Origin of the sequence: Massilia sp. UYP32 (assembly GCF_050434365.1) — a bacterium.
Classification (GTDB): domain Bacteria; phylum Pseudomonadota; class Gammaproteobacteria; order Burkholderiales; family Burkholderiaceae_D; genus Telluria; species Telluria timonae.
On sequence record NZ_JBNDIK010000014.1, the window covers coordinates 1 to 165,845 of the forward strand.

Annotated in this window: 147 protein-coding genes, 1 tRNA gene, 1 rRNA gene and 1 riboswitch; of the genes, 97 read left to right on the forward strand and 52 right to left on the reverse strand. The window is 65.0% G+C overall.

What is annotated here, in order from left to right:
- Positions 1-210: 210 nt before the first annotated feature.
- Positions 211-323: ribosomal RNA gene (gene rrf, locus ABIB42_RS12450) — 5S ribosomal RNA — on the forward strand.
- 87 nt (positions 324-410) lie between these two features.
- Here the strand turns inward: rrf and ABIB42_RS12455 are convergent.
- On the reverse strand, positions 411-4,181 hold the full coding sequence (locus ABIB42_RS12455) for a TonB-dependent receptor (protein WP_229520301.1): 3,771 nt from the start codon (positions 4,179-4,181) through the stop codon (positions 411-413).
- 253 nt (positions 4,182-4,434) lie between these two features.
- Between ABIB42_RS12455 and ABIB42_RS12460 the strand changes: the two genes are divergently transcribed.
- The 3 genes from ABIB42_RS12460 (at position 4,435) to ABIB42_RS12470 (ending at position 5,478) form a co-directional block, all read left to right on the forward strand.
- Positions 4,435-4,776, forward strand: a complete 342-nt coding sequence (locus ABIB42_RS12460; protein WP_273029256.1) for a hypothetical protein — start codon at positions 4,435-4,437, stop codon at positions 4,774-4,776.
- 3 nt (positions 4,777-4,779) lie between these two features.
- Complete coding sequence (locus tag ABIB42_RS12465; RefSeq protein ID WP_429248412.1) at positions 4,780-4,989, forward strand: hypothetical protein; 210 nt, start codon at positions 4,780-4,782, stop codon at positions 4,987-4,989.
- Positions 4,990-5,088: 99 nt separating this feature from the next.
- Complete coding sequence (locus ABIB42_RS12470) at positions 5,089-5,478, forward strand: retropepsin-like aspartic protease (protein ID WP_429248413.1); 390 nt, start codon at positions 5,089-5,091, stop codon at positions 5,476-5,478.
- 7 nt (positions 5,479-5,485) lie between these two features.
- Here the strand turns inward: ABIB42_RS12470 and ABIB42_RS12475 are convergent, their stop codons facing one another.
- Positions 5,486-6,928, reverse strand: coding sequence for a DHA2 family efflux MFS transporter permease subunit (locus ABIB42_RS12475; protein WP_219861671.1), 1,443 nt, complete (start codon positions 6,926-6,928; stop codon positions 5,486-5,488).
- A 117-nt stretch (positions 6,929-7,045) separates the two neighbouring features.
- On the reverse strand, positions 7,046-7,609 hold the full coding sequence (locus tag ABIB42_RS12480) for an acyloxyacyl hydrolase (RefSeq protein WP_005664670.1): 564 nt from the start codon (positions 7,607-7,609) through the stop codon (positions 7,046-7,048).
- Between the two features lie 202 nt (positions 7,610-7,811).
- On the opposite strand from ABIB42_RS12480, the gene ABIB42_RS12485 reads away from it, so the two are divergent.
- Positions 7,812-8,468 (forward strand): suppressor of fused domain protein, encoded by a 657-nt coding sequence (locus ABIB42_RS12485; protein WP_005664672.1) that lies wholly within the window; start codon positions 7,812-7,814, stop codon positions 8,466-8,468.
- Between the two features lie 3 nt (positions 8,469-8,471).
- On the opposite strand, the gene ABIB42_RS12490 is transcribed toward ABIB42_RS12485, so the two are convergent.
- Positions 8,472-9,665, reverse strand: a complete 1,194-nt coding sequence (locus ABIB42_RS12490; protein WP_005664674.1) for a M20 aminoacylase family protein — start codon at positions 9,663-9,665, stop codon at positions 8,472-8,474.
- 174 nt (positions 9,666-9,839) lie between these two features.
- On the opposite strand from ABIB42_RS12490, the gene ABIB42_RS12495 reads away from it, so the two are divergent.
- The 4 genes from ABIB42_RS12495 (at position 9,840) to ABIB42_RS12510 (ending at position 16,664) form a co-directional block, all read left to right on the forward strand.
- Positions 9,840-11,942, forward strand: a complete 2,103-nt coding sequence (locus tag ABIB42_RS12495; RefSeq protein ID WP_429248414.1) for a molybdopterin-containing oxidoreductase family protein — start codon at positions 9,840-9,842, stop codon at positions 11,940-11,942.
- Positions 11,943-11,967: 25 nt separating this feature from the next.
- Positions 11,968-13,044 (forward strand): aminopeptidase, encoded by a 1,077-nt coding sequence (locus ABIB42_RS12500; protein ID WP_005664678.1) that lies wholly within the window; start codon positions 11,968-11,970, stop codon positions 13,042-13,044.
- Positions 13,045-13,204: 160 nt separating this feature from the next.
- The gene (locus ABIB42_RS12505) at positions 13,205-14,896 is read left to right on the forward strand and encodes a long-chain-fatty-acid--CoA ligase (protein WP_429248415.1); all 1,692 of its coding nucleotides are present in this window, start codon (positions 13,205-13,207) and stop codon (positions 14,894-14,896) included.
- Positions 14,897-14,981: 85 nt separating this feature from the next.
- Positions 14,982-16,664 (forward strand): long-chain-fatty-acid--CoA ligase, encoded by a 1,683-nt coding sequence (locus ABIB42_RS12510; protein ID WP_429248416.1) that lies wholly within the window; start codon positions 14,982-14,984, stop codon positions 16,662-16,664.
- 33 nt (positions 16,665-16,697) lie between these two features.
- On the opposite strand, the gene ABIB42_RS12515 is transcribed toward ABIB42_RS12510, so the two are convergent.
- A complete protein-coding gene (locus tag ABIB42_RS12515) occupies positions 16,698-17,141 on the reverse strand; it encodes an acyl-CoA thioesterase (protein WP_219861664.1) in 444 nt (147 codons plus the stop codon).
- Between the two features lie 62 nt (positions 17,142-17,203).
- Here ABIB42_RS12515 and ABIB42_RS12520 point away from each other — a divergent pair, with 62 nt between their 5' ends.
- A complete protein-coding gene (locus ABIB42_RS12520) occupies positions 17,204-19,081 on the forward strand; it encodes an ABCB family ABC transporter ATP-binding protein/permease (protein ID WP_429248417.1) in 1,878 nt (625 codons plus the stop codon).
- Positions 19,082-19,085: 4 nt separating this feature from the next.
- Here ABIB42_RS12520 and ABIB42_RS12525 read toward each other — a convergent pair whose 3' ends face one another.
- Positions 19,086-20,369, reverse strand: coding sequence for a metal-dependent hydrolase family protein (locus ABIB42_RS12525; RefSeq protein ID WP_005664685.1), 1,284 nt, complete (start codon positions 20,367-20,369; stop codon positions 19,086-19,088).
- A gap of 89 nt (positions 20,370-20,458) precedes the next feature.
- Positions 20,459-21,727 (reverse strand): dicarboxylate/amino acid:cation symporter, encoded by a 1,269-nt coding sequence (locus tag ABIB42_RS12530; RefSeq protein ID WP_273161820.1) that lies wholly within the window; start codon positions 21,725-21,727, stop codon positions 20,459-20,461.
- A 310-nt stretch (positions 21,728-22,037) separates the two neighbouring features.
- Here ABIB42_RS12530 and pyrC point away from each other — a divergent pair, with 310 nt between their 5' ends.
- The 4 genes from pyrC to ABIB42_RS12550 are packed head-to-tail and all read left to right on the forward strand — an operon-like array spanning position 22,038 to position 25,258.
- Positions 22,038-23,087, forward strand: a complete 1,050-nt coding sequence (pyrC, locus tag ABIB42_RS12535; protein WP_071361144.1) for a dihydroorotase — start codon at positions 22,038-22,040, stop codon at positions 23,085-23,087.
- 8 nt (positions 23,088-23,095) lie between these two features.
- The gene (locus ABIB42_RS12540; RefSeq protein ID WP_219861657.1) at positions 23,096-23,887 is read left to right on the forward strand and encodes a DUF3025 domain-containing protein; all 792 of its coding nucleotides are present in this window, start codon (positions 23,096-23,098) and stop codon (positions 23,885-23,887) included.
- Between the two features lie 14 nt (positions 23,888-23,901).
- Positions 23,902-24,891: a Gfo/Idh/MocA family protein gene (locus tag ABIB42_RS12545; protein ID WP_219861655.1), complete on the forward strand. Its 990-nt coding sequence runs from the start codon at positions 23,902-23,904 to the stop codon at positions 24,889-24,891.
- Between the two features lie 10 nt (positions 24,892-24,901).
- Positions 24,902-25,258 (forward strand): glyoxalase superfamily protein, encoded by a 357-nt coding sequence (locus ABIB42_RS12550; protein ID WP_005664693.1) that lies wholly within the window; start codon positions 24,902-24,904, stop codon positions 25,256-25,258.
- Between the two features lie 12 nt (positions 25,259-25,270).
- On the opposite strand, the gene ABIB42_RS12555 is transcribed toward ABIB42_RS12550, so the two are convergent.
- On the reverse strand, positions 25,271-26,017 hold the full coding sequence (locus ABIB42_RS12555) for a hypothetical protein (RefSeq protein WP_429248418.1): 747 nt from the start codon (positions 26,015-26,017) through the stop codon (positions 25,271-25,273).
- A gap of 182 nt (positions 26,018-26,199) precedes the next feature.
- Here ABIB42_RS12555 and ABIB42_RS12560 point away from each other — a divergent pair, with 182 nt between their 5' ends.
- A complete protein-coding gene (locus ABIB42_RS12560; protein ID WP_005664697.1) occupies positions 26,200-26,937 on the forward strand; it encodes an NYN domain-containing protein in 738 nt (245 codons plus the stop codon).
- 16 nt (positions 26,938-26,953) lie between these two features.
- Here the strand turns inward: ABIB42_RS12560 and ABIB42_RS12565 are convergent, their stop codons facing one another.
- Together ABIB42_RS12565 and recG are read right to left on the reverse strand one after the other, a co-directional pair.
- Complete coding sequence (locus tag ABIB42_RS12565) at positions 26,954-27,337, reverse strand: hypothetical protein (RefSeq protein WP_157225435.1); 384 nt, start codon at positions 27,335-27,337, stop codon at positions 26,954-26,956.
- A gap of 31 nt (positions 27,338-27,368) precedes the next feature.
- Positions 27,369-29,429: an ATP-dependent DNA helicase RecG gene (gene recG / locus ABIB42_RS12570; RefSeq protein ID WP_005664700.1), complete on the reverse strand. Its 2,061-nt coding sequence runs from the start codon at positions 29,427-29,429 to the stop codon at positions 27,369-27,371.
- Between the two features lie 105 nt (positions 29,430-29,534).
- On the opposite strand from recG, the gene queA reads away from it, so the two are divergent.
- The 5 genes from queA (at position 29,535) to secF (ending at position 35,184) form a co-directional block, all read left to right on the forward strand.
- Positions 29,535-30,557 (forward strand): tRNA preQ1(34) S-adenosylmethionine ribosyltransferase-isomerase QueA, encoded by a 1,023-nt coding sequence (queA, locus tag ABIB42_RS12575; RefSeq protein ID WP_429248419.1) that lies wholly within the window; start codon positions 29,535-29,537, stop codon positions 30,555-30,557.
- Between the two features lie 10 nt (positions 30,558-30,567).
- Positions 30,568-31,707, forward strand: coding sequence for a tRNA guanosine(34) transglycosylase Tgt (gene tgt / locus ABIB42_RS12580; protein ID WP_184239844.1), 1,140 nt, complete (start codon positions 30,568-30,570; stop codon positions 31,705-31,707).
- Between the two features lie 178 nt (positions 31,708-31,885).
- Complete coding sequence (gene yajC / locus ABIB42_RS12585; protein ID WP_005664704.1) at positions 31,886-32,215, forward strand: preprotein translocase subunit YajC; 330 nt, start codon at positions 31,886-31,888, stop codon at positions 32,213-32,215.
- 56 nt (positions 32,216-32,271) lie between these two features.
- Positions 32,272-34,146, forward strand: coding sequence for a protein translocase subunit SecD (secD, locus tag ABIB42_RS12590; RefSeq protein ID WP_219861647.1), 1,875 nt, complete (start codon positions 32,272-32,274; stop codon positions 34,144-34,146).
- 15 nt (positions 34,147-34,161) lie between these two features.
- Positions 34,162-35,184, forward strand: a complete 1,023-nt coding sequence (gene secF / locus ABIB42_RS12595; RefSeq protein ID WP_429248420.1) for a protein translocase subunit SecF — start codon at positions 34,162-34,164, stop codon at positions 35,182-35,184.
- A 381-nt stretch (positions 35,185-35,565) separates the two neighbouring features.
- Here the strand turns inward: secF and ABIB42_RS12600 are convergent, their stop codons facing one another.
- The 5 genes from ABIB42_RS12600 to ABIB42_RS12620 form a co-directional block, all read right to left on the reverse strand.
- Positions 35,566-37,386, reverse strand: coding sequence for a glycoside hydrolase family 15 protein (locus ABIB42_RS12600; RefSeq protein ID WP_219861643.1), 1,821 nt, complete (start codon positions 37,384-37,386; stop codon positions 35,566-35,568).
- Complete coding sequence (locus ABIB42_RS12605; protein ID WP_005664711.1) at positions 37,379-38,176, reverse strand: glucose 1-dehydrogenase; 798 nt, start codon at positions 38,174-38,176, stop codon at positions 37,379-37,381. The genes ABIB42_RS12600 and ABIB42_RS12605 overlap by 8 nt, the downstream gene beginning before the upstream one ends.
- A gap of 264 nt (positions 38,177-38,440) precedes the next feature.
- Entirely contained in the window at positions 38,441-39,274 is an 834-nt protein-coding gene (locus ABIB42_RS12610; RefSeq protein WP_005664712.1) for an HDOD domain-containing protein, read from the reverse strand.
- 88 nt (positions 39,275-39,362) lie between these two features.
- The gene (locus ABIB42_RS12615; protein WP_005664713.1) at positions 39,363-39,644 is read right to left on the reverse strand and encodes a hypothetical protein; all 282 of its coding nucleotides are present in this window, start codon (positions 39,642-39,644) and stop codon (positions 39,363-39,365) included.
- Positions 39,641-40,075 (reverse strand): MarR family winged helix-turn-helix transcriptional regulator, encoded by a 435-nt coding sequence (locus ABIB42_RS12620; protein WP_229409737.1) that lies wholly within the window; start codon positions 40,073-40,075, stop codon positions 39,641-39,643. The genes ABIB42_RS12615 and ABIB42_RS12620 overlap by 4 nt, the downstream gene beginning before the upstream one ends.
- A 218-nt stretch (positions 40,076-40,293) precedes the next feature.
- Here ABIB42_RS12620 and ABIB42_RS12625 point away from each other — a divergent pair, with 218 nt between their 5' ends.
- The 10 genes from ABIB42_RS12625 (at position 40,294) to ABIB42_RS12670 (ending at position 55,639) form a co-directional block, all read left to right on the forward strand.
- Positions 40,294-41,232, forward strand: a complete 939-nt coding sequence (locus ABIB42_RS12625) for a GlxA family transcriptional regulator (RefSeq protein WP_005664717.1) — start codon at positions 40,294-40,296, stop codon at positions 41,230-41,232.
- 133 nt (positions 41,233-41,365) lie between these two features.
- Positions 41,366-42,607 carry an acetylornithine/succinyldiaminopimelate transaminase gene (locus tag ABIB42_RS12630; RefSeq protein ID WP_005664719.1) on the forward strand — a complete coding sequence of 414 codons (1,242 nt, stop codon included), beginning with the start codon at positions 41,366-41,368 and terminating at the stop codon, positions 42,605-42,607.
- A gap of 115 nt (positions 42,608-42,722) precedes the next feature.
- Positions 42,723-43,784, forward strand: coding sequence for an arginine N-succinyltransferase (locus ABIB42_RS12635; protein ID WP_005664720.1), 1,062 nt, complete (start codon positions 42,723-42,725; stop codon positions 43,782-43,784).
- On the forward strand, positions 43,775-44,827 hold the full coding sequence (gene astA / locus ABIB42_RS12640; RefSeq protein ID WP_005664722.1) for an arginine N-succinyltransferase: 1,053 nt from the start codon (positions 43,775-43,777) through the stop codon (positions 44,825-44,827). Before ABIB42_RS12635 ends, astA begins: the two co-directional genes overlap by 10 nt.
- Positions 44,820-46,316, forward strand: a complete 1,497-nt coding sequence (gene astD, locus ABIB42_RS12645) for a succinylglutamate-semialdehyde dehydrogenase (RefSeq protein ID WP_219861641.1) — start codon at positions 44,820-44,822, stop codon at positions 46,314-46,316. The genes astA and astD overlap by 8 nt, the downstream gene beginning before the upstream one ends.
- Positions 46,317-46,318: 2 nt before the next feature.
- Entirely contained in the window at positions 46,319-47,659 is a 1,341-nt protein-coding gene (astB, locus tag ABIB42_RS12650) for an N-succinylarginine dihydrolase (protein ID WP_219861640.1), read from the forward strand.
- 100 nt (positions 47,660-47,759) lie between these two features.
- Positions 47,760-52,451 (forward strand): NAD-glutamate dehydrogenase domain-containing protein, encoded by a 4,692-nt coding sequence (locus tag ABIB42_RS12655; protein WP_219861638.1) that lies wholly within the window; start codon positions 47,760-47,762, stop codon positions 52,449-52,451.
- Positions 52,452-52,454: 3 nt separating this feature from the next.
- Positions 52,455-53,441 carry a succinylglutamate desuccinylase gene (locus ABIB42_RS12660; protein ID WP_005664730.1) on the forward strand — a complete coding sequence of 329 codons (987 nt, stop codon included), beginning with the start codon at positions 52,455-52,457 and terminating at the stop codon, positions 53,439-53,441.
- 101 nt (positions 53,442-53,542) lie between these two features.
- Positions 53,543-54,655 carry an NADH:flavin oxidoreductase/NADH oxidase gene (locus ABIB42_RS12665; protein ID WP_005664732.1) on the forward strand — a complete coding sequence of 371 codons (1,113 nt, stop codon included), beginning with the start codon at positions 53,543-53,545 and terminating at the stop codon, positions 54,653-54,655.
- A 123-nt stretch (positions 54,656-54,778) separates the two neighbouring features.
- Entirely contained in the window at positions 54,779-55,639 is an 861-nt protein-coding gene (locus ABIB42_RS12670) for a head GIN domain-containing protein (RefSeq protein WP_005664734.1), read from the forward strand.
- Here the strand turns inward: ABIB42_RS12670 and ABIB42_RS12675 are convergent, their stop codons facing one another.
- Positions 55,640-56,830 carry a globin domain-containing protein gene (locus ABIB42_RS12675; RefSeq protein WP_219861636.1) on the reverse strand — a complete coding sequence of 397 codons (1,191 nt, stop codon included), beginning with the start codon at positions 56,828-56,830 and terminating at the stop codon, positions 55,640-55,642.
- A gap of 258 nt (positions 56,831-57,088) precedes the next feature.
- Here ABIB42_RS12675 and ABIB42_RS12680 point away from each other — a divergent pair, with 258 nt between their 5' ends.
- Together ABIB42_RS12680 and ABIB42_RS12685 are read left to right on the forward strand one after the other, a co-directional pair.
- A complete protein-coding gene (locus ABIB42_RS12680; protein WP_005664739.1) occupies positions 57,089-58,570 on the forward strand; it encodes an APC family permease in 1,482 nt (493 codons plus the stop codon).
- Between the two features lies 1 nt (position 58,571).
- The gene (locus ABIB42_RS12685; RefSeq protein ID WP_429248421.1) at positions 58,572-59,246 is read left to right on the forward strand and encodes a CatA-like O-acetyltransferase; all 675 of its coding nucleotides are present in this window, start codon (positions 58,572-58,574) and stop codon (positions 59,244-59,246) included.
- Here ABIB42_RS12685 and ABIB42_RS12690 read toward each other — a convergent pair.
- From ABIB42_RS12690 to ABIB42_RS12705, 4 genes are all read right to left on the reverse strand, one after another.
- Positions 59,209-60,303: an alpha/beta fold hydrolase gene (locus ABIB42_RS12690; RefSeq protein WP_005664742.1), complete on the reverse strand. Its 1,095-nt coding sequence runs from the start codon at positions 60,301-60,303 to the stop codon at positions 59,209-59,211. The genes ABIB42_RS12685 and ABIB42_RS12690 overlap by 38 nt on opposite strands.
- A gap of 161 nt (positions 60,304-60,464) precedes the next feature.
- Positions 60,465-62,624, reverse strand: a complete 2,160-nt coding sequence (locus ABIB42_RS12695; RefSeq protein WP_005664744.1) for a S46 family peptidase — start codon at positions 62,622-62,624, stop codon at positions 60,465-60,467.
- A 294-nt stretch (positions 62,625-62,918) separates the two neighbouring features.
- Complete coding sequence (gene cls / locus ABIB42_RS12700) at positions 62,919-64,184, reverse strand: cardiolipin synthase (RefSeq protein ID WP_083415260.1); 1,266 nt, start codon at positions 64,182-64,184, stop codon at positions 62,919-62,921.
- 82 nt (positions 64,185-64,266) lie between these two features.
- Positions 64,267-64,536, reverse strand: coding sequence for a GlsB/YeaQ/YmgE family stress response membrane protein (locus tag ABIB42_RS12705; protein ID WP_005664749.1), 270 nt, complete (start codon positions 64,534-64,536; stop codon positions 64,267-64,269).
- A 301-nt stretch (positions 64,537-64,837) separates the two neighbouring features.
- On the opposite strand from ABIB42_RS12705, the gene ABIB42_RS12710 reads away from it, so the two are divergent.
- On the forward strand, positions 64,838-66,160 hold the full coding sequence (locus tag ABIB42_RS12710) for a hypothetical protein (protein ID WP_005664751.1): 1,323 nt from the start codon (positions 64,838-64,840) through the stop codon (positions 66,158-66,160).
- 146 nt (positions 66,161-66,306) lie between these two features.
- Here ABIB42_RS12710 and ABIB42_RS12715 read toward each other — a convergent pair whose 3' ends face one another.
- The 3 genes from ABIB42_RS12715 to ABIB42_RS12725 are packed head-to-tail and all read right to left on the reverse strand — an operon-like array spanning position 66,307 to position 68,012.
- The gene (locus ABIB42_RS12715; RefSeq protein WP_005664752.1) at positions 66,307-66,876 is read right to left on the reverse strand and encodes a YceI family protein; all 570 of its coding nucleotides are present in this window, start codon (positions 66,874-66,876) and stop codon (positions 66,307-66,309) included.
- A 36-nt stretch (positions 66,877-66,912) separates the two neighbouring features.
- Positions 66,913-67,467, reverse strand: a complete 555-nt coding sequence (locus tag ABIB42_RS12720; RefSeq protein ID WP_429248422.1) for a YceI family protein — start codon at positions 67,465-67,467, stop codon at positions 66,913-66,915.
- Entirely contained in the window at positions 67,464-68,012 is a 549-nt protein-coding gene (locus tag ABIB42_RS12725) for a cytochrome b (protein WP_219861628.1), read from the reverse strand. Before ABIB42_RS12725 ends, ABIB42_RS12720 begins: the two co-directional genes overlap by 4 nt.
- A 187-nt stretch (positions 68,013-68,199) precedes the next feature.
- Between ABIB42_RS12725 and ABIB42_RS12730 the strand changes: the two genes are divergently transcribed.
- The gene (locus tag ABIB42_RS12730) at positions 68,200-70,119 is read left to right on the forward strand and encodes a TonB-dependent receptor plug domain-containing protein (RefSeq protein ID WP_429248423.1); all 1,920 of its coding nucleotides are present in this window, start codon (positions 68,200-68,202) and stop codon (positions 70,117-70,119) included.
- Between the two features lie 38 nt (positions 70,120-70,157).
- Here the strand turns inward: ABIB42_RS12730 and purB are convergent, their stop codons facing one another.
- Positions 70,158-71,549 carry an adenylosuccinate lyase gene (purB, locus tag ABIB42_RS12735; protein ID WP_005664761.1) on the reverse strand — a complete coding sequence of 464 codons (1,392 nt, stop codon included), beginning with the start codon at positions 71,547-71,549 and terminating at the stop codon, positions 70,158-70,160.
- A gap of 157 nt (positions 71,550-71,706) precedes the next feature.
- Here purB and ABIB42_RS12740 point away from each other — a divergent pair, with 157 nt between their 5' ends.
- Together ABIB42_RS12740 and ABIB42_RS12745 are read left to right on the forward strand one after the other, a co-directional pair.
- Entirely contained in the window at positions 71,707-72,321 is a 615-nt protein-coding gene (locus ABIB42_RS12740) for a glutathione S-transferase C-terminal domain-containing protein (protein WP_005664763.1), read from the forward strand.
- A 14-nt stretch (positions 72,322-72,335) separates the two neighbouring features.
- Positions 72,336-73,262, forward strand: coding sequence for a PfkB family carbohydrate kinase (locus ABIB42_RS12745; protein WP_229409739.1), 927 nt, complete (start codon positions 72,336-72,338; stop codon positions 73,260-73,262).
- 80 nt (positions 73,263-73,342) lie between these two features.
- Here the strand turns inward: ABIB42_RS12745 and bfr are convergent, their stop codons facing one another.
- From bfr to ABIB42_RS12760, 3 genes are all read right to left on the reverse strand, one after another.
- Entirely contained in the window at positions 73,343-73,813 is a 471-nt protein-coding gene (bfr, locus tag ABIB42_RS12750; RefSeq protein ID WP_005664766.1) for a bacterioferritin, read from the reverse strand.
- Positions 73,814-74,117: 304 nt separating this feature from the next.
- Entirely contained in the window at positions 74,118-74,666 is a 549-nt protein-coding gene (locus ABIB42_RS12755) for a response regulator transcription factor (RefSeq protein WP_429248424.1), read from the reverse strand.
- Positions 74,667-74,856: 190 nt separating this feature from the next.
- Complete coding sequence (locus ABIB42_RS12760) at positions 74,857-75,066, reverse strand: (2Fe-2S)-binding protein (protein ID WP_005664770.1); 210 nt, start codon at positions 75,064-75,066, stop codon at positions 74,857-74,859.
- Between the two features lie 235 nt (positions 75,067-75,301).
- Here ABIB42_RS12760 and ABIB42_RS12765 point away from each other — a divergent pair, with 235 nt between their 5' ends.
- The 3 genes from ABIB42_RS12765 to ABIB42_RS12775 are packed head-to-tail and all read left to right on the forward strand — an operon-like array spanning position 75,302 to position 77,706.
- Positions 75,302-75,565, forward strand: a complete 264-nt coding sequence (locus ABIB42_RS12765; protein WP_040775774.1) for a FeoA family protein — start codon at positions 75,302-75,304, stop codon at positions 75,563-75,565.
- 4 nt (positions 75,566-75,569) lie between these two features.
- The gene (feoB, locus tag ABIB42_RS12770) at positions 75,570-77,450 is read left to right on the forward strand and encodes a ferrous iron transporter B (protein WP_005664773.1); all 1,881 of its coding nucleotides are present in this window, start codon (positions 75,570-75,572) and stop codon (positions 77,448-77,450) included.
- A gap of 1 nt (position 77,451) precedes the next feature.
- Entirely contained in the window at positions 77,452-77,706 is a 255-nt protein-coding gene (locus tag ABIB42_RS12775; RefSeq protein ID WP_005664775.1) for a DUF6587 family protein, read from the forward strand.
- Between the two features lie 9 nt (positions 77,707-77,715).
- Here ABIB42_RS12775 and ABIB42_RS12780 read toward each other — a convergent pair whose 3' ends face one another.
- Positions 77,716-78,588 (reverse strand): DUF72 domain-containing protein, encoded by an 873-nt coding sequence (locus tag ABIB42_RS12780; RefSeq protein ID WP_040775090.1) that lies wholly within the window; start codon positions 78,586-78,588, stop codon positions 77,716-77,718.
- Between the two features lie 142 nt (positions 78,589-78,730).
- Here ABIB42_RS12780 and ABIB42_RS12785 point away from each other — a divergent pair, with 142 nt between their 5' ends.
- The 3 genes from ABIB42_RS12785 to ABIB42_RS12795 are packed head-to-tail and all read left to right on the forward strand — an operon-like array spanning position 78,731 to position 80,608.
- Entirely contained in the window at positions 78,731-79,405 is a 675-nt protein-coding gene (locus tag ABIB42_RS12785) for a glutathione S-transferase (RefSeq protein ID WP_005664779.1), read from the forward strand.
- A 12-nt stretch (positions 79,406-79,417) separates the two neighbouring features.
- Positions 79,418-80,194 (forward strand): 5'-3' exonuclease, encoded by a 777-nt coding sequence (locus ABIB42_RS12790; RefSeq protein WP_005664780.1) that lies wholly within the window; start codon positions 79,418-79,420, stop codon positions 80,192-80,194.
- 15 nt (positions 80,195-80,209) lie between these two features.
- Positions 80,210-80,608: a response regulator gene (locus tag ABIB42_RS12795; RefSeq protein WP_005664781.1), complete on the forward strand. Its 399-nt coding sequence runs from the start codon at positions 80,210-80,212 to the stop codon at positions 80,606-80,608.
- Positions 80,609-80,614: 6 nt separating this feature from the next.
- Here ABIB42_RS12795 and ABIB42_RS12800 read toward each other — a convergent pair whose 3' ends face one another.
- Positions 80,615-81,346 carry a GAF domain-containing protein gene (locus ABIB42_RS12800; protein WP_005664782.1) on the reverse strand — a complete coding sequence of 244 codons (732 nt, stop codon included), beginning with the start codon at positions 81,344-81,346 and terminating at the stop codon, positions 80,615-80,617.
- Positions 81,347-81,515: 169 nt separating this feature from the next.
- On the opposite strand from ABIB42_RS12800, the gene ABIB42_RS12805 reads away from it, so the two are divergent.
- On the forward strand, positions 81,516-83,294 hold the full coding sequence (locus ABIB42_RS12805; RefSeq protein ID WP_005664783.1) for a putative bifunctional diguanylate cyclase/phosphodiesterase: 1,779 nt from the start codon (positions 81,516-81,518) through the stop codon (positions 83,292-83,294).
- Between the two features lie 3 nt (positions 83,295-83,297).
- On the opposite strand, the gene mnmA is transcribed toward ABIB42_RS12805, so the two are convergent.
- Together mnmA and ABIB42_RS12815 are read right to left on the reverse strand one after the other, a co-directional pair.
- Positions 83,298-84,410 (reverse strand): tRNA 2-thiouridine(34) synthase MnmA, encoded by a 1,113-nt coding sequence (mnmA, locus tag ABIB42_RS12810; protein WP_005664784.1) that lies wholly within the window; start codon positions 84,408-84,410, stop codon positions 83,298-83,300.
- A gap of 18 nt (positions 84,411-84,428) precedes the next feature.
- Positions 84,429-84,911: an NUDIX hydrolase gene (locus ABIB42_RS12815; RefSeq protein WP_005664785.1), complete on the reverse strand. Its 483-nt coding sequence runs from the start codon at positions 84,909-84,911 to the stop codon at positions 84,429-84,431.
- 246 nt (positions 84,912-85,157) lie between these two features.
- Between ABIB42_RS12815 and ABIB42_RS12820 the strand changes: the two genes are divergently transcribed.
- The 6 genes from ABIB42_RS12820 (at position 85,158) to ABIB42_RS12845 (ending at position 90,923) form a co-directional block, all read left to right on the forward strand.
- Positions 85,158-86,270 (forward strand): Re/Si-specific NAD(P)(+) transhydrogenase subunit alpha, encoded by a 1,113-nt coding sequence (locus ABIB42_RS12820; RefSeq protein ID WP_005664786.1) that lies wholly within the window; start codon positions 85,158-85,160, stop codon positions 86,268-86,270.
- Positions 86,271-86,310: 40 nt separating this feature from the next.
- Positions 86,311-86,661, forward strand: a complete 351-nt coding sequence (locus ABIB42_RS12825) for an NAD(P) transhydrogenase subunit alpha (protein ID WP_005664787.1) — start codon at positions 86,311-86,313, stop codon at positions 86,659-86,661.
- Positions 86,658-88,115: an NAD(P)(+) transhydrogenase (Re/Si-specific) subunit beta gene (locus tag ABIB42_RS12830; RefSeq protein ID WP_429248425.1), complete on the forward strand. Its 1,458-nt coding sequence runs from the start codon at positions 86,658-86,660 to the stop codon at positions 88,113-88,115. The genes ABIB42_RS12825 and ABIB42_RS12830 overlap by 4 nt, the downstream gene beginning before the upstream one ends.
- A 142-nt stretch (positions 88,116-88,257) precedes the next feature.
- Positions 88,258-88,863, forward strand: coding sequence for a TetR/AcrR family transcriptional regulator (locus ABIB42_RS12835; RefSeq protein ID WP_005664791.1), 606 nt, complete (start codon positions 88,258-88,260; stop codon positions 88,861-88,863).
- A 159-nt stretch (positions 88,864-89,022) separates the two neighbouring features.
- Entirely contained in the window at positions 89,023-90,174 is a 1,152-nt protein-coding gene (locus ABIB42_RS12840) for an alkene reductase (RefSeq protein ID WP_040775779.1), read from the forward strand.
- Positions 90,171-90,923: an SDR family oxidoreductase gene (locus ABIB42_RS12845; RefSeq protein WP_005664795.1), complete on the forward strand. Its 753-nt coding sequence runs from the start codon at positions 90,171-90,173 to the stop codon at positions 90,921-90,923. Before ABIB42_RS12840 ends, ABIB42_RS12845 begins: the two co-directional genes overlap by 4 nt.
- Before the next feature lie 88 nt (positions 90,924-91,011).
- On the opposite strand, the gene ABIB42_RS12850 is transcribed toward ABIB42_RS12845, so the two are convergent.
- The 4 genes from ABIB42_RS12850 to ABIB42_RS12865 are packed head-to-tail and all read right to left on the reverse strand — an operon-like array spanning position 91,012 to position 95,315.
- Positions 91,012-92,160, reverse strand: a complete 1,149-nt coding sequence (locus ABIB42_RS12850; protein ID WP_429248426.1) for an FAD-dependent monooxygenase — start codon at positions 92,158-92,160, stop codon at positions 91,012-91,014.
- Positions 92,161-92,173: 13 nt separating this feature from the next.
- Positions 92,174-93,517, reverse strand: a complete 1,344-nt coding sequence (locus tag ABIB42_RS12855; protein ID WP_429248427.1) for an aminopeptidase P N-terminal domain-containing protein — start codon at positions 93,515-93,517, stop codon at positions 92,174-92,176.
- Positions 93,514-94,236 carry an N-acetylmuramate alpha-1-phosphate uridylyltransferase MurU gene (gene murU, locus ABIB42_RS12860; protein WP_429205724.1) on the reverse strand — a complete coding sequence of 241 codons (723 nt, stop codon included), beginning with the start codon at positions 94,234-94,236 and terminating at the stop codon, positions 93,514-93,516. Before murU ends, ABIB42_RS12855 begins: the two co-directional genes overlap by 4 nt.
- Before the next feature lie 8 nt (positions 94,237-94,244).
- A complete protein-coding gene (locus ABIB42_RS12865; protein WP_429248428.1) occupies positions 94,245-95,315 on the reverse strand; it encodes an aminoglycoside phosphotransferase family protein in 1,071 nt (356 codons plus the stop codon).
- A gap of 114 nt (positions 95,316-95,429) precedes the next feature.
- Between ABIB42_RS12865 and ABIB42_RS12870 the strand changes: the two genes are divergently transcribed.
- From ABIB42_RS12870 to ABIB42_RS12890, 5 genes are all read left to right on the forward strand, one after another.
- Positions 95,430-97,682: an LPS-assembly protein LptD gene (locus ABIB42_RS12870; RefSeq protein WP_005664807.1), complete on the forward strand. Its 2,253-nt coding sequence runs from the start codon at positions 95,430-95,432 to the stop codon at positions 97,680-97,682.
- Between the two features lie 69 nt (positions 97,683-97,751).
- Complete coding sequence (locus ABIB42_RS12875) at positions 97,752-99,146, forward strand: peptidylprolyl isomerase (RefSeq protein WP_219861595.1); 1,395 nt, start codon at positions 97,752-97,754, stop codon at positions 99,144-99,146.
- A 4-nt stretch (positions 99,147-99,150) separates the two neighbouring features.
- Complete coding sequence (pdxA, locus tag ABIB42_RS12880; protein ID WP_005664811.1) at positions 99,151-100,242, forward strand: 4-hydroxythreonine-4-phosphate dehydrogenase PdxA; 1,092 nt, start codon at positions 99,151-99,153, stop codon at positions 100,240-100,242.
- A 14-nt stretch (positions 100,243-100,256) separates the two neighbouring features.
- Positions 100,257-101,030: a 16S rRNA (adenine(1518)-N(6)/adenine(1519)-N(6))-dimethyltransferase RsmA gene (rsmA, locus tag ABIB42_RS12885; protein WP_005664813.1), complete on the forward strand. Its 774-nt coding sequence runs from the start codon at positions 100,257-100,259 to the stop codon at positions 101,028-101,030.
- 249 nt (positions 101,031-101,279) lie between these two features.
- On the forward strand, positions 101,280-101,447 hold the full coding sequence (locus ABIB42_RS12890; protein WP_005664814.1) for a hypothetical protein: 168 nt from the start codon (positions 101,280-101,282) through the stop codon (positions 101,445-101,447).
- Positions 101,448-101,631: 184 nt separating this feature from the next.
- On the opposite strand, the gene ABIB42_RS12895 is transcribed toward ABIB42_RS12890, so the two are convergent.
- Positions 101,632-102,267 (reverse strand): hypothetical protein, encoded by a 636-nt coding sequence (locus tag ABIB42_RS12895; RefSeq protein ID WP_273028945.1) that lies wholly within the window; start codon positions 102,265-102,267, stop codon positions 101,632-101,634.
- A gap of 20 nt (positions 102,268-102,287) precedes the next feature.
- The gene (locus ABIB42_RS12900) at positions 102,288-102,872 is read right to left on the reverse strand and encodes a hypothetical protein (RefSeq protein ID WP_005664821.1); all 585 of its coding nucleotides are present in this window, start codon (positions 102,870-102,872) and stop codon (positions 102,288-102,290) included.
- Between the two features lie 240 nt (positions 102,873-103,112).
- Between ABIB42_RS12900 and ABIB42_RS12905 the strand changes: the two genes are divergently transcribed.
- From ABIB42_RS12905 to ABIB42_RS12915, 3 genes are all read left to right on the forward strand, one after another.
- Positions 103,113-103,814 carry an HAD family hydrolase gene (locus ABIB42_RS12905; protein ID WP_005664823.1) on the forward strand — a complete coding sequence of 234 codons (702 nt, stop codon included), beginning with the start codon at positions 103,113-103,115 and terminating at the stop codon, positions 103,812-103,814.
- Positions 103,815-103,933: 119 nt separating this feature from the next.
- The gene (gene hrcA / locus ABIB42_RS12910; RefSeq protein ID WP_005664825.1) at positions 103,934-104,962 is read left to right on the forward strand and encodes a heat-inducible transcriptional repressor HrcA; all 1,029 of its coding nucleotides are present in this window, start codon (positions 103,934-103,936) and stop codon (positions 104,960-104,962) included.
- 150 nt (positions 104,963-105,112) lie between these two features.
- Positions 105,113-107,314 (forward strand): FepA family TonB-dependent siderophore receptor, encoded by a 2,202-nt coding sequence (locus ABIB42_RS12915; RefSeq protein WP_273036856.1) that lies wholly within the window; start codon positions 105,113-105,115, stop codon positions 107,312-107,314.
- Positions 107,315-107,412: 98 nt separating this feature from the next.
- Here ABIB42_RS12915 and fur read toward each other — a convergent pair whose 3' ends face one another.
- Entirely contained in the window at positions 107,413-107,844 is a 432-nt protein-coding gene (gene fur, locus ABIB42_RS12920; RefSeq protein WP_005664829.1) for a ferric iron uptake transcriptional regulator, read from the reverse strand.
- A 79-nt stretch (positions 107,845-107,923) separates the two neighbouring features.
- On the opposite strand from fur, the gene ABIB42_RS12925 reads away from it, so the two are divergent.
- The 19 genes from ABIB42_RS12925 (at position 107,924) to ABIB42_RS13015 (ending at position 130,609) form a co-directional block, all read left to right on the forward strand.
- On the forward strand, positions 107,924-108,550 hold the full coding sequence (locus tag ABIB42_RS12925; protein ID WP_005664831.1) for an outer membrane protein assembly factor BamE: 627 nt from the start codon (positions 107,924-107,926) through the stop codon (positions 108,548-108,550).
- On the forward strand, positions 108,550-109,362 hold the full coding sequence (gene dapB, locus ABIB42_RS12930; protein WP_429248429.1) for a 4-hydroxy-tetrahydrodipicolinate reductase: 813 nt from the start codon (positions 108,550-108,552) through the stop codon (positions 109,360-109,362). Before ABIB42_RS12925 ends, dapB begins: the two co-directional genes overlap by 1 nt.
- The gene (locus tag ABIB42_RS12935; protein WP_005664835.1) at positions 109,362-109,688 is read left to right on the forward strand and encodes a barstar family protein; all 327 of its coding nucleotides are present in this window, start codon (positions 109,362-109,364) and stop codon (positions 109,686-109,688) included. The genes dapB and ABIB42_RS12935 overlap by 1 nt, the downstream gene beginning before the upstream one ends.
- 130 nt (positions 109,689-109,818) lie before the next feature.
- Positions 109,819-112,461, forward strand: coding sequence for a leucine--tRNA ligase (gene leuS, locus ABIB42_RS12940; protein ID WP_005664837.1), 2,643 nt, complete (start codon positions 109,819-109,821; stop codon positions 112,459-112,461).
- Positions 112,462-112,469: 8 nt separating this feature from the next.
- Complete coding sequence (lptE, locus tag ABIB42_RS12945) at positions 112,470-112,979, forward strand: LPS assembly lipoprotein LptE (protein WP_071361203.1); 510 nt, start codon at positions 112,470-112,472, stop codon at positions 112,977-112,979.
- Between the two features lie 14 nt (positions 112,980-112,993).
- Positions 112,994-114,007: a DNA polymerase III subunit delta gene (gene holA, locus ABIB42_RS12950; protein WP_429248430.1), complete on the forward strand. Its 1,014-nt coding sequence runs from the start codon at positions 112,994-112,996 to the stop codon at positions 114,005-114,007.
- Between the two features lie 66 nt (positions 114,008-114,073).
- Positions 114,074-115,339: a glutamate-5-semialdehyde dehydrogenase gene (locus ABIB42_RS12955; RefSeq protein WP_005664842.1), complete on the forward strand. Its 1,266-nt coding sequence runs from the start codon at positions 114,074-114,076 to the stop codon at positions 115,337-115,339.
- Positions 115,340-115,360: 21 nt separating this feature from the next.
- Complete coding sequence (locus ABIB42_RS12960) at positions 115,361-115,774, forward strand: CopD family protein (protein ID WP_071361206.1); 414 nt, start codon at positions 115,361-115,363, stop codon at positions 115,772-115,774.
- A gap of 135 nt (positions 115,775-115,909) precedes the next feature.
- On the forward strand, positions 115,910-117,127 hold the full coding sequence (locus ABIB42_RS12965) for a THUMP domain-containing class I SAM-dependent RNA methyltransferase (RefSeq protein WP_005664845.1): 1,218 nt from the start codon (positions 115,910-115,912) through the stop codon (positions 117,125-117,127).
- Between the two features lie 12 nt (positions 117,128-117,139).
- Entirely contained in the window at positions 117,140-118,429 is a 1,290-nt protein-coding gene (locus ABIB42_RS12970; protein WP_005664847.1) for a multidrug effflux MFS transporter, read from the forward strand.
- A gap of 316 nt (positions 118,430-118,745) precedes the next feature.
- On the forward strand, positions 118,746-120,917 hold the full coding sequence (locus ABIB42_RS12975; RefSeq protein WP_429248431.1) for an HDOD domain-containing protein: 2,172 nt from the start codon (positions 118,746-118,748) through the stop codon (positions 120,915-120,917).
- 35 nt (positions 120,918-120,952) lie between these two features.
- A complete protein-coding gene (locus tag ABIB42_RS12980) occupies positions 120,953-123,145 on the forward strand; it encodes an EAL domain-containing response regulator (protein WP_429248439.1) in 2,193 nt (730 codons plus the stop codon).
- Between the two features lie 6 nt (positions 123,146-123,151).
- Complete coding sequence (locus ABIB42_RS12985; RefSeq protein ID WP_429248432.1) at positions 123,152-124,735, forward strand: tetratricopeptide repeat protein; 1,584 nt, start codon at positions 123,152-123,154, stop codon at positions 124,733-124,735.
- 104 nt (positions 124,736-124,839) lie between these two features.
- Positions 124,840-126,069 carry a putative DNA modification/repair radical SAM protein gene (locus ABIB42_RS12990; RefSeq protein ID WP_005664860.1) on the forward strand — a complete coding sequence of 410 codons (1,230 nt, stop codon included), beginning with the start codon at positions 124,840-124,842 and terminating at the stop codon, positions 126,067-126,069.
- Positions 126,066-127,640, forward strand: a complete 1,575-nt coding sequence (locus tag ABIB42_RS12995; protein WP_429248440.1) for a UdgX family uracil-DNA binding protein — start codon at positions 126,066-126,068, stop codon at positions 127,638-127,640. The genes ABIB42_RS12990 and ABIB42_RS12995 overlap by 4 nt, the downstream gene beginning before the upstream one ends.
- Before the next feature lie 109 nt (positions 127,641-127,749).
- Entirely contained in the window at positions 127,750-128,781 is a 1,032-nt protein-coding gene (locus ABIB42_RS13000; protein WP_429248433.1) for a TraB/GumN family protein, read from the forward strand.
- 68 nt (positions 128,782-128,849) lie between these two features.
- Positions 128,850-128,923: transfer RNA gene (locus ABIB42_RS13005), tRNA-Gly, on the forward strand.
- Between the two features lie 91 nt (positions 128,924-129,014).
- The gene (locus ABIB42_RS13010) at positions 129,015-129,944 is read left to right on the forward strand and encodes an aldo/keto reductase (RefSeq protein WP_429248434.1); all 930 of its coding nucleotides are present in this window, start codon (positions 129,015-129,017) and stop codon (positions 129,942-129,944) included.
- Positions 129,941-130,609, forward strand: a complete 669-nt coding sequence (locus ABIB42_RS13015; RefSeq protein ID WP_429248435.1) for a DUF6064 family protein — start codon at positions 129,941-129,943, stop codon at positions 130,607-130,609. Before ABIB42_RS13010 ends, ABIB42_RS13015 begins: the two co-directional genes overlap by 4 nt.
- A 20-nt stretch (positions 130,610-130,629) precedes the next feature.
- On the opposite strand, the gene ABIB42_RS13020 is transcribed toward ABIB42_RS13015, so the two are convergent.
- Both ABIB42_RS13020 and ABIB42_RS13025 read right to left on the reverse strand, forming a co-directional pair.
- On the reverse strand, positions 130,630-131,160 hold the full coding sequence (locus ABIB42_RS13020; RefSeq protein WP_429248436.1) for a DUF3828 domain-containing protein: 531 nt from the start codon (positions 131,158-131,160) through the stop codon (positions 130,630-130,632).
- The gene (locus tag ABIB42_RS13025) at positions 131,141-131,521 is read right to left on the reverse strand and encodes a hypothetical protein (RefSeq protein WP_081589855.1); all 381 of its coding nucleotides are present in this window, start codon (positions 131,519-131,521) and stop codon (positions 131,141-131,143) included. Before ABIB42_RS13025 ends, ABIB42_RS13020 begins: the two co-directional genes overlap by 20 nt.
- A 126-nt stretch (positions 131,522-131,647) precedes the next feature.
- On the opposite strand from ABIB42_RS13025, the gene ABIB42_RS13030 reads away from it, so the two are divergent.
- Positions 131,648-131,869, forward strand: coding sequence for an aldo/keto reductase (locus ABIB42_RS13030; RefSeq protein WP_005664870.1), 222 nt, complete (start codon positions 131,648-131,650; stop codon positions 131,867-131,869).
- 44 nt (positions 131,870-131,913) lie between these two features.
- Here the strand turns inward: ABIB42_RS13030 and ABIB42_RS13035 are convergent, their stop codons facing one another.
- A complete protein-coding gene (locus ABIB42_RS13035; protein WP_005664872.1) occupies positions 131,914-133,029 on the reverse strand; it encodes a succinylglutamate desuccinylase/aspartoacylase family protein in 1,116 nt (371 codons plus the stop codon).
- 169 nt (positions 133,030-133,198) lie between these two features.
- Here ABIB42_RS13035 and trmB point away from each other — a divergent pair, with 169 nt between their 5' ends.
- The 3 genes from trmB to ABIB42_RS13050 all read left to right on the forward strand — a co-directional run bounded on the left by trmB (position 133,199) and on the right by ABIB42_RS13050 (position 135,971).
- A complete protein-coding gene (trmB, locus tag ABIB42_RS13040) occupies positions 133,199-133,879 on the forward strand; it encodes a tRNA (guanosine(46)-N7)-methyltransferase TrmB (protein ID WP_429248437.1) in 681 nt (226 codons plus the stop codon).
- 131 nt (positions 133,880-134,010) lie between these two features.
- Entirely contained in the window at positions 134,011-135,225 is a 1,215-nt protein-coding gene (locus ABIB42_RS13045; RefSeq protein ID WP_005664875.1) for a sensor histidine kinase, read from the forward strand.
- Positions 135,222-135,971 (forward strand): LytR/AlgR family response regulator transcription factor, encoded by a 750-nt coding sequence (locus ABIB42_RS13050; protein WP_005664877.1) that lies wholly within the window; start codon positions 135,222-135,224, stop codon positions 135,969-135,971. Before ABIB42_RS13045 ends, ABIB42_RS13050 begins: the two co-directional genes overlap by 4 nt.
- A 6-nt stretch (positions 135,972-135,977) precedes the next feature.
- Here ABIB42_RS13050 and recQ read toward each other — a convergent pair whose 3' ends face one another.
- Both recQ and ABIB42_RS13060 read right to left on the reverse strand, forming a co-directional pair.
- On the reverse strand, positions 135,978-137,810 hold the full coding sequence (gene recQ / locus ABIB42_RS13055; protein ID WP_005664878.1) for a DNA helicase RecQ: 1,833 nt from the start codon (positions 137,808-137,810) through the stop codon (positions 135,978-135,980).
- Between the two features lie 42 nt (positions 137,811-137,852).
- Positions 137,853-138,686, reverse strand: a complete 834-nt coding sequence (locus tag ABIB42_RS13060) for an undecaprenyl-diphosphate phosphatase (RefSeq protein WP_005664880.1) — start codon at positions 138,684-138,686, stop codon at positions 137,853-137,855.
- Between the two features lie 238 nt (positions 138,687-138,924).
- Here ABIB42_RS13060 and ABIB42_RS13065 point away from each other — a divergent pair, with 238 nt between their 5' ends.
- Positions 138,925-139,332, forward strand: coding sequence for a hypothetical protein (locus tag ABIB42_RS13065; protein ID WP_005664882.1), 408 nt, complete (start codon positions 138,925-138,927; stop codon positions 139,330-139,332).
- Positions 139,333-139,357: 25 nt separating this feature from the next.
- Here ABIB42_RS13065 and ABIB42_RS13070 read toward each other — a convergent pair whose 3' ends face one another.
- Positions 139,358-139,630 (reverse strand): YkgJ family cysteine cluster protein, encoded by a 273-nt coding sequence (locus ABIB42_RS13070; RefSeq protein ID WP_143054485.1) that lies wholly within the window; start codon positions 139,628-139,630, stop codon positions 139,358-139,360.
- A gap of 198 nt (positions 139,631-139,828) precedes the next feature.
- Between ABIB42_RS13070 and ABIB42_RS13075 the strand changes: the two genes are divergently transcribed.
- The 4 genes from ABIB42_RS13075 (at position 139,829) to ABIB42_RS13090 (ending at position 143,014) form a co-directional block, all read left to right on the forward strand.
- Positions 139,829-140,470, forward strand: coding sequence for a TetR/AcrR family transcriptional regulator (locus ABIB42_RS13075; protein ID WP_184239901.1), 642 nt, complete (start codon positions 139,829-139,831; stop codon positions 140,468-140,470).
- A 161-nt stretch (positions 140,471-140,631) separates the two neighbouring features.
- Positions 140,632-141,285 carry a protein-L-isoaspartate O-methyltransferase family protein gene (locus tag ABIB42_RS13080; protein WP_184239904.1) on the forward strand — a complete coding sequence of 218 codons (654 nt, stop codon included), beginning with the start codon at positions 140,632-140,634 and terminating at the stop codon, positions 141,283-141,285.
- Between the two features lie 9 nt (positions 141,286-141,294).
- Positions 141,295-141,618, forward strand: a complete 324-nt coding sequence (locus ABIB42_RS13085; RefSeq protein WP_005664887.1) for a rhodanese-like domain-containing protein — start codon at positions 141,295-141,297, stop codon at positions 141,616-141,618.
- Positions 141,619-141,655: 37 nt separating this feature from the next.
- Complete coding sequence (locus ABIB42_RS13090) at positions 141,656-143,014, forward strand: TolC family outer membrane protein (RefSeq protein ID WP_429248438.1); 1,359 nt, start codon at positions 141,656-141,658, stop codon at positions 143,012-143,014.
- 84 nt (positions 143,015-143,098) lie between these two features.
- Here ABIB42_RS13090 and ribB read toward each other — a convergent pair whose 3' ends face one another.
- From ribB to ABIB42_RS13130, 8 genes are all read right to left on the reverse strand, one after another.
- The gene (ribB, locus tag ABIB42_RS13095) at positions 143,099-143,746 is read right to left on the reverse strand and encodes a 3,4-dihydroxy-2-butanone-4-phosphate synthase (RefSeq protein WP_071361223.1); all 648 of its coding nucleotides are present in this window, start codon (positions 143,744-143,746) and stop codon (positions 143,099-143,101) included.
- 102 nt (positions 143,747-143,848) lie between these two features.
- Positions 143,849-144,000: riboswitch (FMN riboswitch) on the reverse strand.
- A 309-nt stretch (positions 144,001-144,309) separates the two neighbouring features.
- Positions 144,310-144,786: a hypothetical protein gene (locus ABIB42_RS13100; RefSeq protein ID WP_219861524.1), complete on the reverse strand. Its 477-nt coding sequence runs from the start codon at positions 144,784-144,786 to the stop codon at positions 144,310-144,312.
- 194 nt (positions 144,787-144,980) lie between these two features.
- Positions 144,981-146,090, reverse strand: coding sequence for a hypothetical protein (locus ABIB42_RS13105; protein ID WP_219861522.1), 1,110 nt, complete (start codon positions 146,088-146,090; stop codon positions 144,981-144,983).
- Positions 146,091-146,112: 22 nt separating this feature from the next.
- The gene (locus ABIB42_RS13110; protein WP_219861520.1) at positions 146,113-147,675 is read right to left on the reverse strand and encodes a hypothetical protein; all 1,563 of its coding nucleotides are present in this window, start codon (positions 147,673-147,675) and stop codon (positions 146,113-146,115) included.
- Between the two features lie 38 nt (positions 147,676-147,713).
- Positions 147,714-150,539: a type VI secretion system Vgr family protein gene (locus ABIB42_RS13115; RefSeq protein ID WP_219861518.1), complete on the reverse strand. Its 2,826-nt coding sequence runs from the start codon at positions 150,537-150,539 to the stop codon at positions 147,714-147,716.
- A gap of 207 nt (positions 150,540-150,746) precedes the next feature.
- Positions 150,747-151,160, reverse strand: a complete 414-nt coding sequence (gene gloA / locus ABIB42_RS13120) for a lactoylglutathione lyase (RefSeq protein WP_005664902.1) — start codon at positions 151,158-151,160, stop codon at positions 150,747-150,749.
- Positions 151,161-151,259: 99 nt separating this feature from the next.
- Positions 151,260-151,691, reverse strand: a complete 432-nt coding sequence (locus ABIB42_RS13125) for an OsmC family protein (RefSeq protein WP_005664904.1) — start codon at positions 151,689-151,691, stop codon at positions 151,260-151,262.
- A 3-nt stretch (positions 151,692-151,694) separates the two neighbouring features.
- Positions 151,695-152,015, reverse strand: coding sequence for a hypothetical protein (locus ABIB42_RS13130; RefSeq protein ID WP_005664905.1), 321 nt, complete (start codon positions 152,013-152,015; stop codon positions 151,695-151,697).
- 145 nt (positions 152,016-152,160) lie between these two features.
- On the opposite strand from ABIB42_RS13130, the gene ABIB42_RS13135 reads away from it, so the two are divergent.
- The 12 genes from ABIB42_RS13135 (at position 152,161) to ABIB42_RS13190 (ending at position 165,735) form a co-directional block, all read left to right on the forward strand.
- The gene (locus ABIB42_RS13135) at positions 152,161-153,069 is read left to right on the forward strand and encodes a DUF3667 domain-containing protein (RefSeq protein ID WP_219861516.1); all 909 of its coding nucleotides are present in this window, start codon (positions 152,161-152,163) and stop codon (positions 153,067-153,069) included.
- 131 nt (positions 153,070-153,200) lie between these two features.
- A complete protein-coding gene (locus tag ABIB42_RS13140; RefSeq protein WP_219861514.1) occupies positions 153,201-154,103 on the forward strand; it encodes an NAD kinase in 903 nt (300 codons plus the stop codon).
- Positions 154,104-154,169: 66 nt separating this feature from the next.
- Positions 154,170-155,834 (forward strand): DNA repair protein RecN, encoded by a 1,665-nt coding sequence (recN, locus tag ABIB42_RS13145; protein ID WP_184236589.1) that lies wholly within the window; start codon positions 154,170-154,172, stop codon positions 155,832-155,834.
- A 277-nt stretch (positions 155,835-156,111) separates the two neighbouring features.
- Entirely contained in the window at positions 156,112-156,540 is a 429-nt protein-coding gene (locus ABIB42_RS13150) for an organic hydroperoxide resistance protein (protein WP_005664912.1), read from the forward strand.
- A gap of 136 nt (positions 156,541-156,676) precedes the next feature.
- Entirely contained in the window at positions 156,677-157,780 is a 1,104-nt protein-coding gene (hemH, locus tag ABIB42_RS13155) for a ferrochelatase (RefSeq protein ID WP_005664914.1), read from the forward strand.
- Positions 157,781-158,017: 237 nt separating this feature from the next.
- The gene (gene grpE, locus ABIB42_RS13160) at positions 158,018-158,593 is read left to right on the forward strand and encodes a nucleotide exchange factor GrpE (RefSeq protein ID WP_005664916.1); all 576 of its coding nucleotides are present in this window, start codon (positions 158,018-158,020) and stop codon (positions 158,591-158,593) included.
- Between the two features lie 121 nt (positions 158,594-158,714).
- A complete protein-coding gene (gene dnaK, locus ABIB42_RS13165; protein ID WP_005664918.1) occupies positions 158,715-160,664 on the forward strand; it encodes a molecular chaperone DnaK in 1,950 nt (649 codons plus the stop codon).
- 115 nt (positions 160,665-160,779) lie between these two features.
- Positions 160,780-161,910 carry a molecular chaperone DnaJ gene (gene dnaJ / locus ABIB42_RS13170; RefSeq protein WP_005664920.1) on the forward strand — a complete coding sequence of 377 codons (1,131 nt, stop codon included), beginning with the start codon at positions 160,780-160,782 and terminating at the stop codon, positions 161,908-161,910.
- Between the two features lie 223 nt (positions 161,911-162,133).
- Positions 162,134-162,832, forward strand: coding sequence for a carbonate dehydratase (gene can, locus ABIB42_RS13175; protein WP_005664922.1), 699 nt, complete (start codon positions 162,134-162,136; stop codon positions 162,830-162,832).
- Entirely contained in the window at positions 162,810-163,178 is a 369-nt protein-coding gene (locus tag ABIB42_RS13180) for a nucleotide pyrophosphohydrolase (protein WP_005664923.1), read from the forward strand. The genes can and ABIB42_RS13180 overlap by 23 nt, the downstream gene beginning before the upstream one ends.
- 326 nt (positions 163,179-163,504) lie before the next feature.
- Complete coding sequence (locus ABIB42_RS13185) at positions 163,505-164,284, forward strand: gamma-glutamyl-gamma-aminobutyrate hydrolase family protein (protein ID WP_071361230.1); 780 nt, start codon at positions 163,505-163,507, stop codon at positions 164,282-164,284.
- Between the two features lie 80 nt (positions 164,285-164,364).
- Positions 164,365-165,735, forward strand: coding sequence for a glutamine synthetase family protein (locus ABIB42_RS13190; RefSeq protein WP_071361231.1), 1,371 nt, complete (start codon positions 164,365-164,367; stop codon positions 165,733-165,735).
- Positions 165,736-165,845: the final 110 nt, after the last annotated feature.

The following is a 165,845-nucleotide window of genomic DNA, read 5'->3' on the forward strand; positions in this document are numbered from 1 at the left end:
GCTGGGTGTGGAAGTGCAGTAATGCATTAAGCTAACCAGTACTAATTGCCCGTACGGCTTGTCCCTATAACCTTGGTAGTCCAAGGTCGAGTACAGCTGCTCGATACAAAGCTACAACCCAACAATACTTCTTCCAGATTCAGAGCCTTGCGCACGCAGAGTTGGCGGCTTCGCCGCCGACGCGTTCAAGCAAAGCTCGTACAAGTCATGCCTGATGACCATAGCAAGTCGGTCCCACCCCTTCCCATCCCGAACAGGACCGTGAAACGACTTTGCGCCGATGATAGTGCTGCAACCAGTGTGAAAGTAGGTTATCGTCAGGCTAGTTATATGAAAAACCCCACCAGGTGATCCTGGTGGGGTTTTTTGCTATAAGGGGTCCCGCCTGTCCTGGCGAAAGCGCCACCCCCTCACTCGAACCTGAAATTCACCCCCGCCATATACGTCGCTCCCGCATACGCATCGGTGTACACATTCGGCGTACCATCGGCAAACTGCGCAAATCCCCCCGTCGTCGTCCCCGTGTGAATCCGTCCGAGATTCCGCCCCTCGAGGAACAATTCGATATTCTCATTGACCCGATACCCGATTTTCGCATCGATGTACCGGGTCCCGAGCCGGAAGCTCGGCGCCCCGGGCGCATATACCGGATTGCGAACAGTCGTCAGCCCGTGCGCCGGATAATTGTTGATAGCGGTCGAATTACACCCCGATATGCAACTGAACTTCTCGGCCACGAACTGCACCGCCACCCTGGCCGATAACTTGCCATCGTCGTACCACAGCGACGCGTTCCAGGAATGGTGGGGCTCGCCGGCCACCGGCATGACGGTGCCGGTCAGCAGGTCGCGCACGGCGGTCCCGGTCAACTTGGACTTGTTGCGCGTGTAGTTGGCATCGATCCCAAGATAGCGCAGATACCACGGCAGGAAGGTGAATGCGGCCTTCCCCGACACCTCGTAGCCCGTGCGGGTGTTCGGCAATTGATTGATCCAGCGGCGGTAGTCGAACTGCTGGTCTGCCAGCGGCTTGCCGGTCTGGCTGTCCACCTGGTCCGAGCCGGCAAACAGCGCGGCCGCATTGACCGCCTCGATCAGCGTCGGCGCACCGATGACCCCCTCCTGCCGGTACACGGCGCCGGCGAACATGTAGTTCTTGTTGGGATACCACTCGAGCGACAGGTTCTGGTTGTGGTTGGTCATCGGCTCCAGCGACGGATTGCCCATGGTGCCGGAGCAATATTGCGCGCGAGGCTCGCCATCCGCATCGAGCTGGTCGGTGAAGCGCTCGTCGTAGAAGCAGGTGCCGCTCGGGATCAGGCGCCCGCCGGGCGGGCGTGCGACGGTCTTGCCCCAGTTGTAGCGTAGTACGAGTTCGTTGGGCAAAAACCAGGTGTTCAGGTTGATCGAGGGCAGGTAGTCGGTGCTGACGTCCGAGATCTCGGTATCCCGGCGGTAGATCGCCGTCGTCACACCGTTGGCATTCTCCGGGTCGGCGGGATTGAAGCTCGCGTTCTTCACCGTCGACTGGAAGGCCAGCTGTCCGGTGCCGACCACCCCGGTGCGCACGATGCGCACGCCGACGTTGCCATCGAAGGCGATGCCGAACGGCAGCGGACGTTCGCTGAACGGTATGCGGTCCAGGCTGAAGTCCGTCATCAGGTAGCCCGCATCGACGGTTTCCACCAGCTTGTTCATCGGCTGGGCATACATCTGGCCGTCGCTGCCGGCGCAGGATTTCACGCAATCGAGGTTGTAGTTCGGTACGCCGAGCAGGTCATAGAGTTTGCCGATGTCGATCTCGGTCCAGCCGCTGATCAGTCCCGCCGGACGATCGGGATCGCCACCGTAGAACTGGGATGTCGGCTGCTTCGTATAGACCTGCGCGAACATGTCGCGGAACTGGTCGGCGGTGATCTGGATCGTCCCGCCGAGGTTGGCGCGCGGGTCGGCATTGGGGGTATAGCCGTACTTGCATGGCCGCCCGCCTGCCCCCAGCGAGCCGGAGGTGTCTTCGCAAATCTGGTAGGTGGTGCGCAGGTTTTTATTGGGGACGTAAATGCCTGGAATATAGCCTGGCGTCCCCCAGGTGCCCTGGGGTTCCTGGACGGTCACGCCGCCGGTGCCCCAGGCCGAGTAATCGCTCTTTCGGCGGTTGTATCCGATCTTGAAGCGCGGCAGATAGCCGTTGGTGAAGTCGCTGGTGTTGAAGGCCACATCGAGTTTCACGGTGCGCTCGGTCTGTTCGTTGATGCGCGCATTCTGCAGCGACAGCGTCCTTGCCGGATCGATCAGCGGTAGCTGGTCCGAGGTATAGGCGGGCGTCGCCGGGGCGAATGCACTGCCGGCGAAAGCGGCGAGCGCAGGCTGCGGCCGCAGCGCGAAGTAATTGTTGGGATTGTTGGGATCGAAGCTCGCGCTCGGCTTGTAATCCCAGATACCGTTCGATAACAGGTTTGCCTGGACGGGCCCCGTATAGCCGCTCAGGCCGGCGCGGCGCTCGTAGCGCGAGAAGTCGCTGCGCGCATCGCCCAGCAACAGCTCGGCGAATACGAAGCGATTCTTGTAGGTGCCGCCAGCCTGGGTGTAACGCGATTTTTCCCGAATATTGAGCATGGTGTTTTCGACACCGAAACTGCCATCGGCAATCTTATAGCCTGTCAAATGGTGGTTCGCGTCGACCGTGACCGAGTTCGGATCGATATTCGACGTCGACCCGTTGGCCGCGCCCCCGGCACGCCAGCTCAGGTCCGGATACAGGAAATAGCCGGATGCGGGCACCAGATTGCGCGTCGCCCATGCGCCGTTCGGCAACTGGGTCGGCGACACCGTGTCGGTAAAGGATGGGCCGATATAGCCATTCGGCCCAGTGACCGTCGTGCCGTTGAAGGCTGGGCCGCCATAGCCCGCGCTGCTCGCTTCCGAGACGATATGGCGCGACGAGCGGCTGTGCTTGACGTAGACCTGCAGACCGTCGCTGACCTTGAAATCCAGGCGGATATCGCCCGAGTTGCGATCTTCGTCCTGGCGATTCACGAAGTAGCGGGTACTGCTCGGCACGTAATCATTCCATTGCCCCAGGCAGGACAGCAGTTCCGTCTGGCGTTGGTTGATCGCACTGGTACGGGTGGCGCCAGCCACGATGGCGTTGGCCTGGGCCTCGGTCAGCAGTGGAAATGCCTGGTAACACGCCGCCTTGGTTTGCGCAGCGGCCGACTTGGCCACGATTTCCTGGGGTGTGGCTGCGTTGAACGTGCCACCACCGATCAGATTCGATGTCAGCAGCGGTGTCGTCGACAGCGGGTCGTCCAGTTTGACGGTATTCGGTTGGAACGAGAACGTTTTTTCCGGCGAGTTGTCGAAGTCGAGTGGACGATAGGCGCCGACGGCACTGCTGCTGCCGCCCTGGTTGATCGAGTGCGACTCCTGGGCAACCTTGCTCCTGGACAGATTAACCAGCACGCCCAGCCGGTCGTTCATCAGTTTTTTTACACCGACGAGGTTCAGGTTGGGATTGAGTTTCTCATTGAGCGTGTTCTGCATTCCGGCGACACGCATCGACAGGTAATCCTTCTTGAAGTCCAGGCCATTCCGGGTGGTGATGCGCACCGAGCCGCCAAGTGACCCTTCTACCATGTCGGCCGTGGAACCTTTTACCACGTCCACGCTCTTGATCAGGTCGGACGATAACTGGCGCATCTCGACGGCGCGTCCACCGGCCTGGTCCGAGCCGGCGTTCATCCCGCCCAGCAAATCGGCGCCGCCAGCGGACTGTACGCCCTGTCCATCGAGTTCCACGCGGGTCAGTTCCGGGCCGTTGCCCCGGATCGAGACCGAGATCCCTTCGCCATAGTCGCCTCGGTCCACGGCCACCCCGGCGATCCGGGAAATCGCATCCGCCACGTTCCGGTCCGGGAAGGCGCCCACGTCTTCCGCCACGATGGAATCCTGGGCGGTGTCGGCCTTCTTCTTCCTGCCGATCGCACTTTCCTGGGCCTGCCGCGTACCCACCACGCGTACGGTGGTGGGGGCACTGGCAGGACTGCTTGTCGTCGTGTCCTGCTCTGTTTGCCCGGCCTGTTGCGCGTGAACTGGTACCCCGGTTGCAAGCGAAGCCAGGGCCATCGCAACCGCACCGGACAGACGCCGTGTACGGCAATGCATTGCTGTATGCCTGTTCATTCTCGTCTCCGCAATTTTTTTATGGATCGCTAGATTACGACCCGCTAATGCACTAATGCATGTCGCACGGAAAAGAATCACGGAGTTGATTGCGCCGGAAAGTCAATGATTTTGTCGTCGCCAGAAGCGGATTTCACCTCCAATTATCTGATTTGCATAACTTCAATCCCAAGCGGGTAATCTCGTGTCGTCGATCACTTACATGCATTGAAGTATCTATACTGTGTCTTTCCTGAACTTGCTATGGATGGCGATGACCAATCGACTCTCGACGCTGAATGCCCGCCTGGCCGGCCCGCTTTTGCTCGCGGCCCTGATGAGTTCCAGCCCTGCGATTGCGCAATCGCTCCCTGCCAGCTGCGAGATGGGTGAACTGGCCACGGTGCCGCTCACGTTCACCGACGATCTGCGTCCCGTCATGAAGGCCAGTCTCAACGGTTCCCCTATTTCCGCCGTGGTGAACATCGGCTCGCCACAAACCATCGTCCTCAACAAGAAGACCCTGGATCGTCTCGCCATCAAGCTACGTCATGTCACCAGTACCACGTTCCAGGAAAGCAGGAGCGGCACAACGGATTTCATCCCGCAAGGTTAATTCATGCCGTCTGGCCAATTCATCGTCAGGGAAGGCGTGACGACATTCGTCGACGACGCCTCTTTCGGTCGGACGAAGCTGACGGACAGCTGGTATCTGGTCGAGGATTTTATGGACGACACTTTTGGCGCAAGGGTCGGCGCCGGCAATCTCTTGCTCACGGATCTCGAGGTCGCCCTGGACGAGGGCTATCTGAAACACTTCAACCCGTAAGGCTGCTTCAGGGAGCATCTCGCCTACTGGGACCCGAACGCCGTCGCCGTCCCCATCCGGGTAGACCTGTGGAAGCGCGATCCACGTCCGGTGTTCAGCGTGCTCATCAACGGCAAGGAGGTCTGGGCGCTATTGTCGACGGCGACGCCGCATTCCTACCTTCCGGCAGTCGCCGCGGAGCGGCTGGGATTGACGCCCGCCGCATCCGGCGCGACCCGTGAGGAACCGCTTCCCGGCCACGGCCAGGACAAGCCGGTGTGGAACGTGCCAGTAGGTCAGATGTCGATCGGCGGACTCGAGGTCAAGGACTTCAATGTGCGCCTGATGGACCTGCCGTATTCAGGCGCGATCCTGATATTGGGCACCGACTTCCTGCACCGCCACCGGACCTATATCGCGATGAGCCAGCGGCAGGTGTACTTCTCCGCCGTCAAGAATCCGATCCTGAAACGCGGCTCGGTCGAAGTGATCTCGCAACCGGTGAAATAAGGCGCCGTCACTGCGCCGTCACCGTCACCGGCTCGGCCGTCGGCGCCACGCTCTGCCCGCGGCTGATGCTGTCGCCATCGTTGCGGCGCAGGCGCCAGAACACGGCCGAGGAGAGCAAGGTCAGCACCGCCAGGACGGCGAAGCCATGGTGCAGCGCCTGCGTCACCTGGCCCTGGTTGGTTTGCGACACCCCGCCCAGGAACCAGGCGGTGACGATCGACCCTGCCGCCAGGCCAAAGCTCATCGACAATTGCTGGAACGAGCTGGAAATCGTGCTGGCCATGCTGGTATCGGCCGGCTCGACGTCGGCATAGGCCAGCGTGTTCATGCTCGAGAACTGCAGCGAGTTGAAGAAGCCCTGCATCAGGCCGATGCCGACGATCACCGCCAGCGGCGTGCCGGCATCCACCAGCGTGAACATCGCAATGGTCACGCCGATCATGATCGTATTCACCAGCAGCACCCGGCGATAGCCGAAGCGCGCCAGCAAGCTGGGCGCGAACACCTTCATGCCCATTGCCGCCAGCGCCGACGGCATCATCAGCAAGCCCGATTGCCATGCCGGCAGTCCCAGGCCCAGCTGGTACAGCAGCGGCAGCAGGAAGGGCAGGCCGCCGACGCCGAGACGGGTGAGGAAGCCGCCCAGCACCGCGATACGGAAGGTGCGCACCTTGAGCAGGGTCAGGCGCAGGAGCGGGAATTTGGTCCGGCAGGCATGCCAGGCATACGCGCCCAGCAGGCCGAGCGCCAGCAGGAACAGCAGGCCGGCCGTCATGCCGTCGAGCGTATGCTCGCCAAACACTTCCAGCACCCACGACAACAGGGCGGTGCCGCTGCTGAACAGGATCAGGCCGGGCACGTCGAGCGGACGCCGCTGTTCGGAACGGTAGTCAGGCATATGGCGCCAGACAAAATACAGCGCAGCCAGTCCGACTGGAATATTGACGAAGAAGATCACGCGCCACGAGGTCCAGTGCACGATCAGGCCGCCGACCGTCGGCCCCAATAGTGGCCCGATCAGGGCAGGGATGATGACGAAGTTCATCGCCCCCAGCAGCTCGTTCTTGGGGAAGGTGCGCACGATCGACAGGCGGCCGATCGGGATCATCATGGCGCCCCCCAATCCTTGCAGCAGCCGGGCGCCGGTCATCATGTGGGCGCTCACTGACAGCCCGCACAGCACCGATGCGAAGGTGAACACGGCAATGGCCGTGAAGAACACGCGTCGAGTGCCGAAGCGGTCGGCCATCCAGCCGCTCAAGGGAATGCCGACCGCAAGGCCGAGGATGTAGCTGGTGACGACCGACTTCAGGCTCAGTGGGGTGACGCCGAGGCTGGCGGCAATGCTGGGAATGGCGGTATTGACGATGGTCGCATCGAGCTGCTCCATGAACAGGGCAGTCGCGACGAGCCAGGGAAGGTAGCGCTTGAGGGTGGGCGAAGGGGTCAATCGGGCCTCGTGAAAACGGCAGGCGGCAGTGGCCGCCAGAGGCACGATTGTGTCACAAACTGCAAGACGACCGCGCCATGGACCGGCCGCTGCCGGCCCATGCGCGCATCATGCACATCAGAAGCGGTAAGCCGCCTTGGCGATGAACCAGTTGGCGCCCGCGTTCGGGCTCTTGATGCTGGCGTTCGAGTAGTGCTGGTACTTCAGGCCGAAGTCCCATTTCTGGGTGGTGTAGCCGATGCCGATGTGGTCGCCGAACTGGAAGGCGGTCGACAGTTCCTTGTCTTCGTTCTTGTACAGGGTCGAGAACAGGTTGACGCCGATACCGATCTCGCCATACAGGCCGAGCTTGTTGTCATTCTGGTAGCGGAACACCGGGGTGAAGCCGATGACGCCGATGTTTTTGTTCTGGCCACGGACGTTCTCGTAGGAATTCAGGCGCCACAGGGCCAGGTTGCCTTCCCAGTAGCCCGACAGGTGACGGCCGTTGCCGGCGAACCAGCGCTTGTCCCAGTCGGACTGGACCGCGATGCGGTACATGCGCTGCTGCGGGTTGGTGCCGACTTCAAACGAGGCGGAGTCGATGTAGCCATTGCCGACGGTGGACTGGGCCGAGGCGAACGGAGCGAACAGCGCGGCGCAGAGTGCAGCCAGCGCGCTGATTTTCTTGGTAGTGATCATGGTTATCCTTGGAAGGAAAAAGCGTCATTCTTATTTGATACGCTATTGTACAAGCGAGAACAATAGCGTGCTGGCGGCCACGCAACCATGCGGCGAAGGTATCATAGACGCCCGCTGCGACATAACCACATCAACAATAATGGCCGAACCAACCGCTCCAACCGAACCAAGCATCGCTCCGTTATACCCGCTCGCCGCCCCCATGGCGCGCCAGCCCGAACCCGCGGTGCTGCCGCACGATCCGGTGGGCGAGCACATCGCCGCCCACCTGGGCAAGCCCGCCCTGTACTTCCACGAGACCCAGGCCGACGGCGTCCAGGTCGACATCCACGTGGTCAAGCCGACCGCGTCCTATCCCTATGTGCGCCTGGTGACATCGGGCATGAGCAAGCAGCCGATGAACGTGCCGGAAGGCGCGCCGGCGTATGCCGAGCTCATGATGGCCCTGCCGGCGAACTGGCAGCTGGACGAAGCCGCGATGCAGGACGAGCGCTGGTACTGGCCGGTGGCCCTGCTGCGCCACCTGGCGCACTATCCGCACAAGGAGCGGACCTGGATCGGCCTCGGCCACTCCTTGCCGAACGGGAACCCGGCCAAACCGTATATCGCTAGCATCGGCTTCTGCGGCGCCATCGTGCTGCCGCCCGCATCGAGCCCGGAACCGTTCCATTCGGTCACGGTCGACGGCAAGGACGTCTATTTCCACTGCGTCGTGCCGCTCTACAAGGAAGAGCTGAACCTGGCGCGCCGCCGCGGCTTTCCGGAACTGATCGACAAGTTCAATGAGTACGACGTCACCGACGTGGTCGACCCGGCGCGCAAGAACACGGCCCGAAAGAAATTCCTCGGGCTGTTCTAAGGCTTAGGCCACCGGCAGGCTCATCTCCGCCAGCCGCACCCAGTAGCTGGCGCCGATCGGCAGCAGGTTGTCGTTGAAGTCGTAGCTGGCATTGTGCAGCTGGCAAGGGCCGAGCCCATGGCCGCCGGCGCGGTGATCGCCTTCGCCATTGCCGATGAAGACATAGCAGCCCGGCTTGGCTTGCAGCATGAAGGCGAAGTCCTCGGCGCCCATGGTCGGTTCGACATCGGCATTGACCTGGGCCGGGCCCACCACCGCGCGCATCGCCTCGATCGCGAACGCGGTCTGTTCCGGATGGTTGACCAGCGGCGGGTAATTGCGCTTGAAACCGAAGTCGATGCTGGCGCCAAAGCCAGTTGCGATGCCATTCGCCATTTCTTGCATGCGGCGCTCGACCAGGTCGAGCACCTCGGTGGTGAAGGTGCGCACCGTGCCGACCAGTTCGGCTTCATCGGGGATGATATTGGTGGCGCTGCCGGCATGGATCTGCGTGATGGACAGCACCGCGGTATGCAGCGGGTTCTTTTCGCGCGAGACGATGGTCTGCCAGGCTTGCGCGATCTGCACCGCCACCATCACCGGATCGATGCCGCGATGCGGCTGCGCCGCGTGCGCGCCCTTGCCGCGCACGGTCACGCGGAACTCGTTACTCGAGGCCATCATCGGGCCGGAAACGACGCCGAAATGCCCTTCCGGGATGCCTGGCCAATTGTGCATGCCATACACGGCGTCCATCGGGAAGCGCTCGAACAGGCCGTCGTCGATCATGCGCTTGGCGCCGCCGCCGCCTTCCTCGGCCGGCTGGAAGATCAGGTACACGGTGCCGTCGAAGTTGCGGTGCTGCGCCAGGTAGTGGGCGGCGCCGAGCAGCATCGCGGTGTGGCCGTCATGGCCGCAGGCGTGCATCTTGCCCGCGTGGGTCGAAGCATGCGCGAAGCCGTTCAATTCTTGCATCGGCAGCGCGTCCATGTCGGCGCGCAGGCCGATCGCGCGTTGCGAGGCGCCGTTCTTGATGATGCCGACCACGCCGGTCACGCCCAGGCCGCGCACCACGGGGATGCCCCATGCGCCCAGGCGTTCGGCAACGATGTCGGCGGTGCGGTGTTCTTCGTAGCACAGCTCCGGGTGGGCATGCAGGTCACGTCGGATGGCCTGGATCTCTGCTTGAGACGCCAGGATAGGTTCCACTAGTTTCATCGTGTTCTCCTCGCTGTTTGCGAATGTGTTACCACGCTGTCCAGCCTTTGCATGGCATCGTTTTAACTATTGTAGCTTGCCTCAAACAGACTTGACAGAGGAGGGCGCGAAGCCCGCCGGAATCGTATAAAGTATTGGATTCACGCAGTTTTTTCACCGAAGTCCGATAAGAAAATGACCATTACCCACGTCCGTGCGACCTGCCCCCACGATTGTCCCGACACCTGCGCCATCCTCGTCAAAGTCGAAGACGGTGTCGCGAAAGAAGTGAAGGGCGATCCGGAGCATCCGACCACGGCCGGGGTGTTGTGCACCAAGGTGTCGCGCTACGTCGAGCGCACCTATCACCCGGACCGCGTGCTGTATCCGATGCGCCGCGTGGGCCGCAAGGGAGAAGGGAAATTCGAACGCATCAGCTGGGACGAAGCGCTCGACGAAATCGCCACTCGCCTGAAGCCGATCGCCGCGCGCGACCCGCAAGCCATCCTGCCGTATAGCTATTGCGGCACCATGGGCCTGGTGCAGGGCGAATCGATGTCGCTGCGCTTCTTTAATAAACTGGGCGCCTCGCTGCTCGATCGCACCATCTGCGCCACCGCCGGCGCCACCGGTTACCGCTACACCATCGGCAGTTCGATCGGCACCGACCTGGAGGAATTCCAGGACGCCAAGCTGATCCTGATCTGGGGCGGCAACCCGATCGCATCCAACCTGCATTTCTGGATGCGCGCGCAAGAAGCCAAGCGCCGTGGCGCAACGCTGATCGCGATCGATCCCTATCGTTCCCTGACGGCCGAGAAGTGCCACCAGCACATCGCCCTGTTGCCAGGCACCGATGCGGCGCTGGCGCTGGGCATGATGCACGTCCTGATCACCGAAGACCTGCTCGACCACGACTATATCGAGCAACACACGCTCGGCTTCGAACCCCTGAAGGCGCGCGCCCTGGAGTGGACGCCGGAACGCACCGCCGACACCTGCGGCATCACGGTCGACGAAGTGGTCAACCTGGCGCGCCTGTACGGACAAACCGTCAAGAATGGCGACGCGGCCGCGATCCGCATCAACTATGGCATCCAGCGCGTGCGCGGCGGCGGCATGGCGGTGCGCAACATCGCCTGCCTGCCGGCGCTGGTGGGCGCCTGGCGCCTGCCGGCCGGCGGGATCCAGCTGTCGACCTCGGCGTCGTTCCCGACCAACCGCCCGGCCTTGCAGCGCCCGGATCTCCTGGCGGGCCGCACGCCGCGCACGATCAATATGACCACCATCGGCGACGACCTGCTCAGGGAAGCGTCGCCCGGGTTCGGCCCGAAGATCGAAGCCGTCATCGTCTACAACGCCAACCCGCTGGCGATCGCGCCCGATTCGCGCAAGGTGCAGCAGGGCTTCGAGCGCGAAGACCTGTTCACCGTGGTGCTCGAACACTTTCATACCGATAGCGCCGACTATGCCGACATCCTGTTGCCGGCCACCACCCAGCTCGAGCACGTCGATGCGCACCTGGCTTATGGCCACCTGTACATGATGGCGAATAACGCCGCCATCGCCCCGGTGGGCGAATCGAAACCGAACACCGAATTCTTCCGCCTGCTGGCGGCGCGCATGGGCTATGACGACCCGTGCTTCCTGGAGAGCGACGACGAGATCGCGGCCCAGGCCTTCAACAAGAACGATGCGCGCGCGATCCACTTCGACTGGGAGTCGCTCAAGCGCAGCGGCTGGAAAAAGCTGAACATGCCGGCCGCGCCGTTCGCCGAGGGCGGTTTCACGACCCCGTCCGGCAAGTGCGAGTTTTTCTCGGAGAGCATGCTCGCCGATGGGCTCGATCCGGTGCCCACGTATATTCCGCCTTACGAGTCTGTTGCTTCCAACCCTGTACTGGCCGAAAAGTACCCGCTGGCGATGATTTCTCCGCCGGCGCGGAACTTCCTCAACTCGACGTTTGTCAATGTAAAGAGCCTGCGCGCAACTGAGGGCGAACCGCACCTCGACATCCACCCGGACGACGCCGCGGCACGCGGCATCGCCCACGGCGACATGGCGCGCATTTTTAACGACCGCGGTTCGTTCATCGCCCGCGCACGCGTGACCGACAAGGCGCGTGCTGGATTGGTGGTGGGCTTGTCGATCTGGTGGAAGAAACTCGCCAGCGACGGCAAGAACGCCAATGAAGTCACCAGCCAGCGTTTGACCGACATGGGCCGGGCGCCCACTTTCTACGACACCCTCGTGCAGGTCGAAAGAGCTGCACCCTTGACGCGAGATGAAACCATCTAGATTTTCCCAGGCCTTCAAGCCAGTCATGGTCGCGGCAGCCGCAGCCCTCATGTTGTCAAGCTGCTCATCCCTCTCCTACTACACCCAGGCCGCGCAAGGCCAGCTGCAATTGCTGACCAATGCGCGCCCGATCGACGACTGGATCGCCGATAGCAACACCAACGTCAAGTTGCGCCACCGCCTCGAATCGGCGCGCCAGATCCGCCGCTTCGCCATCCAGGAAATGAAGCTGCCCGACAACGGCAGCTATACCAACTACACCAATCTCGGCCGGCCCTACGTGTTGTGGAACGTGGTCGCCACGCCCGAGCTGTCGCTCAAGCCCATCCAGTGGTGCTTCCCGGTGGCCGGCTGCGTCAGCTATCGCGGCTACTACAGCAAGGCCGAGGCCCAGGCCTATGCCAAGCAATTGCGCGCGCAGGGCAATGACGTCGAGGTCGGAGGCGTGAGCGCCTACTCGACCCTGGGCTGGTTCAGCGATCCCCTGATGTCGACCTTCATCAATTATCCGGACGCCGAGCTGGCGCGCCTGATCTTCCATGAACTGGCGCACCAGGTGGTCTACGTGGCGGGCGATTCGCAGTTCAACGAATCCTTCGCCAGCGCGGTGGAGCAGGCCGGCGTGGAAGCCTGGCTCGAGCGCTTCGGCAATCCCCAGATGAGCGAAGCGTACGAGCGCTACAAGACCCGCAAGAGCGACTTCCTGGCCCTGCTGTTGCGCTATCGCGGCGAGCTGGAGCGTACGTACAAGAGCATGGAGCCCGACGGCGTCAAGCGCGCGGCCAAGGCGCGCCTGTTCCTGGCGCTGCAGGACGACTACCAGGTGCTCAAGGCGAACTGGGGTGGCTACGCGGGCTACGACCGTTTCTTTGCCGAGCCGCTGTCGAACGCCCACCTGGCCTCGGTGGCGACCTATAACGATTTCGTGCCGGCGTTTCGCGTTTTGCTGCGCCGCGAGAAGTCGTGGCGCGGCTTCTACAAGGCTGTCAACCAGCTGGCCAAGCTCGACAAGGAAGAGCGGCATCGCGTGCTCAAGCGCCTGGGCGCGACGGCCACGCCGGGCACGCTGGTGGTGCAGCGCACCATCGGTGCGTCTCCGTAGAGGACCGGTTCCAATCGCGGTAAAACCGCTTGCGCACAGGGGCGCTGCCCGATAGCATCACCATCAGCGATGGCAAACCTATAAGCCACGTGTGCAGGCGCGCCGGCAAACACCTCCGGCCGCCCGACCAGAACGATAAAAATCGAGACAGAGGTGAGCGATGGACAAAATTTGGCTGCAGTCGTATCCCCCGGGCGTGCCTGCGGAGATTGATCCGGATCAATACCGCTCCTTGGTGCATTTGCTCGAAGAATCCTTCAGCAAATATGCGGACCGCAAGGCCTATGTGTGCATGGACAAGTTCATCACCTACGGCGAACTCGATGCGTATTCGAAGCGGCTGGCCGCCTGGCTGCAGAGCCGCGGCCTGGCCCCCGGCGCGCGCGTGGCGATCATGATGCCGAACGTGCTGCAGTATCCGATCGCGCTGGCCGCCGTGCTGCGCGCCGGCTACACCGTCGTCAACGTCAACCCGCTGTACACCGCGCGCGAACTGGAGCACCAGATCGGCGACTCGGGCAGCGAAGCGATCATCGTGCTGGAAAACTTTGCCCACACCGTGCAGAAGGTGATGGGCAAGACCCCGCTGCGCCACGTGGTGGTGGCCAGCATGGGCGAGATGCTGGGCGGCGTGAAGGGCATGCTGGTCAACTTCGTGGTCCGCAACGTCAAGAAGATGGTGCCCGAGTTCTCGCTGCCGAACATGGTCACCTTCAAGGAAGCGCTGGCCCAGGGCGAGCGCATGCCGTTCAAGCCGGCCGAGCTCAGGATCGACGACGTCGCCTTCCTGCAGTATACGGGCGGCACCACCGGCGTCTCGAAAGGCGCCACGCTCACCCACCGCAACGTGATCGCCAACGTGCTGCAGACCGAGGCCTGGGCCGAGCCGTGCATGCAGCAGGCCGCGGGCGAGCAGGTCACGATCGTGTGCGCGCTGCCGCTGTACCACATCTTCGCGCTGACCGCATGCGCGATGTGGGGCATGCGCATGGGCGCCCTGAACGTCCTGATCGTGAACCCGCGCGACATCCCGGCCTTCGTCAAGGAACTGGCAAAGTACCGCGTCAACATGCTGCCGGCCGTGAACACGCTGTACAACGCGCTGGCCAACAACCCCGACTTCGCCCACCTCGATTTCTCGGCGCTGCGCATGTGCAACGGCGGCGGCATGGCGGTGCAAAAGCCGGTGGCCGACAAGTGGCGCCAGATCACCGGCGTGGCCATCGTCGAAGGCTACGGCTTGTCGGAGACCTCGCCGGTGGCCACCTGCAACCGCGCCGACAGCACCGAATTCACGGGCACCATCGGCCTGCCGGTGCCGTCGACCGACATCGCGATCATCGACGACGAAGGCCGCCACATGGCGCCGGGCGAGATCGGCGAGATCGCGATCCGCGGCCCGCAGGTAATGACCGGCTACTGGAACCGTCCGGACGAAACCGCGAAGGTGATGACGGCCGATGGCTTCTTCCGTTCGGGCGACGTCGGCGTCATGGACGCCGGCGGCTACGTGAAGATCGTCGACCGCAAGAAGGACATGATCCTGGTCTCGGGCTTCAACGTCTATCCGAACGAGCTCGAAGGCGTGATCGCCGGCCATGAGGGCGTGCTCGAATGCGCCGTGGTCGGCGTGCCCGACGACCATTCGGGCGAGGCGGTCAAGGTATTCGTGGTAAAGAAAGACCCTGGCCTCACGGCCGAACAGCTGATGGACTACTGCAAGCAGCAGTTCACCGGCTACAAGCGACCGAAGTACATCGAATTCCGCGACGAGCTGCCGAAGACCAACGTCGGCAAGATCCTGAGGCGCGCGCTGAGGGACGAGAAAAAGCAGCCGGAGACGGTAACGTAAGCATTGTGACGGGACTACCCCGGCGAAAGCCGCCCCGTCGGGCGGCTTTCGCGTTTTATTGGAACCAACAAGGAAGGCAGGACAGATGGACAAATTTTGGCTCTCGTCGTACGAGAACGGCGTGCCGGCTCAGATCGATCCGACCCAGTACCGCTCGCTGACGCATTTGCTGGAGGAGGCGTTTCGCAAGTACGCCGACCGCAAGGCCTATGCCTGCATGGGCAAGTCCATCACGTTCGCGGAACTCGATGCGATGTCGCAGCGGATGGCGGCCTGGCTGCAGGCGCGCGGCCTTCAAGCCGGCGCGCGCGTGGCGATCATGCTGCCGAACGTGCTGCAGTATCCGGTGGCGCTGGCAGCCGTGCTGCGCGCCGGCTACGTGGTCGTCAACGTCAATCCGCTGTACACGCCGCGCGAGCTGCAGCACCAGCTGGTCGACTCGGGCGCCGAGGCGATCGTGGTGCTCGAGAACTTCGCCCACACGCTGGAGCAGGTGGTGCGCCAGACGAACGTGAAACATATTGTCCTGGCCACCATGGGCGACCTGCTGGGTGGCCTGAAAGGCTCGCTGGTCAACCTGGTGGTGCGCAAGGTCAAGAAGATGGTGCCGGCCTATTCGCTGCCGGGCGCGGTCGGTTTCAACAAGGTGCTGGCCGAAGGCGCCCGCGAAACCCTCAAGCCGGTCGCGATCGGCCACGACGACATCGCCTTCCTGCAGTACACCGGCGGCACCACCGGCGTGTCGAAGGGCGCGGTGCTGCTGCACCGCCACGTGATCGCCAACGTGCTGCAGAACGAAGCCTGGTTCGGGCCGACCCTGGCCAAGCTGAAGGCCGGCGAACAGCCGCAGTTCGCCTGCGCGCTGCCGCTGTACCACATCTATGCGCTCACGGTCTGCGCGCTGCTGGGCCTGCGCATCGGCGGCATGAACCTCTTGATCCCGAACCCGCGCGACATCAAGGGCTTCGTCAAGGAGCTGGCCGGTTATCGCATCAACATCTTCCCGGCCGTGAACACCTTGTACAACGGCCTGCTCAACAACGACGATTTCGCCAGGCTCGATTTCTCGGGCCTGATGGTGTGCCCGGGCGGCGGCATGGCCGTGCAGAAGGCCGTGGCCGACAAATGGCTCAAGACCACCGGCATCCCGATCGTCGAGGGTTACGGCCTGTCCGAGACCTCGCCGGTGGTGACCGCCAACCGCTGCGACATCACTGAATTCACCGGCACCATCGGCCTGCCGCTGCCGTCGACCGAGCTGCGCATCCTGGACGAGGCGGGCAACGAAGTCCCGTTCGGCACCGCCGGCGAGATCGCCGTGCGCGGTCCGCAGGTGATGGCCGGCTACTGGCAGCGCGACGACGAGACGGCCAAGGTCATGACCGCGGACGGTTTCTTCAAGACCGGCGACATCGGCATCATGGACGACAAGGGCTATACCCGCATCGTCGACCGCAAGAAGGACATGATCCTGGTCTCGGGCTTCAACGTCTATCCGAACGAAGTGGAGGGCGTGGTGGCCGCGCACCCGGGCGTGCTGGAAGTGGCGTGCGTGGGCGTGCCGGACCAGAACTCGGGCGAGGCCGTGAAGCTGTACGTGGTGAAGAAGGACGCCGACCTCACCACCGAACAGCTCAAGGAGTTCTGCAAGGAGCAGCTGACCGGCTACAAGCGGCCCAAGTTCATCGAGTTCCGCGAGACCCTGCCGAAGACGAACGTCGGCAAGATCCTGCGGCGCGAACTGCGCGACGAGAAGAAGAGCGCCTGATGCCGAAGGCCGCCGATCCGGCGGCCTTTTTCTTTACCGGTGCGCCACCAGCGATTCGAGCGGCGGCAGCTGGCGCGGCTTGCGGTCCGGGCCGGTGGCGACATAGGTCAGCGTCGCCTCGGTCACCTTGACCACCTCGGCCGCCAGGCGGTTGCGCTCGGCGTACACCTCGACGAACACGGTGATCGAGGTGTTGCCGACCTTGGTGATGTCGGCGTAGAACGACAGCAGGTCGCCCACGAACACCGGGTTCTTGAACAGGAAGGAGTTGACGGCGATGGTCGCCACGCGGCCGTTGGCGCGGCGGGTGGCCGGCAGCGAGCCGGCCAGGTCGACCTGGGCCATGATCCAGCCGCCGAACACGTCGCCGTACACATTGGCGTCGGAAGGGGCGGGCATGACGCGCAGTTCCGGCATTTTGCCTGCGGGGAGGCGGACCGTGGTGGGCGTGGTGACGGTGTTGTCTAGCGTGGTCATCGTGAATTCTCGGTAAAAGCTACAATCGACCCGAATTGAACCATAAATCCCGAAGCCCCGTCATGCGCCGCAATTCCGCTCCACTCCCGCCCGATACCAAAGCTGGTCCCCGCAACGACTGGGCCACCCTCAAAACCCTGTTCCCCTACCTGTGGGTCTATAAATGGCGGGTGATGGCCGCCATGGCCGCGCTGGTCGGCGCAAAACTGGCCAACGTCGGCGTGCCGCTGGTGCTCAAGAAGATCATCGACGGCCTGGCGATCGACCCGGCCCACCCGCATGCGCTGCTCGTGCTGCCGCTCGGGCTGCTGGTCGGCTACGGCCTGCTGCGCCTGTCGATGACGGTGTTCACCGAGCTGCGCGAATTCCTGTTCGCGCGCGTCACCCAGCGCGCGGTGCGCACGATCGCGCTCAAGGTGTTCCGCCACCTGCACGCGCTGTCGCTGCGCTTCCACCTGAACCGCCAGACCGGCGGCATGACGCGCGACATCGAGCGCGGCACGCGCGGCGTCAATTCACTGATCTCGTATTCGCTGTTTAACATCTTGCCGACCCTGGTCGAGATCACGCTGGTGCTGGTCTACCTGGTGTTCAACTACGATATCTGGTTCACCATCATCACGGCGGTGGCGCTGGCGTCCTACATTAGCTTCACGGTGGTGGTCACCGAATGGCGCACGCACTTCCGGCGCACCATGAACGAGCTCGAATCGAAGGCGTCCACCAAGGCGATCGACTCGCTGCTCAACTACGAGACGGTCAAGTACTTCGGCAACGAGGACTACGAGGCGCGGCGTTACGACGAAGGCCTCAAGAACTACGAGAACGCCGGGGTGCGCTCGCAGACTTCGCTGTCCTTCCTGAACACCGGACAGTCGCTGATCATCGCGACCGCCGTCACGCTGATCCTGTGGCGCGCGACCGAGGGCGTCATCGCCGGCACCATGAGCCTGGGCGACCTGGTGCTGGTCAATACCTTCATGATCCAGCTCTACCTGCCGCTCAACTTCCTGGGCGTGATCTACCGCGAGATCAAGCAAAGCCTGGCCGACATGGAACGCCTGTTCGGCCTGCTGGACCAGAACCGCGAAGTGGCCGACAGTCCCAAGGCCCAGCCATTGGTGACGAAAGGCGCCGAGGTCGCGTTTTCGCACGTCGAGTTCAGCTACGAGGCCAAGCGGCAAATCCTGTTCGATGTCGACTTCACGATTCCCGCCGGGACCACGACCGCGGTGGTGGGGCATAGCGGCTCGGGCAAGTCGACCCTGTCGCGGCTGCTGTTCCGCTTCTACGACGTGAACGGCGGCGCGATCCGCATCGACGGCCAGGACCTGCGCGACATCACCCAGGAATCGCTGCGCGCCGCGATCGGCATCGTGCCGCAGGACACGGTGCTGTTCAACGACACGATCGAATACAACATCGCCTATGGCCGGCCCGGCGCCAGCCGAGAGGACATCGTGGCGGCCGCGCGCGCGGCCTCGATCCATGACTTCATCGAGAGCCTGCCGGACGGCTACGGGAGCATGGTGGGCGAGCGCGGCCTGAAACTGTCGGGCGGCGAAAAGCAGCGGGTGGCGATCGCGCGCACCTTGCTCAAGGATCCGGCGATCCTGATCTTCGACGAGGCCACGTCGGCCCTCGATTCACGCTCGGAGCAGGCGATCCAGGCGCAGCTGAAGGAGATCGCGAAGAACCGCACGACCCTGGTGATCGCGCACCGCCTGTCGACGATCGCCGATGCGCAGCAGATCATCGTGCTCGACCACGGCAGGATCGTCGAGCGCGGCACGCATTATTCGCTGCTGGCGGAGCAGGGCCTGTATGCGCAGATGTGGGAACGGCAGCTGGCGCGGCCGGACGAGGACGTGGCCTCGCCGCCGCTGGAAATGGCGGAGGGCATGGACGGCGCGCCATCCATGCCGAACACGCATTCCTGACGGCTCAGGGCTTCTTGTAGACCACGCCATCTTTCATTACAAACTTGACCTGCTCGAGCACTTTCACGTCCTGCAAGGGGTCGCCCTCGACCGCGATGATGTCGGCCGCGAAGCCCGCGTCGACCGCGCCCAGGCGCTTCGGCTGGTCGAGCAGGGTGGCCGCGTTCACGGTGGCCGAGCGGATCGCGTCGATCGGCGTCATGCCCGCTTCGACCATGTAGCCGAATTCCCTGGCGTTCTCGCCGTGCGGGAACACGCCGGCATCGGTGCCGAAGGCGATCTTCACGCCGGCCTTGTAGGCACGGCCGAAGGTGGCTTGCAGCTGTGGGCCGATCGCGGCCGCCTTCGGGCGCACCAGGGCCGAATAGTAATTCGGATCCTTCGCCTTGTCGGCCACGTAGCGGCCGGCCGAGATGGTCGGCACGTACCAGCCGCCGCCTTTCTTGAACAGGGCGATGACCTCGTCGTCCATCAGGGTGCCGTGCTCGATCGAGTCGACGCCGACGCGCAGCGCGCGCTTCATGCCTTCGGCGCCGTGGGCGTGGGCGGCGACGCGGAAACCGTAGTCCTTCGCGGTGCTCACCACGGCGCGCAGCTCGTCCTCGGTGTACTGCGAGTTGTGGCCGCTGGCGGCCTGGCTCAGGACGCCGCCGGTGGCGGTGACCTTGATCAGGTCGGCGCCGTCCTTGTAGCGGGTGCGCACCGCCTGGCGCGCTTCCTCGGGGCTGTTCAATACACCTTCGACCGGGCCGGGCGTGCCGATCTTTTCGGACAGGAAGTGCGACAGGTTGTTGGTCGGGTCGGCGTGGCCGCCGGTGGTGGCCAGCGATTTCCCGGCGGTGAACATGCGCGGACCCGGCACTTCGCCGGCGGCGATGGCGCGCTTGAGCGAGATGTTCAGGTTGTCGGCGGCGCCCAGGTCGCGCACCGTGGTGAAGCCGGCCATCAGGGTGCGCTCGGCGTACTTCACCGAACGATAGGCCATGTCGGCCGGATTGGCGGCCAGGCGGTCGCGATAGGCGTCGACCGCGGGCTGGGTTTCGCTGGTCAGGTGCACGTGCATGTCGATCAGGCCCGGCAGGCAGCTGTGGCGCGACAGGTCGATGTTGCCGGCCTGCTGGGTCATCGGCCCCACCGACACGATGCTGCCGTTCTCGATCACGATGCTGACGCGCTCGCGCCAGGCGCCTTTCTGGACGTCCAGCAGCCGGCCGCAGTCGACCGTCTGGGTGGCGGCGTGCGCGCTGTTCAGGGCCAGCAGCATGCCGGCGGCAACCATCTGTTTCATCTCTCGCTCCCTCTTTTCATTATTGACGCATAAAAAAAGGCCCTCCATCGCTGGAAGGCCCTGGTGCTACAAGCAGCCGTTCGCCACGCTTATCGCAGCGGTGAGACGGCCGGTTCCTTGTTCGGTTCTCCCAGGTCGCCCTCCCACTTGGCGACGACGGCGGTGGCGATGCCGTTGCCGATCACGTTGGTGGCCGAGCGCGCCATGTCCAGGAAGTGGTCGATCGCCAGCAGCAGCAGGAGGCCCGCTTCCGGGATGTCGAACTGGTTCAGGGTGGCCGCGATCACGACCAGCGAGGCGCGCGGCACGCCGGCCATGCCCTTCGAGGTCAGCATCAGCACCAGCATCATGGTGATCTGGGTGCCCAGCGACAGCTCGATGCCGTAGGCCTGGGCGATGAAGACGGCGGCGAAGGTGCAGTACATCATCGAGCCGTCCAGGTTGAACGAGTAGCCGATCGGCAGCACGAACGAGGCCAGGCGGTTCTTGACGCCGAAGCGCTCCAGGCTTTCCAGGGTGCGCGGGAAGGCGGCTTCGGACGAGGCGGTCGAGAAGGCCAGCACGGTCGGGCCGCGCAGCTCGGAGATCAGGCGCAGGATGCGCGGGCCGATCACGGCCATGCCGATGCCGATCAGGACGATCCACAGCAGCGCGATGCCGAAGTAGAACTGGGCCATGAAGATGCCATAGGTCGACAGCACGCCCAGGCCGCTCTTGGCGATGATGCCGGCCACCGCCGCGAACACCGCGATCGGGGCGAAGTTCATCACGTAGCCGGTCAGCTTGAGCATCACGTGGGCGACGCCGTCGATGACGTCGATCATCGGCGTGGCGCGCGCGCCGACGGCGGCGGCCGCGGTGCCGAAGAACAGCGAGAACACCACGATCTGCAGGATCTCGTTCTTGGCCATGCCGTCGACGATCGAGGTCGGGATCAGGTGGGTGATGAAGTCCTTCATCGTCAGGCTGCCGCTGGTGATGCCCGACGTCGCGTCGACCGGCGGCATCATGCCCGCCGCGTGCAGCGCGTCGCCCGGACGGAAGATGTTCACCAGGACCAGGCCCAGCGACAGCGAGATGACCGAGGCGATCATGAACCAGCCCAGCGCCTTGACGCCGATGCGGCCGACTTCCTTGGCGTCGCCCATCCTGGCGATGCCGACCACCAGGGTCGCGAACACCAGCGGCGCGATGATCATCTTGATCAGGCGGAGGAACATCGTGGTAATCAGCGACATCGTGTCGGAGAAGCTCGTCGCGCCCGCCGTATCCGTATTGGCGTTGACCAGGTAGCCGACCACGATGCCGACCACCAGGGCGATCATGATGAAGGTAGTCAGGCGGTTTCGATTGTTCATAAAGCTTCCTGTCGTGTGGACCTGTGCAGGGCCGGCAACGGCGCATCGCGCTGTCGCTGGCGGATTGTTCGGGCAGTGACCGGTTTTCGAGGACCGAAGGCCGGGTGATTCTGAAGATTATGGCAAGTTCCGCAGTATCCTAGGCACTGTTAGTGCTGTCAAGCATGCTTACAAGGTTGACGTAACGGTATCCCGGCTACCCCGCCTGCATGCCTGGCCGGTCAATACAGGCGCCGTTCCGAGGTGCGTCAAACGCACCTTCGGGGCCGCCGCGCGGGTAAAATACGGCATTCGTTTTTCGAGAGCCGCCATGTCCACCATCGAGACCCCAGACACCATTACCATCACCCGTCCAGACGACTGGCACCTGCACCTGCGCGACGGCGCGGCGATGGCCAGCGTATTGCCGCACAGCGCACGACAGTTCGGCCGCGCGATCGTGATGCCGAATCTGCGCCCGCCTGTGACCACGGCCGCCGCCGCCCTCGAGTACCGCGCCCGCATCCTGGCCGCGCTGCCGGAGGGCATGCGCTTCGAGCCCTTGATGACGCTGTACCTGACCGACAACACCAATCCGGACGAGATCCGCCGCGCCCAGGACACCGGTTTCATCCATGCGGTCAAGCTATATCCGGCCGGCGCCACCACCAACTCGGACGCCGGCGTCACCGACCTGAAAAAGTGCTACAAGACGCTGGAAGTGATGCAGGAAGTCGGCATGCCACTGCTGGTGCATGGCGAAGTCACCGACAACGAGATCGACCTGTTCGACCGCGAAGCCGTGTTCATCGAGCGCGTGATGCGCCCGCTGCGCAAGGACATGCCGGCCCTGAACGTGGTGTTCGAACACATCACCACCAAGGACGCGGCCCAGTACGTGGCCGAAGCCGAGGGCCCGATCGCGGCCACCATCACCGCCCACCACCTGCTGTACAACCGCAACGAGATCTTCCGCGGCGGCATCCGCCCGCATTTCTACTGCCTGCCGGTGCTCAAGCGCGAAGAACATCGCCTGGCGCTGGTCACCGCCGCCACCAGCGGCGACGAGCGCTTCTTCCTGGGCACCGACTCGGCCCCGCACGCGGTGCACACCAAATATGCCGCCTGCGGCTGCGCCGGCTGCTACACCGCGCTGCACGCGATGGAGATGTACACCGAAGCCTTCGCCCAGGCCGGCGCGCTCGACAAGCTGGAAGCCTTCGCCAGCTTCAACGGCCCGGCCTTCTACAACCTGCCGCGCAACGAGGGCACCATCACGCTCAAGCGCGAAAGCTGGACCCTGCCTGAGTCGGTGCCGATGGGCGAACACCAGCTGGTGCCGCTGAACGCGGGCGAGAGCATCAACTGGAAGATGGTGTAAGCACTACCGTGCTGCCACCGATCGATTGGGCGCAGCCGTGGTACGACACGGTGCGCCCGGCATTCGAGCGCGCCGCGCCGCCGCCGGATGGCTTCATCGACGCCTTCAACGCGGCGGCGCGCGAACTCGACCTGCGTAATGGCGCCGGCATGCCGTTGTCCTTCGTGCCGCAAGCCGCGCTGCCGGAAGGGATGGCGTATGAAGAATTCATCGGCGCCACCGGCCAGGTGCCGACCCGCGACAACCTGCACGATTTCTTCAATGCGCTGGTATGGCAGACCTTCCCGGGTATCAAGCGCGCGCTGAACGCGTTGCAGGCGGCGCAGATCGCGCAGGCCGGCGTCGGCAAGTCGCGCGGGCCGGCGCGCGACGCCGCCACCATCTTCGACGAGAACGCGGCCTTGCTGGTGGTGCGCGACAATGACGCCGGGCGCGCGCTGGTCGAGGACTTGCGTGCGCACCGCTGGCTGGAGGCCCTGTACGATAAGCGTGACTTGTTCGGCAGGGACGCCGAGGTCTGGCTGTTCGGCCACGCGCTGATGGAAAAGCTGGTGGCGCCGCGCAAGGCGATCACCGCGCATACGCGGGTGGTGGTCGCCGGCGACGACTACTTTGCGCTGGCGCCGGACGCGCGTCGCGCCTGGCTCGACCGCGAGGTGGCGGCCGGCCTGGCGGGCGAGGCCCTGGCGCCGGGCGGCTTCACGCCCCTGCAGGTGCTGGGCATTCCAGACTGGTGGCCCGGACAAGACCCTGACTTTTATCTGGATACGACTGTGTTCCGTCCAAAGCGGACGGCTTGAATTGGGAGAAGCCGATGGCTGAAGCGGTACGCTGGGGAATTCTCGGCACGGGCAAGATTTCGCGCGCCTTTGCCAATGCACTGAAGGACGTGCCGGGCGCCGTGCTGGCCGCCGTGGGCTCGCGCAGCCCGGACAAGGCCGCGGCCTTCGCCGAGGAGTTCGGCGCGCTGGCCAGCTACGGCTCGTGCGAGCTGCTGGCCCAGGCCGAGGGCATCGACCTGATCTACATCGGCACGCCGCATCCGGAACATGCCGGCAACGCCTTGATGGCGCTGCGCGCCGGCAAGGGCGTGCTGTGCGAGAAGCCGTTCACGATGAACCTGCGCGAGGCCGAGCAGGTGGTGACCCTGGCGCGCTCGAAGCGCCTGTTCCTGATGGAGGCGATGTGGACGCGCTACCTGCCGGCCTACCTGGAAGTGAAGCGCATCCTGGCCTCGGGCGAGATCGGCACTCCGCGCCAGGTCGTCGCCGACTTCGGCTTCGCCGCCGCCTTCGGCCCCGAGCACCGCGTCTTCAATCCCGATCTCGGCGGCGGCGCGCTGCTCGACCTGGGCATCTATCCGCTGTCGGTCGCGGCCGGCCTCCTGGGTCCCGTGCTCGAAGTGCGCGCGCAAGCCCAGATGGGACCGACCGGCGTCGACGTGCAGACCGGCTTCACGCTCAAGCATGAAGGCGGCGCCATGTCGGTGTGCAGCTGCTCCTTCCTGGCGCGCTCGCCGGCCGAGCTGACCGTGTCGGGCGAGCGCGGCCAGGTGCGGATGAACACCATGTTCCACCGCGCGACCTCGGTCACCGTCAAGCTCGAAGACGGCAGCGAGCGCACGATCGAGACCCCGTATCTCGGCAACGGCTATGTGCACGAGGCGATCGAAGCCCAGCGCTGCTGGCGGCAGGGGCTGCTGGAAAGCCCGTCGATGACGCAGGACGAGACGCTGGCGCTGATGGGCGTGATGGACGAGATCCGGCGCCAGATCGGCCTGCGCTACGCGGCCGACCGCGCTTGAGGCGGGCGTCATGAAGCTCGGGAGCGTCACGCCGATCCTGCGCATTTTTGATGAAGCCAGGGCGCGCGAGTTCTATGTCGACTACCTCGGCTTCACGGTCGACTGGGACCACCGCTTCGGCCCCGGCATGCCGCTCTACCTGCAGGTGTCGCGCGGCGACTGCGTGTTGCACCTGAGCGAGCATCACGGCGATTGCTGCCCTGGCGCGGCGCTGCGCATCGAGGTCGACGACATCGATGACCTGCATGCCGAGCTGGCTGCCAAACAATATGGTTATGCGCGGCCCGCGATCGAAGATACGCCGTGGGAAACGCGCGAGTTGAGCGTCAAGGATCCGTTCGGGAACCGGCTGACCTTTGCCGGCTAGCGGGCCGGGATCCTACTTTGGCGCGGTGGCGGCATCCAGCCGTTTGAACAGCTCCCGGTGCAGTTCCCGCGTATGCTTTTCCATGTGCGTGCGCGCATGCTTGACCTCCTTCAGCTCGCGCTGCGCCACCGCCTCCTTGCCGTTGGCAAGCGCCCATAGCGCCAGTTCGACGCGCGCCTCGATGCTGCCGAAGCGTTCGACCACGGCCTCGAATTCGGCGCCTGCCTCGTCCTGCCGACCATCAGCGGCATAGGCGCGGCCCAGCGCCAGCCCGACTTCGCCGGCGCGAAAATCCGGACGCTTCGACTGCAGCGGCGCCAGCAGCGCAATCGCCGCCGCCGGCTGCCCGTGCGCCGCATTGGCGCGCGCGGCGCCCAGGATGACCTCGGGATCGCCCGCGAACGGTCCGTTCAGGCAGGCGTCGTAATGGCGCACCGCTTCCTCCGATTCGCCGGCTTCCAGCAGCGCGGCGGCCAGGCGCATCTGGTTGTGGGCGGTCGGCGTCAGGTCGAACGCGCTCCGTGCGTCGCGCACGTCGCGGCCAGCATCGAGACTCTTCTGGAGCGCCCGCCCGGCGATGCGGCCACGGCGCTCGAGGCGCGAGGCCGGGAGGTATTCCACGACGAAGTAGGCGAGGCTGCCGAGCAGCGGGAACGAGAACAGGATCAGCAGCCAGTACAGCTGGCGACCGTTGCGCACGGCGTGGATCGCGAAGAAGAGGGCGATGAGGAAGTGCAGTCCAAGTCCGATGAGTGGCATTGCAGGTTCCGGGTTCAGTGTTGGTCGGGAAGACAACAAAGATAGCCGACCTCGCAGCCTGGATGTCTCACCGATTCCCACAGTGCGTTCCTCGCAACAGCGTTAGCGGATCGTGAGGCAGGGCGTGTTTATCCAGCCGAGATCCTGCTAGAGTGAAACGCAATTGCCCAAAAGGAACTCATATGACCCCGGACCAGAATGTCGCCGTCCTCGTGGACTGCGAGAATGCGCAGCCGACCGTGATCGGCGAGGCGATGCAGCTTGCATCGACCCTCGGACGGGTGGCCTTGCGGCGGGGTTACGGTAACCACACGGCCCTGGCGAGCAAATGGCAGGACGTGCTGGTGCGCCATGGGTTCGCCCCCTGCATGCAATTCCAATATGTGGCCGGCAAGAATACGGCGGACATCGCGCTGGCGCTGGATGCGCTGGAGATGCTGCTGGACCGGCGCGCCGACCGTTTCGTCATCGTCACCAGCGATTCCGATTTCGTCGGCCTGTGCCGCAAGCTGCAGGAGCGCGGCGCCAGCGTGCATGTCTTCGGTGAGGCGAAAACACCGGCGGCCTTGCGCCACGCCTGCGACAGGTTCCATGAATCGGCCCGGCCGGCGCCGCCGGAGGCCGCGCCGGCACCTGCAGCGGCTGTGGCGGCCGTCAAGCGCAGGCCGAGGTTCGTGGTCGAGGCGGTACGCTCGCTGGCGCTGTCATCGCCCGATGGCCGGGTCGATCTCGGCGCGCTGGGCAACCATCTGAGGGCGGCTCACCCCGGCTTTTCCCACGCGGCCTATGGGTACAAGAACCTGCGCACGATGCTCGAGGCGTACGATCTGTTGCGGATGCACCAGACCGAAGGAGGCCACTGCCGTGTGGGCCTGGCGTCGGACGGTGCCCCGCAGCCAGCCATCCTGCACGCGGTATAGCCCCGGCGCGGAACGCTCAATCCGGGACCGGCGCATCCACGATATGCCGCACGTCGAGCGCGCGGATGCGCGGCTCGACATAGTAGCCGCCCGCTTCCACATAGCTGAGGCAGTAGCGCAGGCACACGCGGCATTGCTGGACCGCGCAGCGGTTGTATGGGAAATAGTGGAGGGCGATCGGCGCGTCCGGCGACCAGTAATTGGTCCCGTGCGGATGGTATTCGGCGAAGGTCGGATCAAAGTAGGGATCGCCGGCCAGCGTGCCGGCCGGGCGCATCTGCGCTTGCGGGAACGATACCGGCGTGCGCGTCCACCCAGGGTAACTCGCGATCTCGCATGCGCAACTGTCCGGCGCTGGCGCCGAGGCCGAGGCCAGGGCGCGCAGTTCATCGATACTCAATGGTTGTTCCGGCTTCATCGTCTTCTTTCGATCAGACCTTCAGGAATTCCTCGCGCCCACCCAGCCAGCGCGCCAGGTGCGCATCGACCACCGCGATCTTCTCGGGCTTTTCGCCGTCGAGCAGATACTGCGCCACGTCGCGCGCCCGGTCGACCAGCCAGCCATCGAGCTCCAGGTCGGCAAAGCGCAGCATCGCCTGGCCCGACTGGCGCGCGCCCAGGAATTCTCCCGGGCCGCGGATCTCCAGGTCGCGCCGCGCGATCTCGAAGCCGTCGGTGGTCTCGCGCATCGTCATCAGGCGCTGCTTGGCCACCTGGCCCAGCGGCGATTGATACAGCAGCAGGCACACCGAGGCCGCCGAGCCGCGACCCACGCGCCCACGCAGCTGGTGCAGCTGCGACAGGCCGAAGCGCTCGGCATGCTCGATCACCATCAGGGACGCATTCGGCACGTCGACGCCGACCTCGATCACGGTGGTCGCCACCAGCACGTGCACCTGGCCGGCCGTGAACGCATCCATCACTTCCTGCTTTTCGAGCGGCTTCATGCGGCCATGCACCAGCCCCACCTGCAGCTCGGGCAGCGATTCGGCCAGGGTCTCGTAGGTCTCGGTCGCGGTCTGCAATTGCAGGGCTTCGGATTCCTCGATCAGCGGGCAGACCCAGTACACTTGCCGGCCTTCGAGCGCCGCTGCGTAGACGCGTTCGATCACTTCGTCGCGCCGCATCTGGTCGATCGCGCGCGTGACGATCGGGCTGCGGCCCGGCGGCAGCTCGTCGATCACCGACACCTCGAGGTCGGCGTAATACGTCATCGCCAGCGTGCGCGGGATCGGGGTGGCCGACATCATGAGCTGGTGCGGCACCAGGCCGTCGCTGCCCTTGTTGCGCAGGGTGAGGCGCTGGCCGACGCCGAAGCGGTGCTGTTCGTCGACGATCACCAGGCCCAGTTTCGCGAACTGCACCGTGTCCTGGATCAGCGCATGGGTGCCGATCACCAGGTTCGCCTCGCCCGACTCGATCAACTCGTTGGAGGCGGCCTTCTCTTTTTTCTTGAGGCTGCCGGTGAGCCAGGCGACTTTCACGCCGAGCGGCTCCATCCAGGCCGCGATCTTCCTGAAATGCTGCTCGGCCAGGATCTCGGTCGGCGCCATCAGCGCCGCCTGATAGCCGCTGTCGATCGCCTGCGCGGCGGCCAGCGCCGAGACCACGGTCTTGCCGCTGCCGACGTCGCCCTGCAGCAGGCGCTGCATCGGATAGCCTTCTGCTAGGTCCGTGCGGATCTCTTCGACCACGCGCTGCTGGGCGCCGGTGAGCTTGAACGGCAGCGCCGCCAGGAAGGCTTCGGACAACTTGCCCACTGCACGTAGATGCGGCGCGCCTTTTTCGCGCCGCGCGCGCTGCGCCCGTTTCAGCGACAGCTGCTGCGCCAGCAGCTCGTCGAACTTCATGCGTTCCCAGGCCGGATGCGACTTCTCTCCCAGCGCATGTTCGTCGACGTCGGCCGGCGGATAGTGCAGCAGCTTCACGGCCGGCTCGAAGTCGATCAGTCCCATCTTGGCGCGGATGCCGGCAGGGACGGTATCGCTCCAGTCGATCCGCTTCATCGCATCGGCGATCGCGCGCCGCAGCACCGTCTGCGACAGGCCTTCGCCGGCCGGGTAGACGGGCGTGAGTGAATTCGGCAGCGGCGCGCCTTCGTTGACCACTTTATAAGCGGGGTGCACCATCTCGGCCCCGAAGAAGCCGTGTTTCAGTTCGCCACGCGCCCGGATGCGCACGCCTTCGGCCATCTGCTTGACCTGGCTGCCATAGAAGTTCATGAAGCGCAGCAGCAGATCGCCCGATTCGTCGGCGATGGTCACCAGCAGCTGGCGCCGCGGCTTGAACGAGATTTCGTTCTTGGTCACCACGCCTTCGACCTGCGACACGTGGCCGCCGCGCAGGCAAGCCTCGCGGATGGACACGATCTGGGTCTCGTCCTCGTAGCGCATCGGCAGGTGCAATACCAGGTCCATGTCGCTGCGCAGTCCGAGGCGGGCGAGCTTGCTTTCGAGGGTCTTGGGTGGATTTGTGGTCTTGGAGGCGGGCATATCGCGGCAAAATGGCGCTCGCTGGCGTAAAATAGAAGGTTCGCCATCAGCGCTGGAGCCTGTATTGTAAAGCTGGCAGCGCTTATTTTCCCAGAATTGAGAATAATGTACTCGCTTTCCGATTTCGACTTCGAGCTGCCCCCCGAGCGCATCGCGCAGCTGCCGCTGCCGGACCGCAGCGCCTCACGCCTTTTGCAGCTCGACGGTGATCAGATCCTTGATCGCCATTTCTCCGACATCGTCGACCAGCTCCAGCCGGGCGACCTCTTGGTGATGAACAATACCCGCGTGCTCAAGGCGCGCTTCTTCGGCGTCAAGGAAACCGGCGGCCAGGTCGAGGTGCTGGTCGAGCGCGTGCTCGACGACCGCACCGTGCTGGCCCAGGTGCGCGCTTCCAAATCGCCCAAGCCGGGCAACCGCATCCGCCTGGCCGATGCCTTCGACGTCACCACCGGCGCACGCGCCGGCGAATTCTTTACGCTCCACTTCGAGGGCGACGTGTTCGAGCTGATCGAAGCCCACGGCCGCCTGCCGCTGCCGCCGTATATCGAGCACAGCGCCGACGAATTCGACGAGCAGCGCTACCAGACCGTGTACTCGAAAGAGCCGGGCGCGGTCGCCGCCCCGACGGCCGGCCTGCACTTCGACCAGCCGCTGCTCGACAAGTTGGCGCAAAAAGGCGTCAAGTTCGCCTACGTCACCCTGCACGTCGGCGCCGGCACCTTCCAGCCGGTGCGGGTCGAGGATTTGAGCGAGCACAAGATGCACACCGAGTGGTACACCATCTCGCAAGAGACGGTGGACGCGGTGCGCGCCGCGAAAGCGGCGGGCCGCGACGTGGTCGCCGTCGGCACCACCAGCCTGCGCGCGCTGGAATCGGCCTCGCAAAGCGGCGAGCTGGTCGCCGGCAGCGCCGATACCGCGCTGTTCATCACGCCCGGCTACACCTTCAAGACCGTCACACGCCTGGTCACCAACTTCCACCTGCCCAAGTCGACCCTGCTGATGCTGGTGTCGGCCTTCGCCGGCTTTGAACCGATCCGCAAGGCCTATGCGCATGCGATCGCCAACGAATACCGCTTCTTCAGCTATGGCGACGCCATGCTGCTGACGACCACTTCACGTTGATAGAAAAACGATGCTCGAATTTACTCTGCTCAAGAAAGACACCAGCGGCCTGTCGCACGCCCGCCGCGGCCGCCTGAAGCTGAACCACGGTACCATCGAAACCCCGATCTTCATGCCGGTCGGCACCTACGGTTCGGTCAAGGCCATGTCGCCGGTCGAACTCAAGGAAGTCGGCTCGCAGATCATCCTGGGTAACACCTTCCACCTGTGGCTGCGTCCCGGCGTGGACGTGATGAACAAGTTCGGCGGCCTGCATCAATTCATGGGCTGGGACAAGCCGATCCTGACCGACTCGGGCGGCTTCCAGGTGTTTTCGCTCGGCGCCATGCGCAAGATCACGGAAGAGGGCGTCAAGTTCGCCTCGCCGATCGATGGCTCGCGCCAGTTCCTGTCGCCCGAGATCTCGATGCAGATCCAGCGCGCGCTGAACTCGGACATCGTGATGCAGTTCGACGAATGCACGCCCTATGAAATCGACGGCCGCCCGGCCACCGCGGAAGAAGCGGCCAAGTCGATGCGCATGTCGCTGCGCTGGGCCCAGCGTTCGATGAACGAATTCACCGGCGGCGGCAACCCGAACGCGCTGTTCGGCATCGTCCAGGGCGGCATGTACGAGCACCTGCGCGACGAGTCGCTGGCCGGCCTCGAGGACATTAATTTCCCGGGCCTGGCGATCGGCGGCCTGTCGGTGGGCGAACCGAAGGAAGACATGAAGCGCATCCTGGCCCACGTCGGCCCGCGCCTGCCCGAGAACAAGCCGCACTACCTGATGGGCGTCGGCACGCCGGAAGACCTGGTCGACGGCGTGGCGAACGGCGTCGACATGTTCGACTGCGTGATGCCGACCCGGAATGCGCGCAATGGCTGGCTGTTCACCCGCTTCGGCGACGTCAAGATCAAGAATGCGCGCTACAAGGACGACCAGGCGCCGCTGGACGAGAGCTGCGATTGCTATTGCTGCAAGAACTTCTCGCGCGCCTACCTGCACCATCTGCACCGCTCGAACGAAATCCTGGGCGCCCGCCTGAACACGATCCACAACCTGCATTACTACCTGAAACTCATGCAGGAAATGCGCGATGCCATCGATGCCGACCGTTTCAACGAGTTCCGCATCGAGTTCAATGCGGGCCGCGCGCGCGGCGTGTAAGCACTTGCTTACCCGCTGAGCCGGGCGCTGCCGTATTGACGGCGGCGCCGGAATTTAATTTCTAGCAAGCTCTTGCAATACCGAAAAGCAAGATCACCTACCTCCAGATTTGGTTTTCGGCGACTGGCCGATGCTAGAATACACCGCTTATTTTTTTAACTTCACAATCGGAGTTCTTGTGTTCATTTCCAACGCTTACGCGCAAACCGCCGCCGCTGACCCAGGCATCATGGGCAGCCTGACGACCTTCCTGCCGCTGATCCTGATGTTCGTGGTCATGTACTTCCTGATGATCCGTCCTCAGCAGAAACGCCAGCGCGAGCTGAAAGCGATGATGGATGCACTGACCAAGGGCGATGAAGTCGTCACCGCTGGCGGCATCGTGGGCCGCGTCTCGAAAGTGACCGACGCCTACGTGACCCTGGAGATCGCCACCGGCACCGAAATCACCGTGCAGAAGAACGCAGTGACCACCCTGCTGCCGAAGGGCACCCTGAAAGCCCTGTAAGAGCAAGCTCCGTGCGGCCCGCGAGCCGCACTGCCCAACCTGAACGCCGGAACACTATGAATCGCTATCCCGTCTGGAAATACCTAATGATCGTCATCGCGCTGCTGCTCGGCGCGTTGTACACGGCGCCTAACTACTTCGGCGAAACGCCGGCGTTGCAGGTGACATCGGGCCGTTCGACCCTGAACATCACCAGCGCCTCCACCACCCTGGTCGAGGATGCGCTCAAGCGTGCCGGCATTCCCCATACCGGACTCTCCCTCGAAGGCACCGGTCACACGACGTCGGTGCGTGTGCGCTTCGCCGGCACCGAAGAACAATTCAAGGCCAAGCTGGCCCTGGAACGCGAACTGAACCGCGACCCGGCCAACCCCGATTACATCGTCACCGTCAACCTGGTCACCAATACCCCGGCCTGGATGGAAAAGATCGGCGCCGGCCCGATGAGCCTCGGCCTCGACTTGCGCGGCGGCGTGCACTTCCTGCTGCAGGTCAATACCAGGGACGTGATCGACAACAAGGTCAAGGCGCTGCAGGCCAGCGTGCGCAGCAACCTGCGCGACGAGAACGTGCGCCACGCCGGCATCGAGCGCGTGGGCGACACCATCGAAGTGCGCTTCCGCGACGCCGCGACCCGCTCCGCCGCACGCAATGTGCTGACCTCGCGCTCGAACGAGCTGAACTTCGCCGACGCCGCCGACGGCGCCGACCAGAAGCTGGTCGTCAGCCTCAAGCCGGACGCGATCAAGCGCAGCGTCGAAGACGGCGTCAAGCAGAACATCGTGACCCTGTCCAAGCGTATCAATGAGCTGGGCACCACCGAGCCGATCATCCAGCAGCAGGGCGCCGACCGCATCGTGGTCCAGCTGCCGGGCGTGCAGGACGTGGCGCGCGCCAAGGACATCATCGGCCGCACCGCGACCCTCGAGCTGCGCATGGTCGACCAGACCGTGACCCCGGGCACCGAGCTGTCGGCCGCCATCCCGCTCAATTCCGAGCTGTTCACCGAAGGCCGCGGCGCCCCAGTCGTGCTGTCGCGCGACATCATCCTGACCGGCGACTACATCTCGAGCGCCACCGCCAGCTTCGACCAGAACCAGCAGCCCGCCGTCTCGATCGACCTCAACGGCGACGGCGGCCGCCGCATCCGCCAGGCGACCCGCGACAACGTCGGCAAGCGCATGGCGATCCTGCTGAAAGAGAAGGGCGTCTACAACGTGCTGTCGGCCCCGACCATCCAGAGCGAACTGGGTTCGACCTTCCAGATCACCAATATGGGCACCTCGCAGGACGCCAACGAACTGGCCCTGCTGCTGCGCTCCGGCGCGTTGTCGGCGCCGATGGAATTCGTCGAGGAACGCGTGATCGGCCCGCAGCTGGGCGCCGAGAACATCGAACGCGGCCTGCACTCGACCATCTGGGGCTTCGTGGCGATCGCGGTCTTCATGATCGTCTACTACCACCTGTTCGGCGTGTTCTCGGCGCTGGCGCTGGCGGCCAACGTGCTGTTCCTGCTGGCCCTGCTGTCGATCCTGGGTATTACGCTTACCCTGCCGGGCATCGCCGCCATCGCGCTGGCGCTGGGCGTCGCGATCGACTCCAACGTGCTGGTCAACGAGCGCATCCGCGAAGAGTTGCGCGCCGGCGCCCCGCCGCAGGCGGCGATCGCGGCCGGTTCCAAGCACGCCTGGGACACCATCGTCGACTCCAACGTGACCACCCTGATCGTCGGCCTGGCGCTGCTGATCTTCGGTTCCGGTCCGGTGCGCGGCTTCGCCGTCGTGCACTGCCTGGGCATCCTGACCTCGATGTTCTCGGCGGTTGTCGTGGCCCGTGGCTTCGCCAACCTGTGGTACGGCCGCAAGAAGAAACTGACCAAGATTTCGATCGGCACGGTCTGGCAGCCGGGCATGTCGCCCACCAAGAAGTAAGGACTCGAGACTGACATGGAATTTTTCAAGATCAAACGGGACATCCCGTTCATGCGTCACGCCCTGATCCTCAATGCGATCTCGGTGCTGACCTTCGTCGCTGCGGTGTTCTTCCTGTTCAGCAAAGGCCTGAACTTCTCGGTGGAGTTCACCGGCGGTACCGTGATGGAGCTGCGTTATCCGCATGCGGCCAACCAGGAAAAGATCCGCGACACGCTGCGCGGCATGGGCTATTCGCACCCTGAGGTGGCCAGCTTCGGCACCGCCCAGGACATCATGCTGCGCCTGCCGATCCTGGAAGGCACGGAAGCGGCCAGTACCTCGGCGCGCGTCTTCAACGCCATCTGCGCCGCCGACGGCGGTGCGCCGAAGCAGAGCCAGACCACGACCGAAAAGGGTGAAGTCGTCAACCACACCAGCTGCGCCAGCGCTTCCGGTGAAGAACTGATCAGCCTGCAGCGCGTGGAATTCGTCGGTCCGTCGGTCGGCGAAGAACTCGCGCAAAACGGCCTGAACGCACTGATCATGGTGATCGTCGGCATCATGATCTACCTGGCGATCCGCTTCGAATGGAAATTCGCCGTCGCCGCCGTGGTCGCCAACCTGCACGACGTGGTCATCATCCTGGGCTTCTTCGCCTTCTTCCAGTGGGAATTCTCGCTGACGGTGCTGGCGGCCACCCTGGCGGTGCTGGGCTATTCGGTCAACGAATCGGTCGTCATCTTCGACCGTATCCGCGAGATGTTCCGCAGGCAGCGCAAGATGTCGACCTCGGAAGTGATCGACCACGCGATCACCAGCACCATCTCGCGCACCATCATCACCCACGGCTCGACCCTCATGATGGTGCTGTCGATGCTGTTCTTCGGCGGCTATGCGCTGCATTACTTCGCGATCGCACTGGCCATCGGCATCTGCTTCGGCATCTATTCGTCGGTGTTCGTGGCGGCGGCCGTGGCCATGTGGCTGGGCGTCAAGCGCGAAGACCTGATCAAGCCGATCAAGGAAAAGGACGAGACCGACGGCGCGGTGGTCTGAGCTACCCGCTCCGCATGAAAAATGCCGCCCCGGCCCTGCTGCGGCGGCATTTTGTTTGATGCGGATCCGTTGCGCGGCGAATTTGACAGTGTTGTGTGTGGCAGCGCACGGAGTAGGCTATCGCGCACCCCTATAGTGAACCTGTCTCTTTCAGGACATCCCTAGTTTTGGACTTCACCCGCTTCCGCAACGAGGCGGGTTTTTTTTGCCCGGCGTTTCCAGCCCTGGAAACCGAAATGTAAAAAAGACATGTTAAATGTGAAATGGCGCACCGAGGGTGGGGCGCCGCTCGCATAAGATGGACTCGTCTCTTTCAGGACATCCCTAGTTTTGGACTTTACCCGCACCGGCAACGGCGCGGGTTTTTTTTGTCCGCAGTATCTATAACTGCCAGGGATGCTCGATCTTGCCGTCGAGCGCCGCATCGAGATAGGTCGCGGCGCTGATCAGGGCCAGGTGAGTAAAAGCTTGCGGGAAGTTGCCGAGCAGCTCGGCCTGATTGGTGAATTCCTCCGCATACAGGTGCACGTGGTTGCCGTAGGCGAGTAGCTTTTCCATATTGTTGCGGGCCTGGTCGATGCGGCCGGCGCGCGCCAGGCATTCGACGTACCAGAAGGAGCAGGCCGCGAACGCGCCTTCCTGGCCTTCGAGGCCGTCGTCGCGGTCGTAGCGCAGCACCAGCGCATCGTCGCCGAGCTGGTCTCCGATCGCGTCCAGGGTGGCCAGCCACTGCGGGTCGGTCGAGCCGATGAAGCGCACCAGCGGCATCATCAGGAGCGCGCCGTCCAGGTCGCGCGAACCCTTGCTGCGCACGAAGTGGCCAAGCTCTTCGTTCCAGAAGGTGTCCCAGATGTAGCGCGAGATCTCGTTGCGCGCCGCGATCCAGCGCTCGAACGGCGCCCGCAGCGAGCGCTTGCTCGCAAGGCGCACCGCGCGGTCGACCGCCACCCAGCACATGAGTTGGGAATGCAGGTGTTCGCGCGGCGCCTCGCGGCCTTCCCAGATGCCGGCGTCTGGACGTTGCCAGTTTTCGCAGACGTAATTGACGACCTCGCATACGCCGATCCAGTCGGCATGCGAAATCGCTTCGCCATATTTATTGCTCAGATAGATAGAATCGAGCAGGGCGCCGAAGATATCGAGCTGCAGCTGGGTGGCGGCGGCATTGCCGATGCGCACCGGCTTGGAGCCGGCGTACCCCGCCAGGTGGTCGAGCTCGATTTCTTCTCCTACCGGGCTGCCGTCCAGCGCATACATGATGCGCAGGTGGGCGTCGGTCGAATCGTGCTTCGGCCGCTCGGCCGACCAGCGCGTGAACGCCTTGGCCTCGGCGACGTAGCCGAGCCGCATCAGCGCGTACACGGTGAACGAGGCGTCGCGGATCCAGGTGGCGCGGTAGTCCCAGTTGCGCGAACCGCCCAGCACCTCGGGCAGGCCGAAGGTCGCGGCCGCGACCATCGAGCCGTGGCGGCACGAGGTCATCAGCTTGAGCACCAGCGCCGAGCGGTTGACCGCCTCGCGCCAGCGGCCTTTATAGGTCGAGCGCCGGGTCCAGTCCTGCCAGCGCCGCACGACCTCGGCCAGCAGGGCGTCGCGCGCGCCGGCATCGAGCGCCGAGTCGCCATCTTCGTCGAGCACGAAATCCATGACGTCGCCGTCGCGCAGCACGATGGAGGCGCCGGCGCCGCCGTCGGTCGCGGTGAATTCGACCGGCGCCGACAGGCGCAGGCGCGGCGCGCCGCTGGCCGCGAACAGCACGTGGTCCTGCCCCACCGTGACTTCGGGCCGCTGGCGCGCGTAGTCGAAGCGCGGCTGGCAATCGACCCGGATGCGGGCTTCGCCGCTGCTGACCCGCACCCGGCGCACCAGGCGCGCCGCGCCATGGCCGAGCTCCTCGGGACCGACCATGAAATCGATGAGTTCGACGTTGCACGTCTCGCCCAGCCACTGGGTCAGCAGCACATTGGTGTCGGGCACATAGGTCTGCACCACGCGCATGTCATCCATCTCGGGCGCGATGGTGAAGTGACCGCCCTGTTCGGGGTCGAGCAGGGCGGCGAAGATGCTGGGGCTGTCGAAGTCGGGCCAGCACAGGAAGTCGACCGTGCCATCGAGCGCCACCAGCGCGATCGTGGCCATATTGCCGATGGCGCCATGCTCGCCGATCGGACGTGGCGGGCGCGTTGCGTTGGGTTCAGCCATTGTCTTCGAACCCTGGATAGAGCGCCATGCCGCCATCCACATAGACCGTGGCGCCGGTCATGTAGTCGGCCAGGTCGGAGGCCATGAACAACGCCAGGCTGGCCACGTCGTCGACCTCGCCGATGCGTCCATACGGTATCAGCTCGAGCAGCTTCTTGCCCGCCTCGCCTTCGGTGGCGTCTTCGTTGATCGGGGTGCGGATGGCGCCGGGCGCGATGCCGTTGACGCGGATGCGTTCCTGCGCCACTTCCTGGGCCAGCGAGCGCATGAACATGCCGATGCCGCCCTTGGACGCGGCATAGTTGACGTGGCCGGCCCAGGGAATCGTCTCGTGGACCGAGCTCATGCACAGGATGACGCCGTTGGCGCGCATCCGGCCACGGTTGCCCTGCCGGCGAAAGCGTTTCACCGCGGCGCGGGCGCACAGGAACTGGCCGGTCAGGTTGACGTCGAGCACGGCCTTCCACTCGTCCAGCGACATGTCGGCGATGCGCGCATCCTTCTGCATGCCGGCGTTGGCGACCAGGATGTCGAGGCCGCCGAAGGCCTGGTCGGTCTGCGCGAACAGGCGCTCGACGTCGTCCTCGCTGGACACATTGCACTGCACCGCCAGCGCCTGGCCGCCGGCTTCCTTGATCTGGCGTACGACTTCGTCGGCCTTGTCCTGGCTGCTGTTGTAGTTGACCACCACCTTGGCGCCGGCCGCGGCGTAGGCGATGCAGATGGCGCGGCCGATGCCGGAGTCGCCACCGGTCACGAGCGCCACCTGGTCGTTCAGGCTGATTTGCATGGGATGTCCTCCAGAGCGTGATTGCGCCGGACGCGCTCTGCGGTCGCGTCCTGGCTGGACGACCTTAGCAGAAAGCAGGGATGGAACATGCACGCCTGGACGGGCGTCTGGTGCAAGGCAAACGGAATGCGGCGCTTGTTCGATAGTGTGCGTGAACGTACGGAGTGCGCTACGCCGCAAGCATAAGATGGACCTGTCTCTTTCAGGACATCCCTAGTTTTGGACTTGGCCCGCTCCTCACCGAGCGGGCGTTTTTTTGCTCGCTTACAGCAGCGCCGACGTCAGGCTCTTCACTTCCTCGCCCGACTCTTCCAGCACGCCCTTGAGCGTGCCTTCGCCGAACACGAAGTCGATGGTCGCGGCCGCGGCATGGGTGGTGGCGCCAGGCGGCGCGAACAGCGGAGACGGCAGCGGCGACAGGTCGTTGGCCAGCAACAGGGTGTCGCCCAGGGTTTCCGGCGGCAGCGCGCGCATGCCGTCCCACAGCGCTTCGATCGCGCTCATGACCGGCGCCGGGACGCCCAGCTTGTGCAGCACGCCGCGGCCGATGGCCGCTTCGCCATGGTCGAGCCAGGCATCGAGGTTGTCGTCCAGCAGGCCGGGCAGGGCTTCGGCGCGCGACAGCAGATAAAAGCCGCCGACCTCGTGCACGATGCCGGCGAACAGCGCCGTTTCGGGATCGACGAAGGACACGCGGCGCGCGATCACCTGGCTGAGGGCCGCCACGTGGGCCGAGTGGGCCCACAATTGGTCGGCCTTGTGGCGCAGGCCGGGATCGCGGATCTCGCTGGCCAGCTGGCGCACGATCACCGAGGCCGCCAGGGCGCCCAGGGTGCGAAAGCCCACGCGCTGGACCGCCGCGCGCACATTGGTGACGTCGTTGCCGCTGCGGTTATAGGCCACCGAGTTGGCGATCGCGACCGTGCGCGCCGCCAGCAGCGGCTCGGCCTGCACCAGGCGGGCGGCGGCGTCGATATGGCAGTCGGGTTCGCCCAGCGCCCGCTGCAGGGTCAGCGTGGCGTTGACGCTGGTGGGGAAAGCAAGTTCGCCGCGGCTGGCTTCGGCGGCGATGCTGTCGAGTGCGGAGACCTGGTCCATGAAAAAATTATACCCCTAACACAACACCTTGCTTGCAAAAATATTGCCCTACGGTATCGATTTCAATGGAGCCGTGGCATCCAGGTGCTTACTCTTCGCCGAAAATGGCGTCGCAGCCTTCCTTCTGTTCTTCGAGGTTTTCCAGTTCGTCGACCAGGCCGAGGTCGAGCAGTTCCTCGACCGCGTTCATGTAGCTGTTGAGTTTGGTTGCGCCGATGAGGCGATAGATCTCGCCGGCTTCGTTGCGCACGCCGATCAGCATCGGTTCCTCGCGCACTTCGTCCAGTGGGGCGACGTCGAGCAGGATGTTGCCGATGATGTGCTTGTCGAAATGGGCTGGCTTCTTGCCGTCGATGAGAGAGGTTTTCAAGGCGTTTCCTTCAGGTGGAATGGGGAGGGAGTGGGGCTGTCGCCATCGTCGTTGCCGCGGATGCGCGCGCGCAGCAGGCCGAGCGCGTCTTCGAGCGCGGCGAAGTCGGCATCGCTGTAGGCGGTGAACAATTCTTTTCCACGTGCAATCACTTTCGGGAACACATCGCAGAACACCTGGTCGCCGGCAGGCGTCAGGCGCACGAAGAACGATCGCTTGTCGTCGCAGCTGCGCTCGCGCAGCACCAGGCCTTTTTGCTCCAGGCGTTCGATGACGCCGGTCAGGGTGCCCTTGGTGATCAGGGTGCGTTCGCCCAGTTCCTTGTAGCTCATGCCGGTCGTATTGCCCAGCGTGGCGATGATATCGAACTGCGCATGCGTCAACCCGTTCTGGCGCACCGCGTCGCCCGAGACCCGCTCGAAGCCTTGCATGCACTCGGCCAGCAGCCGGACGCTTTTTAGATATCGTTCCCCCATGGGCCGGGATTATAGCCGTCCGCCGCGCCTTCCGTTGCCCGCTACGCAAGATTCTGCAGGAGGCATAGCTGGCTCGAAACGCGCTGGTTGATCTCCGGTATGATAGACGACCATGTTCTTTCATCACGCCCGCCGCGCATCCACCGCTCCAATGGCATCCGTCACCCGCCGCGATGCAGCCTGACCTGTCCCTGCTGGCGCAGGAGCGGCCGCTGCGCATCCTGCTGGTGAACGCCGGCGAGCCCGATGCGCTGACCTGGTCCGGGCTGTACCAGCCGCTGCGGCTGGCGGCCAAGGTGCTGGGGCCGGAGCGCCTGCACGTCGACGTGCGCGGTCCCGATAAATTCATGGGCGATGCCGGGCGCCACTGGCACCTGGTGCTGCTGGTGGCCGACGAGTCCGAGGCGGCCCTGCGCCCGGCCAACCTGCGCGCGCTGATCGAACGCTGCCGCGCCGCGCCATACTGGGGTGGCGTCGGCGCCGGCGTGCTGTGGCTGGCCGACGCCGGCGTCCTGCATGGCGCCCGCACCGCCTTGCCCTGGGCCCTGTATCCGGACGTGAACGCCCAGGCCGAGCAGGCCCTGCTCACGCCCCACCTGTACGAATTCGACGCCAACCGCCTCACCTGCTGCGGCGGCGCGGCCAGCATCGACTTCGCCCTGACCCTGGTCGAGCTGCTGTTCGGCGCCACGGCCCAGGCGCAAGTAAAGGAAACCCTGTGCATCGACCGGGTGCGCGGCCCGGACGAACGCCAGCGGGTGGCGCTGCAGGCCCGCTTCGGCGCCCTGCAGCCGAAGCTGTCCGAGGCGGTGGCGCTGATGGAAGCGAACATCGAAGAGCCGCTCTCGACCGACGAGATCGCCCAGCTGGCCGGCATTTCGCGGCGCCAGCTGGAGCGCCTGTTCAAGCAATACCTGGGCAGCCTGCCGTCGCGCTACTACCTCGAACTGCGCCTGCGCCGCGCGCGTCAGTTGCTGCTCGACACCAATCACTCGATCGTGCAGGTCGGGCTGATGTGCGGCTTTTCTTCCGGATCGCATTTCTCGACGGCATTCGGCGCGCTGTTTGGTAATACACCAAGGGAAGAACGCCAGCGGAAACTTGCTCAATAGTCAAGCAGCGTCAAAAATGAAAATGCCTGTCGCACTTCTAAAAGAAGTTGTCAGGAAGCGTTTCTATAATGGCCCGATCATGCGGTGAACTCACCCCGCACCACCCACACTGATTGGATGAGGAAAAGAAGCCATGAACGCAAAGCTTGATTCGGGTATCGCCACGCTGCCTGTCACCCGGCAGACCTTCGACGAGGTCCTGGTCCCCACCTACGCTCCGGCCGCGATGGTGCCGGTACGCGCGTCGGGCCTGGACCTGTGGGACCAGGAAGGCAAGCATTACCTCGACTTCACCTCGGGCATCGCCGTCACCGCCCTGGGCCACGCCAATCCGGAAGTGAACGAAGCGCTGACCAGGCAGCTCAACACCCTGTGGCATATCGGCAATGGCTACACCAACGAGCCGGTGCTGCGCCTGGCCTCGGCCCTGATCGATGCCACCTTCGCCGAACGCGCCTTCTTCTGCAACTCGGGCGCCGAAGCCAATGAAGCGGCCCTGAAACTGGCGCGCAAGTACGCGCACGGCAAGTTCGGCCCGCACAAGTCGCGCATCGTGTCCTGCCTGTCGTCGTTCCACGGCCGCACCCTGTTTACCGTCTCGGTCGGCGGCCAGCCGAAGTACACCGAAGGCTTCGAGCCGCTGCCGCAAGACCTCTCCCACATCCCGTACAACGACATCGAGGCGGCGCGCGCCGCCATCACCGACGACGTCGCGGCCGTGATCGTCGAGCCGATCCAGGGCGAAGGCGGCGTCATCCCGGGCAACCCGGACTACCTGAAGGCGCTGCGCGAGTTCTGCGACAAGACCGGCGCGCTGCTGGTGTTCGACGAAGTGCAGTCGGGCATGGGCCGCACCGGCTCGCTGTTCGCCTATGAACAGATGGGCGTGGTGCCGGACGTGCTGACCTCGGCCAAGGCGCTGGGCAACGGCTATCCGATCGGCGCCATGCTGACCACCACCGAGATCGGCCAGTACCTGGCGGTCGGCACCCACGGCACCACCTACGGCGGCAACCCGCTGGCGTCGAGCGTCGGCCTCAAGGTCCTGGAGCTGATCAACCAGCCGGCCTTCCTGGGCCGCGTCAAGGAAGCCAGCGCCAAGGTCATGGCCAATCTGCAGCAGCTGGCGGCGGATTATCCGAACGTGTTCGGCCAGCCGCGCGGCATGGGCCTGCTCATCGGCCTGCCGATGGCCGAAGGCTTCAAGGGCCGCTCGAAGGACTACACCAAGCTGTGCGAGAAGCTGGGCCTGATGCTGCTGATCGCAGGTCCCGACGTCGTGCGCCTGGCGCCGGCGCTGGTGGTGACGGACGAACAGATCGTCGAAGCCGACCGCCTGATGCGCGCGGCGGTGGCGGAATTCGCCGGCGCCTGATCGCCACACCCCGGTCGCGGCCGGCCCGCCCGGAAGGGCGGGGCCGGCTGCGGGCATTGTCCTTACTTACTGTCTTCACTGATTGCCTCCACTTACGTATCACCAGGGAGTACACATGTATGTTGTCCGTCCGGTAGATCGCGCCGATATCGGCGCGCTGGAAGCGATGGCGGCCATCTCGATGCCGGGCGTGCACACGCTCCCGCGCACGCGTGAAGGCATAGTCGCGGCGGTCGAGCGCTCGATCGCCTCGTTCGCGGCCCAGGTCGATATCCCGAGCGAAGAGTCGTACCTGTTCGTGCTGGAAGACCTGCGTTCGCGCGAAGTGGTCGGCACCGCCATCATCCACGCCTCGGCCGGCTCGAACGGCACCTATTTCGCGTTCCGCAACGACGTGATCCAGCAGGTCTCGCGCGACCTGAACATCAGCCACAGCGTGCACGCGCTGACCCTGTGCTCCGAGCTGACCGCCTATTCGCAGCTGTCCGGCTTCTTCCTGCGCCACCGCGACAGCGCCGGCGTCGAGGCCGCGCTGCTGTCGCGCGCGCGCCTGCTGTATGCGATGCTGGCGCCGCACCGCTTCGGCGACCGCTTCTTCGTGCCGCTGGCCGGGCGCCTGGATGCCGACGGCCAGTCGCCGTTCTGGAATGCGCTGGGCCGCAAGTTCTTCAAGATGGATTTCCTCGAGGCCGAGCGCCTGATCGAGGGCGCCCGCAACCGCACCCTGATCGTCGAGCTGATGCCGCACTATCCGGTCTACGTGCCGCTGCTGCCGGGCGACGCCCAGGCCGCGCTGGGCCAGATCCATCCCGGCGGCCAGATGGCCTTCGACCTGCTGGCGCAAGAAGGCTTCGAAGCCGACGAATACATCGACATCTTCGACGGCGGCCCGATCCTGCAGGCGCACAAGAACGCGCTGCGCTCGTTCTGCGCCTCGTACAAGCTGCGCGTGGGCGCGGGGCCTGCTCAGGGGCATGAACCTGCTCCCGATGTGGCGCCTGTCGACTACGCCGTCGCCACCGTCGACAACGGTTTCCGCGCCGTGACCGTGCGCACGGCGCCGATCGAACATGCGCACACCATCGCGCTGCCGCGTGACGTCCAGCAGGCGCTGGGCGTGGCGCCGGGCGACGAAGTGGTGTGCGTGCGCATCCAGGGAGAACCCGCATGCTCGTGATCCGTTCCGCCAAGACCTCCGACCTGGACGCCCTGATCGAGATGGCGCGCCAGGCCGGCAGCGGCATGACGACGCTGAAGCCCGATCCCGAGATGCTGGGCCAGCGCCTGGCCACCTCCGAGGCCTCGTTCGCCCAAACCATCCCGCCCGAGCAGCGCGACTACATGTTCGTGCTCGAGCACACCCAGGACCGCAGCATCGCCGGCGTGTGCGCGATCAAGGGCGCGGTCGGCCTGACCGAGCCGTTTTACAACTACCGCATCGGCACCCTGGTGCACTGCAGCCGCGAGCTGAACGTGTTCACCCGGATGGAGACGCTGTACCTGTCGAACGACCTCACCGGCTCGACCGAACTGTGCTCGCTGTTCCTGCTGCCGCAGTACCGCGCCGGCTTCAACGGCAAGTGGCTGTCCAAGAGCCGCTTCCTGTTCATCGCCCAGTTCCAGCACCTGTTCACCGAAAAGATCATCGCCGAGATGCGCGGCTACCAGGACGAGGCGGGCGACTCGCCGTTCTACGAAGGCCTGGGCCGCCACTTCTTCAAGATGGACTTCAACCACGTCGATGGCCTGACCGCGATCGGCAAGAAGTCCTTCATCGCCGAGCTGATGCCGCGCCAGCCGCTGTACGTCGACTACCTGCCGCAATCGGCGATCGACGTGATCGGCAAGGTGCACACCTCGACCCAGCCGGCGCGCCGCCTGCTGGAGCAGGAAGGCATGCATTACGAGGGCTACGTCGACATCTTCGACGCCGGTCCGGTGCTGCAGGGCCGCGTGTCCGAACTGCGCGCGGTGCGCGACAGCGTGCTGGCGGTGGCGGCCGAAGGGCTGCCGGTCGAAGACCATGACGCTGCCCCGGACACCGAGCACATGCTGGTGTCGAACACCCGCCTCGGCGATTTCCGGATGATCCTGACCCGCGCCGTGCCGGGCGCCACCAGCGTGGTCCTCAAGCCCGAGGAACTGGCCCAGTTGGGCTGCAGCGCGGGCGACAACGTGCGCACCCTGACACTCAATACCAGGAAGACTTCCCATGGCTAATCTCTCGAACTACATCAACGGCGAGTGGCTCGCCGGCAGCGGTCGCGAACTGGCCACCGTCGATCCGTCGACCGGCCGCCAGACCTGGACCAGCAGCGAATCGACCCAGGAAGACGTGGCGCGCGCGGCCCAGGCGGCGCGCGACAGCTTCGAAGCCTGGGCCTTGCGCCCGCTCGAAGAACGCATCGCCGTCGCCATCCGTTTTCGCGACCTGCTGAAGGAAAACGCCGAGGAGCTGGCGGCGACCATCGCCGAGGAAGTCGGCAAACCGCTGTGGGAAGCGCGCACCGAGGTTGCGACCATGGCCAACAAGATCGACATTTCTGTCCTTTCTTACAGCGCGCGCACCGGCGAAAGCCTGGCCAAGGTCGCGGACGGCAATGCCGTGCTGCGCCACCGTCCGCACGGCGTGTTCGCCGTGTATGGCCCGTACAACTTCCCCGGCCACCTGCCGAACGGCCACATCGTGCCGGCCCTGATCGCCGGGAATACCGTCGTGTTCAAGCCGAGCGAGTATGCGCCGCGCACGGCGGTGAAGACCGTCGCACTGTGGGAGAAGGCCGGCCTGCCGAAGGGCGTGCTGAACCTGGTCAACGGCGGCCGCGAGACCGGCATCGCGCTGGGCCAGGAACCGCTGGTCGATGGCGTGCTGTTCACCGGCAGCAGCCAGACCGGCTCCGCCTTGCATAAACAGTTCGGTGGCCAGCCGGGCAAGATGCTGGCGCTGGAAATGGGCGGCAACAATCCGCTGGTGGTGTGGGATCTCAGTGACAACCCCTTGGATATCGACGCCGCCGTCCACCACACCGTGATGTCGGCCTTCATCTCGGCCGGCCAGCGCTGCACCTGCGCGCGCCGCCTGGTCATCCAGGACAACGAAGCGGGCCAGGCCTTCCTGAAGCGCCTGGTCGACGTCGCGGCGAACCTGCAGGTCGGTCCATCGAATGCCGAGCCGCAGCCATTCATGGGACCGGTGGTCTCGAGCGCCGTCGCGGCGCGCCTGGTGCAGGCGCAGGCCGACATGGCGACGAAAGGTGGAAAAATCCTGCTGCAGATGCGCCAGCTGGACAAGGACGCCGGCTTCGTCACCGCCGGCATCGTCGACACCACCGATGCACAAGGCATCCCCGACGAAGAATGGTTCGGCCCGCTGCTGCAGGTGATCCGCGTGGACGACTTCGACGCAGCCCTGCGCGTGGCCAACGCCACCGAATTCGGCCTGGCTGCCGCGTTGCTGTCGCCGTCGGAAGAACTGTGGAAGCGGTTTGCCGTGCGCGCCAGGGCCGGCATCGTCAACTGGAACCGTCCGACCACGGGCGCGGCCAGCTCGGCGCCGTTCGGCGGCGTCGGCAAGTCGGGCAACCACCGTCCGAGCGCGTATTACGCGGCCGACTACTGCGCCTACCCGGTGGCCTCGATCGAGACTGCGGAACTGGAAATGCCGGCCAAGCTGTCGCCCGGCCTGGCCTTCCCGGCGCAAGGAGCCTGAGCATGCGTGACGCCCGTGAATTCAACTTCGACGGCCTGGTCGGCCCGTCGCACAACTACGCCGGCCTCTCGTTCGGCAACGTCGCTTCGTTCAACAACGTGCGCTCGGCCTCGAACCCGCGCCAGGCCGCGCTGCAGGGCCTGGCCAAGATGCGCGAACTGGCAGCGCGCGGCTTCGCCCAGGCGGTGATGCCGCCGCAGGGCCGTCCGAACTTTCGCCTGCTGCGCAGCCTGGGCTTCTCCGGTACCGATGCCGACGTCCTGGCGCGCGCCTACCGCGAAGCGCCCGTGATCCTGGCCTGCGCCTGGTCGGCCGCGCCGATGTGGACCGCGAACGCCGGCACCGTCAGCCCCTCGGCCGACTCGCTCGACGGCCGCGTGCACTTTACCGCAGCGAACCTGAACAACAAGCTGCACCGCTCCGAAGAGCACCTGCAGGCCACGCGCACGCTGCGCGCGATCTTCGCCGACAGCAACCATTTCGTGGTGCACGACACCCTGCCGTCGGTACCGGCGTTCGCCGACGAAGGCGCCGCCAACCACACGCGCTTCGCCGCCAGCCATGGCGCGCCCGGCGTCGAATTCTTCGTCTATGGCCGCGTGGAGTTCGACCCATCCGCCCCGGCCCCGAGGAAATACCCGGCGCGCCAGACGCTCGAGGCGTCGCAGGCGATCGCGCGCCTGCACGGCCTGGACCCGGCGCGCACCGTGTTCGCCGCCCAGAATCCGGACGTGATCGACCAGGGCGTGTTCCACAACGACGTGATCTCGGTCGGCAACGGCAACGTGCTGTTCTACCATGAGCAGGCGTTTGCCGACGAAGAGGGCACCCTGGACGCGCTGCGCCGGGCCCTGGCCGGCGTCGATACCGAGCTGCAGGCGGTGCGCGTGGCGAGCGGCCAGGTGCCGGTGGCCGACGCCGTGGCCAGCTACCTGTTCAACAGCCAGCTGCTGTCCAAGCCGGACGGCCGCATGGCGCTGGTGGTGCCGCACGAGTGCCGCGAGAACCCGGCCGTGTCCAACTACCTGGCCGGCCTGGTGTCCAGCGGCGGCCCGATCGACGAGCTGGTCGAATTCGACCTGCGCCAGAGCATGCGCAACGGCGGCGGACCGGCCTGCCTGCGCCTGCGCGTGGTGCTGACCGACGAAGAAGCCGCCGCCATGCACCAGGGCGTGATCATGACCGAGGCGCTGTATGCGCGGCTGGTGGGCTGGGTCGAGCAACATTACCGCGACCGCATCGAGCCGAAGGACCTGGCCGATCCGCAGCTGGCCATCGAATGCGCGACGGCGCTGGAAGAACTCACCCGCATCCTCGGATTGCCGGGGCTGTACGATTGGTAACGATGTAGTATTCGGGCGGGAGATCCCTGCCCTAGATAAGCAGGGCAGCGCTGGGCCACGAGCTTGCGGCGCACCAGGCACACAACTTTGGAGAAGCAAGATGAAAGACATGCCCAACGATCTGCGCAACCAGACGCTCGCGCTGGTCAACGCCAACCAGTCCGCCGACAGCGCCCAGGTCAATGCCCTGACCGCCGCCTGGATCGGATCGCTCGACGACGAAGACCTGGCCGGCACCGCGCCGCAAAGCCTGGCGCCGGTGCTGGTGGAAGGGTTCTCGCAACTGGCCCAGCGCAGCGGCCCCGGCGCCCAGATCGCCACCATGCGCTACTCGGACGGCCGCGGCGGCATCGCCACCGCACTCTTGATTCTGAACGACGACCGTCCCTACCTGGTCGACTCCTTCGTCATGGCGCTGCGCCGCGAACGCCTGACCGCCGCCGGCGTGATGAACGCCGTGCTGCCGGTGCGCCGCGACGGGCAGGGCGTGGTGGTGGCGGTCGGCGAAGCCGGCAGCCCGCTGGAATCGATCGTCCTGTGCCTGCTGAACGATGAACTGCAGTTCGAAGAACTGGACAAGCTGACCGCGCGCCTGCGCATGGTCGCCAACGACGCCGCCACCGTGCAGCGCGACGCCGTCGCCATGGGCGACCGCATGACCGCCGTGGCCGCCGCCGCCGCTGCCACCGGCACCCCGGAAGGCCAGGAAGTCGCGGCCTTCCTCGAGTGGGCCAAGAACGAAGGCTACGAGCCGTTCGGCTACGCCTACTACGTCGTCAAGCCGGGCGCGCGCGAACTCGAACGCGACATCCCGAGCCGCATCGGCGTGCTGCAGGATACCGCGCACCCGGTCTACGGCACCTGCCTGGCCAGCATTCCGGGCGACTTCGAAACCCTGTCGCTGCGCGCCGAGAACCTGTCGATCGTCAAGGCCGACGTGGCCGGCACCCTGCACCGCGACGCGCCGCTGGACTTCATCGGCGTGCGCGACCTGGATGCGCAAGGCAAGATCCTGGGCGAGCACTGCTTCATCGGCCTGTTCACCCGCGCCGCCACCTCGACCCCGCTGGCGCGCCTGCCGTTCGCGCGCGGCCGCGTGGCGCGCGTGCTGTCGATCGCCGGCGTGCGCCAGGAAGGCTTCCGCGCCGAGAAATTCATCGAGATCCTCGAATCGCTGCCGCGCACCGAAGCGCTGGAAGCCGAGCCGGAATGGCTGGCCGAAGTCTGCAGCGCCGTGGTCTCGCTGTACAAGCAGCCGCGCGCGAAGGTGTTCGCGCGCCGCGACGTCTACCAGCGCCACCTGAACGTGCTGGTCTACTTGCCGCGCGAGCGCTTTTCCGCCGCGGTGGCCGCCAGCCTGGCCGGCGCCCTGAAGGAAAGCTCGGGCGCGCGCGACGTCGACGTCCAGACCCTGGTGGCCGACGGCCCGCTGGCGCGCGTCTACCTGATCGCGCACGCCGCGCGCTATCCGCTCGACCTGGAAACCGACATCCAGCGTCCGCTGCTGGGCGTGCTCGATGGCTGGCACGACCGCTTCGCCGAGTTGATCAACTCGGTCGACGAAAGCCGCCAGCGCAGCCTGATGCGCAAGATCGTGCCGACCCTGCCGGTCAACTTCGTCACCGCGACCGCGCCCGAAACCGCGTTCCGCGACGTGCATGCGCTGCTCACCAAATGCCGTCCGGACCGCGTGACCGCGCGCATCGAGAACGATGACGCCGCCGGCGCCTCGATCCGCCTGTATTCGAGCGAGACCGTGCCGTCGCTGTCGCGCATCCTGCCGGCGCTGCAGAACGCCGGCATCGCGGTCGACCGCGAGCAGACCTACCGCCACACCGGCCTGGACGGCGTGCGCCGCTACGTGACCGCGCTGACGGTCGACGCCGAGAGCGCCGCCAAGCTGGCCAAGCCGGGCATCGCCCACGTGGCCGAAGAGCTGTTCAGTGCCCTGTTCAACGACGAAGCCGAAGACGGCCGCATGAACGGCCTGACCATCGAAGGCGGCCTGTCGCTGCGCGAAGTGCAGCTGGTGCGCGCCTACATCAGCTACTGGCGCCAGCTGGGCTCGAAATTCTCGGTGCGCTACATGGCCGAGACCCTGCGCACCCAGCCGGCCCTGGTGAAGGAATTCGTCGCCGGCTTCATCATGCGCTTCGATCCAGCCCTGAGCGATGAACAGCGCAACGAAGGCAGCAGCAAGCTGACCACCCTCAAGACCGGCCTGCCGAGCGTGAACCACGCCGACACCGAAGAGATCATGGGCGCGCTGGTCGACCTGGCGCTGGCCACCGTGCGCACCAACTACTTCCAGAACAGCGGCGAGAAGATCATCTTCAAGGTCGACACCAGCAACCTGGCGCTGGCGCCGGAGCCGCGTCCCTACCGCGAAATCTACGTGTTCTCGCGCCGCTTCGAAGGCGTGCACCTGCGCGGCGGCCCGGTCGCCCGCGGCGGCCTGCGCTGGTCGGACCGCATGGAAGACTACCGCACCGAGGTGCTGGGCCTGGTGAAGGCGCAGATGGTCAAGAACGCCGTCATCGTGCCGGCCGGCTCGAAGGGTGGCTTCGTGTGCAAGCAGATGCCGGCCGGCGCCCCGCGCGACGTGGTGGCGGCCGAGGGCGAGGCAGTCTATCGCCTGTTCATCGCCAGCCTGCTGGAAGTGACCGACAACCGCGTGCAGGGCGAGATCGTTCCGCCTGCTGCGACCGCGCGCCATGACGGCGACGATCCCTACCTGGTGGTGGCTGCCGACAAGGGCACCGCGACCTTCTCCGACATCGCCAACAGCATCGCGGTGGAACGTGGCTTCTGGCTGGGCGACGCCTTCGCCTCGGGCGGCTCGAACGGCTACGACCACAAGAAGATGGGCATCACCGCCAAGGGCGCGTTCGAAGCGGTCAAGCGCCACTTCTACGAACTGGGCCACGACCTGGCCAACAACCCGATCACCGTGACCGGCGTCGGCGACATGTCGGGCGACGTGTTCGGCAACGGCGTGCTGCTGTCGCGCCAGCTGAAGCTGGTGGCGGCCTTCGACCACCGCCACATCTTCCTCGATCCGACCCCGGACGTGGCGGTGTCGTTCAAGGAGCGCGAGCGCATGTTTGCGCTGCCGCGCTCGTCGTGGGAAGACTACGACAAGAACCTGATCTCGGCTGGCGGCGGCGTGTACCCGCGCAATGCCCGCTCGATCGAGCTGTCGCCGCAGATCCGCGAAGTGCTGGGCATCGAGGAGACCTCGCTGCCGCCTCAGGAACTGATGCACCGCATCGTCAAGGCGCCGGTCGACCTGTTCTACAACGGCGGCATCGGCACTTACATCAAGGCCTCGACCGAAACCCACGCGCAAGTCAAGGATCGCGCCAACGATCAGATCCGCGTCAACGGCAATGAACTGCGCTGCAAGGTGGTGGCCGAGGGCGGCAACCTGGGCGCGACCCAGGCCGGCCGCATCGAGTTCGCGCTCGCCGGTGGCCGCATCTTCACCGATGCGATCGACAACTCGGCCGGCGTGGATTGCTCGGACCACGAAGTCAACGTCAAGATCTGGCTCGACACCGAAGTCAACGCCGGCAAGCTGCCGGAAAGTGACCGTAACCGCATCCTGAACGAGATGACGGGCGAGATCGAGCGCCTGGTCTTGCGCGACAATACGCTGCAGACCCATTTGCTGACGCGCGAAGTGCAGGCGCAGGCCAATAGCGCGGTGGTCGACGGCTACATGGCCCTGATCGGCAACCTGGAAGCCGAAGGCGCGGTCTCGCGCGAGCTGGAGCAGTTGCCGCTTGATGCCGAACTGCAGCGCCGCAAGTCGCTGGGCCTGGGCCTGACGGCGCCGGAGCTGGCGGTCGTGATCGCCAACGTCAAGAACCGCTTCAAGCGCACGCTGGCGGCGCTGCCGCTGACCGACGAGGTGTGGGCCGACTCGCTGCTGCGTCCTTACTTCCCGGCCCAGCTGGTGGCGACCCGCGATCCGCTGGACCATCCGCTGGCCAACACCATCCTGGCCACCGTGCTGGCCAACGAGGCGGTCAACCGCTGCGGCCCGTTGATGCTGCGCGACCTGGCGCTGGAACACCGCATCGACGAGACCGAAGTGGTCAAGGCCTGGGCCCGCGCCTGGGCGGCGCTGCACCTGGCGCCGGTATTCGAGGCGCTCGACGCAGACGCCCTGGTGGTGCCGCGCGACGTCTCGGTCGCGGTCGACAACCGCAGCCGCGCCATGCTGCGCGCCGTGGTCGAAGGCGTGCTGTCGCTGCCGGCCAACTCGGAAGGCCTGAAGGAGCTGTCGACCCTGTTCGCCGAGGCCGATCAGAGCCAGGCGCCGCAGATCCGTTCCGAAGCCGACGGCCATACCGGCCTGCCGGTGCCGTTCGCGGCGGTCTGGAAGGCGGTCGAGATCATCGAATCGCAGGCCTCGTTCCTGTTCGCCGCCGTGTCGGTGCAGCGCCCTGGCGGCATGACCCTGCTGCAGTTCCTGCAGATCGGCACCGTGCTGCGCCAGAAGGTCGGCATCGATACGCTGGAACTGGGCCTGAAGCTGCCGGCGCAGAGCAAGTCGCAGGAACAGCTGCGCAACTATGCGCTGCAGTCGCTGCGCCGCGCCCAGCAGCGCCTGCTGCTGCAGGTGATCGAGCGTGCGGGCCAGGATGGCAATATGGAAGCGGCGGTCGAGGAAGTGATGGCCGCGCGCGGCCTGACCGGCTTCGCCCAGCCGGCCGACCTGGAGCAGGCGATGCTGGACGTGTGGGCCTTGTCCGAAGGCCTGAGTCCGGAACGTCTGGCGGCCTGAATCGTGAGCGCATTGCCTGAAGCAGTGCGCGCGCTGGCCGAGGCGGATTTCGCCTCGGTCGCGCAGCGCTTCGAAAGCGCCGGCTTTGCGGTCGCGCAGCCGGCGTCCGGCGTGCTGACCGTCAAGGCGGCGACGCCGGATGCCGGCCGTCCCAGCGTGCTGGTGTCGGTGGGCGTGCATGGCGACGAGACCGGGCCGATCGAGATGGTCGCCTGGCTGGTCGAGGCGCTGTCGCGCACGCCGGAAGCGCTGGCGGTGGACCTGATGCTGTGCGTCGGGAACATCGATGCCATCCGGTTGGCCAAGCGCTTCGTCGATGCGGACCTGAACCGCATGTTCCGTGCCGAGCGCGGTGCGCTGGCCGGGACCTTCGAGGCCGGCCGCGCCGACGTGCTGATCGACGTCACGCGCGCCTTCTTCGAAGGCAGCGGACCGCAACGCTGGCATCTCGACCTGCACACGGCGATCCGGCCTTCGCACTATCCGATGTTCGCGATCGTGCCCGAGCTGATCGCAGACCGGGCCCGCGAAAGCCTGATCGCGTGGATGGGCGAGGCCGGGATCCAGGCCATCATCATGAATCCGGCTTCCGCCGGCACCTACAGCTACTTCACGTCCGAGCACCTCGGCGCGGCCGGCACCACGGTCGAGCTGGGGCGGGTCGGCACGCTGGGACAGAACGACCTGTCGCAGTTCGCCGATGCGGCCAAGGCGCTGGAGCGCCTGCTGCGCGGGCAGCCTGCCGGTGAAGCGAAGGCGGCGCCGCACGTGTTCGCGACGGCGCGCTCGATCATGAAGCTGTCCGATGCGTTCAGCATGCGCGTGGGCCGCGAGACCTGGAACTTCACGCCGATGAAACGTGGGGAGGTGATCGCGCTGGATGGCGACACGGTCTATACGGTCGAGCATGACGAGGAACTGGTCGTGTTCCCCAACCCCGACGTGCGAGTAGGACTGCGCGCCGGGATCATGGTGGTGCGCATTCACTGAAGCGCAGTGCACAGAAGAGCGGGCCGCGGCTCGCTCTCTTGCCTTCTGCACGAATCCTTCCGGCGGGCTAGACTGGACCTCCTTGAAAAGCAGGAGGCACCATGAGCAAGCTGTTCTCTCCCTATTCCCTGGGCACTCTCGAGCTGTCCAACCGCATCGCCATCGCCCCGATGTGCCAGTACTCGGCCGTCGACGGCCTGCCCACCGACTGGCACATGATCCACCTCGGCAACCTGGCCCTGTCCGGCGCCGCGCTCCTGATCATCGAAGCCACCGCCGTCACCCCAGAAGGCCGCATCTCTCCGGACGACCTGGGCCTGTGGTCCGATGATCACGCCACCGCGTTGGCGCCGGTGATCGCCGCGATCCGCCGCCATTCCCCGATCAAGGTCGCGGTCCAGCTGGCCCACGCCGGGCGCAAGGCGTCGAGCGAAGTGCCATGGGAAGGCGGCGCCAACATCCCGCCCGACCAGCCGCGCGGCTGGCAGACGGAGGCCCCGTCCGCGGCGCCGCATGCCGACGGCGAGACCGTGCCGCTGGCGCTGGACGCCGACGGCCTGGTGCGGGTGAAGGACGCCTTCGTGGCCGCCGCCCGCCGCGCCCAGGCGCTAGGCCTGGACGCGATCGAGCTGCATGGCGCCCACGGCTACCTGCTGCACCAGTTCCTGTCGCCGCTGGCCAACCACCGTGACGACGCGTATGGCGGCTCGCTGGAGAACCGCATGCGCTACCCGCTCGAGGTGCTGGCCGCCGTGCGCGGGGCGGTGCCGGGGATGACGGTGGGGATGCGCATCTCGGCCACCGACTGGGTCGAGGGCGGCTGGGACCTGGAGCAGAGCGTGCGCTTCGCCCACGCATTGAAGGCCCAGGGCTGCGACTTCATCCACGTCTCGACCGGCGGCGTCTCGCCCCTCCAGCAGATCCCGCTGGGGCCGGGCTACCAGATCGAATTCGCCGAACGCATCAAGCGCGAGACCGGCTTGCCGACCATCGGCGTGGGCCTGATCACCGAGGCGCGCCAGGCCGAGGACATGCTGCAGCGCGACCAGGCCGACGTCATCGGCCTGGCGCGCGCCATGCTGTACGACCCGCGCTGGCCGTGGCATGCGGCGGCCGAGCTGGGCGACCAGGTGTTCGCGCCGCCGCAGTACTGGCGTTCGCAGCCGCGCGAGCACAAGGAACTGTTCGGCGATACGCGGCTGCGCCAGCGCTGATCCGTTCACGCCGTTTTTTTGCAGTCCAGCGCGGCTTTATCGCAGTTCGTCGCATGCAGATGGCGACGGGGCAGGGGGCTTGCTAGAGTGCCATCACTCGAACAACAACCTGATTGGACTGCCATGCGTACCCTTATCGCCCTTGCCTCCCTTGCAGCGCTCACCGGCTGCGCCATCATCGTCGCTCCGGGCGACGGCGAGACCCGCGTGCATACCGCGTGGAGCAGCGATGCGAAGGAAGGCAACGGCGTCGCCGCGCGCGACCAGCGCGCGATTGGCGCACTGCCGGCCATCAGCGTGAGCGGCTCGCTGCCGGTCGAGGTACGTGTCGGCCCGGCGCCGTCGCTGGTGGTCGAGGCGGATAGCAACCTGCTGCCGCTGATCCGCACCGAGACCGAGGGCGACACCCTGCGCATCTATTCCGAAAAAAGCCTGCGCAGCAAGACTCCGTTGCGCATCGTGTACACCGTGCCGCGCCTTTCCGAGGTGCGCGCTTCCGGCGCGACCCGCGTCGAAGTGAGCGATCTGGCTGGAACGCCGCTCGACGTACGCAAGAGCGGTTCGTCCGAAGTGCGCCTGAGCGGCAAGGTCGGCAACCTGAATGCGCGCTCCAGCGGCTCGGGCCTGCTCGACGCGAGCCGGCTGCAGAGCGACGGCATCGACGCGACCCTGTCGGGATCGAGCCGCATGCGCCTGGGGCAGGTAAAGGGGGATCATGCGCGCCTGGATCTGAGCGGATCGAGCTCGCTTGACGCCAGCGGCGCGGTGCGCTCGCTGAGCGCCCGCGTGAGCGGCTCGGCCAGCGTCGACCTGGCCGACCTGAAAACCGAGGACGCCGACCTCGGCGCCAGCGGTTCGGGTGGCATCCGCGCCACGGTGAAACAGTCGCTGTTCGCCCGCACCTCGGGCTCGGGCGGCATCCGCGTGTATGGCCACCCGGCCCAGCGCAGCATCACCGGCGACCGGGTGCACCTGCTGGATTGATCAGATCAGGTTGTCCAGCAGGTCCGGGCCGAACACTTCGCGGTGCAGGCGTTCGGCCGGGGCGCCGTCTTCCAGCAGCGCATTCCACTGCGCCTGCATGAACGGCAGCGGGCCGCACATATAGACATTGGTCTCGCTGCGCGGCCACGCCGGCAGGCGCGCCAGGTCCATGAAGCCGGGCAGGGTGCCGGGAGCGTCGCCCTCTTCATGGAAGGTCACCACTTCCAGGTTCGGCATGCGCGCCCGGGCCGCCGCGACGTCGGCCTGGTGCGGATGGTGTGCGGCGCAGCGCGCGGCGTGCGCGAAGATCACGCGGCGCTGCGGATTGACCAGGGCGATGCGGTTCAGCGCGCCGATCATCGGCGTGATGCCCACGCCGGCCGAGAGCAGCACCACCGGCTCGTCGGACTCGGTATCCGGCAGGAAGTCGCCGAACGGGTAGCTGACCTGCAGGATGTCGCCCACTTTCACCTTACTGTGCAGCCAGTTCGACACGGCGCCGGCCGGGATGTCGGCCTTGCCTTCCTCGCGCTTGACCGAGATGCGCATCGAATCGACGCCATGCGCATCCGACAGGCTGTACTGGCGCAGCTGCCTGAACCCGTCGTCGAAGATCGCTTCCACGCTCACGTACTGGCCGGCCTTGAACGGCGGCAGCGGCCCGCCATCCTGCGGCACGAAGCGGATCGACAGCACGTTCTCGCTTTCGCGTACCACTTCCGTCACGCGCATCGGACGCAGATGGCCAGGCTCGATGCCGGCGTCGGCATACATTCTGGCTTCGGCGTCGATGAAGACCTTGGCCAGCGAGCCATAGGCTTCTTCCCAGGCTTTCATCAACGGTTCGACGGCGGCGTCGCCCAGGGTCGACTTGATCGCGCCCAGCAGGTGGAAGCCGACGATCGGGTACTTGTCGGCGGTCAGGCCGACCGAGACGTGCTTGTGCACGATGCGGCTGACCACCGGACCGAGGGCGGCGGCGTTGTCGATGTTGGCGGCATAGGCGAACAGCGCCGAGGCGAGCGACTGCTGCTGCACGCCGCTGGCCTGGTTACCCATATTGAACAGCTGGCGCAGTTCCGGGTGGGCCTTGAACATACTGGCGTAGAAGGTGGTCGTGATGGCAGGACCGTGCTGGCGCAGGACGGGAACCGAAGCGTCGATATAGGGGCGGGAAGCGGCGGAAATCATGGAAGTTCCTTAATAGATGCAATTTAAACGCATGTTTGAAGGCTGAAAAAAGCCCGCCTGTGGGTCTTCGCGTGCGGGCAACGGCAAGTCGACGGAAGAATTCTATCAAAGATGCTCTGCAAATGCAGCTTATTTAAACTCCTTGTTTAAACTAATTATTGCGAGGGAGGCGGACTCACCTATAATCGCAACTTCGTTTTTGAGACTGTTGAGCTGCGGCCGTCGCCGCGATCACTACCGCGCATCGAAGGACTCGCCGTGAACCAGACCCTGGGCCAGAAGCTGTTACGTACCAAATCGGCAGCACGCCATCACGAGGAAACCGCCAGCGTCGGCGTCGCCGGCGCCGTGCCCGGCCTGCATCGTTCGCTCGGCCTGTTCCCCCTGACCATGATCGGCGTCGGCGCCACGATCGGCACCGGCATCTTCTTCACGATGGTCGAAGCGGTGCCGAAGGCCGGCCCTGCGGTCGTGCTGTCGTTCCTGCTGGCGGCGCTGACCGCCGGCCTGACCGCGCTGTGCTACGCCGAACTGGCCGGCCGCGTGCCGGCCTCGGGCTCCTCGTATTCCTTCGCCTACGCCACCGTCGGCGAATTCGCGGCCTTCATCGTCGCCGCCTGCCTGCTGCTCGAATACGGGCTGGCGGCCAGCGCGACCTCGATCGGCTGGTCCGACTACCTGAACAACTTCTTGATGAACGCGTTCGGCTGGCAGATACCGGAGCAACTGCGCTCGCCGATGTTCGTCTCGGACCACCATAACGTGACCTTCCATCCGGGGAACATCAACCTGCCGCCGATCCTCCTGGTGATCATGTGCGGCTTCCTGCTGGTGCGCGGCGCCAGGGAGTCGGCCACCACCAACGCCATCATGGTGATCATCAAGCTGGCGATCCTGGTGTTCTTCGCCGCGATCGCCTTCACCGGATTCGACGCCAACAACTTCCAGCCCTTCTTCAATATGAACGAGGCCTCGGGCTATGCCGGCATGGCCGGCGTGACCGCCGCCGCCGGCACCGTGTTCTTCTCCTTCATCGGCCTGGACACCATCGCCACCGCCGGCGAAGAAGTGAAGGACCCGCGCCGCAACGTGCCGATCGGGATCCTGGCCGCGCTGATCATCGTGACCGTGTTCTACATGCTGGTCGCGGTGGCCGCCATGGGCGCCCAGCCGGCCCATATGTTCGAAGGCCAGCAGGCCGGCCTGTCGGTGATCCTGCAGAACGTGACCGGCCAGGCCTGGCCGGCGCTGGTGCTGTCGGCCGGCGCCGTGGTCTCGGTGTTCTCGGTGACCCTGGTGACGATCTACGGCCAGACCCGCATCCTGTACGCGATCAGCCGCGACGGCCTGATCCCGCAAGTGTTCCAGAAGGTGAGCGCGCGCACCCAGGCGCCGGTGAAGAACACCATCATCGTGTGCGTGGTGGTGGGCCTGGTGGCCGGCAGCGTCGACTCCACCTTCCTGTGGGATATGGTGAGCATGGGCACCCTGACCGCCTTCATGGTGGTCTCGATCGCGGTGCCGGTGATCCGCAAGCGCCAGGGCGCGGACGCGCCGCCGGGCTTCCGCGTGCCGTTCGGCCCCTACGTGATCCCGGGCCTGTCGGTGCTGGCCTGCCTGTACATCATGAAAGACCTGTCGCCCGCGACCTTCCGGGTGTTCTTCATCTGGATGGCAGTGGCGGTCGTGGCCTATTTCGGATACGGCATGCGCAACAGCCGCCTGAACAAGGCAAAGTAGGATGAACAAGTTCGAACGACGGCGCGACCGTTTCGCGCTGTTCGACGGCATGGACAGCCCGTCGGTCAACCTGTGCTTTCCGCTCGAGCTGCCGGACTTTCGCCCGTGGTGCAAGCAGCAGGACCTGGCGCCGTTCCACGTGCTGCTGTGCGCGGTGCTGCGCTCGGTCCTGAAGATCGAGAACTTCCGTTATCGCATCCACGACGACGAAGTGATCCGCATCGAGCGCCTGATCCCGTCGTTCACCGTCAAGAACCTCGACGACGACCTCAATTTCGCGACCTTCGACTGGTCGGATGACCTGCGCGAATTCGTCGCGCGCGGCCGTGCGGCCGGCATTGCCGCGTCGAACATGACCGGGCTGAACCAGCGCTACGCCACGCTGTCGCCGCGCGAGGCCAAGGACCAGGTGTTCGTCACCTGCATCCCGTGGCTCGAGTTCACGGCGATCCAGCATCCGACCACCCGCGTCGGCCGCTCCGATATTCCCTCGTTGGCCTGGGGACGCTTCCGCGACGGGGCGGACGGCAAGCTCGTGCTGCCGTTCTCGGTGCAGGCCCACCACGGCTTCGTCGACGGCTTCCACATCTACCAGCTGGGCCAGCAGATCGTGTCCGAGCTGGCCGCGATGATGGCCTCTACTTCACCAGCGGCCGCACGTATTCCAACAGGCTGACCAGGGTCTTGCCCGGTTCTTCCCACGGCGCCATGTGGGCCGAACGCTCGAACCAGACCGCGCGCTTCGACGGCGCCTTCACCTGCGCCAGCCAGGACTCAAGCGGCGCGGTCGGCGTCGTGTAGTCGTGCCGGCCCAGGAACATCACGACCGGGATCGGAAACGCTTTCACGCTTGAATAATCGACCTCGACGAATTCGGGCAGCAGCCGGCCCAGCGTGAGCAGGCTGCCGGCGTCGATGGCCTTGACCTGCTCCATCGTGTAGTCGGGCGAAAGCAGCGGGCCCTTGAAGAAATAGGTCGATTCGCTGCGCCAGGCCGACAGGCCGCCGTAGTGCTGCGGCCACTTGCGCGCGGCGACGATGCGCTCGCGCGTGATCGGCCGCTTGCCGGGGTAGGGGGCGATCGCCTGCAGCTCCTTCAACGCTTGCCTGTCGTCGTGGATGCGCGCCTGCTCCAGCGCATATTCGAAGCTGATGCGTTCATTCTCGCGCACGCTGATCACCTGGCCGATGCCGACGTAGGCGTGGAACAGGTCGGGGCGTTTCAACGACGCCGCCATCGAGATCACGGTGCCCCAGCTGTGCGCCATCAGCACCAGCTTCTGCTGGCCGTAGCGCCCGCGCAGGTGTTCGGCCACCTCGATCAGGTCGTCGACGTAGCGCTCGATGCGGATCGTCTCGCCCACGATGGCGGGATCGGTCTCGCCATAGCTCTTGCCGGCGCCGCGCTGGTCGTAGTTGGCGACCGTGAAGAACTCCTCGATCGGGCGCTGGAACTGCCACATGGTCGGCGTGATGGGTGAAGCCGGGCCGCCGTGCACGAACAGGATCATCGGATTGGCGCGGTCCTGCCCGCGCACATTGATCCATTGGTCGATGCCGCCGATGCGGGTTGTATAGGATTCCTGCACGCCGTGCGGCGCCACGATGCGCTGCAGGTCTTCGACCGCGGCGCGGGCGCCGGCCAGCCGCTTCGCATCGCTACTGTCCTGTGCCGAGGCGTCCGCGCACAGCATGCCCAGCGCGGCCAGGCAGCACACCAGGGTGTTCTTCATCTCGCTCTCCCGAAACTGTTTGAACCGAGTGTAGCGAGCGGCCCGCGGCGCGTCGCGGCGTGCGCGACAGGCGGGCGAAACGGCGGAATGGACTGCGCGAAACGCCATGAAAAAGGCCGCGCCCCTTGCGGTGACGCGGCCCTTGAAGGAAGAAAGAACGATTACAGCGCGTTCATCTCTTTCAGCAGATTATCCGCCTTGTCGACTTCCTTCATATTCCACAGCATGTAGCGGGTGTCGACCTGGATCGAGCGGGTCATGGCCTTGTTGAAGTCCCAGTCCGAGATGATCGAATCCAGGGTGCCGTCGAAGGCCAGGCCGATCAGCTCGCCCTTGGCGTTCAGCGCGGCCGAACCCGAGTTGCCGCCGGTGATGTCCAGCGTCGCCAGGAAGTTGACCGGCAGGGTCTTGAGCTTCGGATCGGCATACTTGCCGAAGTTCTTCGCCTGGATCGCGGCCAGCTGGTTGTCCGGCGCATCGAACTCGCCTTCGCCGGTGTGTTTGGCGGTCACGCCGGCCACGGTGGTGAAGGCGGTCCAGCCGGTGGTGCCGTCGGCGCCCACGTCACGGCCGGCGATCTTGCCGAAGGTAACACGCAGCGTGGAATTGGCGTCCGGGTAGACCGCCTGTCCACGGCTGTTCATGTAGGCGATCTTGGCCTTCATGTAGTTGCCGTAGGCTTGCTGGATCTTGCCGGCGGCTTCCTCGCCTTTTTCCTCGTCCTTGATGTCGGCGTCGTACATCGCGACCGCGGCCTTGATGAAGCTGTCGTTCGAGGCCTTGAACTCGGCCGGCGATTTCTTGAGCCACGCGGTGCGCTCTTCCTTGCTGGCCAGCTTGGAACCGGCATAGATGCGGTCCAGCGCCGACTTCAGTTCGGCTTCGCTCATGCCCGGCTTGATGCCGAGGGCGGCGTCGAAGGCCGCGTCATGCTCGGCGGCCGGCTGCGCGTTGTACTGCTTCAGGAAGTTCAGCACCAGCGCCTTGTCGACTTTTTCGTCGTAGGTGCGGTCCTGGCCTTCGATGACCGAGGTCAGGCGCGGCAGGTCGCGGTCCTGGTAGCCGGTCTTGCGCTCGGTGTCCGGCTTGGCGCGCTCGTTGGCCAGGCGGTACAACGTGCGCGCCGAGCTCAGGAACTTCGGCTGCGCGTAGGTCAGGAAGAAGCCTTTCCTGGTGCCGGCGTCGCGTTCGGCGATCAGCTTTTCGGCCGCTTCGATGTCGGCGCCGTATTGGGCCTTGCGCGCCGCATCGGCGTTTACCCAGGCCTTGAGCGCATTGTGCTCGGCGGTCTTGCGCTGCAAGAAGTCGCTGTTCTGGTACGAGACCAGCATGCCCTTGCGGTTCTTGTAGTAGTTGTTCACGCCGGCGATCTGGCCGGCGTATTTCAGGCGCGCGGCCGGGTCGTTCCTGGTTTCGCGGTCGATGATGGCCAGGGTCTCGCTAGATGCTTGCACGAAGGCCGGGTAGTTCCAGTCGAAGGTGAAGGCCACTTCGGACGGCAGGCGGTGGCGGTTGGTGCGGCCAGGGTAGCCCAGCACCATCACGAAGTCGCCTTCCTTGGCGTGGTCCTGCGCCAGCTTGATGACGTGCTTCGGCTTGTACGGCACGTTGTCCTTCGAGAACTCGGCCGATTTGCCGTCCTTGCTGACGTAGGCGCGGTAGAAGCCGTAGTCGCCGGTGTGGCGCGGCCACATCCAGTTGTCGGTGTCGCCGCCGAACTTGCCCACGCCGTCGGCCGGCGCGTGCACCAGGCGCACGTCGCGGATCTCGAGCTGCTTCAGGCGGTAGAACTCCAGGCCGCCGTAGAAGCTGGCCACGGTGCAGCGGTAGCCGGCATCCTGTTCGCAGGCCGCCACCAGGGTCTTCTGGTTCTTCTCGATGGCGTCGATGCGGGCCTTGCCGGTCAGCTTGGCGACTTCAGGGGTGATGACCTGGTTGCTGACGTTGGTGACTTCGTCGGTGACGAAGATGCGGCTGCCTGGCGATGCCGGCAGTTCCTCGGCCATGGTCTTGGCCAGGAAGCCGTTCTTCAGCAGGTCGCGCTCCGGCGTCGAATTGACGGCGATGCTGTTGTAGACGCAGTGGTGGTTGGTGACCACCAGGCCTTGCGGCGACACGAAGGAAGCCGAGCAGCCGCCCAGGCTGACGATGGCGCCCATCGGGAACTCGGTCAGCTTGGTCAGGTTGGCTGGATCCAGCTTGAGGCCGGCGGCTTTCAGTTGCTTGGCCACTTGTGGCAGCTGTTGCGGCATCCACATGCCTTCGTCCGCGTGGGCGGCGAAGCTGCTCAGGATGGCGAGCGAGAGAAGAGTCTGTTTCATGCGCGTGTGATCTGGTTGGGAAGGGAAACTCATGAACTAAGAACCTGTCTCGGTAGGTAGGAGTCGCTGCTGGCGCGCCTGGCAAGCGTGGGCGGCGTTGCTCGTCGTTGCATGGCGCCGCCATGCGGCCTCCTCGCGCCTTGCCCACACTTGCCATGCATCGCCATCAGCTTCCCCCCACCTGCCGAAACAGGTTCTGGAGCGTCCATGAGTATGGTAATCCCATGCAGGATCGTCAACCGCTATTTCGGCCGCGCAAGCAAATTCCGTTTTAGCCTCGTTTCGCCGTGTTTACTACAGCTGCTTGTCGATCAGCGACACCGCCCAGGTGCTCATGCGCTGCCACCACGGGCGCTGTGCGAACTTGTGTTCGGTCACCGGCGTGGCGCGCGCCCAGTCCTGTTCGTAGATCTCGCTCATCTGCGCCGCGAAGCCTTCGTCCAGCACGTTCAGGTTGGCCTCGTCGTTGATGCTGAACGAGCGGTTGTCGAAATTGGTCGAACCGACAGATACCAGCAGTTTGTCGACGATCAGCGTCTTGACGTGGTACATGGTCGGCTTGTATTCCGAGATCTGCACGCCGGCGTCGAGCAGCTCGGGCCAGCGGTCGCGCGAGGCGGCTTTCACCAGGTCGGAATCGATGATCGGGCCCGGCGTGATCAGGCGCACCCGCACGCCGCGTTTCGCGGCCGCGATCAGGGTGCGGATGGTCAGGTCGTCCGGCACGAAGTAGGCCGCCGACAGGTCGATCGTCTCGCGCGCGGCGGTGATCGACATCAGGTACATCAGGTGCATGCTCTCGCTGCCGCCGGTCGGCGAGCTCGAGAACATCTGGGCCGGCATCGTGCCTTTCGGCTCCAGGGCCGGGAAGTAGTCGGGACCATCGAGCACCGTGCCGGTAGCCTTGGTCCAGTTGTCGTTGAACACCGCCTGGATCTGGCCAACCACCGGGCCTTCGATCCTGAAGTGGCTGTCGCGCCAGTGATTCTCGTCTTCTGCATTGCCGCGCCACTGGTCGGCAATGCCGACCCCGCCGGTAAAACCGATCTTGCCGTCGATGACCAGCAGCTTGCGGTGGGTGCGGTTGTTCATGCGCGCCAGCTTCCACCAGACCGGCTTGTGATAGCGCTGCACGCGCACGCCGGCCTTCTTCATGTCATCCACCAGCGCATTGTCCATCTTCATGCTGCCCATGAAGTCGAGCATGACATGGACCTTCACGCCGGCGCGGGCGCGCTCGGACAGCGCCTCGGAAAATTCCTTGCCGATCGATTCCGACCAGTAGATATAGGTTTCCAGGTTGATCGACTTTTCCGCCTGGCGGATCGCGGCCAGCATGGCGGGGAAGATCTGGTCGCCATTGATCAGGGCCTCGACCTTGTTTCCTTCAAGTATAGGGGGACCGAGCAGCACACCCATCGAGCGGCGAAATTGCGGGTCGTGGGTGTCGTACTGCCGTGTCAGTTGCCGCTCGATCTGTTTCTCGCTCGGCATGAAATTCAGCGCCAGCACACCGAGCACCAGCGTGGCGGCGATCGTGATCAACACTGTCCAGAACATTTTTGGGCTCATCAATAAAACCACGAAGGAAAAAAAACCAACGCGCGTGGCGTTGGTTTTTAGGAGCGGTGTTTCGCACTCATTAACGAACGCGACCGCGACGCAGCAGATTCACGATGGCCAGCAGGATGACCGCGCCCAGGAACGAGACCAGGAGCGAAGCGACACTGAAGTCGTCCGAGTTGATGGTGCCGGTGCCGAACAGCGGCGACAGCAGCCAGCCGCCCAGGAAGGCGCCAACGATACCTACGACAACGTTAAGAATGATGCCTTGCTCTGCGTCGGTTTTCATGACCATGCTGGCAAGCCAGCCCAGGATGCCGCCGACGACGATCCAGATGATGAATAACATGGTTGCTTCCTCCTCAAGTAAAAAGACATACCTCCAGGCCCAACAATTGCCGTGACCATGGGAAAAAGTCTAGAGATGCTCCCCCATCAGGTCGGTGCGGCAACTCACGTTAGATAGCGTTTTTGCATCGCTGTTCATGCACCGGTCCGTTGTCGGCCAGGCTCCACTGGGGAATGCGGCGGGTCAGCGCGCAAGCGTGCGTGAACGAACAGAGCCATAAAGACGAGCGGCATAAGGTGGATGTCCCTGGCAGCGCCGCTTCACAGCGCCTGGCCACCCCAACTACCAGAAAGGATTCGTCATGAGCAGCTACGACACCACTCGTCAGAACCAGAACCAGCGCATGGTCACGGGCCTGTTCCCGGACCGCGCCAGCGCCGAGCGCGCCTATGGCACCGTGTCCGATCGCGGCTATACCCGCGACGACGTCAACCTGATGATGTCCGACACCACCCGCCAGACCCACTTCGCCGATAAAGATACGGAACTGGGCAGCAAGGCGGCCGAAGGCGCCGGCATCGGCGCCGGCATTGGCGGCACCATCGGCGCCGTGCTGGCCGGTATCGCAGCGGTCGGCACCACCCTGGTGCTGCCGGGCCTGGGCGTGGTCGTCGCCGGTCCATTGGCGGCGGCCCTGGCCGGCGCCGGCGCGGGCGGCATCACGGGTGGCCTGATCGGCGCGCTGATCGGCGCCGGCATCCCCGAAGAACGCGCCAAGCACTATGAAGAAGGCATCAAGAACGGCGGCATCGTGATGGGCGTGCATACCCGCTCCGACGAAGACGCGGCCCACATCCAGGAATCGTGGACCAAGCAGGGCGGCTCGCACGTGATCGGCGCCGGCCTGGGCATCGCGGGCGGCGCGGCGCTGGGCGCCACGGTCGGCACCGTGGCCGGTCCGATCGGCACCGTGACCGGCGCCGTGGTCGGCGGCGTGGCGGGCGGCATCGCCGGCAAGGGCGTGGGCGAAGTGGTCAATCCGAAGGCCGGCGACGACCTGGCCGAACACCACCTGGCCAAGGGCGTGGGCGCCGGCACCGGTGCAGCCGCCGGTGCGGCGGTCGGCGCCGTGGGCGGCCCGATCGGGATGGCGGCGGGCGCCGTGGTCGGCGGCCTGGCTGGCGGCGCGGCCGGCCGTGGCGCCGGCGAGGTCGTCAATCCGAAGGCCACCGACGAACTGCATGACCACAACCTGGCGCAGGGCGTGGGCGCCGGTGGCGGCGCCACCGCGGGCGCGATCATCGGCGCCGCGGCCGGCCCGCTGGGCGTGGCGGCGGGCGCGGCGATCGGCGGCCTGGCGGGCGGCGCGGCCGGCAAGGGCGTCGGCCACATGGTCAATCCGCACGAGGAAAACGAGTACTGGCGCACCCAGTACCAGACCCAGCCTTATTACTCGCCGGGCTACACCTACGACGACTACGCGCCGGCCTATGCGCTGGGCTACAACAGCTATGGCAAGTACGATGGCGGCTATGACGCCAACGAAAGCCACCTGGCCGGCGAGTGGGAACGCTCGAAGGGCAACTCGCGGCTGAAGTGGGAGCAGGCCAAGTCGGCCACCCGCGCCGGCTGGCACCGCGTCGAGCGCGCGATTCCGGGCGATTTCGACCGCGACGGGCGTTAATTGCCTCGGTAAGAAGCACCGCTAGAAGCACGTCGTCCCCGCGCAGGCGGGGACCTAAGTTTGCAAGCGTATCGACGACGCATGCAGCACTTGGGTCCCCGCCTTCGCGGGGACGACGTTGTTTACAGCTAGCGTTTACCTAATGATCAGCGCTTGACGGCTTCGACCTGGATCGCCAGCTTCACTTCCGGCGAGAAGTTCGGCAGGCCGAAGCTGATGCCGAAGTCGTCGCGCTTGAAGGTGCCCACCACGTCGGCGCCGCAGGCTTCCTTCTTGAGCATCGGGTGCATGATGCACTTGAACTTGTTGATCTGCAGGGTCAGCGGCTTGGTCACGCCGTGCAGGGTCAGCTCGCCGTCGACCGAGGTCGGCACGTCGCCGGTGTACTTGATCGACTTCGACTTGAAGGTCGCGGTCGGGTATTTGGCGGCGTCGAAGATGTCCGGCTTCTTGGCGTGCTCGTTCATCTTTTCGTGGCCGAAGTCGATGCTGTTGATGTCGACGGTGATGTCCAGCGAGCCGGTCTTGGCTTCGCGGTCGAGGGTCACGCTGCCGCTCGACTTGTTGAACTTGCCGCGCCATACCGACAGGCCCATGTGGTCGGCTTCGAAGCTCGGATAGGTGTGGTTCGGTTCGATGTCATAGGTGACCGGCGCGGCGAAGGCGGTGCTGGCGGCGAGGGCGGCGGCGGCCGCGATCAGGTGCTTGATCTTCATGTGGTGATGTCCCTTTGATAGGTGTGGTGGTGAAGTTTAAGGCGCCGCGGTGACGCGGAACTTGATGACGACTTCATCGGCGACCATGCTCGTGTCCTTCCACTCGCCTTCGCCGATGTTGAAGGCCAGCCGCTTGATCGGCAGTTGTCCTTCGAATACCTGTTTGCCGCCTTCGGCCTTGACCGCCAGCGGGAAGGTGACGTCCGCGGTCTTGCCCTTCAGGGTCAGCTTGCCCGACACGTTCAGCTTGCCGGCGCCGCTTGGCACGATGCTGGTGGACACGAAGCTGGCCTTCGGGAATTGCGCCGAATTGAACCATTCCTTCTTGGCGACTTCCTTGTTGTACATCGGGTCGCCGATGTCGAAGCTGGCGGTATTGATCTCGACGTTCGCCTTCGAGGCGGCCGGCTTGGCCGCGTCGTAGTCGATGGCGGCGCTGAAGCTGCGGAACGGCGCTTCCACCGGCACGTTCATCTGCTTGAACACGGCCGAGACGCTGCTCCTGGCCGGATCGGTCTTGAGCGGGACGGCGGCGGCGATCGCGCTGGCGCCGACCAGGGTCGCCACCAGCAGGGCCTTGAATGGTTTCATCGTTTTTCCTTCGGGGTAGGGATGGGGAGCATGCGCTGCATCACGCCGTCGCGGTCGACCAGCAGGTGCTTGAACGCGGCCAGCACGTGCAGGGCGACCAGGCCGGCCAGCAGCATATTGAGCCAGTAGTGCACGCCGCGCAGCACGGCGCGCAGCTCGGGATCGGGCCCGATCAGCACCGGCAGCGGGATTTCGCCGAAATACACCACCGGGAAGCCGGCCGCCAGGCTGAAGAAGTACCCCGACAGCGGCACCGCGAACATCAGCACGTACAGCAGGACGTGCAGGCCGTGGGCGGCGCCGCGCTGCCATGCAGGCATCTGGTCGGCGTATTGCGGCGGATGGTTGAACAGGCGCCACAGGAGGCGCAGCGCGGCCAGGCCGAGCACGGTGACGCCGGCCCATTTATGCCAGTTGGTGTAGCGGATCTTGGCCATGCTGATGCCCTGGATGTCGGTCATGACCAGGCCGAGCGTGAACGTGCCGATGATGGCGATGGCGATCAGCCAGTGCAGCACGATTGCGGGCATCGTATAGCGGCGCATGTTGTCTCTAGGTAACTAGTACGAGTTAGAACTAACCAACTATAGCAAAAAAGACGGTCACTGTGCTGCAGAGCCTGAATTTCTGTCGCAAACACTAGCACGGACTTGTAAAACATGCACCATACGGCTCGGCAGAATGTAAAATCCGGTCATGAGCGTGTTTATCACTTATTGCTGTCGGAACCTTGTGTTGGCCACGGGCACAGCCGCCTGCCTGGCATTGCCCGCCACGGCGGCGCCTGGCGGGCAGATGCAAGACCTGGCCGACCTGTCGATCGAGGAGCTGGCCAATATCCAGGTCACCTCGGTCTCGAAGCGGCCCGAGCGCCTGCAGGATGCGCCGGCGGCCGTGTTCGTGATCACGGCCGACGACATCCGCCGCTCCGGCGCCGATTCGCTGCCCGAGGCGCTGCGCCTGGCGCCCAACCTGCACGTGGCGCGCATCAACGGCTATGCCTATTCCATCAGCGCGCGCGGGCTCAACAGCGGCGGCAGCGCGGTGTCGAACAAGCTGCTGGTGCTGATCGACGGCCGCTCGGTGTACACGCCGCTGTTCTCGGGCGTGTTCTGGGACGCGCAGGACGTGCTGCTCGAAGACGTCGAGCGCATCGAGGTGGTCAGCGGGCCGGGCGGGGTGCTGTGGGGCCTGAACGCGGTCAACGGCGTCATCAACATCACCACCCGCTCCGCGCGCGATACGCAGGGCGCAATGGTGGCGGCGCACGGCGCCGACGACGGCGACGCCGGCGCCGCCTTCCGCCAGGGCGGCGCCAGCGGGGACGGCGTCGCCTGGCGCGCCTTCGGCAAGTTCACGCGCCGCGCCGACGGCGATGGCGTCGGCGGGAGCATCGACGACGGCTATCGCCGCGCCATGGCCGGCGTGCGCGCCGACTGGGAGCGGGGCGCCGACCGCTTCACGGTGCGGGGGAATGTCTACCAGGGCCGGCTCGACCAGCCGGCGCCGGGCGAGATCGCCACCCCGGGCGGACCGAACCGCTTCGGCCGGGTGCATTCGGATGGCGCCAACCTCACGGCGCGCTGGCAGCGGGTGCTGGACGATGGCGGCAGCGTCGACGTGCAGGCCTATCTCGACCACACGCTGCGCGAGGCGCCGCCCTTGTTCGCCGAGCGCCTCACCACCGCCGACCTGCAGTTCCAGCACACGCTGCCGGCGCACGGCCGCCATGGCGTCGTCTGGGGCGCCAACTACCGGCATTCGCGCGACCGGGTCGACAACAGCCCCTACGTCGCTTTCTTGCCGGCGCGCACCACCCAACGCTGGGGCAGCCTGTTCGTGCAGGACGAGATCCTGCTACGCGACGACTGGCGCCTGGTGCTGGGCGGGCGGGCCGAGTACAACCATTACACGGGCACCGAGTTCCTGCCCAGCGCGCGGCTGTCATGGCGGCTGTCGCCGCAGCATGCGCTGTGGGCGGCCCTGGCGCGCACGGTGCGCGCGCCGTCGCGCCTGGACGTCGATGCCTGGGTGCCCGGCCAGCCGCCTTACATCCTGCAGGGCGGGTCGCAGGTGCGCAGCGAAGTGGCGCGCGTCGTCGAGCTCGGCTACCGCGGCCAGCCGGCGCCGGCGCTGTCGTATTCCGTCACGCTGTTCCACCACGACTACGAGCACTTGCGCACGCAAGAATTCGACCCGACCCGCACTTACCTGGTGTTCGCCAGCCTGATGGAAGGCTATGGCACGGGCGTGGAAGCCTGGGGCAGCTGGCAGGCCATGCCGCGCTGGCGCCTGTCGGCCGGCTGGACGGCGCTGCACCAGCGCCTGTACACCAAGCCGGAAAGCAACGACATTGGCAGCGTGCTGGCGGCGCGGCGCGACCCCACGTACACCCTGCAACTGCGTTCGAGCTACAACATCGACGATGCGCGCGAGATCGACGTCAGCCTGCGCCGGGTGGCCGAGCTGGCGGCGGTCGGCGTGCCTGCGTATACGGCGCTGGACGCGCGCTTCGGCTGGCGCCTGCGGCCGGGCCTGGCGCTGTCGGTGTATGGAGAAAACCTGAATGGCGGGCACACCGAGTTCGGCACGGCGATGTACCGCGCGCAGTTCGAGCGCCGGGTGGGGGTCAAGCTGAGGTGGGATTACTGAGGCGATGCCGCCGGAGCGGCGGCATCGCATGATACGGCTTAGATGTCGGCCGCCAGCTTCGCCGCCAGGCCGGTGTAGTTCGCCGGCGTCATCGCCAGCATCAGGTCCTTGGCTTCCTGCGGCACGGCCAGGGTCTCGATGAACTCGCGCAGCGCGTCGCGGGTGATGCCCTTGCCGCGGGTGAGTTCCTTCAGCTGCTCGTAGGGGTTGGCGATGCCGTAGCGGCGCATCACGGTCTGCACCGGCTCGGCCAGCACTTCCCAGTTCGCGTCCAGGTCCTGCTCCAGGCGGGCGGCGTTCACCTCGAGCTTGTTCAGGCCGCGCAGGCAGCTGTCATAGGCCAGCAGGGCGTAGCCGAAGCCGACGCCGATATTGCGCAGCACCGTCGAATCGGTCAGGTCGCGCTGCATGCGCGAGACCGGCAGCTTGTCGGCCATGTGGCGCAGCACCGAATTGGCCAGGCCCAGGTTGCCTTCCGAGTTCTCGAAGTCGATCGGGTTGACCTTGTGCGGCATGGTCGACGAACCGATCTCGCCCGCCTTCAGTTTCTGCTTGAAGTAGCCCAGCGAGACGTAGGTCCAGATGTCGCGGTTCAGGTCGAGCAGGATGGTGTTGGTGCGCGCGATGGCGTCGAACATCTCGGCCATGTAGTCGTGCGGCTCGATCTGGATGGTGTACGGATTGAAGGTCAGGCCCAGGCGCTGTTCGATCACGTTCTTCGAGAAGGCCGGCCAGTCGAATTCGGGATAGGCCGACAGGTGCGCGTTGTAGTTGCCGACCGCGCCATTCATCTTGCCCAGGATTTCGACGTCGGCGATGCGCTTGACCGCGCGCTGCAGGCGCGCGACCACGTTGGCGAATTCCTTGCCGAGCGTCGTCGGGCTGGCGGTCTGGCCATGGGTGCGCGACAGCATCGGCAGCGCCGCGTTGGCGTGGGCGATCTCGGTCAGTTTCGCGATGATGGCCTGCAGGGCCGGCAGCAGCACGCCGTCGCGCGCGCTTTTCAGCATCATGCCGTGCGAGGTGTTGTTGATGTCTTCCGAGGTGCAGGCGAAGTGGATGAACTCGCTGGCCGCGACCAGTTCAGGCACGTCCTTGACCTGCTCCTTGAGCCAGTATTCGACCGCCTTGACGTCATGGTTGGTGACCGCCTCGATTTCCTTGATGCGCGCGGCATCCTTTTCGCCGAACTCGGAGGCCATCTTGTCGAGGTGAGCGATCGCTTCGCTTGAAAACGGCTTGATCTCGGCAAAGCCAGCCTGCGACAGTGCCTGCAGCCACGCGATCTCGACCTTCACGCGGTGGTGCATGAAACCCGTTTCCGACAGGATCGGGCGCAGCTTGTCGGTTTTCGAAGCGTAACGGCCGTCGAGCGGGGACAGGGCCGACAATGTCGGGGAAACTGCGGGGGACAGGGCGGTAGAGGTCATGGCGGGCGGTCCGGTCAAAAACGCGGATTTTACCACCGGACGGGCGGCGAACCCTTGCGCATGCCGCGGTGCGGGAGTGTGTTGGGGCGGCGACAGCGCAGGTTTTGCGGCAGGGCCCGATGCTATACTGGGCTTCGATTCCCAACTGCGACCTCCCATGAAACTCATCGGTTCTGTCACCAGCCCCTACGTCCGCAAGGTCCGTGTCGTGATGGCGGATAAAAAGCTCGACTATTCCTTCATCCAGGAGAACGTCTGGGCCGCCGACACCACCATCCAGCAGACGAATCCGCTGGGCAAGGTTCCATGCCTGGTGATGGAAGACGGCAGCACCCTGTACGACTCGCGCGTGATCGCCGAATACCTCGACACGCTCACTCCGGTCTGCAAGCTGCTGCCGCCGAACGGGCGCGACCGGGCCGAGGTCAAGGTCTGGGAAGCCCTGGCCGACGGCGTGCTCGATGCGGCCGTGCTGGTGCGCCTGGAAACCACCCTGCGCCCCGAAGCCCAGCAAAGCCCCGAATGGATAGCCCGCCAGTGGGGCAAGGTGCACGCCGGCCTGCGCGTGATGTCCGAGCGCCTCGGCGAGTCGGCTTTCAGCGCCGGCAACCACTATTCGCTGGCCGACGTCGCCGTCGGCTGCGCCCTGGGCTGGATCGCCTTCCGCTTCCCCGACATCGACTGGCGCGGCGACTACCCGAACCTGGCCCGCCTGTTCGACAAGCTGTCCGAGCGCCAGTCGTTCAAGGACACCGTCCCCTTCCTCGCATGAGCGGCACGCCGGGCATGTCCACCGCCGTGGTGTTCGGCGAAGCGCTGGTCGACGATTTTCAGGCCGAGCAGGTCGTCGGCGGGGCGCCGTTCAACGTGGCGCGCCACCTGGCCGCCTTCATGGCGCCGGTGCTCAGCATCACCCGCATCGGCGACGACAAGAGCGGCCAGCTGGTGCGCGCCGAGTTCGAGCGCTTCGCCATGAGCGAGGCCGGGCTGCAGCTCGACCCGCTCGAGGAAACCGGCCGCGTGCTGGTCGAGCGCGGCCCGCGCGGCCACCGTTTCACGATCCTGCCCAACCAGGCCTACGACTTCATCGACCGCGCCGCTGCGGTGGCGAGCGTCGACAGCGTCACGCCGGGCATCGTCTATTTCGGCATGCTGGCCCAGCGCCATGAGGTGTCGCGCGGCGCTTTGAGCGCCGTACTGGATGGCGCCGCCGGCACGGCTGTGCGCTTCCTCGACCTGAACCTGCGCGACGGCCAGTACGACGAGCGCGGCGTCACCCGCTCGCTGCAGGCGGCGAACATCGTCAAGGTCAACGAAGAAGAATTGCAGGCGCTGTTCGGCTGGTACTTCCAGATCAAGCCCGACGATCCGCCGCTGGCGGCCGGCGAGGTGCATGCCTCGTGCCAGGCATTGCTCAAGATGTTCTCGCTCGACGCCCTGATCGTCACCCTGGGTCACCGCGGCTCGGTGTACTTCGACAGCGAGGGCCGGGTCCTGACCCAGCGCGACCATCCCGCGCCGCCGTTCGTGATCGATACGGTGGGGGCGGGCGACGCCTTCGCGGCGATCTTCCTGCTGGGACGGATGCGTGGCTGGCCGCTGGAAACCGCCTTGTCGCGCGCGAACGAATTCGCCGGCGCGATCTGCGCGATTCCCGGCGCGGTGCCGAGGGATATGGGGTTCTACGACAAGTGGATGACGCGCTGGCGCTGAAGACCGGGCCGGATGGCGCGCAATGCAAAAGGGCCGGCGCAAGTCGGCCCTCGGTTGATCACGACGCGATCACGCCGTGATCACGAAGCGATCTGGCTTTGCAGGTAATTCTGGATGCCGACCTTGACGATCAGGTCGAGCTGGGTTTCCAGCCACTCGATGTGTTCTTCGGTGTCTTCCAGGATTTCCAGGAACAGGTCGCGCGACACGTAATCGGCGGCCGCTTCGCAGGCGGCGATGCCTTCCTTGACGGTCACTTGCGCGGCGCGTTCCAGCTTCAGGTCGCATTCCAGCATTTCCTGGGTCGATTCGCCGATCAGCAGCTTGTGCAGCGCCTGCAGGTTCGGCAGGCCGTCCAGCATCAGGATGCGGTCGATCAGCTTGTCGGCGTGCTTCATTTCGCCGATCGATTCTTCGTATTCTTTCTTGCCCAGTTTTTCCAGGCCCCAATGGCGGTACATGCGCGCATGCAGGAAATACTGATTGATTGCGGTGAGTTCATTGGTCAGCTGTGCGTTCAGCAGACGGATGACGTTTTGATCGCCTTTCATTTGGAGTGCCCCTGGTGATTTTGAATGGGCTCCATGATAGCAAACAAGCCGTCACGATATGCCCTCAAAAGAGAGAAATTTCGCGAAAAAAGCGCATTAAATCGAAGAAAAAGCCACGAAATACGCCGTAATAGAAACCGTTCTCACTCCATGTTGAAAACGCTTCTCGCTACCGCGAAAATGAAAATGAAAGCGCTTCTCATTTCATCGTGCGCATCTGTTTTTATCATCCCTCATCCATTAAAAAACCATTAATCGTTGCTTGGCATGATTCGCCCTTCCATGGTTCGCCGCGATACGCCCGTCAATTGCGGCCGGCGTCATCCGTATTCCCGCGTCCATGTCGCCGATGCCTCCACGTCCCAGGTTTCTTTTCCACACACCCACCCGGCGTCTTTTCGCCATCGGCGCAGGCACGGCGGCGGCGCGCTGCTGGCGCGCTTCGACGCCACCCTGCCGCGTCTTGATGGGCGGCGTGGAGCGCGAGGTGCGGGTGGAGGTCGATCCGGCGGCGATGGCGGCGCTGGGCGTCACCGTGACCGACCTGTCGCGGGCCCTGGCCGCCGTCTCGCGCGACGCCTGGGTGGCTGCGCGCGATGATGTGGCCGGGCCGCTCCATGAAGGCGAGCAGGGTGCGGTAGTCGCAGGCGTTCAAGGTCACCGGCTGGCCGTCGCAGGTGACGGCCTGGCGTGCCACGTCCCGCACCACGTTGCGGCAGGCGAGCGTCGGCACCGTCTTGCCTACGCTGCGCCGGGTCACGGCGCGCATGCGCGCCCACAGCTCGCTGAATTCGACGGGTTTCACCAGGTAGTCGTCGGCGCCGGCATCCAGGCCGGCGATGCGCTCGGACATCTGGGCACGCGTTCGCGGATGGCGGCGGCCAGCATGGCGTCGTCCTCGACGAGCAGGATGTTCATGGGGCGTACCCGGGAGTCGTTGACCGGCCAGTATAGCCGGCCGCGATGAACGACTTTTTAAGCGCAGGCCGCGGACGAAAGAAGCCCCGCGACGTGGCGGGGCAGGAGAGAGGAGATCCGGAAATTCAGGCCGCTTGCGGGATGCGGCGCACTTCGGTGATCGTGGTCTTGCTGTCGATGTGCTCGTGCAGGACTTCACGCGCATAGCTGACGCACTTGCCGCACATGGTGCCGACGCCCAGTTCCTTGCGCAGTTCTGCGATGGAGGAGATGCCCAGGTCGGCCGCCTGGCGGATTTCACGGTCGGAGATGTTGTTGCAGACACAGACGATCATCGAAACTACCCTTGCTGTTTATGCTACAAAAATGCGAATCATTCTCATTTGCGTTGCTATTTTCTGTAAACTCGGCCGCGAAATCAAGCGAATTCTGCGTGCCGTGTGCACTATTTTTGAGCTTTTCGATCCGGCAATGACAAGCTGCAAATAGAAATAATTCGCATTTAGCGCTATGATGTCGGCATTATTCCTGTCGCTGTCTCATAAGCGCAACAACCATCTGGAAGCTGCCATGACCCTAGCCCCCACCCTGTCCACCCTCGACTCGCTGAAAGCGGGCCAGAGTGCCACCGTAGTCCAGCTGGCGCCGCATGCGCAGGGCGGCGTCGACATTCAGCGCCGCCTGATGGAGCTGGGCTTCGTGCCGGGCGAGCGCATCCGCGTGCTCAAGCGGGTGCTGGGCGGTCCGCTGGCGGTCAAGGTCGGCGAGTCGACCTTCGCGCTGCGCCGCTTCGAAGCGGCGCTCGTGTCGATCAATTCGATCAAGGCGGACTGAGCGCATGGGAGTGATGGAACAACAAGTGGCGGCCCGCACCCCGCTGGTCGCACTGCTCGGCAATCCCAATTGCGGCAAGACCGCGCTCTTCAACCGTCTCACCGGCTCGCGCCAGAAGGTCGCGAACTACGCCGGCGTCACCATCGAGCGCAAGGAAGGCAGCTTCAAGTCGCCGGCCGGACGGGCGTTCCGCGTGCTCGACCTGCCGGGCGCCTACAGCCTGAATGCGCAGACGCCGGACGAAGGCATCACGCGTGACGTGGTGGCCGGCCTGCGCGCGGGAGAACAGCCGCCGGACGCGGTGCTGTGCGTGGTCAACGCGACCAATCTGCGCCTGAACCTGCGCCTGGTGCTGGAACTCAAGCGTCTCGGCCTGCCGATGGTGCTGACCCTGAACATGGTCGACGTCGCCAGGAAGCGGGGCATCGAGATCGACACCGCGAAGCTGTCGCAGGAACTGGGCATGCCGGTGGTGGAGACCGTCGCCATCCAGTCGGGCGGCGAACAGGCCCTGCTGGCCGAGCTGGATCGCATGCGCTTCGACGCGCCGGTCAAGGCCAATCCGCTGTCGGCGATCGACGCGGTGCCGGTCGAGGAGACCCAGCGCGAGGTGCGCCGCATCCTGGCCGCCGCCGTCTCCACCGCCAAGGACACCGGCAACCTGACCGAGAAGATCGACAACGTCGTGATGCATCCGATCGCGGGCCCGGTCATCCTGGCCGCGCTGATGTTCCTGATCTTCCAGGCCGTGTTCAGCTGGGCCGGCACGCCGATGGACATGATCGAGGCCGGCGTCGGCGCCCTGGGCGGATTCGTCGGCGACCTGCTCGGCGAAGGCATCCTGCACAGCCTGATCGTGGACGGCATCATCGCCGGCGTCGGCAGCGTGCTGGTGTTCCTGCCGCAGATCCTGATCCTGTTCTTCTTCATCCTGCTGCTCGAAGACGTGGGCTACCTGCCGCGCGCGGCCTTCCTGCTGGACCGCATCATGGGCAGCGTCGGCCTGTCGGGGCGCGCCTTCCTGCCGCTGCTGTCCTCGTTCGCCTGCGCGATCCCCGGCGTGATGGCCGCGCGCACGATCCAGAATCCGCGCGACCGCCTGGTGACGATCATGATCGCGCCCCTGATGACATGCTCGGCGCGCCTGCCGGTGTATGCGCTGCTGATCGCGGCCTTCATCCCCGACCAGACCGTGGCCGGCATCCTCAACCTGCAGGGCCTGGTGCTGTTCATCCTGTACATGGCCGGCATCCTGTCGGCGATGGGCGTGGCCTGGTTCATGAAGCGCCGCAGCACCTACAAGCAGCACGCGCTGATGCTCGAACTGCCGGCCTACCACTGGCCGCAGCTGAGCGCCCTGGCCTCGGGCCTGTGGGAACGCACCAAGATCTTCCTGATGCGGGTCGGCACGCTGATCCTGACCATGATGGTCCTGCTCTGGCTGCTGTCGAGCTTCCCGGGCGCGCCGGAAGGCGCGGCCGAGCCGCCGATCTACTACAGCGTGGCCGGCATGATCGGCCGCGCGCTGGAAGTGATCCTGGCGCCGATCGGCTTCAACTGGCAGATCGCGATCGCGCTGGTGCCGGGCATGGCCGCGCGCGAAGTGGCGGTCGGCGCGCTGGGCACCGTGTACGCGCTGTCGGGCGGCGACGAAGTCGGCGACACGCTGGCGCCGCTGATCGCGCAATCGTGGTCGCTGGCCACCGGCCTGGCGCTGCTGGCCTGGTACGTCTACGCGCCGCACTGCCTGCCGACCCTGGCCACCGTGGCCCGCGAAACCGGCAGCCGCAAGTACGCCTGGATCATGGCCGGCTACATGTTCGGCCTGGCCTACGTGGCGGCCTTCATTGTCTACCGCGTCACCCTCGCCATCACTGGAGCCTGATATGCAGGAATTGGCCGTCATTGTTATCGTGCTTGCCTCCGCGCTGTACCTGGGCGCGAAATACATGTCGGCCGGCCTGCGCGCGCGCCTGGTCATGCACCTGACCCGGGGCGGTCGCAAGTCCGTCCTGGCGCGCTGGCTGGACAAGTCGGGCGGCGGCGGTTGCGGCGGCGGCAGCTGCGGCAGCGGTTGCACACCCAAGCAACCGGATCCGCCCGGCAAGCACCGCGTGATCAGGCTGCACCAGAAGCACTGAGTTTTCTCTTCAATCCCGCAGCGCCGCGATCAGGCGCTGCGCGTCGAACGGCGCATGCACCTTGATGTCGTTGTCGAAGTAGCAGTAGACGTCGCGCTTGCCGCGCTTGCGCGGCGCCTTGCTCGATGCCAGGCAGGCATCCTGCGGTTGTCCCCCATCGCGCCAGGCGCGGATCTTCCTTGCCCAGTTCTCGATCGCATCGTCGTCGTAGCCGCTCGCATACAGTTCCTTGTCGCCATGCAGGCGCACGTACACGAAGTCGGCCGTCACGTCCTCGATCTGCGGCCAGCGCCCGGCGGTGTCGGCCACCACCAGCGCCACCTTGTGCTTGCGCAGCAGGGCGATGAAGGCGGGGTCGCGAAAGCTCTCGTGGCGGATCTCGACCGCGTGCCGCATCGCTCTCCTTGGTCCGGGATCGAGCGTGACCCTGCCTTCCATGCGCGCCTCATGACCCTTGGCCAGTTCGGCCGCGGCATGGGTATCATGCGGCAGCAAGGAGAGAAACGTCTCGAAGCGTTCCGGCTCGAAGGCGAAGTTGGGCGGGAACTGCCACAGCATGGGGCCGAGCTTCTCGCGCAGCTCGAACATGCCCGAGGCCAGCACATTGGCCAGCGGCTTGGCGACGTCGCGCAGGCGCAGCATATGGGTGATGAAGCGGTTGCCCTTGACCGCGAACACGAAGCCGGGCGGCGTGGCAGCGTACCAGGCGGCATAGCTCGCGGGCCGCTGCAGCGAGTAGAACGCGCCGTTGATCTCGATGCTGGGCAGCTGGGTCGCGGCGTATTCGAGCTCGCGGTGCTGGGCCAGCCCCGGCGGATAGAACTTGCCGCGCCACGGCACGTAGCGCCAGCCCGAGATGCCGATGTAGGTCGATCCGCTCATGCCTGCCACGATACACGGCGCGGCGGCGCGCGGTCGTGCGCTGGCGCACCCAGCCGGGGCCCATGCCGCCGGAGCGGCGACGCCCTTTTGGCAAAGGCGCAACAGTGCTAAGCTAGCGCCCATCGTCACTCCCAGAGCCGCCATGATCGTCGTCCATCACCTGAACAATTCGCGCTCGCAGCGCATCCTGTGGCTGCTGGAAGAGCTGGGCCTGGAGTACGAGATCAAGCGCTACCAGCGCGACCCCAGGACCATGCTGGCCCCGCCCGAGCTGAAGGCGGTGCACCCGCTGGGCAAGTCGCCGGTGATTACCGACGGCGACCTGGTCGTGGCCGAGTCGGGCGCCATCGCCGAGTACCTGGTCGAGCGCCATGGCGAGGGCCGACTGCGGCCCGCGGCCGGCACCCCGGCGCGCCTGCGCTACACCCACTTCCTGCACTATGCCGAGGGGTCGGCGATGCCGCCGCTGCTGCTCAAGCTGGTGTTCGACAAGGTCGAGAACAGTCCGATGCCGTTCTTCGTCAAGCCGATCGCGCGCGGCATCGCGCAAAAGGTCAAGGGCAGCTTCGTGCTGCCGCAGATCGCGCTGCACCTGGGCTACCTGGAAGCGGAACTGGGCAAGCATCCCTGGTTCACCGGCGAGGAGTTCACGGCGGCCGACATCCAGCTCAGCTTCCCGCTGGAGGCGGCGGCCTCGCGCGGCGGACTCGATGGCAAGTACCCGAACCTGAGCGATTTCCTCGAGCGCATCCACGCGCGGCCGGCCTACCAGCGCGCGCTCGAGCGCGGCGGCAAGTACGAGATTGGAAAGGCCTGACGGAGTCCCAGCATGGCCAAGCTGCTCGCCATCGACGGCCTGAACATCGTGCGCCGGGTGTACGAGGCCAGTCCCGAGCCCGATTCAAGCCTGAAGGCCAGTATCGCGCTGCGCCACGCCTTCTCGTCGTTTCGCAACGTGCTCGAGACGCATGCGCCGACCCACGTGCTGGCGGCCTTCGACCATGGCGGCGAGAACTGGCGCCACGCGCTGTATCCGCGCTACCGCGAGGGCAGGGCGGCGATGCCCCATGAATTGCGCGCGGCGCTGCCCGAATTCCACGAGCGCCTGCGCGCCGCGGGCCTGCACGTGGTGTCGATTCCCGAGGTCGAGGCCGATGACGTGATCGCCACCGGCGTGATGCGCTGGCTGTCGGAAGGACGCGGCGAAGCCATCGTCGCCACCACCGACAAGGACCTGCACCCCCTGATCGCGCATGGCGCGCTGGTGTGGGACCATTTCAAGAACGAATGGCACGACGACGCCTGGGTGCGCCAGCGCTTCGGCGTCGCGCCCGAGCTGCTGCACGACCTGCTGGCGCTGATGGGCGATCCGACCGACGGCGTGCCGGGCGTGTCCAAGATCGGCATGAAGACCGCCGCGCGCCTGCTCAATGCCTATGGCAGCCTCGACGCCGTCATTGCCGGCGCCGGCATCCTCAAGACGCCGCTGGGAGAAAGGCTGCGCGCCGAGCGTGAGATACTCGAGATCTCGCGTTGCCTGGTGTCGCTCAAGCTCGATGTGCGCCTGGGCGTGACCTGGAACATGCTGGCCTATGAATCGAATTAGAAGGAAAACGACGCGATGCTCAAGGCGGTAATCGTGGATGGAAACGCGGTGTCGCGTTCGATGCTGGGCACCGTGCTGGCCGACGGCAGCTACGAGGTGGTGGGCGCGACCCACACCAGCGCGCTCGGCTACGGCCTGGCGATCAAGCACCGTCCGCACGTGATCTGCATCGCGCGCGAGCAGGTCGAGGACGGCAACAACGTGGTCGAGCAGCTGCGCGCCGAGCTGCCCAAGACCCTGATCTTCCTGGTCTCGGGCACGCTCGACGCGCAGGCCGTGCAGTCGGCGGCGGCGCGCGGCGTGCACGGCTTCATCGTCAAGCCGTTCAAGGCCGACACCGTGCTCAAGACCATCCGCAATACCGTGATCGCCTTCGTCAAGAAGCAGCAGGCTTCCGCCGCCAAGCCCGATTGACGGTTCCTAGCCGCGGCGCCCGATTTCGTCGGACGCGATCGCGGCCAGTTCGCGCAGCGCGCGCAATTCGCGCTCGCGCAGGCGGCGCGGCTCGCGGTCCAGCACGCACAGCGAGCCGAGCGCCATGCCGCGCGCGTCCAGCACCGGATAGCCGGCATAGAAGCGGATGTGCGGTTCGCCCGTCACCAGCGGATTGGCGGCGAAGCGCGGATCGGCGCCCGCGTCCTGCACCACGAAGGCGGCGTCCTGCATGATCGTATGGCTGCAGAAAGCGACCTCGCGCGGCGTCTCGCTTTGCGCCAGGCCGATGCGCGACTTGAACCACTGGCGCCGGCCAGAGAGAAGCGTGAGCAGGGCCATCGGACAATCGGTCACATGGCTGGCCAGCCAGGTCAGGCGGTCGAATACTTCTTCCTGGGGCGAGTCCATCAGCCTCGTCGCGGCGAGCGCCGCCAGGCGCTGCGCTTCGTTGCGCGGCGCCGGATAGGCGGGAGCGGGCGCGGGGAGGAATTCTCCGGTCGGCGGGGACGCGTCCACCGCGGCGGCGTCCGCTTCGCGCTGGCGCAGCAAACGATGCACCTCGCTCAGATGCACGCGGCGATGGCCGCCCGGCGTTTTCCAGGTCGGCAGCGCGCCGCCTTCCATCCACACCTGGGCAGTGCTCACCGCCACGCCGAGCAGGCGCGCCGCGTCGCGTGTGGTCAGGATCGGATCGTCGTTCTCGGTTTTCATCGTCATGGAGGCTGTATTGCTCTGATCGCTCAATTTTACACGAAGCAACATAAAATAACGAATATGACGACCGATTACCGATAATTGTTGACTCATGGAATTTTTTTCGCAACAATAGCTTCTACTTCGTCAATTTCGTCACTTTTTGCGCGTGTGCGTACCAGTCAGGGCCCCCATGAATTCACCTATCGAACCGGCACTATTTGCTTGTTCTGCTCAAGAAGCGGCGCGTCTCGAGGCCCTGCACCGCCTGGAACTGTTGGACACGCCGCCCAGCGAGGCCTTCGACCGCATCACGCGCATGGCCGCCCAGCTGTTCAACCTGCCGATCGCGGCGGTGTCGCTGACCGACAGCGACCGCCAGTGGTTCAAGTCGAAGGTCGGCGTCGAGCATGATTCGATCCCGCGCCTGCGCGCGCCGTGCGCGGAGGTGGCCGATACCGCCCACCTGCTGGTCGTGCCCGACCTGCTTGAAAACGCCTATTTCCGTGACAGCAAGCTGGCCGCCGACGGCATCCGCTTTTATGCCGGCGCACCGCTCGTGACCAGCGACGGTTTTGCGCTGGGCGCGATGTGCGTGCTGGGCACCGAGCCGCGCCAGGTGACGGCGGCCGAGAGCCAGGCGCTGCAAGACCTGGCGACGATGGTGATGGCGCAGATCGAGCTGCAGCACGCGCTGGGCCGGATCGACCCGATCAGCGGCCTGCCCAACCGCAACCAGTTCATCAGCGATTTCACCGACCTCGAGCTGGCCGGGCCGGCCGGCGACATGCGGCTGGCGGCCCTGGTCAGCCTGGCCAGCCCGCAGGAACTGAGCGACGCCCAGCGCGTGATGGGGTCCGGCTATCTCGACGAGATGGTGCGCGACGCGGTGCCGCTGCTGCGCCTGGGCGGCGCCGGCAAGATCTACCATGTCGCCAGCACCCAGTTCGCCTTCTTCGCGCCACCCGGCGTCTCGCTCGAGACCTTCCGCGCCCAGCTGCAGTCCTGGCTCGACGCCCGTTCCGGTCATGGACAGGCGCGCTTCATCACCACGACCACGGTCGGCATCGCCCCGTTCACGGTCGGCCAGACCGAGGGCCTGGACCTGCTGCGCAATATGCACAGCGCCGCCCACGACGGCCTGGCCGCCGAGCGCTGCGTGCGCGTGTTCTCGTCCGAGCACGACGCCATCCTGCAGCGCCGCTTCTGGCTGGTGAACGCCTTCCGCGCCGCGCTCGAGAGCCGCAGCCAGCTGCACCTGGTGTACCAGCCCAAGGTCGCCCTGAAGGACGGCGCCTGCGCCAGCGTCGAGGCGCTGCTGCGCTGGACTCATCCCGAGAAAGGCGCCATCTCGCCGGGCGAATTCATCCCGGTGATCGAAGGCACCTCGCTGGCGCGCGCCACCACCGAATGGGTGCTGGCCGCGGCGATGCGCCAGGTGGCCGCCTGGCGCCAGGACGGCGTCGCCTTGCAGGTGGCGGTCAACGTGTCGGCGGTGAACCTGGAAGAACCGGATTTCTGCGACCGCGTGCTGAAGCTGCTGGCGCGCCACCGCGTGCCGGCGTCCAGCCTGGCGATCGAACTCACCGAAAGCGCGCTGATGCGTAATCCGAAGGTGGCGCAGGTCACGCTGGAACGCCTGGCGCGCGCCGGCGTGCAGCTGGCGATCGACGACTTCGGCACCGGCTACAGCAGCCTGGCCTACCTGCAAAGCCTGCCGGCGAACGTGGTCAAGATCGACCAGAGCTTCATGCGCAACCTGGCCCACGACGAACGCCGGCGCGCGCTGGTAGGGACGATGATCAAGCTGTCGCACGACCTGGGCCACAAGGTGGTGGGCGAAGGCGTGGAGACGGTGGAAGTGGAAGACTTCCTGCGCGCGGCGGGCTGCGACGAGGTGCAGGGTTACCTGCATGCGCGCCCGCTGGCGCCGAGCGCGCTGGCCGAATGGCTGGCCGGGCGCGCTCGCTGAGGATTACGCGACGCCCGAGCGGGCGTCGATGATGCCGCCGCCCAGGCAGACGTCGCCGTCGTACAGCACGGCCGACTGGCCGGGCGTGACTGCCCATTGCGGATCGCTGAAATCGAGGACGAATCTACTGTCGCCTTCGGCCAGCACGCGGCAGGCCACGTCGGCCTGGCGATAACGGGTCTTGGCCGACAGCTCGCGCGGCGCCGGGGCTTCGCCCGCGATCCAGCTGGCCTGGCCCGCTTCCAGGCGGTTCGACAGCAGCCATGGGTGGTCATGGCCCTGCACGATGTACAGGGTGTTGGCCTCGATGTCCTTGCGCGCCACGAACCATGGCTCGCTGGTGCCGTCCGCGTTCTTGCGCGACTTCAGGCCGCCGATGCCGATGCCCTTGCGCTGGCCCAGCGTGTAGAACGACAGGCCGACGTGCTCGCCGACCTTGGTGCCGTCGTCGAGCCTGATCGGGCCCGGCTTGTACGACAGGTAGCGGTTCAGGAAGTCGCGGAACGGGCGCTCGCCGATGAAGCAAATGCCGGTCGAATCCTTCTTGGCGGCATTCGGCAATTTCAGCTTTTCGGCGATCTTGCGCACTTCGGTCTTGGGGATCTCGCCCAGCGGGAACAGCGACTTCGAGAGCTGCGCCTGGTTCAGGCGATGCAAGAAGTAGCTCTGGTCCTTGGTGGCGTCGAACGCCTTGAGCAGCTCGAACTTGCCGCTGCCGGTGTTCTGGCGCACGCGCGCGTAGTGGCCGGTCGCGATCAGGTCGGCGCCCAGCTTCATCGCATGGTCGAGGAAGGCCTTGAACTTGATTTCGGCGTTGCACAGCACGTCCGGGTTGGGCGTGCGGCCGGCCTGGTATTCGCGCAGGAACTCTGCGAACACGCGGTCCTTGTATTCGGAGGCGAAGTTGACTGCCTCGATGTCGACCCCGACCACGTCGGCCACGCTGGCCGCGTCGATCCAGTCCTGGCGCGTCGAGCAGTATTCGGAGTCGTCGTCGTCTTCCCAGTTCTTCATGAACAGGCCGACCACGTCGTAGCCTTGTTCTTTCAGCATCCACGCCGCGACCGAGGAGTCGACTCCGCCCGACATCCCGATCACGACTTTTTTCTTGCTCATGTTACGTCCGTATTGAATTCAGATCCCGCCCTCGAACACCGAGGAATGGGTGTATAGCAGGGACAGCGGCGTGCTTCGTCCGGCCAGATAGTCGTCCACGCACTGGAGCACGATCGGGCTGCGGTGGCGGTCGGCGGTGGCGGCGATCTCGTCGCGCGTCATCCACAGGGTGCGCAGGATGCCTTCGTCGAGCGGCTGGTCGAACTTGCGGCCGACTGTGCCGGCGAAGGTGAAGCGCAGGTAGGTGACGTCGGCATTGCGCGACTTCGAGTGGTAGCGCGACATGTACATGCCCACCAGCGTGCGCGGGATGAACTCGTGGGCGGTTTCCTCGAGCGCTTCGCGCACGACCGCCTGCTCCAGCGATTCGTGCGGGTCGAGATGGCCGGCGGGCTGGTTCAGCTTGACGCCCTCGCTCGTCTCTTCCTCGATCAGCAGGAAACGGCCCTCGTGCTCGATGATCGCAGCCACGGTAACCGATGGTTTGAAGATGTCGCTCATGCCTGTCCTTGAAAATGAGCCGGTATTCTACCTCGGGCCGGGCCTGCTCTGCTCAGCCTTGCCCCGCCTGCGGTGCTTGCCTGTCGTTAATTGGGCTTGATCTGTCGCAAAAATGCGCGCAAATACACTGCTTACCTTGTGTTTGCTCAGCACAACAGCATTATCACCAAAAGAAATTTATATTTGGGCAATTGTTGTAAAGACGTGATAGATTGGGAGCCGGCGCATCCACGTACGGAGGAATCCATGAGGATAGGCATACCGGCCGAGACAAGGCCGGGCGAGACACGTGTTGCAGCAACACCTGAAACCGTCAAGAAGCTGGCCGCGAAACACCAGGTCCTGGTGCAGTCCGGCGCCGGCCTGCATGCCGCGGCGCCCGACAGCGCCTATGAAGCGGCCGGGGCCAGCATCGTCGACGGCGCCGCCGCCTTCGGCGCGGACATCGTCCTGAAGGTGCGCAGCCCCGATGCCGCCGAACGCGGCCTGATGCGGCGCGACGCGGTGCTGGTCGGGATGCTCGATCCCTTCGACGCCGACAATCTCGCCGCGCTGGCCGCGAGCGGCCTCACCGCCTTCGCGCTGGAAGCGGCGCCGCGCATCACGCGCGCGCAGTCGCTCGACGTGCTCTCTTCGCAGGCGAATATCGCCGGCTACAAGGCCATCCTGCTGGCCGCCAACACCTACGGACGCTTCATGCCGATGCTGATGACGGCGGCCGGCACGGTCAAGGCGGCGCGCGTGCTGATCATGGGCGTGGGCGTGGCCGGGCTGCAGGCGATCGCCACCGCCAAGCGCCTGGGCGCCGTGATCGAGGCGTCCGACGTGAGGCCTCCGGTCAAGGAGCAGGTGGAGTCGCTCGGCGCCAAATTCATCGACGTGCCGTATCTCACCAGTGAAGAACGCGAGATCGCCCAGGGCAGCGGCGGCTATGCGCGGCCGATGCCGGCCGACTGGATGCGGCGCCAGGCCGAGCTGGTGCACGAGCGCGCGAAACTGGCCGACATCGTCGTCACCACCGCCCTGATCCCGGGCCGCAAGGCGCCCACCCTGATCGGCGAGGAGACGGTGCGCGCCATGAAGCCGGGCTCCGTGATCGTCGACATGGCCATCGCCCAGGGCGGCAACTGCCCGCTGACGGAGCTGGGCAAGACAGTCATCAGGCACGGGGTGCACATCATCGGCGAGCCGAACCTGGCGGCGCTGGTGCCGGCCGATGCGTCGGCCCTGTATGCGCGCAACGTGCTGGACTTCCTCAAGCTCGTGATCGACAAGGACGACCGCTTCTTCATCGACCGCGAGGACGAGATCGTGACCGCGACGCTGGTGTGCGCGGGCGGGGACGTGTTGCGCAAGTAGATTCAGTCGGGCCAGAACAGAACAGGACAGGAGACTAGGCATGGACATCAGCCACACCATCATCAACCTGATCATCTTCGTGCTGGCGATCTACGTCGGCTACCACGTGGTCTGGACCGTCACCCCCGCGCTGCACACGCCGCTGATGGCGGTCACCAATGCGATTTCGGCGATCGTGATCGTCGGCGCCATGCTGGCCGCGGGCCTGACCGAGGGCCTGACCGGGCGCGTGGCCGGCACGGTCGCGGTGGCGCTGGCGGCGGTGAACGTGTTCGGCGGCTTCCTGGTCACCCAGCGCATGCTGGAGATGTTCAAGAAGAAGGAGCCGAAGGCCGCGAAGGCGCCGGTCGAGGGCAAGGTCGAGGAGAAGATCGAGGAGAAGCAGGCATGAACGCCATCAGCATGAACGTCGTCACCCTGTTCTACCTGGTCGCCTCGGTATGCTTCATCCAGGCGCTCAAGGGCCTGTCTTCGCCCTCGACCGCGCGCATCGGCAACGCCTTCGGCATGGCCGGCATGGCGATCGCCGTGGTGACTACCGTGGCGCTGATGCTCAAGCTGCAGGACAGCCTGGGGCAGGGCCGCGGCTCGGGCTTCGTCCTGGTGCTGCTGGGCGTCGTGGTCGGCGGCGCGATCGGCGCCTATGCCGCGAAGAAGGTCGAGATGACCAAGATGCCCGAGCTGGTGGCGGCCATGCACTCGCTGATCGGCCTGGCGGCGGTGTGCATCGCGATCGCCGCCGTGTCCGAGCCCTGGGCTTTCAATATCGCCACCCGTGAGACGCCGCTTCCGTTCGGCAACCGGCTGGAGCTGTTCATCGGCACCTTCGTCGGCGCGGTGACCTTCTCGGGTTCGGTGATCGCCTTCGGCAAGCTGTCGGGCAAATACAAATTCCGCCTGTTCCAGGGGGCGCCGGTGCGTTTCGTCGGGCAGCACATCCTGAACCTGGTGCTGGCGATCGCGATCGTGGCGCTCGGATTGATGTTCTGCTTCGCCGACGGCGTGGCGCCGGCCTGGACGCCCTTCATCGCGATGGCGGCGCTGGCCTTCGTGCTGGGCGTCCTGATCATCATCCCGATCGGCGGGGCCGACATGCCGGTGGTGGTGTCGATGCTGAACTCGTATTCCGGCTGGGCGGCGGCCGGCATCGGCTTCTCGCTGAACAACTCGATGCTGATCATCGCCGGCTCGCTGGTCGGCTCGAGCGGCGCGATCCTGTCGTACATCATGTGCAAGGCGATGAACCGCTCCTTCTTCAACGTGATCCTGGGCGGCTTCGGCGGCGAGGCGGTGAGCGACGCCGGCGGCGAAAAAGAGCAGCGTCCCGTGAAATCCGGTTCCGCCGAAGACGCCGCCTTCATCCTGCAGAACGCCGAGTCGGTGATCATCGTCCCCGGCTACGGCCTGGCGGTGGCGCGCGCCCAGCACACGGTCAAGGAGCTGGTCGACAAGCTCACGGAGCGCGGCGTGACGGTGCGCTATGCGATCCACCCGGTGGCCGGCCGCATGCCGGGCCACATGAACGTGCTGCTGGCCGAGGCCGAGGTGCCCTATGACCAGGTGGCCGAGATGGAAGACATCAACGGCGAATTCGGCCAGACCGACGTGGTGCTGGTGCTGGGCGCCAACGACGTGGTGAACCCGGCCGCGAAGGACCCGAAATCGCCGATCGCCGGCATGCCGATCCTGGAGGCCTACCGCGCCAAGAGCATCATCGTCAACAAGCGCTCGATGGCTTCCGGCTATGCCGGCCTGGACAACGACCTGTTCTACCAGCCCAACACGATGATGGTGTTCGGCGACGCCAAGAAGGTCATCGAATCGATGGTCAAGGCCATCGACTAAGGGGGCGGCGCGGGAATGGAATGACAACTTCCGGCCAGGAAGTGATCCGATCATCCATTCCCGCCCTCGGTGCTGGCGCCGGCCACAAAAATAATGTGAGAAAGTTCTAGACGACTGGTCTAATTCGATCTATAGTGACGTCATGGCCAAGACAACGACACATGACTCTTCCGACGTCCGGGACAATATTGTCGCGGTCGGGCAGCGCGTCATGGCCGGCAAGGGTTTCTCGGCGGTCGGCTTGAACGAGATCCTGGCCACGGCGGGTGTGCCGAAGGGATCCTTCTATCATTACTTCGGGTCGAAGGACGCCTTCGGCGAAGCGCTGCTGGCAAAGTATTTCGAGGATTACCTGGCCGACATGGACCGCATGTTCCAGCAGGCCGACAAGACCATGGCGGAGCGCCTGGTCGCGTACTTCGAGTCCTGGCGCGCCAACCAGTCGTTTTACGATTGCCAGGGCAAGTGCCTTGCAGTCAAGCTGGGCGCGGAAGTCGCGGACCTGTCGGAACCGATGCGCCTGACCCTCAAGCAAGGTACCGACGGCATCGTGACCCGCCTGGCCCAGGCGATCGAAGGCGGCGCAGCCGATGGCTCGCTCGCGGCGCAGGCAGATCCCGCGCAGTTGGCGGCAACCCTGTACCAGCTCTGGCTCGGCGCCAGCGTCATGGTCAAGATCGTGCGCGATGCATCGCCATTCGATGCCGCGATGGAAACAACACAACGCCTGCTGCGCCTGGCCCGCTGAAGGCGGGTCGCACCGGACGCTTCCAGCGAAGCGTCTTTTTTGGGCGCCAGGATTAGACGACTGGTCTACTCCATAAATTGCAGGAGCAAGCCCATGAATAAACTGACCGTAACCCAGGCCGAGCCGATTGTGCCCGCCACCGAACCGAAAGACTCCTCCATGTCCCATCATCCATCCTTGTTCACGCCGGCGCCCCTCGGGCGCCATACGCTGAAGAACCGCATCGTGCTGCCGCCCCTGACCCGCCAGCGCTCCACCCAGCCGGGCGACGTCGCCAACGACCTGATGGCGAGCTATTACCGCCAGCGCGCCAGCGCCGGACTGATCATCACCGAAGGCACGCAGATCGAGCCGCGCGGCAAGGGCTACGCCTGGACGCCGGGTATCCATGACGCCGCGCACATCGCCGGCTGGCGCAAGGTGACCGAGGCCGTGCATGCCGAGGGCGGCATCATCTTCGCCCAGCTGTGGCACGTCGGCCGGGTCTCGCACGCCGCGCTGCAACCCGACGGCGGCGCGCCGGTGGCGCCGTCCGCCATCCGGGCCGCCGGGGTCAAGGTCTTCATCGAGACCGGCCCCGGCGCCGGCGAGCTGGTGGAGCCATCGGTGCCGCGCGCGCTGAGCGTGACCGAGATCGGCGAGCTGGTCGCCCTGTACGCCCAGGCGGCGCGCAACGCGCTGGCCGCCGGCTTCGACGGCGTCGAGATCCATGCCGCCAACGGCTACCTGGTCAACCAATTCATCTCGGCCCACTCTAACCACCGCAGCGACGAATACGGCGGCTCGCTGCAGAACCGCCTGCGCTTCCTGCGCGAGATCGTGCAGGCGGTGGGCGAGGTGGTCGGACCCGACCGGCTCGGGGTGCGCTTCGCGCCGCTGTTTTCCGGCACCGACGAAGAACGCGTCTACATCGGCCTGGTCGAGGACGATCCGCACCAGACCTATCTGGAAGCGATCGCGGTGCTCGAACGCGCCGGCGTCGGCTACCTGTCGATCGCCGAGGCCGACTGGGACGGGGCGCCCGACCTGCCGCTCTCGTTCCGGCAAGCAGTGCGCGCCGCCTTCAGCGGCAAGATCCTGTACGCCGGCCGCTATACCGCCGAGAAGGGCGCGCGCCTGGTCGAGGCCGGCCTGGCCGACCTGATCGCTTTCGGTCGCCCCTTCATCGCCAACCCGGACCTGCCCGAGCGCATCGCCCAGGGCTGGCCGCTCAATCCGCTCAACGCCGCCACCATGTACGGCGGCGGCGAGGCCGGCTTTACCGATTACCCGCGCCATGCGCAAACCATCAACCAAGGAGAACCAGCATGAATCAGCACATGAACCAGCAAATCGAAGGCAAAGTAGTCTTGATCACCGGCGGCGGCACCGGCATCGGCGCGGAGGCTGCGCGCCTGCTCGCCGAACGCGGCGCCCGGGTCGCCGTCGCGGCCCGCCGCAAGGACAAGATCGACGGCGTCGTCGCCGAGATCGCCGCCGCCGGCGGCGAGGCCAGGGGCTATGTCCTCGACGTCACCGACAAGAAGCAGGTGGAGGCGGTCGTGGCCGCCGTGGTCGTCGACTTCGGCCGGATCGACGTCCTGATCAACAACGCCGGCCTGATGCCGATTCGTCCGATGGCCGAGGTCAATACCGACGAATGGGACGCCATGATCGACGTGAACATCAAGGGCGTCCTGTACGGGATCGCCGCGGCCCTGCCGCGCTTCCTGGCCCAGCAAAGCGGACACATCATCAATCTGAGTTCGGTCGCCGGGGTCAAGGTGTTCTCGCCGGGCGGCACGGTCTACTCGGGCACCAAGTTCGCGGTCCGGGCCATCTCGGAAGGTCTGCGCCACGAAGTCGGAAGCAAGGTCCGCGTCACCTCGATCGAGCCCGGCGCCGTGGAAAGCGATCTCAAGCACAGCACCACGGGCGGCGCGACCCAGACCGTGCTCGACTTCTACCGGCAAGCGATTCCGGCCGCTTCGGTGGCGCGGGCGATCGCCTTCGCGATCGAGCAGCCGGCCGACGTCGACATCAATGAAATCGTGCTGCGACCGACCGCACAGGAATTCTGACCAGGAATTTTTGAACCGGGAGCGAAGCCGCTCCCGGCGCCCTGCCGCCAGCCGGCGGCAGGGCCGCGCATCCACCCGACAGGAGCGGTTAGCGGCGGCCGAACATCATCAGGTCGGCCAGGAGCATGCGCGCGGGCCTGGCCAGGTCGAGCGCCGCCAGGCCCAGGCCCAGCAGTGGTTGCAGCGGCTTGCTGCCGGTGAAGGCGCGGGCCATGGTGTCGGTCAGGCCGATCGTCAGCTTGCGGTCTTGCGCGCGCTCTTCCTGGAAGCGTTCGATCGCGGCCGGGCTGGCGTCGCGCGCCAGCTGGCGCGCCAGGACGGCGGCGTCGCGCAGGCCCAGGTTCAGGCCCTGCCCGGCGACCGGGTGCAGGGTTTGCGCGGCATTGCCGATGGCGACCGTGCGCGCCGTGGCGCGCGCTTCGGCGTTCAGGCCGAGGGGGAAGGCGACGCGCGAGGAGACTTTCGTGAACGTGCCAAGGCGCGTGCCGAAGGCGTCGCCAAGTTGTTGCAGGAATCGGGTGTCGTCCAGGTCGAGAATCGTGCCGGCGCGCTCGGGACGCACGCACCACACCAGCGCATACTGGTGGCCATCGGGACCGTCTTCCGGCAGCAGCGCCAGCGGGCCTTCGTCGGTGAAACGCTCGAAAGCGCGGTGCGCGATCGGCGCGTCGCTGGTCACGCGCGCGATCACGGCGCTCTGTTCGTAGTCGCGGCTCCTGGCGCGACCGTCTTGCTGGCCGAAGATGCCGCCTTCGGCCTGGACCGCCACCTGGGCGCGCACCGTGCGGCCGTCGTCCAGCGCCAGCAGCGCACCGTCGGCGGTTTCGTCCAGCGCCTGCACGCGCGCCGGACGCAGCATGACGACGCCGGCCGCCTCGCCGCGCCGCGCCAGGGCGTCGACCACGGCGCCGTAGCGCGTGACGTAGCCCAGCGCCTCGACGTCGTGGTCGCGCCGGTCCATCAGGCTGCGGCCCAGCTGGCCACGGCGCGAGACGTGGATCTGGTGGATCGCCGTGGCCGGCAGCGGCCAGGCGCCAACTTCGTCCAGCAGTTGCACGCTGCCCCAGGACAGCGCGATCGAACGCGGGTCCGAGATCGCCTGGCCCAGCGACTTGCCGTCGACCAGGGCGATGCGCGCACCCGGCACCCCGCGCCGCGCCAGGAAGGCGGCCAGCGCCAGGCCCACCGGGCCGGCGCCGCAGATCGCCACGTCGAAATCCAGAGTTTGTTCCGTCATCGTGTTTCCCGCATCAGTGCTTCCGCATCAAAGCTTCAATATCCGCCACTTCCTTCGGCGCGTCGGCGCTCAGGATGTGGCAGCCGGCGTCGGTCACGACCACGTCGTCCTCGATCCGGATGCCGATGTTCCAGAATCGTTCCGGCACGCCCTCGCCGGGCCGCACATAGATGCCCGGCTCCACCGTCAGCGCCATTCCCGGCAGCAGGGGACGCGACGGCTTGTCGGGCAAGGTGACGTCGCGGTAGGCGCCGACGTCGTGCACGTCCATGCCCAGCCAGTGGCCGGTGCCGTGCATATAGAACTGCGTGTAGGCGCGCGTGGCGATCGCCTCGTCGAGCGTGCCCACCTTGTTCCGGTCGAGCAGGCCGAGGTCGAGCATGCCTTCGGTGAGCACCCGCACCGCCGCATCGTGGATCGCGCTGTACGGCCGGCCTGGATGGATGGCCGCGAGCGCCGCGGCCTGGGCGCGCAGCACCAGTTCGTACAGGGTGCGCTGGGCGTCGCTGAAGCGGCCATTGGCCGGATACGTGCGCGTGATGTCGCTGGCGTAGCCGTCCAACTCGCAGCCGGCGTCGATCAGCACCAGGTCGCCGTCTTCGACACGCCGGTCGTTGGCGTTGTAGTGCAGCACGCAGGCTTGCGGGCCGGAGGCGACGATCGAGGGATAGGCCGGGAATTGCGCCCCGTTGCGGCGGAACTCGTGCAGCAGCTCGGCCTCGATCTCGTATTCGAACATGCCGGGCCGGGTGGCGCGCATCGCGCGCGCATGGGCCTCTCCCGAGATCGCGCCGGCGCGCGCCATCAGGGCGATTTCGTGCTCGTCCTTCACGAGCCGCATCTCGTCCAGCATGCCCAGCAGGTAGTGCATCGTCTGCGGCGCGGCGACGCCGCTGCGGCCGCGTGCGCGCACCGCCCTGAGCCAGCCGGCCACTCGGGCGTCGAGTTCGGCGCCGTGGCCCAGCGCGTAGTACAGCGCCGGCGCATCGGCCAGCACGTCGGCCATGCGCGCGTCGAGTTCGTCGATCGGCCAGGCCTCGTCGAAGCCGAAGGCATCGCGCGCCGCTTCGGGGCCGAAGCGGAAACCGTCCCAGATCTCGCGCTCGACATTCTTCTCGCGGCAGAACAGGATCGTGCGCGCCGGCAGTTCTCCTCGGGCCGCGACCAGCACGACGAAGCTTTCCGGTTCGGCGAACCCGGTCAGGTAATAGAAATGGCTGTCGTGGCGGTAGGGGTAGTCGCTGTCGCCGTTGCGCGGCGCCGCCAACGCGGTGCCCAGCACGGCGACCGCGCCCGGCTGCATGCGGCCCAGCAGCTGCGCGCGCCGGGCCGCATGCGCAGCGCAATGCGGCATCATGAAGCCGTCTTGGCCGCCCGCAGCGGCGCGTTCAGTTCTTCCAGCTGGCCCACGGTGCCGACGTTGACCCACTGGCCCTGGTAGATCTCGCCGCCGACGCGGCCCTGTTCGATGAACTTGCGCATCAGGGGGCCGAACTTGAGGAATTCGCCGGCGCGGAGCCCGTCGAACATCTCGGCGCGGTACACGCCGATGCCCGCGAAGTTCCATTTGGTGGCGCCGTCGTTCTTGAGCGTGTACATGTCGAGCGCGAAGTCGCCCTCGGGGTTGTGCCACGGGTTCGGCGTCAGCCACAGCCAGGCGATGTCGCGCCGGTCGACCGGGTAGGGAACGCCTACCGCATCGATATCCTTGAGCGCGTCGAGCGCCAGCGAGAAATCGAAGTAGGGCGCATAGATGTCGCCCGACACGGCCAGGAACGGCTCGTCGCCCAGCAGGTGCAGCGCATTGACGATGCCGCCCGCCGTCTCGAGCGGCGTCGGCTCGTGCGAGTACACGATGCGCGCGCCGTAGCGGCTGCCGTCGCCCAGTTCTTCCTCGATCATGTGCCCGAGATGGGAGTGGTTGATCACGATGTCGGTGATCCCGGCGCGCACCAGGTTCAGCACGTGCCAGGTGATCAGGGGCCGCCCGCGCACTTTCAGCAAGGGTTTGGGGCAGCTGTCGGTCAGGGGCCGCATGCGCTCGCCGCGGCCGGCGGCGAAAATCATCGCTTTCATGCTGGACCTCAGAAGGTGTAGCCGACTTGGGGCGCCTTGTTTTCCACGGCGTCGAGCAGACGCAGCAGCGGCTTGAGTTCGGCGTAGCGGTTGGCGGTCTTGCGCACGTAGTCGAGCACCGTCGGCAGGTCGCCCATGTAGTGCGACTTGTTGTCGCGGTAGTTCAGGCGGCAGAAGATGCCGAGGATCTTCAGGTGGCGCTGCATGGCCATGAACTCGAAGTCGCGGTAGAAGGCGTCGATGTCCGGGTTCACCGGCAGGCCGGCCCCCTTGGCGCTCTGCCAGTAGCGCACCACCCAGTCCAGCACGATCTCTTCGTCCCACTGGATATAGGCGTCGCGCAGCAGCGAAGCCAGGTCGTAGGTCACCGGGCCGTACACGGCGTCCTGGAAATCGAGCACGCCGGGGTTGCCCTGGTCGAGGAACATCAGGTTGCGCGAATGGAAATCGCGGTGCATGAACACCTGCTGCTGCGCCAGCACGTTCGAGGCGATCGCCTCGAATACCTTGTCCAGCTGCGCCTGCTGCTTGGCGTCCAGGGTCACGCCCAGGTGGCGGTTCAGGTACCACTCCGGGAAGATGTTCAGTTCGCGCAGGATGAAGGCGCGGTCGAACTCGGGCAGCACGCCAGGCTGGCTGGCCATCTGGAACTTGAGCAGGGCGTCGACCGCGTCCGAATACATGAACGCGGCGTTGTCGCTGGAGAGGCGCGCCAGGTAGGTGGTGCCGCCCAGGTCGCCCAGCAGCAGGAAGCCCTGTTCGACGTTGCGCGCGGCAATTGCCGGCACGGTCACGCCGGCGTCGAACAGCAGGCCCTGCACGTGAATGAAGGCCGGCACGTTTTCGCGTTCCGGCGGCGCATCCATGGCGACCAGGGTCGCGCCCAGCTTGTCCTGCATGGCGGGCACGACGTCGTAGCGGAAATAGCGGCGAAAGCTCGCATCGACGGAGGCAGGACGGCCGCTTCCGACTTCCACCAGGCCGGTCGAGGCCAGCCAGTCGTTCAGCTTTGCCAGGCGCGGATCGGTGTCATGCGCGGCGCCGACCGAAGTGGAAGAATTTTGATACAAAGATGACATGAAGCGGCCTGACGAATCCGGTTGGTTGAGCTAATTCCCATATAATAAGGGATTCATTCTAAAAAAACCGCCCTTTATGGTGCACGTCCGATTTTCCATGAGCTGCGATTTTCCATGAGCTGGTCGTCAAGCCAACCTTTCCCACCGCGGCAGGTCCTCGCGCTCTATGCATTGGTTTCCGCAACCGCGGTTCCGGCATTCGCACAGAGTGTTCCCCCTGCGCCACAAGCTGAAGACGAACTTCCCGTCGTTATCCAGGCCGAGGAGATCGGCGGCCGTCCCGACCGCCGGCTGGACCTCAACCGCAACGTCGAGATCACGCGCGGCCAGAGCGGCATCACCGCCGATACCGCCTGCTACCTGCGGGTCGAGGACGAAGTCACGGCCACCGGCAACGTGAACATGTGGCGCTTCGGCGACCGCTACAAGGGCGACGAGCTGCAACTGAACCTCGAGACCGGCAAGGGCTACCTGCTCAATCCGACCTATTTCCTGGCCGACAGCAATGGCCAGGGACAGGCCGACCGCATCGACTTCCTGGGCGAGCAGCAGGCCCTGGTGCGCAACGGCACGTACAGCACCTGCGAAGGCCCCGATCCCGACTGGTATCTCAAGTCGAGCACCCTGCGCCTGGACAACGGCCGCGACGTCGGCACCGCCGGCAAGACCATCATCTATTTCAAGGACGTGCCGATCATCGGCACCCCGGCGATGTCGTTCTCGCTGTCGGGCCAGCGCCGCTCCGGCTGGCTACCGCCCACGGTGGGCTTCGGCTCCCAGGGCAAGGCCGAGGTGATGGTGCCGTACTACGTCAACATTGCCCCGAACCGCGACCTGACGCTGTATCCACGCATGATGTTCGACCGCGGCTTCCAGATGGGCGCCACCGGCCGCTACCTGGGCAGCACCTACCAGGGCGAGACCCACGTCGAGGTCTTGCCGGACGACCGCGAGACCAATACCACGCGCTGGCGCGTCGACTCGCTGCACAGCCAGTCGATCAAGCCGAACTGGTCGTACGGCTGGAACCTGCACGGCGCCTCGGACGACGAATACCCGTCCGACTTCTCGCGCACCGTCGCCGCCAGCGCCGAGCGCCAGCTGCTGCGCGAGGTGCGCACCGATTACTATGGCCAGTTCTGGAGCCTGACCGCGCGCGCCCAGAACTACCAGGTGCTGCAGGACCCGGCCGCCGCGACCAATCCGAGCCTGACGGTGCCGCGTCCCTACGACCGCCTGCCGCAGATTAACTTCCGCGCCGCGCGCTACGACGTGGCCGGTTTCGACTGGTCGATCGACGCCGAGGCGACCCGCTTCGATCACCCGACCCTGGTCACCGGCAACCGCGCCGTGGTGCAGGGCCAGGTGAGCTATCCGATCGTGCGTCCGGGCTGGTTCGTCACGCCCAAGCTGATGTACAACGCGGCCAAGTACGACATCCAGGACCATATCGACCGGGCCGGCCTGGACACCAAGCTGACGCGCACGATCCCGACCTTCTCGTTCGACAGCGGCATGGTGTTCGAGCGCCAGACCACGCTGTTCGGCGGCGCCGCCACCCAGACCCTCGAGCCGCGCCTGTTCTATGTCTACACGCCGTACGAGAACCAGGACGACGTGCCGCTGTTCGACACCGGCCGCGCCGGCTTCAACTACGCCCAGCTGTTCTCCGAGAACCGCTACGTGGGCCTGGACCGCGTGTCCGACGCCAACCAGGTCACGGCCGCCCTGGTGTCGCGCTTCATCCAGGAAGACGGCGCCGAGCGCCTGCGCCTGGCCTTCGGCCAGCGCCTGTATCTCGAAGAGCCGCGCGTGCGCATCCCTGGCGAAGAACAACACAAGAGCCGTTCCGACCTGCTGCTGGCCGCCGCCGGCACCATTTCCGAGTCCTGGACCTTCGATAGCGGCGTACAATACGATGCGAACGGAAGCAGTTTGTACAGCTCGAATGTGGGTGTACAGTGGCGTCCGGGGCCGATGAAGGTGTTGAACGCCGAATACCGTTATCAGCGTGACAGCTTCCGCAATATCGACCTGTCGGCGCAGTGGCCGATCGGCCGCCGCTGGTATGGCGTGGGCCGGGTCAGCTACGCGCTGCGTTCGTATGGGGTGGGGCAGGAGGTCAATCCGGCCACCGGCGGCAAGCTGATCGAGAGCCTGATCGGTCTCGAATACAAGGCCGATTGCTGGGTGTTCCGGATGGGCGCGCAGCGTTTCGTGACCGCGGCGCAAGAGACGTCGACGCCGATCTTCTTCCAGCTCGAGCTCAATGGCTTGTCGCGCCTGGGCCTGGGTAATCCGCTCGAGTCGTTCAACAAGAGCATCCCGGGCTATACGCGACTGAATACCGGAATTGGACGTCCATAAGCAAGCGTTCAGACTAGCAGTCCATAATTCGTCCTTGATGTGAACTATCCTGAAATGAGTGCTTTCCAGATGATGCGTACTACCCGTTTGCAGTCCCTCCAGATGGCGGCAGCACTGCTGTGCGCGCTGTCCGCCGGCCAGGCGCTGGCCCAGGCCGCCACCACGCCAGCCGCCAAGGCGGAAACGCCGGCGTCCACCGGCGGCGGCTTCCTGCCGCCGGCATCGGCCAATGCCAAGGTGATCGATTCGATCCAGGTCGTCGTCAATGACGAAGTGATCACCCGCAACGAAGTGGCCGGCCGCGTGGCCCAGGTCAGCCAGAACATGAAGGCGCGTAACGCCCAGATGCCCGACCCGGCCACCATGGAGCGCCAGGTGCTCGAGGCGATGATCGTCGAACGCGCCCAGCTGCAGCTGGCCAAAGAGATGGGCGTCAAGGTCGACGACCGCACCCTGGACGCCACCATCGGCCGCATCGCCGAAAACCAAAAGATGTCGGTGCAGGACATGCGCAACCAGATGGAAAAAGAGGGCATGCCGTTCGCCCAGTTCCGCGAAGACATCCGCAACGAGATCATGATGCAGCGCCTGCGCGAGCACGAGGTCGACAGCAAGATCCAGGTGTCCGAGGCCGAGATCGACACCTATATGGCGGCCGCCAAGGCTGCCGAGGCCGACCGCATCGAGGTCGACATCTCGCAGATCCTGGTGCGCGTGCCAGAGAATGCCTCGCCCGAGCAGATCGCCGCGCGCGCCGCGCGCGCCGAGGAAGTGATGCGCCAGCTGCGCACCGGCGCCGACTTCGCGCGCATGGCCTCGACCTATTCCGACGCGCCCGACGCGCTCAAGGGTGGCGAGATCGGCTGGCGCGACGCCGACCGCCTGCCGCCGATGTTCTCGACCGAGCTGCGCAAGCTCGAAGCGGGCCAGGTCACGCCGATCCTCAAGACCAACGTCGGTTTCCACATCCTCAAGCTGGCGGGCAAGCGCTCGCTGGGCGGCGAGACCGAGAAGTCGGTGGTCGAGCAGACCCACGCGCGCCACATCCTGATCAAGGTCACCCCGACCATGACCGAGGGCGAGGTCAAGCGCAAGCTGCTCGAACTGAAAGAGAAAATGGACAACAATGCCGGCACCTTCGAAGACCTGGCGCGCCTGCACTCGCAGGACGGCTCGGCCTCGAAGGGCGGCGACCTGGGCTGGTTGTACCCGGGCGACACGGTGCCGGAATTCGAGACCGCGATGAACGGCCTGAAGCCGGGCGAGGTGTCGGACGTCATCCAGTCGCCGTTCGGCTTCCACCTGATCCAGGTCATCGGACGCAAGAGCGAAGACGTCACCCAGCAGAAGGAGCGTAACGTGGCGCGCCAGGTGCTGCGCGACCGCAAGATGCAGGAAGCGATGGAAGACTGGATGCGCCAGGTGCGCGACCGCGCCTACGTCGAGTTCCGCGAGGAGCAGTAACAAGATGGTTGCGCCACAGGCGCCCGGGCGCCCGTTGGCGCATTGGGGGGCCGCATCCCCAAGGCCCGTGCTCGCTATTACAGTCGGCGAGCCCGCCGGCATCGGTCCCGAGATCGCGATCCGCGCCGCCTGGGCCCTGCGCGAGCAGGCCAACTGCGTGCTGCTCGGCGACGCCGCCTTCCTGGCGATGACGGCCAGCTATATCGATCCAGCTATCCGCCTGTCGGCGCTGTCGACCCAGGCCTTGCGCAACGGCGGCCTGCCGCACTTCGGCGCCGACCGCCTGGCGGTGGTCGACGTGCCGCTGGCGGCGCACGTGGTGCCGGGCCGGCTCGATCCCGAGAATGGTCTTGCCGTGCTGGCCACGCTGGACCTGGCCATCGAAGGCTGTGGCTGTGGGTGGTTCGACGCCATCGTCACCGCGCCGCTGCAAAAAAGCACGATCAACGACGCCGGCATCGCGTTTTCGGGACACACCGAATACCTGGCCGAGAAGACCGGCACGCCCAAGGTGGTCATGATGCTGGCCGGCGCGCCGGCACATGACCAGCCCTACCTGCGCGTCGCCCTGGCCACCACCCACCTGCCGCTGAAGGATGTGCCGGGCGCGCTCACGCGCGACAACCTGACCCAGGTGCTGGACATCCTGCACGCCGACCTGCGCGACAAATTCGGCATCGCGGCGCCCGTGATCCTGGTCACCGGCCTGAATCCGCACGCCGGAGAAAACGGCTATCTCGGCCGCGAAGAGATCGACGTCATCACGCCGGTGCTCGAGGCCGCCCGCAGCCGCGGCATCGATGCGCGCGGCCCGTATCCGGCCGACACCCTGTTCCAGCCCAAGTACCTGAAGGATGCGGATTGCGTGCTGGCGATGTACCACGACCAGGGCTTGCCGGTGCTGAAGCACGCGACCTTCGGGCGCGGCATCAACGTCACCCTGGGCCTGCCCCTGATCCGCACCTCGGTCGACCACGGCACCGCCCTCGACCTGGCGGCCGAGGGCCTCGGCCTGGCCGACTGCGGCAGCATGGAAGAGGCGATCCGCGCCGCCATGCACATGGTGGCCGCGCGCCGCCAGGCCACTTCCGAATAACCAAGAAAGCAAGCATGAAACACGTCGCACGCAAGCGCTTCGGCCAGAACTTCCTGACCGATGACCATGTCCTGAACAATATCATCGACGCCATTGCGCCGCGGCGCGGTGAAACGATGGTCGAGATCGGCCCGGGCCTGGCGGCGATGACGGCGCTGCTGCTCAAGTCGCTCGACCATATGCACGTCGTCGAGCTCGACCGCGACCTGGTGGCGCGCCTGGAAAAAGCCTACCCGCGCGAGCGCCTCAGCGTGCATTCGGGCGACGCGCTCAAATTCGATTTCGGTTCGATCCCGGTGCTGGAGGGACAAAAACTGCGCGTGGTCGGCAACCTCCCGTACAACATTTCCAGCCCGCTGCTGTTCCACCTGGCCGAGTTCGCCCATCTGGTCGAGGACCAGCACTTCATGCTCCAAAAGGAAGTGGTCGAGCGCATGGTGGCCGAGCCGGGCACCAAGGCCTACAGCCGCCTGTCGGTGATGCTGCAATGGCGCTACGACATGGCCATGCTGTTCATCGTGCCGCCGACCGCCTTCGATCCGCCGCCGCAGGTCGACTCGGCCATCGTGCGCATGGTGCCGACCCGGCGCCAGTTGCCGTGCGACGGCAAGCGCCTGGAGGCGGTGGTGGCCAAGGCCTTCTCGCAGCGGCGCAAGGTCATTCGCAACTGCGTGGCCGGCATGTTCACCGAAGCGCAGCTGGTCGAGGCGGGCATCGATCCGGGCGTGCGTCCGGAAGCGGTCAGCCTGGAACAATACGTGGCGCTGGCCAACCTCCCCGTATCCTGACCCAGGGTGGTCGGCTACGCCGACCACGCGTTCAGCATCATCTGCCCCCATCAGCGCCGCCCGTCGGCGCTTTTTTGCGTCCAAACACGTCCTGCTGCGCCGCAGCATACGGGTTATCACGTATTTTCGGGCGCCTGGTCGCCGTTTTACGCAGTCTGTCGCATCCCGCTGGAGAACTGCGGCCCCATTTTCTATAGTGCTCACATGGACAGCCGATCCGGCGCCTCAACCGACCCACAGGAGCAAGAAATGAACGTCCTCAAGCACATGGAAGCCATCTTCATCGCCGCCGCCATCCTCGCCGGCTTCAGCAGCTACGCCGTCGCCGCCAATGCGCGATCGAGCGAGGCTTACCAGTCGCAGGTGTCGGTGGGCATGGAAAAGATCGCCGTGGTGAAGGTCAGCGCCGCCCGCTGAGCAGCGCCGGCACACCGTACCGATGCGGCAGGCAAAAAAAAAGCCCGCTCAAGGAGCGGGCTGAAATCCAATTCTTTTCTGAGGAGAGTTGGAGGAGACAGGAGTTATTATGCTGCGCGACAGCATATAAATCCAATTTTCCTTTCAAATACTCGACATAAGAATTGTGTATATCTGGCCAGGCTTACGCCGCGACGCAGTTGACCTGGATATTGGTCACTTCTGCATCAGGCATGACGCCAGTGCCGTTGACCACGGTGCAGACCTGGCCAGTCGGGTTGGTAATCACCACCACGCCATAGGTCGTGCCATAGCTGACATTCGGCAGCTGGAAGTCGATCGGCGTCGTAACGCCGGCGGCCGGCTTCGTTACCGTACCCGCGCCGCCGGTGCTGCCGTTGGCCAGCACCAGGCCGTCGGCGGTCAGGCCATTGACCTTGCCGCTCAGCGGATAGTTGTTCACGATGCAGACGTAGGTGACGTTGATCTCCGCCAGCCGGCCCGCCGTATCGTTGAAGTTCGGGATCGTATTGTCCGGCGTAACGCATTGGCGCTGGAATTGCGGCGTCGACTTGAAGACGACGTTGTACACGTCACCATACTCGAGCTTGTTCGGGAACTCGAAGTTGACCGGGTCGCCCGGCTTGGCAGGCGGGTCGATCGGCAGGTCCATGCCATTGGTGGTCAGGACGGCGCCCGGATAGACGATGCCGGAGATCGTGCCTTTCACGGCGAACTCGGCTTTGTCGCTGCCGCCACAGCCGGCCAGGCCCGCGGCCAGCGCCAGCGCGAGGGCCGGACGGATCAGGGAAGACTTCATGCGTAACGCTCCAGGAAAAATTAAGGGGTGCAGGTGACGGCCACGTTGGTGACGTCGGCAGGTCCCACGGTGCCGCTGCCGTTGTTGACAGTGCAAGTCTGATTGGCAGGCTGTTGCAGGATGGTGACACCGTAAGGCGAATCTTCGGCGACATCGGCCATCTTGAACGAGGTGGCGCCGGCCTGGAGTGCCACACGGTCGGAACCGTTGACCAGCACCAGCTCACCTTTCAGGTTGCTGACGCTGCCAGAGAGAGCGTGGCGCTTGAGCGTACACGTGATGTAGACGGTGTAGACGTGATAGCCCGCGCGGCCACTCGCATTCTGGATATCGCAGCGCTCGACGTTCGATGGCGTGGATTTGATTTCGACGGAATAGCGGTCGTCGGTCGAGATCAGGTTGTCGAATGCCCAGGTCGCCGCACCGGTGCCATCGGCCGGCGGCGTGATCGCCTTTTCCTGGCCGTCGTTGGTCAGTACCAGACCGGTTTTGGTCACACCGGAAAAACTACCGCCCAGCACCAGCTGGCCATCGCTGCCGCCGCAGGCAGACAGTGCGACCGCGCAGGCCAGCGCCGCGCCGGCACGCAGGTAGGAACTCTTCATAACATCTCCAAAAAATCTAGCGGGAAAGCGCAGCTGCGCGGTGAGAATAGAAAAATCGCTCAACATTTTAGTCCATTTGGCAAGCAGCTGGTCCATTTCGGGCGTATATGGTTTTGTATCTTGGTGTAACCATAATTCAACAAAGGCAACATTCCAGGGTGCAAACGGCGTGCGCATTGCGTTCGGCGTAGCGCGTCGCTATGCTTGGGGCGCACCTTTTCTCCCTTAGTCTGGAAGCCGATGACCCGCCAACCCTGGCCGAAAGCCGTCCTGTTCGACCTCGACGATACCCTGTGGCCGATCGCGCCCGTGATCCTGGAAGCCGAAAAACTGTTGTATGCCTGGCTCGGCGAGCACGCGCCGCGGGTGGCCGAACGCTTCACGATCGACAGCCTGCGCGCCGCGCGCCTGGAATTGCTGGCCGCGCGCCCCGAATTCGGGATCGACCTGGGCGCGCTGCGCCATGCCGGCCTGGTCGCCGCCTTCGAACAGGTGGGCGAGGATCCCGGCAAGGTCGAGCTGGCGATGACCGTTTTCTTTGCCGCCCGCAATGCCGTGACGCCCTACGAGGATGTCGTGCCCGGACTCGAGCGCCTGAAGCGACGTGCCCTGGTCGGCTCGGTCACCAATGGCGTGGCCGACCTGCAGACCATCGGCCTGGCCCACCACTTCCAGGCTTCGGTGGCGGCGCGGCAGTATGGCCGCGCCAAGCCCGATCCCGGCATCTTCCTCGCCGGCTGCGCCGCGCTCGGCGTCCTGCCTGGCGAGACCCTGTACGTGGGCGACGACCTGTTGCTGGACGTGCAGGGCGCCCAGCGCGCCGGCCTGCGCGCGGCCTGGATGAACCGGACCGGCAAGGTCAACGAATTCGCCCATGAAGTCCGGCCCGACGTCGAAGTGGCCAGTCTCGACGCGCTGCTCGACTGGCTTGAATCCTTGTAGAAGCGCGAGCACGAGCGTTGGACATGCGTCACAGCAAGCCTTGCGCTGCCCGTGCCATGCCCCAACCTGCCTATAATGCACACGTTAAATACGCGCGCCATTAAACGTTTCCCGGAATCATGCAACTCGACCAACGTGCCCACACCCTGCTCAAAGCCCTCGTCGAGCGTTATATCGCCGACGGCCAGCCGGTAGGCTCGCGCGCGCTGTCCAAGCTGTCGGGCCTGGAATTGTCGCCAGCCACGATCCGCAACGTCATGGCCGACCTCGAGGAGATGGGCTTCGTCGCCAGTCCGCACACCTCGGCCGGCCGCATTCCGACGCCGCGCGGCTACCGCGTGTTCGTCGACACCCTGCTGACGGTGGGGCCGATCGACGACAAGGCGGTCGATGCCGAGCGCATGCGATTGCCGCAGCCCTTGTCCAACCTGCAACCGCAGAAACTGATCGCCAACGCGGCGCAGATGCTGTCCTCGCTGTCGCAATTCGCCGGCGTGGTGCAGAGCCCACGCCGCGAATCGGTCTTCCAGCAGATCGAATTCCTGCGCCTGGGCGAAAAGCGCATCCTGCTGGTGATCGTCGATCCGCGCGGCGACGTCCAGAACCGGCTGCTGCTGCTCGATAAGGATTATTCCCCGGCGCAACTGACCCAGTCGGCCAATTACCTGAACCAGAACTTCGCCGGGCTGTCCTTCGACGAGGTGCGCAAGCGCTTGAGCGGAGAGCTGCAGCAATTGCGCGACGATATGGGCCGCCTGATGCAGGCGGCGGTCGAGGCTGGCAGCGAGGCGATGGCCGAGGGCGACGACATGGTCATCGCCGGCGAGCGCAACCTGCTGTCGGTGTCCGACCTGTCATCCAATATGAGCTCGCTGCGCCAGATGTTCGAGATGTTCGAGCAAAAAACCGGCTTGATGCAATTGCTCGACGTTTCGAGCAAGGCTGGCGGCGTGCAGATCTTCATCGGCGGCGAATCGAAGCTGGTGCCGATGGACGAGATGAGCGTGGTGACCGCGCCGTATGCGGTCGACGGCCGCATCGTCGGCACCCTGGGCGTGATCGGCCCGACGCGGATGGCCTATGAACGAGTGATTCCGATCGTCGACATCACGGCCAAGCTGCTGTCGAACGCCCTCAGCCACTCCTGAATCGCTAAAAACTTAAGCCAGTGCAAGGCTGGCAACCTTCTTGCCACAATTTGACAAAGTTTTGGAAATGCAAATGAGTATGATTCTCAATTGCATTGAGCCGGAGCGCTCCGGCTTGTCCAGAACAATCAAATAACAGGAACAAGAGGGATGAAACTGACAGCAAACCGCATGACGCCGCTCGCCGCCGCCGTCGGACTGGCGCTCCTTGGCTTGCCGGCCATGGCCCAGCAATCCAACCAGCCGATGCACCAGGTGCACATCGTCGGCACCGCCGAGGAAGAACTCAAGCAGGCGATCGGCGTCTCGGTCATCACCTCGGAAGACATCGAAGCGCGTCCGCCGGCGAATGATCTGGCCGAGCTGATCCGCACCATGCCGGGCGTGAACCTGACCGGCAACAGCGCCAGCGGCCAATACGGCAACCACCGCCAGATCGACCTGCGCGGCATGGGCCCGGAAAACACCCTGATCCTGGTCGACGGCAAGCCGGTCAGCTCGCGCAACTCGGTGCGCATGGGCCGCAGCGGCGAGCGCAACACGCGTGGCGACACCAACTGGGTGCCGGCTGAAGCGGTCGAGCGCATCGAAGTGCTGCGCGGCCCGGCGGCGGCGCGCTACGGGTCCGGCGCCGCCGGCGGCGTGATCAACATCATCACCAAGGCGCCGGGCGACTATCTGACCGGTTCGGTCACCGCCTATGCGCTGGCGCCGGAGCACGGCGAGGAGGGCAACAGCAAGCGGCTCGGCTTCAACCTGTCCGGTCCGCTGGCCGGCAAGCTCTCGTTCCGCGTATTCGGCAACGTCAACAAGACCGATGCCGACGAGCTGGCGCTGAACGCCACGCCGGACAATACCGCCAACGGCGCGATCCCGCCGGCCGGCCGCGAGGGCGTGCGCAACCGCGACATCGGCGGCCTGCTGCGCTGGGACTTCATGCCCGACCAGGTGCTGGAATTCGAATCCAACTTCAGCCGCCAGGGCAATATCTACGCCGGCGACCGGGCCGTGAATGCGGCCGGCTTCCCGATCCTGGGCGAGCTGGCCAATGCGGCCGCCGAAACCAACGTCATGCTGCGCCGCACCGCCGCGCTGACCCACCGCGGCAAGTGGGGCGCCACCACCTCGCGCCTGTGGCTGACCTATGAAGGCACCGACAACACCCGCATGAACGAAGGCCTGGCGGGTGGGCCGGAAGGCAGCATCAGCGACCCGACGAAGAAATCGACGTCGGAACTCGAAACCTATGGCGCCAACGGCGAGATCAGCACGCCGCTCAACTTTGGCGGGGTGGCGCAGATGCTTACCGCCGGCTTCGAGGCGCGCAAGGAAAAGCTCAACGACCCGTATTCGATGACGCAGGCCGCCACCGCGATTCCCGGCATGCAGGAAGGCAACCGCGATGGCCGTTCGAGCGCCGAAACCTATGCTGTCTACGTCGAAGACAATATCGGCGTGAACACCGCATTCACCGTGACCCCGGGCCTGCGCTTCGACAAGCACAGCCAGTTCGGCACCAACTGGAGCCCGAGCCTGAACGCCTCGTATGCCTTGAGTCCAACCTGGACCCTGCGCGGCGGCGTGGCGCGCGCGTTCAAGGCGCCGAACCTGTACCAGTCGAATCCGAACTACCTGTACTACACGCGCGGCAACGGCTGTCCGGTCAACAACCCGAACCTGGGCGGCGGCTGCTATGTGCGCGGCAACGAGAACCTGGCGCCGGAAACCTCGGTCAACAAGGAAATCGGCATCGGCTGGAAGGACCGTGGATACGAGGCCAGCCTGGCCTACTTCCATAACGACTACAAGAACAAGATCACCGGCGGCATGGATCGCCTGCTCGGCAACACCTCGGCCAATGGCCGGTTGTTCCAGTGGGAGAACTCGCCGGAGGCGGTGGTGCAGGGCGTCGAGGGCAACCTGACGATCCCGTTCGGTCCGCGCCTGAAGCTGACCAACAACCTGACCTATATGATCGAGAACGAGAACAAGACCAATGGCGAGCCGCTGTCGGTCATTCCGGAATACACGCTGAACTCGACCCTGGACTGGAAGGTCAATGCCAGGTTGACGACGCTGTTGACGGTCTCCTATTACGGCAAGCAGGAACCGCGGCGCCTGACCGGTACCGGGGCCCAAGCCAGCGGCGAGGCGCTCAACACGCTGGCGCCGTATGCCGTGGTGGGCGCCAACGTCGGCTATGCCTTCACGCCGAAGCTGTACCTGCGCACCGGCATCAACAACCTGTTCGACGAACGCCTGTTCCGGCGCAGCACCAACGGCAGCACGGGCGCCGAGTCGTACAATGAACCGGGCCGCTCGCTGTTCGTGAACCTGACGGCGTCGTTCTGACGACGCCTGGATAGAGAAAGGGCGCATGGGATGACTCCCATGCGCCCTTTACTTACTTTTACACTGTTACTTTTACACCGGCCGTGCCGGCCGCAGGATTACTCCGGCTTGGCGATGCCCCGGCACTCCGGGCAGCTGCCATAGATCGCCAGCGCATGCTCGACGATCGTGAAGCCGTGTTGCTCTGCAATCATCTGCTGGCGCTTCTCGATCTCGTCGTCGTAGAACTCTTCGACGCGGCCGCAGGTGACGCACACCAGGTGGTCATGGTGGGAACCGGCGTTGAGCTCATAGATGGCCTTGCCGGTCTCGAAATGGTTGCGGTTGAGCAGGCCGGCCTGCTCGAACTGGGTCAATACGCGGTAGACGGTCGCGAGGCCCACGTCCATATTGTCAGCAAGAAGGATCTTGTAGACGTCTTCCGCCGTCAGATGCCGTACGGAGCTGTTCTGGAAGATTTCCAGGATTTTCAGTCGTGGCAGCGTGGCCTTGAGGCCGCTCGCCTTCAGGTCGGTCGGGTTGTTACTCATGTTTGTCACTCGAATATTGGCGGAGTGCTTTATGATATAGCGTTTTGAAAGCTCCCGCTCGAACGTATTGAGGTTAACTATGCCTGTCAAACAAGCCGTATTCCATCGATTCTCCGCCAAGGCGGCGCTGGCGGCGGGCCTCGCCTGCACCTTGACGCTGTCCGGCTGCGCCTCCTGGCGCAACCAGACGCGTCCGGCGCCGCCGGTGGCGACGGATGCGGCCGCCAGTGCGTCCGACGCGGAAAAGTCGGCCGCCATCGCCAATGCCGGCGCCCAGACCGTCCAGGCGACGCGCCTGCAGCGCTTCCTGTGGATCTTCTCGCCTTATCGTCCAGACATTCAGCAGGGCAACTTCGTCTCGCAAGAGATGCTGGACCAGCTCAAGGCCGGCCAGACCCGCGACCAGGTGCGCTTCCTGCTCGGTTCGCCGCTGCTGATGGATGCCTTCCACGCCGACCGCTGGGATTACCCGTTCTACCTGGCGCGCGGCAATGGCGAGCTGACCACCAGCCGCGTGACCGTGTTCTTCAAGAACGACGTGGTCGAGCGTTTCGAGGGCGGCAACCTGCCGAGCGAGCGCGAGTACATCGACCGCATCGCCGGTCCAGCCAAGAAGAAGTCGGAGCAACTGCCTCCGAAACCGGCCGATGCGCCGGCTGTACAAATTAATGCGGGCAACACCGAACGTCGCCCAGGAACGCCATAATGACCATGTTGAATATCGCCGTTGCCGGCGCCAGCGGCCGCATGGGCCGCATGCTGATCGAAGCCATCCAGGAAGCGCCCGACATGCGCCTGGCCGGCGCCCTCGACGTCCCGGGTTCGCCCTTCATCGGCCAGGACGCGGGCGCCTTCGCCGGCATCCTGACCGGCGTGGTCATCGAAGACAGCATCAAGCACGGCCTGCACAATGCCGACCTGCTGATCGACTTCACCCGCTCCGAAGGCACCCTGCAGCACCTGGAATACTGCGCCGCCAACGGCAAGCAGATGGTGATCGGCACCACCGGCTTCGACGAGGCCGGCAAGGCCGCGATCCGCGCCGCCGGCGAAAAAATCGGCATCGTGTTCGCCCCCAACATGAGCGTGGGCGTGAACGTGACGCTCAAGCTGCTCGAAATGGCCGCCAAGAGTTTTTCGGAAGGCTATGACATCGAGATCGTCGAGGCGCACCACCGCCACAAGGTCGACGCGCCGTCCGGCACCGCCCTCAGGATGGGCGAAGTGATTGCCGACGCCATTGGCCGCGACCTGAAGGAATGCGCCGTCTATGGCCGCGAAGGCGTCACCGGCGAACGCGATCCGTCGACCATCGGTTTCGCCACCGTGCGCGGCGGCGACGTGGTGGGCGACCATACCGTGATGTTCCTCGGCACCGGCGAGCGCATCGAGATCAGCCACAAGTCGAGCAGCCGCGTGACCTATGCCCACGGCTCGCTGCGCGCGGCGCGCTTCCTGGCGGACAAGGCCAACGGCCTGTTCGACATGCAGGACGTGCTGGGCCTGAAGGACAAATAATGGCCGTGGCAGAACTGAACGGCGCCCTCATCACGGACGAAGCGTCGTTCCACCAGCAGAGCCGCGAGGCCTTCGGTTTCCCGGCCTCGTATGCGGACAGCATCGACGCCTGGGTCGACTGCATGAGCTATCTGCGCGACGACGAGAACATGACCAAATTTAAGCTCAAGCCGGACGAGATGCTCGAAATCGTCATCCTCGAGGCCGACAAGATGAAGGCGGCGGCGCCCGACCTGCTCGAAGAGCTGAGCTATTGCGTCGGCGGCATCAACGAGCGCTATGAGGACTACGGCGAAAAGCCGGCGCTGGAACTGGTCCTGCGCTGATCCTCGAAGGCAGCGTTCAACGCGACGCTGCCTTTTTTGCATTTTCCCTCGCGCACCGCGCCGTCGCCGCAGTGCAAAATGAACGGGTTATAATGACCGGTTCCACCTTCCACATTACGTCTGCAGAATCATGCAAGAAAAATATAGTCCAGCCGAAGTAGAACAGGCCGCCCAGGCCTACTGGAAGTCGATCGACGCCTACAAGGCCGTCGAAAACGACCCGCGTTTCCCCAAAGGCAAGTATTACGCCTGCTCGATGCTGCCTTACCCATCGGGCAAGCTGCACATGGGTCACGTGCGCAACTATACGATCAACGACGTGATGTACCGCTACCTGCGGATGAACGGCTATAACGTCCTGATGCCGATGGGCTGGGACGCATTCGGCATGCCGGCCGAAAACGCGGCGATGGCCAACAACGTCCCGCCGGCCGAATGGACGTATTCGAACATCGCCCACATGCGCGGCCAGATGGAATCGATGGGCCTGGCGATCGACTGGTCGCGGGAGATGACCGCCTGCAAGCCGGACTACTACAAGTGGAACCAGTGGATGTTCCTCAAGATGCTCGAGAAGGGCATCATCTACCAGAAGACCGGCACCGTGAACTGGGACCCGATCGACCAGACCGTGCTGGCCAACGAGCAGGTCGTGGACGGCCGCGGCTGGCGCTCGGGCGCGCTGATCGAGAAGCGCGAGATCCCGATGTACTACGTGCGCATCACCGACTACGCCGACGAGCTGCTCGACCACGTCGACAACAAGCTGCCGGGCTGGCCGGAGCGCGTGCGCACCATGCAGGCCAACTGGATCGGCAAGTCGACCGGCGTGCGCTTCGCCTTCCCGCACACGATTGCGGGCGACAATGGTGAGCTGATCAATGATGGCAAGCTGTACGTGTTCACCACCCGCGCCGACACCGTCATGGGCGTGACCTTCTGCGCCGTGGCGCCGGAACACGCGCTGGCCCAGCACGCGGCCCGCAACAACCCGGCCCTGCAGGAATTCATCGCCGAGTGCAAGATGGGTTCCGTGATCGAGGCCGACATGGCGACCATGGAGAAGAAGGGCATGCCGACCGGCCTGTTCGTCACCCATCCGGTCACGCAAGAACAGATCCCGGTCTGGGTCGGCAACTACGTCCTGATCACCTACGGCGACGGCGCCGTGATGGGCGTGCCGGCGCACGACGAGCGCGACTTCGGCTTCGCGAAAAAATACAACCTGCCGATCAAGCAGGTAGTGGCGGTCGAGGGCCAGGAATTCTCGCTGGAAGCCTGGCAGGAGTGGTACGGCGACAAGGAAAACGGCCGCACCATCAACTCGGGCAAGTACGACGGCCTCGATTACATCTCGGCCGTGAACGCGGTCGCGGGCGAACTGGCAGAACAGGGCCTGGGCGAAAAGAAGACCACCTTCCGCCTGCGCGACTGGGGCATCTCGCGCCAGCGCTACTGGGGCACCCCGATCCCGATGATCCATTGCGGCGAGTGCGGCTCGGTGCCGGTCCCCGAGGCCGACCTGCCGGTCGTGCTGCCGGAGCACCTGGTCCCGGACGGCACCGGCAATCCGCTGAACAAGGACGAAGCCTTCCTCAAGTGCGACTGCCCGCAATGCGGCAAGCCGGCGCGCCGCGAGACCGACACGATGGACACCTTCATCGATTCGTCGTGGTACTACATGCGCTATACCTCGCCGGGCTCGAACGAGGCGATGGTCGACGCCCGCAACGATTACTGGATGCCGATGGACCAGTACATCGGCGGCATCGAGCACGCCGTCATGCACCTGCTGTACGCGCGCTTCTGGACCAAGGTGATGCGCGACTTCGGCCTGGTGAAATTCGACGAGCCGTTCGTGAACCTGCTCACCCAGGGCATGGTGCTCAACGAGACCTATTACCGCGAGGACGCCGCCGGCAAGAAGACCTGGTTCAACCCGCTTGAGGTCGAGCTGACTTTCGACGACAAGGGCCGTCCGCAGAACGCGGTCCTGAAGGCGGATGGCCAGCCGGTGGAAATCGGCGGCACCGAGAAGATGTCGAAGTCGAAGAACAACGGCATCGACCCGCAGGCCCAGATCGAGCAGTACGGCGCCGACACCGCGCGCCTGTTCACAATGTTCGCCTCGCCGCCGGAGCAGACCCTGGAATGGTCGAACAGCGGCGTCGAAGGCGCCAGCCGTTTCCTGCGCCGCGTGTGGGCCTTCGGCTACGCCCAGCGCGAACGCATCGCGGCATCGTTCAACGGTGAAGCGCAGGGTACGCTGAACGACGACCAGAAGACGCTGCGCCGCGAAGTGCACAAGGTGCTGCAGCAGGCCGACTACGACCTGAAACGCATCCAGTACAACACCGTGGTCTCGGCCTGCATGAAGATGCTCAACACCCTCGAGTCGGCGAAGCTGGACGACTCGGCCGCCTCGAACGCGATCGTCGCCGAAGGCTTCTCGATCTTCCTGCGCCTCCTGAACCCGGTCGCGCCGCACATCACGCACGCGCTGTGGCAGGAGCTGGGCTTCGCCGCCGCCCATGGCGACATCCTGAACGCCGCCTGGCCGCAGGTCGATCCGGCCGCGCTGGAGCAGTCCGAGATCGAGATGATGATCCAGGTGAACGGCAAGCTGCGCGGCTCGGTCAAGGTGCCGAAGGAGGCCGACAAGGCCGCCATCGAAGCCGCCGCGCTGGCTTCCGAAGCGGTGCAGAAGTTCATCGAAGGCACGCCGAAGAAGGTCATCGTGGTGCCGGGCAAACTCGTCAACATCGTGGTGTAAGGATCAATATGTCGAACAAGACCCTGGTGCGTGCGCTGGCAGCGCTCTTGATGGCAGGCGTGCTGGCAGGCTGCGGCTTCCAGCTGCGCGGCAGCGACGGCCAGTACAACCTGCCGTTCCAGAGCATCTGGCTGTCGTTCAACGAGTCTTCGCCGCTGGGCACGGAGCTCAAGCGCAACCTGCGCGCGGGCGACACCGTGCGCATCGAGACCGACGCCTCGAAGGCCCAGGCCCTGTTCGACGTGATCAGCGAAACGCGCGGCAAATCGATCCTGTCGCTCAACAGCCTGGGCCGGGTGCGCGAGTACTCGCTCAGCTACACCCTGGTGTTCCAGGTGCGCGACGCCAACAATCGCCAATTGCTGGCGCCGACCGAGATCACCCTGCGCCGCAACATCGCCTTCGACGAATCGCAGGTGCTGGCCAAGGAATCCGAAGAAGCGCTGCTGTACCGCGACATGCAGTCCGACCTGGTGCAGCAGATCCTGCGCCGCCTGGCGGCGATCAAGCCGGCATAAGGAAACCAGTACCGATGCAGTTGCGGCTCGAGGCGCTCGACGGCCATCTGAGCAAGGGCTTGGCGCCCTTGTACGTGATCACCAGCGACGAGCATCTGCTCGCGCTGGAAGCGGCCGACCGGATCCGCAAGACGGCGCGCGCGCAAGGGTATACCGAGCGCGACGTGCTCACGGTCGAGCGCAGCTTCAAGTGGGGCGAGCTGCTGGCCGCCAACCAGGCGCTGTCGCTGTTCGGCGACAAGAAGCTGATCGAGCTGCGCATCCCGACCGGCAAGCCCGGCAAGGACGGCAGCGCCGCGCTGCAGAGCTACGCGAAAGACCTCAGCCCCGACAACCTCACCCTGATCACGCTGCCGAAGCTGGACTGGCAGACCGCCAAGTCGTCATGGGTGACGGCGCTGCAGCAGTCGGCGGTCTATATCGAGATCCCGAACGTCGAACGCGCCCACCTGCCGGGCTGGATTGGCCAGCGGCTGTCGAGCCAGGGCCAGAGCGCCGAACGCCAGAGCCTGGACTTCATCGCCGACCGGGTCGAGGGCAACCTGCTGGCGGCGCACCAGGAAATCCAGAAGCTGGGGCTGCTGTACAAACCGGGCAAGCTCAGTTTCGAGCAGGTGCACGACGCGGTGCTGAACGTGGCGCGCTACGACGTGTTCAAGCTGTCCGAGGCGATGCTGGGCGGCGACCCGGCGCGCCTGGCGCGCATGCTCGAAGGATTGAAGGGCGAGGGCGAGGCGCTGCCGCTGGTGCTGTGGGCGGTGTCCGAAGAGATCCGCACGCTGCTAAAATTAAAGACCGGCATGTCGCAGGGACGCCCGCTGGGCGCGCTGCTGAAGGAATACCGGATCTGGGGGCCGCGCGAGCGGATGATGGAGCCGGCGCTGCGCCGCGTGTCGCTGGGCACGCTCGAGGCGGCGCTGCAGGACGCGGCGCAGGTCGACCGCATGGTCAAGGGCTTGCGCGCGAAGGGGTTCGCGGGCGATGCGTGGGATGCGATGCTGCAGCTGGCGTTGAAGGTGGCGCGCTAGGACAGCCGCTTTCGATACGGATGTGCATCGCTCGGCGCGCCTGATCGATAACGCAACGGGAATACGATGGACATCACCGCACACATGCACCAACTTGGCCGCCAGGCCAGGATCGCCTCGCGCGCCATGGCGCGCGCCGACACGGCCACCCGCAACCGCGCACTGGAGCTGATCGCGACCGCCATCGAGCGCGACGCCGGGTTGCTGCGCGCGGCCAATCAAAAAGACCTGGACGCCGCGCAGGCCGCCGGCCTGGCCCCGGCCCTGATGGACCGCCTGGCGCTGTCGGATGGCGCCATCGCCACCATGGTCGCCGGCCTGCGCCAGATCGCCACCTTGCCCGACCCGGTCGGCGAGATCTCGAACATGAAGGTGCGTCCGAGCGGCATCCAGGTCGGCCAGATGCGCGTGCCGCTGGGCGTGATCGGCATCATCTATGAAGCGCGCCCGAACGTGACGGTCGACGCGGCGGGCCTGTGCATCAAGAGCGGCAACGCCGCCATCCTGCGCGGCGGTTCGGAAGCGATCCACTGCAACCGCGCGCTGGCCAAGCTCGTGGCCGAGGGCCTGGCGGGCGCCGGCCTGCCGCAAGATGCCGTGCAGGTGGTCGACACGACCGACCGCGCCGCCGTCGGCGCCCTGATCACGATGCCGGAATACGTGGACGTGATCGTCCCGCGCGGCGGCAAGGGCCTGATCGCGCGCCTGATGAAGGAAAGCACGGTGCCGATGATCAAGCACCTGGACGGCATCTGCCACGTCTACATCGACGACAAGGCCGACGTCGAGAAGGCGCTGGCGGTGGCGTTCAACGCCAAATGCCACCGCTACGGCACCTGCAACACGATGGAAACCCTGCTGGTCGCGCGCGGGATCGCCCCCACCGTGCTGCCGCGCCTGGCCGCGCTGTATGCGACCAAAGAGGTCGAGCTGCGCGCCGATGCCGAGTCGCGTGCGATCCTGGCCGGCTATCCGCACTTGGCCAACGCGAGCGAAGAGGACTGGAGCACCGAATACCTGGCGCCGATCCTGGCGGTCAAGGTGGTGGCCGATATGGATGAAGCGATCGACCACATCACTGCCTATTCGTCGAAGCACACCGAGGCCATCGTCACCGAGGACTACACGAGCGCCATGCGCTTCCTGCGCGAAGTAGACTCGGCCTCGGTGATGGTGAACGCCTCGACCCGCTTCGCCGACGGCTTCGAATACGGCCTGGGCGCCGAGATCGGCATCTCGAACGACAAGCTGCACGCGCGCGGCCCCGTCGGGCTGGAAGGACTCACGTCGCTCAAGTACGTCGTGTTCGGGCACGGCGAAGTTCGTCAGTAATCAACAACAACAAGGAATCGCATGTACCTCTGGATCAAAGCCCTGCACATCGTCTTCATCGCCTCGTGGTTCGCCGGCCTGTTCTACCTGCCGCGCATCTTCGTGAACCTGGCCCAGGAAACCAACCCGGCCGCGCTCGAGCGCCTGCAGGGCATGGCGCGCCGCCTGTACCGCTTCACCACGATCCTGATGGTGCCGGCGCTGCTGCTCGGCCTGTGGCTGGCGATGATGATCGGCATGAAGCACGGCTGGCTGCACGCCAAGCTGGTGCTGGTGATCCTGGCGATCGGCTACCATCATGCCTGCGGCTCGATCCTCAAGAAATTCGAGCGCGGCGTCAACACGCGCAGCCATACGTGGTTCCGCTGGTTCAATGAAGTGCCGGTGGTCCTGCTGCTGGTGATCGTGATCCTGGCGACGGTCAAGCCGTTCTGACGACGCAGTTTTCAAGCAGTATCCAGACAGTCCCGCGCAGCGACCCGTCAGGGCGTTGCGCGTTTTGCGTCATCGGCCAAGGGCCGTGGCGCGTTATTCCTGAACAGTTTCATCAACGGACAAAGGGTTCCCCTCATGGCTTCCTATTTTTGCCCATGCCCACGCGGCATGGAAGCGGCGCTGGCCGAAGAACTGGGCGAGATCGCCCAGCTTTCCACCACCTTCAAGGTGCACAACCAGGTGCCGGGCGGCGTGCACTGCTCGGGCACGATGCAGGACGCCTGGCTGGTCAACCTGCATTCGCGCATCGCCTCGCGCGTGCTGATGCGCATGGGTCAACGCAGCTACAGCAACGAAAACGACATCTACGACCTGGTGCTCGAGCAGCCCTGGGAAGACTGGTTCGGCCCCGACCACACGATCCGCGTGGACGTCACCGCCGTCAAGTCGCCGCTCAAGAGCCTCGAATTCACCACGCTCAAGATCAAGGACGCGATCTGCGACCGCTTCCGCGACCAGTACAACAAGCGTCCCTCGGTCAACACGCGCGAGCCGGACATGCGCATCGTCGGCTTCCTCGACCAGCGCAACTTCATCATCTACCTCGACACCTCGGGCGAAGCGCTGTTCAAGCGCGGCTGGCGCGAAGAGACGGGCGACGCGCCGCTGCGCGAAAACCTGGCCGCGGGCCTGCTGCGCGTCTCGGGCTGGAAGCCGGGCGTGCCGCTGTTCGACCCGATGTGCGGCTCGGGCACGATCCTGGTCGAGGCGGCCCAGATGGTGCAGGGCATCCCGCCCGGCGCGCGCCGCCGCTTCGCCTTCGAACAGTTCGCCGACCACGACCGCCAGGCCTGGGCCGCGATGAAGGCCGCGATCAAGCCCAATCCGCTGCCGAGCGAGCCGACCATCTTCGGTTCCGACATCTCGGGCGACATGGTCGCCATGACGCGCCATAACCTGAAGGTGGCCGGCATCCTGTTCGACGTGCCGCTCAAGCAGATCGAGGCCCAGCACGTGTCGGCGCCGACCGCGCAGCCGGGCATCCTGCTCACCAACCCGCCGTACGGCGAGCGGATCGGCGTGCGCGGCGACAGCACCGTGCCGCAGGACGAGATGGCGCTGGGCTTCTACTCGGCCTTTTCCACCACGCTCAAGCAGCGCTTCGCCGGCTGGACCGCTTATCTGTTCACCGCCGATCTTGGCTTGCCCAAGATGCTGCGCCTGAAGGAATCGCGCAAGACGCCGTTCTTCAACGGCGCGCTCGAATGCCGCCTGTTCCGCTTCGACATGGTGGCCGGTTTCAACCGCCGCGAGGGAGCAACACCGAGCAAAACCGAAACAGGACAGAACTAAACTGGATTAACGATGCTGCCGCCAACCGACCCGCCCGATCTTCCCAAGGACCCCGTCACCCCGGTTCCACTTCCCACTCCCCACAAGATCGCGATGCTGTCGGCCGGCGGCCTGGCGACCCTGCTGGCGGCCCTGTCGATGCTGGGGCCGTTCTCGATCGACGCCTATCTGCCGGCCTTCCCGCAGATCCAGGCCGAGCTGCGCGCCACCCCGCTCGAGGTGCAGCAGACCCTGACCGCGTACATGCTGGCCTTCGCCGGCATGGTGCTGTGGCATGGGGCGCTGTCGGACGCCTTCGGGCGCCGCAACGTGATCCTGGTGGCGCTGGTGGTGTTCGCGATCGGCACCTTCGGCTGCGCCTCGGCCTCCTCGGTGCATTACCTGTGGGTGTTCCGCATCATGCAGGGCGTGTCGGCGGGGGCCGGCGTGGTGGTGGGACGCGCCATCATCCGCGACCTGTATTCCGACACCGCGGCGGCGCGCCTGCTGTCGATGGTGACCATGATCTTCTCGATCGCGCCGGCCATCGCGCCGGTGGTGGGCGGCTGGATCGTGCTGTGGTTCGACTGGCGCGCGATCTTCCTGGCGCTGTGCATCTACACCGTGCTGCTCGGCTGGTTCTGCTGGAAGCACCTGCCCGAGACCATCCCCAGCACACAGCGCCAGCCGTTCAACCCGCGCTTCCTGGCCAAGAGCTATGGCGCGATCTTCAGCTCCTTCCTGTTCCACATGAAGGCCGGCGTGACCGCCCTGAACTTCGGCGGCCTGTTCCTGTACATCGCGGCGGCGCCGGTCATGCTGCCCGAAAGCCTGGGCCTGGGACCGTCGCAGTTCGCCTGGCTGTTCGTGCCGACCGTGAGCGGGATCTTCCTCGGCTCGCTGATGGCCAACCGCCTGGCCGGCAGGATGGACTTCGCGCGCCAGATCCGCATCGGCTACTTCTTCATGCTGGGAGCGGTGACCTTCAACGTGACCTACCACGCCTTCCTGCCGCCGGCGCTGCCGTGGACGGTGGCGCCGATGTTCTTCTTCACCTTCGGCAGTTCGCTGATCGCGCCCGGCGCGACCCTGCTGGCGCTCGACCTGTTCCCGCACATCCGCGGCACCGTGGCCTCGTGCCAGTCCTTCGTCTCGACCCTGCTCGGCGCGGTGGTGGCCGGCGCGGTCGCCCCGGCGCTGTCGCACTCGGTGCTGGCGCTGGCCGTCGGCCAGATGTTCTTCGTGCTGGTCTCGCTGGCGTTCTGGGACACGGCGCGGCGCCACCGGCGAAAATTGCGGGCGCGGGGGCAACACGTTCCCTGAGCGTGAACCCGGCGAACGCCGGGTTTTTTTGTGCCTGAATTTTACGATTTTTTATGCAACAGTCGTATCGATGCAACAAGCATATGTCTCATTTCACTCTGCCATACAGTTAGAGCCTGCCCTCGGCAAGAGTTATTACTGTAACTATTGTTCCTGATCAGAAATGTATATATGCTACGATACGCGTTTTTACATCTGGAGCAGAGGGCAAGTTACTCGCCTGTTCCATTGACTGAAGTGCTAGATGTTGTGGCAGGCCTCCCCCAAGGGCAACGCCACCAACCAACCTTCGACAAGTGGCGCCGTGCTAGAAAACATGCACCAATCCGACCAGGACATCCGCAATCGCTTGCTGATTGCGCGTCTGCCGGCCATGCCGCAGATCCTGGTCAAGCTGATCGAGCATCTGCAGGCCGACGACCTCGGCATGCCGGAGCTTGCCGCCCTGATCGCGAAGGATGCCGGCATGACCGGCAAGCTGCTGGCGGTCGCCAACAGCTCCGCCTACCACCGCCACTCGCGCAGCGCCGACCTCGAACAATCGCTGGTGGCGCTCGGCACCGACATGATCAAGACCCTGGTCATCAGCGATTCGGTGTTCCAGACCTTCAACAGCTTCCCCCATTCGAACAGCACCGACCTGCGCGCGTTCTGGAAGCATTCGCTCAGCGCGGCGGTGCTGGCGCGCGACGTGGCGCGCGCGCTGGGTTACGCGCATCCCGAAGAAGCCTACCTGGCCGGCCTGCTGCACAACGTGGGCCGGCTGGCGCTGCTGGCCGCGGCGCCCAAGGAATACGGCTTCAACTTCACCGCGCGCGATGACGACGACCTGTGCGCGGTCGAGCAGCGCACCCTGCAGATCACCCACACCGAGGCCGGCGCCTGGCTGATCGAGCGCTGGCAGCTCGATTCCTTCCTGGCCGACGCGGTGCTGTACCACCACGAACCGAGCGAACGGCTCGAGTCCAGCCATCCCCTGATCCGCATCGTGCGCCTGGCGCACGTGCTGTCCCATCATGCGGACGATGCGACGATGGTGTTGGAAGCCAGCGCGCTGTGCGGCCTCGACGCCGGAGACGCGGCCCAGCTGGTGGAGAAGGCCGCGCGCCAGGTCGAGCAGGCCGCCGCCCACCTGGGCATCGACCTGGCGGGCGCCGACGACATCCCGAGCCCGCCGGCCTACGCGCCGCCAGCGCCCGTCGATCCGATGCAACAGCGCCTGAACGAGGAAGTGCGCAATATGGTGCTGGTGTCCGAAGTCGGCCAGAGCCTGGCGCGCCAGCAGGGCGAGTCCAGCCTGCTGGACGCGATGACGCGCACCGCGCGCATCCTGTTCGATTTCGACAGCGCCGTGGTGCTGCTCGAGAACCCGACCGGCCAGCTGCTTGCCGGCGCGCCGACCTTCGGCGCGCAGCGCATCGCCGAGTTCACGCTGCCGCTGGCGAAAGGCGGTCCGGTCGCGCGCAGCGCGCTGGAACGCCGTCCGGCTTTCGTGCAGCGCGCGCGCCACCACGACCAGCTGGGCCTGGCCGAGGAGCAGCTGCTGCGCATGCTGGGCACCGACAGCCTGGTGGTGGTGCCGCTGGTCGCCGGCCCGCGTTGCCTGGGCGTGCTGATCGGCGGCGTGCCGGGCTGGCAGCTGCCGCATTGCCAGCGCCGCGAGCGTTTCATGCAGGCCTTCGGCGCGCAGGCCGCCGCGGCGCTGGAGAACCTGCTGCTCGAGCGCGGCCACGCGCGGCGCCAGCTGGCCAGCGTGGCCGAGGAATTCCGCGACGCCTCGCGCCGCGTGATCCACGAAGTGAACAATCCGCTGGCGATCATCAAGAACTACCTCAGCGTCCTGGACGGCAAGCTGGCGCGCCAGGAGCCGGTGGGCGGCGAGCTGTCGATCCTGAGCGAAGAGATCGACCGCGTCGGCCAGCTGATCGGCAGCCTGGCCGACCAGCGCACGCCGGACGCTGCTCCGCGTCCGCTCGACGCGGCCAAGGTGGTGGACGACGTGCTGCGCCTGTTCCGCGGCAGCGGCTACGTGCCGGCCACGACCCAGGTCGTGGCGCGCATGGAAGGCGATGGCGCGATCGAGGGCGATCCCGACCTGCTCAAGCAGATCCTGGTCAACCTGGTCAAGAACGCGGTCGAAGCCCTGGGCTCGCGCCCGGCGGGGCGCATCGAGATCGTCAACCGCGGCCACGTGAACCGCGAGCGCCGGGTCTACCTGGAACTCGTCGTCAGCGACAATGGCCCGGGCCTGTCGCGCGAGGTGCTGGCCAACCTGTTCTCTCCGGTCAGGAGCGCCAAGGACGGCCTCGAGGCCGGCGCCAACCGCGGCCTTGGCCTGTCGATCGTCCATGGCCTGGTCAAGCAGCTGGACGGCCACATCGCCTGCCGCAGCGGCAGCGCCGGCACTTCCTTTGAAATCCTCCTGCCGGCGTGGTCCGGCGCCGGCGCGGCCCCTGCGCTCCCGGCGCGCGCCCTCGGTTCCGCTTGACCCTCACCATGCACGCGCATCCAGTCACCGCCACCATGCTTCCCGGCGAACCCGCTCCCTTCTCCCAGGCCCTCGAGACCGACAGCCAGCCACGCCTGCTGCTGGTCGACGACGAGCCACGCCTGCTGTCCTCGCTGTACGAACTGCTGCAGGGACGCGGCTACCGCCTGGTCACCGCGCCGTCGGGGACCGAAGCCCTGGCCCAACTGTCCCGCCAGCACTTCGACCTCGTCCTGCTCGACCTGCGCCTGCCCGACATCGGCGGCCACGAGATCATGGACTTCATCAACGAGAAGGGCATCGACGCCGACGTCATCGTGATGAGCGGCGAGATCGGCATCGACGCCGCGATCGGCGCGCTCAAGCGCGGCGCCTACAGCTACCTGCGCAAGCCCTACAGCCGCGAGGAGCTGCTCTCCACCGTGAGCAACGCGCTGCAGCGCCGTCGCCTGACCCTTGACAATGCGCGCATCGCGAACCAGCTCGAGAACTCCGAGAAGATGTACCGCTACCTGGTGGACTCGTCGCCGGACATCATCTATACCCTGAACCACGAGGGCCGCTTCACCTTCGTCAACGACCGCGCCTACCAGCTGCTCGGCTATACCCGCGAAGAGCTGATCGGCCAGCACTACTCGATCCTGGTGCACGAGGAAGACCTGGAGCGCGCGCGCTACGTGTTCAACGAGCGCCGCGTCGACGAGCGCGCCTCGCGCAACGTCGAGCTGCGCCTGAAGTGCCGCGGCGGCAATGGCCACGACCGCACCTTCAACACCACCCTGATGACGATCTCGCTCAACGCGATCGGCATGCACGTGCCGGACCAGGAAGTGAAGAAGCTCGAATTCTTCGGCACCTATGGCGTGGCGCGCGACATCACCGACCGCAAGCGCGCCGAAGAGGTCATCTCCTACCAGGCCTACCACGACATCCTGACCGACCTGCCGAACCGCATCCTGTTCAAGGACCGCCTGGGCCTGGCCGTGATCCAGGCCAAGCGCAAGCAGACCGAGCTCGCGGTGATGTTCATCGACCTGGACCGCTTCAAGCTGGTGAACGACACGCTGGGCCACGTGAAGGGCGACGAATTGCTGCAGCAGGCGGCCAGCCGCCTGAAGGAATGCCTGCGCAAGGGCGACACCCTGGCGCGCCAGGGCGGCGACGAGTTCACCATCGTGCTGCCCGAGCTGCGCGATCGCGACGACGCGCGCATGGTGGCGGATAAATTCCTGGAAGTGCTGCAGGACCCGTTCGACCTGGACGGCCACGAGGTGCACATCTCGGCCTCGATCGGCATCGCGATCTATCCGAAGGATGGCGAATCGATCGACGAGCTGCTGCGCCACGCCGACATCGCGATGTACCAGGTCAAGGCGCTGGGCAAGAACGGCCACAGCTTCTACCACGACTCGATGCTCGAAGTGTCGCACCAGAAGATAGCGCTGGAGCAGGCGCTGCGCCGCGCGCTCGAGCACGACGAGCTGGAGATGTTCTACCAGCCGCAGATCGACGCCATGACCGGCCGCATCACCGGCGCCGAAGCGCTGATGCGCTGGAACCACCCGACCCGCGGCCGCCTGTCGGCGGGCGAGTTCCTGCCGTTCGCCGAAGAGAACGGCCTGATGCTGCCGATCTCGGACTGGATGATCGGCGCCCTGTGCCGCGACATGCTGCAGTGGAATGCGATCGGCGGCAGCGAGATCCGCCTGTCGCTGAACCTGTCGCCGCAATACCTGGACCGCGGCGACTTTTTCGAGAAGATGCGTGGCGCGCTGGCGCGCTACGGCATCTCGCCGCAGCAGATCGAGGTCGAGATCACCGAGAACATCTGCATCCGCAATCCGCAGTATGCGATCGAGCAGCTCAACAAGCTGTGCCAGTTGGGCGTGTCGATCGCGATCGACGATTTCGGCACCGGCTACTCGTCCTTGTCGTACCTGCACCGCTTCCCGATCCACACCGTCAAGATCGACCAGTCCTTCGTCAAGGAGATCCACCAGGAAGACGGCCATTATCCGGTGATCCTGGCGATCATCTCGATCGCGCGCGGCCTGGGCCTGAACCTGATCGCCGAAGGCGTCGAGACCGAGGAGCAGGCGCGCTACCTGCGCGCCAACGGCTGCCTGACGATGCAGGGCTACCTGTACTACCGTCCGATTTCGCTGCAGGACTTCATGGCCGCGCTGCGCACCCAGTCGGGCGCCAGCCTGCGCGCGGTGCAGGCCTGACCGAACATGCTCGACGCCCCGCTGCAATCGAGCGCCACGCCCACTTACAGCGCTGCGCATTCCGCCGAATTCCTCCGTGTGAAAGCGCAGGCCGAGCGCGGCGTGGCCCAGGCCCAGCACAGCCTGGGCTTCATGTACGTGAGCGGCCAGGGCGTGCTGAAGAACGACGAGCTGGCGGTGGCCTGGTACCGGATGGCGGCGGCGGCGGGCCTGGCGCAGGCCCAGTACAACCTCGGCGTGATGTTCCAGAAGGGCCAGGGCGTCGAGCAGGACTTCGGCCAGGCGGCCCACTGGTACGGGCGCGCGGCCGACCAGGGTTACGCGCCGGCCCAGTACAACCTGGGCTGGCTGTACGCGAAAGGCCATGGCGTGGCCAGCGACGTGGGCCGGGCGCTGCACTGGTTCAGCCAGGCGGCGGACCAGGGCGAGCCGGGCGCGCAGCACAACCTGGGCATGATGTTCGAGACCGGCAAGGGCGTGGCCCAGGACCAGGAAGCGGCGCTGCACTGGTACCGGCGCGCCGCCGAGCAGGGCTATGTGCGCTCGCAGTACAACCTGGGGCTGCGCTACGAGGCCGGCCAGGGCGTGGCGCGCGACGCCCGCGAAGCGCTGGCCTGGATGCGCAAGGCGGCGGAGCAGGGCCATGCGCCGGCCCAGTTCAACCTCGGCCTGCGCTACGACAAGGGCCAGGACGTCGAGCAGGACAGCCGGCAGGCGATCCTGTGGTACGGCCGCGCCGGCGAGCAGGGGCATGCCAGCTCGCAGTTCAATCTCGCGCTCATTTACGACACCGGCCACGGCGTCCCGCGCGACGAAGCGCTGGCCCTGACGTGGTACCGGCGCGCCGCGGAACAAGGCCATGCCGGCGCCCAGAACAGCCTCGGCATGCGCCATGAACACGGACAGGGTGTGGCGGTCGACGCGGCGCAGGCGGCCGCCTGGTACCGGCGCGCGGCCGAGCAGGGGCTGCCGGCGGCCCAGTACCACCTGGGACAGTTGCTCGATGCCGGCAACGGGGCCGAGCAGGATCCGGCCCAGGCGACACAGTGGTATCGCAAGGCGGCCGAGCAGGGCCACCTGCGGGCCCAGTTCGACCTGGGCCTGCGTTTCGAGGCTGGCAACGGCGTCGAGCAGGACAGCGCGCAGGCGCTGGCCTGGTACCGGCGTGCGGCCGGCCAGGATTACGCGCCGGCCCAGTACATGGTGGGCGCGCTGCTCGACCGGATCGAGACCGGCGACCCGGTCGAGGCGACCGACTGGTTCCACAAGGCGGCCGACCAGAAGCACGCGCTGGCGCAGTTCGAGCTGGGGCTGCGCTACGACTGCGGCAAGGGCGTGGAGCGCGACTACGAGGCGGCCCATTTCTGGTACCTGTGCGCCGCGCGCCAGGGTCATGCGCGGGCCCAGTTCAACCTCGGCGTGATGTATGCGGCCGGGCAGGGCGCCCAGCGCGACCTGGTCGAGGCCTATGCCTGGCTGCACCGGGCCGGCGGCGCCGGCGTGGCGGCGGCCAACGCCTATCTGGCGAAGCTCGCGGGCCGGATGGAGGCGCAACAGTTGTCCCAGGCCGAGCGCCTGATTGCTGGTTGATGCACCGCATTTGAACCGGCAGCACGTGCGCACGGCTGCGCCAGCGCACCGTATGCGTAGGCACGCCGCGTTATACTGTATGCCCATACAGTCACGCGCGCGCGATGGAACTCAACGACAAGCTCGAAATCCTGGCCGACGCGGCCAAGTACGACGCATCCTGCGCCAGCAGCGGTGCGCCCAAGCGCGGCTCCGAAGGCAAGGACGGCCTGGGCGCCACCACCGGCATGGGCATCTGCCACAGCTATACGCCGGACGGCCGCTGCGTCTCGCTGCTCAAGATCCTGCTCACCAATTTCTGCATCTACGACTGCCAGTACTGCATCAACCGGCGCACCTCGAACGTGCCGCGGGCGCGCTTCGCGGTCGATGAAGTCGTGAAGCTGACCCAGGATTTTTACCTGCGCAACTACATCGACGGCCTGTTCCTCAGCTCGGGCATCATCCAGTCGGCCGACTACACGATGGAGCAGCTGGTGGCAGTGGCGCGCCAGCTGCGCGAGGTGCACCAGTTCCGCGGCTACATCCACCTCAAGACCATTCCCGACGCCGATCCGCTCCTGATCCAGGAGGCCGGCCGCTGGGCCGACCGCCTGTCGGTGAACATCGAGCTGCCGACCCACGACAGCGTGACCCGCCTCGCGCCCGAAAAAAGCGTCCACACGATCAAGCTGGCGATGGGCTCGATCCGGCGCAAACTGGACGAAAAAGCCGAAGAGCCGAAGGCGCCGGCCTTCGCGCCGGCTGGCCAGAGCACGCAGATGATCGTCGGCGCCGACGCCAGCGACGACCACACCATCCTGAACACGGCCGAGACGCTGTACGGCAGCTACAAGCTCAAGCGCGTGTATTACTCGGCCTTCAGCCCGATCCCGCACAGCCCCGGCAGCGTGCCGCTGGCGCCGCCGCCGCTGCTGCGCGAGCACCGCCTGTACCAGGCAGACTTTTTATTGCGCGGCTACGGCTTCACGGCTGGTGAACTGATGCCGCAAACGGGCAACCTGGCACTGGACGTCGACCCCAAGCTGGCCTGGGCCCTGGCCAATCGCGAGCACTTCCCGATGGACCTGAACCGGGTGGATGCGTCGCTGATCCCGCGCATTCCCGGCATTGGCCTGCGCAACGCCAAGCGCATCGTCGAGCTGCGCCGCCTGCGCCGCATCCGCTGGGAAGATTTATCTCGCCTGCGTTGCAGCCTCAAGAAGCTGGCGCCCTTCGTCGTCACCGCCGACTACAAGCCGGCGCAGGGCGCGACCAGTTCCGAGCTGCTGCGCAAGCACATGGCCGATGCGCCGCAGCAGATGAACCTGTGGCCCGAATTGCAGGCGGCATGAGCGCCAGCGCCGGCGCGGATGCCAATGCCAGCGCCGCCGCCCTCGCCGCGACCGCGGTGGCGAGCGTGCGCGCGGGCCAGCCGCTGCTGGTGGACGGTTTCACCGCATGGCGCGCGGTGGCGCGCGAACTGTTGCGCGCCGGCGTGCCGCCCGAGGCGGTGACCTGGGGTGCGCCAGGCGCCGACCTGTTCTCGGGTGCGCCGGCTTCCCAAGCAGCTGCGCATAATGAAGGCGACCTCCTGTCGTCTCCGGCCAAACCGCAAGCGGCCGAACAGGAGCCTTCCAATGCAACGGCGCCAAGGCCGCATGTCCCTCGCTCCCTGATGGAGATGCTGCAGACCGCCGCCTGCTACCGCGATCACGACCGCTGGGCCTTCCTGTATCGGGTGATCTGGCGCTGGCAACAGGGCGAGCACGACGTGCAATCGCCCGCCGATCCGGACGGGCAGCGGCTGCACGTGATGGTCAAGGCGGTGCGGCGCGAGGTACACGATATGCACGCCTACATCCGATTCCGTGAACGGCCGATCGAGGCCGGCGCGCCCCATTTCGTGGCCTGGTTCGAACCCAGCCACGACGTCCTGCCGCAGGTGGCCGAGCATTTTGTGGCGCGCATGGGCAAGGTGAGCTGGATGATCGCCACGCCCGACGCCAGCGTGCTATGGGACGGCGCCACCCTGCACCATACCGGCCCGCTGATGTCGAGCGCGGCCGACCTCGACGATGCGGGCGAGGCCCTGTGGCTGACCTATTACCGCAGCATCTTCAACCCGGCGCGCCTGAACACGCAGGTCATGAACAGCCACATCCCGTCGCGCTTCTGGAAGAACCTGCCGGAAGGCGCGCTGGTGCCGTCGCTGGTGAGCCAGGCCGGCCTCGGCGCGCGCCGCATCGGCCAGGTCGAGGCGGTAGGGCGGCGCAGCGGTCGCACGATCCCGATCGAAGCCGAACAGGCGCAGCCCGAGCGCCAGCAGCCGTCGAAGCTGGACGAGTGCCGGCGCTGCGACCTGTGGGAACACGCGACCCAGGCGGTCGGCGGCGAGGGGCCGAAGCACGCGCAGATCATGCTCGTCGGCGAGCAGCCGGGCGACCAGGAAGACCTGGCCGGCCAGCCCTTCGTCGGCCCGGCCGGCAAGCTGCTCGACCGCGTGTTCGAGCAGGCCGGCGTGGAGCGCAAGGGCGTCTACATCACCAACGCCGTCAAGCATTTCAAGTGGGAGCCGCGCGGCAAGCGGCGCCTGCACAAGACGCCGGCGCAGAAGGAGATCGAGGCCTGCCACTACTGGCTCGAGAAGGAGATCGCCACCCGCAAGCCCAAGGTCATCGTGGCGATGGGCGCGACCGCGCTCAAGTCGGTGCTGCAGGCGGGCAGTGCGACGCTCAAGGACAAGCTGGGACGGCCCATACGCCATGGCGACAGCTGGGTGGTGACGATCTACCACCCGTCGTACGTGCTGCGCGTGCCGGACGAGGCGTCCAAGCACGAGGCGTTTTCGGTGATGGTCAAGGGCTTGAAGCTGGCGCAGGAATTATTGGACCGGCCAGATGTGCCGGAGCCGCCGGAAAGCTGACGTATGCATGATATGCGCCGTTCATGTAATTGAAACAGCCGTGTTACAGCGGCTTCGCTGACGCTGCCATTGGCGTAAGATCTGGCGATTCCCATCACCGGATCATTTCATGAGCAAACTCGCCGTACCTGCTTTCTGCATATGCATGCTGGCCGCTCCCGCCTGGGCGCAATCGGAAGATGCGACCGTCCCGGCGCAGGCCGCCGTCGATGTGCTTGAGACCGCCGCCGAACCGGCGCCGGAGCAGATCCACGTCGTGGCCCAGCGCCCCGGACCGGGCATGTGGAAGGTAACGAAGGGCGAGCACGTCTTGTGGGTGTTCGGCATGTACGGGCCGGTGCCAAAGAACATGCAGTGGCGCTCGCAGCAGGTCGAAAACGTCATCATGAATTCGCACGAATACCTGTCGGCGCCAAGCGTCTCGGCCAACCCGGGTTTCTTCAGGGGGATCACGCTGCTGCCAAGTTTCATCGGCATGCGCAAGAATCCGGATGGCGCAACCTTGCGTGACCTGATGCCGGCGGAGGAGTATGCGCGCTGGACCACGCTCAAGTCCAGGTACTTGCCCGAGAACGACGACGTCGAGCGCGAGCGCCCGATCTTCGCGGCGGAGGTGTTGTCGAACGCCGCGCGCAAGCAGGCGGGCCTGGTCGACAGCTACGCGGTGCGCAAGCCGCTGCTGGACCTGGTCAAGAAGGCGAAGCTGAAGGAGACCTCGTCGACTTTCCAGCTGCCGATGGACAATGCGCGCACGGTGCTGAAGAACTTCAAGAAATCGACCCTGGGCGACGCCGCCTGCCTGGCGCGTACGATGGCCACGCTGGAGCAGGACATCGAGGCCGCCAGCCAGCGCGCCAATGCCTGGGCCAAGGGCGATATGGATGAAATGCGCAAGCTGGATTTCGCCAGCCGCGAAGAGGCCTGTTCCGGCGCCCTGATGAACAGCGCGGCATTCGATGCCGAGCCCGAATTCAAGCATATGAGGGCGCGTGCGAACGAAAAATGGATCGCTTCGGCCGAGAAGGCGCTCGCGGCCAATGCCTCGACCTTCGCCGTGCTGAAGATCGAGGATATCTTCGACCCGACAGGGGTAATCTCGGCGCTGGCGGCGAAGGGATATGCGGTCGAGCAGCCGGATTGATCCGGGGCAGGCGCGGGAGGGGCGGAAAATTGTCAAACCGTCCCAAACGCGCGTAGAATGCTGGCAACGCGGGTGTAGTTCAATGGTAGAACGGCAGCTTCCCAAGCTTCATACGAGGGTTCGATTCCCTTCACCCGCTCCAGTTGCCATTCCTGTGGCTGAGCAGCGCCATCCCGTCTCCGATCGCGATATCCTCCGAGTTCTTCCGTTTTGCCGAGCAAGGAGCGCTTCGCATGAGCCCCGTTTCGCCTTTACGCCGCCACCTGTTGCAATCCGTGCTCGCCGCATCCGGCAGCCTGGCCCTGCCATCGCTCCATGCCGCACCAGGTCCCGCGCCGCTGCTCACCCGCCCGATTCCCTCGTCCGGCGAGCAGCTCCCCGTCATCGGCCTGGGCAGCTGGATCACCTTCAACGTCGGCCGCGACCCGCAGGCGCGCAAGGAATGCCAGGAGGTGATGCGCCAGTTCTTCGCCGGCGGCGGTCGGATGATCGATTCCTCCCCGATGTACGGCTCGGCCCAGGACGTGATCGGCGAAGCGATACAGGCCATCAAGCCGCAGCGCCTGTTCTCGGCCGACAAGGTGTGGATCAGCGGCGGCGCGCGTGGCGTGCAGCAGATCGAGGCATCGCGCAAGCTGTGGCGCGTGCCGCGCTTCGACCTGCTGCAGGTGCATAACCTGCTGTCGTGGGAAGAGCATCTGAAGACCCTGCTGGCGATGAAGAAGGAAGGGCGGCTGCGCTATGTCGGCATCACGACGTCCGAAGGCCGGCGCCATGGCGAGATCGAAAAGATCATGGCCTCGCAACCCATCGACTTCGTTCAGGTCTCGTACAATGCCCTTGATCGTGAGGTGGAGCAGCGCATCCTGCCGCTGGCGCGCGAGCGCCGCATCGGCGTGATCGCCAACCGGCCATTCCGCCAGGGAGACCTGACGCAGGCGCTGGCCGGCAAGCCGCTGCCCGGCTGGGCCGCGGACATCGGCTGCACCACCTGGGCCCAGGCGCTGCTGAAGTTCATCGTGTCCCACCCCGCCGTCACCTGCGCGATCCCTGCCACCTCCAGCGTGGCCCACGTGCGCGAGAACCTGCTGGCCGGCACCGGCCGCATGCCCGACGAGGCCCTGCGCAAGCGCATCGCCCAGGACGCCGAAAGGCTGGCATGAGCGAATGGTGGACCGAGTGGGCGAGCTACAGGCTGTCGGACTTGTTGATGTTTTCGCAGCGCAGCTACTACCGGCTCATCGCCTTGTACAACGAGGCGGTCTGGCCTGCGCACCTGCTGGCGCTGGCGGCCGGTCTGGCCATCATCGGCTGCGTTGCGCGTCCTGGCGCCCGTACGCGCCGCGGCGCGCTGCTGTTGCTGGCATCGGCCTGGGCCTGGGTCGGCTGGGCATATCACCTGGAACGCTATGCGGGCATCAATACCGCCGGTCCTTATTTCGCGCTCGCATTCGGCGTGCAGGCCCTGTTGCTGTTCTTCGTGGCGCTGCGGCCGCACGGCGCCGCGCCGGCCCACGCGCAGAAACATGTGGCGCTGGGCCTTTCCGCCCTGGCGGTGCTCGGGTATCCGCTGCTCGCGCTGGGCAGTAGTCGCGGCTGGAACCACGCTGAAGTATTCGGTATCGCGCCCGATCCGACCGCCGTCGCCACGCTGGGAGTGCTGCTGGCTTGTCGCGCCCATCCACTCTATTGGCTGATTCCGCTGGCCTGGTGTGCGGTGAGCGGCGCGACCCTGATGGAGCTGCGCGTGGGCTATGCCTGGCTGTTGCCGACGTTTGCGATTCTTGCAGTTGCTGCCGGTTTGCTCTTCAGGCACTCAAGACACTAGCCAGTACATTGATTCCGATGTTATTTGTCACTGCTGGGCAGTTTACGGGCAAGCAGCTGCTTGAGAGAGCTATCGGACATCCCCGGATAACGAATGTCATCAATCCGCCAGCCATTTTTCTTTCTGGCCATACGGTACTCCAGCCGCACCTTCTCGCCGCTGGAAGGATAGGTGAATTCAACGGCCACGATGTCTTTTGGCATGGAACGTATCGTCAAGTCGACGGCAGCCGGGTCCTGTGACGCGAAAATGGGGTCGAAGTCCAGGTTACATATCTCGCCGGTTTTTGCGGCGCAGTGACCGTCTTTGACCAGTAGAGAAGCCAGCTCCTGAGCAAAATAACGGCGAAGGACCGAACTTTCTTGCTGCGCTAGCGGCTTGCCAAAAGCGTTAATCGAACTCGACAGCACCTGCCAGGCGAAGGTCTTGTACAGGCTACCGACAATGGCGACTTGTTCATCTGATTCGCGTGGCGCCGCAGTGGATGGAGCAAGAGAGATGAGAGCAAAAGAGATCGCGCAGAGGGCGCGGCTAAGGACGGTAGACAGCATACTCGGGCCTTTCTCTGCGATAGGTTGGACCAGCCCAGAAGTCTCGTTGGGCAAAATCGGATATCCATTTCTCGCCGTCGAATCCTGCGATATGGCCTGCTGGATTCCCGCCGGAATACGGTTGAATTACCACGATATCGCCCTTTTTAAACTTGAAATGCTCAGGGGCAGGGACGGCGACGACATGGAATCCATTTCTCGTTAGGATAGGCCCCCAATCCTTGGCCCTGAGTGGATGGCCTGAAGTATTGGCGCCAGCAGCTTCAAGCGCCAGCCGAACGAAGCGGGCACATCTGCCTTGACTTTGATTTTTTGCGTTTGTGCGCAAATGCGATGCGAACTTTTCCACATCAATCGACATGATATTGGCGTGTTATTGAAGACACGACCAATTATTATTGTCTCCCTGATGTGAGCATTGCGCATTCGCAATCACCCAGCTGCAACCACATATCGCTCAGCTCGACGTCAGATTGATACCGCCGACATGTATTCAGGTGGCGAAAGCGAAAGCACCCTCGGCCAGTCTTTCAAGAACCTGGGCCTTGCCCGCAAGGACTATGTGCTGGTCACCGAGGTGTACAGCCGCATGGGGCAAGGCCGCAACGATGTCGGCGCTTCACGCGGCCACATCATGGATGCAGTCGAAGCGAGCCCGCAACGGCTGCAGACGGATTACATCGATGTACCAGATCCACGCGACCGATAGCGTCCACTTCCTGATATGGCCTGTGGCGCGCGTTCCAGGCCGACTCAGCTCGACAGGAGATTGCCTGACCTGAATGAATCCTCGCCCGCCACCTTACACACGTGCATGCCACGCAGCAGGTGCCGGTGCGCCGTGCTGGCGAACAGCAGTCCCGGGCGGCTGGCCGCCACCGGCGTGACCTGGCCGCTGACCGGATTGACGATGTCCGCGATCGGCTCGCCGGCCGCCACCTGATCGCCCAGCTTCTTGCGAAAGACCAGCACGCCCGCATGCGGCGCCGTCAACGGTTCGACCGCATCCAGCGGCGTCGGACCGCATTGCGCCGGGGGCAGGGCGGCCGTCGGGATGTCGAGCACGCCCTGGTGCGCCAGGTATTGCAGGATGGCCTCGGCATCCCGTTGCGCGTAGTCGTAGTTCACGTCGTTCTCGCCGCGCAGCTCGACGGTGACGGCGGCGCAGGCGGGCGGGATGGCGGCGTCGATGAAATGGTCGGCCAGGTCCCACCACAGCCGGCTGCAGGCTTCGTCGAAGGCTTCGCCGCCCGATTCCTTGGCCACCAGCAGCACGCGTGCGCCCATCAGGTCGGCCAGCGGCTGCACCACCTCGACCAGCGGCGTGCCGGTGTACATGTGCAGCACCGCCTCGTTATCGCAGTGCAGGTCGAGCACGATGTCGGCGTCGATCGCCATCGTCAACAAGGTCTTCTTGAGCGTCGCGGCATTGTCCGCCGGTTCCCAGGCGGCGACCTCGCGCCGCGCATGCTCGCGGATCAGGGCGACGTTGGCCGCGGCGTCCGCGCCCAGCCGGCCTTCGAGCGCGCTCTTGAGCGCATCGGCGGCGTGGCGGTAGGCGCGATTGAAGTTGGTGCCGGTGGACAGGTCGTAGCGGCCGAACGGCGCGCCATGCACGACCTGCGACAATCCGAGCGGATTGGCGGCCGGGACCAGGATGACCTCGCCCTTGATCCGGCCCTCGGCATCGAGCTTTTCCAGCTGCCCGCGCAGCACGTGGGCCACCAGCATCGCCGGCACTTCGTCGGCATGGATCGCGGCTTGGATGTACACCTTCTTGCCGCTGCCGGGGGCGCCGTAGTGGAAGGACGTCAGGTGCAGGGTGGCGACGTTGTCGTCGATGGCGATCGGGTGTTTCGTCGAGTGCATGGCAAAGGGCTCCGGCGTTGCTGGGGGAAGACAATGATTATGCTTGATTCCGCCTTGCCGCCACGCACGGCCGATGGCAGGGGCGGCTGCGCTATAATGACAGCCGTTTTTTCCGCATATTCCACTCCCCATGTCTTCTGAAAAGCCCACCAGTGGTCCGGCACGGTCCATGCTGTACGATCCCACCGAACACCGCATCCGCAGTTTCGTCACGCGCGCAGGACGGCTGTCGACCGCGCAGGCGCGGGCCTTCGAGGAGCAGGGCCCCAAGTTCCTGATCGAGTACAAGAAAGAGCCGCTCGACATCGAGCAGGCCTTCGGCCGCAAGGCGCCCGTCGTCCTCGAAATCGGCTTCGGCATGGGCGACACCACGGCCCACATCGCGAAACTGATGCCCGAGACGGACTTCCTGGGCGTCGAGGTGCACACGCCGGGCGTGGGCAGCCTGCTCAAGCAGATCGGCGAGCAGGACATCGCCAACCTGCGCCTGGTCCAGCACGACGTGTTCGAGGTGCTGAACCACATGATTCCTGACGGCGCGCTGCACGGCGTGCACGTGTTCTTCCCCGATCCATGGCACAAGGCGCGCCACAACAAGCGCCGCCTGATCCAGCCGGCCTTCGTCAAGCTGCTGTGCCGGAAGATCGCACCTAGCGGCTACCTGCACCTGGCGACCGACTGGGAAGACTATGCGGTGCAGATGCTCGAGGTGTTGAGCGCCGAGCCGGAGCTGGTCAATACCGCCGAGGGCTATGCGCCGCAGCCTGCATACCGTCCGCTGACCAAGTTCGAGAACCGCGGCATCAAGCTGGGCCACGGAGTGTGGGACCTGGTCTTCACGCGCAAGTAAGTGTCTATCCGGGGGCGAATCGTCGTTCGCTCCCCCGTCTTCGTCGTTCATCACCACCTGCTGTTCCGGGCTGCCGGAAGTTCCTAGACTGGACTTGTTGATATACATTAACGAGCACAGAGGAGAACGGCATGTGGAAGCGCATCGAACAATGGAACCGTGAGGTGGAAGCGGAGCAGCTCGCGGTGCTGCGCGACCCCTCGCTGGTGGAGCAGGTGCCGGCCGGCTGCCGCCGTTTCTTCGCCCGCAAGCTGGCCGAGATGTCGCCCGCCGAACGCGAATCCCTGTACCGGTTTTCCAGTGCCGTCAGCACCTCGGCAGCCCTGCTGGCGCTGCTCAAGCTGTGCGTCCTGCTGTCGGTGCTCGGTTTCCTGATCAATCTGGCCTTCCTGCCGTCGAAACCATGGTGGCAAACGGTCATCGCCGCCAATGCGATCGGGATCGCGGTGGCCATGTCGCTGATGGGCGTCTGGTTCAACTACGGGAAAGTCGTGCGCGCCAAGGGCAGGGCGCTGGTCACGATCGTCGGCCTCGGCCTGGTGGGCGGGCTGTTCGGCGGATTGACCGCCATGTTCGAGACGGGCACGCATTGGTCGGTCCTGCTCGACAAGCTGCCCAGGATCGTCGTCACCGTGACACTCGTCGTGACCGCGCTGGTGGCGATACCGACCATCGTGGTTGCCGTGCTGCGCAATCGCCACTATCAGATCCAGGCCGAGCAGCTCAAACGCGATGCCGAACAGGAGCGCCTTGCGCGCGAACTGAGCGAAACCCAGCTGCGCCTGCTGCGCGCCCAGATCGAGCCGCACTTCCTGTTCAACACCCTCGGGGCGGTGCAGCAGCTGGCCGAGCAGGGGGCGCCGCGGGCCGCCGAACTCACGTCCCACCTGATCGACTTCCTGCGCGGCAGCATGAGCGATATGCGTTGCAGCTCAGCGTCGCTGGCGACCGAATTCGGCCTGGTCGGCTCTTACCTGCGGGTGATGCAGATCCGGATGGGCGAGCGCCTGCGCTACACGGTCGATGTGCCCGATGCATTGGCCGCCACCCGGATTCCCAGCATGCTGGTGCTGACCCTGGCCGAGAACGCGATCAAGCACGGCATCGAGCCGTCCCTGCACGGCGGCGAGATCGCGGTCACGGCCCATGACGACGGCGGAACGATCCGCATCCGGGTGCGCGACAGCGGCGTCGGCATGAGCGACACCCCGGGCGCCGGCGCCGGCCTGGAAAACGTGCGCCACCGCCTGCGCCTGGCTTACGGCGAGGGCGCCTGCCTGCTGCTTTCCGAAGCCGAGCCCGGCCTGCTGGCCGAGATCGCCATCCCCTGCAAGGAGCAAGCATGAGCGCCACCGTGCTGGTCGCGGAAGACGAACCGTTGATGCGCGAGCGCCTGCTCGGCCTCTTGGCCACGGCCTGGCCCGAGGCCAGTATCGTGGCGGTTGCCGAGAATGGCCTGGATGCCTGGGACGCCTGGCTCGAACACGAGCCGCAGGTCGTGTTCCTGGACATCCGCATGCCCGGCATGTCGGGGCTGGAAGTGGCCGAACGCATCGGCCGCCGCTCGCACGTGGTGTTCGTCACCGCCTATGACCAGTATGCGGTCGATGCCTTCGATGCCGGCGCGGTCGACTACCTGCTCAAGCCGATCCAGCCGGGGCGCCTGGACAAGGCCTTGACGCGCCTGCGCGAAAAACTGGATGTCCGCCCGGACGATGTCAGCAAGGTGATCCAGCAAGTGAAAGAAGCGTCGCCCGAGCCGAAGCGCGAAAAGCTGAAATGGCTGAAAGCCAGCGTCGGCAAGCAGATCCGCCTGATCGACGTCGAGGAAGTGCTGTTCTTCCAGGCGGACACCAAGTACACGCGGGTGGTGCTGCCTGGCTCCGAGGCGCTGGTGCGCATCCCGCTGAAGGACCTGGTGGGAGGGCTCGACCCAGGGCTGTTCTGGCAGATCCACCGCGGCACGCTGGTGAATGTGAACGCGATCAAGGCGGCCGAGCGCGTCGACGCCGAACGCATGCAGGTGCTGCTGCGCGGCAGCAGCGAGGTGCTCCCGGTCAGCCGCAGCTTTACGTACCTGTTCCGGGAGTGAACCCGGTCAGCTCATCTCGTTGATGATCGCGACGATCTCGTCGCCGTACGAGACGAGCTTCTTCTCGCCGACGCCGGACACGCCGCGCAGCTGGTCGATCGAGGACGGCTTGACCTTGGCGATCTCGCGCAGCGTCGCATCCTGGAACACGACATAGGCCGGCACGCCGTGTTCGCGCGCGGTGCCCATGCGCCACGAGCGCAGGCGGTCGAAGATCGCCTGTTCGTCGCGCGACAGTTCGGTTTCTTCGTAGCTCGAGCGCGAGGTGGACGGACGCTTGGCCTTGACCGGCTTGGCGTACTGGCGCAGCTGCACCTTCTGCTCGCCCTTGAGCACCGGCCGCGCGGCGTCGGTGAGCTTGAGCGAACTGAAGGCGTCGTGGTCGACCGTGACGAGGCCGAGGGCGATCGCCTGCCGCAGGATGGCGCGCCATTCCTGCTCGGAGCGGTCGGCGCCGACGCCATACACGGTGAGCTTGTCGTGGTGCCACTGGCTGATGCGTTCGGTCTGCGCGCCGCGCAGCACGTCGATCACGTGGCCGCCGGCGAAGCGCTGGTCGACCCGGTAGATGGCCGACAGCAGCTTCTGCACCGGCACCGTGCCGTCGAAGCTGACCGGCGGCACCAGGCAGGTGTCGCAGTTGCCGCAGGGGCCGGAGCGCTCGCCGAAATAGTCGAGCAGGCGCATGCGCCGGCAGCTGAGCGTCTCGCACAGTCCGAGCATGGCGTCGAGCTTCATCGACAGCACGCGCTTGAAGGTTTCGTCGGCCTCGGATTCGTCGATCATGCGGCGCTGCAGGACGACGTCCTGCAGGCCATAGGCCATCCAGGCGCTGGCCGGCTGGCCGTCGCGGCCGGCGCGGCCCGTTTCCTGGTAATAGCCCTCGATGCTCTTGGGCAGGTCGAGGTGGCAAACAAAACGCACGTCGGGTTTGTCGATGCCCATGCCGAAGGCGATGGTGGCGACCATGACGATGTTCTCTTCGCGCAGGAATCTAGCCTGGTTGGCGGCGCGCACCGTGTGCTCCATGCCGGCGTGGTAGGCCATGGCGCGGATGCCGTGCTCGTTCAGGAAGTCCGCGGTCTCCTCGACCTTCTTGCGCGACAGGCAATAGACGATGCCGGAATCCTGCGGGTGCTCGCTCGTGATGAAATCGATCAGCTGCTTGCGGCCGGTGGTCTTCTCGACGATCGAGTAGCGGATGTTGGGGCGGTCGAACGACGACACGAACTGGCGCGCGTCTTCCAGCTGCAGGCGGTGCGCGATCTCGGCCCGGGTCTGCTGGTCGGCGGTCGCGGTGAGCGCGATGCGCGGCACGTTCGGGAAGCGCTCGTGCAGGATCGACAGGCGGATGTATTCGGGGCGGAAGTCATGGCCCCATTGCGAGACGCAGTGCGCCTCGTCGATGGCGAACAGCGAGATGCGCGAGGCCTCGAACAGCTCGAGGCAGCGCGGCGTCATCAGGCGCTCGGGCGCCACGTAGACGAGGTCGATCTCGCCGCTGCGCACCAGGCGCTCGATGCGCAGGGTTTCTTCGAACGTTTGGGTCGAGTTGAGGAAGGCGGCGCGCACCCCGACTTCTTCGAGCGCATCGACCTGGTCTTGCATCAGGGCGATGAGCGGGGAGACGACGACGCCGACGCCGTCGCGCAGCAGGGCGGGGATCTGGTAGCACAGCGACTTGCCGCCGCCGGTCGGCATCAGGACCAGCGCGTCGCCGCCGCTGGCCACGTGCTCGACGATCTCTCCCTGCTGCCCGCGGAAGGCGGGATAGCCGAAGACCGTCTCCAGCACATGGAGAGCGCGCGCGCCGAGGTCGGCGCCGATATCGGGATTCATACTGTCTGTTTCAGTGTTTTGGACGAAGGTAAGGCTGGTAGTTTACTCCGACCAGTTGACCAAGCCAAAGTGAGCGGTCACCAGCACCAGGATACCGAATACGATACGGTACCAGGCGAAGATCGTGAAGTCGTGCGTGCTGATGTAGCGCAGCAGCCAGCGCACGCACAGGAAGGCCGCGATAAAGGCCGAGACGAAGCCGAGGCCGAACAGCGGGAAGTCGGCCATCGACAGTGCTTCGCGTTCCTTAACCACAGAATACACCGTAGCGCCAAGCATCGTCGGCATGGCAAGGAAGAACGAAAACTCGGTGGCCGCCTTGCGCGACAGGCCGAACAGCATGCCGCCGATGATGGTCGAGCCCGAACGGCTGGTGCCGGGGATCAGGGCGAAGGACTGGGCGAAGCCGACCTTCAGGGCGTCGAGCGCCGTCATGTCGTCGACGCTCTCGACCCGCGCCGGCGCGTTGCGCAGGCGCTGGCGCCGTTCCACCCACAGGATGATGACGCCGCCCACGACCAGGGCGATCGCCACCGGCACCGGGTGGAACAGGAGTTCGGTGATCGTGGCGCTGAACAGCACGCCGGCGACGGCGGCCGGCAGGAAGGCGATCGCGACGTTGCGCGCGAAGCGCTGCTGGAGCGGATCCGAGCCCAGCCCGGAAAACAGGCGCATGACGCGCTCGCGGTACTCCCAGACGACGGCCAGCACGGCGCCCAGCTGGATCACGATCTTGAATACCGTTTCTCTGACGCCTGTGAAATTGAGCAACTCGCCCGCAAGAATCAGGTGACCGGTGGAAGAAATCGGAAGAAATTCGGTGAAGCCCTCGACCAGGCCCATGATGATCGCCTTGATGGCGAGCGCAATATCCATGAATTGTATTGGTGTGGAAGTGATCTGGGGACGGGCCGCACAGGCAGGCCGGCTCGGGCTCGAAGCTTACCATGAGCCGGGCCGCCACCGTTGGGCTAACTGAACCGTACAGACGATTTTACGGACGGCAATGTGCAGCCGCCCGGCGTCTGGACAGGCGCGCGAATGAAAAAAGCGCTTGCACCGAATGTGAAATCGCGTGCTAAACTAAATCCATGAGTAATCCTGCACTCACCCAATGAGTCTATTATTAGTCATCATCCTTGCCGCGCTGTCCTGGCTGGCATTTCATGACTGGCAGTTGCCCAACGCATTACGCTACCGACCCTTCCAGGGCCGGGTCTGGCGCAGTTCCTTCCCATCCGCATCCCGTAAAGACATCCGCGAATTCCTGTCGGTGTTCGGCGCCGCCTTCTCGTTCGGCGACAGCGACAAGCTGCACCTGCGTCCCGACGACCAGGTGCTGGGCGTGGTGCGCGCGGCCCGGTCCGCACGCTGGATGCCCGACGCATCCGACATCGAGCCGCTGGCGCGCGCCCTGCGCGAGCGCTACGGCCTGCGCCTGGACGAGGTCTGGCATGACGGCTTGACCCTGGGCGGGCTGTTCCAGCGCGTGCAACAGGCGCGCGGCAAATCGGCGAGGTAGGGCGGGCGGCGGCTCGCCGCCGACCCTACGGCGCTGTCGCTTCTTCCAGCTCGCTCAGCCAGCGGATCGCCTGCGGGCGATCATCGCCGCACATTTCATGCGACGGCTGCAGGCCGCCGCAGAAGGCCGGCCGTTCTGCTTGTCCAAAGAGTCGGCAGCGCTCATCCTCTCCCAATTGCACGCAACGCACTCCAGCCGGCTTGCCGTTCGGCATACCCGGAATCGGACTGGTGATCGAAGGCGCGGTGCAGCAGGCGCCACATTGCGGCCGGCACTGGAAAGAGGCGGACATGGACATCGGGGAGTGCTTGGAACGGAGCCCGCCAGTATACCCCGGTCGTCTGCAAGCGGACGGCGACCTCTTCATAAAAACAGTTGAATCTACGGTTACTACCACATTTCGACTAATATAGTTTCGCCTATACAACGGTTGCTTGACTGTACGGACAAGCGCGTTCTATATTGATTGTTCCTTAGATAATTTCTGGGCGGGAATATGGACTGCCAAGTTGACAGCAAGCCGCGCTGGGAACGTCGCAAGGAAGCGCGTCCCAAAGAGCTCTTGGCTTCCGCGATCGAGCTGTTCGTCGAACGTGGTTTCGCCTCTACCCGCCTGGAAGACGTGGCCCGCCGCGCGGGCGTGTCGAAGGGAACGCTCTACCTGTATTACGCCAACAAGGAAGACCTGTTCAAGGCGGTCGTCCGCCAGACCATCCTGCCGATGATCGACGATGCCGAGACCTCGGTGGCGGAGTTCGACGGCAATAGCGCCGAATTGCTGCGTCAAGTGATCCTGTCCTGGTGGGTGCGCATCGGCGCGACCAAGGCGTCCGGCATCAGCAAGCTGATCCTCGCCGAAGCCGATAATTTTCCCGAAATGGCGCGCTTCTACCAGGAAGAGGTCATGGCGCGCGGCATGCGCATGATTTCGAACATGCTCGAACGCGGCATCCGCCGCGGCGAATTCCGCGCGATCGACGTGCCGCAGACGGCGCAGGTGCTGATCGCGCCGCTGCTGATGCTCTCGACCTGGAAGCATACGATCGCGCCCTGCGAGCGCTGCGACCTGCAGCCTGAGGCCTTCCTCGAAGCATTCCTCGACATCACGCTGCACGGCCTGCTTCCCGCATCCAGGTAACTTGCCTATCACGCCAGGGACGGATTTCTGGCGTTCATCCCCTTCAAACTGCAGACTGTCGCAATTTTCCGCTGGCTCGGCCGTGCATCGTTAAGATGTGCGTCCAGAGGCCATTGAGCGATTAGAATATCGGATTATTTATTTTTCCACCGAGAATTGAAATGAATATCGAACAAGCCCGCTTCAACATGATTGAACAGCAAATCCGTCCGTGGAACGTCCTGGATGAAGATGTGCTGGCGCTGCTGCACGTGGTCAAGCGCGAACAATTCGTGCCGAAGGCCTACGAGAACCTGGCGTTCGCGGATGTCGAGATCCCGTTGCCGGGCGGCGAGACGATGTTCAATCCGAAGGTCGAAGCGCGCATCGTGCAAGAGATCGCGGTGAAAAAACATGAGAACGTGCTCGAGATCGGCACCGGTTCCGGCTACATGGCCGCGCTGCTGGCGCACAAGGCGCGCCACGTGACCACGGTCGAGATCCAGCCGGAGAGCGTCACCCTGGCCAGGGAAAACCTGGCCAAGGCCGGCGTCGGCAACGTCAGCGTGGAAGAAGGCAACGGCGCCCAGGGCTGGTCGGCGGGCGCCGAATTCGACGTGATCGTGGTCTCGGGCGGCCTGCCGGTGCTGCCGGAAGCGCTGGTCAAGCAGCTGAAGGTGGGCGGCCGCATGATCGCCATCCTGGGCGAGGCGCCGGCGATGAGCTGCCAGCTGATCACCCGCACCTCGGAAACGGCGCACGATGCGGTCAAGGTGTTCGAGACCGTGGCCAAGCCGCTGACCGGCGCCGAAGCGCCGTCGCGCTTCACCTTCTGAGGGCGAGCGATGCGACAGATTACCGCACCCGAGTTGGCCGCCTGGCTGGCCGACCCGGCGCGCGAGCAGCCGCTGCTGCTCGACGTGCGCGAGGACTGGGAATTCGAGACCTGCAGGATCGCAGGCTCGACCCAGATCCCGATGCACCTGATTCCGGTCCGCGTGAGCGAGATCGACGACGACAGGGAAGTGGTGTGCATTTGCCACCACGGCGCGCGCAGCATGAACGTGGCCGCTTTCCTCGAGCGCAATGGATTCAGTAACGTAACGAATTTAACGGGCGGGGTACACGCCTGGGCCGTACAGGTCGATCCGTCGATGCCGAAGTATTGACCTGATCCTCAACTAGATGACTCCTGTGGAGATAGCAATGCAGAAACCCCTACTTGCCGTGCTGCTTGCCAGCGCGTGCTTCTCGCTTAACGCCCATGCTGCCGACCTGATCCAGGTGTACCAGCAGGCGCTGGCCAACGATGCGACGTATGCGAGCGCGCGCGCCTCGCTGGCCGCCGGCCGCGAGCGGATCACCCAGGGGCGTGCGGGCTTGCTGCCGACCGTGGGTCTCAGTGGTGGAATCAGCAAGAACGACAACGAGTTCGATCCATGGAATATCGGCCAGGTAGGCACCTTGCCGAACGGCCAGCCGGGCATCATCGATTCGAGCGGCTCGAACCTGCGCACCAACGAATACACGCTGTCGCTGCAGCAGCCGTTGTACCGTTGGGATCGCTGGCACACTTACCAGCAGAGCAAGCTGCAGCAGGCGATCGCCGAGGCGCAGTTCGCCCAGGCCCAGCAAGACCTGATCACACGCGTGGCCACGGCCTATTTCGACGTGCTGGCGGCGCAGGATGCGCTCGAGTCGACCCGCGCCCAGAAGGAAGCGACCACCGAACAGCTGGCGTCGGCCAAGCGCAATTTCGAGGTCGGCACCCAGACCATTACCGACACCCACGAAGCGCAGGCCGCGTACGACCTGGTGCTGGCGCAGGAATTCGCCGCCGTCAACGAGCTGGACAACAGGCGCAACACGCTGCAGACGATCATCGGCACCGCGCCGGGCAACCTGGCCCCGCTCAAGCCGGGCGTGACGCTGGCGGTGCCGCAGCCGGCCTCGGTCGATCCCTGGGTGTCGTCGGCCGAGAACCAGAACTACGGCGTGACCGTCGGCCAGCTGCAGGTCGAGATCGCCATGCGCGACATCTCGCGCAACCGCGCCGGCCACCTGCCGACCGTCGACCTGGTGGCGAGCTCGACCCGCCGCGACGTCAACGGCCGCACCGGCAGCTCGGGCGACACCAAGAACAATGCGATCGGCGTGCAGTGGAGCGTGCCGATCTTCAGCGGCTTCGCCGTCACCAGCCGCGTGCGCGAATCGATCGCCCTGGAAGACCGTGCCCGCAACGACCTCGAGGCGACCCGCCGCAACGCGGCGCTGCAGGCGCGCCAGTCCTTCCTGGGCGTGAACAGCGGCCTGGCCCAGGTCAAGGCGCTGGAAGCGGCGGAAGTGTCGAGCCAGTCGGCGCTGGAGTCGAACAAGCTGGGTTACCAGGTCGGCGTGCGCATCAATATCGACGTGCTGAACGCCCAGCGCCAGCTGTACCAGACCCGCACCGACCTGTCGCGCGCGCGCTATGACGTGATCATCAACGGCCTGCGCCTGAAGGCGGCGGCCGGATCGCTGCGCGAGGCGGACCTGGTGCCGGTGAACAGCCTGCTGGGAGAGTGATCTTCGAGCCTGCGCCTTGGGGCGCAGGTTTGAACAGCCCGGGTGGCCAGCGTGCTGGCAACCCGGGTTTTTTCATTTTTTAAATTACAGCGCCCGTGCGCGGCGCCACTGGATCAGTTCGGCGATGGTGAGGATCGGGAAGGCGCGCTCTTCGGCGAACTGCTCGATCTGCTCGCCGCGCATCATGGTGCCGTCCGGGTTCATCAGCTCGCACAGCACGGCGGCCGGCTGCAGGCCGGCCAGCCTGGCCAGGTCGACCGAGCCCTCGGTATGGCCGGCGCGCGCCAGGACGCCGCCCGGCGTCGCGCGCAGCGGGAACACGTGGCCGGGACGCACCAAGTCGTCCGGCTGCGCATTACGCGCGATCGCGGCCTGGATGGTGGAGACGCGGTCCGCGGCCGAGACGCCGGTGGTCACGCCATGGCGGGCTTCGATCGAGACCGTGAACGGGGTGCCGTAGCGACTGCCGTTCTCCGGCGCCATCGGCGGCAGTTCGAGCGCGCGCACCTTCTCGTCGGACAGGCACAGGCAGACGATGCCGCTGCATTCGCGGATCATCAGCGCCATGGTTTCTACGCTCAGTTTTTCGGCGGCGACGATCAGGTCGGCCTCGTTCTCGCGATCGAAGTCGTCGAGCAGGATGACGGGAATACCGGCGCGCATGGCGGCCAGGGCGGCGGCGATACGACCTTCGAGGTCATTGCTTTGAAGGGTGTAGGTAGGGACTAACATGTGAAACGCTCCTCGCAGTGGTTGGCGAAAAACGCATCAGGGCAAAGCGAAACCGCGCACCTGTTCAGCCGCGAAGGCACGGGTGACCAGGCGCATGACAGCGCACATCTTCTTTCATCCGGACTATACCGTCGGCCCTGGCTTCTCACCAGGTCTGCTGACCCTGCTCAATGGGAGTTGAGCAGGCGCTCGCGGGCTCGACCCGTGAAGGTCATACCGCCGGTGGGGAATCGCACCCCGCCCCGAAGACGTAATTACATTGTGGTGCACTGCTCAGTGGCAGGCGGAGGTGATTGTAGCAGTGAAGAACTAACTCTGCTGAAGAGCGCTCAAAATTAAGAATGCGAGAGAAAGTGCGGTCGTGTTCTGCATGCGTGATCTAACTTCCGCGATTTCTAGCGTTGGGAACCGTCGAATATCTGATCGTAAGCTGCGGAGAATCAGGACAAAACGCATTGTTCGTTGCCGTAAGTGAGAGTCAGAGCAATCGCTCTTGGATTCGAATTGTAAGAGTTATGTTGTCAGTGAAGAGCGCTATGGGGTCGAATAAATTTGAGTTACGTTTATTTTTTGCAATCTCCAAACCGGGCATCTCCCAAGCTATATTCTACATCGATCACTTGCACGAAAGTCTTTCCCGAGCCAGCAGGTTTTATACAGAATTCTCCTGAGTATCCATCCCTGCTTGATCCTTCACGTTTTGCTTGTAAATAGACAGAGTAAACCTTTAATAACTGAAGCGATTCGAGTGTGCGTTGCGTTGTCCCATTTGGACTTTCCCCAAAAGGAATGCAATGTTTAGGAAATATTTTTGGAAGTGCATTGTAGTCAGTTGCTCTAAAACTCCAAATGGAGTGCGGCAAACTATCATGATCTTCGCCACTTGGTAGTTCATTGATGAATAGTCCATAAAGTGGAAGGCCATTTCTGGTTTCAGAATTATTTGGAATCGAAAAGCAGGGGATTCCGTTCAGGTCCGTAATTCCAACAGTTCCTACTCGTGACAATGCTATCGATGAAGTATGAGTAAGAAACATCATAATAACTGCAATGCAACGTCCAACTCTAAAATGTAAGGATCTGCAGTTCGTCATGGTTCTATCTTGGAAAATTGGCCTTGTTACTTGGATCGCTATTACATTGTGATGCACTGCTCAACAGCAGGCGGAAGGATTGTAGCAGCGGTGTGCGGAATTTGCTGGAGGCGGTCGAATCCTGGCTGCTGCTCCGTCTGTCAATCTTGCCGCGTATCCCATTGCCAGATTGATTTGCCGTAAGAGGACTGAGTATCGGGAAATGTCTCTCCATGTGCGAACCAACGGCGCGAGTCCAGGTATGCTGGCGTAAAGTAGTAACCCGCGTTCTGGCACTTCTCACCTGCGAAGAATCGTTGGGTCGTCATTTTAGAATTGAGTGTGGACGATTCGATTTCTTCTACGCGTTCAAATTCTCCCTCTACAATTTCTACAAAGCACCAGCGGGTTGGACGCGCCATGAATGCATACCGTGCAACCACGCTCGGCGCTAATGCGAGATCCAATGTACTGTTCGCGAATTCGTCGCTCGCCAGGTCTGGGTTTGATAAATTTGCCCAAACAAAATCACGCATCGCTGCCTGATCGACCCATAGCTTGGATCGCCCTACAGCCGCCAAAGCTGCGAGTCCTAAATCGTTAAATGTTGAGCTAGGAATAATTTTGCCACCTCGTGATCCATTCCAGGCAAATTGCAGCGATGCATTCGGATCATCGATAGCGATATATACACCAGTTCGTGGTGGAATTTGGTCCGTGTCTGAAATAATTTCTGGCCTCGCCTGGAACTTTGGAATCATCTGTAGTTCCGAAGCATGTTCCGCCCATGCCATTGTAAGGCCGAAGTCACTCCACCAACTTACCTGATAGCTTTTTTGCATTGTCGTATCTATGTTGCGCGCATAATTTGAAAGCTCTGCAAACATAGCGTCAAATTGCTTTTCTTCTTCAATAGTGGCCCATTGCATAGAATATTCACTTAATCCTCGAGCGCACTGATGAGTGCCTGTAACATGGAAAGAGTTTGATGAATGATCCGATATGTCCTCAGCAATAGACTGTTGAAAATCAGCTAAAAACTGCCAGGCATTATTTGACCAATTCTCAGTCGTGTCTCGGTCACCCCATTGTTTGCTGTGTAAGAAACGATCGCGTCCTTCTAGACGACTTTGATTAATTTTTCCTTCGGCGAATGATTTTATCTGGTTCACGCGATCACGAAGTCCCTCCAAGTATTTCAACGACGAGAAGTAATATAGGAGCGCAGCTTGCTTTTTCTGCCATGCAGTGAGTGGAAGGTCGTGGCTCATAACAGTCCTTAATCAAGATGATTTAGTGCTGGATTCTGGTAACTTGCCCAGGTAAGGAGGGGAGGCCTATCCTTTGATCGAAGCCGTTCCCTCCAAAATCAGTATAATCCCACCCTGTATCAAATGGGCCGCTTATGTTGGGGTGATTGATGGCTTCCCTTATTTCCACGTATTTATCCTTTTCTGATTTTTCTATCTTTTCGAATGCTGATCGGTCAATTGGTTCGCTCAAAGCGTCTCCATTTTTACCTGTTCTCTTGTAGAATTTCGTCGTATCGTTTCTTGGGTCAGTCCTGTCGATTTTGAAGACTATCTGCTCTCCTCCGCCCTCAAGATGTTGGTCTGGTAGCGATTTCTTTTTCTGACCAGCCGCTGGGCCTTGCCATGCTTTTAATGTTTCGCCAGGTTTGATGTCGTAGATTACGAATTGACCATTTCCGTTCCAATCTGGCCATACAGCCAGAAACTTTCTCCAGGCAGCTTTTGGATCTGGCGAGTTCTGAATCTCGTTAAAGGTTTTTTCGCTTATCCAACAGTCGCTCATTGCCCGACTATTAGGAGATATAATCCGAAATAGCCGTGCTGGCCCTTTAATGGACACGCTGGCCATCTTGTGAAAGGATTCTATGTTGTCATCTGTCAGTGGAGGCCAACCATCTTTTGCCTTTTTATCGACGCGGTAACGTTCTAAGTCGGCTTGTTGCGAAGGGAACTTTAGAGTCTGACCTGCGCTCAACCATGACGGCTTTGGGTTTGATGTTCGCATCATGGTCACCGCTGCTGCTTCGGGAATTGCTCCTCGATAGTGGACATTCTTGACATCCACAATCCCATGAAGACGTCTTAGCGATTCTCTTCCCAGTCGCATGATGATCGCATCGAGTATCTCCTGAATTGGTCCACATGCTTTTCTCAACCCTTCGTCAGCTTTTGCACGAACCCAAACGATCGTATCGAGCGCCACTTTTGCCTTCGCGCCCACGCGAGGAATATGCTCGACCTTGGCGACAAGGGCTTGTGTCGTGTTCACTCCTTTGTCGAACGCGCGCAATAGCGCGTCCGGATTTGTTTTGGCCTTGACCTGCTTGATCTCCTTCGCGAGCCACGTGAAAACGTCGTCGACCTTGAGGCGACGGAGATAGTGCTGGCATGTTTCGCGGCGTAGCAGCGCCACCACGCACGTCATCGAGGCATCTACGGCAAGCGAGAATCCCTTGCTTGCTCCCCGTCGTATATACGAGAAGAACACCTTCAACACGCCCTTGACCAGGGACCCAAGAACTGGAAACAGCCCAATGAGCGTCAGCGCCAGCGCAACCCATGCCCACGTATCGTCCGGCTCCTGGCGCAGCTTCTTGCAGTTCGCGACCAAGTCCCGCACATCGCAGACCTGATCGACCAGGGGAATCATCGAGATCGCGGCGTCGGCCACGATCTGTCCGGTGGACCGGTTCTCGTTGAAGTCTCCCTGAATCGCCTCCCAAAACCACTCCCAGGCACTTTTGTCACCCTCCGCTTCTGCTTGTGGTGTGCCGGTACTCCATGCAACTGCACTACGCAACTGGGTAGGATTTATCTCGGCCATTGCTACGCTCCGGCAGGCACTGCGTTATGGGGCAGAATTCAGCGAGTCAATGCTTCCAACGGATCGTGAGGATCCTCATCGTCAGGTTTCCGCGGCTTGTAAATGACCTTCTTGACCGCCTTGTTCTCAACGTTTTCGTGCAAGGCTTTGCCATCCTTGTCGAGCGTTCCTGTGACGACTGGTCCATCCTGAAAATGGATTTCGTAGTCGACGTCGGGAATGCCCTCGGCGATCTCGGGATCGAGGTAGTGCAAGGCAATCCAATGCTGCATCTCGGGGCTGAGTTCCCCCGGTAGATTGCGCAGATTGGCGGTGTTGCGACCGCCCTTGTCGAAGAGGTGCTTGCCACCCTTGACCGAAAACTTCCCAGGGCAGGCAAAGGTAATATCCCCACCTTCCAGCGTGATCGCCGATTCCCCGGCCTGCAGCACGATCTTTTCCTTCGCCTTGATCTCGATCCGGTCATTCACCGACATCACAGTGACTTCCTTGTCCGCCAAAATCTCCAGCTGATCCGTATGCGCCTGCAACGACACCGGTCCATTCGCCGCAATGGCCTGAATGCCACCCGCATGCGAAAACAGGCTGGCCGCGCCACCGGCCACGGTCGACACCGTATGCGCCGCAGCGATATGGAAATCCGACTGCGTCGTCCACTGCATCTGCCCGCCGGCATAGATCACGGTCGATGCCGGCGTCGCCCAATTGATGCTGGCCGCCGAGTCCATCAGCACGACCGCCGCCCCGAATTTTTCAACTGGCTGCCCGCCATCGAGCTCGCGCGACCCCGCCTTGGCCTTGAGCGCCGTCTGTCCCCCAACCGCACCGTCGTACTTGCCCCTGGCCTGAGGATCGATCAGCGCGATGAATTCCTCCTGCGCCTTGGCCACCTCGCTACTAAACAGCGCCTGCGACTGGCCCGCCGCATCCTGCAGCGCGTCGCCCAGCGACTGCGCCGCCTTGAACTGCGCCACCGCCTCGGCCACATCCATCTGCGTCGACGTGATCCCGCTGCCGAGCTGCGGCCGCGCACTGGTCGACAGCAGCACGCCTTCACCGCCGCGCACGACCGCCCAGGCATCGGTGCGCAGCTCGAAGCCGCTGCCGCGATAACGGCCACGTTGTGACGTGCCGGGTGGCTGCTCGATCAGATAGCCGAGATTGAGTTCGCTGCCGGCGCTGCTGCTTGCCAGCCGCGTGCGCAGCTGGCCGGGCGTATCGTCCACCTGCCACTGATTGAACCCACCGCCATCGAAGTTCCGGCTATGAATCCCGGACAGCACGCCGGCGTGATCTGCGCCCGAATCCACGCCAGCCGGAAAGGGCGGCAGGTCGACCCCGTTATGCAACTGCGCCACGATGACCGGCCGGTCGATGTCTCCTTCAATAAAATCCACCAGCACCTCGGTGCCGATGCGCGGCGTGAACACAGTGCCCCAGTTCGGCCCGGCCAGCGCCTCGGCCACCCGTATCCAGCTGCCGGAAGCATCGTTGCCCGGCGCGCTGCCCCGTTCATCCAGGTTGTGCGCCACGCCGCCGGGATTCGGGTTGACGCCACGCTGCCACGCGAACTGGACTTTTACCTGATGGTCGCGCGTGCTGGTGGCGACCGCATTCGGCAAGCCGACCACCAGCGCGGTCTGCGGACCCAGGCTCGTGCAGGGATGCGGCGCGGCGATCGCGGCCGGCACCAGCGCCACTACGTCGCGCACGCAGGCGAAGGTATTGCGGTAGGTGCCGCTCTCGACCTGCTTCGCCGCGCCCGCGATGCCGGTGTCGAAGTTGTTGCGCGCCTCGTGTTGCACCCACAGCACGGTGAAGGCGTTGGCGCCGGCCGGATAGCGGTCGTGCTGGGTCAAGCTAAAGCCATGTCCGGCCGCCAGCCGGCGCACGGCGCCCGCGCCTTCGAAGACCTTGTTGTCCAGCTCGAGCGCCAGCAGCATCAACTCGCTGTGGCCACGCATCGCGGCGCCGGTGTCGCCGCCGATGCGTTCGCCGCTGCCGTCATGGATGGAGAGCGCGGGCAGGGCGCCGGCATCGAGGTGCGAATTCAGTTCTGCCGCCGGCGCCAGCAAGATGGCCGGGTTCCAACTGCTGATGCTGACGCCGTTGGCTGCTACCCGGCGCCGCGCGTGGAAGGTGTCGATCGCGTCGTCGCGCTCGGTCGCACGCACGCCATGAAAGCGCAACGTCGCGCCGCCGGGCGTTGGGGGAATCCGCGCCCGCCGGTCGAAGATCACCAGCCGGTGCCGCGCCTGGCCGTGGTCGGCGCCGGCCACTGTCTCGAATGGGGAATGATCGAAGCGCCAGCTCAAACCTTCGGATGCGAGCAGCCGCGCGAAGAATGCGTAATCGCTTTCGCGGTACTGGGTGCAAACGGGCCGTGGCGCCAGTTCCTGCGTCACGTCGAATGCGACGTCCACCTGTGGATAATCGGCCAGTAATTCACAGACGATGTCGCGCACCGTCTTGTTCTGGAACAGGTAGCAATCGCGCCGCAGCGTCAGCAGCGCCAGCGCCGGTTCGAGCACCAGGCGGTAGCGGGCGACGCCGCCATCGGCGCCCAGCCAGGACGCTTGCGTGCACAGGCCATGCCAGGCGCGCCGGCCGCCGTCCGGCTGCAGCAGGCCGACGCTCAGTTCTTCGCCGATGAAGGAAGACAGGTCGAGGTCGGTCGAGGTGCTGAGCGCATCGACTTCGAAGCGGAACAGTTCGTTGGTGGCCTCGCGTCCCGCGAAGCGCTCCGCTACCAGCGATTGCGGCAAGCCGCTTTGCTGGCTGCTGGCCAGGGTGAGGAGCCGCGCGTGCTGGCTCAGGCCCGTGCCGTACAGGCCGAGCGAAGCGGGGGGAGGAAAGGCTCTCATTGGCGCGGGCAGGCCTGGATGGACATTGTGCACTCCGTCATATTGGCGGCAATGTCGATCTTAAGAGAGCGGGTCTTTCAGGTGATGCCTGCAGGCATGACGGTCGTCAAGCCGCAAGTGGGATATGCGCAGCGGGTAGATCGGGATAAAAAAATGGCGCGGTGCCTGGAAGCGCCGCGCCATCCTTGCTGAAAATCCAGTCAGCGCTTAGTTGCTCAGCCCACCACCGCCGGCATTGTCGGCGCGCTCGATCAGCTCGACCTTGTAGCCGTCCGGATCGGTGATGAAGGCGATCACGGTGGTGCCGCCCTTGACCGGGCCCGGTTCGCGGGTGATGTTGCCGCCGGCTGCGCGCACCTGGTCGCAGGTGGCGTAGATGTCTTCGGCCGAGATCGCGATGTGGCCGTAGGCCGTGCCCATGTCGTAGCTGTCGGTGCCCCAGTTATAGGTCAGTTCGAGCTCGGCGTGGTCCGGGTTGCTGCCGTAGCCGAGGAAGGCCAGGCTGTACTTGTATTCAGGATTGTCGCTGGTGCGCAGCAGTTTCATGCCCAGCACCTTGGTGTAGAAGTCGATGGAGCGTTGCAGGTCGCCGACCCTCAACATGGTATGCAGGATGCGCATTTTGGCTTGCCCTATGTGTTTCGAAGAACCGCCATTCTATGCGTTCGACGGCATCCTTGCCGGAGGCGCCGCAGGCAGGACGGCCCGCGGCGCGCCGGATCAGTTCTCGAGCCTGGCGTCGAGCGTGATCTTGGCATTCAGCAGCTTCGACACCGGGCAGTTTTCCTTGGCCGTGGTGGCCGCCTTGTCGAAGGCTTCCTGGCTGGCTCCCGGGATCTTGGCCACCAGGTCGAGGTGCACGGCCGTGATCGAGAAGCCGCCCTCGACCTTTTCCATCGACACCGTCGCCTTGGTGCGCAGCTCGTCGGCGGTCAAGCCGGCCTGGCCCAGCTGGCCCGACAGCGCCATCGTGAAGCAGCCCGCGTGCGCCGCGCCGATCAGCTCTTCGGGATTGGTGCCCGGCGCGTCTTCGAAGCGGGTATTGAAGCCGTAGGGCTGGTCCTTGAGCGCGCCGCTGCCGGTCGAGACCTGGCCCTTGCCGTCCTTGAGGCCGCCGCTCCAGACGGCGCTGCCATCGCGTTTGATCGTCATCTGTTATTTCCTTTCCGTGTCGTTGTCTTCGGGCGCCGGTTCGGCGTCATGGTCGCGCATGTCGCGGTGGCGGTCGGGCTGCGGCGCGGCCTGGCCGGTCGCGCCGGGGGCCGGATCGACCGCCTCCGAAATGCCGGGCGTGTTGCGCGAATCGGTATCGACCAGGCCCTGCTCGAGGTCCTTGGCCGCCTGCTTCATGACGCCGCGCGGTTCCTGGTCTTGCCCGTCCGGCGTCTCGTCGCGTTCATGCGGCTGGCGTTTGACGCCATCGTTGCTCATCGGTTCCTTGGTATTGACGAACCGGTCCTTGGTTTCGGTCACCATGGTGCTCTCCTTTGCATTTTCGTCATCATCATCGTAACTGCCTGTCGGTGAATGAGTCGCGCAATTGAACCTCGTAATTTGATGATGCTTTTTTGCAATTACACGGCTAAGATGGGAAGGTGAACGTACTGACGGAAGGCGCGCCTTGAGCACCGACACCCTGATCCACGACGCCGGCATCGCCTGCAAGAACTGCGGTACGACTACGCAAGGCAATTACTGCCAGCAGTGCGGGCAAGCCACCCACCTGCACGTGCCGAGCGCGCGCGAATTCCTGCACGAGTTCATCGCCCACTACCTGGCGCTGGAGGGCAAGCTGTGGAAGTCGCTGGCCCTGCTGATCGCCAAGCCGGGTTTGCTGACCTGCGAATACATCGAGGGCCGCCGCGTGCGCTACCTGGAGCCGCTGCGCCTCTACCTCACCTTCAGCATCATTTTCTTTACGGTGTTCAAGTTCAGTGGCGTCGAGGTGGCGAACATCGACGAACCCCCGCCGGCCCTGTCCGCCGCAGTGGCGGAGGGACGTGCCAAGGAGACTGTGCTGGGCCCGGTCGTGGGGATAGACGCCGCCGAATATGAAAGAGTCCTGGGCCAGCTCAATAAGCGGGCCAGCGGCCTGCATCCCGTGCTGCGCGATCGCATCGCGCGCTTTCTGGCGATGACGCCGGCCGGGCAGAAGACGGTGATCAAACAGGCGTTTTTCAGCTACACGCCTTATGCGATCTTCGCCATGATGCCGCTGTTCGCGCTCTATCTGAAGATCCTGTACCTTGGCAGCGGGCGCCGCTACGGCGAGCATTTCCTGTTCGCCCTCCACGTGAATGCTTTTGCCTTCCTGATGCTGTCGGTCATGATCCTGGTGCCGGAAACCTGGAAATTCATTACCTTCGCGCTGCTACTGTGGCTGGTGTTCTACCTTCCGGCGGCGATGCGTCGCGTCTACGAGAGCGGCTGGGTGGGCACCATACTGCGCTGGATCGTACTGATCTTCGCCCACATCGTGACCCTGGTCTCGGCCGTATTGACCGTCATGGTCATGGCAATGATGGGCTGAATCCGGATGCTCTTGCCGGGCAGGGGCGGCGCCAGCTATACTGTTCATCTATACAGTCATTGCCGAGCGCCGTATGGCAGCCGCAGGGATTATCGGTTAATCTCCAGCGTACCTTAACCACAGAGACCGTCATGCCCGCTTCGCCCCAACCGCAACAGATCATCGCGCTCGTGGTGCGGCACAATACGGCGGGCGTCGAAGAGCCGGTCGGCCGCATCCGCGATTTCCTGCAAGAGGCGGGCTACCGCGTGGTGTTCGAGGCCGATACCGCGGCGCACCTGCAACTGGATAACATCGATTCGATGACCGTGGCCGAGATCGGCGCGCAGGCGAAGATCGGGATCGTGGTCGGCGGCGACGGCACCATGCTCGGCATCGCGCGCCAGCTGGCCGAGTACGACATTCCCCTGGTCGGCATCAACCTGGGCCGGCTCGGCTTCATCACCGACATTCCGCTCGACGACATGCTGCCGGCGCTCGGCGCGATCCTGCAAGGCCGCTCGCGCGCCGAGAAACGCACCCTGCTCGAGGCGCGCGTCATGCGCGGCGGCGAGCAGATCTTCTGCAGCGTGGCCGTCAACGACGTGGTCGTGGCGCGCGGCACCGGCGCCGGCATGGTCGAACTCAAGCTGACCGTCGACGGTCAATTCATGTACAACCAGCGTTCGGATGGCCTGATCGTGTCCACGCCCACCGGCTCCACGGCCTACGCGCTGTCGGCGGGCGGGCCGCTGCTGCATCCGAGCCTTGGCGGCACGGTGCTGGTGCCGATCGCGCCGCATGCGCTGTCGAACCGGCCGATCGTGGTGCCGGATACCAGCGAGATCGTGGTCGAACTGGTCAGCGGACGCGACATCAGCGTGAACTTCGACATGCAGACCTTCACCAGCCTGCAACTGGGTGACTGCATCGTCATTTCGCGCTCACCGCACACGATCACCTTCCTGCATCCGCTCGACTGGAGCTATTACCACACGCTGCGCCAGAAGCTGCACTGGAACGAATACCCCACCAACGACGGCAGGCTCAAGTAAGACGCCGGAATTGTCCGCCCGACTTGTTCGCCACAGAATCGCCAATCACCGGAGACCCGATTTTTCATGCTGCGCACACTGACCATCCGCGACTTCGTCATCGTCGACGCGATCGAACTGGAGTTCTCGAACGGCTTTTCGGTGTTCACCGGCGAGACCGGCGCCGGCAAGTCGATCCTGATCGATGCGCTGCAGCTGGCGCTGGGCGGACGCGGCGACGCCAGCATGGTGCGCGAAGGCGCCGCCAAGGCCGACATCACGGCCGATTTTTCGCCGACCGCGGCGGCGTCGCGCTGGCTCGAGCAGCATGAATTCAGCGTCGAGGAGGGCGGGGCGCTGCTGCGCCGCGTGATCGACAACGCCGGCCGCTCCAAGGCCTATATCAATGGCGTGGCGGCAACCGCGGCCCAGCTGCGCGACCTGGGCGAGCTGCTGGTCGACATCCACGGCCAGCATGCCCACCAATCGCTGCTCAAGCCGGACGCCCAGCGCGCGCTGCTCGACAACCAGATCGCGGTGCGCGATCCGCAGGCGCGCATCGAGGCGCAAGAGGTGTCGCAAGCCTGGCGCGCCTGGCGCGCGCTGGTGCGCCAGCGCGAAGAATACGAGGCCAATGCCAAGAACGTGCTGATCGAGCGCGAGCGCCTCGAGTGGCAGGTCAGCGAGCTCGACAAGCTGGCGCCGAAGGCCGGCGAATGGGTCGAGATCAGCAATGAGCACAGCCGCCTGTCGCACGCCGCCAGCCTGCTCGAAGGCGCCCAGGAAGCCTTGGCCGCGATCTCGGAATCGGAGCATCCGATCCTGTCGCAGCTGTCCTCGCTCAATGCCAAGCTCGGCAAGCTGGTCGACGTCGACGCCCAGCTGCAGGCGGTGCTCGACTGCATGGAGCCGGCCCGCATCCAGCTGCAAGAGGCCGTATCGGAGCTGAACAACTATATCGACAAGGTCGAGCTCGACCCTGAGCGCCTGCGCGACGTCGATGCCCGCATGGACGCCCTGCACAGCGCCGCGCGCAAGTACCGCGTGACGCCCGAAGAACTGCCCGAGGAACACGCGGCGCTCGGCGCCAAGCTGCGCCAGCTGGCCGACGCCACCGATATCGAGGGCTTGCGCAAGCAGGAAGACAAGGCCAGGGCCGTCTACATGGACGTGGCCGGGCGCCTGTCGGCGCGCCGCGTCAAGGCCGCCGCCGAACTGGGCGCGCAAGTGACGGCCGCGATGCAGGAGCTCAGCATGAGCGGCGGCAGCTTCGCCATCGGCCTGAACAGCGGCGAGCCGGGCGCGCATGGCCTCGAACAGGTGGAATTCCTGGTCGCCGGCCACGCCGGCGTGGCGCCGCGTCCGCTGGCCAAGGTGGCCTCGGGCGGCGAACTGGCGCGCATCTCGCTGGCGATCTCGGTGATCACCTCGAACGCGACCACGGTGCCGACCCTGATCTTCGACGAGGTCGACACCGGCATCGGCGGCGGCGTGGCCGAAGTGGTGGGGCGCCTGTTGAAGCGCCTGGGCCAGCAGCGGCAAGTGCTGTGCGTGACCCACTTGCCGCAGGTGGCGAGCCAGGCCAACCAGCATTTCCAGGTGGCCAAGGGCACGACGGGCGAGGGCCGCACCGTGTCGCGCATCGACGTGCTCGACAGCCGCGCGCGGGTGGAAGAGGTGGCGCGCATGCTGGGTGGGATCGAGATCACCGAAACCACGCGCAAGCATGCGCGGGAGTTGCTCGCTTCCTGACATCGGCCAGCAGCCCCAGCACGTCGTTCCCGCGGAGGCGGGAACCAAAGTGGCCCGCGTTGACGCTCCGCTTGAAGGTATTGGCGGTGCGGAGGACTTGGGTTCCCTTCTCCGCGGGAACGACGTATTCAAGGCGTGGGCAGCAGCATAGCGTCCGGTTTGCACCTATCCAATTAGTTGTCATGCCGCTTTCTTCATTCTGTGGCAGAGTGACGTTCGACCTGCGGCCTTCACGCCGCAGCATCGTTCGCCACCCCCAACCATGGAAGGAATTCGCATGAGCATCGAAAAAGTCCTGTACCGCGCCCAAGCCACCTCGCAAGGCGGCCGTGAAGGCACCTCGAAAAGTTCCGATGGCGTTCTTGACCTGAAACTGAGCACGCCGAAGGAACTCGGCGGTGGCGGCGGCCCGGGCACGAATCCGGAGCAGCTGTTCGCGGCCGGCTATTCGGCCTGCTTCCTTGGCGCCCTCAAATTCGTGGCCGGCCAGGCCAAGGTCGCGCTGCCGCAAGACCTGACCATCACCGGCGACGTCGGCATCGGCCAGATCCCGACCGGCTTCGGCATCGAAGTCGACCTCACCATCAAGGCCCCGGGCATGGACCAGGCCCAGCTGCAAGAGCTGGTCGACAAGGCCCATATCGTGTGCCCGTACTCGAACGCCACCCGTGGCAATATCGACGTGCGCCTGCACGTGAACACTTGATTCTGGCGGCATAAGACGTGTCCGTGGCGCAAGCGCCACGCAAGGCGGTGGCGGCGCCCTCGCAAAAAGAGGGCGCCGCCTGCCGGGTCGGCAGGCTGCACTTATAATAGGCAGGTCCTGTCAACATCCCTCATGTATGCCATTCCGTAAAGAACCGCCTCACATCCACGGCAGCGTGTCGCGCAGCGCGATCGTCCTGGTCAACCTCGGCACGCCGGACGAGCCCACCCGTTCCAGCGTGCGCCGCTACCTGAAGCAGTTCCTGTCCGATCCGCGCGTGGTCGAGATCCCCAGCCGCATCTGGTGGGTCATCCTGAACCTGTTCATCCTGCCGTTCCGTTCCGGCCAGTCGGCCGCCAAATACCGCACCATCTGGACCCGCGAAGGCTCGCCCCTGCGCATCCACACCGCCCAGCAGGCCGCAAAACTGCAGGCGTTGCTGGCCGAACGCGGCCACGAAGACGTCAAGGTGGCGATGGCCATGCGCTACGGCACGCCGTCCCTGCCCGACGTGCTCGATCAACTGAAGGCCGATGGGTGCGACCGCATCGTCGTGCTGCCCGCCTACCCGCAATATTCCGGCACCACCACCGCCTCGATCTGGGACGCGGTGTTCAAGCATTATGGCCAGGTGCGCAACGTGCCCGAGCTGCGCCTGGTGAAGCACTACCACGACCATGAAGGCTATATCAACGCGCTGCGCGACAGCGTGCAGGCCCACTGGGACGCCCACGGCCGCGGCCAGAAGCTGGTGATGAGCTTCCACGGCACGCCCAAGCGCACCCTGGAGCTGGGCGACCCGTACTTCTGCGAATGCCAGAAGACCGGGCGCCTGCTGGCCGACGCGCTCGGGCTCGGGCCGGACGACTACCTGGTCACCTTCCAGTCGCGCTTCGGCAAGGCCGAATGGCTGCAGCCGTACACCGCGCCGACCGTGCAGCAGCTGGCGCGTGACGGCGTCGAGCGCATCGACGTGCTGTGCCCGGGCTTCACCAGCGACTGCCTCGAGACGCTGGAAGAGATCTCGATGGAAGTGCGGCACGATTTCGAAGCCAATGGCGGCAAGCAATTCCACTACATCCCCTGCCTGAACGCCTCGCCGTCCTGGATCCACGGCATGGCCGAGATCGCCGAGCAGCACCTGATCGGCTGGTCCACGATCCAGACCCCGGCCCAGCGCGAGGCCCGCCGCCTCGACGCCGAGCGTGGCGCGCAAAACGCGGCTCGCCTGGGCGCCTGACCCTCCACATGCCGGCGCTACGCCGGCATGTTTTTACGGACGTCCGCAAGCGCTTGCTTATTGACAACCTGCTAAAATGCCAGGTTGTTGGTGCTGGGTGCCGTGTTTATCTGTTTTTCAGATGCCATCTCTGCAATTCCCCTTGAAATTGTAGGAGATCGCCCCATCTGGGGCGCTGTGTATCGATCCGGATACGTTTCTAACTCAGCCAAGTCCTTGATTCTAGGAGTTTTTCCGATGCAAGACCAAGAAAACAAAGAGGTGCTCGACCAGCAAGCTGGCGAAGCGCCTGCCGCTGACGCCACTGAGGGTGCGACCGCACAAACCGCCGCTCCGGCCGCGCCATCGGCCGAACCGGGCCTCGAAGAACAACTGAGCGCGACCGAAGCCAAGCTGGCCGAGATGCATGACGCCTTCATGCGCGCCAAGGCCGAAGCGGACAATATCCGCCGCCGCGCCCAGGAAGACGTGAGCAAGGCCCACAAATTCGCTATCGAAAGCTTCGCCGAGGCCATGGTGCCGGTGCGCGACAGCCTGGAAATGGCCGTCAAGGTCGAAGCCCCGACGGTCGAGTCGATCAAGGAAGGCGTCGAAATGACCCTCAAGCAGCTCACCGCCGCGTTCGAGAAGAACCGCCTGGTCGAAGTGATGCCGCAGGCGGGCGACAAGCTGGACCCGAACAAGCACCAGGCCGTGGCCGTCGTGCCGTCGGAACAGGAAGCCAATACCGTGGTCACCGTGCTGCAGAAGGGCTATATGATCGCCGACCGCCTGCTGCGTCCGGCCATCGTGACCGCCGCAGCGCCGAAATAAGGAGCCGCAGCGGCATCTGTGTGTGTTCTAACTGACGCTGTCAACTGAGCCACTTGAAAGCACGCTGCCCCTTCCCAATATTGAATCCATCAGAAATTCACAAATACTAAAGGAACACATCATGGGCAAAATCATCGGTATCGACCTGGGCACCACCAACTCCTGCGTCGCCATCATGGAAAACGGTACCCCGAAGGTGATCGAGAACGCCGAAGGCGCGCGTACCACGCCGTCGATCATCGCCTACCAGGAAGACGGCGAGATCCTCGTCGGCGCGCCGGCCAAGCGCCAGGCCGTCACCAACCCGAAGAACACCCTGTTCGCCGTCAAGCGCCTCATCGGCCGCAAGTTCGACGAGAAGGAAGTGCAGAAAGACATCTCGCTGATGCCATACCAGATCGTCAAGGCCGACAACGGCGACGCCTGGGTCGGCGTGCGCGACAAGAAACTGGCAGCCCAGCAGATCTCGGCTGAAGTCCTGCGCAAGATGAAGAAGACCGCCGAGGACTACCTGGGCGAAGAAGTCACCGAAGCCGTCATCACCGTGCCGGCCTACTTCAACGACTCGCAGCGCCAGGCGACCAAGGACGCCGGCCGCATCGCCGGCCTGGACGTCAAGCGCATCATCAACGAGCCGACCGCGGCCGCGCTGGCATTCGGCCTGGACAAGACCGACAAGGGCGACCGCAAGATCGCCGTGTATGACCTGGGCGGCGGCACCTTCGACGTCTCGATCATCGAGATCGCGGACGTGGACGGCGAGAAGCAGTTCGAAGTGCTGTCGACCAACGGCGACACCTTCCTGGGCGGCGAAGACTTCGACCAGCGCGTGATCGACTACATCATCGACGAATTCAAGAAGATCAACGGCCTCGACCTGTCGAAAGACCCGATCGCCCTGCAGCGCATCAAGGCGTCGGCCGAGCGCGCCAAGATCGAACTGTCGTCGTCGCAGCAGACCGAAATCAACGAGCCGTACATCGCCATGGCGAACGGCGCGCCGGTCCACCTGAACCTCAAGATTACCCGCGCCAAGCTCGAATCGCTGGTCGAGGAACTGATCGCCAAGACCATCGAGCCATGCCGCATCGCGATCAAGGATGCCGGCGTCAAGGTCTCGGACATCGACGACATCATCCTGGTCGGCGGCATGACCCGCATGCCGAAGGTGCAAGAGAAAGTTAAAGAGTTCTTCGGCAAGGATGCGCGCAAGGACGTGAACCCGGACGAAGCCGTCGCCGTCGGCGCCGCCATCCAGGGCTCGGTCCTGTCGGGCGAGCGCAAGGACCTGCTGCTGCTGGACGTGACCCCGCTGTCGCTGGGCATCGAGACCCTGGGCGGCGTGATGACCAAGATGATCCACAAGAACACCACGATCCCGACCAAGTTCTCGCAGGTGTTCTCGACCGCCGACGACAACCAGCCGGCCGTGACCATCAAGGTCTACCAGGGCGAGCGTGAAATCGCGCAGGGCAACAAGAGCCTGGGCGAGTTCAACCTGGAAGGCATCCCGCCGGCAGCACGCGGCACCCCGCAGATCGAAGTGACCTTCGACATCGACGCCAACGGCATCCTGCACGTCGGCGCGAAAGACAAGGCCACCGGCAAGGAAAACAAGATCACCATCAAGGCCAACTCGGGCCTGTCGGAAGAAGAAATCCAGAAGATGGTGAAGGACGCCGAGCTGAACGCCGAAGAAGACAAGAAGGTCAAGGAACTGGCCGAAGCCCGTAACCAGGGCGACGCGCTGGTCCACTCGACCCGCAAGTCGCTGACCGAATACGGCGACAAGCTGGACGCGGCCGAGAAAGAGAAGATCGAAGCGGCGATCACCGACCTGGAAGGCGCGATCAAGAGCGGCGACAAGGCCGACATCGACGCCAAGACCGCGGCCCTGTCGAGCGCAGCGCAATCGCTGGGCGAGAAGATGTACGCCGACATGCAGGCGCAGCAAGCTGGCGGCGCGGGCGCCGCGGGCGCGGGCGCCGGCGCGGCCGGTGGCGAACAGTCGGCCAAGCAGGACGACGACGTGGTCGACGCCGACTTCAAGGAAGTGAAGGACGCCAAGTAAGCGTCTTTGGCGCGGGAACGAACAGCTTCCCGCGCACAGGCCGAGCCGACACCTTCACTGGTCATCGGCTCGGTTTTTTTGTCAGAGATACAGCAGATAACTTTAGGTGCCGACCATGGCGAAGCGTGATTTTTACGAGATCCTCGGGGTCGCAAAGGGTGCGTCGGAAGACGAGATCAAGAAGTCGTATCGCAAGCTTGCGATGAAGTACCACCCTGACCGCAACCCGGACAACAAGGAAGCGGAAGAGAAGTTCAAGGAGGTCAAAGAGGCCTACGAGATGCTGACCAATCCGGAGAAGCGCGAAGCGTATGACCGCTACGGTCACGCCGGCGTCGACCCGAACAGCGGCATGGGCGGCGGCTTCGGCGGCGGCGCCGGCGGTTTCGGCGATGCCTTCGGCGACATCTTCGGCGACATCTTCGGCGGCGGCCGTGGCGGCCGCGGCGGCGGTCCGCAGGTGTACCGCGGCGCCGACCTGCGCTACAACCTCGAGATCACGCTGGAACAGGCGGCCCACGGCTTCGACACCACCATCCGCGTGCCGAGCTGGGACAAGTGCGACACCTGCCACGGCAGCGGCGCCAAGCCGGGCACCCAGCCCGTGACCTGCACCACCTGCGCCGGCCACGGCCAGGTGCGCATGCAGCAGGGCTTCTTCAGCATCCAGCAGACCTGCCCGAAATGCCATGGCAGCGGCAAGATCATCCCCGAGCCGTGCGCGGCCTGCGGCGGCGCCGGACGCATCAAGCGCAACAAGACGCTGGAAGTGAAGATCCCGGCCGGTATCGACAACGGCATGCGCATCCGCTCGTCGGGCAATGGCGAGCCGGGCACCAACGGCGGGCCGCCGGGCGACCTGTATGTGGAGATCCACATCAAGCAGCACGCGGTGTTCCAGCGCGAAGGCGACGACCTGCATTGCGAAATGCCGATCTCGTTTTCCAAGGCGGCCCTGGGCGGCGAGATCGAGGTGCCGACGCTCACCGGCAAGGTGTCGTTCACGGTGCCCGAAGGCACCCAGACCGGCAAGACCTTCCGCCTGAAGGGCAAGGGCATCAAGAACGTGCGCTCGGGTTACACCGGCGACCTGTTCTGCCACGTGGCGGTAGAGACCCCGGTCAAGCTGACCGACAAGCAGAAGGAACTGCTGCGCGAGTTCGACCGCCTCACCAGCGAAGGCGGTTCCAAGCACAGCCCGCAAAGCAAGGGCTGGATGGACAAGGTCAAGGACTTCTTCGAATAAGCATCCCTTACCGCCGACAGCGCGAGCATCGGCGGTTTTTTTTGCCTGCCGGCTTGGCAATATGCCAACCGGTCGCGCCGGGGCCGCGCAGCACGTGCCGGGACCGCGCCCATCAACACTGTTACACTTCGTGTATTTTGAGGAGTGCCTCGCCAAGCGCCTGCGCAGAACGGGCCTGGCAACGTCCCGCGCGGGACGGCAACACACAGCATAAGGAATCACAATGGACAAGTACAAGACCAAGGGACTGACCGCGGCGGAGCTGTTCGAACGGAACCGTACCTGGGCCGCCTCGATGGTGGCCGAAGACCCGAACTTCTTCAAGGCGCTGCAAGACCAGCAGGCGCCCGAATACCTGTGGATCGGCTGCTCGGACAGCCGCGTGCCCGCCAACGAACTGCTGGGCATGGCGCCGGGCGAACTGTTCGTCCACCGCAACATCGCCAACGTGGTCGTGCACTCCGACCTGAACTGCCTCTCGGTGCTGCAGTTCGCGATCGACGTGCTCAAGGTCAAGCACATCATCATCTGCGGCCACTACGGCTGCTCGGGCGTGCATGCGGCGCTGACCGACGGCCGCGTCGGCCTGGCCGACAACTGGCTCGGCCACGTGCGCGACGTGCGCGACAAGCATGGCAAATACCTGGGCAACGTGGTCGGCCGCGCCGCCACCAACCGCCTGGTCGAACTGAACGTGGCCGAGCAGGTCATGAACACGGCCCACACCACCATCGTGCGCGACGCCTGGGAACGCGGCCAGCCGCTGACCATCCACAGCTGGGTGTACGGCGTGCACGACGGCCTGTTGCGCGACCTGGGCATCACCATCAGCAGCTTCGAGGAAATCACGCCGAAGCTCGAGCGTGTGCTGAACGGCTACGTGGACGGCGGAGAGGTGCGTGACGAACGCCGCGGACAGTGATCTCGCGCGCCTGCGCGACCTCGTTCGCGTATTCGTGGACGAGCGCGACTGGGACCAGTTCCACACGCCCAAGAACCTCGCCTCGGCCCTGAGCGTCGAGGCGGCCGAGCTGCTGGAGCATTTCCAGTGGCTGCAGACGGGCCGCGCCGAGGAGCTCGGCGCTGCCAAGCTCAAGGAAGTGCGCCACGAGATGGCCGACGTGCTGGTCTACCTGGTGCGGCTGGCCGACAAGCTGGACGTCGATCTGTTCCAGGCGGTCGAAGAAAAGATGGTGCTCAATCGCGCCAAGTATCCGGCCGAGCTCGTCCGTGGCGATATGCGCAAGTACGACGAGTACGAGAAGTAGAAAGGCTTCGCCTTCACGTATCCACCGGGCGTCGGCATCCCGCCGACGCCCACCCCTCCAGCAGTACCGCGATCGCCATCCCTGGCGCTGGCCCCTGTCCTTGAACCCCACAATTGCTTCATAAAGATTTCGTGACAGCCAGAAACGTGTGGGCCTTCTTTGTCGAATGACATTAAACTTTTGACATTGGAATAGCAGTTTTTGAGCAGATCGGCAGGAGAGCCGCCGCCGTGGATCCCATGGCGCTTGATCTGGATTAAAGGCCCTCGCGCAGGACCGGATTGCCCGTACCATGGTCTCGCGCGCTCGAACACAAGGTAGAAACCATGCGCCCCATCGTCATCGTTCCCGCATGCACGCGTGATTTCGGCGAACACCCGTACCACGCGGCCCAGCACAAATACGTCGACGCCGTCACCCTCGGCGCCGATTGCGCGTCCCTGATCCTGCCGTCGCTTGGCGCGTCGCTGGACCTGGACACCCTGTTCGCCACTATCGACGGCATCATGCTGACCGGTTCGGCATCGAATGTGCATCCCAGTTATTACTCTGAAGAAGTGCTCGATCCCTCGCTGCCGCAAGACCCGGCGCGCGACCAGACCACCTTGCCGCTGATCCGCGAGGCGGTGCGGCGCGGCGTGCCGATCATTGCGATCTGCCGCGGCTTCCAGGAGATGAACGTGGCGCTGGGCGGCAGCCTGCACCAGGCGGTGCAAAGCGTGGCCGGCAAGTTCGACCACCGCGAGAATCCCGAGCTGGGCATGGACGAGCAGTATGGCGACGCGCACAACGTCAGCCTGTGCCCCGGCGGCCTGCTGGAACGCATCCTGGGCGTGCCCGAGATTCCCGTCAATTCGCTGCACGGGCAGGGCGTGAACGAACTGGCGCCCGGCCTGACGGTCGAAGCCTTGGCAGAGGACGGTCTGGTGGAGGCATTCACGGTGTCGAACGCGCCCGGCTTCACGCTGGCCGTGCAGTGGCACCCCGAGTGGCGTATCCAGCACAATCCGTACTCGATGAAGATGTTCGGGGCCTTCGGCCAGGCGTGCCGTGAGTACCATGAGCGGCGCTGCGAAAATCATGACCGGCGCCGGAGCGCCGCATGAGCGCCTCTACCAAGGGGCCGGGATCGCGGCCCCCCGACTCTCCTGCCTGCTGCACCCTTCAACGACAGTGAGGCAACTACATGGCAATTCGCGAAAAGTTCAGCTATACCGATATGGAAGAGTGGCTCGATGCAAAGCGGGTCACCGAGATCGAATGCCTGGTCCCCGACCTGACTGGGGTGGCGCGCGGCAAGATCCTGCCGCGCGTAAAATTCGCCGACGACCGTGGCATGCGCCTGCCCGAGGTGGTGCTGGGCATGACCGTCACCGGCAACACGCCCGAGCGCGACGACGCCTATGAGCGCGCCATTTCCAGCATCGACCGCGACATGATCCTGCGCGCCGACCCGACCACCATCACCATGGTGCCGTGGGCGGCCGATCCCACCGCGCAAGTGATCCACGACTGCTATTACGCCGACGGCCGGCTGGTCGATTTCGCCCCGCGCAGCGTGCTGCGGCGCGTGCTCAAGCTCTATGAGCAGCGCGGCTGGAAGCCGGTGGTGGCGCCCGAGCTGGAGTTTTATCTCACCGCCAAGAACATCGATCCCGACCTGCCGCTGGCGGCCCCGATCGGCCGCAGCGGCCGCGCCGAGACCAGCCGCCAGGTGTACAGCATCGACGCCGTCAACGAATTCGATCCGCTGTTCGAGGACATCTACGATTACTGCGAGATGATGAACCTCGACGTCGACACCCTGATCCACGAGATCGGCGCCGGCCAGATGGAAATCAACTTCCAGCACGGCGAGCCGCTGGGCCTGGCCGACAAGGTCTTCTATTTCAAGCGTACCCTGCGCGAGGCCGCGCTCAAGCACGATATGTACGCCACCTTTATGGCCAAGCCGATGGCGGGCGAACCAGGATCGGCGATGCACGTGCACCAGAGCGTGGTCGATGCCGAGAGCGGCAAGAACATTTTCAGCAACGACGACGGCTCGCCCTCGACGCTGTTCCAGCAGTACATCGGTGGCCTGCAGCGCTATATGCCGTCGGCGATGGCGATCGTCGCGCCTTATGTGAATTCCTACCGCCGCATCGTGCGCGAAACGGCGGCGCCGATCAACCTGCAGTGGGGTATCGACAACCGCACGGTGGGCTTCCGGGTGCCGGTGTCGGGCTCGCAGGATCGCCGGGTCGAGAACCGCGTGATCGGCGCCGACGCCAATCCCTACCTGGCGCTGGCGATCACCCTGGCCTGCGGCTACCTGGGCATGACGGAAGCGATCGAACCGTCACCGATGGTCGAAGGCAATGCCTACGATATGCCGGTGGAGCTGCCGCAGGGCCTGTCCGAAGCGATCACCCTGCTGCGGCGCGAAGACCGGCTGCGCGACGTGCTGGGAGAGCGCTTCATCGACGTCTACACGGCGGTGAAGGAGCTCGAGCACCGCGAGTTCATGCAGGTGATCAGCCCGTGGGAGCGGGAGCATTTGTTGCTGCATGTCTGAGCGGCAGGGGGGGGGGCGGGCGGCGCCCCCCCCGCCCCCCCCGCGGCCCCCCCCCCCCCCCGCCCCGCCGCCCCCGCCGATTAAAAAACCCGCCCCCCCCCCCCCCCCCC

Excerpts from the sequence above, each read along its gene's own strand:
- can (WP_005664922.1), top strand. The coding sequence starts at position 162,134 with ATGGACAAGTACAAGACCAAGGGACTGACCGCGGCGGAGCTGTTCGAA.
- ABIB42_RS12490 (WP_005664674.1), bottom strand. The coding sequence starts at position 9,665 with ATGAAACTAGTGGAACCTATCCTGGCGTCTCAAGCAGAGATCCAGGCC.
- ABIB42_RS13110 (WP_219861520.1), bottom strand. The coding sequence starts at position 147,675 with ATGGCCGAGATAAATCCTACCCAGTTGCGTAGTGCAGTTGCATGGAGT.
- ABIB42_RS13050 (WP_005664877.1), top strand. The coding sequence starts at position 135,222 with ATGAGCGCCACCGTGCTGGTCGCGGAAGACGAACCGTTGATGCGCGAG.
- ABIB42_RS12500 (WP_005664678.1), top strand. The coding sequence starts at position 11,968 with ATGGTCGCGGCAGCCGCAGCCCTCATGTTGTCAAGCTGCTCATCCCTC.
- feoB (WP_005664773.1), top strand. The coding sequence starts at position 75,570 with ATGGGAGTGATGGAACAACAAGTGGCGGCCCGCACCCCGCTGGTCGCA.
- ABIB42_RS13035 (WP_005664872.1), bottom strand. The coding sequence starts at position 133,029 with ATGCACTCGACGAAACACCCGATCGCCATCGACGACAACGTCGCCACC.
- ABIB42_RS13085 (WP_005664887.1), top strand. The coding sequence starts at position 141,295 with ATGCGACAGATTACCGCACCCGAGTTGGCCGCCTGGCTGGCCGACCCG.
- dnaJ (WP_005664920.1), top strand. The coding sequence starts at position 160,780 with ATGGCGAAGCGTGATTTTTACGAGATCCTCGGGGTCGCAAAGGGTGCG.
- ABIB42_RS12545 (WP_219861655.1), top strand. The coding sequence starts at position 23,902 with ATGGCTGAAGCGGTACGCTGGGGAATTCTCGGCACGGGCAAGATTTCG.
- dapB (WP_429248429.1), top strand. The coding sequence starts at position 108,550 with ATGACCATGTTGAATATCGCCGTTGCCGGCGCCAGCGGCCGCATGGGC.
- ABIB42_RS13025 (WP_081589855.1), bottom strand. The coding sequence starts at position 131,521 with ATGTCGATTGATGTGGAAAAGTTCGCATCGCATTTGCGCACAAACGCA.
- ABIB42_RS12605 (WP_005664711.1), bottom strand. The coding sequence starts at position 38,176 with ATGCAAATCAGCCTGAACGACCAGGTGGCGCTCGTGACCGGTGGCGAC.
- ABIB42_RS12655 (WP_219861638.1), top strand. The coding sequence starts at position 47,760 with ATGAAAGACATGCCCAACGATCTGCGCAACCAGACGCTCGCGCTGGTC.
- ABIB42_RS12980 (WP_429248439.1), top strand. The coding sequence starts at position 120,953 with ATGCTTCCCGGCGAACCCGCTCCCTTCTCCCAGGCCCTCGAGACCGAC.
- ABIB42_RS13090 (WP_429248438.1), top strand. The coding sequence starts at position 141,656 with ATGCAGAAACCCCTACTTGCCGTGCTGCTTGCCAGCGCGTGCTTCTCG.
- pyrC (WP_071361144.1), top strand. The coding sequence starts at position 22,038 with ATGTCCACCATCGAGACCCCAGACACCATTACCATCACCCGTCCAGAC.
- ABIB42_RS13150 (WP_005664912.1), top strand. The coding sequence starts at position 156,112 with ATGAGCATCGAAAAAGTCCTGTACCGCGCCCAAGCCACCTCGCAAGGC.
- ABIB42_RS12890 (WP_005664814.1), top strand. The coding sequence starts at position 101,280 with ATGAACGTCCTCAAGCACATGGAAGCCATCTTCATCGCCGCCGCCATC.
- ABIB42_RS12550 (WP_005664693.1), top strand. The coding sequence starts at position 24,902 with ATGAAGCTCGGGAGCGTCACGCCGATCCTGCGCATTTTTGATGAAGCC.
- ABIB42_RS12805 (WP_005664783.1), top strand. The coding sequence starts at position 81,516 with ATGAATTCACCTATCGAACCGGCACTATTTGCTTGTTCTGCTCAAGAA.
- ABIB42_RS12625 (WP_005664717.1), top strand. The coding sequence starts at position 40,294 with ATGCAGCCTGACCTGTCCCTGCTGGCGCAGGAGCGGCCGCTGCGCATC.
- ABIB42_RS12830 (WP_429248425.1), top strand. The coding sequence starts at position 86,658 with ATGAACGCCATCAGCATGAACGTCGTCACCCTGTTCTACCTGGTCGCC.
- ABIB42_RS12695 (WP_005664744.1), bottom strand. The coding sequence starts at position 62,624 with ATGAAACAGACTCTTCTCTCGCTCGCCATCCTGAGCAGCTTCGCCGCC.
- ABIB42_RS12665 (WP_005664732.1), top strand. The coding sequence starts at position 53,543 with ATGAGCAAGCTGTTCTCTCCCTATTCCCTGGGCACTCTCGAGCTGTCC.
- ABIB42_RS12555 (WP_429248418.1), bottom strand. The coding sequence starts at position 26,017 with ATGCCACTCATCGGACTTGGACTGCACTTCCTCATCGCCCTCTTCTTC.
- ABIB42_RS13000 (WP_429248433.1), top strand. The coding sequence starts at position 127,750 with ATGAGCAAACTCGCCGTACCTGCTTTCTGCATATGCATGCTGGCCGCT.
- ABIB42_RS12630 (WP_005664719.1), top strand. The coding sequence starts at position 41,366 with ATGAACGCAAAGCTTGATTCGGGTATCGCCACGCTGCCTGTCACCCGG.
- pdxA (WP_005664811.1), top strand. The coding sequence starts at position 99,151 with ATGGTTGCGCCACAGGCGCCCGGGCGCCCGTTGGCGCATTGGGGGGCC.
- ABIB42_RS12875 (WP_219861595.1), top strand. The coding sequence starts at position 97,752 with ATGATGCGTACTACCCGTTTGCAGTCCCTCCAGATGGCGGCAGCACTG.
- ABIB42_RS13065 (WP_005664882.1), top strand. The coding sequence starts at position 138,925 with ATGAGTCTATTATTAGTCATCATCCTTGCCGCGCTGTCCTGGCTGGCA.
- recQ (WP_005664878.1), bottom strand. The coding sequence starts at position 137,810 with ATGAATCCCGATATCGGCGCCGACCTCGGCGCGCGCGCTCTCCATGTG.
- hrcA (WP_005664825.1), top strand. The coding sequence starts at position 103,934 with ATGCAACTCGACCAACGTGCCCACACCCTGCTCAAAGCCCTCGTCGAG.
- ABIB42_RS12670 (WP_005664734.1), top strand. The coding sequence starts at position 54,779 with ATGCGTACCCTTATCGCCCTTGCCTCCCTTGCAGCGCTCACCGGCTGC.
- ABIB42_RS12905 (WP_005664823.1), top strand. The coding sequence starts at position 103,113 with ATGACCCGCCAACCCTGGCCGAAAGCCGTCCTGTTCGACCTCGACGAT.
- ABIB42_RS12715 (WP_005664752.1), bottom strand. The coding sequence starts at position 66,876 with ATGAAGATCAAGCACCTGATCGCGGCCGCCGCCGCCCTCGCCGCCAGC.
- leuS (WP_005664837.1), top strand. The coding sequence starts at position 109,819 with ATGCAAGAAAAATATAGTCCAGCCGAAGTAGAACAGGCCGCCCAGGCC.
- murU (WP_429205724.1), bottom strand. The coding sequence starts at position 94,236 with ATGAAAGCGATGATTTTCGCCGCCGGCCGCGGCGAGCGCATGCGGCCC.
- ABIB42_RS12505 (WP_429248415.1), top strand. The coding sequence starts at position 13,205 with ATGGACAAAATTTGGCTGCAGTCGTATCCCCCGGGCGTGCCTGCGGAG.
- ABIB42_RS12790 (WP_005664780.1), top strand. The coding sequence starts at position 79,418 with ATGGCCAAGCTGCTCGCCATCGACGGCCTGAACATCGTGCGCCGGGTG.
- ABIB42_RS12850 (WP_429248426.1), bottom strand. The coding sequence starts at position 92,160 with ATGACGGAACAAACTCTGGATTTCGACGTGGCGATCTGCGGCGCCGGC.
- ABIB42_RS12495 (WP_429248414.1), top strand. The coding sequence starts at position 9,840 with ATGACCATTACCCACGTCCGTGCGACCTGCCCCCACGATTGTCCCGAC.
- ABIB42_RS12765 (WP_040775774.1), top strand. The coding sequence starts at position 75,302 with ATGACCCTAGCCCCCACCCTGTCCACCCTCGACTCGCTGAAAGCGGGC.
- ABIB42_RS12745 (WP_229409739.1), top strand. The coding sequence starts at position 72,336 with ATGTCCACCGCCGTGGTGTTCGGCGAAGCGCTGGTCGACGATTTTCAG.
- ABIB42_RS12755 (WP_429248424.1), bottom strand. The coding sequence starts at position 74,666 with ATGTCCGAGCGCATCGCCGGCCTGGATGCCGGCGCCGACGACTACCTG.
- ABIB42_RS13185 (WP_071361230.1), top strand. The coding sequence starts at position 163,505 with ATGCGCCCCATCGTCATCGTTCCCGCATGCACGCGTGATTTCGGCGAA.
- ABIB42_RS12835 (WP_005664791.1), top strand. The coding sequence starts at position 88,258 with ATGGCCAAGACAACGACACATGACTCTTCCGACGTCCGGGACAATATT.
- ABIB42_RS12960 (WP_071361206.1), top strand. The coding sequence starts at position 115,361 with ATGTACCTCTGGATCAAAGCCCTGCACATCGTCTTCATCGCCTCGTGG.
- ABIB42_RS12720 (WP_429248422.1), bottom strand. The coding sequence starts at position 67,467 with ATGAAACCATTCAAGGCCCTGCTGGTGGCGACCCTGGTCGGCGCCAGC.
- ABIB42_RS12900 (WP_005664821.1), bottom strand. The coding sequence starts at position 102,872 with ATGAAGAGTTCCTACCTGCGTGCCGGCGCGGCGCTGGCCTGCGCGGTC.
- grpE (WP_005664916.1), top strand. The coding sequence starts at position 158,018 with ATGCAAGACCAAGAAAACAAAGAGGTGCTCGACCAGCAAGCTGGCGAA.
- ABIB42_RS12510 (WP_429248416.1), top strand. The coding sequence starts at position 14,982 with ATGGACAAATTTTGGCTCTCGTCGTACGAGAACGGCGTGCCGGCTCAG.
- ABIB42_RS12820 (WP_005664786.1), top strand. The coding sequence starts at position 85,158 with ATGAGGATAGGCATACCGGCCGAGACAAGGCCGGGCGAGACACGTGTT.
- recG (WP_005664700.1), bottom strand. The coding sequence starts at position 29,429 with ATGCCCGCCTCCAAGACCACAAATCCACCCAAGACCCTCGAAAGCAAG.
- ABIB42_RS12740 (WP_005664763.1), top strand. The coding sequence starts at position 71,707 with ATGAAACTCATCGGTTCTGTCACCAGCCCCTACGTCCGCAAGGTCCGT.
- trmB (WP_429248437.1), top strand. The coding sequence starts at position 133,199 with ATGCTGTACGATCCCACCGAACACCGCATCCGCAGTTTCGTCACGCGC.
- ABIB42_RS12865 (WP_429248428.1), bottom strand. The coding sequence starts at position 95,315 with ATGTCATCTTTGTATCAAAATTCTTCCACTTCGGTCGGCGCCGCGCAT.
- rsmA (WP_005664813.1), top strand. The coding sequence starts at position 100,257 with ATGAAACACGTCGCACGCAAGCGCTTCGGCCAGAACTTCCTGACCGAT.
- gloA (WP_005664902.1), bottom strand. The coding sequence starts at position 151,160 with ATGCGCATCCTGCATACCATGTTGAGGGTCGGCGACCTGCAACGCTCC.
- ABIB42_RS13080 (WP_184239904.1), top strand. The coding sequence starts at position 140,632 with ATGAATATCGAACAAGCCCGCTTCAACATGATTGAACAGCAAATCCGT.
- ABIB42_RS13015 (WP_429248435.1), top strand. The coding sequence starts at position 129,941 with ATGAGCGAATGGTGGACCGAGTGGGCGAGCTACAGGCTGTCGGACTTG.
- ABIB42_RS12760 (WP_005664770.1), bottom strand. The coding sequence starts at position 75,066 with ATGATCGTCTGTGTCTGCAACAACATCTCCGACCGTGAAATCCGCCAG.
- bfr (WP_005664766.1), bottom strand. The coding sequence starts at position 73,813 with ATGAAAGGCGATCAAAACGTCATCCGTCTGCTGAACGCACAGCTGACC.
- ABIB42_RS12635 (WP_005664720.1), top strand. The coding sequence starts at position 42,723 with ATGTATGTTGTCCGTCCGGTAGATCGCGCCGATATCGGCGCGCTGGAA.
- ABIB42_RS12485 (WP_005664672.1), top strand. The coding sequence starts at position 7,812 with ATGGCGCGCCAGCCCGAACCCGCGGTGCTGCCGCACGATCCGGTGGGC.
- lptE (WP_071361203.1), top strand. The coding sequence starts at position 112,470 with ATGTCGAACAAGACCCTGGTGCGTGCGCTGGCAGCGCTCTTGATGGCA.
- ABIB42_RS12815 (WP_005664785.1), bottom strand. The coding sequence starts at position 84,911 with ATGAGCGACATCTTCAAACCATCGGTTACCGTGGCTGCGATCATCGAG.
- ABIB42_RS12465 (WP_429248412.1), top strand. The coding sequence starts at position 4,780 with ATGCCGTCTGGCCAATTCATCGTCAGGGAAGGCGTGACGACATTCGTC.
- ABIB42_RS12895 (WP_273028945.1), bottom strand. The coding sequence starts at position 102,267 with ATGAAGTCTTCCCTGATCCGTCCGGCCCTCGCGCTGGCGCTGGCCGCG.
- ABIB42_RS12975 (WP_429248431.1), top strand. The coding sequence starts at position 118,746 with ATGCACCAATCCGACCAGGACATCCGCAATCGCTTGCTGATTGCGCGT.
- ABIB42_RS12840 (WP_040775779.1), top strand. The coding sequence starts at position 89,023 with ATGTCCCATCATCCATCCTTGTTCACGCCGGCGCCCCTCGGGCGCCAT.
- ABIB42_RS12965 (WP_005664845.1), top strand. The coding sequence starts at position 115,910 with ATGGCTTCCTATTTTTGCCCATGCCCACGCGGCATGGAAGCGGCGCTG.
- secD (WP_219861647.1), top strand. The coding sequence starts at position 32,272 with ATGAATCGCTATCCCGTCTGGAAATACCTAATGATCGTCATCGCGCTG.
- ABIB42_RS13125 (WP_005664904.1), bottom strand. The coding sequence starts at position 151,691 with ATGACGATCAAACGCGATGGCAGCGCCGTCTGGAGCGGCGGCCTCAAG.
- secF (WP_429248420.1), top strand. The coding sequence starts at position 34,162 with ATGGAATTTTTCAAGATCAAACGGGACATCCCGTTCATGCGTCACGCC.
- ABIB42_RS12710 (WP_005664751.1), top strand. The coding sequence starts at position 64,838 with ATGAGCAGCTACGACACCACTCGTCAGAACCAGAACCAGCGCATGGTC.
- ABIB42_RS12685 (WP_429248421.1), top strand. The coding sequence starts at position 58,572 with ATGAACAAGTTCGAACGACGGCGCGACCGTTTCGCGCTGTTCGACGGC.
- ABIB42_RS12795 (WP_005664781.1), top strand. The coding sequence starts at position 80,210 with ATGCTCAAGGCGGTAATCGTGGATGGAAACGCGGTGTCGCGTTCGATG.
- purB (WP_005664761.1), bottom strand. The coding sequence starts at position 71,549 with ATGACCTCTACCGCCCTGTCCCCCGCAGTTTCCCCGACATTGTCGGCC.
- ABIB42_RS12675 (WP_219861636.1), bottom strand. The coding sequence starts at position 56,830 with ATGATTTCCGCCGCTTCCCGCCCCTATATCGACGCTTCGGTTCCCGTC.
- ABIB42_RS12925 (WP_005664831.1), top strand. The coding sequence starts at position 107,924 with ATGCCTGTCAAACAAGCCGTATTCCATCGATTCTCCGCCAAGGCGGCG.
- hemH (WP_005664914.1), top strand. The coding sequence starts at position 156,677 with ATGCCATTCCGTAAAGAACCGCCTCACATCCACGGCAGCGTGTCGCGC.
- astD (WP_219861641.1), top strand. The coding sequence starts at position 44,820 with ATGGCTAATCTCTCGAACTACATCAACGGCGAGTGGCTCGCCGGCAGC.
- ABIB42_RS12800 (WP_005664782.1), bottom strand. The coding sequence starts at position 81,346 with ATGACGATGAAAACCGAGAACGACGATCCGATCCTGACCACACGCGAC.
- ABIB42_RS12775 (WP_005664775.1), top strand. The coding sequence starts at position 77,452 with ATGCAGGAATTGGCCGTCATTGTTATCGTGCTTGCCTCCGCGCTGTAC.
- dnaK (WP_005664918.1), top strand. The coding sequence starts at position 158,715 with ATGGGCAAAATCATCGGTATCGACCTGGGCACCACCAACTCCTGCGTC.
- ABIB42_RS12455 (WP_229520301.1), bottom strand. The coding sequence starts at position 4,181 with ATGAACAGGCATACAGCAATGCATTGCCGTACACGGCGTCTGTCCGGT.
- ABIB42_RS12935 (WP_005664835.1), top strand. The coding sequence starts at position 109,362 with ATGGCCGTGGCAGAACTGAACGGCGCCCTCATCACGGACGAAGCGTCG.
- ABIB42_RS12955 (WP_005664842.1), top strand. The coding sequence starts at position 114,074 with ATGGACATCACCGCACACATGCACCAACTTGGCCGCCAGGCCAGGATC.
- ABIB42_RS13060 (WP_005664880.1), bottom strand. The coding sequence starts at position 138,686 with ATGGATATTGCGCTCGCCATCAAGGCGATCATCATGGGCCTGGTCGAG.
- ABIB42_RS13075 (WP_184239901.1), top strand. The coding sequence starts at position 139,829 with ATGGACTGCCAAGTTGACAGCAAGCCGCGCTGGGAACGTCGCAAGGAA.
- ribB (WP_071361223.1), bottom strand. The coding sequence starts at position 143,746 with ATGTTAGTCCCTACCTACACCCTTCAAAGCAATGACCTCGAAGGTCGT.
- ABIB42_RS12825 (WP_005664787.1), top strand. The coding sequence starts at position 86,311 with ATGGACATCAGCCACACCATCATCAACCTGATCATCTTCGTGCTGGCG.
- ABIB42_RS13070 (WP_143054485.1), bottom strand. The coding sequence starts at position 139,630 with ATGTCCATGTCCGCCTCTTTCCAGTGCCGGCCGCAATGTGGCGCCTGC.
- ABIB42_RS13140 (WP_219861514.1), top strand. The coding sequence starts at position 153,201 with ATGCCCGCTTCGCCCCAACCGCAACAGATCATCGCGCTCGTGGTGCGG.
- ABIB42_RS12525 (WP_005664685.1), bottom strand. The coding sequence starts at position 20,369 with ATGAAACAGATGGTTGCCGCCGGCATGCTGCTGGCCCTGAACAGCGCG.
- tgt (WP_184239844.1), top strand. The coding sequence starts at position 30,568 with ATGCTCGAATTTACTCTGCTCAAGAAAGACACCAGCGGCCTGTCGCAC.
- ABIB42_RS13105 (WP_219861522.1), bottom strand. The coding sequence starts at position 146,090 with ATGAGCCACGACCTTCCACTCACTGCATGGCAGAAAAAGCAAGCTGCG.
- fur (WP_005664829.1), bottom strand. The coding sequence starts at position 107,844 with ATGAGTAACAACCCGACCGACCTGAAGGCGAGCGGCCTCAAGGCCACG.
- ABIB42_RS12995 (WP_429248440.1), top strand. The coding sequence starts at position 126,066 with ATGAGCGCCAGCGCCGGCGCGGATGCCAATGCCAGCGCCGCCGCCCTC.
- ABIB42_RS12855 (WP_429248427.1), bottom strand. The coding sequence starts at position 93,517 with ATGATGCCGCATTGCGCTGCGCATGCGGCCCGGCGCGCGCAGCTGCTG.
- ABIB42_RS12600 (WP_219861643.1), bottom strand. The coding sequence starts at position 37,386 with ATGGCTGAACCCAACGCAACGCGCCCGCCACGTCCGATCGGCGAGCAT.
- ABIB42_RS12870 (WP_005664807.1), top strand. The coding sequence starts at position 95,430 with ATGAGCTGGTCGTCAAGCCAACCTTTCCCACCGCGGCAGGTCCTCGCG.
- ABIB42_RS12530 (WP_273161820.1), bottom strand. The coding sequence starts at position 21,727 with ATGAACAATCGAAACCGCCTGACTACCTTCATCATGATCGCCCTGGTG.
- ABIB42_RS13045 (WP_005664875.1), top strand. The coding sequence starts at position 134,011 with ATGTGGAAGCGCATCGAACAATGGAACCGTGAGGTGGAAGCGGAGCAG.
- ABIB42_RS12785 (WP_005664779.1), top strand. The coding sequence starts at position 78,731 with ATGATCGTCGTCCATCACCTGAACAATTCGCGCTCGCAGCGCATCCTG.
- cls (WP_083415260.1), bottom strand. The coding sequence starts at position 64,184 with ATGTTCTGGACAGTGTTGATCACGATCGCCGCCACGCTGGTGCTCGGT.
- ABIB42_RS13030 (WP_005664870.1), top strand. The coding sequence starts at position 131,648 with ATGTATTCAGGTGGCGAAAGCGAAAGCACCCTCGGCCAGTCTTTCAAG.
- ABIB42_RS12560 (WP_005664697.1), top strand. The coding sequence starts at position 26,200 with ATGACCCCGGACCAGAATGTCGCCGTCCTCGTGGACTGCGAGAATGCG.
- ABIB42_RS13010 (WP_429248434.1), top strand. The coding sequence starts at position 129,015 with ATGAGCCCCGTTTCGCCTTTACGCCGCCACCTGTTGCAATCCGTGCTC.
- ABIB42_RS12690 (WP_005664742.1), bottom strand. The coding sequence starts at position 60,303 with ATGAAGAACACCCTGGTGTGCTGCCTGGCCGCGCTGGGCATGCTGTGC.
- recN (WP_184236589.1), top strand. The coding sequence starts at position 154,170 with ATGCTGCGCACACTGACCATCCGCGACTTCGTCATCGTCGACGCGATC.
- ABIB42_RS12725 (WP_219861628.1), bottom strand. The coding sequence starts at position 68,012 with ATGCGCCGCTATACGATGCCCGCAATCGTGCTGCACTGGCTGATCGCC.
- mnmA (WP_005664784.1), bottom strand. The coding sequence starts at position 84,410 with ATGAGCAAGAAAAAAGTCGTGATCGGGATGTCGGGCGGAGTCGACTCC.
- astA (WP_005664722.1), top strand. The coding sequence starts at position 43,775 with ATGCTCGTGATCCGTTCCGCCAAGACCTCCGACCTGGACGCCCTGATC.
- ABIB42_RS12915 (WP_273036856.1), top strand. The coding sequence starts at position 105,113 with ATGAAACTGACAGCAAACCGCATGACGCCGCTCGCCGCCGCCGTCGGA.
- ABIB42_RS12610 (WP_005664712.1), bottom strand. The coding sequence starts at position 39,274 with ATGGACCAGGTCTCCGCACTCGACAGCATCGCCGCCGAAGCCAGCCGC.
- ABIB42_RS12985 (WP_429248432.1), top strand. The coding sequence starts at position 123,152 with ATGCTCGACGCCCCGCTGCAATCGAGCGCCACGCCCACTTACAGCGCT.
- ABIB42_RS12460 (WP_273029256.1), top strand. The coding sequence starts at position 4,435 with ATGACCAATCGACTCTCGACGCTGAATGCCCGCCTGGCCGGCCCGCTT.
- ABIB42_RS12480 (WP_005664670.1), bottom strand. The coding sequence starts at position 7,609 with ATGATCACTACCAAGAAAATCAGCGCGCTGGCTGCACTCTGCGCCGCG.
- ABIB42_RS12620 (WP_229409737.1), bottom strand. The coding sequence starts at position 40,075 with ATGCAAGGCTTCGAGCGGGTCTCGGGCGACGCGGTGCGCCAGAACGGG.
- holA (WP_429248430.1), top strand. The coding sequence starts at position 112,994 with ATGCAGTTGCGGCTCGAGGCGCTCGACGGCCATCTGAGCAAGGGCTTG.
- ABIB42_RS12515 (WP_219861664.1), bottom strand. The coding sequence starts at position 17,141 with ATGACCACGCTAGACAACACCGTCACCACGCCCACCACGGTCCGCCTC.
- ABIB42_RS12970 (WP_005664847.1), top strand. The coding sequence starts at position 117,140 with ATGCTGCCGCCAACCGACCCGCCCGATCTTCCCAAGGACCCCGTCACC.
- ABIB42_RS13190 (WP_071361231.1), top strand. The coding sequence starts at position 164,365 with ATGGCAATTCGCGAAAAGTTCAGCTATACCGATATGGAAGAGTGGCTC.
- astB (WP_219861640.1), top strand. The coding sequence starts at position 46,319 with ATGCGTGACGCCCGTGAATTCAACTTCGACGGCCTGGTCGGCCCGTCG.
- ABIB42_RS12990 (WP_005664860.1), top strand. The coding sequence starts at position 124,840 with ATGGAACTCAACGACAAGCTCGAAATCCTGGCCGACGCGGCCAAGTAC.
- ABIB42_RS12845 (WP_005664795.1), top strand. The coding sequence starts at position 90,171 with ATGAATCAGCACATGAACCAGCAAATCGAAGGCAAAGTAGTCTTGATC.
- ABIB42_RS12780 (WP_040775090.1), bottom strand. The coding sequence starts at position 78,588 with ATGAGCGGATCGACCTACATCGGCATCTCGGGCTGGCGCTACGTGCCG.
- ABIB42_RS12705 (WP_005664749.1), bottom strand. The coding sequence starts at position 64,536 with ATGTTATTCATCATCTGGATCGTCGTCGGCGGCATCCTGGGCTGGCTT.
- ABIB42_RS13100 (WP_219861524.1), bottom strand. The coding sequence starts at position 144,786 with ATGATGTTTCTTACTCATACTTCATCGATAGCATTGTCACGAGTAGGA.
- ABIB42_RS13020 (WP_429248436.1), bottom strand. The coding sequence starts at position 131,160 with ATGCTGTCTACCGTCCTTAGCCGCGCCCTCTGCGCGATCTCTTTTGCT.
- queA (WP_429248419.1), top strand. The coding sequence starts at position 29,535 with ATGTACTCGCTTTCCGATTTCGACTTCGAGCTGCCCCCCGAGCGCATC.
- ABIB42_RS12520 (WP_429248417.1), top strand. The coding sequence starts at position 17,204 with ATGCGCCGCAATTCCGCTCCACTCCCGCCCGATACCAAAGCTGGTCCC.
- ABIB42_RS13115 (WP_219861518.1), bottom strand. The coding sequence starts at position 150,539 with ATGAGAGCCTTTCCTCCCCCCGCTTCGCTCGGCCTGTACGGCACGGGC.
- ABIB42_RS13130 (WP_005664905.1), bottom strand. The coding sequence starts at position 152,015 with ATGGTGACCGAAACCAAGGACCGGTTCGTCAATACCAAGGAACCGATG.